Annotated in this window: 205 protein-coding genes, 2 tRNA genes, 1 other RNA gene and 2 pseudogenes (1 of these 210 cut by a window edge); 100 read left to right on the top strand and 110 right to left on the bottom strand. The window is 60.8% G+C overall.

Annotated features, from left to right (window positions below):
• From GTP46_RS15025 to GTP46_RS15065, 9 genes are all read left to right on the top strand, one after another.
• On the top strand, positions 1 to 1004 hold a 1004-nt coding region (locus tag GTP46_RS15025), incomplete at its 5' end, for a flagellar hook-length control protein FliK (RefSeq protein ID WP_202414287.1).
• A 204-nt stretch (positions 1005 to 1208) separates the two neighbouring features.
• A complete protein-coding gene (gene fliL, locus GTP46_RS15030) occupies positions 1209 to 1727 on the top strand; it encodes a flagellar basal body-associated protein FliL (protein ID WP_161007457.1) in 519 nt (172 codons plus the stop codon).
• 21 nt (positions 1728 to 1748) lie between these two features.
• Positions 1749 to 2732: a flagellar motor switch protein FliM gene (fliM, locus tag GTP46_RS15035; RefSeq protein ID WP_161007458.1), complete on the top strand. Its 984-nt coding sequence runs from the start codon at positions 1749 to 1751 to the stop codon at positions 2730 to 2732.
• A 14-nt stretch (positions 2733 to 2746) separates the two neighbouring features.
• Entirely contained in the window at positions 2747 to 3181 is a 435-nt protein-coding gene (fliN, locus tag GTP46_RS15040) for a flagellar motor switch protein FliN (protein WP_161007459.1), read from the top strand.
• Entirely contained in the window at positions 3178 to 3780 is a 603-nt protein-coding gene (gene fliO, locus GTP46_RS15045) for a flagellar biosynthetic protein FliO (RefSeq protein ID WP_202414288.1), read from the top strand. Before fliN ends, fliO begins: the two co-directional genes overlap by 4 nt.
• Entirely contained in the window at positions 3770 to 4525 is a 756-nt protein-coding gene (gene fliP / locus GTP46_RS15050; RefSeq protein WP_161007460.1) for a flagellar type III secretion system pore protein FliP, read from the top strand. The genes fliO and fliP overlap by 11 nt, the downstream gene beginning before the upstream one ends.
• A 9-nt stretch (positions 4526 to 4534) precedes the next feature.
• Positions 4535 to 4804 (top strand): flagellar biosynthesis protein FliQ, encoded by a 270-nt coding sequence (gene fliQ / locus GTP46_RS15055; protein WP_161007461.1) that lies wholly within the window; start codon positions 4535 to 4537, stop codon positions 4802 to 4804.
• An 89-nt stretch (positions 4805 to 4893) separates the two neighbouring features.
• On the top strand, positions 4894 to 5736 hold the full coding sequence (gene fliR / locus GTP46_RS15060) for a flagellar biosynthetic protein FliR (RefSeq protein WP_161007462.1): 843 nt from the start codon (positions 4894 to 4896) through the stop codon (positions 5734 to 5736).
• Positions 5737 to 5821: 85 nt separating this feature from the next.
• A complete protein-coding gene (locus GTP46_RS15065) occupies positions 5822 to 14968 on the top strand; it encodes a beta strand repeat-containing protein (protein WP_229258959.1) in 9147 nt (3048 codons plus the stop codon).
• Between the two features lie 131 nt (positions 14969 to 15099).
• Here GTP46_RS15065 and flgL read toward each other — a convergent pair whose 3' ends face one another.
• From flgL to flgB, 11 genes are all read right to left on the bottom strand, one after another.
• Positions 15100 to 16362: a flagellar hook-associated protein FlgL gene (flgL, locus tag GTP46_RS15070; RefSeq protein WP_161007463.1), complete on the bottom strand. Its 1263-nt coding sequence runs from the start codon at positions 16360 to 16362 to the stop codon at positions 15100 to 15102.
• 17 nt (positions 16363 to 16379) lie between these two features.
• The gene (gene flgK / locus GTP46_RS15075) at positions 16380 to 18338 is read right to left on the bottom strand and encodes a flagellar hook-associated protein FlgK (protein WP_161007464.1); all 1959 of its coding nucleotides are present in this window, start codon (positions 18336 to 18338) and stop codon (positions 16380 to 16382) included.
• Between the two features lie 61 nt (positions 18339 to 18399).
• Positions 18400 to 19362, bottom strand: coding sequence for a flagellar assembly peptidoglycan hydrolase FlgJ (flgJ, locus tag GTP46_RS15080; RefSeq protein WP_161007465.1), 963 nt, complete (start codon positions 19360 to 19362; stop codon positions 18400 to 18402).
• Positions 19363 to 19375: 13 nt separating this feature from the next.
• The gene (locus tag GTP46_RS15085) at positions 19376 to 20497 is read right to left on the bottom strand and encodes a flagellar basal body P-ring protein FlgI (protein WP_202414289.1); all 1122 of its coding nucleotides are present in this window, start codon (positions 20495 to 20497) and stop codon (positions 19376 to 19378) included.
• Between the two features lie 5 nt (positions 20498 to 20502).
• The gene (locus tag GTP46_RS15090) at positions 20503 to 21159 is read right to left on the bottom strand and encodes a flagellar basal body L-ring protein FlgH (RefSeq protein ID WP_161007467.1); all 657 of its coding nucleotides are present in this window, start codon (positions 21157 to 21159) and stop codon (positions 20503 to 20505) included.
• A gap of 10 nt (positions 21160 to 21169) precedes the next feature.
• Positions 21170 to 21961, bottom strand: coding sequence for a flagellar basal-body rod protein FlgG (flgG, locus tag GTP46_RS15095; RefSeq protein ID WP_161007468.1), 792 nt, complete (start codon positions 21959 to 21961; stop codon positions 21170 to 21172).
• A 70-nt stretch (positions 21962 to 22031) separates the two neighbouring features.
• Positions 22032 to 22772 carry a flagellar basal-body rod protein FlgF gene (gene flgF / locus GTP46_RS15100; RefSeq protein WP_161007469.1) on the bottom strand — a complete coding sequence of 247 codons (741 nt, stop codon included), beginning with the start codon at positions 22770 to 22772 and terminating at the stop codon, positions 22032 to 22034.
• 11 nt (positions 22773 to 22783) lie between these two features.
• Positions 22784 to 24340, bottom strand: coding sequence for a flagellar hook protein FlgE (locus GTP46_RS15105; RefSeq protein WP_161007470.1), 1557 nt, complete (start codon positions 24338 to 24340; stop codon positions 22784 to 22786).
• Between the two features lie 27 nt (positions 24341 to 24367).
• Complete coding sequence (locus GTP46_RS15110) at positions 24368 to 25081, bottom strand: flagellar hook assembly protein FlgD (RefSeq protein WP_161007471.1); 714 nt, start codon at positions 25079 to 25081, stop codon at positions 24368 to 24370.
• A gap of 30 nt (positions 25082 to 25111) precedes the next feature.
• On the bottom strand, positions 25112 to 25522 hold the full coding sequence (gene flgC, locus GTP46_RS15115; RefSeq protein WP_161007472.1) for a flagellar basal body rod protein FlgC: 411 nt from the start codon (positions 25520 to 25522) through the stop codon (positions 25112 to 25114).
• 2 nt (positions 25523 to 25524) lie between these two features.
• Positions 25525 to 25950, bottom strand: coding sequence for a flagellar basal body rod protein FlgB (flgB, locus tag GTP46_RS15120; protein WP_161007473.1), 426 nt, complete (start codon positions 25948 to 25950; stop codon positions 25525 to 25527).
• Positions 25951 to 26104: 154 nt separating this feature from the next.
• Between flgB and flgA the strand changes: the two genes are divergently transcribed.
• The 3 genes from flgA to GTP46_RS15135 all read left to right on the top strand — a co-directional run bounded on the left by flgA (position 26105) and on the right by GTP46_RS15135 (position 27684).
• Positions 26105 to 26800: a flagellar basal body P-ring formation chaperone FlgA gene (gene flgA / locus GTP46_RS15125; protein WP_161007474.1), complete on the top strand. Its 696-nt coding sequence runs from the start codon at positions 26105 to 26107 to the stop codon at positions 26798 to 26800.
• 86 nt (positions 26801 to 26886) lie between these two features.
• Positions 26887 to 27204, top strand: coding sequence for a flagellar biosynthesis anti-sigma factor FlgM (flgM, locus tag GTP46_RS15130; RefSeq protein ID WP_161007475.1), 318 nt, complete (start codon positions 26887 to 26889; stop codon positions 27202 to 27204).
• 9 nt (positions 27205 to 27213) lie between these two features.
• Positions 27214 to 27684 carry a flagella synthesis protein FlgN gene (locus GTP46_RS15135; protein ID WP_161007476.1) on the top strand — a complete coding sequence of 157 codons (471 nt, stop codon included), beginning with the start codon at positions 27214 to 27216 and terminating at the stop codon, positions 27682 to 27684.
• Here the strand turns inward: GTP46_RS15135 and motD are convergent, their stop codons facing one another.
• The 10 genes from motD to GTP46_RS15185 all read right to left on the bottom strand — a co-directional run bounded on the left by motD (position 27685) and on the right by GTP46_RS15185 (position 38369).
• Positions 27685 to 28455, bottom strand: coding sequence for a flagellar motor protein MotD (gene motD, locus GTP46_RS15140; RefSeq protein ID WP_161007477.1), 771 nt, complete (start codon positions 28453 to 28455; stop codon positions 27685 to 27687). It abuts the gene before it with no gap.
• Position 28456: 1 nt separating this feature from the next.
• A complete protein-coding gene (locus GTP46_RS15145) occupies positions 28457 to 29203 on the bottom strand; it encodes a flagellar motor protein (RefSeq protein WP_161007478.1) in 747 nt (248 codons plus the stop codon).
• Positions 29185 to 29916: an RNA polymerase sigma factor FliA gene (locus tag GTP46_RS15150; protein ID WP_161007479.1), complete on the bottom strand. Its 732-nt coding sequence runs from the start codon at positions 29914 to 29916 to the stop codon at positions 29185 to 29187. The genes GTP46_RS15145 and GTP46_RS15150 overlap by 19 nt, the downstream gene beginning before the upstream one ends.
• 20 nt (positions 29917 to 29936) lie before the next feature.
• Complete coding sequence (locus tag GTP46_RS15155) at positions 29937 to 30737, bottom strand: MinD/ParA family ATP-binding protein (protein WP_161007480.1); 801 nt, start codon at positions 30735 to 30737, stop codon at positions 29937 to 29939.
• Positions 30730 to 32169: a flagellar biosynthesis GTPase FlhF gene (gene flhF, locus GTP46_RS15160; RefSeq protein WP_161007481.1), complete on the bottom strand. Its 1440-nt coding sequence runs from the start codon at positions 32167 to 32169 to the stop codon at positions 30730 to 30732. Before flhF ends, GTP46_RS15155 begins: the two co-directional genes overlap by 8 nt.
• Positions 32170 to 32277: 108 nt before the next feature.
• Positions 32278 to 33219: a DUF4351 domain-containing protein gene (locus GTP46_RS15165; protein ID WP_161007482.1), complete on the bottom strand. Its 942-nt coding sequence runs from the start codon at positions 33217 to 33219 to the stop codon at positions 32278 to 32280.
• A gap of 49 nt (positions 33220 to 33268) precedes the next feature.
• Positions 33269 to 35392 (bottom strand): flagellar biosynthesis protein FlhA, encoded by a 2124-nt coding sequence (gene flhA / locus GTP46_RS15170; RefSeq protein ID WP_161007483.1) that lies wholly within the window; start codon positions 35390 to 35392, stop codon positions 33269 to 33271.
• The gene (gene flhB / locus GTP46_RS15175) at positions 35389 to 36579 is read right to left on the bottom strand and encodes a flagellar biosynthesis protein FlhB (RefSeq protein WP_161007484.1); all 1191 of its coding nucleotides are present in this window, start codon (positions 36577 to 36579) and stop codon (positions 35389 to 35391) included. Before flhB ends, flhA begins: the two co-directional genes overlap by 4 nt.
• Positions 36580 to 36666: 87 nt before the next feature.
• Positions 36667 to 37656, bottom strand: a complete 990-nt coding sequence (locus GTP46_RS15180) for a fumarylacetoacetate hydrolase family protein (protein ID WP_161007485.1) — start codon at positions 37654 to 37656, stop codon at positions 36667 to 36669.
• Complete coding sequence (locus tag GTP46_RS15185; protein WP_161007486.1) at positions 37653 to 38369, bottom strand: pseudouridine synthase; 717 nt, start codon at positions 38367 to 38369, stop codon at positions 37653 to 37655. The genes GTP46_RS15180 and GTP46_RS15185 overlap by 4 nt, the downstream gene beginning before the upstream one ends.
• Positions 38370 to 38492: 123 nt before the next feature.
• Between GTP46_RS15185 and GTP46_RS15190 the strand changes: the two genes are divergently transcribed.
• Positions 38493 to 38753 (top strand): hypothetical protein, encoded by a 261-nt coding sequence (locus GTP46_RS15190; protein WP_229258960.1) that lies wholly within the window; start codon positions 38493 to 38495, stop codon positions 38751 to 38753.
• Between the two features lie 156 nt (positions 38754 to 38909).
• Here GTP46_RS15190 and GTP46_RS15195 read toward each other — a convergent pair whose 3' ends face one another.
• From GTP46_RS15195 to GTP46_RS15210, 4 genes are read right to left on the bottom strand one after another with little or no spacing between them, the layout of a single operon-like run.
• On the bottom strand, positions 38910 to 39947 hold the full coding sequence (locus GTP46_RS15195; RefSeq protein ID WP_229258961.1) for a S49 family peptidase: 1038 nt from the start codon (positions 39945 to 39947) through the stop codon (positions 38910 to 38912).
• Positions 39948 to 39966: 19 nt separating this feature from the next.
• On the bottom strand, positions 39967 to 40332 hold the full coding sequence (locus tag GTP46_RS15200) for a Rieske (2Fe-2S) protein (RefSeq protein WP_161007487.1): 366 nt from the start codon (positions 40330 to 40332) through the stop codon (positions 39967 to 39969).
• On the bottom strand, positions 40332 to 40991 hold the full coding sequence (locus GTP46_RS15205; protein WP_161007488.1) for an HAD-IIIA family hydrolase: 660 nt from the start codon (positions 40989 to 40991) through the stop codon (positions 40332 to 40334). Before GTP46_RS15205 ends, GTP46_RS15200 begins: the two co-directional genes overlap by 1 nt.
• 10 nt (positions 40992 to 41001) lie before the next feature.
• The gene (locus GTP46_RS15210) at positions 41002 to 41985 is read right to left on the bottom strand and encodes an RluA family pseudouridine synthase (RefSeq protein ID WP_161007489.1); all 984 of its coding nucleotides are present in this window, start codon (positions 41983 to 41985) and stop codon (positions 41002 to 41004) included.
• A gap of 668 nt (positions 41986 to 42653) precedes the next feature.
• Between GTP46_RS15210 and GTP46_RS15215 the strand changes: the two genes are divergently transcribed.
• The 5 genes from GTP46_RS15215 to GTP46_RS15235 all read left to right on the top strand — a co-directional run bounded on the left by GTP46_RS15215 (position 42654) and on the right by GTP46_RS15235 (position 50291).
• Positions 42654 to 45755: an Rne/Rng family ribonuclease gene (locus tag GTP46_RS15215; protein ID WP_161007490.1), complete on the top strand. Its 3102-nt coding sequence runs from the start codon at positions 42654 to 42656 to the stop codon at positions 45753 to 45755.
• Between the two features lie 105 nt (positions 45756 to 45860).
• Positions 45861 to 46976: a GTP 3',8-cyclase MoaA gene (moaA, locus tag GTP46_RS15220; protein ID WP_161007491.1), complete on the top strand. Its 1116-nt coding sequence runs from the start codon at positions 45861 to 45863 to the stop codon at positions 46974 to 46976.
• 2 nt (positions 46977 to 46978) lie between these two features.
• Positions 46979 to 48883, top strand: a complete 1905-nt coding sequence (gene moeA, locus GTP46_RS15225) for a molybdopterin molybdotransferase MoeA (RefSeq protein ID WP_161007492.1) — start codon at positions 46979 to 46981, stop codon at positions 48881 to 48883.
• Positions 48884 to 48888: 5 nt separating this feature from the next.
• Positions 48889 to 49494: an ABC transporter ATP-binding protein gene (locus tag GTP46_RS15230; RefSeq protein ID WP_161007493.1), complete on the top strand. Its 606-nt coding sequence runs from the start codon at positions 48889 to 48891 to the stop codon at positions 49492 to 49494.
• The gene (locus GTP46_RS15235) at positions 49491 to 50291 is read left to right on the top strand and encodes an ABC transporter permease (RefSeq protein ID WP_161007494.1); all 801 of its coding nucleotides are present in this window, start codon (positions 49491 to 49493) and stop codon (positions 50289 to 50291) included. Before GTP46_RS15230 ends, GTP46_RS15235 begins: the two co-directional genes overlap by 4 nt.
• On the opposite strand, the gene GTP46_RS15240 is transcribed toward GTP46_RS15235, so the two are convergent.
• From GTP46_RS15240 to GTP46_RS15265, 6 genes are read right to left on the bottom strand one after another with little or no spacing between them, the layout of a single operon-like run.
• Positions 50242 to 51396, bottom strand: coding sequence for an MFS transporter (locus GTP46_RS15240; RefSeq protein ID WP_161007495.1), 1155 nt, complete (start codon positions 51394 to 51396; stop codon positions 50242 to 50244). The genes GTP46_RS15235 and GTP46_RS15240 overlap by 50 nt on opposite strands.
• A 5-nt stretch (positions 51397 to 51401) precedes the next feature.
• A complete protein-coding gene (locus GTP46_RS15245) occupies positions 51402 to 52181 on the bottom strand; it encodes a DeoR/GlpR family DNA-binding transcription regulator (RefSeq protein ID WP_161007496.1) in 780 nt (259 codons plus the stop codon).
• A 55-nt stretch (positions 52182 to 52236) separates the two neighbouring features.
• Complete coding sequence (locus GTP46_RS15250; RefSeq protein WP_161007497.1) at positions 52237 to 53496, bottom strand: DNA recombination protein RmuC; 1260 nt, start codon at positions 53494 to 53496, stop codon at positions 52237 to 52239.
• A 4-nt stretch (positions 53497 to 53500) separates the two neighbouring features.
• Positions 53501 to 53893, bottom strand: coding sequence for a group II truncated hemoglobin (locus GTP46_RS15255; RefSeq protein WP_161007498.1), 393 nt, complete (start codon positions 53891 to 53893; stop codon positions 53501 to 53503).
• 15 nt (positions 53894 to 53908) lie between these two features.
• On the bottom strand, positions 53909 to 55141 hold the full coding sequence (gene cqsA / locus GTP46_RS15260; protein WP_161007499.1) for an alpha-hydroxyketone-type quorum-sensing autoinducer synthase: 1233 nt from the start codon (positions 55139 to 55141) through the stop codon (positions 53909 to 53911).
• The gene (locus GTP46_RS15265) at positions 55138 to 55317 is read right to left on the bottom strand and encodes a hypothetical protein (protein ID WP_161007500.1); all 180 of its coding nucleotides are present in this window, start codon (positions 55315 to 55317) and stop codon (positions 55138 to 55140) included. Before GTP46_RS15265 ends, cqsA begins: the two co-directional genes overlap by 4 nt.
• Here GTP46_RS15265 and GTP46_RS15270 point away from each other — a divergent pair.
• The gene (locus tag GTP46_RS15270; RefSeq protein ID WP_161007501.1) at positions 55316 to 56581 is read left to right on the top strand and encodes a sensor histidine kinase; all 1266 of its coding nucleotides are present in this window, start codon (positions 55316 to 55318) and stop codon (positions 56579 to 56581) included. The two genes, GTP46_RS15265 and GTP46_RS15270, sit on opposite strands and share 2 nt — an antisense overlap.
• Before the next feature lie 3 nt (positions 56582 to 56584).
• Positions 56585 to 57592: a response regulator gene (locus GTP46_RS15275; protein ID WP_161007502.1), complete on the top strand. Its 1008-nt coding sequence runs from the start codon at positions 56585 to 56587 to the stop codon at positions 57590 to 57592.
• Positions 57593 to 57600: 8 nt separating this feature from the next.
• On the opposite strand, the gene GTP46_RS15280 is transcribed toward GTP46_RS15275, so the two are convergent.
• Together GTP46_RS15280 and GTP46_RS15285 are read right to left on the bottom strand one after the other, a co-directional pair.
• Entirely contained in the window at positions 57601 to 60135 is a 2535-nt protein-coding gene (locus GTP46_RS15280) for an ABC transporter permease (protein WP_161007503.1), read from the bottom strand.
• Positions 60136 to 61143: an adenosine deaminase gene (locus tag GTP46_RS15285; RefSeq protein WP_161007504.1), complete on the bottom strand. Its 1008-nt coding sequence runs from the start codon at positions 61141 to 61143 to the stop codon at positions 60136 to 60138.
• A gap of 442 nt (positions 61144 to 61585) precedes the next feature.
• Between GTP46_RS15285 and GTP46_RS15290 the strand changes: the two genes are divergently transcribed.
• The 15 genes from GTP46_RS15290 to GTP46_RS15360 all read left to right on the top strand — a co-directional run bounded on the left by GTP46_RS15290 (position 61586) and on the right by GTP46_RS15360 (position 78558).
• Positions 61586 to 63508 (top strand): PrkA family serine protein kinase, encoded by a 1923-nt coding sequence (locus tag GTP46_RS15290; protein WP_161007505.1) that lies wholly within the window; start codon positions 61586 to 61588, stop codon positions 63506 to 63508.
• Positions 63509 to 63538: 30 nt separating this feature from the next.
• Entirely contained in the window at positions 63539 to 64807 is a 1269-nt protein-coding gene (locus tag GTP46_RS15295; protein ID WP_161007506.1) for a YeaH/YhbH family protein, read from the top strand.
• Positions 64807 to 66345, top strand: coding sequence for a SpoVR family protein (locus tag GTP46_RS15300; protein WP_161007507.1), 1539 nt, complete (start codon positions 64807 to 64809; stop codon positions 66343 to 66345). The genes GTP46_RS15295 and GTP46_RS15300 overlap by 1 nt, the downstream gene beginning before the upstream one ends.
• A 516-nt stretch (positions 66346 to 66861) precedes the next feature.
• Positions 66862 to 67524 carry an energy transducer TonB gene (locus tag GTP46_RS15305; protein WP_161007508.1) on the top strand — a complete coding sequence of 221 codons (663 nt, stop codon included), beginning with the start codon at positions 66862 to 66864 and terminating at the stop codon, positions 67522 to 67524.
• Between the two features lie 83 nt (positions 67525 to 67607).
• Entirely contained in the window at positions 67608 to 68501 is an 894-nt protein-coding gene (locus GTP46_RS15310) for a MotA/TolQ/ExbB proton channel family protein (protein ID WP_202414290.1), read from the top strand.
• 6 nt (positions 68502 to 68507) lie between these two features.
• A complete protein-coding gene (locus tag GTP46_RS15315) occupies positions 68508 to 68936 on the top strand; it encodes an ExbD/TolR family protein (RefSeq protein ID WP_161007509.1) in 429 nt (142 codons plus the stop codon).
• Positions 68937 to 68996: 60 nt separating this feature from the next.
• Positions 68997 to 69425 (top strand): ExbD/TolR family protein, encoded by a 429-nt coding sequence (locus GTP46_RS15320; protein WP_202414291.1) that lies wholly within the window; start codon positions 68997 to 68999, stop codon positions 69423 to 69425.
• A gap of 70 nt (positions 69426 to 69495) precedes the next feature.
• Positions 69496 to 70719 (top strand): tetratricopeptide repeat protein, encoded by a 1224-nt coding sequence (locus tag GTP46_RS15325; protein ID WP_229258962.1) that lies wholly within the window; start codon positions 69496 to 69498, stop codon positions 70717 to 70719.
• A 114-nt stretch (positions 70720 to 70833) separates the two neighbouring features.
• On the top strand, positions 70834 to 71790 hold the full coding sequence (locus GTP46_RS15330; RefSeq protein WP_161007511.1) for a bifunctional riboflavin kinase/FAD synthetase: 957 nt from the start codon (positions 70834 to 70836) through the stop codon (positions 71788 to 71790).
• Positions 71791 to 71855: 65 nt separating this feature from the next.
• A complete protein-coding gene (gene ileS / locus GTP46_RS15335) occupies positions 71856 to 74723 on the top strand; it encodes an isoleucine--tRNA ligase (RefSeq protein WP_161007512.1) in 2868 nt (955 codons plus the stop codon).
• A gap of 120 nt (positions 74724 to 74843) precedes the next feature.
• Entirely contained in the window at positions 74844 to 75347 is a 504-nt protein-coding gene (gene lspA / locus GTP46_RS15340; protein WP_161007513.1) for a signal peptidase II, read from the top strand.
• 17 nt (positions 75348 to 75364) lie between these two features.
• On the top strand, positions 75365 to 76588 hold the full coding sequence (gene coaBC, locus GTP46_RS15345) for a bifunctional phosphopantothenoylcysteine decarboxylase/phosphopantothenate--cysteine ligase CoaBC (RefSeq protein ID WP_202414300.1): 1224 nt from the start codon (positions 75365 to 75367) through the stop codon (positions 76586 to 76588).
• Positions 76589 to 77038 (top strand): dUTP diphosphatase, encoded by a 450-nt coding sequence (gene dut / locus GTP46_RS15350; RefSeq protein WP_161007515.1) that lies wholly within the window; start codon positions 76589 to 76591, stop codon positions 77036 to 77038.
• Between the two features lie 25 nt (positions 77039 to 77063).
• Positions 77064 to 78152: a M48 family metallopeptidase gene (locus tag GTP46_RS15355; RefSeq protein ID WP_161007516.1), complete on the top strand. Its 1089-nt coding sequence runs from the start codon at positions 77064 to 77066 to the stop codon at positions 78150 to 78152.
• 10 nt (positions 78153 to 78162) lie between these two features.
• The gene (locus GTP46_RS15360) at positions 78163 to 78558 is read left to right on the top strand and encodes a surface-adhesin E family protein (protein ID WP_161007517.1); all 396 of its coding nucleotides are present in this window, start codon (positions 78163 to 78165) and stop codon (positions 78556 to 78558) included.
• On the opposite strand, the gene GTP46_RS29490 is transcribed toward GTP46_RS15360, so the two are convergent.
• Positions 78555 to 78695, bottom strand: a complete 141-nt coding sequence (locus tag GTP46_RS29490; protein WP_202414292.1) for a hypothetical protein — start codon at positions 78693 to 78695, stop codon at positions 78555 to 78557. The two genes, GTP46_RS15360 and GTP46_RS29490, sit on opposite strands and share 4 nt — an antisense overlap.
• Positions 78696 to 78739: 44 nt before the next feature.
• On the opposite strand from GTP46_RS29490, the gene GTP46_RS15365 reads away from it, so the two are divergent.
• The 6 genes from GTP46_RS15365 (at position 78740) to GTP46_RS15390 (ending at position 83290) form a co-directional block, all read left to right on the top strand.
• Positions 78740 to 79762: an XdhC family protein gene (locus GTP46_RS15365; protein WP_161007518.1), complete on the top strand. Its 1023-nt coding sequence runs from the start codon at positions 78740 to 78742 to the stop codon at positions 79760 to 79762.
• A 78-nt stretch (positions 79763 to 79840) separates the two neighbouring features.
• Positions 79841 to 80725, top strand: coding sequence for a DMT family transporter (locus GTP46_RS15370; RefSeq protein ID WP_161007519.1), 885 nt, complete (start codon positions 79841 to 79843; stop codon positions 80723 to 80725).
• On the top strand, positions 80722 to 81609 hold the full coding sequence (locus GTP46_RS15375) for a DNA-3-methyladenine glycosylase family protein (RefSeq protein ID WP_161007520.1): 888 nt from the start codon (positions 80722 to 80724) through the stop codon (positions 81607 to 81609). Before GTP46_RS15370 ends, GTP46_RS15375 begins: the two co-directional genes overlap by 4 nt.
• A gap of 65 nt (positions 81610 to 81674) precedes the next feature.
• Positions 81675 to 81941 carry a hypothetical protein gene (locus GTP46_RS15380; RefSeq protein WP_161007521.1) on the top strand — a complete coding sequence of 89 codons (267 nt, stop codon included), beginning with the start codon at positions 81675 to 81677 and terminating at the stop codon, positions 81939 to 81941.
• A gap of 16 nt (positions 81942 to 81957) precedes the next feature.
• Positions 81958 to 82992, top strand: a complete 1035-nt coding sequence (locus tag GTP46_RS15385) for a MerR family transcriptional regulator (RefSeq protein ID WP_161007522.1) — start codon at positions 81958 to 81960, stop codon at positions 82990 to 82992.
• A gap of 46 nt (positions 82993 to 83038) precedes the next feature.
• The gene (locus GTP46_RS15390) at positions 83039 to 83290 is read left to right on the top strand and encodes a DUF29 family protein (protein WP_161007523.1); all 252 of its coding nucleotides are present in this window, start codon (positions 83039 to 83041) and stop codon (positions 83288 to 83290) included.
• A gap of 154 nt (positions 83291 to 83444) precedes the next feature.
• Here the strand turns inward: GTP46_RS15390 and GTP46_RS15395 are convergent.
• Positions 83445 to 83521, bottom strand: a tRNA-Met gene (locus tag GTP46_RS15395).
• 160 nt (positions 83522 to 83681) lie between these two features.
• Here GTP46_RS15395 and GTP46_RS15400 point away from each other — a divergent pair.
• From GTP46_RS15400 to GTP46_RS15430, 7 genes and pseudogenes are all read left to right on the top strand, one after another.
• Positions 83682 to 84269, top strand: a complete 588-nt coding sequence (locus GTP46_RS15400; protein ID WP_161007524.1) for an NUDIX hydrolase — start codon at positions 83682 to 83684, stop codon at positions 84267 to 84269.
• Positions 84266 to 84994, top strand: coding sequence for a leucyl/phenylalanyl-tRNA--protein transferase (gene aat, locus GTP46_RS15405; protein ID WP_161007525.1), 729 nt, complete (start codon positions 84266 to 84268; stop codon positions 84992 to 84994). The genes GTP46_RS15400 and aat overlap by 4 nt, the downstream gene beginning before the upstream one ends.
• A 40-nt stretch (positions 84995 to 85034) precedes the next feature.
• Positions 85035 to 85763, top strand: coding sequence for an arginyltransferase (locus GTP46_RS15410; protein ID WP_161007526.1), 729 nt, complete (start codon positions 85035 to 85037; stop codon positions 85761 to 85763).
• Between the two features lie 33 nt (positions 85764 to 85796).
• Positions 85797 to 86831 (top strand): quinone-dependent dihydroorotate dehydrogenase, encoded by a 1035-nt coding sequence (locus GTP46_RS15415; protein WP_161007527.1) that lies wholly within the window; start codon positions 85797 to 85799, stop codon positions 86829 to 86831.
• Positions 86832 to 86841: 10 nt separating this feature from the next.
• Entirely contained in the window at positions 86842 to 87891 is a 1050-nt protein-coding gene (locus GTP46_RS15420; protein ID WP_161007528.1) for an aldo/keto reductase, read from the top strand.
• A gap of 34 nt (positions 87892 to 87925) precedes the next feature.
• Positions 87926 to 88330: pseudogene (locus tag GTP46_RS15425) on the top strand (TonB-dependent receptor plug domain-containing protein); the annotation flags it as partial.
• Positions 88331 to 88403: 73 nt separating this feature from the next.
• On the top strand, positions 88404 to 88568 hold the full coding sequence (locus GTP46_RS15430; RefSeq protein ID WP_161007529.1) for a hypothetical protein: 165 nt from the start codon (positions 88404 to 88406) through the stop codon (positions 88566 to 88568).
• Here the strand turns inward: GTP46_RS15430 and GTP46_RS15435 are convergent.
• From GTP46_RS15435 to GTP46_RS15480, 10 genes are all read right to left on the bottom strand, one after another.
• A complete protein-coding gene (locus GTP46_RS15435) occupies positions 88558 to 90165 on the bottom strand; it encodes a methyl-accepting chemotaxis protein (protein WP_161007530.1) in 1608 nt (535 codons plus the stop codon). The genes GTP46_RS15430 and GTP46_RS15435 overlap by 11 nt on opposite strands.
• Before the next feature lie 117 nt (positions 90166 to 90282).
• Positions 90283 to 91215 (bottom strand): CysB family HTH-type transcriptional regulator, encoded by a 933-nt coding sequence (locus GTP46_RS15440; RefSeq protein WP_161007531.1) that lies wholly within the window; start codon positions 91213 to 91215, stop codon positions 90283 to 90285.
• A complete protein-coding gene (locus GTP46_RS15445) occupies positions 91212 to 92282 on the bottom strand; it encodes a sulfate/molybdate ABC transporter ATP-binding protein (RefSeq protein ID WP_161007532.1) in 1071 nt (356 codons plus the stop codon). Before GTP46_RS15445 ends, GTP46_RS15440 begins: the two co-directional genes overlap by 4 nt.
• Before the next feature lie 4 nt (positions 92283 to 92286).
• Positions 92287 to 93177, bottom strand: a complete 891-nt coding sequence (gene cysW / locus GTP46_RS15450; protein ID WP_161007533.1) for a sulfate ABC transporter permease subunit CysW — start codon at positions 93175 to 93177, stop codon at positions 92287 to 92289.
• Position 93178: 1 nt separating this feature from the next.
• A complete protein-coding gene (gene cysT / locus GTP46_RS15455; RefSeq protein WP_161007534.1) occupies positions 93179 to 94054 on the bottom strand; it encodes a sulfate ABC transporter permease subunit CysT in 876 nt (291 codons plus the stop codon).
• A gap of 95 nt (positions 94055 to 94149) precedes the next feature.
• Positions 94150 to 94926, bottom strand: a complete 777-nt coding sequence (locus GTP46_RS15460) for a sulfite exporter TauE/SafE family protein (protein ID WP_161007535.1) — start codon at positions 94924 to 94926, stop codon at positions 94150 to 94152.
• Positions 94927 to 94998: 72 nt separating this feature from the next.
• The gene (locus tag GTP46_RS15465; RefSeq protein ID WP_161007536.1) at positions 94999 to 95637 is read right to left on the bottom strand and encodes a peroxiredoxin; all 639 of its coding nucleotides are present in this window, start codon (positions 95635 to 95637) and stop codon (positions 94999 to 95001) included.
• A gap of 25 nt (positions 95638 to 95662) precedes the next feature.
• Positions 95663 to 96217: an RBBP9/YdeN family alpha/beta hydrolase gene (locus tag GTP46_RS15470; RefSeq protein WP_161007537.1), complete on the bottom strand. Its 555-nt coding sequence runs from the start codon at positions 96215 to 96217 to the stop codon at positions 95663 to 95665.
• A complete protein-coding gene (locus GTP46_RS15475; RefSeq protein ID WP_161007538.1) occupies positions 96217 to 97224 on the bottom strand; it encodes a sulfate ABC transporter substrate-binding protein in 1008 nt (335 codons plus the stop codon). Before GTP46_RS15475 ends, GTP46_RS15470 begins: the two co-directional genes overlap by 1 nt.
• Before the next feature lie 88 nt (positions 97225 to 97312).
• Positions 97313 to 97696, bottom strand: a complete 384-nt coding sequence (locus GTP46_RS15480; protein WP_161007539.1) for a diacylglycerol kinase — start codon at positions 97694 to 97696, stop codon at positions 97313 to 97315.
• A 103-nt stretch (positions 97697 to 97799) separates the two neighbouring features.
• Here GTP46_RS15480 and GTP46_RS15485 point away from each other — a divergent pair, with 103 nt between their 5' ends.
• The gene (locus tag GTP46_RS15485) at positions 97800 to 98579 is read left to right on the top strand and encodes an IclR family transcriptional regulator (protein WP_161007540.1); all 780 of its coding nucleotides are present in this window, start codon (positions 97800 to 97802) and stop codon (positions 98577 to 98579) included.
• Here GTP46_RS15485 and pbpG read toward each other — a convergent pair.
• The 3 genes from pbpG to GTP46_RS15500 form a co-directional block, all read right to left on the bottom strand.
• Positions 98561 to 99619 (bottom strand): D-alanyl-D-alanine endopeptidase, encoded by a 1059-nt coding sequence (pbpG, locus tag GTP46_RS15490; RefSeq protein WP_161007541.1) that lies wholly within the window; start codon positions 99617 to 99619, stop codon positions 98561 to 98563. The genes GTP46_RS15485 and pbpG overlap by 19 nt on opposite strands.
• A 128-nt stretch (positions 99620 to 99747) precedes the next feature.
• Positions 99748 to 100443 (bottom strand): nitroreductase, encoded by a 696-nt coding sequence (locus tag GTP46_RS15495; protein WP_161007542.1) that lies wholly within the window; start codon positions 100441 to 100443, stop codon positions 99748 to 99750.
• A 9-nt stretch (positions 100444 to 100452) separates the two neighbouring features.
• Positions 100453 to 101361, bottom strand: a complete 909-nt coding sequence (locus GTP46_RS15500; RefSeq protein WP_161007543.1) for a DMT family transporter — start codon at positions 101359 to 101361, stop codon at positions 100453 to 100455.
• Positions 101362 to 101699: 338 nt separating this feature from the next.
• Between GTP46_RS15500 and phaP the strand changes: the two genes are divergently transcribed.
• On the top strand, positions 101700 to 102260 hold the full coding sequence (gene phaP / locus GTP46_RS15505; protein WP_161007544.1) for a TIGR01841 family phasin: 561 nt from the start codon (positions 101700 to 101702) through the stop codon (positions 102258 to 102260).
• Positions 102261 to 102480: 220 nt separating this feature from the next.
• Here phaP and GTP46_RS15510 read toward each other — a convergent pair whose 3' ends face one another.
• The 6 genes from GTP46_RS15510 to GTP46_RS15535 all read right to left on the bottom strand — a co-directional run bounded on the left by GTP46_RS15510 (position 102481) and on the right by GTP46_RS15535 (position 107792).
• Positions 102481 to 103203, bottom strand: coding sequence for an ABC transporter ATP-binding protein (locus tag GTP46_RS15510; RefSeq protein WP_161007545.1), 723 nt, complete (start codon positions 103201 to 103203; stop codon positions 102481 to 102483).
• Positions 103203 to 103973: an ABC transporter ATP-binding protein gene (locus GTP46_RS15515; RefSeq protein ID WP_161007546.1), complete on the bottom strand. Its 771-nt coding sequence runs from the start codon at positions 103971 to 103973 to the stop codon at positions 103203 to 103205. The genes GTP46_RS15510 and GTP46_RS15515 overlap by 1 nt, the downstream gene beginning before the upstream one ends.
• A 13-nt stretch (positions 103974 to 103986) precedes the next feature.
• Positions 103987 to 105204, bottom strand: coding sequence for an ABC transporter permease subunit (locus GTP46_RS15520; protein WP_161007547.1), 1218 nt, complete (start codon positions 105202 to 105204; stop codon positions 103987 to 103989).
• Between the two features lie 12 nt (positions 105205 to 105216).
• The gene (locus GTP46_RS15525; RefSeq protein WP_161007548.1) at positions 105217 to 106146 is read right to left on the bottom strand and encodes a branched-chain amino acid ABC transporter permease; all 930 of its coding nucleotides are present in this window, start codon (positions 106144 to 106146) and stop codon (positions 105217 to 105219) included.
• A gap of 220 nt (positions 106147 to 106366) precedes the next feature.
• Positions 106367 to 107332 carry a 4-hydroxy-3-methylbut-2-enyl diphosphate reductase gene (gene ispH / locus GTP46_RS15530; RefSeq protein WP_161007549.1) on the bottom strand — a complete coding sequence of 322 codons (966 nt, stop codon included), beginning with the start codon at positions 107330 to 107332 and terminating at the stop codon, positions 106367 to 106369.
• Positions 107333 to 107339: 7 nt separating this feature from the next.
• Positions 107340 to 107792 carry an FKBP-type peptidyl-prolyl cis-trans isomerase gene (locus GTP46_RS15535; RefSeq protein ID WP_161007550.1) on the bottom strand — a complete coding sequence of 151 codons (453 nt, stop codon included), beginning with the start codon at positions 107790 to 107792 and terminating at the stop codon, positions 107340 to 107342.
• Between the two features lie 112 nt (positions 107793 to 107904).
• On the opposite strand from GTP46_RS15535, the gene radC reads away from it, so the two are divergent.
• From radC to rpmG, 3 genes are all read left to right on the top strand, one after another.
• On the top strand, positions 107905 to 108579 hold the full coding sequence (radC, locus tag GTP46_RS15540) for a RadC family protein (RefSeq protein ID WP_161007551.1): 675 nt from the start codon (positions 107905 to 107907) through the stop codon (positions 108577 to 108579).
• 161 nt (positions 108580 to 108740) lie between these two features.
• A complete protein-coding gene (rpmB, locus tag GTP46_RS15545) occupies positions 108741 to 108977 on the top strand; it encodes a 50S ribosomal protein L28 (protein ID WP_008451488.1) in 237 nt (78 codons plus the stop codon).
• Positions 108978 to 108990: 13 nt separating this feature from the next.
• Positions 108991 to 109158 (top strand): 50S ribosomal protein L33, encoded by a 168-nt coding sequence (rpmG, locus tag GTP46_RS15550; RefSeq protein ID WP_005665735.1) that lies wholly within the window; start codon positions 108991 to 108993, stop codon positions 109156 to 109158.
• A 49-nt stretch (positions 109159 to 109207) separates the two neighbouring features.
• Here the strand turns inward: rpmG and GTP46_RS15555 are convergent, their stop codons facing one another.
• From GTP46_RS15555 to GTP46_RS15585, 7 genes are all read right to left on the bottom strand, one after another.
• Positions 109208 to 110374: a cytochrome-c peroxidase gene (locus tag GTP46_RS15555; RefSeq protein ID WP_229258963.1), complete on the bottom strand. Its 1167-nt coding sequence runs from the start codon at positions 110372 to 110374 to the stop codon at positions 109208 to 109210.
• Between the two features lie 31 nt (positions 110375 to 110405).
• Positions 110406 to 111671: an alkaline phosphatase family protein gene (locus tag GTP46_RS15560; protein WP_161007552.1), complete on the bottom strand. Its 1266-nt coding sequence runs from the start codon at positions 111669 to 111671 to the stop codon at positions 110406 to 110408.
• Positions 111672 to 111836: 165 nt separating this feature from the next.
• Positions 111837 to 113033 carry a DesA family fatty acid desaturase gene (locus GTP46_RS15565; RefSeq protein WP_161007553.1) on the bottom strand — a complete coding sequence of 399 codons (1197 nt, stop codon included), beginning with the start codon at positions 113031 to 113033 and terminating at the stop codon, positions 111837 to 111839.
• A gap of 97 nt (positions 113034 to 113130) precedes the next feature.
• The gene (locus tag GTP46_RS15570; protein ID WP_161007554.1) at positions 113131 to 114480 is read right to left on the bottom strand and encodes a mechanosensitive ion channel family protein; all 1350 of its coding nucleotides are present in this window, start codon (positions 114478 to 114480) and stop codon (positions 113131 to 113133) included.
• Between the two features lie 70 nt (positions 114481 to 114550).
• Positions 114551 to 115858, bottom strand: coding sequence for an RsmB/NOP family class I SAM-dependent RNA methyltransferase (locus GTP46_RS15575; RefSeq protein WP_161007555.1), 1308 nt, complete (start codon positions 115856 to 115858; stop codon positions 114551 to 114553).
• A 20-nt stretch (positions 115859 to 115878) separates the two neighbouring features.
• Positions 115879 to 116490, bottom strand: coding sequence for a phosphoribosylglycinamide formyltransferase (gene purN / locus GTP46_RS15580; protein WP_161007556.1), 612 nt, complete (start codon positions 116488 to 116490; stop codon positions 115879 to 115881).
• 124 nt (positions 116491 to 116614) lie between these two features.
• Positions 116615 to 117013 carry a barstar family protein gene (locus GTP46_RS15585; RefSeq protein WP_202414293.1) on the bottom strand — a complete coding sequence of 133 codons (399 nt, stop codon included), beginning with the start codon at positions 117011 to 117013 and terminating at the stop codon, positions 116615 to 116617.
• A 406-nt stretch (positions 117014 to 117419) separates the two neighbouring features.
• Here GTP46_RS15585 and GTP46_RS15590 point away from each other — a divergent pair, with 406 nt between their 5' ends.
• The 4 genes from GTP46_RS15590 (at position 117420) to GTP46_RS15605 (ending at position 120745) form a co-directional block, all read left to right on the top strand.
• Entirely contained in the window at positions 117420 to 117935 is a 516-nt protein-coding gene (locus tag GTP46_RS15590; protein ID WP_161007557.1) for a glycine zipper 2TM domain-containing protein, read from the top strand.
• Between the two features lie 87 nt (positions 117936 to 118022).
• A complete protein-coding gene (locus tag GTP46_RS15595) occupies positions 118023 to 118823 on the top strand; it encodes a spermine/spermidine synthase domain-containing protein (protein ID WP_161007558.1) in 801 nt (266 codons plus the stop codon).
• A 20-nt stretch (positions 118824 to 118843) separates the two neighbouring features.
• Complete coding sequence (gene tfpB, locus GTP46_RS15600; protein WP_161007559.1) at positions 118844 to 120619, top strand: type IV pilus assembly ATPase TfpB; 1776 nt, start codon at positions 118844 to 118846, stop codon at positions 120617 to 120619.
• A 50-nt stretch (positions 120620 to 120669) separates the two neighbouring features.
• Positions 120670 to 120745: transfer RNA gene (locus GTP46_RS15605), tRNA-Lys, on the top strand.
• Positions 120746 to 120799: 54 nt separating this feature from the next.
• On the opposite strand, the gene GTP46_RS15610 is transcribed toward GTP46_RS15605, so the two are convergent.
• Together GTP46_RS15610 and GTP46_RS15615 are read right to left on the bottom strand one after the other, a co-directional pair.
• Positions 120800 to 121876 carry a trypsin-like peptidase domain-containing protein gene (locus GTP46_RS15610; protein ID WP_161007560.1) on the bottom strand — a complete coding sequence of 359 codons (1077 nt, stop codon included), beginning with the start codon at positions 121874 to 121876 and terminating at the stop codon, positions 120800 to 120802.
• 21 nt (positions 121877 to 121897) lie between these two features.
• The gene (locus GTP46_RS15615; protein WP_161007561.1) at positions 121898 to 122464 is read right to left on the bottom strand and encodes a tetratricopeptide repeat protein; all 567 of its coding nucleotides are present in this window, start codon (positions 122462 to 122464) and stop codon (positions 121898 to 121900) included.
• 213 nt (positions 122465 to 122677) lie between these two features.
• Here GTP46_RS15615 and GTP46_RS15620 point away from each other — a divergent pair, with 213 nt between their 5' ends.
• Both GTP46_RS15620 and GTP46_RS15625 read left to right on the top strand, forming a co-directional pair.
• Positions 122678 to 123397 carry a substrate-binding periplasmic protein gene (locus GTP46_RS15620; RefSeq protein ID WP_229258964.1) on the top strand — a complete coding sequence of 240 codons (720 nt, stop codon included), beginning with the start codon at positions 122678 to 122680 and terminating at the stop codon, positions 123395 to 123397.
• A 41-nt stretch (positions 123398 to 123438) separates the two neighbouring features.
• Entirely contained in the window at positions 123439 to 124176 is a 738-nt protein-coding gene (locus GTP46_RS15625; RefSeq protein WP_229258965.1) for a substrate-binding periplasmic protein, read from the top strand.
• Here the strand turns inward: GTP46_RS15625 and GTP46_RS15630 are convergent, their stop codons facing one another.
• Complete coding sequence (locus tag GTP46_RS15630; protein WP_161007564.1) at positions 124177 to 125022, bottom strand: PhzF family phenazine biosynthesis protein; 846 nt, start codon at positions 125020 to 125022, stop codon at positions 124177 to 124179.
• 101 nt (positions 125023 to 125123) lie between these two features.
• Here GTP46_RS15630 and GTP46_RS15635 point away from each other — a divergent pair, with 101 nt between their 5' ends.
• Both GTP46_RS15635 and GTP46_RS15640 read left to right on the top strand, forming a co-directional pair.
• Positions 125124 to 127235, top strand: a complete 2112-nt coding sequence (locus GTP46_RS15635; RefSeq protein ID WP_161007565.1) for a dipeptidyl-peptidase 5 — start codon at positions 125124 to 125126, stop codon at positions 127233 to 127235.
• Between the two features lie 12 nt (positions 127236 to 127247).
• Complete coding sequence (locus tag GTP46_RS15640; RefSeq protein ID WP_161007566.1) at positions 127248 to 127628, top strand: MAPEG family protein; 381 nt, start codon at positions 127248 to 127250, stop codon at positions 127626 to 127628.
• Here GTP46_RS15640 and GTP46_RS15645 read toward each other — a convergent pair.
• From GTP46_RS15645 to GTP46_RS15665, 5 genes are all read right to left on the bottom strand, one after another.
• Positions 127625 to 128929, bottom strand: coding sequence for an MFS transporter (locus tag GTP46_RS15645; protein WP_161007567.1), 1305 nt, complete (start codon positions 128927 to 128929; stop codon positions 127625 to 127627). The two genes, GTP46_RS15640 and GTP46_RS15645, sit on opposite strands and share 4 nt — an antisense overlap.
• Before the next feature lie 163 nt (positions 128930 to 129092).
• Entirely contained in the window at positions 129093 to 129803 is a 711-nt protein-coding gene (locus GTP46_RS15650) for a BON domain-containing protein (protein WP_161007568.1), read from the bottom strand.
• Positions 129804 to 129889: 86 nt separating this feature from the next.
• A complete protein-coding gene (locus GTP46_RS15655) occupies positions 129890 to 130543 on the bottom strand; it encodes a DUF2268 domain-containing putative Zn-dependent protease (RefSeq protein ID WP_161007569.1) in 654 nt (217 codons plus the stop codon).
• An 80-nt stretch (positions 130544 to 130623) separates the two neighbouring features.
• A complete protein-coding gene (locus GTP46_RS15660) occupies positions 130624 to 132324 on the bottom strand; it encodes a dipeptidyl-peptidase 3 family protein (protein ID WP_161007570.1) in 1701 nt (566 codons plus the stop codon).
• Between the two features lie 38 nt (positions 132325 to 132362).
• On the bottom strand, positions 132363 to 132962 hold the full coding sequence (locus tag GTP46_RS15665; protein ID WP_161007571.1) for a short chain dehydrogenase: 600 nt from the start codon (positions 132960 to 132962) through the stop codon (positions 132363 to 132365).
• Between the two features lie 185 nt (positions 132963 to 133147).
• Between GTP46_RS15665 and GTP46_RS29830 the strand changes: the two are divergent.
• Positions 133148 to 133450 (top strand): annotated as a pseudogene (locus GTP46_RS29830) (LysR substrate-binding domain-containing protein); the annotation flags it as partial.
• Between the two features lie 126 nt (positions 133451 to 133576).
• Here the strand turns inward: GTP46_RS29830 and GTP46_RS15675 are convergent.
• Genes GTP46_RS15675 through GTP46_RS15685 form a run of 3 tightly spaced genes read right to left on the bottom strand, consistent with a single transcriptional unit; the run spans position 133577 to position 137800 of the window.
• Positions 133577 to 135064, bottom strand: a complete 1488-nt coding sequence (locus tag GTP46_RS15675; RefSeq protein WP_161007572.1) for an efflux transporter outer membrane subunit — start codon at positions 135062 to 135064, stop codon at positions 133577 to 133579.
• A 22-nt stretch (positions 135065 to 135086) separates the two neighbouring features.
• On the bottom strand, positions 135087 to 136673 hold the full coding sequence (locus GTP46_RS15680; RefSeq protein WP_161007573.1) for a DHA2 family efflux MFS transporter permease subunit: 1587 nt from the start codon (positions 136671 to 136673) through the stop codon (positions 135087 to 135089).
• 14 nt (positions 136674 to 136687) lie between these two features.
• Positions 136688 to 137800 (bottom strand): HlyD family secretion protein, encoded by a 1113-nt coding sequence (locus GTP46_RS15685; protein ID WP_161007574.1) that lies wholly within the window; start codon positions 137798 to 137800, stop codon positions 136688 to 136690.
• Between the two features lie 129 nt (positions 137801 to 137929).
• On the opposite strand from GTP46_RS15685, the gene GTP46_RS15690 reads away from it, so the two are divergent.
• Genes GTP46_RS15690 through GTP46_RS15695 form a run of 3 tightly spaced genes read left to right on the top strand, consistent with a single transcriptional unit; the run spans position 137930 to position 139391 of the window.
• Entirely contained in the window at positions 137930 to 138637 is a 708-nt protein-coding gene (locus GTP46_RS15690; protein WP_161007575.1) for a TetR/AcrR family transcriptional regulator, read from the top strand.
• 57 nt (positions 138638 to 138694) lie between these two features.
• A complete protein-coding gene (locus GTP46_RS29495; RefSeq protein WP_202414304.1) occupies positions 138695 to 138877 on the top strand; it encodes a hypothetical protein in 183 nt (60 codons plus the stop codon).
• Between the two features lies 1 nt (position 138878).
• Positions 138879 to 139391, top strand: a complete 513-nt coding sequence (locus tag GTP46_RS15695) for a GNAT family N-acetyltransferase (protein ID WP_161007576.1) — start codon at positions 138879 to 138881, stop codon at positions 139389 to 139391.
• A 4-nt stretch (positions 139392 to 139395) separates the two neighbouring features.
• On the opposite strand, the gene GTP46_RS15700 is transcribed toward GTP46_RS15695, so the two are convergent.
• On the bottom strand, positions 139396 to 140055 hold the full coding sequence (locus tag GTP46_RS15700) for a thiol:disulfide interchange protein DsbA/DsbL (protein ID WP_161007577.1): 660 nt from the start codon (positions 140053 to 140055) through the stop codon (positions 139396 to 139398).
• Between the two features lie 33 nt (positions 140056 to 140088).
• On the bottom strand, positions 140089 to 140997 hold the full coding sequence (locus tag GTP46_RS15705; RefSeq protein WP_161007578.1) for a LysR family transcriptional regulator: 909 nt from the start codon (positions 140995 to 140997) through the stop codon (positions 140089 to 140091).
• Between the two features lie 97 nt (positions 140998 to 141094).
• Here GTP46_RS15705 and GTP46_RS15710 point away from each other — a divergent pair, with 97 nt between their 5' ends.
• Positions 141095 to 141514 carry a PACE efflux transporter gene (locus tag GTP46_RS15710; protein ID WP_161007579.1) on the top strand — a complete coding sequence of 140 codons (420 nt, stop codon included), beginning with the start codon at positions 141095 to 141097 and terminating at the stop codon, positions 141512 to 141514.
• Between the two features lie 40 nt (positions 141515 to 141554).
• Entirely contained in the window at positions 141555 to 142853 is a 1299-nt protein-coding gene (locus GTP46_RS15715; protein WP_161007580.1) for a M20/M25/M40 family metallo-hydrolase, read from the top strand.
• Here GTP46_RS15715 and GTP46_RS30360 read toward each other — a convergent pair.
• Genes GTP46_RS30360 through aceE form a run of 5 tightly spaced genes read right to left on the bottom strand, consistent with a single transcriptional unit; the run spans position 142850 to position 150188 of the window.
• Positions 142850 to 143590: an MFS transporter gene (locus GTP46_RS30360; RefSeq protein WP_371869673.1), complete on the bottom strand. Its 741-nt coding sequence runs from the start codon at positions 143588 to 143590 to the stop codon at positions 142850 to 142852. The genes GTP46_RS15715 and GTP46_RS30360 overlap by 4 nt on opposite strands.
• Positions 143591 to 143626: 36 nt before the next feature.
• On the bottom strand, positions 143627 to 143956 hold the full coding sequence (locus tag GTP46_RS15725; protein WP_161007581.1) for a TfoX/Sxy family protein: 330 nt from the start codon (positions 143954 to 143956) through the stop codon (positions 143627 to 143629).
• 57 nt (positions 143957 to 144013) lie between these two features.
• Positions 144014 to 145792: a dihydrolipoyl dehydrogenase gene (gene lpdA / locus GTP46_RS15730; protein ID WP_161007582.1), complete on the bottom strand. Its 1779-nt coding sequence runs from the start codon at positions 145790 to 145792 to the stop codon at positions 144014 to 144016.
• A gap of 9 nt (positions 145793 to 145801) precedes the next feature.
• Complete coding sequence (gene aceF / locus GTP46_RS15735) at positions 145802 to 147466, bottom strand: dihydrolipoyllysine-residue acetyltransferase (protein WP_161007583.1); 1665 nt, start codon at positions 147464 to 147466, stop codon at positions 145802 to 145804.
• Between the two features lie 31 nt (positions 147467 to 147497).
• Positions 147498 to 150188: a pyruvate dehydrogenase (acetyl-transferring), homodimeric type gene (aceE, locus tag GTP46_RS15740; protein WP_161007584.1), complete on the bottom strand. Its 2691-nt coding sequence runs from the start codon at positions 150186 to 150188 to the stop codon at positions 147498 to 147500.
• A gap of 231 nt (positions 150189 to 150419) precedes the next feature.
• Between aceE and folD the strand changes: the two genes are divergently transcribed.
• The 5 genes from folD to GTP46_RS15765 all read left to right on the top strand — a co-directional run bounded on the left by folD (position 150420) and on the right by GTP46_RS15765 (position 155573).
• On the top strand, positions 150420 to 151265 hold the full coding sequence (folD, locus tag GTP46_RS15745) for a bifunctional methylenetetrahydrofolate dehydrogenase/methenyltetrahydrofolate cyclohydrolase FolD (RefSeq protein ID WP_161007585.1): 846 nt from the start codon (positions 150420 to 150422) through the stop codon (positions 151263 to 151265).
• A gap of 17 nt (positions 151266 to 151282) precedes the next feature.
• On the top strand, positions 151283 to 153367 hold the full coding sequence (locus GTP46_RS15750; protein WP_161007586.1) for a M3 family metallopeptidase: 2085 nt from the start codon (positions 151283 to 151285) through the stop codon (positions 153365 to 153367).
• An 89-nt stretch (positions 153368 to 153456) separates the two neighbouring features.
• Complete coding sequence (locus tag GTP46_RS15755) at positions 153457 to 153888, top strand: DNA polymerase III subunit chi (RefSeq protein WP_161007587.1); 432 nt, start codon at positions 153457 to 153459, stop codon at positions 153886 to 153888.
• Positions 153885 to 154265, top strand: coding sequence for a DUF2486 family protein (locus GTP46_RS15760; protein ID WP_161007588.1), 381 nt, complete (start codon positions 153885 to 153887; stop codon positions 154263 to 154265). Before GTP46_RS15755 ends, GTP46_RS15760 begins: the two co-directional genes overlap by 4 nt.
• Before the next feature lie 174 nt (positions 154266 to 154439).
• Positions 154440 to 155573 (top strand): branched-chain amino acid ABC transporter substrate-binding protein, encoded by a 1134-nt coding sequence (locus tag GTP46_RS15765; protein ID WP_161007589.1) that lies wholly within the window; start codon positions 154440 to 154442, stop codon positions 155571 to 155573.
• 34 nt (positions 155574 to 155607) lie between these two features.
• Here GTP46_RS15765 and GTP46_RS15770 read toward each other — a convergent pair whose 3' ends face one another.
• A complete protein-coding gene (locus tag GTP46_RS15770) occupies positions 155608 to 155928 on the bottom strand; it encodes a c-type cytochrome (RefSeq protein WP_161007590.1) in 321 nt (106 codons plus the stop codon).
• Positions 155929 to 156019: 91 nt separating this feature from the next.
• On the opposite strand from GTP46_RS15770, the gene GTP46_RS15775 reads away from it, so the two are divergent.
• Positions 156020 to 156241 (top strand): TIGR04438 family Trp-rich protein, encoded by a 222-nt coding sequence (locus tag GTP46_RS15775; RefSeq protein ID WP_092274971.1) that lies wholly within the window; start codon positions 156020 to 156022, stop codon positions 156239 to 156241.
• Between the two features lie 66 nt (positions 156242 to 156307).
• Here the strand turns inward: GTP46_RS15775 and ilvD are convergent, their stop codons facing one another.
• On the bottom strand, positions 156308 to 158170 hold the full coding sequence (gene ilvD, locus GTP46_RS15780) for a dihydroxy-acid dehydratase (RefSeq protein ID WP_161007591.1): 1863 nt from the start codon (positions 158168 to 158170) through the stop codon (positions 156308 to 156310).
• A gap of 126 nt (positions 158171 to 158296) precedes the next feature.
• Here ilvD and GTP46_RS15785 point away from each other — a divergent pair, with 126 nt between their 5' ends.
• Together GTP46_RS15785 and lgt are read left to right on the top strand one after the other, a co-directional pair.
• Positions 158297 to 159193 (top strand): LysR substrate-binding domain-containing protein, encoded by an 897-nt coding sequence (locus GTP46_RS15785; RefSeq protein WP_161007592.1) that lies wholly within the window; start codon positions 158297 to 158299, stop codon positions 159191 to 159193.
• A complete protein-coding gene (gene lgt, locus GTP46_RS15790; protein WP_161007593.1) occupies positions 159187 to 160044 on the top strand; it encodes a prolipoprotein diacylglyceryl transferase in 858 nt (285 codons plus the stop codon). Before GTP46_RS15785 ends, lgt begins: the two co-directional genes overlap by 7 nt.
• On the opposite strand, the gene GTP46_RS15795 is transcribed toward lgt, so the two are convergent.
• The 8 genes from GTP46_RS15795 to GTP46_RS15830 all read right to left on the bottom strand — a co-directional run bounded on the left by GTP46_RS15795 (position 160028) and on the right by GTP46_RS15830 (position 168992).
• Positions 160028 to 160486, bottom strand: coding sequence for an EVE domain-containing protein (locus GTP46_RS15795; protein WP_161007594.1), 459 nt, complete (start codon positions 160484 to 160486; stop codon positions 160028 to 160030). The two genes, lgt and GTP46_RS15795, sit on opposite strands and share 17 nt — an antisense overlap.
• A gap of 63 nt (positions 160487 to 160549) precedes the next feature.
• A non-coding RNA gene (ssrS, locus tag GTP46_RS15800) (6S RNA) lies at positions 160550 to 160730 on the bottom strand.
• A gap of 47 nt (positions 160731 to 160777) precedes the next feature.
• Positions 160778 to 161089: a cell division protein ZapA gene (locus GTP46_RS15805; RefSeq protein WP_161007595.1), complete on the bottom strand. Its 312-nt coding sequence runs from the start codon at positions 161087 to 161089 to the stop codon at positions 160778 to 160780.
• On the bottom strand, positions 161086 to 161328 hold the full coding sequence (locus GTP46_RS15810; protein WP_161007596.1) for a hypothetical protein: 243 nt from the start codon (positions 161326 to 161328) through the stop codon (positions 161086 to 161088). The genes GTP46_RS15805 and GTP46_RS15810 overlap by 4 nt, the downstream gene beginning before the upstream one ends.
• Before the next feature lie 91 nt (positions 161329 to 161419).
• Positions 161420 to 164218 carry a beta-galactosidase GalA gene (gene galA / locus GTP46_RS15815; RefSeq protein WP_229258966.1) on the bottom strand — a complete coding sequence of 933 codons (2799 nt, stop codon included), beginning with the start codon at positions 164216 to 164218 and terminating at the stop codon, positions 161420 to 161422.
• Positions 164219 to 164299: 81 nt separating this feature from the next.
• Positions 164300 to 166909 (bottom strand): TonB-dependent receptor, encoded by a 2610-nt coding sequence (locus GTP46_RS15820; RefSeq protein ID WP_161007597.1) that lies wholly within the window; start codon positions 166907 to 166909, stop codon positions 164300 to 164302.
• 138 nt (positions 166910 to 167047) lie between these two features.
• Entirely contained in the window at positions 167048 to 168016 is a 969-nt protein-coding gene (locus GTP46_RS15825; RefSeq protein ID WP_161007598.1) for a LysR substrate-binding domain-containing protein, read from the bottom strand.
• A 58-nt stretch (positions 168017 to 168074) separates the two neighbouring features.
• Positions 168075 to 168992 (bottom strand): SMP-30/gluconolactonase/LRE family protein, encoded by a 918-nt coding sequence (locus tag GTP46_RS15830; RefSeq protein WP_229258967.1) that lies wholly within the window; start codon positions 168990 to 168992, stop codon positions 168075 to 168077.
• A gap of 228 nt (positions 168993 to 169220) precedes the next feature.
• On the opposite strand from GTP46_RS15830, the gene dgoD reads away from it, so the two are divergent.
• The 9 genes from dgoD (at position 169221) to GTP46_RS15875 (ending at position 180581) form a co-directional block, all read left to right on the top strand.
• The gene (gene dgoD, locus GTP46_RS15835) at positions 169221 to 170369 is read left to right on the top strand and encodes a galactonate dehydratase (RefSeq protein WP_161007599.1); all 1149 of its coding nucleotides are present in this window, start codon (positions 169221 to 169223) and stop codon (positions 170367 to 170369) included.
• Positions 170370 to 170429: 60 nt separating this feature from the next.
• Positions 170430 to 172961 carry a beta-galactosidase gene (locus GTP46_RS15840; RefSeq protein ID WP_161007600.1) on the top strand — a complete coding sequence of 844 codons (2532 nt, stop codon included), beginning with the start codon at positions 170430 to 170432 and terminating at the stop codon, positions 172959 to 172961.
• Between the two features lie 31 nt (positions 172962 to 172992).
• Positions 172993 to 173964, top strand: a complete 972-nt coding sequence (locus GTP46_RS15845) for an arabinose ABC transporter substrate-binding protein (RefSeq protein WP_161007601.1) — start codon at positions 172993 to 172995, stop codon at positions 173962 to 173964.
• Position 173965: 1 nt separating this feature from the next.
• The gene (gene araG, locus GTP46_RS15850) at positions 173966 to 175492 is read left to right on the top strand and encodes an L-arabinose ABC transporter ATP-binding protein AraG (RefSeq protein ID WP_161007602.1); all 1527 of its coding nucleotides are present in this window, start codon (positions 173966 to 173968) and stop codon (positions 175490 to 175492) included.
• Complete coding sequence (gene araH / locus GTP46_RS15855) at positions 175489 to 176469, top strand: L-arabinose ABC transporter permease AraH (protein WP_161007603.1); 981 nt, start codon at positions 175489 to 175491, stop codon at positions 176467 to 176469. Before araG ends, araH begins: the two co-directional genes overlap by 4 nt.
• Positions 176470 to 176485: 16 nt before the next feature.
• Positions 176486 to 177259, top strand: coding sequence for an SDR family oxidoreductase (locus GTP46_RS15860; protein ID WP_161007604.1), 774 nt, complete (start codon positions 176486 to 176488; stop codon positions 177257 to 177259).
• A 190-nt stretch (positions 177260 to 177449) separates the two neighbouring features.
• Entirely contained in the window at positions 177450 to 177740 is a 291-nt protein-coding gene (gene groES, locus GTP46_RS15865; protein WP_154379464.1) for a co-chaperone GroES, read from the top strand.
• A gap of 46 nt (positions 177741 to 177786) precedes the next feature.
• Positions 177787 to 179430 (top strand): chaperonin GroEL, encoded by a 1644-nt coding sequence (gene groL / locus GTP46_RS15870; protein ID WP_161007605.1) that lies wholly within the window; start codon positions 177787 to 177789, stop codon positions 179428 to 179430.
• An 89-nt stretch (positions 179431 to 179519) separates the two neighbouring features.
• Positions 179520 to 180581, top strand: a complete 1062-nt coding sequence (locus tag GTP46_RS15875; protein ID WP_229258968.1) for an MFS transporter — start codon at positions 179520 to 179522, stop codon at positions 180579 to 180581.
• An 88-nt stretch (positions 180582 to 180669) separates the two neighbouring features.
• On the opposite strand, the gene GTP46_RS15880 is transcribed toward GTP46_RS15875, so the two are convergent.
• The 5 genes from GTP46_RS15880 to GTP46_RS15900 form a co-directional block, all read right to left on the bottom strand.
• On the bottom strand, positions 180670 to 181095 hold the full coding sequence (locus GTP46_RS15880; RefSeq protein ID WP_161007606.1) for a DUF7684 family protein: 426 nt from the start codon (positions 181093 to 181095) through the stop codon (positions 180670 to 180672).
• 43 nt (positions 181096 to 181138) lie between these two features.
• A complete protein-coding gene (locus tag GTP46_RS15885) occupies positions 181139 to 182119 on the bottom strand; it encodes a glycoside hydrolase family 53 protein (protein ID WP_161007607.1) in 981 nt (326 codons plus the stop codon).
• Positions 182120 to 182212: 93 nt separating this feature from the next.
• Complete coding sequence (locus tag GTP46_RS15890) at positions 182213 to 183094, bottom strand: SMP-30/gluconolactonase/LRE family protein (RefSeq protein WP_161007608.1); 882 nt, start codon at positions 183092 to 183094, stop codon at positions 182213 to 182215.
• A gap of 14 nt (positions 183095 to 183108) precedes the next feature.
• Entirely contained in the window at positions 183109 to 183732 is a 624-nt protein-coding gene (locus GTP46_RS15895; RefSeq protein WP_161007609.1) for a 2-dehydro-3-deoxy-6-phosphogalactonate aldolase, read from the bottom strand.
• 2 nt (positions 183733 to 183734) lie between these two features.
• On the bottom strand, positions 183735 to 184628 hold the full coding sequence (locus tag GTP46_RS15900; RefSeq protein WP_161007610.1) for a 2-dehydro-3-deoxygalactonokinase: 894 nt from the start codon (positions 184626 to 184628) through the stop codon (positions 183735 to 183737).
• A 172-nt stretch (positions 184629 to 184800) separates the two neighbouring features.
• On the opposite strand from GTP46_RS15900, the gene GTP46_RS29840 reads away from it, so the two are divergent.
• The gene (locus GTP46_RS29840; RefSeq protein ID WP_229258969.1) at positions 184801 to 185379 is read left to right on the top strand and encodes a hypothetical protein; all 579 of its coding nucleotides are present in this window, start codon (positions 184801 to 184803) and stop codon (positions 185377 to 185379) included.
• On the opposite strand, the gene GTP46_RS15910 is transcribed toward GTP46_RS29840, so the two are convergent.
• The 4 genes from GTP46_RS15910 to GTP46_RS15925 all read right to left on the bottom strand — a co-directional run bounded on the left by GTP46_RS15910 (position 185376) and on the right by GTP46_RS15925 (position 190883).
• A complete protein-coding gene (locus GTP46_RS15910; RefSeq protein ID WP_161007611.1) occupies positions 185376 to 186611 on the bottom strand; it encodes an MFS transporter in 1236 nt (411 codons plus the stop codon). The two genes, GTP46_RS29840 and GTP46_RS15910, sit on opposite strands and share 4 nt — an antisense overlap.
• Positions 186608 to 187144 carry a PadR family transcriptional regulator gene (locus GTP46_RS15915; RefSeq protein WP_161007612.1) on the bottom strand — a complete coding sequence of 179 codons (537 nt, stop codon included), beginning with the start codon at positions 187142 to 187144 and terminating at the stop codon, positions 186608 to 186610. The genes GTP46_RS15910 and GTP46_RS15915 overlap by 4 nt, the downstream gene beginning before the upstream one ends.
• A gap of 85 nt (positions 187145 to 187229) precedes the next feature.
• Complete coding sequence (locus tag GTP46_RS15920; RefSeq protein ID WP_161007613.1) at positions 187230 to 189107, bottom strand: glucokinase; 1878 nt, start codon at positions 189105 to 189107, stop codon at positions 187230 to 187232.
• A gap of 138 nt (positions 189108 to 189245) precedes the next feature.
• A complete protein-coding gene (locus GTP46_RS15925; protein ID WP_161007614.1) occupies positions 189246 to 190883 on the bottom strand; it encodes an alpha-glucosidase family protein in 1638 nt (545 codons plus the stop codon).
• Between the two features lie 218 nt (positions 190884 to 191101).
• Between GTP46_RS15925 and GTP46_RS15930 the strand changes: the two genes are divergently transcribed.
• From GTP46_RS15930 to GTP46_RS15950, 5 genes are all read left to right on the top strand, one after another.
• Positions 191102 to 192649, top strand: a complete 1548-nt coding sequence (locus tag GTP46_RS15930) for a POT-type proton-dependent oligopeptide transporter (RefSeq protein WP_161007615.1) — start codon at positions 191102 to 191104, stop codon at positions 192647 to 192649.
• Positions 192650 to 192811: 162 nt separating this feature from the next.
• Positions 192812 to 195526: an alpha-1,6-glucosidase domain-containing protein gene (locus GTP46_RS15935; RefSeq protein ID WP_161007616.1), complete on the top strand. Its 2715-nt coding sequence runs from the start codon at positions 192812 to 192814 to the stop codon at positions 195524 to 195526.
• A gap of 3 nt (positions 195527 to 195529) precedes the next feature.
• Positions 195530 to 195883 carry a PKD domain-containing protein gene (locus GTP46_RS15940; protein ID WP_161007617.1) on the top strand — a complete coding sequence of 118 codons (354 nt, stop codon included), beginning with the start codon at positions 195530 to 195532 and terminating at the stop codon, positions 195881 to 195883.
• Positions 195884 to 195973: 90 nt separating this feature from the next.
• A complete protein-coding gene (locus tag GTP46_RS15945; protein ID WP_161007618.1) occupies positions 195974 to 197614 on the top strand; it encodes a right-handed parallel beta-helix repeat-containing protein in 1641 nt (546 codons plus the stop codon).
• A 9-nt stretch (positions 197615 to 197623) separates the two neighbouring features.
• Entirely contained in the window at positions 197624 to 198226 is a 603-nt protein-coding gene (locus GTP46_RS15950; RefSeq protein WP_161007619.1) for an NF038129 family PEP-CTERM protein, read from the top strand.
• Here GTP46_RS15950 and GTP46_RS15955 read toward each other — a convergent pair.
• Genes GTP46_RS15955 through GTP46_RS15965 form a run of 3 tightly spaced genes read right to left on the bottom strand, consistent with a single transcriptional unit; the run spans position 198180 to position 202858 of the window.
• Positions 198180 to 199838, bottom strand: coding sequence for an alpha-amylase family glycosyl hydrolase (locus GTP46_RS15955; protein ID WP_161007620.1), 1659 nt, complete (start codon positions 199836 to 199838; stop codon positions 198180 to 198182). The genes GTP46_RS15950 and GTP46_RS15955 overlap by 47 nt on opposite strands.
• 16 nt (positions 199839 to 199854) lie before the next feature.
• Entirely contained in the window at positions 199855 to 201486 is a 1632-nt protein-coding gene (locus GTP46_RS15960) for an alpha-D-glucose phosphate-specific phosphoglucomutase (protein ID WP_161007621.1), read from the bottom strand.
• A 52-nt stretch (positions 201487 to 201538) separates the two neighbouring features.
• Positions 201539 to 202858, bottom strand: a complete 1320-nt coding sequence (locus tag GTP46_RS15965) for an MFS transporter (protein WP_161007622.1) — start codon at positions 202856 to 202858, stop codon at positions 201539 to 201541.
• 169 nt (positions 202859 to 203027) lie between these two features.
• Here GTP46_RS15965 and GTP46_RS15970 point away from each other — a divergent pair, with 169 nt between their 5' ends.
• The 3 genes from GTP46_RS15970 (at position 203028) to GTP46_RS30200 (ending at position 206123) form a co-directional block, all read left to right on the top strand.
• Complete coding sequence (locus GTP46_RS15970; protein WP_161007623.1) at positions 203028 to 205478, top strand: glycoside hydrolase family 31 protein; 2451 nt, start codon at positions 203028 to 203030, stop codon at positions 205476 to 205478.
• Between the two features lie 61 nt (positions 205479 to 205539).
• Entirely contained in the window at positions 205540 to 205911 is a 372-nt protein-coding gene (locus GTP46_RS15975) for a VOC family protein (RefSeq protein ID WP_161007624.1), read from the top strand.
• A gap of 2 nt (positions 205912 to 205913) precedes the next feature.
• Complete coding sequence (locus GTP46_RS30200) at positions 205914 to 206123, top strand: hypothetical protein (protein ID WP_202414294.1); 210 nt, start codon at positions 205914 to 205916, stop codon at positions 206121 to 206123.
• On the opposite strand, the gene GTP46_RS15985 is transcribed toward GTP46_RS30200, so the two are convergent.
• Entirely contained in the window at positions 206090 to 206653 is a 564-nt protein-coding gene (locus GTP46_RS15985) for an MliC family protein (RefSeq protein WP_161007625.1), read from the bottom strand. The two genes, GTP46_RS30200 and GTP46_RS15985, sit on opposite strands and share 34 nt — an antisense overlap.
• A gap of 64 nt (positions 206654 to 206717) precedes the next feature.
• Here GTP46_RS15985 and GTP46_RS15990 point away from each other — a divergent pair, with 64 nt between their 5' ends.
• Positions 206718 to 207143: a GNAT family N-acetyltransferase gene (locus tag GTP46_RS15990; protein ID WP_161007626.1), complete on the top strand. Its 426-nt coding sequence runs from the start codon at positions 206718 to 206720 to the stop codon at positions 207141 to 207143.
• Positions 207144 to 207145: 2 nt separating this feature from the next.
• On the opposite strand, the gene GTP46_RS15995 is transcribed toward GTP46_RS15990, so the two are convergent.
• Positions 207146 to 207877 carry a hypothetical protein gene (locus tag GTP46_RS15995; RefSeq protein WP_161007627.1) on the bottom strand — a complete coding sequence of 244 codons (732 nt, stop codon included), beginning with the start codon at positions 207875 to 207877 and terminating at the stop codon, positions 207146 to 207148.
• A gap of 56 nt (positions 207878 to 207933) precedes the next feature.
• Here GTP46_RS15995 and GTP46_RS16000 point away from each other — a divergent pair, with 56 nt between their 5' ends.
• Entirely contained in the window at positions 207934 to 208695 is a 762-nt protein-coding gene (locus GTP46_RS16000) for an alpha/beta hydrolase (RefSeq protein ID WP_161007628.1), read from the top strand.
• A gap of 54 nt (positions 208696 to 208749) precedes the next feature.
• Positions 208750 to 210567 (top strand): M2 family metallopeptidase, encoded by a 1818-nt coding sequence (locus GTP46_RS16005; protein ID WP_161007629.1) that lies wholly within the window; start codon positions 208750 to 208752, stop codon positions 210565 to 210567.
• On the opposite strand, the gene GTP46_RS16010 is transcribed toward GTP46_RS16005, so the two are convergent.
• On the bottom strand, positions 210568 to 212118 hold the full coding sequence (locus GTP46_RS16010) for a tryptophan halogenase family protein (protein ID WP_161007630.1): 1551 nt from the start codon (positions 212116 to 212118) through the stop codon (positions 210568 to 210570). It abuts the gene before it with no gap.
• Positions 212119 to 212187: 69 nt separating this feature from the next.
• On the bottom strand, positions 212188 to 214911 hold the full coding sequence (locus tag GTP46_RS16015) for a TonB-dependent receptor (RefSeq protein WP_229258970.1): 2724 nt from the start codon (positions 214909 to 214911) through the stop codon (positions 212188 to 212190).
• A gap of 461 nt (positions 214912 to 215372) precedes the next feature.
• Between GTP46_RS16015 and GTP46_RS16020 the strand changes: the two genes are divergently transcribed.
• Both GTP46_RS16020 and GTP46_RS16025 read left to right on the top strand, forming a co-directional pair.
• On the top strand, positions 215373 to 217214 hold the full coding sequence (locus tag GTP46_RS16020; protein ID WP_161007631.1) for a glycoside hydrolase family 13 protein: 1842 nt from the start codon (positions 215373 to 215375) through the stop codon (positions 217212 to 217214).
• Entirely contained in the window at positions 217214 to 220477 is a 3264-nt protein-coding gene (locus tag GTP46_RS16025; protein ID WP_161007632.1) for an alpha/beta hydrolase-fold protein, read from the top strand. The genes GTP46_RS16020 and GTP46_RS16025 overlap by 1 nt, the downstream gene beginning before the upstream one ends.
• On the opposite strand, the gene GTP46_RS16030 is transcribed toward GTP46_RS16025, so the two are convergent.
• From GTP46_RS16030 to GTP46_RS16050, 5 genes are all read right to left on the bottom strand, one after another.
• Positions 220455 to 221918 (bottom strand): putative bifunctional diguanylate cyclase/phosphodiesterase, encoded by a 1464-nt coding sequence (locus GTP46_RS16030; RefSeq protein WP_161007633.1) that lies wholly within the window; start codon positions 221916 to 221918, stop codon positions 220455 to 220457. The two genes, GTP46_RS16025 and GTP46_RS16030, sit on opposite strands and share 23 nt — an antisense overlap.
• 113 nt (positions 221919 to 222031) lie before the next feature.
• Positions 222032 to 223657: a methyl-accepting chemotaxis protein gene (locus GTP46_RS16035; protein WP_161007634.1), complete on the bottom strand. Its 1626-nt coding sequence runs from the start codon at positions 223655 to 223657 to the stop codon at positions 222032 to 222034.
• Positions 223658 to 223750: 93 nt separating this feature from the next.
• Positions 223751 to 224263, bottom strand: coding sequence for a GNAT family N-acetyltransferase (locus GTP46_RS16040; RefSeq protein WP_161007635.1), 513 nt, complete (start codon positions 224261 to 224263; stop codon positions 223751 to 223753).
• Positions 224260 to 224781, bottom strand: coding sequence for a GNAT family N-acetyltransferase (locus tag GTP46_RS16045; protein WP_161007636.1), 522 nt, complete (start codon positions 224779 to 224781; stop codon positions 224260 to 224262). The genes GTP46_RS16040 and GTP46_RS16045 overlap by 4 nt, the downstream gene beginning before the upstream one ends.
• Before the next feature lie 60 nt (positions 224782 to 224841).
• Positions 224842 to 226116, bottom strand: a complete 1275-nt coding sequence (locus tag GTP46_RS16050; protein WP_161007637.1) for an amidohydrolase family protein — start codon at positions 226114 to 226116, stop codon at positions 224842 to 224844.
• 184 nt (positions 226117 to 226300) lie between these two features.
• Here GTP46_RS16050 and GTP46_RS16055 point away from each other — a divergent pair, with 184 nt between their 5' ends.
• Positions 226301 to 226918, top strand: coding sequence for a phasin family protein (locus tag GTP46_RS16055; protein WP_161007638.1), 618 nt, complete (start codon positions 226301 to 226303; stop codon positions 226916 to 226918).
• A 109-nt stretch (positions 226919 to 227027) separates the two neighbouring features.
• Positions 227028 to 228352: the 5' portion of an ABC transporter transmembrane domain-containing protein gene (locus GTP46_RS16060; protein WP_161007639.1), read on the top strand. It continues 430 nt past the right edge of the window; the window shows 1325 of its 1755 coding nt (coding positions 1-1325); it begins with the start codon at positions 227028 to 227030; the stop codon falls past the right edge of the window.

Consider the following 228352-nt stretch of genomic DNA (forward strand, 5'->3'; position numbering starts at 1 on the left):
CCGCCAGCGCCGATGCCGCCGCCCTGCAAGCCGCGCAAGAGCAAGCCGCCAGCGCCGCCAACGACTTCAAGACCGCACTGGGCAAAGCCGGCAGCGCCGCGCAATCGGCCGCCGATGCAGCAGCAGCGGCCGCCGCTGCCGCTGCACAAGCCTCCGCTGGCAAGACCGATGCTAGCCTGAAGCCGGCTGTCGCCGCCGCACCTGCCGCCGCCGACGCCAAGGCCGATACCAAACCAGCCGACGACGCCAGCGCCACAGCCGCTGTCACCGACGCCGCGCCAAAAACCGGCGCCGATGTCATCAACAAAATCGAAACCAAGGCCGCACCTGCCAGCGACGCCCAGCCGCAAGTAACGCAAACGCAGCAACAGCAGCAAGCCGCCGATCCAGCACAGCTGGCCTCGGCGCAGAAAACTACCACCACGGCCAGCGCTGAAACGGCCGCCGCACTGAAAGAAGCCAGCATTGCCGTCGCGCCAACCGCCAGCCACGCCACGCAGGAACTGGCGAAAGCCGCCACCGCCGTGCCGACCGACAAGCTGAGCAGCCGCGTCGGCACCCAGCAGTGGGACCAGCAGCTGGGCCAGAAGATCATCTTCATGGCCGCCGGCGGCGAGCAAAGCGCGACCATGGAACTGAATCCGCCAGACCTCGGCCCGCTGCAAGTGGTGCTGAGCGTGAACAAGGACCAGGCCACCGCCGCCTTTAGCTCGGCCGCGCCGGAAGTGCGCCAGGCGCTGGAATCGGCGCTGCCGAAACTGAAGGAGATGATGAGCGAAGCCGGCATCCAGCTGGGCAGCGCCACCGTCTCGGCCGGCATGTCGGATCAGAGCAACAACAGCTACAGCCAGCAAGCGAGCTCTGCGCAAAGCGGCAGCGGTAACGGCGGCGGTAGCCGTGGCGGCAGCAGCTACGGCCGCGACAGCAGCAGCGACGCCGACATCGCGCGCGCCGCGCCACCAGTGCGCCGTTTGCCAGCCGGAGCGGTAGATACTTTCGCGTAAAAGGGCCGCGCCATCATGTCAAACCGGGACCGGCAACCCTGCCCTCCCGGTTTTGTTGTCTGTTACACTACGGAAACGCCAAGCAGCAGTGGGAAGGCCCCTCTTTTCAGCGGATCCAACTGCGCAGGTACAACCGATAATGACATAATGGCGGCGTGATCCACTCCCGCTGCGTGAAGGGCTATTTTGAAAGCGAACCCAAAAATGAAAGCTGATCAGAAAGTTGAAGCGCCTGCGGGCGGCGGCGGCAAGAAACTGATCATCATTATCCTGGCACTGGTGCTGGTGCTCGGCGCCGGTGGCGGCGGTGCGGCCTGGTTCTTCTTGCACGGCAAAGCCGATGCGGAAGACCATGACGAAGCACCAGCCAAGAAAGGCAAGAAACCGAAGAAACCCGTCGGCCCGCCGGAATACGTGCCAGTCGATCCGTTCACCGTCAATCTGCAGCCAGGCGAGAGTGGTACCGACCAGTACCTGCAAATTGCGTTCACGCTGGAAGTGGGCGGCCTCGAAGAGAAAGAGAACATCAAGAACAATATGGCCAAGGTGCGTAGCCGCATGCTGTTGCTGTTGTCGAGCAAGCACGCGGCCGACATCAACACGCCGGAAGGCAAGGTCCAGTTGGCCAAGGAAATCGTCGCCCAGTTGCGTGAACCGTTTGAAGACCGCGGCTCGCAGCAGGAAATCGAAGACGTGCTGTTCACGTCCTTCATCATTCAGTAATACAGAGAATCACCGAGAATCATGGCTGATAATTTTCTCTCCCAGGAAGAAGTCGATGCCCTTCTAAAGGGCGTCAACGGCGACCAGGACGACGTCGCGGCGCAAGAAGACGTTGCGGGAGTACGAACGTATAACCTGGCGACCCAGGAGCGTATCGTGCGTGGGCGTATGCCGACGCTGGAAATTATCAACGAACGCTTTGCCCGTCTGCTGCGCGTCGGCCTGTTCAACTTCTTGCGCCGTAGCGCCGAGGTGTCGGTCGGTTCGGTGCGGGTGTCGAAGTACTCGGAATTCATCCGCAACCTGGTGGTGCCGACCAACCTGAATCTGGTGCACATGAAGCCGCTGCGCGGCACGGCGCTGATGGTGTTTGATCCGGGCCTGGTGTTCCTGCTGGTCGACAACCTGTTCGGCGGCGACGGCCGCTTCCACACCCGCGTGGAAGGCCGCGACTTCACCCAGACCGAGCAGCGCATCATCCTGCGCATCCTCGACATTGTGTTCGAGGCCTATACCAAGTCGTGGGAACCGGTGTACCCGGTGGAGTTCGAGTACATCCGCTCGGAAATGAATACGCAGTTCGCCAACATCGCCACGCCCAACGAGGTGGTGGTGGCGTCGACCTTCACGGTGGAGCTGGGCTCGGTGTCGGGCCAGATCCACTTCTGCATGCCGTACTCGATGATCGAGCCGATCCGCGATTCGCTGACCTCCAGCCTGCAGGGCGAGGCACTGGAAGTGGACAAGCGCTGGATCCGTTTGATGACGCAGCAGATCCAGATCGCCGAAGTCGAGGTAGTGGCTTCGCTGGGCACGGCCAAAGTCAATTTCGACGAGATCCTGAACATGCGGGTGGGCGACATCATCCCGCTGTCGATCCCGGAATTCATCTCGGCCACGGTGGATGGCGTGCCGGTGATGGATTGCAGCTACGGCGTCATGAACGGCCAATACGCGCTCAAGGTCGAGAAACTGCTGGCCAATACCGATAATCTTAAAAATTAAACCCGGAGAGAATCATGTCGGACAATCAAGACGATCAACCGCTGGACGATGACGATCCATGGGGTGCGGCGATCGCCGAACAGGCGCAAGCCGAAGCAGCTGCGCTGGAAAAGCAGCAGGCTGCACAAGCGGCTAGCGCTGCCGTGTTCAAGGATTTTTCCAGCACCCCCAGCAAGACTGAGACGCACAACGATATCGACTTCATCCTCGATATCCCGGTCCAGCTGACGGTGGAACTGGGCCGTACCAAGATCGCCATCAAGAACCTGCTGCAATTGGCGCAGGGCTCGGTGGTGGAACTGGACGGCCTGGCCGGTGAGCCGATGGACGTGCTGGTCAATGGCTGCCTGATCGCCCAAGGCGAGGTGGTGGTGGTGAATGACAAGTTTGGTATCCGCCTGACTGACATCATCACGCCGTCCGAACGTATCCGAAAACTGAATAAATGAAGCACGGACTGATACCAACTTTCATCATCGCGGCGGCCTTGGCCGCCGCGCCTGCGATGGCCCAGCGCAGCGTGTCGGGCACCATCGGCGCAGCCCACGCGGCCACCGAAGCGCCGGCGACGGCAGAAGCTGCTGTCAGCACTGAAGCAGCACCTGCTCCTGCTGCTGCTCCTGTCGCAGCAGCGCCAGCGCCAGCGCCGGCCCAGCCGAGCGCACTGGCCATGACCATCCCAACGCCGCAAGCCAGCCCGCCATCGGCCGGCGGCAGCTTGCTGCAAACCTCGCTGGCCCTGCTATTCGTGATTGGCCTGATGCTGGGCCTGGCTTGGCTGACCAAGCGTTTCGGTCCTAAAAGCTTCAGTGGCGGCAACAGCAACGTCAAGCTGGTCGGCTCGCTGAGCGTCGGTACCCGCGAGCGCATTCTGGTGATCGAAGTAGGCGAACAATGGATCGTGGTGGGCGCCTCGCCCGGCCGCATGAACGCACTGGCCACCATGCCGCGCCAGGAAAGCAGCGAACCGGTGCAGCCAGCCACCGTGCCCGGCGCCAACTTCGCCGACTGGATCAAACAAACGATAGACAAACGCAATGGCAAATAAGCTGCACGCCAAATCCCTGTTCCTGCTGGCAGCGCTGGCCTTGCCGCTGGTGGCAGGCGCTGACTCCAGCATCGGCATTCCCGCCCTGACTTCCACGCCAGCAGCCGGCGGCGGCACCAATTACACGCTGCCGATCCAGACCATGCTGCTGATGACGGCGCTGACCTTCATCCCGGCAGCGCTGTTACTGATGACCAGTTTCACCCGCATCATCATCGTACTGTCGCTGCTGCGCCAGGCGCTAGGCACGCAGTCCGCCCCACCGAATCAAGTGATGGTCGGCCTGGCACTGTTCCTGACCCTGTTCGTCATGGGCCCGACTTTCGACAAGATTTACAACGAAGCCTACCTGCCGCTACAAGAAAACAAACTCAATATGAGCCAGGCGCTCGACAAGGGCGCCGCCCCATTAAAAACTTTCATGCTCAAGCAAACGCGCGAGGCTGACCTTGCCTTGTTCGTCAAACTGTCGCACAGCCCTGCCCTGCAGGGGCCGGAAGACGTGCCGCTGCGGATCCTGGTGCCGGCGTTTGTCACGAGCGAACTGAAAACCGCGTTCCAGATCGGCTTTGCCATCTTCATCCCATTTCTGATTATCGACATGGTGGTCGCCTCTGTACTTATGTCGATGGGCATGATGATGATGTCGCCGGCAGTGATTTCACTGCCGTTCAAGCTGATGCTGTTTGTGCTGGTGGATGGCTGGCAACTGCTGTTGGGCTCGCTGGCCCAGAGCTTCTACTAGGAGGCCGCAATGACGCCCGAAAGCGTGATGACGATGGGCCGCCATGCGATGGAGGTCACCCTGATGATCGCCGCGCCCATGCTGCTGGTGGCGCTGATCATCGGACTGGTGGTGTCCATTTTCCAGGCTGCCACCCAGATCAACGAGCAGACGCTGTCCTTCATCCCCAAGCTGGTCGGCATTTTTGTCGCGCTGGTGGTGGCCGGGCCGTGGATGTTGTCGGTCATGCTGGACTATATGCGCGAAGTATTTAGCGGCATTCCTATGCTGGTCGGATGATGTTTTATCAATTTGTAACAGTTTCCGATTTAATAAAAAGTTCGTCTACAATGCAGAAAAGATGCCGGACGGAAATGTAACAGACCCTTATGCTGACCGTCTCTTCTGCCGATATCAATATGTGGATAGCCGGGTTGCTGTGGCCGCTTGCCCGCATCCTGGCCCTGATCGCCGCCTCGCCGCTGTTCGGTAACAGCGCAGTACCGGCCAGCGTCAAGATTGCGCTGGGCGTGGCGATTGCCACCATCGTAGCGCCGGCAGTGCCGGCCTGGCCCGCCACCGACCCGATGTCGATGGCCGGCTTGCTGATCGTGCTGCAGGAAATGCTGATCGGGCTGGCGATGGGTTTCAGTATCCGGATTATTTTTGCGGCAGTGGAAATGGCCGGGGAAATTTCCAGCTTGACCATGGGCCTGGGCTTCGCGACGTTTTTTGATCCGACCACCCAGGGCCGCTCGTCGGCCATCAGCCAGTTCCTGTCGCTGGTGGCAACGATGGCGTTTTTGTCAGTGAATGCGCATCTGGTGTTGTTGTCGGCGCTGGTGGAGAGTTTTTCCACCCTGCCGGTGTCCAGCATCCCCATCTACGGCGGCGGCTTCAAGCAGCTGGCCGACTGGGGCGGACGGATCTTCAGCACCGGTGTGCAACTATCGCTGCCGATTGTGGCGGCGCTGTTGATTACCAACGTGGCGCTCGGCATCCTGACGCGCGCCGCGCCGCAACTGAATTTGTTTGGTATTGGTTTTCCGATCACGCTGGGCGTGGGCTTGGTGGTCATCGCCATGACCCTGCCCTACCTCGGGATGCCGATGCAAAACCTGTTTTTGGATGGGATTGAACGGGCGCGGCTGATGCCGCGTACCTGGTCGCAGCGGGGCCCTGTGGCCAAACCGGCAAGCTTGCCGGTTCGGCCTCCCGGCCTGCAGCCATAGGGAAATTCAATAGACGTCTGTGTGTTTTTGGTTTCCATGAGGCAATTAGCCGCGTATCATGGAAGCTTGCCTGGAGAAGCCTGTAATGAGCTCGATCGTACCAACCCTGACCACCGACGACATCATCCGCCTGGGGACGCAGAATATCGCTGCGCTGACCACGGAGGATATGCAGGCGTTCTCATCCGACCAGATCGGCGTGCTCTCCACCAGCAATGTGCGGGCGCTGACCACCAGGCAAATGGCCTTCCTCAGCCTGGACGGCCTGCTGGGCATGACCACCGACGGCATCCAGGCGCTGAAGGCGGCCAACATCACCGCCCTCACTACCGACCAGACCCTGACCCTGAGCACCGACCAGCTGGCGGCCCTGACCACTCAGGAAGCGACCGCGCTGAGCACCCGCCAGCTCAACCTGCTGGCGCCGAGCCAGATCGCCGCGCTGGAAACGGCCGACGTGCGCGCCCTGCTGACCCAGCAAGTGGGCAGCATCAGCTCCGACCAGATCGTCAACCTGACCACTGACCAGCTCACCAGCATGAGCTCGGCGCAGCTGCGCGCCATCAGCACCACCGCGATCACCGGCCTGAGCACCATGCAAGTGGCGGCGCTGGTGTCCAACCAGCTGCAGCAAATTACGACCCAGCAGATCAACTCATTGACAGCGGGCCAGCTGTACTACGTCAGTACTGACCAGATCGCCCAGCTGAGCACGCTGCAAGTGAGCGCGCTGGCCACCAATGCGCTCCAGAACCTGAGCAGCGACCAGTTCGCCGCCTTCGAGACGCGCGACCTGATCTGGCTGAGCAGCACGCAAATCCGCGCCCTGACCTACAACCAGCTGGTGGGCCTGAACACCGACCAGGCGCACGCCCTGCGCAGCAATGAAATCGCCGCCCTGCGCGCCGACCAGCTCAACGTGCTGAGTACCGACCAGCTGCGCGCCTTCAGCTCGCTGGCGCCGCTGACCTCGGCCCAGATCAGCGGCCTGACCTCGGACCAGGTCACCACCCTGGCGACCCAGACCATTGCCGCCCTGAGCAGCGCCCAGCTGGCCGCGCTGAATGCCGACCAGGTGGTGGCGCTCAATACCGACCAGATCGTGGCGCTGAGCACGGCGCAAGTGTCAGCCCTGACCACCGACCTGGTCAGCCAGCTCACCACCGACCAGATCCAGGCGATTGAAACGCGCGACATCCGCGCCTTGAACACGGCCCAGATCCGCGTCATGAATAGCGACCAGCTGCTGGCGCTGACCACGGCCCAGATCTACGCCCTGACCACGATCGACGCCCAGGCGCTGCGCCCGGACCAGCTGGCCGTGCTGACCACCGACCAGATCATCGCCATCAAGAGCCTGCTGCCGCTGACCACCACCCAGATTTCCTCGCTCACCACCGACCAGATCGCCGCGCTGGAAACCAGCGCCATTACCCTGCTCAGCAACAGCCAGCTGGCGGCCATGACCCTGGACCAGGTGCAGGCCCTGACCAGCGCGCAGTTGGCAGCGCTGGGCACGGCGCAAGTGGCCGGCCTCAACACCACCTTCCTGAGCGAACTGACCACGCTGCAGGTGCAAGCACTTGAAACGCGCGACTTCGCCGTCCTCAGCAGCAACCAGGTGCGCGGCTTCACCACCGACCAGATCGTGGCGCTGACCACCAGCCAGGTGGCCGTGCTCAACACCGACGCCGAGAAAGCCCTGACCGTCGACCAGGTCGCGGCCTTGACCACCGACCAGATCGTGGCCCTGAAAACCCTGGTGCCGCTGACCACCGCGCAAATCCAGGCCCTGACCACCAGCCAGCTGGTCAACATTGAAAGCAAGGACGTGATCGCGCTGACCAGCACCCAGCTGGCCGCGCTGACCTCCGACCAGGTACAGGCGCTGAGCTCGGACCAGGTGATCGGCCTGACGGTCAGCCAGTACGCCGACCTCAGCATGAGCGTACTCAACACGCTGACCACCGACCAGCTGCGCCTGATTGAAACCCGCGACATCGGCGCCCTGCGCACCCAGCAACTGGCGCGCCTGTCCACCGACCAGCTGGCGGCCCTGCTGACCGACCAGTTCAACGCCCTCAGCAGCATCGCCGTCGGCGCCCTGACCACCGACCAAATCACGGTCCTGACCACCGACCAGCTCAACGCCATGGCCACCCTGGCCGGCGTGTCGAGCCGCCAGCTGGCTGCTTTCACCACGCTGCAGGTCAGCGCGCTGAGCACCAAAAACCTGGCCGAGCTGGCCAGCAACCAGCTCGGCGTGCTGACCTCGGACCAGACCTTGTCGCTGACCACTGACCAGATCGTCGCCCTGAGCGGCGCCCAGTTCCGCGGCCTCAGCTCGGCCGGCATTGCCGCCCTCAACACCGACCAGATCCAGGCCATCGAAACGCGCGACGTCGCGCTGCTGAACACCCAGCAACTCAACAAGCTGAGTACCGACCAGACCGTGGCCCTGACCACGGCGCAAATCTTCGCACTCGGCACGGCCCAGGAAATCGCCCTGCGCGATGACCAGATCACCGCGCTCAATAGCGCCCAGATCGACGCCCTGCGTTCGCTGGCGGTGCTGACCACGCGCCAGATCCGCGCCCTCACCAGCGACCAGATTGGCACCATCTCGTCCACCGACCTGGTCACGCTGACCACGCGCCAGCTGTCCGCCTTCAGCAGTGACCAGTTGCAATCGCTGGGCACCGACCAGATCATCGCCCTCAACAGCGACCAGATCGCCGCGCTCAGCAGCAGCGCCATCGCCGTGCTCGGCACCGATGCGATTGCGGCGATTGAAACGCGCGACATCCGCGCCATGCGCACCGCGCAAATCGCGCGCCTGAGCACCGACCAGGTGGTGGCGCTGACCACCGGCCAGCTGGCCGCCTTCACCACCGCCGAAGTGCGCGCCCTGACGCCGGACCAGCTGGCGGTGCTGAATAGCGCGCAGCTGGAAGCGCTGCAACTGGCGCCGCTGGTCACGCGCCAAATCGTCGCCCTCACCAGCGCCCAGGTCGCCGCGCTGAGCACGGCCGATTTTGCCGCCCTGCAAACCCTGCAGCTGGCCGCGCTCACCACCGACCAGGCCGGCGCCGTCACCAGCGACCAGATCAAGGGGCTCAACACCGCCCAGCTGCGCGCCCTCAGTGTCAGCGTGCTGGCGGCGCTGGCCACCGACCGCATTGCCGCTCTCAGCAACAGCAGCCTGGCCTCGCTCAGCACACGCCAGATCGCCGCACTGACCACCGACCAGCTGCTGAACCTGAAAACCAGCCAGCTGCGCGCGCTGACCACCCAGGAAATCGCGGCCCTGTCGCAGACCCAGCTGGCCAACCTGAACGATACCCAGATCGACGCCCTGCTGACGCTGTCGGCACTGACCACCCGCCAGTTGCAGGCGCTCAACACCGACCAGCTGTCGCACCTCAACGTCGCCGACCTGCGTTCGCTGACCACGCGCCAGATCAGCACATTGTCGACCGACCAGGTGGCCGCACTGACCACCGCGCAAATCGTTGCCATGCTGACCGAGCAAATCCGCGCGCTGGGCGTGGCCGCCGTGCAAGCGCTGACCACCAGCCAGATCCTGGCCCTGACCGCGACCGAACTGGCCAACATGAGCACGCGCCAGATCGCCGCGCTCACCAGCGACCAGTTGCTGGCCCTGGCCACCAACCAGATCATGGCGCTGTCGACCCAGGAAATCGCGGCGCTGACGCCGGCCCAGAAAGCCATCCTGACCAGCGACCAGATCGGTGCACTGTCGACCCTGGCCAGCTTCTCGACCGCCTCGATTGCGGCGCTGACCACCGACCAGATCATCTCGCTGCAACTGCCGATCTTTGCCGCCCTGACCACGGCGCAAATCGCCTCGCTGACCACCGACCAGGCGATGGTGCTGACCACCAATGAGATCGTTGCCCTGACCACCCAGCAAGCGCGCGCCCTGACCACGCGCCAGCTGCAAGTGCTCAGCACCGACCAGCTGGCCAACATGGAAGTGGTCGACCTGCAAGCACTGACCAGCCGCCAGATCACCATCCTCAGCACCGACCAGATCAGCCACCTGCAGCTAGCCCAGGTGGCCGGCCTGAGCACGCAAATCATCGCCGCGCTGAGCACCCAGCAAGTCCACGCGCTGACCACCGACCAGCTCGCTTCGCTAGTGACGCTGGCGCCGCTGACCAGCCGCCAGATCGGCGCCCTGACCACCGACCAGATCGCCAGCCTGGCCAGCATCGCCACCCTGAAAACCAGCCAGATCGCCGGTCTCACCAGTACCCAGATCGGCGCCCTCAGCACTAACCAGATCGTCGCCCTGACCACCCAGCAAGTGCGCAGCCTGAGCTCGGCCACGCTAGGCGCCATGAGCACCGACCAGATCCGCGCCATCGAGGCGGTCGATATCGCCGCGCTCACCAGCAGCCAGATCGTGGCCCTGAGCAGCGACCAGCTGCTGTCGCTGCAGGCGTCCCAGTTCGCCGCCCTCGGCAGCAAGATCCTGGCGGCGCTGACCACCAACCAGATGGCCGCCCTCAGCACCGACCAGCTCGACTCACTGAGCTCGCTGGCGCCGCTGACCACGGTGCAAATCCGCGCCCTGACCACCGAGCAGCTCATCAGCCTGCAGCTGCCGCAGATCAGCACCCTGAAAACCGCCCAGCTGGCGGCGTTGAACAGCATGCAATTGCAGTCCTTGAGCACCGACCAGATCGTCGCGCTCACCACCCAGCAGGTGCGCGGCCTGACCACGGCGGCGCTGTCGCGCCTGACGCTGGCGCAGACCGCCAACATCGAGCTGGCCGACATTGCCGTGCTGAGCAGTGCGCAAGTGGCCAGCCTGACCACCGACCAGATCGGCGTGCTGACCTTGCAGCAGCTGTCGGCCTTCACCTCGCAGGAAATCGGCGCGCTGACCACCACCCAGCTGGGCGTCATGAGCACCGCCCAGTTTGCCGCACTGGGCAGTCTCAGCGGCCTCGGCACCAAGCAGATTGCCGGCATGTCGTCCGACCAGCTGATTGCCCTTACGCCGGCCCAGATCGCCAACCTGAAGACTGCACAGCTGGTGGCGCTGACCACCAGCCAGCTGCAATACCTGAGCAGCGACCAGCTGCAGGCGCTGACCACCCAGCAGGCGCGCGCGCTGACCACGCGCCAGGTGGCCGCGCTCGGCAGCGACCAGCTGAACGGCATGGAAGACGTTGACCTGCGCGCCTTCAGCAGCGGCCAGATTGCCGCCCTCACCAGCGACCAGCTGATGACGCTGAACGTGGGGCACTACAGCGCCCTGACCACGCAGGAAATCACGGCCCTCACCACGCGCCAGGTCGGCTACCTGAGCAACGCCCAGCTCGATGCGCTCAACAGCATCACCAACCTCAACACGGCGCAAGTGCGGGCGCTGAGCACCGACCAGCTGGTGAATATGTCGGTCGCCACCCTGACCACGCTGAAGACCAGCCAGCTGTCCGCGCTGGTCAGCGCGCAGGCGGCGGGCCTGACCAGCGATCAGCTGGTGGCGCTGTCCACCGCACAAGTGCGGGCACTGGCTACCGGCCTGGTGGCGGCATTGAGCGCCGCCCAAATCATTGCCGTCGAGACCATCGACTTTGCCGCCATGAGCACGGCACAATTGCGCGCTCTGACCACCGACCAGATGCAGGCGCTCACCACCGACCAGCTGCACGCCCTGAACGCGCCGAGCGTGGCCGCCTTCACGGCCACCCAGCTGGGCGTGCTGAGCGTGGCGCAGCTGAATGCGCTGGGCAATATCGCCGACTACACCACGGCCCAGATCGCCGCGCTGTCGACCGACCGCATCGCGGCATTGTCGCAAGCTGATATCGATTCGCTGGGCACCAAACAAATCGCGGCCCTGACCTCGAAGCAGGTCGCCGTCCTGAACGGCACCCAGCTCACCGAACTAAGCGGCGACCAGGTTGGCGCACTCAGTACCAATGCCTTGAAGGGCCTGGACTCTACCAACCTCCAGTACATCGATGCGGGCGACTTCAGTGCCGTGAAATCGGCGCAGCTGCAATCGCTGAATAGCGCCCAGCTGACCGCGCTCAGCACCGACCAGATCGCCGCGCTGACTTCGCAAAGCCTGTCCGGTCTGAAAGCCACCCAGATCCCGGTGATGGGCAGCGACCAGCTGAACGCGCTGACCACCATTTCCGCCCTGAGCACGCTGCAAATCCGCGCTCTGATCAGCGACCAGCTGTCCGGCCTGAGCGTTGGCCAGATTGCCGCGCTGAAAACCAACCAGATCGCCGCGCTGAGCAACACGCAAACGCCATTCCTTACCACCGACCAGATCGTCGCGCTGGAAACGGGCGACCTGATCGCCATGAACACGCGCGCCCTGCAAGCGCTCAACAGCGACCAGATCGCCGCCATCGAAGCGCAAGACTTGTTTGCCCTGCGCTCGGCGCAAGTGTCGGTGTTCACCACCGACCAGATCGTCGCCATCACCAGTGACCAGATTGGCCAGTTCAACACTGCCGCCATGGCCGGGCTGAGCGCCAATCAGGCCAGGGCCCTGAGCAGCGACCAGCTGATCGGCATGAGCGGCGGCCAGCTGCGCGCCCTCAGCACGCTGGCGATTGCCGCCCTCAACACCGACCAGTTCGCGGCCATTGAAGCGGGCGACCTGGTCTCGCTGAGCACGGCGCAAATCGTGGCGCTGGGCACCAAGGACATGGTGGCTATCACCAACAGCCAGCTGCAGTCGCTGACCTCGCAGCAAGTGCGGGCGCTGACCACCGCGCAAATCAATGTGCTGAGCTCGGACCAGCTGGCGCTGATTCCGCTGGGCTGGCTGCCGACGCGCGCCATCCCGGGCCTGTCGACCGACAACCTGAGCGTACTGGACGACACCCAGCTGGCCTCGCTGACCACGGCGCAGATCGCGGTCCTGTCGACCAAGCAGATCACCTCGCTCACCACGCACCAGATCCAGGCCCTGAGCGTGGCCCAGTGGCGCGCCGTCAGCACCAACGCCATCCGCACGCTGTCGTCCGACCAGTTGGCGGCAATGGAGCAGGACGACCTGGCCGGCCTCAAAACCAACCAGTTTGCCGCGCTGACCACCACCCAGATCTCGCTGCTGAGCGTAAGCCAGATGGGCCAGCTCGCCACGGCGGAAATCGCCGCCATGACGCAGCCGCAGATCAAGTCCCTGAGCACCGACCAGCTGGCCGGCCTGAGCTCGCTCAATCCGCTGACCACGCTGCAATTCAGCGGCCTGACCAGCGACCAGCTGCAATCGCTGGACGCCGACCATATCGCCACGCTGAAAGTGGCGCAAGTGGCGTCGCTGACCAAGGCCCAACTGGCCATCCTCGGCACCGCGCAAATCGTCGCCCTGACCACGGCGCAAACGCGGGCCATCGCGCTGACCTCGCTGACTGGCCTGGGCTCCGACCAGCTGCAAGCAATGGAAATCGAAGACGTACAGGCGCTGTCCAGCGTGCAGATCGGCACCTTCACCTCGCTGCAATTCGGCGCCCTCACAGCTGACCAGCTGGCGGGCCTGAAAACCAGCCAGATCTTCGGCCTCACCGCCAACGACATCAAGGTCTTGAGCACCGACCAGCTGAACGCGCTGGCAACGCTGGGCACGCTGAGCGACGCGCAAGTCAAAGCCCTGACCACCGACCAGCTCAACGCGCTGGACGACGACAGCTTCACCTCGCTGCGCTCGGCGCAAATGGCGTCGCTGACTGCGGCCCAGGTGGCCACACTGTCGACCAACCAGCTGGGCAACCTGACCACCCAGCAAGCGGCCGGCCTGACGCTGAAGGCACTGACCACCGACCAGATCTCGCTGCTGAGCGCAACCGCGATGGCCGGCCTGAGCTCGGCCCAGCTGCCGACCCTGACCACCGCGCAAATCGCGGTACTGACGGCCGACCAGCTGAATGCGCTGTCGACCAAGGCGCTGCCGTCGCTGGTGGCGATCCAGATCAGGGCCTTGACCACCGACCAGCTCAACAGCTTGAGCAATATGAACAAGCTGACCACCACCCAGATCGGTTTCCTCACCTCGGACCAGATCGCCACGCTGGACGACACTCTGTTCGACACCATCAGCACGCGCCAGTTGACGGCGCTGGTATCGGCGCAGGCGGCCGGCCTGACCACCAACCACATCGGCACTTTCAGCACCGCCGACATCCGTGCGCTGGACATCAAGGTCTTGAATGCGCTCAACACCGACCAGGTGGCGGCGTTCGACGCTACCGACATCGGGGCGCTGTCGTCGACCCAGATCAACGGCCTGAAAGCCACCACCATGGCCGAGTTCAGCGTCGACCAGGTGGGCGCCTTCACCACCCGGCAACTCAGCACCATGAGCAACGCGGTGCTGAAATTCATGAGCACCGACCAACTGGCCGGCCTGACCATGGCGCAAGTGACGGCGCTGAGCGCCGCCCAGAAAGCCGCGCTGACGACCGACCAGCGCGCCGTGCTGACGGCCAGTCCGCTGATTCTGGATCTCAACGGGAATGGCGTCAGCACGCTGAGCATCACGGCCGGGGTGCAATTCGACATCCGTGCCAACGGCCAGAAAGTCAACACTGGCTGGGTCGCACCAGGCGACGGCTTGCTGACACTGGACCGCAACGGCGATGGCGTCATCAACGACGGCAGCGAACTGTTCGGCACTGCCACTGCCAGCAGCAACGGCGGCAAAGCGGCCGACGGCTTCGCCGCGCTGGCCGAGCTCGACACCAACCACGACGGCGTGATCGACAGCAAGGATGCGCAGTTCGGCAACCTGCGCGTGTGGGTGGATGCCAACGCGGACGGTGTCAGCCAGGCGGACGAGCTGAAGACGCTGGCCTCGCTCAACATCGCCAGCCTGACGGTGGCGGCGCAAGCGAGCACGGTGATCGACCAGGGCAACTGGGTCGGCCTGCAGTCGAGCTACACCAGCACCGACGGCAGCACGCATGCGCTGGCCGACGTCTGGTTCCAGGCCAGCCACACGTCCTCGCTGACCCAGGCGATCAGCAGCTACGCGCAGCAGGCAGACAGCAGCAATAGCACTGCCGCCGGTCAGCTGACTCAGCCTAACAACAGCCTCAACAACAGCGTCGCCGCACTGGCCAGCCAGATGACGCAGTACCAAGCCACCACGCCGCTGAGCGGCGCCGCCACCGCCCAGCACGACGACTGGCTACGCAAGCAAGCCAGTACCGCCCAGGGCATCCTGGCAGCGAAGTAACGCAAAGCAATTCAGGGTCAGCTCTGTCAAATGGACATTTTGTCCATTTGACAGAGCTGACCCTGAATTGCGATAAAACAAAAACGGCCAGCTTTTGCAAGCTGGCCGTTGTCTTTTGAGGCGTCGGGAATTTAGCTGATGTAATTAAACAGCGACAAGCCCGACATGGTGGTGAACGATTTCTGCGCCGCCGTCAGCGTGGTCTGCTGCTGGGTGAACAGCGAAATCGCCGAGGTGTAATCCACATCCTGCAGGGTCGACAGCGTGGTTGCATATTGCAGGCCCAGGTCGTCGCCCGAGCTGTCGAGGTAATCCACTTCTTTCAAGCGCGCGCCTACTGCCGCCTGTACCGACAGCACATTGTCAGTCGCCGCATCCACATTCACTTGCAGCTGGTTGAGCTTATTGGTCAGGCTGGCCTGCCCGGCAGGACCGTCGCCCGGCGCGCGCAGCGCATCGATGAAGCTCTGCACGGTGGCGAAGATCGATTGATTGGTGGATGGCGTCACCGCAAAATTGTCGCCATCGACCGGATCGCCTTTGACGTCGAACTGCACGCCATCAAAGGTGATGTTTTGCCCGCTCACATAGTTTTGCGGCACGGCCGGTACCGGTGTCGCCGGCACCGGGGTGCCGGTGGTGAGGTCGGTCACGGTGTAGGTGGTTGCCTTGGGCGTGCCCGGCGTTTCCGGCACCACCTGGAAATCGATCTGGTACTTGTGGCCGGTCAGCAGCGTGGCGTCCTTGACCGAGCCGGCGCTGATGATGCCGCTACCGCCGCGCGTGTAGTTGGCCGGGTCGGGGGTGGTCACGAACTTGCCGTTGCCGGTGGCGTTGGCCTCGAACACGGAAGCACCGGAATCGGTGATCGGAATGGTGCGGGTGGAACCGACTTGCAGCGAACGCTGGCCCTGGTCGCCCTGGTAATCGGCGCCGGTGGCGGTTTTGGTGAACGGCAACGTGGTCGATTTGTAGCCTGAAAAGACATAGCCGCCGACGCCGTCAGCGGTGTTGGCCACCCCCAGCAGGTCAGCCAGCCGGCCCTCCAGCTCCGTCGCCACCGACGCCCGGTCCGAAGCCGTGTACGAACCGTTGCCGGCCTTCACCGCCAGGTCCTTGATGTCCTGCAGGATGGAGGTGGCGCTGGCCAGCGCCGTGGTCTCGGTCGACAGCACGCCCTTGGCGTTGGCGCGATTGGTGGCCAGCTGGGTATTCAGCGATTGCGACTGCGTCACTTCCAGCGCACGCGCAGTGGCGATCGGATCATCAGCCGCAGTCAGGTTCTTGCGGCCGGTGGACAGCTGCTGCTGCGTGCGCGACATCGACGTCTGCAGCGATGTAATCTGCGACGAACCGATGTCATATATCGTTCTGGTGCTGATGCGCATAACCATGATGCTACCCTATCTCTTTAATTGCCAATATTGAGCAATGTGTCGAATAACTGGCTGGCCACTTGCATGACCTTGCCGCAGGCCTGGTACGCTTGCTGGTAGCGCAGCAGGTTGGCCGCCTCTTCATCGAGGTTGACGCCGGACACGCTCTGCTGCGCTTCCGTGGCCTGCTTGACGGCAGCGTCGGCGGCGGTGCTGCTGATCTGCGACTCACGCGCCTTGGTGCCCACGTAGTTGACCATCTGGGCATAGGTGGTCTGGAACGTGGCTTTGCCGTTGTCCAGCACGTTCTTGGTTTGCAGCCCGGCCAGCAAGGCGCCGTTGCGGCTATCGCCCACGCCGCTGGTGTTGGGACCGACCGTGAAGGTATCCTGGTCGGCTGGCGCACCGCTGATGGTGAAGTTGACGCCGCCGAAGCTGATGTTGGCACCGTCAGTGTACGTCACCGGCGTGCCGGCCGGGTACACAGTTGACGTGCCGTTGACGGTAACCGTCACATCCTGCCCGGCCGGGAAGCCGGAGAAGCTGTTGCTGGCCTTGTCGTAGGTCAGCGTGGCGGGCGTGGTCAGCTGGTTGCCCGGCGTGAGGTAATTCGTATCCACCGTGCCGGCCGAGATCTTGCCGTTGCCGACATTGGCGGTCGGCGCGGCAGTGGCGATCGGCGCCGCCAGCGCAATCTTGTCGCGGTCCTTGATGGCCACCGAGAAGTCCTTGGCGGCGTTGTAGGTCGGCCGCACTACGAAGTTGTCATTTTGCGCCGGCGTGCCGCTGATGCTGTAGGCCACGCCATCGATCACTTGCGGCGTGGTCTGCGGGAATGGATTGATCTGCGTGACCTTGCCGTCGCTCTTGCGGGTAACGTTGAAATTGGTGCCGTCGTAATCAACGCTGTAGTCGCTGGCCGTCAGCGCGCTGGCATCAGTCACGGTAGCGCTCACGGCGGCCGTGCTGGCCGGCGAGTTGCGGCTGTTGGTGCCGACATAAGCCTGGATCGGGTTGAAGAAATTGGTACCGAGGTCGCCATTCTCATCCTCGCCCAGCACGTGCTGGGCATTGAAGGCAGTAGCCAGGCCGGCCGCCACCTGCCCCAGCGAATTTTGCGCGCGGTCCATGGCGCCGTCGCGGAACTCCAGCAGGCCGCCCAGCTGGCCGCCGGTGATGACGCTGTCCGGCAGCGCGGTGAAGGCGCCGTTGTCGGCCTGGTAGCCGATGGTCACGCGGCTGACGTCGGTCGGCGAAGTCGAGGTGCCCAGCTGGAAAGCCTTGTTGGCCACCACCAGCGGCTGGCCGGTGCCGATCGAGACGTTGAGCATATTGTTGTCGCCGGGGAGGACGGTGACTTTGACCAGCTTGTTCAGCTCGGTCAGCATCTGGTCGCGCTTGTCCAGTAGGTCATTTGGCGCGGCCTGGTCGGTGGTGAGGCCAGCGATGGTCAGGTTGATGTCGGCAATTTGCTTGGCGTAGGCGTTGATCTGGCCGACGTTGGAGGTGATCTGGCTGTTGACGCCAGTGGCAATCTCGCTCAGGCGCGCGCTCATGCCCTGGAAACGCGAGGCCAGCGACTCCGCATTCGACAGCAGCGACTGGCGTGCGGCGGACGAGGCCGGATTGGCGGTGGCGTCCTGCACACCGTTAAAGAAGTCTTGCAGCGCCGGCGAAAGGCCGGCCGTAGGATCGGCCAGCAGGTTGTCGATCTGGCTGATCTGCGAGTTGTAGGCGTCCAGCGAAGCCTGGTTGGCCTCGGCGCCACGCAGCGAGGTGGCCAGGAAGTTGTCGTAGTAGCGGCGTACGGCCTGGATCTCGGTTCCTGAACCGACATAGCCGAAGCCCTGGTACTGGGTGCCGGTATCGCCCTGGATCGCCACTTGGCGGTTGTAGCCAGCCGTATTGGCGTTGGTGATGTTGTTGCCGGTGGTCGAAAGGCCAACCTGGGCTGCCAACAAACCGCTTTTACCGATGCTAAGGAGACTGGACATAATATTTTTACTCTATCTGAGATGGGTAACGGCAAGCCGTGCCAAAACTTTATTAACCGGGTTAGCCTGCCAGTGAGCGCTTGATGATGCTGGTCAGCTTGGTGGCGTAATTCGGGTCGGTGGCGTAGCCGGCTTTCTGCAAGCCCTTGGCGAAACTGGTGGCGTCGCCGGCACTGGCCAGCACTTTTTCGTAGCGCGGATTGGTGGCCAGCAGCTTGGCGTAATCCTTGAAACTGTCGGCATAACTGTCGTAGGCGCGGAAGCGCTCGACCTTGGTTTGTGCTTTGCCGTTGACGTATTCGGTAGTGGTGGCCTCGACCACTTTGCCCTTCCAGTCGCCGCTGGCCTTGATGCCGAACAGGTTGTGGCTGTTGCTGCCATCGCGGCCCTTGATCTCGCGTTTGCCCCAGCCCGATTCCAGTGCAGCCTGGCCCAGCATGAACTTGGCCGGAATGCCAGTGGCCTTGCTGGCTTCTTCCGCCGAGGCTGACAATTTTTCCTGGAAGCTGCGCACGTGCGGTGCTTGCGAGCCCTTGCTGGCAGTATCGGTAGCGCTGCTGGTGCTACCTGTGCCAGCGCCGCCGGACGCGGCAATCGCGCGCTGCAGCTTGGCGTCCATCAGGCTGGCGATGCCGTTGAAGTTGCCGCCGCTGCCGTCAGTGCCGTTGGCCGCAGTGCCGTCAGCACCGATGCCAAGCGCCGCTGCATCGGTCTTGGCCGACAACTGGCGCACCAGCATATCGGCCAGGCCGATGCCTTTCTTGGCGATGTTCTGGCTGGTCTGCTGGTCCAGCATGGTCTGGAAGGTTTTGGTTTGCTGGCTGTCCATCATGCCGTCTTGCGGCGTGGCGTCGCGCATGCTCTTCATCATCATGTTGACGAACATGGCTTCGAACTGGGTCGCCGCCGTTTTCAGCGCTTCCGGGCTGCCGGCGCGGGCCGACTGCTTGAGGCTGCCCATGTCCCGCACATCCAGCGAAAATTTGCTGCTCAGGTCATTGGTGGTAGTGGTCTGGCTGGCCATGTTCGCCCCCCGCTTAAATAATTTCCAGTTCCGCGCGCAGCGAACCGGCGGCCTTCATGGCCTGCAAAATAGACAGCAAGTCTTGCGGCGTAGCGCCAATCGCGTTGAGCGCCTTGACCACTTCGGCCAGCGATGCGCCGCCCTTGACCATCATCACCTTGCCGCTGTCAGCCTTGATGCCCACTTGCGGATTCTGCGTGACCACGGTACGGCCGCCCGACAGCGCATTCGGCTGGCTCACCTGCGTATCGGCATTCACCGACACCGACAGGTTGCCGTGCGAAATGGCGCAAGTTTCCAGCGTCACGGCGCGGTTCATCACTACCGAACCGGTGCGCGCGTTCATGATGACCTTGGCTGGCTGCTCGGCCGGATTAACGTTCATGTCTTGCAGCGTGCCGATGAAGGTGACGCGCTGGTCGCTGCTGCTAGGCGCTTGCACGCGGATCACGCGGCTGTCCAGCGCGTAAGCGATGCCGGCGCCGTATTTGTCGTTGATGGCTTCCACCACGCGGCTGGCGGTGGCGAAGTCGGCGCTGTTGAGTTCGAGCTTGATCATATTGCCCTCGCCCAGATTGGTCGCTACGGCGCGCTCGACGGTCGCACCGCCGGAAATCTTGCCGACGCTGAGGTGGTTGACGGTCAGCGAACTGCCGCCGCCACCGCCGCCACCCGCTTGCACGCCCACGCCGCCCACCAGCACATTCCCTTGCGCCATGCCGTACACCTGGCCGTCCGCGCCTTTCAGCGGCGTCATCAGCAGCGTGCCGCCGCGCAGGCTCTTGGCGTTACCCATCGACGACACGGTAATGTCGAGCTGCTGGCCCGGCTGCGCAAACGGCGGCAGCGTCGCAGTGACCATCACGGCCGCGACGTTTTTCAGTTGCAGCTGGGAGCCGCCCTGCGGCAGGTTGACGCCCAGCTGCTGCAGCATGGAGATCACGCTTTGCACGGTGAATGGCGTCTGCGTGGTCTGGTCGCCGGAACCGTCGAGGCCGACTACCAGGCCATAGCCCAGCAATTGGTTGTTACGCACGCCGGCTATGCTGGCCAGATCCTTGATGCGCTCGGCGTGGCTGAACGGCATCAGCAGGGACAGGCAAACCAGCGCGGCGGCTTTGAGTGAAGTTTTCATGATCATCAGAACGGCAGCAAGCTTTGGAAGAAGCGCGACGCCATCGAGGACAGCTCGGCGCGGTCGATCGTATTCGAGGTGCGGTATTCAACCCGCGCATCGGCCACGGCAGTCGACTGCACAGTGTTGCCGGTAGCAATGCTGTCCGGGTTGATCATGCCGGAGAAGCGGATGTATTCCGTGCCCTTGTTCATGCCGATCTGCTTCTCGCCGGCCACGATCAGGTTGCCGTTGCCAAGCACTTCCACCACGGTGATGCCCATGGTGCCGGTGAAGGCGTTGCTGGCGGCCACGGTGTCGCCGTCGGTGTAGGTGTTCTTGGTGCTGGCCGACAGCGGATTGCCGAAGACGCTCTGCAATTTGCCCGGCACGCTGGCGCTGACGCTGCCCGACTTGTTGCCGGTGGCGGTGCCGGTTTTGTTGGCCGAGGTGCGCTCGGTGATCACCAGGGTCAGCACATCGCCCACCTGGCGCGCGCGGCGGTCTTCGAACACCGGACGGAAAGCGGCCGGCTGGTAGATGGCGCCGTTGTTCGGCACCGCCTGCATTTGCTCGGTGGTCAGCGGACGCGCGCTCATCGGACCGCTGACGATGGTGGTCGGGGTCGACTGGCAAGCGCTCAACAGCACGGCGGCGGCAACAACAATGAGAGCAGTTTTCATCATCATCCCCTTACATCTGCGTCAGCTTCTGCAGCATCTGGTCGGAGGTGGTGATCGCCTTGGAATTGATCTCGTACGCGCGCTGGGTCTGGATCATATTAACCATCTCCTCCACCACGTTGACGTTGGAGGTTTCCACATAGCCCTGCAGGATGGTGCCGGTGCCGTTGGTGCCCGGCGTGTTCTGCTGCGGGGCGCCGGAGGCAGTGGTTTCCACGTACAGGTTCTCGCCCTTCGATTCCAGCCCGGTCGGGTTGATGAAGGTGGCCAGTTGCAGGCTGCCCAGCTGCTGGGTGGTGGTGGCGCCGTTGGTGTTGGCGATGTTCACCGACACGGTGCCGTCGCGCGCCACGGTGATCGATTGCGCGGTGATCGGGATGGTGATGGCCGGTTGCAGCACAAAGCCTTCCGAGGTCACCATCTGGCCGTTGTTATCGCGCTGGAACGAGCCGTCGCGGGTGTAGGCGGTGGTGCCGTCCGGCAGCAGCACGGTGAAGAAGCCGCTGCCGTTGACCATGATGTCTTTATCGTTGCCGGTCGACTGCGGATTGCCTTGCGTGTGGATGCGCTCGACAGCGACGGTGCGTACACCGGTGCCGAGCTGCATGCCGGACGGCAGATTGGTCTGTTGCGACGACTGCGCGCCCGGTTGGCGGATATTCTGGTACAGCAGATCTTCGAAGACCGCGCGTGACTTCTTGAAACCGTTGGTGCTGACGTTGGCCAGATTGTGGGACGTGACGTCCATCTGCGTCTGCTGCGCTTCCATGCCAGTCTTGGCGATCCATAACGAACGTATCATGATGCTTCTCCCAATGCCGGATGAACATTAAGTCTGTTCATCCCATGCCAGCATTATGCGGGAGAGGTCATCAACTCAAAGCGAGGATCTGGGTGGCTTTTGCGGCGTTATTCTCGGCGTTCTTCATCAAGCTCATTTGCATTTCGAAGCTGCGTGCCAAGCTGATCATATTGACCATGGAATCCACCGGATTGACGTTGCTGCCCTCCAGCGCGCCATCGACCACGCGCACGGTAGCGTCGTTGTCGGCCGGCGTGCCGTCGGCTTGGCGGAACAAGCCGTCGTCGCCACGCAGCAGGTTTTTGGTGTCCGGATTAACCAGCTTGATGCGGCCCAGCGTGTTGGACGGGCCCGGCTGGAAAGTATCGTTGATGGCGCTGATAGTGCCATCGCTGGCAATGGTGACCTTGGTGTCAGGCGGCACCGTGATCGGGCCGCCGTCGCCGATCACCGTCTGGCCTGCGCTGGTTTGCAGGATGCCGTTTTCGGTGATCTTCAAACTGCCGTTGCGGGTATAGGCTTCCGAACCGTCGGCCGACTGCACCGCCAGCCAGCCCTGGTCGCGCACCGCGATATCCAGGGCACGGCCGGTGGTTTCGATCGGACCGGCGCGCCAGTCCGAGCCGACCGTGGAGTCGACCACGAAGGCGCGCGTGGGCAAGCCCTCTGACACCACCGGCACTGCCCGGAACGAGTCGAGCTGGGCGCGGAAGCCGGTGGTGGTAGCGTTGGCCAGGTTGTTCGACACGGTGGCTTGCTGCTCCATCACGTGTCGTGCCCCAGTCATCGCGGTGTAGACGAGACGGTCCATGTTTTACCTCATTAACGCAGATTCACCAGCGTTTGCAGGATCGAGTCTTCGGTCTTGATGGTTTGCGCATTGGCCTGGTAGACGCGCTGTGCGGTGATCATGTTGACCAGCTCCGCCGTCAAATCGGTGTTCGAAGTTTCCACCGCGCTCGAACGCAGCTGGCCCATCGAACCCGCATTCGGCACGCCGATGGTTGGCGGACCCGACGCCGAGCTTTCCGCCCACGCATTATTGCCTAGCGGGGTCAGGCCGTCGACACTGGCAAAGTTGGCCATCGCAATCTGGCCCATCGCGCGCGACTTGCCGTTGCTGTACTGGCCGAGAATGATGCCGTTCTGGTCGATCGAGTAACGCTGCCAGGAACCGGCCGAGTAGCCGTTCTGGGTCGAGCCGAGGTCATTGGTGACGCTGCCGTACTGGGTGGTCTTGTCAAAGGTGGTGGCCACCGTCATCGGCACTAGTGCGCCGGTGTCCGGGAAGATCGGCAGCTGCACCTGGAACGGCAGGGTTTGCGGCGGCGTCATCAGCGCCATCGCCTGCGGATCCAGCGCGCCGTTCTTGGTGAACAGCAGCGTACCGGCTTTGACCGCCGGCACGGTGATGGCGGCGCCCAGGATGGCGTTGATCTGGTCCGGGGTCTTGCCGGTGATCGAACCGCTGGTGGTCGGGTCGAGCGCAGTGAAGGCGGCGGTCAGGGCGTCGAGCTGGGCCTGGGTAGCAGCGGCCGGCGGCGTGCTGGCGGCGGCCAGCATCGCCTGATAAGCGGCACTGGCGTAGGTGCCGGCAGCGGTGGCGATCGCGGCGTCATCGGGCGGCGTGGCGCGCACGGCGTCGTTGTAGGCGGCGCGGGCGTCCTTGGTCGGCTGGTCGGTGGCCACCACGGCGGCCACGCTGGCCGAGACGATTTCTTTGTTGTCGGCGGCGGCGTACACGTCCCAGGTATTGGCGTCGGTCTTGACGTAGTAGGTCGTCATGATGTGGGCGGTGCCGAGCGAGTCGTACACGTTCAGCACAGTTTGCTTGTTGTAGCTGGTCGGGTCGTTGGCGTCGAACGGAATCGTGCTCGGTACTTTTTCCGCTGAGCTCAAGTTCAGCTGGAAGTTGGCTTCGGTGGTCTGTACCGGCGTCAGGTCGGACTTGTCCAGGGTCAGCGGTACCGGCGAGCCGAGCTGGATGACGCCCGCCTTGTTGGACAGGTAGCCGCTCAGCACCGCGCCCTGCGCGTTAACCAAGGTGTGGCTGGCGTCTTCGTGGAACTGGCCGTTGCGCGAATATTGCACCGCGCCGTTGACTACTTCGCGGAAGAAGCCGCCGCCGTTGATGGCCACGTCCAGCGGGTTGCTGCTGGTCTCGATATTCCCTTGGGTGAACTGCTGCGCCAGTTTGGACACCGACACACCGATACCGGGATTGTTGCCCGACACGCCATTCAGCGAGTTCGCATACAGGTCGGCGAACTGCGCCTGCGAGGCCTTGAAGCCCACGGTGCTGGCGTTGGAAATGTTGTTGCCGATGACGTCCAGCGATTTGGATGCAGCATTCAAGCCGCTCAATCCTTGTTGGAACATGGTATTCCCCTATGGTGTGATGACTGCTTACAGAACTTCTTTCACATCGCTCATGGTGAACTGCCCGAGCGAGGTATTCAATTTGGTGCCGCCGCTGCCGGTCGACACGCTGGCCACCGCCGCCAGCTGCAGCGCGGTGGCGTCGGTCAGGGTCTTGCCGGCGCTGGTGGCGGTCACGGTAAAGGTGTAGCTGCCGGCCGGCGCGGTGGTCTTGGCGTCGGTGGTGCCATCCCAGCTGATCGGGTAGGTGCCGACCTCGGCGTTGTTCAGGGCCATGGTGCGTACGGTCTTGCCGGTGCTGTCCTGGATCGCGATCGAGACGTTTTGCGCGGCCGAGGCCAGGTCGATGCCGAACACGCTGGAGCTGGTGGTCTTGCCGGCGTCGTCGGTCGTGCTGCTCAGGGTGATGCCCTTGCCTTCCACCAGCACGCCCTTGCCGATCAGGTTGATGGCGCTTTGCGATTGCGACGCGGCGATATCGGTGCGCAGCGATTCCAGCGTGCTGTTGACCTTGTTGATGCCGGTCACGGTCGACAGCTGCGCCAGCTGGCTGGTCATGGCGGCGTTGTCCATCGGGTTCAGCGGATCCTGGTTTTGCAGCTGGGTCACCAGCAGTTTCATGAACTTGTCCTGGTCCGCCTGCACACTGGTGGTGCTGCTAGTGCTGCTGGTGGTGGACGTGGTGGTGGTGCTGTTGGTGGTTGCCGCGACCGGCGTATCGATGATGCCACTAATAGCCATGATATGGACCTCTTCTTATCTTCTATATGCTTACGATTGACCGATGGTCAGGGTTTTCAGTAACAGCGTCTTGGCCGAGTTCATGGTCTCGACGTTGTTTTGGTAGGCGCGCGAGGCCGACAGCATGTTGACCATCTCATCCACCACATTCACGTTGGGCATGGTCACGTAGCCATTCTCGTCCGCTGCCGGATGTTTGGGGTCGTACATCATCTTCATCGGCGACTGGTCTTCCACTACCTGCTTGACCCGCACGCCGGTCGAGGCGCCGCCGTCGGTTGGCGTGGTCGCTTCAAACACCACCTGGCGCGCGCGGTAGGCTTCACCGCTGGCGCTGGTGGCGCTGTCGGCATTGGCCAGGTTGGAGGCCACCACGTTCAGGCGCTGCGCTTGCGCGCTCATGGCCGAACCGGAAACGTTGAAAATATTAAACAGCGACATGATTAACTCCCTGACTGGATCGCCGCCATCATCGATTTGATCTGGGCGTTAATGGCGGTGATGCCCGCTTCGTAGCGGATGGCGTTATCGGCAAACTGGTTGCGCTCCACGTCCATGTCGACCGTGTTGCCGTCGACTGCGCCCTGGATCACGCCGCGGTACTGCAGCGGCGTGCCGTCGGCCAGCGCACCAGCATCTTGCTGGGGGGTGGAGTAATGCTTGCTGGCAGTGGTGTTCAAGGTTTGTTTCGCATCCGGATTGGCCTTGTCCAGCGCCGACTGCAGCGCGGCGCTGAAGTCGAAATCGCGCGCCTTGTAATTCGGTGTATCGGCATTCGCAATATTGGAGGCGAGCACGGTCTGGCGCTGTGAGCGCAGGCTCAGGGCGGATTCATTGAAGCGCAAATAATCGTCTAGCTTGCCGAGCATGATCTGCTCCCCTTCCACATTGATGACAGGATCGATGATACGGAGTTGCCCGTCACCACCATCGGACGATAAGCACCCCATTTCCCGCCTTATTCCAAGCTTCAAGTCCAGACCGCCAGACTATGATGGCAGCATTGAAGGGGAAACCGACACCATGAAATCACGCTTACTACTCACTGCGCTGCTGGCCGCCACGGTCAGTACCGGCGCGAGCGCCCAGGGCGCGCGCCAGGACATCGCCGTGCTCAAGCGCACCGTCGAGCAATTCCTGCAAGTGCAGGCTGGCGGCCTGCCGGGCCAAGTGACGGTGAATGTGGGGGCGGTCGATCCGCGCATCAACCTGGCGGCCTGCCCTGATCCGCAAGCTTTCTTCATGCCCGGCGCGCGCGCCTGGGGCAAGACTTCGGTCGGCGTGCGCTGTGCAGCGCCAGCGGCGTGGACCATCTATATTCAAGCCAGCGTTACGGTGATGGGCGACTACGTCGCCAGCGCCGCGCCGCTGGTGCAGGGCCAGCCCATCGACGCCAACCAGCTGACCATGCTCAAGGGCGATCTCACCATGTTGCCAGCGGGCATCGCTACCGATGTCAGCCAGGTAATCGGCCGCAGCGCCAATGTGTCGCTGCCGCCGGGTACGCCCCTGCGCCTGGACACCTTGCGCAGCAAGCCGGTGGTGCAGTCGGGCCAGCTGGTGCGGCTGGTCTCTAGCGGCAACGGTTTCAGCGTGTCGGCCGAAGCGCGCGCCATGAGCACGGCCGGCGACGGCCAGGTGGTGCAGGTCAAAACCGCCAACGGACAACAAATTACCGGCATCGCCAAGACTGGCGGTACGGTGGAGGTAGCATTTTGAGCAACACCCGGCTAAAGTTTCCGGCGATAGCGCCGTTACCGACTCAGATCCCGGAGTTTCGTACTCCTAGCTGAGAAGGAAAAGCTGTGAAAATCAATGACACACTAAAAAGCACGCCCGGCTTGCCGTCGACGCCTGCTGCCGGCTCCTCTACCGCGCGCGGCGCGGAAAAGGCAGCGGAAGCGGCACCGGCGAATGTCGGTTCGGATAATGTGCGCCTGTCGCCGCAAGGCCAGGCTATGGCGGCCAGTTCGGCCGGCGGCGCCAATGCCGTGTTCGACACCAAAAAAGTCGAGCGCATCAAATTGGCAATTGCCGACGGCCAGTTCCAGGTCAACTCGGAAAAAGTAGCGGATGGCTTGTTAGATACCGTCAAGGATCTGCTGCACTCACGCAAACGATAGGAATACCCCATGAGCACCGTCACCCCGCTGAACAGCCTGCGCGAAGAAAAACAGATCATGTCCACCCTGCTGGACTTGCTGCGCCAGGAACAGCAACTGCTGGTGGCGGCGGAAATCGAGGGCCTGCCTGCCGTCACTTCCCGCAAGACCGCGCTGGTCACGCAGATGACCTTGTTGTCGGCGCAACGTCACCGTTCTTTGGGTAAATCCGGTTTCCCGGCTGAGGAAGCCGGCATGGATGCGTGGATCGCCGCCAGCGGTGAAGCACGTGCAGAGTCGGCCGACCTGTGGCAAGCGCTGCTGCAGCATACGCGTGAAGCCAAGGAGCTGAACCGCGTGAACGGCATGCTGATCAACAAGCAAATGGGCCACACCCAGGGTGCGCTGCAGGCGCTGAATCCCAAGGGCGGCGGCAACTTCTACAGCCCTGGCGGCATCTCCACTTCCCTGCCGCGCAGCCGCGGCTTCCTGGCTGGCTGATTATTGAGCCGACGTCGTCGGCACTTCCGTACTTGGATCGGGAATGCCCGATAAAATGGTGACCGCCACCCGGCGGTTGCGTGCGCGGCCTTGCAGCGTATCGTTAGATGCGACCGGTACATTGGAGCTGTAGCCCACTGCCGTCAAACGCTGGGCCGCCACGCCAGCGTCGATGAACAACCGCACCACGCTGCTGGCGCGCACCGAAGACAATTCCCAGTTGGATGGAAAACGCGTGTTGCCGATCGGCTGATTATCGGTATGGCCTTCCACCTGCACATCGTGGCTGTCGGCCTTGAGCAGGTTGGCGACCGCGCGCAAAGCTTCCACCGATTCCGGCATCAGCCGCGCATCACCCGGATCGAACAGCACCGAAGCGTTGATCTCGACGCTGACGCCGCGCGAATTCTGCGTCACCCGCACCTTGCCTTCCTTGACCAGCGGCGCCATGGTCGACAGCAGGTCTTGCGCCAGCTTGGTCATCTGCTCTTTTTCCTTGCGCAGCAGTTCGGTGCGGCGTTTCAGCGCGGGATTGGGAATCGGCAGGTTGGGCACCTCAGTATTGATCGGCTGCGCTGCGCCCTTGCCGCCAAAGGCGTCGCCGAGCGCATCAGAAAAGATTTTGTATTTGCCGATGTTGACGGCGGAGATCGCATACATCACCACGAAGAAGGCGAACAGCAAGGTGATGAAGTCGGCGTAGGAAATCAGCCAGCGCTCGTGGTTTTCCGGTTCGTCGTCGAACTTCCTGCGCGCGCGCCGGTTCTGCATGTCAGTGCTCCCGCAGCAACGTGGCGATGCGCTCGTCGATCACACGGGTGTGGTCGCCGGTGGCGATGTCATAGAACACCGCCGCCGCAATCTCCTGCTGGTGCACGGCTTGCGTGACAATGGCTTTGAGCTTGTTGGCGATCGGGTAGAAGAACAGGTTGGCCAGGCCGACGCCGTAAATGGTGGACACGAACGCCACCGCAATGCCGGCGCCCAGCTTGCTCGGATCGGTCAGGTTTTCCATCACGTGGATCAGGCCCAGCACCGCGCCCAAAATACCGATGGTGGGCGAATAGCCAGCCGCCGATTCCCAGATGCGAACGGCCTGGCGCTCCTCGGTTTCGTAGGCGGTGATTTCAGTGTCCAGCAACTGGCGCAGCTTGTCGGGCGCGATGCCGTCGACAATCAGGCGCAAGCCTTTGGTATTGAACTTGTCCTTGGAGGCCAGCATGTAGCGCTCCAGCGACAGCAAGCCGTCGCGGCGCGCCGCCAGATTCCAGGCGTTGATGTCGCGCGCCAGTGCGGTGCGGGTGTCGGCCGGCGGCGCGAACACCAGCCGCAGCATGCGCAGGCCGCGCCACAGGGTTTTCGGTCTGGTTTGCAGCAGCACAGCACCAAAGGTGCCGACCACCACGATGGCAAACGCGGCCGGCTGGAACAGCGAGCTGATCTTGCCGCCTTCGAGGCTCTGGCCGATGACGATACCGGCCAGCGCCACCAGCACCCCGGCTACGCTGGCCCAGTCCAAGACCGCTCCCGGAGTGAGGCACGCAGGCGCGCCACGGCTTGCGTATGCAGCTGCGATACGCGCGATTCGGAGACACCCATCACGGCGCCGATTTCTTTCAAGTTGAGCTCCTCTTCATAGTACAAGCCCATCAGCATTTTTTCCCGCTCCGGCAAGGCATTGATGGCATCGATCACGGCCTGGCGGAAGTCGCCGTCCAGCAGCGAACGCAGCGGGTCAGCGTCGTCATCCGAGGCGTAACGATCGAGGAAGCTATCGTTGCCGTCCTCATCGTGAAAATCTTCGTAGTAGACCAGCTGGTGGCCGCCGCCGTCGCCCAGCATTTCCTGGTAGTCGGCCAGCGACAGCTTGAGCGACTTGGCCACCTCCGATTCGCTGGGCGGCCGCCCCAGGCGCTGCTGCAAGGTGGACATTGCAGCCTCGACCTTGCGCATATTCTGGCGTAGCGAACGCGGTAGCCAGTCGCTGTTGCGCAGCTCGTCCAGCATGGCGCCGCGGATGCGCAATACCGCGTAAGTTTCAAATTGCGCGCCGTGCGTTTCTTCGTAACGGCTGATGGCGTCTAGCAGGCCGATCATCCCGGCTTGCACCAGATCGTCGACTTCGACGCTGGGCGGCAGTTTCGCCTTCATGTGGTGGGCCAAGCGCTTGACTAACGGCATATGCTCCGTCAGTAAGGTATCCTTGTCCGCTTTCCCTTTTACCGTATACATTCGAATAATTATTGTCTTGATTAAGCGCTGAGTTGGCTATTCCCTCCCAGCGCGAAGCGGCCCGCCAGCTGGCGGAACGCAACGGAGGCACCGGCCAGCGGAAACGCATCGACCACCGCGCGCCCCAAGCGCGCAGCACGTTGCAGGTATTCATCCGCCGGCACCGAGCCCATTGACACCAGGTTCACGGCCAGGTATCGGCTGGCTGCCTGTGCCATATTATCGTATACCACCTTTGCTTCCGATTCGGAAGCCCCGGTGACCAGAATTCCAAAGGGCCGGCGGCCGAGTTCCTGGTTCAGGCGCTTAATCATACTGTAGGCGGCCTTGATCGAGGTAGCGCTATTGGAGACTTGCACCACGATTTCCGAGCTGGCCATCACCGGCACCGGAAACGCTTCCCCATCAAACTCGCCGTCAACCAACACCATGCCGGTCTGCTTGGCCAGCACGTCGAAGGCCTTGGCCAGGCGGCGTGTTTCGTCCGGACCGGAGCGCGCCGCGCCACGTGTCATGGACGCCACAGCAAAACCTTGCGGTACCGGGTGGATGACTTGATTCAGCGCGCATTCCTGGCGCGCCACGTTCAGCAGGCTGTGGCCGCCATCGACCCCGAGCCGCGAAGCCACGCCGTGGGCGCTGTCACAGGCATCGACGATCAGCACGTCATTGCCGGCGCGCGCCAGCGAGGCGCCGAGGTTGACCAGCATGGAGCCCTTGTCATCCTGCGGCGCAGCCGACAGGAAGGTGACGATGCGGGGCTGCGGCCCCGCCAGCATGCGGCGTAAGCCTTCAGCTTGGTCGAAATTGAAGTTAGCCAAGGTGCACCTCGCGCAGGCTATGATCGTTGCTCATCAACAGAGGCAGCTCTGCATCCTGGTACTGCGTGTTGACCAGCTCGCGTTTCAATTTGAAAGCGCGATCGATCAGGTAGGCGGGATCGGCCAGGTGCAGGTCTTCCGGCACGCGCTGGCCGTTCGAGACGTAGAACAGGTTGAGCTTGTGGCGGATCACCACGTCCAGCACATTGCCGATGGCGGCCGCTTCGTCCAGCTTGGTCATGATGCAGCCGGCCAGGCCGCTGCCTTGATAAGCGCGCACCACTTCGCTCAGGGTTTCCTGGGTGGCGGTGGCGTTCAGGCACAGCAGGCGTTTGACGTTGGCGTCGGCGCCTTGCAGCATGGAGACTTGTTCGGTCACCATCTGGTCGCGCTGGCTGACGCCGACGGTATCGATCAGCACGGTGTGCTTGTTCTTCAGTTCTTTCAGGGCGATGCGCAGGTCGGCCTCGTCCTTGACCGAGTGCACCATCACGCCGAGGATCTTGCCGTAGATGCGCAGCTGTTCGTGCGCGCCGATACGGTAGGCATCGGTGGTGATCAGGGCCAGCTTGTCCGGGCCGTGGCGCATCACGCAGCGCGCGGCCAGCTTGGCGGTGCTGGTGGTCTTGCCAACGCCGGTCGGACCGACCAGTGCAAACACGCCGCCCTGGTCGATCAGCGCATCTTCGTTGGACATGGTTTGCAGGTTGCGCGTGAGGACGGTCTTCATCCAGCGCAGGCTGTCGGCGGCATCACGCTGGCTGGCCGGCAGTTTTTCGATCAGGTAGCGCGCCAGGCTGGCCGAGAAACCGGCTGCCAGCATCGAGCGCAGCATGGCGGTTTTGTGCGGTTCGCGCGCTTGGGTGGCGCCCCACGACAGTTCGGCCAACTGGGTTTCCATCATGCCGCGCATGGCGCGTATTTCATTCATCATGCCGCTCATTTCAACGGCGGCACTTTCCTTGGCGCTGGTGACAGCGGCGCTGACCATCGCAGCGATCTGGTTGGCGTCGATGGATGGTGCGGCTTTGGGTTGGGGTGCGGCTGGCGCTGGTGCAGGCGCTGCGGCCGCAACCTTGGTGGCCAGCGAAGCATGCGATGCGACCACGCGGCGCTGCGGCTGTTGTGGCAGATTGACTGGCTTGGCCGCGACTGGCGGCGACATATGCGGCAGCTCGTCTTCGAAACGCGGTTCGATGCGGCCGGCTGGCACGGCGGTGGTGCCGAGGTCCAGCGACGGCGCTGGTTCAGCCATCGGCGAGTGCGGTGCGGGCATGGCCAGCGAAGCGGCATCGTCGTTGGCGAGGGCGAGGATTTCAACCACGCCATCGGACTGGCGGTTGGACAGGATCACGGCGTCGGGGCCGAGCGATTCGCGGACTTTGCGCAGCGCTTCGCGGGAAGTCGACGCGGTAAATTTTTTAACGTTCATGACCGTCTCTCAAGGAAAGCAAATGGAGTAGCTTCACTCCCATGCTTGCATTATTGACGATGCACCTTGGAAACGATCTGATGAACAAGAGTGGAAATGGGCCGCAATTCAGTCGCGGAAAACTTCGTCCAGCGTGCGGGCGTCGAGCAACTTCAAGCCCCACTCGGACAGCCGTTCCGCATCCGCCGTGGCCAGCCGCGCAAGCGTGCCAGGATCCAGCGCACCAAAGCGCTTGGCCAGCATGGTAGCAAGCAAGGTGTAACGCCCTTCTTGCCGCCCTTCTTGCAACCCTTCCTGCCGGCCAATCTTGCGTCCAGCGCGTTCAAAGTTATTTATGTAAGGCATAGCTTCTCTCCTTTCCAAGGCATACACGGCATCCCTGAATTGCAGGTCCAGATCTTCCGGCAAACGCATCATCCAGTCGATCGCGTGATAGAAATCGATGATACGCTGCTTGTCCCAGCGACGCTCATACAGAAGCTTGGTCAAGTACCACTTGGCAGCATGGCGATGCCCAGCTTTGCGCTTGGTTTGCTGCGTCAGCAAATGCGCAGCAGTCACTAGTGCGAACGGACTTTGGTGCGCCAGCAATTCGGGCAGACGATCCGCATAGTCCTGTAACTTCACAATCGGAAAAGCCAGGCACATCTCGCAGCCGAACAATTGATAGGCAAAGCTTGATGGCCGCCAATCCTTACCGCTGTCCGCCAGCACCGCCATGCTGACCACCGGCTTGCGATAGCGGTCGTACACACGGTAGTGATAAATGAAAATGCGCTCAGCAAATGCTGAATCGCGCCAGCCCTGCACTTCCAAGTGCAGCAGCACCCACCGCTCGCCGCCGTCAAGCACATGCACGTGCACAAGCTTATCGAGGATGCGCTTGCCTAAAGCCGCGTCGCGCGATAAGGCGACCAATTCCTGGTCGAGGAACACATACGGACGTGACCAGTCAATCGCAGCATGCACGGCGGGAAAATAGAAGGCCATGAATTCGGGGAAGTAGTTGGTGACTACTTCCTTCCATGGCGTGTCGTAGTCGTCGTCCATCCTTGCAGTCTAGGCTCGCTGCAAGGATGAATTTAACGCCAGATCAAACTCAGGCCGGTTGCTGGCCTACCAGTGCGGTGACACGGATAGTTTTGCTTTCCGGGATCTCCGCATGCGACAGCACTTTCAGCTGCGGCAAGGCGCGGCGCAGGAAGCGCGACAGCAAGGCGCGCAACGGCCCCGGCACCAGCAGCACCGGCGTCAGGCCCAACGCCTCCTGCTGCGCCGCCGCCTGCTGCGCTTGCTGCGCGATGGTGTCGGCCAAGCCTGGCTCGATGCCGGCGCCGTCCGGACCGCTGGCCGCCAGCGCCTGCATCAGCAAGCGCTCGAGGCGATTATCCAAAGTCATCACCGACAATTCGCCAGCCCCCGGGAACAGCTGCTGCACGATGGCGCGGCCCAGTGCGATACGCACCAGAATGGTCAAGTCACCGGCATCTTGCGTATGCACCGCATGCTCGGCCAGCGTCTCGATAATACTGCGCATGTCACGGATGTGCACACCTTCCGCCAGCAGATTCTGCAGCACCTTCTGCAGCGTCGACAGCGGTATCAGTTTCGGCACCAGATCTTCCACCAGCTTAGGCGCTTCCTTGCTCAGATGATCCAGCAACTGCTGCACTTCCGAGCGGCCCAGCAGTTCGGAGGCGTGGGTGGTGATCAAGTGGTTCAAATGCGTCGCCACCACGGTGCCTGCGTCGACCACGGTGTAGCCCATACCCTGCGCTTGGTCGCGCAGGCTGGCGTCGATCCACACTGCCGGCAAGCCAAACGCTGGATCGGTGGTCACCATGCCTTGCAAGGTGCCGCTTGCCATACCTGGATTGATCGCCAGGAACTGGCCGTTGAAGGCCTCGCCCGTGCCCACTTCCACGCCCTTGAGCGCAATGCGGTAAGCCGATGGTTTTAATTCGAGGTTATCGCGGATGTGCACCGGCGGCGCCAGGAAACCAACCTCCTGTGCGAACTTCTTGCGAATGCCCTTGATGCGCTTGAGCAGCTCGCCGCCCTGCGTCTTGTCGACCAGCGGAATCAGGCGATAGCCGACTTCCAGTCCCAGCGTATCGACCGGCATCACGTCCTGCCAGCTGGCCTCCTCCTGCTCGGCTGCTGACGCTGCTGCCGGCGCGGCCGCTTCGGCGGCCGCTACTTCGGCAGTCATCTTTTCAGAAGCGCGCTTGGTCAGCATATAGCCGGCACCACCAAGGATGGAACCCAGCAGCAGGAATACCAGGTTAGGCATGCCTGGAATCAAACCCATGCCGCCGATGATGCCGCCCGTGATGTACATCACCTGCGGCTTGGCAAACAGCTGGCCCATCAGCTGGGCACCGATGTCCTGCTCGCTGGCCACGCGCGACACTACGATACCAGCAGCAATCGAAATCACCAGCGATGGAATCTGCGCCACCAGGCCGTCACCAATCGCCAGCAGGGTATAGTTTTTGATCGCATCGGCAAACAGCATGTCGTGCTGGATCAGGCCGACCAGCAGGCCGCCCACCACGTTAATCACCGTCACCAGAATACCGGCCACAGCATCGCCGCGCACATACTTCGACGCACCGTCCATCGCGCCGTAGAATTCGGCTTCCATCGACACTTCGCTACGGCGTTTTTTCGCCTCCGCCTCGCCGATCAAACCGGCGTTGAGGTCGGCGTCAATCGCCATCTGCTTACCCGGCATGGCATCCAACGCGAAACGCGCGCCCACCTCAGCAATACGGCCCGCGCCCTTGGTCACGACCACGAAGTTAATGATGGTCAAAATCACGAACACCACGATACCAACCGTGTAGTTACCACCGATCAGGAAGTGACCAAACGCTTCAATCACTTTACCGGCCGCATCGGCGCCGGTATGGCCTTCGGTCAGCACCACGCGGGTCGACGCCACGTTCAGCGACAGGCGCAGCATGGTCGACAGCAGCAGCACGGTCGGGAAGGACATGAAGTCCAGCGGCTTCACCGTGTACAGGGAAGTCAGCAGCACGATCACCGACAGCGCGATGTTAAAGCTGAAGAACATATCCAGCACAAACGCCGGCAACGGCAGAATCATCATCGCCAACAGCATGATGATCAGGATAGGCGCCGCCAGGCTGGCCTTGTTTTGCGAAGTAGCCAGGCCTTGCAGCCAAGGCGGCAGTTTCACGTTGCTGAGGGCGTTCATACAGGTGCTCCGTTATTCAAATCTGTTGGCTGGCCGTGCTTGGGAATGTAGGCCGGATCGAGCGGGTCCATCGTCCGCGGTACGTCGAGTTGCTGCGGCTTGTCTGGGTACTTGCCCTTGCCTTTGCTGAACAGGCGCAGCTGGAAGACGTAAGCCAGCACTTCGGCCACCGCCGCGTACAGCTGCTCCGGAATCTCGTCGCCGATTTCGGTGTGCTTGTGCAGCGCACGCGCCAGCGCCGGCGCTTCCAGCATGGCGACCTTGTGTTCCTTGGCGATTTCGCGGATCTTCGCTGCGACCTCGTCGGTGCCCTTGGCCACCACTTTCGGTGCGCCGCGCATGCCATCGCTATACTTCAGCGCGACCGCATAGTGGGTCGGGTTGGTCACCACCACGTCGGCGGTCGGCACGTCAGCCATCATGCGGCGCTTGGCCATCTCGCGCTGCAGCTGGCGAATCTTGCCTTTGATCTGCGGATTACCGTCGGACTCTTTGGATTCCTGGATCAGCTCCTGGCGCGTCATCTTCAGCTTGTTCGCGTAATGCCACATCTGGTACGGGCCGTCGATGGCGGCGATCAGACCCAGCGCGCCGACGATGAACAGGAAGCTGGAAGACAGCATATTCAGGGTGTGGCCGATGCCCAGCTTGAGCGGCTCGACCGACAGGCCGATCACTGCATCCTTGTACTTGAGCACCACCAACCACGTGACGAAACCGACCACGATGGTTTTGAGGATAGCCTTCAGCAGCTCCACCAGCGCGTTGCTGGAGAACATATTGGTAATGCCGTTGATGGGATTGAGCTTGTTAAAGTTCGGCATGAAGGCCTTGCCGCTGAACAGCCAGCCGCCGACCAGCATGGGCGAGGCCAGCGCCACGATCATCACGGCGATGCCGAGCGGCAGGCAGGCGATCATCACCTGCACCACGTCCAGCGCAATGCGGTGGAACAGCACGTCGGCGTCAAAGATTTGTTCTTGTGTCAGGGTCAGGCCGGAGATCAGCGAGGCTTCCATCTGGCGCACCAGGCCATCGCCGGTCATCCACAGACCGGCGCCCGCCGCCATCAGCACGGTAAACGTCGCCACTTCCCGCGATCGGGGAACGTCGCCTTCTTCACGCGCCTGCTCGAGGCGCTTCGCTGACGCGGGTTCGGTCTTTTCGGCGTCGCTATCTTCTGCCATGTGGTCTGCCTGCTGCTTAGGTTAATCTCGACCGTGCCATTATGGATTGCGGCACGGCAAGATCATCGATGGAATACGGCAGGAAACTCAGGCTTGCTTGACGGTTTGCTTGATTGTTTGATGAATGGCGCCGAACACGGATTTACCGTCGTCCAGCATGTCGATGCGGATGGTGTCGCCAAACGCCATGAACGGCGTGACCGGCTCGCCGCCGGCGATCATCTCCAGGCAACGCTGCTCGGCGATGCAGGAATAGCCTTTTTTGCTGTCCTTGTTGGACACGGTGCCGGAACCGATGATGGAACCGGCCCGTACATTGCGCGACTTGGCCAGGTGGGCAATCAGTTGCGGGAAGTTGAACACCATGTCGACGCCCGCCTGCGGCTTGCCGACCAGCTTGTCGTTCCAGGTCGACAGCAGCGGCAGGTGGACTTTGCCGCCCTTCCACGCGTCGCCCAGCTCGTCTGGTGTAACGGCCACCGGCGAGAAGCTGGTGGCCGGCTTGGATTGCAGGAAGCCGAAGCCTTTGGCCAGCTCTTCCGGAATCAGATTGCGCAGCGATACGTCGTTGGCCAGCATAATCAGGCGGATGCGCTGGTGAGCCTGGTCGGGCGTGGAGCCCATGGCCACATCGTCGGTGATCACACACACTTCTGCTTCGAAATCGATGCCCCACTCTTCACGCGCCAACATGATGTCATCGGTCGGGCCGAGGAAATCGTCGCTGCCGCCCTGGTACATCAGCGGCTCGTCCCAGAACGAGACCGGCATCTCGGCGCCACGCGCCTTGCGCACCAGCTCGACGTGGTTGACGTAAGCCGAACCGTCCACCCACTGGAAAGCGCGCGGCAGCGGCGCCATGCAGTTGGCCGGCTCGAAGTCGAAGCTGCGGCGACCGCCGCCCCGGTTCAGTTCCTGATAGATGGCGTCCAGTTGCGGGGCGATGAAGGTCCAATCGTCGAGGGCGCGCTGCAGGGTGCGGCAGACGCCATCGGCCAGTTGCGCGGTTTTCAGGTCGCGCGAGACCACCATCAGCTGGCCGTCGCGGGTGCCGTCTTTCAGGGTAGCGAGTTTCATGCGGGTGCCAAGAGAGCGAGTTGTTCAGGCGTCAGATAGCACCATTCGCCTTCGTTAAGGTCCAGCGAAGCCAGTTCCAGGTTGCCGATAGCCGAGCGGTGCAGCGCTGCGCAATGGTTGCCGGCAGCTGCCAGCATGCGCTTGACCTGGTGGTACTTGCCCTGCTCCAGCACGATTTCCAGCTGGTACTCGCCGCGCTTGACGCAGGTTTGCGCCGCCAGCGGCGCCGGTTCGTCATGCAATTGCACGCCGGCCAGCATCTGGGCGATCAGCTCGTCAGTAACAGGCTCAGCCGTGGTGGCTTGATAGATTTTCGGTACATGGCGCTTCGGCGACGATTGTGCGTGGATAAACGCGCCATCGTCCGACATCAACAGCATGCCGGTGGTGTCGTGGTCAAGCCGGCCGACCGGCTGCACATCGCGCCAGGTCAGTTCTTCCGCCAGCAGGGTCAGCACGCCCGGATGGTGGCTGGGCTTGCGCGAACATTCGAAGTTGGCAGGCTTATGCAGCGCAATGTAGACGTGTTCGCGGTAAACCACGTCTTCGTCGAACAGGCGGAATACCAGGCCATCGGTCTCGATGCTCTCTTTGTAGTTGTCGTGCACCACGCCGTTGATCGTGACTTCGCCGTCCTCGATCAAGGTGCGGCAGAATTTGCGGGTGCCATAGCCCTGCGATTGCAGGATGCGGTCCAAGGATAATTTGCTCATGGGCGCGATTTTACAGGATGCGACTCCTTGACGCAGATCAAACCATGCTTGGATTCTATTGATAGACTGAAACTGCATTAGGAATTCGCCTACTGCACCTAGGAATACTCAGCAGGATAGACCATGAACGATCTCGCACTCGCCCATGCCGCTGCTCACCGCGCAGCGCTGCTGCTGGAGCGTTACCGCCACGGCGACGCCGAAGGCGCCAGCGTCCAAACTGCCTGGCATGACGCCCAGCAAGCGCACTTCCTGGGATGGCTGGAAGCGGGCGGCTTCACAAAAGAAAACAGCGGCACGCAGCCGCTGTTTTCAGTCCCACAAAGGAACTTATATGAGGAATCGAAATTCTCTCTACTCCGCATCAATGATGCAGCTGAGTAGTTCTCTACGTTGTACTACACAACCGGAAAGTGTTTATATTTGCCCCCCCTAGGTAAGAACTACAACACCAATATAGTTCAAGGAAAGCGATCTGCAAGTGAAACCGAGGCTGGATTGATAATATTAATCGCCCAGCCAGTCATCCTATCACTTATGCTAATGCAAGCTAGGCCGTGCAGTCTCCACCGCCGACTTCATGGCGCCTGCGCCCATCGCCGCACCAAATTTCTTCAGCACACGTTCCGGCAAGCCTTCGTGCTGGGTGTAGTCAACGATGTCTTCCGCCTTGATGACGTCGCGCGCCACGCTGTCGACGGTGCCGTAGGCATCCGCCAGGCCCATGTCGATGGACTTGGCGCCGGTCCAGAACAGGCCGGAGAACATCTCCGGCGTTTCCTTCAGGCGCTTGCCGCGGCCGTTGCGCACCACCTGGATAAATTGTTCGTGAATTTCGTTGAGCATGGTTTGCGCGTGTTGCTTGTGTTTTTCGGTCAGCGGGCTGAACGGGTCCATGAAGCCTTTGTTCTCGCCAGCAGTCAACAGACGTCGCTCAACTCCAACTTTTTCCATGATGCCGGTGAAGCCGAAGCCATCCATCAGCACGCCGATCGAACCGATGATGCTGGCTTTGTTGACGTAGATGCGGTCGGCGCCGGCGGCAATGTAGTAGCAGCCCGAAGCGCAGATTTCGTCCACGACAACGTACAGGGGCTTGCCGGGATAGCCCTTGCGCAGGCGGATCATTTCATCGACGATCATGCCGGCCTGCACTGGGCTGCCGCCCGGGCTGTTGATGTGCAGCACCACCGCCACCGAGCCGGTGTCAGAAAACGCCTTATTCAGCGCCGGAATCACCACCGCCGCCGAGCCACTGCCCTCGGACTCAATCGAACCTTCCACCTCGATCAGCGCCGTGTGGCGGCCCAGCGTTTCGCCGTCCGAGCCGGTCCAGCTGAAGTCGAAGTAGGCGCTCAGCGCAAACACCACCACCAGCAAGGTCAGCGCCTTGAAGAAAATGCCCCAGCGGCGTGACGCTTTTTGTTCTTTGAGAGTGGCAAACACCAGTTTTTCCAGCACCTCGCGCTCCCAGTTGGAAGCGCTGACGGCCGCCGGCTTGGCGGGCTGCACTTCAGGCGCGGGGGCAGGCGTTGGTGCAGGTGCTGGGGTGCTGCCGGGTTCGAGATCGTCGCTCATGGATTGCTTTATTAGTTAGTCAGGCACGCGCGGGACGCACGTAATCATCCGGTTGCCAGTAAATCTGCTGGTCGTGTTCGGTCACAGCAATCGGACGCAAGCGGCCGCCGCGGCATGGGCCGCCGGCGCACTGCCCGCTTTCCGGCACGTAAATCGCACCGTGGGTCGAGCACATCAAGTACAGCTTGCTGGATTCGAAGAAGTCGCCTTCATTCCAGTCCAGTTCGATCGGCACGTGGGCGCAGCGGTTCAGGTAGGCATAGGCCGTGCCGCGATGACGCACCACGAAACCGGTGGCATCCTCGCCGCCAGCAGTGAGCGCAAAGCGCACGCCCTTGCCGCCATCCACGATGGCGTCCGAGGCGCAGATCAAAATATCATCCATCAAGCATGCTCGCTCAGCCACTGATGCAGCTCAGCCACGGTCTTGGCCGAGTACAGCGGCTGGCAAGCGTGCAGCTGCTCGACCGGATGGGCGCCGTATTCGACCGCGATACCAGCCGCACCGGCATTGCTGGCCATCAGCAGATCGTGGGTCGTATCGCCGATCATCACGGTACGTCGCATATCCTGGCCCAACTCGCGCGTCAGCTCTTGCAGCATGGCTGGGTGCGGTTTGGAGAAGGTTTCGTCTGCGCAACGCGTAGCGTCAAACAAGGACAATACTTTGACATCATTCATGGCACGGTTCAAGCCAACCCGGCTCTTGCCAGTGGCCACGGCCAGGAAATAGCCGGCCTGCGACAGTTCGTCCAGCATGTCGTGCACGCCGGGGAACAGGCTGACCTCGTGATCGCGCGACAAGAAATGGTAGCGGTAGCGCTCCACCATGCGCGGGTAGAAGGCCGGATCGACGTCCGGCAGCACGGCCTGCATAGCTTCATGCAGGCCGAGGCCGATGACATGGGCGGCACGGTCGTCGCTCGGCACCGGCAATTTCAGGTCGCGCGCGGCAGCCTGGATGCACTTTACGATCGTTGAAGTTGAATCCATCAACGTTCCATCCCAATCGAAGACGATCAGATCAAATTGCTTTCTTGGCATTTGTTTGCGATTAGTTAAGAGGTTTGCCCAAGCTTACCAAGAATCGCTCGCATTCGGCGGCCAATGGCGCGTTCAGCGTCATGTTTTTGCCAGATTCAGGATGAGTAAAGGTAATTTGATGCGCGTGCAGGAACATGCGCTTGAGCGCACCACGGGTGTCGGTTGCTTTTTGCAGCGCCTTGTTCAACGCGAAATCGCCGTATTTGTCGTCACCAACGATGGGGAAGCCCGACGATGACAAGTGTACGCGGATCTGGTGCGTACGACCGGTCTTCAGTTCGGCTTCCAACAAGGCATAGCCTTCGAATTTCTTCAGCAGGCTAAAGATAGTGTGCGACGGCTGGCCGCCCTCGTCGGACACCGTGACGCGGCGCTCGCCGTCAGCGGTGGTGTATTTATGCAGGGCCAGCTTGATGTGCTGGCGCGCATTTTTCCAGTCGCCCGCCACCATGGTCAGGTAGCGCTTGTCAGTCAGGCCGTCGCGCATCTGTTCATGCAGGCTGGTCAGGGCGGAACGTTTCTTGGCCAACAACAGCAGGCCCGAGGTTTCACGGTCGAGGCGGTGCACCAGTTCCAGGAACTTGGCGTCCGGACGCGAGGCGCGCAACTGCTCGATCACACCAAACGACACGCCGGAACCGCCGTGCACGGCCACGCCGGCCGGCTTGTCGATCACCAGCAGGTGGCTGTCTTCAAAAATAATCTTGAATTCGGCCGCTGGAACGTGATTATCCGGCTTTTCCGCCAGGCGGATCGGCGGAATCCGTACTACATCGCCTTGTACCAAGCGGTACAGTTGGTCGATACGACCTTTGTTAACGCGCACTTCACCCGAGCGCAGGATGCGATAGACGTGGCTTTTCGGCACGCCTTTGCAAATGCGCAACAGGTAGTTATCGATCCGTTGACCGGCTTCTTCTTCAGTGATGGTGACGAATTGGGCTTGCAGCGGGGCGGACGTTGAAGCGGGAACAACATCTTTTTGCATCTTCATTTGCTCTGTCTTCCCAGAAATCTCTCTAAGTCCTTCATTTTGAATATATAATCGTTTCGCTGCGGTTCTCACTGCGGCAAGTGTAAGAATAAAAGCACATTTTACACAGGGGCGTCTCCACTGGCCTCGCCAAATTGCAAATTCAGAGGAAAAAATGTATGCGCACCATTCCTGACCGAATCAGGGTTGCACCGTAGTTGTAATCGGATGGCGACAGGAATGCTGAAGAAGAATGATTGGATAGTAAGGATAAAGTCCGGTCAGCCAGATCATAAGTTGGGCTGGCCGGTTGATGAGTAGTTGATAACGCTTGCCGTTTTCGTCAGACCCCATGCTCGCTGCAAGCTCGACCGCTGGCTGATACCGGCCCGGTCATGGAAGTTGCAACACTTGTAGTATAAAAGCTGGTCGAGTCTGGCCATTTAGACGCTGCTCTCCGTCTGTTCTTTTCTGCCGTCCGTTGGGGCCGCATGGAGAACTACAGATGAAGCGAGCACTCGGCATGTCGATTAACCTCATGCGCCCAGTTGTGGCCGCTCTTCGCAGCCACACAGGATGGGCATACCCACCGCAATCACTCCAATTCTCGCGCATATCCCTGTAGCTTGCTGTACCGGACCTAGAAAAACCGGACAGCACACATGGCCCAAGGGTCGCGGAGTTAATAAATGAAACGCATGTTGTTTAATGCTACGCAGCAAGAAGAGCTGCGCGTAGCGATCGTCGATGGTCAGAAACTGATCGATATCGACATCGAAACCGCCGGACGCGAACAGCGCAAGTCCAACATCTACAAAGGCGTGATCACCCGCATCGAACCATCGCTCGAAGCTTGCTTCGTCAGCTATGGTGAAGATCGCCACGGTTTCCTCCCATTCAAAGAAGTAGCACGCACTTACTTCAAAGAAGGCGTCGATGTACGCAATGCTTCCGTCAAGGAAGCGCTGCGCGAAGGCCAGGAAATCATGGTGCAGGTGGAGAAGGAAGAGCGCGGCAACAAAGGCGCCGCCTTGACCTCCTTCGTCTCGCTGGCTGGCCGTTACCTGGTCCTGATGCCAAACAACCCGCGCGGTGGTGGTGTTTCCCGCCGTGTTGAAGGTGAAGAGCGTCAGGAACTGCGCGAAACCATGGACAAACTGGACCTGCCGCCAGGCATGTCGGTGATCGCCCGCACTGCCGGCATCGGCCGCAGCGTGGAAGAACTGCAGTGGGATTTGAACTACCTGATGCAACTGTGGCGCGCAATTGAAGGCGCCGGCAAGTCGGCTTCGGGCGCGTTCCTGATCTACCAGGAATCGTCGCTGGTGATCCGCGCGATTCGCGACTACTTCCAGCCGGATATCGGCGAGATCCTGATCGATACCGACGAGATCTACGAGCAAGCTCATCAGTTCATGAGCCACGTGATGCCCGACATGGTGCACCGTGTAAAACGCTACAGCGACGACGTCCCGCTGTTCTCGCGTTTCCAGATTGAACACCAGATCGAAACCGCCTACTCGCGCACCGTGCCGCTGCCATCGGGCGGCGCCATCGTCATCGACCACACCGAAGCACTGGTGTCGGTTGACGTCAACTCGGCGCGCGCCACCCGCGGTTCCGACATTGAAACCACCGCTTTCCACACCAACTGCGAAGCTGCTGAAGAAGTCGCCCGCCAGCTGCGCCTGCGCGACTTGGGCGGCCTGATCGTGATCGACTTCATCGACATGGAAGTGGCCAAGAACCAGCGCGAAGTGGAACAGCGCCTGAAAGACGCCCTGCACCACGACCGTGCCCGCGTCCAGATGGGCAAGATCTCCCGCTTCGGCCTGATGGAACTGTCGCGCCAGCGTCTGCGTCCGTCGCTGTCGGAAGGTTCGCACGTGACCTGCCCACGCTGCTCGGGCACCGGCCACATCCGTGATACCGAATCGTCGGCCCTGCAAGTCCTGCGCATCATCCAGGAAGAGGCGATGAAGGAAAACTCGGCCACCATCCACGTGCAAGTGCCTGTGGACGTCGCTGCTTTCCTGCTGAATGAAAAGCGTGGCGAAGTGCTGAAGATCGAAACCCGCCACCGCATCACCATCATCCTGGTGCCGAACAAGCACCTGGAAACCCCGCACTACAAGCTGGAGCGTATCAAGCACGACGATCCACGCCTGGAAGACAGCCAAGCCAGCTACACCCTGGCCGAGCACGCCGAAACCGACCTGGCCTACAGCAAGCGCCAGAAGGAAGAAACCAAGCCGCGCCAGGAAGCCATGGTCAAGACCATCACCCCTGAGCAACCAGCACCGCTGGTTGAGCGCAAGCCGACCGAGACCGTTATCAAGCCAGCCCCGGCTCCAGTGCCTGCGCCAGCCGAACAAGGTTTCTTCGCCAAGCTGATCGGTTTCTTCACCGGCAAGCCAGCTGCACCAGCCCTGCCACAGCAGCCGACCATCGTGGTTAAAGCCCCAGCCGGCGGCGATCGCGGTGACCGCAACGCCCGTGGCCCACGTGGCCGCAACCGCAACGCCAAAGGCGGCCGCGGTGAGCGCGAAGAGAAAGAACCAGGCGCAGCCAAGGAAGAAGGTAAAGCAGCGGACGCCAATGGCCGTCCACCACGCCAGCCGCGTCCTCCGCGCGAACCGCGTGAGCCACGCGAGCAGGCAGCAGAAGGCCAGGCACGCGAACGTGCAGAACGTCCTGAGCGCGCCGAGCGTCCGGAACGTGCTGAGCGTGCAGAACGCGGTGAGCGTCCAGAGCGCAAGCCACGCGAACCACGTGCCGACAAAGCACCAGTCGAAGCCAAGGCAGACGAGCTGGCACTGAGCGCAGCCGTACCGTCGACCGGCCCAGTGGTAGACGCCGCAGCCAGCATCCTGAAATCGGCGCCCAACGCCGGTCCTGAGGGTGATGACAACGAAGTGGCAGTGGACGGCGAAGAGCCGCGCCGCCGTCGCCGTCGTGGTGGCCGCAACCGCAATCGCCGTGAACGCGAAGGCGTGGAAGGCCAGGAATTGGCAGAAGGCGCAGAAGGCGAACAAGCTGAACTGAGCTTCTCGCCAGTCGCTGACGTCGCCGAGGCAGCAGCTGCTGCCGCCGTTGCACCAGCAGCGCCAGCAGCAGAAGCGCCAACCGCTCCAGTAGCTGAAGTTGCCGCCCCGGCAGAAGCCGCTCCGCCAGCACCCGCTGCACCGGTCGCCGAGCAAGCCGCACCAGTGGCCGCTCCAGCACCAGCAGTTGAAGCAGCCGCTCCAGTTGTCGAAGCCGCAGCAGCAGCGCCGGTTGAAGTTGCAGCGCCAGTCGTCGCCGCCGTGGAAGCCGCTCCAGCGCCAGCCGCTGTGGTGGAAGCCGCTCCGGTCGTGGAAGCCGTCGCCGCCCCAGTGGCAGCGGAAGCGCCTCTGGCTGCCGAGCCTGTCGTTGCCGCCGCAGTGGAAGCCCCAGCTGCCGTCGAAGCGCCAGCCATGGTCGCCGAAGTAGCCGCATCGGTAGCCGCCGAGCCGGCACCAGCAGCACCGCTGGTTGCCGAGCCGGTTGCCCCAGTTGCCGCTGCACCGGCTCCGGCTCCGGCCCCAGCCCCAGCAGCGCCAGCGCCAGCGCCAGCAGCATCGGCCCCGATCGACCTGCAATCCGTGCTGAACTCGGCCGGCCTGACCCTGGCCGCCACCGACCCAGCCAAACTGCGCGCTGCGCAGGAAGCTGCCGCGCAACTGGTACAGCCAGTGCGCGTGCCACGCGAGCGCAAGCCGCTGCCAGCGCAAGTTGACGAGCCGCTGGTTCAAGTCGACACCCGCCGTTAATCCGCAAGGATAGACAGCAAAAAAGGGAAGCCTAGTGCTTCCCTTTTTTTATCATGCTATCGTAGCTGTCTGAGTCATTAGCAAGTGCATTTCCTAAACAGCAATATGGCAGAAAAAATTATCATGATGACCGAGCAGCGCGGTGCTACTCCGGTCGTCCCCGCAGCGCTCGAAACGCCGACCGGCCTGCTGGCAGACCGCCTGGCCCGGCCGCTGCATGACCTGCGCATCTCCGTCACCGACCGCTGCAACTTCCGCTGCGTGTACTGCATGCCGAAGGCGGTGTTCAACAACGACTACCCTTACCTGCCACATACCTCGCTGCTGTCGTTTGAAGAAATCACCCGCATCGCGCAGGTGTTCGTAGCGCATGGCGTGGAGAAAATCCGCCTCACCGGCGGCGAGCCGCTGCTGCGCAAAAATCTCGAACGGCTGATCGGCATGCTGGCGGAATTGAAAACCACCAGCGGCAAACCACTGGACCTGACGCTGACCACCAACGCCTCGCTGCTGGCCCGCAAAGCGCAATCGCTGAAAGACGCAGGCCTGCAGCGCGTCACCGTGTCGCTGGATGCGCTGGACAACACCACCTTCCAGCGCATGAACGACGTCGATTTCGCAGTGGACGATGTGCTGAAAGGGATAGACGCCGCCCACCAGGCCGGCCTGGGGCCGATCAAGATCAACATGGTGGTCAAAGGCGGCATGAACGATCACGAGATCCTGCCGATGGCACGCCACTTCCGTGGCAGTCCGTACATCCTGCGCTTTATCGAGTACATGGACGTCGGCGCATCCAACGGCTGGAAGATGGATGAAGTGGTGCCGTCGTCGGAAGTGGTACGCCGCATCAGCGCCGAGATGCCGCTGGAGCCGGTGGCCGCCAACTACAGCGGCGAGACCGCAGCGCGCTGGCGCTACGCCGACGGCGGCGGCGAAATCGGCTTGATCTCAAGTGTATCCCACGCATTCTGTGCCGACTGTACTCGCGCGCGGTTGTCGACTGAGGGGAAACTGTACACCTGTCTGTTTGCCACCAGCGGCCATGACCTGCGCGCGCTGCTGCGCGAAGGCCGCAGCGACGCAGAAATCAGCACCGCGCTGGCGCACCTGTGGCGCGCGCGCGAAGACCGCTATTCGGAACTGCGCACCAGCCAGACCGAGGTTCTAAAGCTGGAGCGCAGCGCGAATAAAGTGGAAATGTCTTACATCGGGGGATAGTTTTGTCTTTGAAGAGCAAGGTCACCGGGTTGATCCTGGCGGGTGGACGTGGCACGCGTATGGGCCGCGTGGACAAAGGCTTGCAGCCGTTTCGCGGCGCGACGCTGGCGGCGCACGTGCTGGCGCGTCTGTCGCCGCAAGTGGCCACGGTGGCGATTAACGCCAACCGCAACCTGCCGCAGTATCAAGCGCTGGCGGGCGAGTCGCCAGTGCTGCCGGATTATCTCGATGGTTTTGCCGGGCCATTGGCCGGGCTGCAAATCGGCTTGCAATTTTGTCCTACCGAGTTGCTACTCACGGCGCCGTGTGATTCACCATTCTTCCCCACCGACCTGACCGAGCGCCTGCATGACGCCATGCTGGCGCAAGACGCCGATATGGCGATGGCGGTAACGATGGAGCATGACCCCGAGCAACCGGAAGCAGCGCCATACCGCCAATCGCACCCCGTATTCGCGCTGCTGAAAGCCAGCGTGCTGCCGCAGTTGGACGCCTATCTCGATACCGGTGCGCGCCGCATGGAAGGCTTCTTCAATACGCTGAAAGTAGCCGAGGTGCTGTTCGAGGACAGCGCGGCGTTCAGCAACATCAACACGCTGGAAGAGCTGCACCACCACGAGCGCCGCGCGCCTGCGGCACCCGTCGCGTCGGGCCCAGGGCCGCGCGATGGCGATCCTCCACCGATGCCGGTGGCTGATGCGCAGCGCCTGATCTGCGAACGCATCGCGCCAGTGGACGCCATCGAAACGCTGCCCCTGCTGGCCGCCCTGGACCGCGTGCTGGCTGCCGACATCATCTCGCCAATCAACGTCCCCGCCTACGACAACTCGGCGATGGACGGCTACGCCCTGCGCGGCGCCGACCTGCCGACCGACGGCGCGATAAAATTCAACGTCATCGGCATCGCCTACGCCGGCCATCCGTTCACGCAAGCGCTGCAAGCCAACGAGTGCGTGCGCATCATGACCGGTGCACCGATTCCGCCAGGCTGCGACACCGTACTGCCGCAGGAACTAGCGGACGCCATTGAAGGTGACAACGTCACCATCGCCGCCAACACCATCCGCGCCGGCGCCAACCTGCGCCGCGCTGGCGAAGACTTGAAAGCCGGCGGCATCGCCATCGCCACCGGCAAGCTGCTGCGCCCCGCCGATCTTGGCCTCGTGGCCTCGCTGGGCATCGGCCAAGTCAGCGTAAAGCGCAAACTCAAAGTCGCCTTCTTCTCCACCGGCGACGAACTGCGCTCGCTGGGCGACAAGCTCGATGAAGGCTGCGTCTACGACAGCAACCGCTACACCCTGTTCGGCATGCTGACGCGCCTCGGCTGCGAAGTAATCGACATGGGCGTGGTGAAAGACGACTCGCAAGCACTGGAAGCCGCACTGCGCGAAGCAGCAAGCAAGGCCGACGCCATCATCACCTCCGGCGGCGTCTCCGAAGGCGCAGCCGACTACACGCGCGACATCATGGCCTCAATCGGTGACGTCGCATTCTGGAAGCTGGCCATGCGTCCCGGCCGCCCGCTGGCCTTTGGCCGGGTGCAGAGTGGTGAGGACAGCGCCTGGCTATTCGGCCTGCCCGGCAATCCGGTCGCCGTGATGGTGTCGTTCTACATGTTCGCCCGCCCCGCCCTGCTGCGCATGATGGGCGCCGAAAGCAAACTGCAAACCGTGCAAGCGCGCGCCGTCGAAGCAATCCGCAAACGCCCCGGCCGCACCGAATACCAGCGCGGCATTCTCAGCACCGGCAGCGACGGCGCGCCGCAAGTACGCCTGACCGGCGCGCAAGGCTCGGGCATCCTCAGCTCCATGAGCGAGGCCAATTGCATCGTCGTGCTGCACCACGACCAGGCCAACGTCGCCGCTGGCCAGACAGTCGACGTACTGCTGTTTGATGGATTGATCTAGCCACCATGCGCCTCCAGGTCAGCAAGCTGCAATCGCCACTGGCTGGTCCTTATTCATTTGCGCTGGAGGCAGGCCGGTGCCTCACCATCTCCGGGCCATCCGGCGCGGGCAAGAGCCTGTTGCTGCGCATGCTGTGCGACCTCGATCCGAACACCGGCGAGATCCTGCTGGACGGTGCCCCACGCTCCGGCATGAGCGCACCCGAATGGCGCGCACAAGTGGTCTATCAGCCTGCCGAACCAGCATGGTGGCTGCCCACTGCCGGTGCGCATTTCAAACCACACCAGATACAGCGGGTGCACGAACTGCTGCCGCAGCTAAAGCTCACACCAACGCTGCTCGAACATGAAGTCAGCCGTCTCTCCACCGGCGAGCGCCAGCGCATGGCGCTGATACGCTCACTGGCCTGCAATCCCAAGGTACTGCTGCTCGACGAGCCCACCGCCGCACTGGATCCTGAATCAGTCAGTGCCACGGAAGCGCTGCTGCGCCGCGAAATCGATGCCGACATGTCGCTCATCCTCGTCACGCATTCGACCGCACAAGCGCAGACGCTCGGCCAACGCCACATGACTATGCGCGACCGCGCCCTGCACGAGGGCACGCCATGAATGCCGCCATCCAACCGAGTGCGCTCGATCTGGCCCTGACCTCATCGCTGGTGGTGCTGAACGCCGGCATCTCGGCCTATCTCGGCTTGCGCATGCAGCGCATGATGCTGTGGTCTGCCGCGCGCATGGTAGTGCAGCTGCTGCTGGTGGGTCTGGTGCTGCGCTGGGTATTCGCACTGGCGTCCCCCGCCGCCACCCTGGCGGTGGCGCTGCTGATGATCGTCGCCGCTGCGCGCGAGGTGGCCACGCGGCCCGCGCATGGATTGCGCGGTTGGCCTGGGGTGTGGCTGGCCACGGCCAGTGTAGGCTTGTCGAGCATCGCCACCGTGGTGCTAGCGCTGCTGACGGTATTGCAGCCGACGCCGTGGTACGAGCCGCAATACGTCGTGCCGCTGATCGGCATCGTACTGGGAAATGTGCTGAACGCCGCCAGCCTGGGACTGGACACCTTCTACGGCGGAGTGGTCAACGCCCGCGCCGCCATTGAAGCGCAGCTGGTGCTGGGCGCCACGCGTCACGAAGCACTGGCGCCGCTGATCCGCGACTCAGTGCGCAAAGGCCTGATCCCCATCATCAACCAGATGTCGGCCGCCGGCATCATCACCCTGCCCGGCATCATGACCGGCCAAATCCTGGCCGGCATGGACCCGATGGACGCGGTGCGCTACCAGATCCTGCTGATGTTCCTGCTGGCCGGCGGCAGCGGCATCTCAGTCACGCTGGCGGTCTACCTGGCCGCGCGCAGCATCACGGACGAGCGCCACCGCCTGCGGCTGGAGCGTTTGTCGAAGCGCTGAAGGCCACCAGCAGCATGCCGCACGCCAGCGCGGCAAAGGCCCATTGCAGTCCCACCGCATGCGCCACAAAACCGATCAAGCCCGGACCGGCGAGGATGCCGCCATAGCCGATGGTCGAAATGGCGCTGACCGCAAGACCAGCCGGCATGTCGTTCTGGTTACCGGCTGCCGTGAACAGCACCGGCACAATATTCGATGCACCGCAGCCGATCAGCACAAAACCCGCCAGCGCCAGCCACGCCGACGGCGCCAGCACCACGATCAGGAAACCCACCGCCGCAGCCAGGCCGCCTAGCAGCAGGATACGGCGACCACCCCAGCGCTGCACGATCTTGTCGCCATTCAGGCGGCCAAGCGTCATCGCCACGGCAAACGCCGCGTAGCCAAGGCCGCCCTGCGCGCTGCTCATGCCGTTGTTAGTCAACATCACCGCGCTCCAGTCGAGCACCGCGCCTTCAGCCAGGAATACGAACATGCACAACACGCCGATCAGCACCACCGCGCCACGCGGCACCACCAGCAAGGGTGCATCACGATCCGCCGCCGGTGCTTCGCGTAGCAGGTTCGGACCAGCGGCCAGCATCACCAGCGCCACTGCAATCGCTATCACTACAGATGCAGCGGCGATGCTCACGTCCTGCCACAGCATCAAACTCATACTGCCTGCGCCGACAATGCCGCCCACGCTGAACATGCCGTGGAAGCCCGACATCAGCGCGCCGCCGTAGTCCTTCTCGACCAGCACCGCCTGTACATTCATCGACACATCCAGCGTGCCGAGCGTGGCGCCGAACAGGAACAAACTCAATGCTAGCAAGGGCGCGCTCGGTGCGATCGCAAGAAACGGGAACACTGCGCAGCAGCCTAGCCCGGACAACAGCATTACCGGACGGCAGCCGAAGCGCGCCGCCAGCAGGCCGGTGACCGGCATCGCCAGCAAAGAGCCGATGCCAAGGCACAGCAGCAGCAAGCCCAGTTGCGCCGCCTCGACGCCGGTGCGCGCTTGCGCAAAAGGCACCAGCGGCGCCCATGCCGACATGGCCATGCCGGCGGCGAGAAAAGCCAGGCGCGTGGAGACGCGTTGTTTCAATCCGTAGTTGTTCATGATGTTCAAGCCTCCGCGCGCAGCAAGCGAGTGCCAGCCAAGGCATAGGCCTTGGCGACATCCTCGGTGGTTCCGGCTTCGACGATCAAGTGGGTTAATTGAGGAATCGCCAGCACGCGGTAAGACGCCACCGCGCCGATCTTGCTGGCGGTGGCGACGACTGCGGTGGCTTTGCTTTGTGCGGACAGCCGGCGTTTGAATTCGGCTTCTTCAAAGTCGATGGCCGTTACGCCTGCGTGCAAGTCGACGCCGCAGGCGCCGATGAAATACAGGTCGGGATGCATCAGCTCCAGTTCACGCAGCGCAGTCGCGCCCACGCTGCCGCCGAGGCTTTGCTTGATGCGGCCACCAATCATCACCAGATCGATATGCGGTTTGTCGAGCAGGCGCGCGGCGATTGACGGCGCATTGGTCAGCACCGTCAACGGCACTTGCGGCAGCGCTTCGGCGATGGCGAGGTTGCTGGAACCGGCATCGAGGAAGATGGTGCCGCCAAGTGGAATCAGCGTTGCCGCTGCCGCAGCGAGGCGCGACTTGTCGTCCTGCTGGCGCTCCATGCGCTGCACCAGCGTGCCGCTCTCCGGTGCGGACGGCATGCGCACCGCGCCGCCGTAGACCTTCTGGCATAAGCCGGCAGCGGCCATGTCACGCAGGTCGCGACGAATCGTGTCTTCGGTAACGTTCAGTTCGCGCGCCAGCAATGCGGCCAGCACGCGCCCGTCCTGGTTGAGTTGCTGAAGAATTAATGCATGCCGCTCGGGCAGCAGGAGGCTTTCTCGTTTCATGGACGAGATTGTACACAACTACGCACAAACATGCATAAACGTGGATAAGCGTGGATCAATCAGCTTCCGGTTCAGTCCCGATCAGCAATTGCGCCTGCTCGCTTGGCAGGGCCTCCACGGTTTTCAGCTTGCGCGCCATCTGGCGGCTGCGGGTTTCGGCCGATTCGATGTTCTTGGCGGCGCGCTCCAATGTGAGCTTGGTTGCGGCCAGCACGTCGCCGAACTTGGCAAACTCGGTCTTCACCGCGCCCAGCACCTGCCACACTTCCGACGAACGCTTTTCCAGCGCCAGCGTGCGGAAGCCCATTTGCAGACTGTTGAGCAGCGCCGTCAGCGTCGATGGACCGGCGATGCTGATGCGGTTCACGCGCTGCAGCTCATCGGCCAGGCCAGGACGGCGCATCACTTCCGCGTACAAGCCTTCGGTCGGCAGGAACAGGATTGCAAAGTCAGTGGTGTGCGGAGGCGAGACGTACTTCTCGGAGATGGTCTTGGCCTCGGTGCGTACCGCGCGTTCCAGCTCGCGGCCAGCCTGCGCCACGCCTTCCGCATCGGCATTGTCGGCCGCCTCCAGCAAGCGTTCGTACTGCTCTTTCGGGAACTTGGCGTCGATCGGCATCCACACCGGCGCGCCACCTTCCGTCTGGCCCGGCAGCTTGAGCGCGAACTCCACGCGCGCACCAGTGCCGACGATGGTCTCGACATTCTTCGCATACTGGTCGGGAGTGAGCACCTGCTCCAGCAGCATTTCCAGCTGTACCTCGCCCCACGTGCCACGCGTCTTCACGTTGGTCAGCACGCGCTTCAAATCGCCGACGCCCAGCGCCAGCTGCTGCATCTCGCCGAGGCCTTGATGCACGCGCTCCAAACGCTCGGACACTTGCTGGAACGAGGCGTTCAAGCGCGTCTCCAGCGTGGCGTGCAGTTTTTCGTCCACCGTCTTGCGCATCTCTTCAAGGCGCGTACCGTTGTCGGTTTGCAGATCCTTGATCTTGGTCTCCAGTGTCACACGCACTTCCAGCATGCGCTGGTTCATGGTGTCGGCGAACAGCTTGAGATTGCGGGTCTGCTCATGACGGCTGCTCACGCCCTGCTCTTCCAGCTGGCGGCGCATCGCTTCGAACTGCTGGACGTTGGCGGCGTTGCTGGTCTGCGCGGTGGTTTGCAGCTGCATGCGTACCTCGCGCTCAACACGCTCGATGCGTTCAGCGAGATCGCCTGCCGCGCCGCCTTTCGCACGCAGCAGCGCCAGTACTTGCAACACGATGACGGCCGCCAGTACGGCCAGCAAGACGAAAAACTCGATAGAGGTCATGGAATCAATCCGGCTTGTTGCGCATCCAGTCTGCGGTTTGGAAGAAAGAGTTCATCAAGCGCACGCGCAGCTCCGTCTCAATGCCGGTATCTTCCATCGCCCACGCCATGCAGCGCAGCCACTGGTCGCGCTCCTGCGTGCCGATGGCGAACGGCATGTGCCGCATGCGCAAGCGTGGATGGCCGTGCGCTTCCTGGTACAGATCCGGTCCGCCCATCCAGCCACTGAGGAACATGAACAGGCGCTGGTTGGCGTTTTCCAGCGAGGGGCCGTGCACAGAGCGCAGCAATTGGAACTCCGGTTCAAGTTCCATCAGATCATAAAAGCGGTCGACCATCGCGCGGATGGTCGCTTCGCCGCCGATTACTTCGTAGAGGGTGCGGGATTCTTCAGTCATACCCGCCATGATAGCTTATACCAGCGCCAGCTTGCGCAAGCGCCGCGTGGACGACCAGTTCTCCAGATCGACCTGCCCACGGATCTCATCGCAAGCCTGGACGATGCGCGCCAGCTCGGCGCGGCCGATGCCGGAGTTGAGCGTCAGCCGCACCAGCGAACGGTTCTTCGGCGTGGCCGGCGCGCAGAACATGGCGCCGTACACGCCTTGCCGTTCCAGTAGCTTGCGCAACTCCAGCGTCTTCGGCTCCGGCCCCGGTTCCAGGGCGATAATTTGCTCGCTGCCGTCGCTGACGTTGTAGCCCAAGGCGCTTAACTCTTCACGCAGTTCACGCGCGTGCGCGTGCAGCGCAGCGCGGCGATCATCGGCAGCGGCGATGAAATCGATGGCCGCATCAAACCACGCCAGCTCATGCCCCAACAGGCAAGAGCTGAAAATCGCCGGGCGCGACTCGGACAGGAAGTAGCCCTTGAACTGGCTGGAACACGTGATAAAGCCAGCCCGCCCGGCAAACGCCTTGGCCAGCGACGCCGTACGGAAGTGCACCCGCTCACTCAATCCCGCCGCCGCTACCAAGCCCGCCCCACGCGGCCCATGTGTCCCCAGCGAGTGGGACTCATCGACCAGCAGCATGCAGCCGCTGCGCTCCGCCAGCTCCACCAGCTCCGTCAACGGCGCCAGGTTGCCGTTGGTGCTGTACAGCGCATCCACCACAATCAGGCCACGCCCATGGCGCTGCAGCTGCTTCTGCAAATGCGCCATGTCGTTGTGCATGAAGGACACCGGCAGCGCGCCAGCCGACTGCACGCCTTCCCACAGCGAGGCATGCGCCTGCATATCGAGATAGACCGGGATGCCTGGCCCGGCCAGCGTCTGCACCAGTCCCACATTCGCCGCCCAGCCGGATTGCGTGAGGATGCCGTCCTCCGCGCCCATGAAGCGGGCCAGCTTGCGTTCCAGCCGGTGCTGCGCGCTGCCCTCCTGCAGGTAGACGGCCGACATCAGCAATTCGCCCGCGCTGTGCTGCAAGGCCGCGATCTGCGCGCCCACCAGCGCCGGTTCGCCGGCCAGGCACAGGTAGTCGTTCCCGGCCAAAAACACCGCGCTGGCCGGCGTCGGCTGCCAAGCGTGCGGATGCTCGCCGCCCAGCAGCTCTTGAATGCGGGTGATGTAATGCAGGTCCATGCGCCGGGTAACAAAATCCGGTAGTACTGCAGGAACGTGATGATGGGCGATTGCATAGCTCATGGCGCTACTCCTGTTGGGATTTGGACTAAAAGATTGTTTTTTATGTACCGCAAGCGCCACCATGCGGCGAAAAAAACCCACAGAGATTGATGCGCATCAATGTCCGTTTTGATATTGCAGAATGCGTTGCAAATAAAGGCGATGATGACGGCTTGATAAAAATCAAAAGCCACCATGAGGCCTCCCCTGCTTGAACGCTGGAAACGCCGGCAGAACGGACTGCTGCAGTCCCTGCTGCTGTACCACGGCCGCGAAGACCACGCGACCGTACGGGTCCTGCTATTGGCCGGGATCGGCACGGTGGGCATGCCGCTGTACTACGTGATCTGGCAGGACTTCTTCCCGCAGGAGTACGAATCGCTGCCGCTGCGCATGCTGGGCATCCTGCTATGCGCGATCGGGCTGTTCGCGCGCCAGTTCACACGGCAAATGCTGAACCTCTACCTGCTGGTAGCGCTCAGCTACATCTTCCCGTTCTTCTTCACGTTCATGTTTGTGATGAACCACGGCTCCGGCGTGTGGGGCGAATCGCTGCTGATCGGGCTAGTGGTGCTATTCCATTTCGATACCGCACTGGCGTTGCGCGCCTACGCCATCGGCACTGTGCTGGCTTGCACAGCGGCGGCGGCGCTGGGCGCGGGCCAAGAGCTGCTCAGTCAAGCAGTGCTGCAGCAACTGCCTATCCACTGGTTCACCATCGCCGTGCTGTCGGTGGCCAAGATCAGCCGCCACGTGCTGGCACAGGAAAAGCTGGCCGGCATGGGCGCCGGGCTGGCCACGGTGGCGCACGAGCTGCGTACACCGCTCACCAGCGTGGATGCCAATGTGCGCGGCCTGCTGCGCATGATGGTAGAGGTACAGGTGCACAACAAGGACGACCGTCTCACCATCATCGACGCACTGGCGCGCATCCAGTTCGAAGTGCGCCACATGAACCACATGATCGACCTGTTTTTATTGAGCGCCACAGCCGTGCGGCAAAACCTGCATCCGGTGGAGACGGTGTCCATGGAGAGCGTGGTGGAGGCGGTGCTCAAGCGCTACCCGTTCTCCAGCCAGAAACAGCAGAAGATGGTGCGGCTGGAGCTGCGCCACAATTTCCAGTTTCCCGGCCAGAGCGAGCTGGCAGTGGTGGTACTACTTAACCTGATGCGCAACGCCCTGCGCGCCGTGCAGCGCGCCGGCAAAGGGCGCGTGCGCATCGTGGTCGACGGCAGCCACGCGCCGCCACGCCTGCTGTTCATCGACACTGGCTGCGGCATCGCGGCGTCGCACATGTCGCTGATCTTCCGCCGTTTTTATTCGCACCCGCCGCACAATGGCGCCGGCATCGGGCTGGCGCTGTGCCAGGAGATCATGGATGCCTGGGGTGCGCGCATACGTTGCGTATCGCGCGAGAGCGCCTACGCTATCTTCGTCCTGGAATTCCCCGCGAGGTGAATCATGTATCTGCCCGTTTATGCCCATCCCACCACCACCGTGCTGGTCGACGACAGCGATTCGTTCTTGCGCAGTCTGTCGTTCCAGCTCGATCCCATGATGGCGAATAAAACCTTCCATGACACCACCGAAGCGCTGCACTGGCTACGTAACAGTGCACCCGATAGCGGCGTGCCGCTACACGTCAACTTCGACATGCAAAACCTGCCGGCCGACCAGTGCAACGTGGCCTTGGACCTGGAGCGCATCTACCGCATCGCCGAACAGAAACAGCGCTTTGCCACGCCGTCGGTGCTGGTGGTGGATTACTCGATGCCACAGATGAACGGACTGGAATTCTGCGCCGCAGTGGCGCACCTACCCTGCAAGAAGATTTTGTTCACCGGCGCGGCCGACGAAAAAATTGCGGTCAGCGCCTTCAACCGCGGCCTGATCGACCGCTACATCAAGAAGAGTGACGACCACGCGCTGGACCTGCTGGAGATGGAAGTGGCGGCGCTACAGGACAGCTATTTCGACGGCCTGTCCGACACAGTGCGCGACATGGTGACACAGCACGATTACCGCTTCCTGTGTGATCCGGCACTGGCCGAAGTGGTGCGGGAAATCAAGCGCACGATGGGTTTCATCGAACACTATATCTTCCCGAATCCAACCGGCATCCTGTTCCTCGACCAGCATGGCAAGGCCACGCTGATGGTGATCGAGACTGAGCAAAGCATGTATGCCCAGTACGAGATCGCGCGCGACAGCGACGCACCGCGTTCACTGCTGCATGCGCTACTGGAGCGGCGGGTGCTGGCCTTTTTTAGCGATCCGTTCGGCGACGGCATGTACAACAGCAGCATGGCAGAGAACTGGCATCGCTACTGCGCCGCGCCGCGCATCTGCGAGGGCAAGGAGACTTACTACTGGGCGCTGTTCGACCTGCCGGCGCACTACTTCGACAAGCGTCCACACACTTACGCGCAGTTCTTGCAGGAGCTGCAGCCGGAGATCATTGCAGCCTAGCTTGCAGCTCAGGCTTCGCGCAGCGTTTGCAGCGGCGGCTGGCGCAGCACGTTGCGTAGTCCCAGCCAGCCGCCGGCGATGGCGCACAGCGCGCCGGCCAGCAGGCCGACCAGCCAGACCATCGGGCTAAAGCTCCATGCGAACTTGAACTGGTAGGTCGCCAGCGCCCAGCCCATCGCCGCCGCACCGCTGGCCGCCAGCACCCCAGACAGCGCGCCGACCAGCGAGAACTCGATCAACTGCGCTTGCGACAGCTGCTTGCGCGTCGCACCCAGCGCCCGCAGCAAGCCTGCTTCGCGCGTGCGCTCATCTTGTGATCCCATCAGCGCCGCGTACAGCACCAGCACACCGGAAGCCAGCGTGAAGACGAACAGGAACTCCACCGCCGTAATCACCTGATCCAGCACCGCCTGCACCTGGCGCAGAATGCCGCCCACATCGACGATGGTCAGATTGGGGAAATCACGCGTCAGCGTATTCATCACCGCACCCTGCCCTTGCGGCAGGTGGAAGGCAGTGATCCAGCTTTGCGACACTTCCGTCATCGCCGCAGGATTGATGATGGCGAAGAAGTTCACCCGCATCGAGCCCCAATCGAGCTTGCGGATGCTGGTGATGGTGACGTCAACCGGCGCACCGGCGATATCGAAGCGCAGCTTGTCGCCTAGCTTCCAGTTAAGCGTCTTGGCGATCCCCTGCTCCACAGAGACCTCGGGCAAGCCCGGTTTATCTTCGAACCATTTGCCGTCAACGATCTTGTTCCCGTCCTGCATTTGCGCCATCGTCGACAGATTGAATTCGCGGTCGGCCAGGCCTTTAGCGCGGTCGTCGGTGTAGGTCTCGGCGGTGACTGGCTTACCATTCACCTCAGTCAGGCGGCCGCGTATCATCGGGTACTGCGGCGCGATGCTCACGCCTGCTGCCTGCAAGCGCTGTGCGATTTCATTGCGCTGTTCCGGCTGGATGTTGATGATGAAGCGGTTCGGCGCATCGGCCGGCGTAGCGTTGCGCCATGCGGTCATCAGGTCGCCGCGCACCACCGTCAACACCAGCAGCGCCATCATGCCCAGCGCCAGCGAGACGATTTGCACGATGGTGGCGCCGGGGCGGCGCTGTAAAGACGTAATCGCAAAGCGCCAGCTTTGATGATTGATCACACCGCGCAGGGAGCGCAGCGATTTCAACCCTAGCCAGCCCACCAGCCCGAATACCGCAAACGCGCCAAGGAAGCCGAGCGCCGTGTACAGCGCCATCTTCCAATCGCCCGCTTGCCACAATAGCAGCGCGACGAAGCCCGCCATGCCGAAGCCGTAGGTCGCCAGCGCGCCCACTTGCGGCGCATCCTGCTCGCGGCGGATCACGCGGTTGTGCGGTACTTTGCGCAGCTGCAGAATCGGCGGCAGCGCAAATGCAGCCAGCAGCAGGATGCCGATGGCCAGGCCTTGCAGCGCCGGGTAGATGGTCGGCGCAGGCAGCTCACTGGACACCAGTGCACCCAGCACTTCCAGCAGCACGTAGTGGCCGCCGAAGCCGACCGCCACGCCGGCCGCGCTGCCCAGCAGGCCAACCAGCAGGAATTCGATCAGGTACATCATAGTGACCTGATTCTGCGTCAAACCGAGGCAGCGCAACATGGCGCAGGCATCGAGGTGGCGCTGCATGAAGCGACGCGCAGCCATCGCCACGGCGACTGCGGCCAGCATGGCCGACAGCAGGCCAACCAGCGACAGGAAGCGGTCCGCGCGTTCCAGCGTGGTTTGCATTTCAGGGCGGCCGTCCAGCGATTCCACGCGCACGCCCTTGATGTTGTTGTTCTTGATTTGCGCGTCCAGCCATTCCTGATAGGCCTTGGCGGCAGCAGCGCCGTTCTTCAGCGATGGCGGTGCTGCGGACAGCAGGCGGTAGTTCACGCGCGAGCCGGGCTGGATCAGGTTCGTCGCATCGAGGTCCGACAATGCAAACATCACGCGCGGCGCGAAGGCGAGGAAATTTGCGCCGCGATCCGGTTCAGCGGCGATCAGCTGCGTGATGGTGAAATTTTTATCGCCCAGTTTGAGCTGGTCGCCGACCTTGGCTTTCAGGCTGCCCAGCAGGCCCGGCTCCACCCAGACGGTGCCCGGTGCGGGCGATTCGGTGGCGGGCGTGCCGATACTTTGTTCGGCTTGCGCTGCGTCGGTGGTGATCTTCACCTTGCCGCGCAACGGGTAGCCGGGGCCGACGGCCTTCAGGGCCGCCAGTACAGAATTGGATTGCTCGCCCTCGCCCGCTTGCGCCATGCTGGGGAAGGTGATGGTGTCGGTCACCACCAAGCCACGCTGCACGGCTTGCGCGCGCCATTCGTCACGCACCGGCAAGTCGGCACTGATCGCAACGTCGGCGCCCAGCAGCTGGTGCGCATCGCGATCCAGCCCGCTGCGCAGGCGATCGATGAAGAAGCCGGTGGCCGACAACGCGGCCACGGCCACCGTCAGCGCGATCAGCAGAAAGCGCAACTGACCGGCGCGCCAATCGCGCGCGGTCATTTTCAGGGCGAGTTTGAACATTTAGATTTTTGCGAAGAAGGCGTCGACTTCGGCCAGGAACTTCTGCTTCTGCTCTTCCGGCAGGAAGGCAGCAACGAAGCCGTTGCGCGACAGGCGATGTGCGTGCGACAGGCCCAGTGGCAGCGCTTCAAAAGTAGCGATGAAGTTGTCGTTCATGTAGCCGCCGAAGTAGGCCGGGTCGTCCGAGTTCACGGTCGCCAGAATGCCAGCATCCAGCAGCTGCAGCAGGTTATGCTGCTCCATCTGGTCGAACACGCACAGCTTGATGTTGGACAGCGGGCACACCGTCAGCGCCATCTGCTCTTTCGCCAGACGGGCCGTCAGTTCAGCATCTTCGAGGCAACGCACACCGTGGTCGATACGCTCGACTTTCAGCGTATCCAACGCAGTGTAGATGTAGGCTGGCGGACCTTCTTCGCCTGCGTGTGCAACGAGACGCAAGCCCAGGTCACGGCAGCGTGCAAACACATTGGCAAACTTCTCCGGCGGATTGCCGACTTCCGACGAATCCAAGCCCACACCGATGAATTTATCGCGATACGGCAGCGCTGCCTCCAGCGTAGCAATCGCATCTTCTTCCGACAGGTGACGCAGGAAGCACAGGATCAGCGTGGCGCTGACCGGGCTGTCCTGACAGGCGCGGTAGATGCCGTCAATGACCACTTTGATATCCACGCCGCGCGCAGTGTGCGTTTGCGGGTCGAAGAAAATCTCGGTATGGCGCACATTGTCCGCCTCGGCGCGCTTGAGGTACGCCATCGTCATATCGTAGAAATCCTGTTCCTTCAACAGTACGCTGGCGCCAGCGTAGTAGATGTCGAGGAAGGACTGCAAATCGGTAAAGGCATACGCCGCGCGCAATTCTTCCACCGAGCCATACGCCAGCTTGACGCCATTGCGTTCGGCCAGCGCAAAGATCAGCTCCGGCTCCAGCGAGCCTTCGATATGGATGTGCAGCTCGGCTTTCGGCATTTGCTGCAAAACGCGGCGTAATTGATCGTTCAACATTTTTATTTTTTCCTGTTACTGGGTTACTGAATCGGGCCATCTTATCCCATGCGGCCACAGTACGTCAGCACATCTTTCAAAGGCATGATACTGTGGTGAAAACGCGCGAAAAAACCATGCGAAAAGTGCGTAGTTAATTCGATATTTCGCTTTTAAATCATGCTCTTACAAAAGAGTATTAACGATATTACGACATACCTTTTGACTTCCTGCACCAATAGCGCAATAATCAATTTCATAGACGTAAGAAGCGTTACGACGAACACATAAAAGCCGCCATCCGGCCATAAAGCCAGCTCATCGACACGGGCAATCCGTGTCACATAAAGGAAGCTGGCCAGAAGAAAAATAAGATTAAAAGGAATTATACGAACAGAGCCAAGGCAAAGCGAACTGCCGGTGACTCGTGACAAGCAGGTTTCCATCATTAAAGGACATTCAAATGACCATTTTTGACAACTACGCCGCACGATACGAACGCACTAAAGAAGAAGAGATGTCCATGAAGGAGTATCTCGAGCTGTGCAAGAAAGACCGGCTTACCTACGCCAGCGCCGCTGAACGCATGCTGGCTGCCATTGGCGAACCGACCCTGATCGATACCCGCAATGACACCCGGTTGTCACGTATCTTTGCGAATAAGGTCATCAAGATTTATCCGGCATTCCGCGAGTTTTACGGCACTGAAGAAGTCATCGAGCAAGTCGTTTCCTATTTCCGTCACGCGGCGCAAGGCCTGGAAGAGCGCAAGCAAATTCTTTATTTGCTGGGCCCGGTCGGCGGCGGTAAATCCTCGATTGCGGAAAAGCTGAAATCGCTGATGGAACATGTGCCCTTCTACTGCCTGAAGGGTTCGCCGGTGAATGAGTCGCCGCTTGGCCTGTTCAACGAAGAAGAGGATGGCACCATCCTTGAAGAAGACTACGGCATCCCGCGCCGCTACCTGCGCAATATTCCATCGCCGTGGGCGGTGAAGCGCCTGCACGAATTTAATGGCGACATCAATCAGTTCCGCGTGGTGCGGCGCTATCCGTCGGTGCTGAAGCAGGTTGCTATCTCCAAGACCGAACCGGGCGACGAAAACAATCAGGATATCTCTTCGCTGGTCGGTAAAGTCGATATCCGCAAGCTGGAAGATTATTCGCAGGACGATCCGGATGCCTACAGCTACTCGGGTGGTTTGTGCCTGGCCAACCAGGGCTTGATGGAGTTCGTCGAGATGTTCAAGGCGCCGATCAAAGTGCTGCACCCACTGCTGACTGCCACGCAGGAAGGCAACTACAAGGGCACAGAAGGCTTTGGCGCCATACCGTTTGACGGCATCGTGCTGGCGCACTCGAATGAGTCGGAATGGAAGACTTTCAAGAACAACCGTAACAACGAGGCTTTCCTCGACCGTATCTACATCGTCAAAGTGCCGTACTGCCTGCGCGTGACCGATGAGATCAAGATTTACGACAAGCTGCTATTCAACTCCTCGCTGTCCGCCGCGCCATGCGCACCGGGCACGCTGCGCATGATGGCGCAGTTTGCGATCCTCTCGCGGCTGAAAGATCCTGAGAACTCCAGTGTCTTCAGCAAGATGCTGGTGTACGACGGCGATAACCTCAAGGACACCGATCCGAAGGCCAAGTCGATCCACGAGTATGTCGACTATGCGGGCGTGGACGAAGGCATGAACGGGCTGTCGACGCGTTTTGCGTTCAAGATTTTGTCCAAGGTCTTCAACTTCGATAACACCGAGGTTGCGGCCAATCCGGTGCACCTGCTGTATGTGCTGGAGCAGCAGGTCGAGCGCGAGCAGTTCCCGCCGGAGCTGGAGCAGAAGTACTTCTCATACATCAAGGAGCACCTGGCGCAGAAATACGTGGAGTTCATCGGCAAGGAAATCCAGACTGCTTACCTCGAATCGTATTCGGAATACGGCCAGAATATCTTCGACCGCTACGTCACCTTTGCCGACTTCTGGATCCAGGACCAGGAATACCGCGATCCCGATACTGGCGAAAGCTTCGACCGCGAATCGCTGAACAACGAGCTGGAAAAAATCGAGAAGCCAGCCGGCATTTCGAATCCGAAGGACTTCCGTAACGAGATCGTCAACTTCGGCTTGCGCGCCCGTGCCAATAACGGCGGCAAGAATCCGGCGTGGACCAGCTACGAGAAGTTCCGCACCGTGATCGAGAAGAAGATGTTCTCCAACACCGAGGAACTGCTGCCGGTGATTTCGTTCAACGCCAAGGCCAGCGCGGAAGACGCCAACAAGCACGCCGACTTTGTCGCGCGCATGGTGGAGAAAGGCTACACGGCCAAACAAGTGCGCTTGCTGTGCGAATGGTATCTGCGCGTGAGGAAGTCGTCGTAATGTGACGTCGCAACTTGTAGGAGGCATCTTTTGACTTACCTCATCGACCGGCGTTTGCAAGGCAAGAACAAGTCCGCAGTCAACCGCGAGCGCTTCTTGCGGCGTTATAAGTCCCAGATCAAGGACGCGGTGGGACGTGCTATCAAAGGACGTTCCATCACCGACGTTGAGAACGGCGAAAAGGTCTCCATCCCTGTCAAGGATGTGAGTGAGCCCTCGTTTGGCCACGCCCACGGCGGCGTGTGGGAGGTGGTCAACCCGGGCAACCAGGAATACCTCAAGGGCGACCAGATCAACCGTCCCAAAGGCGGCGGTGGGTCAGGCCGCGGCAAGGCAGGCAATAGCGACCAGCTGACCGAGGACGATTTCATCTTCGAGCTGTCGCGCGAAGAGTTCATGAACTACTTCTTCGAAGACCTGGAACTGCCGCACATGGTCAAGACCCAGCTGACCGCCACCACCGATTTCAAACACCAGCGCGCCGGCTACAATATGTCCGGCACACCATCCAACATCCACGTGCTGCGCTCCCTGCGCGGTGCGTTGGGACGGCGCATCGCTGTCGGCGGCAATTCGCGCAAGCGCGTGATCGAAGCCGAGCGCGAACTGGAAGCGCTGCTGCTGGAAGGCGTGCCGCTGCAAGACCAGCGCGTGGTCGATTTGAAAAAGCTGATCCACCACTTGCATACACGCTTGCTGGCGATTCCGTTCATCGATCCGTTCGACCTGCGCTACACCAACCGCGTCAAGGTCCCCAAGCCGATGACGCAGGCGGTGATGTTCTGCATCATGGACGTTTCCGGCTCGATGGATGAAACCCGCAAGGACACCGCCAAGCGCTTCTTCATCCTGCTCTACCTGTTCCTCAAGCGGGTGTATGACAAGATTGAAGTGGTCTTCATCCGCCACCACACGGCTGCGGCCGAGGTGGACGAGGAAGAATTCTTCCACTCGCGCGAATCAGGCGGCACGGTGGTGTCGTCGGCGCTGCACCTGCTGGACAAGGTAATCGACGAACGCTATGGCGCCGGCAGCTACAACGCCTACGTGGCGCAAGCCTCGGACGGCGACAACTGGGACAACGACTCGGTGCTGTGCCGGCAGCTGCTCGTTAATACCATCATGCCCAAGGTGCAGTACTACACCTACGTCGAGATTACCGACGGTCCGCCACAGAATCTATGGGAGCAATATTCGCAGGTGCCGGATCACCATCCGCACTTCGCCATGCAAAAAATCGTCACGCCGGCTGATATCTATCCGGTGTTCCGTGAACTGTTCAAGAAACAGCCCAAATAATGAACGACATGACCGCTAAGCCGAGGCATCCGAACGCCCTGCCGGAGCAATCCGAGTGGACGTTTGAGCTGATCGAGCAGATACACCAGGAAATCCGCCGCGTGGCCGAGGGCTTCGGGCTGGATACGTATCCCAACCAATTGGAGATCATCACCGCCGAGCAGATGATGGATGCCTACACCTCGGTGGGCATGCCGGTCTCCTACAACCACTGGTCATTCGGCAAGCACTTCCTCAGCACTGAGAAAGGCTACAAGCGCGGGCAAATGGGGCTGGCCTACGAAATCGTGATCAACTCCAATCCCTGCATCGCCTACCTGATGGAGGAGAACAGCCTGACCATGCAGTCGCTGGTAATCGCACACGCGGCATATGGCCACAACTCCTTCTTCAAAGGGAACTACCTGTTCCGCACCTGGACCGACGCCGACGCCATCGTCGACTATATGGTGTTTGCCAAAAATTACATCGCCGAGTGCGAGCAGCGCCATGGCATCGACGCGGTGGAAACGCTGCTTGATTCCTGCCACGCCATTCAGAACTACGGTGTGGACCGCTACAAGCGGCCCGCCAAGCTGTCGCTGATGGAAGAGCGCGCGCGGCAGAAGGAACGCGAAGCCTATGTGCAGTCGCAGATCAACGACCTGTGGCGCACTTTGCCGCGCCGCGAGGAAGAAGAAGCCACCAAGGTCGCCAAGCGCTTCCCGCCCGAGCCAGAAGAGAACCTGCTGTACTTTATCGAGAAATACGCGCCGCTGCTGGAGCCATGGCAGCGCGAGATGGTGCGCATCGTGCGCAAGATTTCGCAGTACTTCTACCCGCAGCGCCAGACGCAGGTGATGAACGAGGGCTGGGCCACCTTCTGGCACTACACCATCCTCAACCAGTTGTACGATGAGGGCGTGATCGGCGATGGCTTCATGATGGAGTTCCTGAAGAGCCATACCAATGTGGTCTACCAGCCGCCGGTCAACAGCCCGTATTACAGCGGCATCAATCCCTACGCGCTGGGCTTTGCCATGATGACCGACATCCGCCGCATCTGCGAGCACCCGACCGACGAGGACCGCGAATGGTTCCCCGACATCGCCGGCAGCGATTGGCGCAAGACGCTGGACTTCGCGATGCGCAATTTTAAAGATGAAAGCTTTATCGCCCAGTATCTTTCGCCCAAGCTGATCCGCGAGTTCCACTTCTTTGCCGTGCTGGACGATGACAATAACGAGAAACTCAGTGTCTCCGCCATCCACGACGACCTTGGCTACCGCTACGTACGCCAGCAGCTGGCAGAACAATATAACCTTGGGAACCGTGAGCCCAACATCCAGGTCTGGTCGGTCAATACGCAAGACGACCGTGCGCTGACCTTGCGCCACAGCCAGTTCCAGCGCCGTCCGCTTAACCAGCAGGCCGGCGAAGTACTCAAGCACGTGGCCCGGCTGTGGGGCTTCGACGTGCACCTGGAGACTGTAGGCCCCAGCGGCGAAGTGGTCAGCACGCTGGAAGTGAAGCGGGAGAAACGCGGCCGCACTTTCTGACCCAACATATATATAGTGCTTTAGCAGGCTGCCTGGGTTCAGGCATGGCTCTTGCAAGGTGATAACCGGGGGTGGCGACGGCGCGCTACCTCCGGTTTTTTTCTTAAATGCACGGTGCGGGTATGAAGTCAATATTTTTCTTCAGCTACTTGTATAGTAGCCTGCGCAAGAATTTCATTAAAGAAACATTTACGACCAAATTATCAATTGTGCGTAGTAAAATTACCTGGATAAAATTCCGTTTTTGGCCTTAAGGGAAAACTAAGTAACGTCGTGGTGCGTCACCGCCCAAAAATGCGCCGGAGAGTCTTGTATATTGAGCCAGAACGGTGCAAAGGGAGCGCTACCATATAGGAAAACCCTATGAAATTTAACCGGTTTTAGGGATGAAAATTCTATGTAAAATCAAGAATTCGTATGTATAATTCGCCGACGTCCCGGATGCGGCTGTTGTTTTGTGTCGCCATTTTGGGGTTTAAGTAGCACCAAAGAGAGTTGGTATTGGAGAAAGCAGGCATGAATTTCACGCACAACGAAAAAAGCACCGGGAAGAACTTTACAGGCATAACCATTGTCGTTTTGTTGCACTTGCTGGTCGCTTATGGGATCGTGACGGGCCTTGGTAAACGCCTGGTGGCCAAAATGGTCGCACCAGTGGAGACCAAGATCATCGAGGAGGTGAAACCTCCTCCACCGAAAGAGCTCCCACCACCGCCACCTCCGCCAGAGATGAAGGCACCACCACCGCCATTCATCCCGCCAGTTGAGGTGAACGTGCAGCAGCCACCACCGCCGAATAACACGATCGCCAACGCGACCAACGTGAAACCGGCAAACACGGATATCCGTCCGGCACCACCAGCACAGCCAGCTCCGGCTCCTGGTCCTGCCAAAACCGGCGTCCGTACGGCGGCTGTAGTCGACTTCAGCACCTGCGCTAAGCCAGAATGGCCGAAGTCGTCGCTGCGTAACGAAGAAACCGGTACCGTTCAGCTGTCGTTCCTGATTGCAGCCGACGGTCGCGTGGCAGATTCTAAAGTTGTGAAGTCGAGCGGCTTTAGGGATCTGGATAAAGCTGCGGTCGCTGGTATCACGAAGTGCCGCTTCAAACCGGCAACTGAAGACGGCGTACCAAAAGAAGGCTGGCAGCAGATGCAATACGTCTGGACGCTGGAGTAAAACCGAGACAGACCATCGTCTCAATTAGTAATTTCGTTGTCATTACGCCAGCGATCTGATTATTTTATCAATTTGGAGGAAGCATGTTTAAGAATACCCGTTTGTCCGCTGTACTGGCCGCTGTGCTGTTCTCGGTGACCGCAGCCACCGCCCTGGTGAGCGCCCCTGCCTTCGCGCAAGAGCAAGCCTCGGCAGCCGCTTCGGCTCCAGCAGCTGCGCCAGCAGCGGATGCGGCAGCAGCACCAGCAGCTGAAGCTCCAGCAGCACCTGCAGCTAAAGGCGGTAAAGAAGAAGTGGAAAATCCATACGGCTTCGCTGCTGTGTGGGAAGCTGGCTTCGTGTCGCGCGGCACCCTGATCATCCTGTCGCTGATGTCGATGGGTTCGTGGTACATCATCATCACCAAACTGATCGACCAGACCAAGATCTTCAAACAATCGAAAGAGTCGTCGGCCAAGTTCTGGAAAGCTTCGTCGATCGCTGCTGGTTCGGCTTCGCTGACCGAAGGTTCGCCATTCCGCTTCATCGCTGAAACCGGCACCAAGGCAACCGCTCACCACGACGGCGCCCTGCTGGAACAAATCGACCTGTCGACCTGGGTGACCATGTCGATCCAACGCGCTGTTGATAAAGTTCAATCGCGTCTGCAAGACGGCCTGTCGTTCCTGGCAACCGTGGGTTCGACCGCACCGTTCATCGGTCTGTTCGGTACCGTGTGGGGTATTTACAATGCACTGATCGCGATCGGCATGTCGGGTAACGCATCGATCGACAAAGTAGCAGGCCCAGTGGGTGAAGCACTGATCATGACCGCATTTGGTCTGTTCGTTGCAGTTCCAGCCGTTCTGGGTTACAACTGGCTGGTACGTCGTAACAAGTCGGCAATGGAAGACGTACGTGCTTTCTCGGCTGACGTACACTCGGTCCTGATCTCGGGCGCAATGTCGACCGCAACCGGCTCCAAAAAAGTAGGCTAATTAATCATGTCCATGTCCGTAGGCTCCGATAGCGGAGACGAAGATCAAGTCATGTCGGAAATCAACACGACGCCCCTCGTGGACATCATGTTGGTTCTGCTGATTATCTTCCTGATCACGAGCCCGGTTGTGCTGAAGCTGATTAAAATTCAGCTGCCAGAGGAAACCAACCAGGTTATCCAGACCAAGCCTGAAGACGTCAACATCGTTGTCAGCAAAGATGGCGACATCTATTGGAACCAGCGCAAAATGCGCGACGCCAATGAGCTGTTCGACAATCTGAAGGTGGAAGCTGTGAAATTGCCTCAGCCGGAAGTACATGTACGTGGCGACCAAGAAACCCGCTACGAAGCAATCGGCAAGGTTATTTACACTACCCAGCGTGCTGGTATTCAGAAGGTCGGCTTCATCACCGAACCGCCTGATAAGGGTTAATTCCCGACAGTGCATCGCAGGCCTGTAGTTCAGGCCTGCCCTTCTAAAAAGGAAATATTCATGAGTATGAGTGTCGGCTCTCCATCCGCAGGCGCGGATCCGGAACCAATGATGGAAATGAATATGACGCCCCTCATCGACGTGATGCTGGTGCTGATTATCATGATGATCATTACGATTCCGAAGGCCAACCATTCGGTCAACCTGAACATGCCGGTCGGTACCCCACCGCCGCCAACCAAGGAACCAGTGGTCATTACGATTGACGTCGACTTCGACGGTACGATTCTGTGGGATAACGCAGTGGTTCCTGACCGCGGCACCCTGGAAGCGAAACTGACCGATGTCGCAGCGCAAGCTGACCAGCCGGAAGTGCATCTGCGTCCGAACAAGCTGGTGTCGTACAAGGTCGTAGCAGGCGTGATGGCTTCGGCTCAGCGTCTGGGCGTGACCAAGATTGGTCTGGTCGGTAACGAACAGTTCCAATAATCAGTCCATGTACAATAATAGGCAGGACCATCCTGCCTATTTTCGTTTTTTGATGAAAGAAAACCCACCCATGTCCAAGTTTCGTCTCGCTCATCTCGGCCTGGTAATGGCCGCTATTGGTTTTACTGCAGCAGCCCCTATCGCAGGTTTCTCGTCGGTCGCCTACGCAGCAGAAACGGTGCGCGCAGAAATCGGCAAACCATTGCAAGAAGCACAGAAACTGGCCGCAGCCGGCAAGAATAAAGAAGCGCTGGCTAAACTGAAAGAAACCGACGCTGTCGGCGGCAAAACCGCCAACGAAACCTACCTGATCGAGCGCACCCGTGCCTCGGCTGCAGTTGCTGCCGGCGATAACGACGCCGCCGCTAAAGCCTTTGAATCGGTACTGAACTCCGGCAAGCTGTCGCCTGCCGAATCGCCAAAATTCGCTGAAGCCCTGGCCGGCATCTACTACCGCGCCAAGGACTATCCAAAAGCCATCAACGCCTTCCAGCGCGTCCTGAAGGAAAATCCGGGCAACACCCAGGCCCAGGAATACATCGTCCAGATCTACTACACCTCGGGCAAATACGCTGAGGCGGCCAAAGAACTGCAAAACGCCAAAAGCCTGAACGAGAACCAGCTCGGCATGCTGGCCAACATCCAGCTGAAGCAGAACGACAAGGCCGGCTACGTGCAGACGCTGGAAAAGATGGCTGCTTCGTATCCGAAAGCACAAACCTGGGCCGACCTGCTGCAACGCGTGCAGACCAAGCCAGGCTTCTCGTCGACCCTGTCGCTGGACCTGCTGCGCCTGCGCCTGCAACTGGGCCTGCTGTCCAAGCCTAACGAGTACATGGAAATGAGCCAGCTGGCCCTGCAAGCCGGCAACCCGGCCGAAGCCATCAAGATCATCGACCAAGGCTACAAAAAAGGCGCCCTGGGCACCGGCTCCGACGCCGCCCGCCACCAGCGCCTGAAAGACCTGGCCGCCAAGACCCAGACCGAGTTCGACGCCAAGCAAGCTGCTGCTGAAGCCGAAGCTGTAAAAGCCAAGGATGCTGACGCGCTGGCCAATATGGGCTACGCACTGGTGTCGTCCGGTAAAGCCGACAAGGGTCTGGCGCTGATCGACCAAGCCATCAAGCTGGGCACCGCCAAGAATCCTGACGCAGTTAAACTGCACCAGGGCCTGGCCCAGAACATCGCTGGCAAGAAAGCTGCTGCGCTGGCGACCCTGAAATCGGTTAAAGGTACCGACGGTACCGGCGACCTGGCCCGCTACTGGGTCATGAACATTAACCGCCCACTGTAATATTCGGGCAGTGACTGCGCCAAGCGCTGACCGGTCCCGCCGGCAGCGCTTTTTTTTCGCTTTGAGGGTTTGCCCGTATAATCCCCTATTTGCGATAGTTTTCCCCAGATTCCCATGAAGGTATTTCGAGGTCTTCCCAATGCAGCGGCGCGTGCGCCCTGCGCGCTCACGATCGGCAACTTTGACGGCGTCCACCTCGGCCACCAGGCTTTGCTGGCCCGCGTGCGCGCTGCCGCCGACCGCCTGGGCCTGGAAGCGGCCGTGATGACCTTCGAACCGCACCCGCGCGAATTCTTCGCCCACAAATTGGGCGACCTGTCGAAAGCTCCGGCCCGCATCGCCAACCTGCGCGACAAGCTGCAATCGCTGTCCGACAACGGCATCGACCGCGTCATCGTCGAACACTTCTCCTCCTCCTTTGCGGCGCTGACGCCGCAGGAGTTCACCGAGAAAGTGCTGGTCGAAGGCTTGCACGTGAAATGGCTGATGGTCGGCGACGACTTCTGCTACGGCGCGCGCCGCGCCGGCAATGTGCAAATGCTGCTGGAAGCGGGCCAAAAGTACGGCTTCCACGTCGAGACCCTGCCGACAGTGATGAACGGCAGCACCCGCATCTCCTCCTCCGCTGTGCGCGAAGCGCTGCACGCGGGCGAGTTTGAACACGCCGACGCACTGCTGGGCCATCCTTACGCCATCTCCGGCCACGTGATCCACGGCCAGAAACTGGGCCGCACGCTGGGCTTCCCGACCCTGAACCTGCGCGTGCCGCATCGCCCGGCGCTGTCGGGCATCTTCATCGTGCAGGTGCACGGTTTGAGCGCGCAGCCGCTGCCCGCCGTGGCCAGCCTGGGCGTGCGCCCGACCGTGGAAGACAGCGGCCGCGTGCTGCTGGAAGTGCACATCTTCGACTTCGCGCAGAACTGCTACGGCAAGCAAGTGCGCGTCGAGTTCCTGCAAAAAATACGCGACGAAGAAAAATACGTCGACCTGCCGACGCTGACCGCCGCCATCGACAATGACGCGTCCATCGCCCGCGCCTTCTTTGCTAAGCGCGCCACCGACCGAATTTGACCGCGCGATTAAGCTACGCGCGCCGGCTACACAAAATACCTGAACACATACACTGATCGAATACCATGTCCGATAACAAAAACGCAAAAAAGCCTGAAAGCAAATACCCGGTCAACATGACCGAAACCCCGTTCCCAATGCGCGGCGATATGGCCAAGCGCGAGCCGAACTGGGTTCAGCAATGGCAAACCAAGAAAATCTACGAGCGTGTGCGCAAAGCTGCCGCCGGCCGTCCTAAGTTCATCCTGCACGACGGTCCTCCGTACGCCAACGGCGACATCCACATCGGCCACGCCGTCAACAAGATCCTGAAAGACATGGTGGTCAAAGCCCGCACCTTCGCCGGCTACGACGCGCCTTACGTGCCGGGCTGGGATTGCCACGGCATGCCGATCGAGATTCAGATCGAAAAACAATACGGCAAGAACCTGCCAACCGCCGACGTGCTGACCAAGGCCCGCGCCTACGCGCTGGAACAGGTTGATCGCCAGCGCAAGGACTTCATCCGCCTCGGCGTGCTGGGTGAATGGCAGAACCCTTACCTGACCATGAACTACTCCAACGAGGCCGACGAACTGCGCGCCCTCGGCCAGATGCTGGAAAAAGGCTATGTATATCGCGGCCTGAAGCCGGTCAACTGGTGTTTCGACTGCCAGTCCGCACTGGCGGAAGCGGAAGTGGAATACCAGGACAAGCGCGATCCAGCCATCGACGTCGGCTTCAAGTTTGCCGAATTCGACAAGCTGTCGGCCGCCTTTGGCCTCGATAAGCTGCCGACCGAGAACGGCTTCATCGTCATCTGGACCACCACACCATGGACCATCCCGTCCAACCAGGCACTGAACGTGAACCCGGAAGTGATCTACTCGCTGGTGCAAACCGAGCGTGATGACCAACCACTGCTGCTGATCCTGGCGCAAGACCTGGTGGAAGCCAGCCTGGCGCGCTTCAAGCTGGAAGGCACCACCATCGCCACCGCGCACGGCGCGGCGCTGGCAGGCATCAGCTTCCGTCACCCGTTGCACGCGGCCGATCCGTTCTTTGATCGCCTGTCGCCGATGTACCTGGCCGACTACGTGACCACCGAAAGCGGTACCGGCGTGGTGCACTCGGCGCCAGCCTACGGCCTGGACGACTTTATCTCCTGCCGCGCACACGGCATGAAGGACGAGAACATCCTGACCCCGGTGATGGGCGACGGTAAGTACGCCTCTACGCTGCCGCTGTTCGGCGGCCTGACCATCTGGGAAGCCTCCAAACCAATCTGCAACGCGCTGAAAGAAGCCGGCGCCCTGTTCGAACTGAAGATGTTCGATCACAGCTACATGCACTGCTGGCGTCACAAGTCGCCGATCATCTACCGCGCCACCTCACAATGGTTCGCGGGCATGGACGTGCATCCGAAAGATGGCGGCGCCACGCTGCGCCAGGCCGCACTGGCCGGCATCGAACAGACCGAATTCTTCCCGGACTGGGGCAAGGCGCGCCTGCACGGCATGATCGCCAACCGTCCTGACTGGACCCTGTCGCGCCAGCGCCAGTGGGGTGTGCCGATGGCCTTCGTGGTTCACAAGGAAACCGGCGCGCTGCATCCGCGCACGCCAGAGCTGCTGGAGCAAGTGGCGAAGCTGATCGAAAAAGGCGGCATCGACGCATGGCAGGCACTGGACCTGAAAGACTTGATCGGCGACGAAGCGGACCTGTACATCAAAAATAAAGACACGCTGGACGTCTGGTTCGACTCCGGTTCGACCCACCAGACCGTGCTGCGCGGCTCGCACAAAGAACAGTCGCCCTTCCCTGCCGACCTGTATCTGGAAGGCTCGGACCAGCACCGCGGCTGGTTCCACTCGTCGCTGCTGACGTCCTCGATGCTGAACGGCTCCGCGCCGTACAAGGCGCTGCTGACCCACGGCTTCGTGGTCGACGGCGAAGGCAAGAAGATGTCCAAGTCGATCGGTAACACCATCGCGCCGCAAGATGTGTGGAACAAACTGGGCGCCGACATGCTGCGCCTGTGGGTGGCATCGACCGACTACACCGGCGAACTGTCGATCTCCGACGAGATCCTGAAACGCGTGACCGAATCGTATCGCCGCATCCGCAACACCCTGCGCTTCCTGCTGGCCAATCTGTCGGACTTCGATTTCGCCAAGGACGCCGTACCGGTGGCCGAGCTGCTGGAGATCGACCGCTACGCCATCGCCAACATGGCGCAGCTGCAGAAGGAAATCGAAGCGCACTATATGCAGTATGAGTTCCAGCCGGTTTACTCCAAGCTGCAGAACTACTGCTCGGAAGATCTGGGCGGCTTCTACCTGGACATCCTGAAGGACCGCCTGTACACCACCGGCGTGACGTCGGCGTCGCGCCGCTCGGCACAAACCGCGCTGTATCACCTGACCCAAAGCCTGCTGCGTTTGATGGCGCCTGCGCTGTCCTTCACCGCCGAAGAAGCATGGGAAATCTTCGCCGGCGCCGAAGGCTGGAAAGCCAGCGACGAAACCATCTTCACGCAGACCTGGTGGCAGCTGCCGGAACTGGCCGATGCAGAAGCCCTGCTGGCCAAGTACACCGCCGTGCGCACCGTGCGTACCGACGTCACCAAGCAGCTGGAAGACTTGCGCACCTCGGGCGCGATTGGCTCGTCGCTGCAAGCGGAACTGAGCATCAAGGCTGCAGGCGAGAAGTTCAAAGTCCTGGCAAGCCTGGAAGATGATCTGAAGTTCATCTTCATCACCTCGCTGGCATCGGTGACTGAAGTGGCATCGGAAGCGGAAGAAGCAGTCGCTGTGGCGGCATCGAAGGCAGAGAAGTGCGAGCGTTGCTGGCACTACCGCGCCGACGTTGGCGCCCACGCCGACCACCCTACCCTGTGCGGCCGCTGCCACAGCAACCTGTTTGGTGCGGGCGAAAAACGCAAGTTCGCTTAAGATATGGCCCGTCGCTCCCGCGCAGGCGGGAGCCCATGCTGAGCCGAGTGCGGATGCTCAGCATGGATTCCCGCCGGTGCGGGAATGACGACTAGACCGCTGCCTGTAACCGACTAACTCATGGCCACCAAAAAAATCTTCCCAACCAAGTCCTCGGCTAGCCTGACGCCGTGGCTGTGCATCGCTGCCCTCGTCATCCTGATCGACCAGCTGACCAAGATCACCATCACCAAGACCTTCCAGCTGGGCGAAGAAAAATTCATCACTTCGTTCTTCAACCTGGTGCTGGCTTATAACAAGGGCGCGGCCTTCAGCTTCCTCGGCAATGCCGGCGGCTGGCAGCGTTACTTCTTCACCGCCATCGGCATCGGTGCGGCACTGTTCATCGTCTACCTGCTGAAAAAGCACGCTGGCCAGCGCATGTTCTCGTGGGCGCTGTCGCTGATCCTGGGCGGCGCGTTGGGCAATGTGATCGACCGCCTGCTGTACGGCCACGTCGTCGACTTCCTCGATTTCCACTGGGCCGGCATCGGCCACTTCCCGGCGTTTAACGTCGCCGATTCGGCGATCTGCATCGGCGCCGGCTTGTTCATCCTGGACGAACTGCGCCGGGTGAACCGCTAACAGGGAGCAGCATCATGATGGAACTGACTGGTAAAAAAATCGTCCTCGGCCTGTCCGGCGGCGTGGCCTGCTACAAGGCTGCGGAATTGTGCCGTGCCTTCACCAAGGCCGGCGCTTCGGTGCAGGTAGTGATGACCGAAGCGGCCACCCACTTCATCACGGCCGTCACCATGCAGGCGCTGTCGGGCCGCCCGGTGTTCACCGATCAGTGGGACCCGCGCGTCAACAACAACATGGCCCACATCGACGTTACGCGCGATGCGGACGCCGTCATCATCGCTCCCTGCTCGGCGGACTTCATCCGCAAGCTGGCGCACGGCGCTTGCGACGACCTGCTGTCGACCATGTGCGTGGCACGTCCGCGCACCGTGCCGCTGTTGATCGCGCCGGCCATGAACGTGGAAATGTGGCAGAACCCTGCCACCCAGCGAAACGTGCAGCAGCTGCGCGACGACGGCGTAACCATCTTCGGCCCTGCGGCCGGCGACCAGGCTTGCGGCGAGGTAGGCCTGGGCCGCATGCTGGAACCGGAACAGCTGCTGGAAGAAGTGATTGCCGCCTTCCAGCCCAAAGTTTTGGCCGGTAAGCGCATCATGATTACCGCCGGCCCGACCTTCGAGCCGATCGATCCGGTGCGCGGCATCACCAATCTGTCCTCGGGCAAGATGGGCTACGCCGTGGCGCGTGCTGCGCGTGAAGCCGGCGCTGAAGTGATGCTGGTGTCCGGCCCTGTCACACTGCCGGTGCCATTCGGCGTGCAGCGCGTCAGCGTGCAAAGCGCGCAGCAAATGTTTGATGCGGTGATGGCCGATGTCGATCACCAGCACATTTTCATCGCCGTGGCAGCGGTGGCCGACTGGCGCATCGCCAACGCCAGCGACCAGAAACTGAAGAAGAATCCAAACGGCACCGCACCGGACCTGAAGTTCGAGCAGAACCCGGACATCCTCGCCACCGTGGCAGCGCGCACCAACCTGGCAGGCCATCCGTACTGCGTGGGCTTTGCCGCAGAATCGGAAAATCTGGTGCAGTTCGGCGCCGACAAGCGCGAGAAAAAAGGTATCCCCCTGCTAGTAGGGAATATCGGCCACCATACCTTCGGCCAGGACGACAATACCATCATCCTGTTCGATGAAAACGGCCACACGATTCTGCCGCGTGCCGACAAACTGACCTTGGCGCGCCAATTGATTTCCGAGATCTCGAAACGAATCTCCCAACATTCCCTGTTTGCTAAATAAATGAAAAACGTTGACGTTAAAATCTTAGACCCTCGCATGAAAGACCAGCTGCCGGCGTACGCAACGCCGGGTTCCGCTGGCCTGGACCTGCGCGCTTGCATCGACGCGCCGATGGTGATTGAAGCCGGCCAGACCGTGCTGATTCCAACCGGCCTGGCGATCCACGTGGGCGATCCTGGCTATGCGGCCATGATCCTGCCACGCAGCGGCATGGGCCACAAAAACGGCATCGTGCTGGGGAATCTGGTAGGCTTGATTGACTCCGACTATCAGGGCCAGTTGATGATCTCGACCTGGAACCGCGGCCACAGCGCCTTCACGCTGCAACCGATGGAACGCCTGGCACAGCTGATCATCGTACCGGTGCTGCAAGTCGGCTTTAACGTGGTTGAAGAATTCGACACCAGCGAACGCGGTGTCGGTGGTTTCGGCAGCACGGGCAAACACTAACAAAGAATGGAGACGGAGCACAGGGATGAACAAGACGAATAAATTTGGCACTTTATCCCTCGTTGTGGCGAGCGCCCTGCTGTCCGCCTGCTCCTCTTTCCAATCCAAGCCGGCGGCGCCCGAACCTGCGCCCGCAGTGGTCAGCAGCGTGACCGAAGCACCGCCGGAAGTCACCGCAAAGATGGCCGCCGCGCGCGCGCAACTAAGCCAGATGGTGGCCTTGCAGGATCGCTTGTACCGCATTGCCGGTCCCCTGCTGATCAACAACGCGGACCTGTGCCGCTCGCAGGCGCGCAACCTGCTCGGCTTCACCGCCAAAAACAAATACTCCTACACCGGCGAATTCGTCGACGCTGCGCAAGCAGTGCTGAATTATGGTGACCGTCTTGAAGTCGCCAGCGTGCTGTCCGGCAGCGGCGCCGCGCGCGCGGGCTTGCGCAAGGGTGACGCGCTGATCGCCGCCAACGGCAAGGTGCTGCCGATCGGCGCCAACGCCGAAACGCAGGCTGCTGCCATTCTCGGTCCGCTGGCCAGCAGCAGCCAGTCGCTGGACCTGACCGTGGCACGCGGCGGCAGCAACCAGCAGCTCAAAGTGCCGGTCACGCGCGCTTGCGCCTTCAAGATCGACATCGGCAACTCCGACAACGTCAACGCCTATTCCGACGGCCAGCGCGTGCTGATCACGCGCGGCATGGTCAACTTCGCGCAGAGCGACGAAGCCATCGCCTATGTGCTGGCCAAAGACATCGCCCACAATGTACTGGGCCATGCGGCCGTTACCAAGCAGGCCTACACGGTCGGCAGCATCATCGACAACCTGGTGGCCGTGCGTCCCGACCTGTCGATGCTGATCGGAACCGCCGGCGTGAAGCCGATGCCGCAGGACCTGGACTCCGCTGCCGACTACCTGTCGCTGTACATGGTGGCGCGCGCAGGCTACAGCGTGGAAGGCGCGCACGCCTTCTGGCAGCGCCTCGCCGCCCAGTATCCGGCTACCGTCTTGAATGGCTATGTCGCCAACCATCCGGCGACGTCCTACCGCTTGACGGTGATCGACAAGACCGTCGCCGACATCCGCAGCAAGCAAGCGGGCAAGCGTCCGCTGGTTCCTTGAGGAGCGCGCCATGACCAAGTCCGGCCTGATCGCAATGTCCTTGATACTGGCGGCTGGTGCAGCGCAGGCGGCGCAATGGATGAAGGTGGGAGGAAGCAGCGGCAACGTCTTCTACATCGACAAGGCCAGCGTGATCAAGACCGAAAAGACGCGCAAGGCCTGGTCCATGCAAAGCTATGCGCGCGCGCAGAAGACGCCCGAGGGCAAGCTGTATCGCTCAGTGAAGATGCTGCACGTGTATGCGTGCGAAGACCATACCACCACTCTGCTGGCGCAGGTCTATTATCCGGAGGCGATGGGCAAGGGCGAACCGGTGGAGAACTACAAGTTCGAGAAATTCAATCCTGAAGACATTGTGCCGGACAGCCCGTTCGACAACGCACTCGAAGCGGCTTGCAAAATCTAGTTAGGAAAATTAGGGAAGACTGTCGCCATCAGCCAGGTCAGCCCGGCGCACACCAGCACAGCGAAAATCAGCACGATCAGCAAGCGGCCGAATTTCGGCGAACCGTCGTCTTCTTTGATGTCTTCCTGGTGAGGCATTTCAGTCCCCTGCAAAATTGGCATCGCCGTAGTATATTCCATTCATGGACTCCATCGACCTCGAAGTTTTAAAAACCAGCGCCGCGTGGCTCGCGTCCGGGCGCCGCTGTGAACTGATCACCGTCATCAAGACGTGGGGCTCCAGCCCGCGCCCGATCGGCGCCACGCTGGCCATCTGCGAAGACGGCACGGTAGTCGGCTCGGTCTCGGGCGGCTGCATCGAGGACGACCTGATTGCGCGTGTGCGCGATGAAGGTATCAGCCGCACAGTTCCGGAAATCGTCAGCTACGGCATCACCGCCGACGAGGCGCATCGTTTCGGCCTGCCGTGCGGCGGCACCATTGAATTGTCGATCGAGCCGCTGTCGGAGCGCAGCCGCATCGACGAGCTGCTGCAACGGCTGGAGCAGCATGAACTGGTGCAGCGCCGCCTTGATCTGCACAGCGGCGAGGTCGAACTGTCCAAGGCCGCACCGGGCGCACAACTGCAAGTCAGCGAGCAGGCCATGGTGACCATTCACGGCCCGCGTTGGCGCTTGCTGATTATCGGTGCCGGGCAGCTGTCGCGTTTCCTGGCGCAGATCGCCACCGCGATGGACTACCACGTCATCGTCTGCGATCCGCGCGAAGAGTACCGCGCCGGTTGGCATGTGGACGGCGTGCAGCTGGTGCACGACATGCCGGACGATGTGGTGATCGACTCGCAGCTGGACCGCCGCAGCGCCGTCGTCGCGCTGACGCACGATCCCAAGCTGGACGACCTGGCGCTGATGGAGGCGCTGAAGTCAGATGCCTTCTACGTTGGCGCCATCGGCTCGCGCAAGAACAACGCCAAGCGCCGCGAGCGGCTGGTGGAATTCGACCTGACACCGGAACAGCTGGCGCGCCTTCACGGGCCGATAGGCCTGTACATCGGCAGCAAGACGCCCTCCGAAATCGCCATCTCCATCCTCGCCGAAATGACGGCGATTAAAAATGGCGTGCCAACCGATATGATCGTGCCGCACGCCGCCGCGCCCACCAAGCCGGGCGACGCCGCCTGTATCGTGGAGATTGGCGCGATCTGACAATTCAATGGCAAGAATCGGCTGGCGCGTTACCAACGCGCTGGCTGACAATAGCGACTTCACACCACTGGAATCCGCATGAGCACCACCAACCTACTCCGCCTTATCCTGCTGGCCGCCATCTGGGGCGGCTCCTTCCTGTTCATGCGCATTGCCGCGCCGGTGCTGGGCGCCGCAGTGCTGATCGAATACCGCGTGCTGTTTGCCGCGCTGTTCCTCGCCGCGATTGGCGTGTTCCTGAAAAAGTCGCTGGACCTCAAACAGAACTGGAAACACTACTTCATCCTCGGCCTGTTCAACTCCGCGCTGCCGTTCCTGATGTTCGCGTTTGCGGCGCGCACGCTGTCGGCCTCCCTGCTGGCGGTGCTGAACGCCACCACACCACTATGGGGCACGCTGATCGCCGCTGTGTGGTCGCGCACCATGGTGAGCGGTAAAGTGCTGCTCGGCCTTGCGCTGGGCACCATCGGCGTGGCGCTGCTGGTAGGCTTTGACCATGTGAGCTCCAAGCCGGGTGCCGGCATCGCGATTGCGGCGGTGCTGTTCGCGTCCTTCAACTACGGCATCGCCTCCAACTACGCCAAGCAGGCCAAGGCCGTCGAGCCGTTCGCCAATGCGCATGGTTCAATGTGGGCCTCCGCGCTGCTAGTGCTGCCGGTGGTGCCGTTTTTCCCGGCGCCGGGCGAGCCGACCGTCGGCATCATGGGCGCAGTGATTGCGCTGGGCGTGTTGTGCAGCGGCGTGGCTTATTTGATCTACTTCCGTTTGATCCAGGACGTCGGCCCATCGTCGGCACTGACCGTGACTTTCCTTAGCCCGCTGTTCGGCATCCTGTGGGGCGTGATGTTCCTCGGCGAGACCGTGGGCTGGTACACCTTTGCTGGTGCGGCTATCGTCATCGCTGGCACAGCACTGGTGACGGGCTTCCGTCCAAGCTTTGGCATGAAGGCCCGTACCGCATGAAGCCATTCACGCTGGCGCTGCCGCAGGATTTTCGTCTCGACGACGTACTGGCCTTCCATCGCCGCGACGCCGAAAGCATCGCGGAAGAGGTCAGCACCGAGCGCCTGCGCAAAGGCGTGCTGCTGGACGGCGTGCCCGTGGTGCTGGATATCGCGCTAGCGCCAGCCAGCGCCAGCATCACCGTCCAAGCGGACGGCAAACTATCCAAGGCCACGCAGGAGCAAGCGCGCGAGGCAGCCATCAGCATCCTCGGCCTGCGCATCGATCCTGCGCCGTTCAGCGCTTTCGTTAAAAAGGACAAGCTGTTTGCCGCACTGGCGCGCAAGCAGCCCGGCCTGCGCATCGTGCAATCGGCCACCGTGTTTGAAGCGCTGACGTGGGCCATCATCGGCCAGCAGATCAACCTGTCGTTTGCGATCTCGCTGCGCCGCACCTTCATCCTGCAGGCAGGCCGCCAGCATAGCAGCGGCTTGTGGTGCTATCCCGATGCCCGCACTGCGGCAGCGCTGACGGTGGAAGACCTCACCAGCCGCAAATTCTCGCGCGCGAAAGCGGAGACCATACTGCGTCTGGCCGCGCTGGTCGCTGATGGCGACCTCCGATTGGACCTCGCTGACGACAACAACATCGAACAAATTTCAGCCGCGCTGCTGGGTGTCAAAGGCATCGGTCCGTGGACCGTCAACTACGGCCTGCTGCGCGGCTACGGCTACGCCGACTGCTCGCTACATGGCGACGTCGCCGTACGCGCCGCGCTGCAAACGCTGCTGGGCGAAGACGTCAAACCCGACATCAAACGCACCGAACAAATCCTCGCCGCCTACTCTCCGCACCGCACCATGGCCGCCGCCCACCTGTGGGCCAGCTTGCATCCTCGTGATTAAATTCCGCTTGAGCCTCACGCTACGTCAGGCTTTACGATCAGTGCATGAACTTCAAGGAGAACCTCATGCACGATCTGGACGAACTTCAGCAATGCGGCGCCGCCGCCAACCTTAAGTGGCTCGGCGTCAGCGCCACGCTCAAGCCCGATGAAGTGATGCGCATCTTGCAGGACGTGGCTTGCTGCACGCCGGGCAGCAGCATCACCTTCGACTACGCGCTTGCCACTTTTCAGCCGCAGATGCTGGAACACATGCTGTCGCAATTCGGTTTCCGCCACATCGAGCATGGCGATGCAGCCGCGGGCCTGGGCCTGATCAAAGCCACCGTTTAACGCTACACTGCAACGCATGGATAAATCGGTACTAAAAATTGGCGAACTGGCTGCGCGCTCCGGCCTCACCGTGCGCGCGCTGCATCACTACGACAGCATCGGCTTGCTGACGCCATCGGCGCGCGCCAATTCCGGCTATCGTCTCTACAACAGCGCCGACGTCGCGCGCCTGCACCAGATACAGACGCTGCGAAAATTCGGCATGTCGCTGGCTGACATTGCCACCTTCCTGGCCAGTCCCGATGCACCGTTTGCCGACATCGTCGCCCAGCAGATTTCAGCGCTCGACCAGCAGATCAAGCAAGCATCCGCGCTGCGCGAACAACTGAGCCGCCTGCAGCAGCAAATGAGCGGTGATGGTGATCCCGCACTAGAAGACTGGCTAGGCACGCTGGAACATATGAAGCTGTACGAACAGTACTTCACGCCGGACGAGTTGCGCCGCCTGCCCTTCTGGCAGCAGGATGCGCGCCGCAACGCAGTATGGCGCGCGATGGTAGACGAGGCGCAAGCGCTGATGGTACGCGCCATCCCCGCCAGCAGTGAAGAAGCCGGGCAACTAGCGCAGCGCTGGATGGAGACGCTGGAACGCGACACCGCCGCCAATCCCGAATTCGCGTGGCGGATGACCCAGATGCTGGAAAGGGAATCGGCAAAGCTGCACCATCCGCCGATTCCGCGCGCAGTCCAGCAATACGTCGGCGAGGCATTCAATGAACGCAAGATGGCTTTGTATGCGAAGTATCTGACTCCAGATGAAATGCAATATGTGCGCACCAATAGCAGCAAGCATTTTCAGGCATGGGTGGAACTGCTCGCCAAGGTTCACCGGCAAATGGAGGATGGGATTGAAGCCGAAGCTCCCGCTACACAAGCACTGGCACGCGAATGGATGCGTCTGTTCCGCGCGCGCGCCGGCAGCAATCCAGACACACAAGCGCGCATCCGGCTCGCCAACGAAAGCGAGCCCGAACTATTGAAAGGCACCTGGGTGAGCGACGCCACGCTGGACTACATCCGCAAAGCCGTCGCCGCTTGCGGGCCTGTTTGATTCAGCGTAAATTGAAAGTCAAATCCGCGTTCTACGATGGTGCGCTATGGACGATCATCTCAACAACCGCGCAGAACCCGACGCCCTGATCTGGAGTGAAACCCAGATCGGCCTGCTACGCGTCGGGCAATTCGATCAGCTCGATTTGGAAAACGTCATCGTGGAGCTAGAGCTCCAGGTGCAAGAAGACAAGGATGATGTCGCACGCCGCCTGCGCAGCTTAATGACGAATTTGCTGAAGTACGAATTTCGTCCGCAGCAGCGCTTACCACATTGGGCGAGCAGAATCCTATCTTGAGGCTATGCGCGAGGCTGTACATGATACCCATTTGCCGCGATCAGCCTTCCCGCAAGAGCATCCCTACCCGGCTGATCAAATCCTCGGCCTGAACTTTTCCCAGCCCAAAACGAAAAAGCCGTTGATCCTTAACGGTATCAACGGCTTTAGTATTTGGTTGCGGGGACAGGATTTGAACCTGTGACCTTCGGGTTATGAGCCCGACGAGCTGCCAGACTGCTCCACCCCGCGTCTGTGCCGTTATTATAGGGCAGATCTAGAGTTTAGGCAATATCAATCCCGAAAAGAAACGCGATAGATCGGATAAATGCCGAGCTATCATTATTGCCTGCACGCCGCGCAGGCGGCAATCGGTGTAAAGTAAGCATAAAATCGACTGCTCAACTAGCTTATGAAATTCTGTTCCGAATGCGCCTCCCCTGTCAGCCTGAGCATCCCGGCTGGCGATAACCGTCCCCGCTACGTGTGCACCAACAGCAGCTGCGCCACCATCCATTACCAGAATCCGAAAATGGTGCTGGGCTCGATCCCGGTGTGGGAACGTGATGGCGAACTGCAGGTCCTGCTGTGCAAGCGCGCCATCGAGCCACGCTACGGCTATTGGACGCTGCCGGCTGGCTTCATGGAAAACAATGAAACCACCAGCGAAGCCGCGCTGCGCGAAACGCAGGAAGAAGCTGGCGCGAATATCAAGCTTGGCAAGCTGTTCACCTTGCTGAACGTGGCGCGCGTCCATCAAGTACATATGTTCTACCTGGCCGAACTGGTCGACCTCGACTTCGCACCGGGCGAGGAAAGCCTGGAAGTCCAAATGTTCACGGAAAAAGAAATCCCGTGGGATGACCTGGCATTCCCCACCATCCGCACCACGCTGGAACTGTTCTTCGCTGACCGCGTCAAAATCCGCGAAGGTGGCAGCTACGGCTTCCACACGCAAGACATCATCCGCAATATGCGTTCGGACCTCGACCCCACGTGATCCCCTGGTTAGACACCCACACGCCTTTTCCCGACGTCTCCGAGGCGCTGACCACGGACGCGCCGGGCCTGCTGGCAGCGGGCGCCGACTTGTCGCCGCAGCGCCTGCTGATGGCGTATAAAAACGGCATCTTCCCGTGGTTCTCAGAAGGCCAGCCCATCCTGTGGTGGAGCACTGATCCGCGCATGGTGCTGATGACGGAGCAGTTCCGTGTCTCCGATTCGCTGAAAAAGACCCTGCGCAAAATCGAACGCAGCCGCGAAGAAGGCGGCCGCTGGCAAGTGCGCTTCGACTCCGCATTTGAAGAGGTGATGCGCGCCTGCGCCGCCCCGCGTCGCGACGGCCCCGGCACCTGGATCTCGGACGACATCATTGCCGGCTACACCGGCTTGCACCGCATGGGCTATGCGCACTCGGCAGAACTCTGGCTCGATGGCGCGTTGGTCGGCGGCGCCTACGGCGTCTGCATCGGTCGCATGTTTTACGGCGAGTCGATGTTCGCGCGCGTTACCGACGCATCGAAGATCGCCTTATCCTATCTGGTGCGCTTCCTGCGTGACAAAGGCGTAAGCATGATCGATTGCCAACAAGAGACCGGCCATTTAGCCTCGTTGGGCGCTGCGCCGATCGCGCGCGCGCAATTCCTGGCGCATCTGCGCAACAGTATTGAATTGCCTCAGATCACCGGATGGGAACCAATTGCACCACTCGCGCCAGCCAGTTAAGCTAGCATAAAGAATTCACCACCGGCCAGATAGGACGTGCATGACGCACCTGAACGACCTGCCTTTCGCGACGCTCCAGTTTTACACGACGGCGCCCTACCCTTGCAGCTACCTCGACAATCGTCAGGCGCGCTCGCAGGTAGCTACGCCTTCGCACCTGATTAATGCGGACGTGTACTCGGAACTGGTGAAGAACGGCTTCCGTCGCAGTGGCATCTTTACTTATCGGCCATATTGCGATGGTTGCCAGGCCTGCATTCCGGTGCGCGTGGTGGCTGAGCAGTTCCAGCCCAACCGCACCCAGCGCCGCGCATGGCTGAAGCATGGCGACCTGGTCGCGGGCGTAGCCACGCTGTCGTTCTCAGACGAGCATTACGAGCTCTACCTGCGCTACCAGAGCAAGCGCCACGCCGGCGGTGGCATGGACCAGGACAGCCGCGACCAGTACGCCCAATTCCTGCTGCAAAGCCGCGTCAACACGCGGCTGGTGGAGTTCCGCGAGCCGGGCGGCACGCTGCGTATGGTCAGCATCATCGACGTGCTGTCGGATGGCCTGTCCTCGGTGTACACCTTCTTCGATCCCGACATGGAGGGCGCGTCCTACGGCACCTTCAACGTGCTGTGGCAAATTGAACAAGCGCGCGAGCTGAAACTACCTTACGTTTATCTCGGCTACTGGATCAAGGAAAGTCCGAAGATGTCCTACAAAACCAACTTCAAACCGCTGGAAGCCCGCATCAAAGGCGTATGGAGCGTGCTGGGCGCCTGATAAAATACGGGCGACCACCAACCAGAGCGCCCCATGTCCAACAAATTCCTGTATTCCCTGGCCCGTCCGATGCTGTTCTCGATGGACGCCGAAGACGCCCACCACTTCACCCTGCCCGCACTGAAACGCGCCGCGTCGCTGGGCCTGACCAAACTGGTCAAGCAGCCGAAAGCCGATCCGCGCACCGTGATGGGCATTACCTTTAAAAACCCGGTCGGCCTCGCCGCCGGTCTCGACAAGGACGGCGCTTACATCGACGCACTGGCCGACCTCGGCTTCGGCTCGATCGAAGTGGGTACTGTCACGCCGCGCGCGCAGCCGGGCAATGCCAAGCCGCGCATGTTCCGCCTGCCGGAAGCGCACGCCATCATCAACCGCATGGGCTTCAACAATGGCGGCGTGGATGCGTTTGTCGCCAACGTGCAGTCCTCGCGCTTCTACCAGGACAAAGCCGGCGTGCTGGGCCTGAACATCGGCAAGAACGCCGACACGCCGATCGAGCGCGCCACTGACGATTATCTGCACTGCCTGGAAAAAGTTTATCCCTACGCCAGCTACGTCACCGTTAACATCTCGTCGCCAAACACCAAGAACCTGCGCCAGCTGCAAGGCGGCTCGGAACTGGATGGTCTGCTGAGTACGCTGAAAGATGCGCAACTGCGCCTGGCCGACCAGCACAAACGCTACGTGCCGCTGGCACTGAAGATTGCGCCAGACATGGATGGCGATCAGGTCAAGAACATCGCCGACGCGCTGCTGCGCCACAAGATCGACGGCGTCATCGCCACCAACACCACGCTGAACCGCGACGCCGTCACCGGCATGCTGCACGGCGCGGAAGCGGGCGGCCTGTCGGGCGCACCGGTATTCCAGTTCTCGAACACCGTGATCCGCTTGCTGAAAGCCGAACTGGGCGACGCGCTGCCGATTATCGGCGTTGGCGGTATTATGCAAGGCTCGGACGCCAAAGTAAAAATGGACTGCGGCGCGCAACTGGTGCAGCTGTACAGCGGCCTGATCTACGCTGGCCCGGCACTCATCAAGGATTGCGCCGACGCCCTCATCTAAAGGAAAGCACATGCAGAAGGTACAACTGGGTAACAGCCACCTGAACGTCACCAAGGTCTGCCTCGGCACCATGACCTGGGGCGAGCAGAACACCGAAGCGGAAGCACACAGCCAGCTCGACTACGCATTCGAGCGCGGCATCAACTTCATCGACACGGCGGAAATGTACCCAGTGATGGTGCGCGAGGAAACCTCGGGGCTCACCGAGCGCTACATCGGTACCTGGCTGAAGAAGACCGGCTTGCGCGACAAGGTGGTGATCGCCACCAAGGCTGCCGGTCCCAACGCCGGCATCACCTGGGTGCGCGGCGGCCGCGCGCGCGACTTCGACGCGGCCAACCTCAAGGCCGCAGTAGAGACCAGCCTGCAACGCCTGCAAATCGAGCATATCGATTTATACCAATTGCACTGGCCGAGCCGCAACGCGCCTATCTTCGGCAACAACGTGTTTAACCCAAAGCAGGAACGTCCGTGCATCGCCATCGAGGAAACGCTGGCCACGCTGGATGACCTGGTCAAGGAAGGCAAGATCGGCGCGATTGGCGTGTCGAACGAATCCAACTGGGGCGTGAGCGAATTCATCAAGCAGTCCGAGATGAAAAGCTTGCCGCGCATCGCCTCCATCCAGAACCTGTACAACCTGACCGCACGCCATTACGAAACCAGCCTGCTGGATGAGACTTGCTTCCGCGAGAATGTCGGCCTGCTGGCTTACAGCCCGCTGGCGTTCGGCCAGCTGACGGCCAAGTATCTCGACGATCCGAAAGCGCATGGCCGCCTCAACATCTTCCCGCCCAACTGGAGCCCGCGCTACCTGCGTCCGGGCGTAGTGGAAGCCACCAAGCGCTACGCCAAACTGGCGCGCGACAACGGCCTGACGCCGACGCAACTGGCGCTGGCGTGGTGCTACTCGCGCTGGTTCGTGGCCTCGACCATCATCGGCGCCACCAGTCTTGACCAGCTCAAGCACAACATCGACGCCTACGACATCGCGCTGCCGCTGGACGTGATCAAGCAAGTCGACCAGATCCACGCCGACATCACCAACCCGGGCCAATAACTCAAAACTTGAATATCAATAGTCAGAACCATTCGTGGGCCGCGTGCTGCCATCGCTGAACTTCCCGCGTCCGTCCGGCGCCGATGCCAGCGACGCCATCCGTCCCGCCCAACTGCGTGGCTTGTCGCCGGACCAGGTACTGGTGCTGGTGAATGGCAAGCGCCGCCACGCGTCGGCGGTGGTCAACGTCAACGGCACGCAGGGCCGCGGCTCAGCACCGGTGGACTTGAATGCGATTCCGCTGTCGGCCATCGATCACATTGAAGTGCTGCGCGATGGTGCGGCAGCGCAGTACGGCTCGGACGCGATTGCCGGCGTCATCAACATCATTTTGAAAAAAGGCGCGGCTGGCGGCGATGCTGAAATCGGCGTGGGCGCATACCAGAAGCACGACGGCAAACAAGTATCGCTGCGCGGCTCCACCGGGTTCAATCTCGGTGGTCACGCGTTACAGCAGCTTTACCGTGCCGCAGAATAATGCGGCGCTGGACCAGACTTACGATCCGCAGTGAGTGCTGGACTTGTCGGTGGGCGTCGACAACGCGACCGACCGCTATCCGGATCAAGTCACGTCGGTGAGCAACCTCAATAACAACGGCATCAATCCTTACAGCGGCTGGGCGCCGAACGGTTTCAACGGCCGCTATTACTACGCCAAGGCTGGTTTTACCTGGTAAGCGCAGCGAGCCGCCGACCCGGCAATGCGGGCGGCGGCGTGCCGGCCAGCTTGAATACGCTGACTGCCTGCGCCAGCAAGTCCGCCTGGTCGCGCATGCTTTGCGCGGCGGCAGCAGCTTGTTCCACCAGCGCGGCGTTCTGCTGCGTCACATCATCAATCGAGACGATGGCCTGATTGACTTGCTCAATGCCCGTGCTCTGCTCGCTACTGGCGGCGCTGATCTGGTTCATGATATCCGCCACTTGCGCCACCGATTGCACGATGCTTTGCATGGTGCTGCCAGCCTGATCGACCAGCGCCGCGCCTGCATCCACGGTTTCTACCGAACGCCCGATCAGCTCCTTGATTTCCTTGGCCGCGCCAGCCGAGCGCTGCGCCAGCACCCGCACTTCCGACGCCACCACTGCAAAGCCCCGGCCCTGCTCGCCGGCACGCGCCGCTTCCACCGCTGCATTCAGTGCCAGGATGTTGGTCTGGAATGCGATGCCATCAATCACGCTAATAATGTCGACGATCTTGCTGGAGCTTTCCTTGATCGCGCCCATCGTCGTCACCACCTCGCCCACCACTTGCCCGCCCTTGGTGGCGTAATCAGAAGCCGCCACCACCAGCTTGGTCGCCTCACGCGCATTGGCGGCATTCTGCGACACGGTGGACGTCAGTTCTTCCATCGACGATGCCGTCTCTTCCAGGCTGGACGCCTGCTGCTCCGTGCGCGTCGACAAATCCAGATTGCCGCTGGCGATTTCGTTGGAGGCCGTGGTGATCGTATCCGTACCCGAACGCACTTGTCCCACCGTGCGCGCCAGTGCATCGTTCATGTCGATCAGTGCGCGCAACAGCTGGCCGGTTTCGTCGGTGGTGTTGCACTCCATGCGCATCGTCAGGTCGCCGCCGGCCACCGCTTGTGCCATGCCGACCGCACGGTTCAGCGGCTGCGTGATGCTGCGCGTAATCACGTACAGCACCCACGCCGCCAGCGCTGCCGCCACCACCGTCAGAATCACCATCGTCGTGCGCGAGCTGCTGTAGGCTTGCTCGGCCACGACGTTGGTCTCTTCAATGGCAGCGGTTTGAAACTTGACCATGTCGGTCAACGCGTTCATGTAGGCGGTTTGCTCCTTGCGCACCGTGGTCAGCAGGTATTTGACCACTTCATCGTGCTTGCTGCTATCGCCCGACATGCCAACGAAGGCGTTCTGCACCACCAGATATTTTTCGCGCGCGTCCAGCACCGCCTGCAGCTTGGCCTTGCTTTGCGCGTCGTCGTCATCGGCAATCAGCTTGCCCAATTTGTCGAGCCGCTCGGCGTTTTCCTGTTTGCGTTTTTCAACGCGCTCCAGTTCGGCCTTCACCACCGCCGGCTCGTTGGACAGCATGGCGTTACGCATCGCGCGGGCGATGTCGTTCAAGCCGCCTATCGTTTCGTAAGCCAGTATCACCTTGGGAACTTTGTCGGTGGCGAGGTCCTTGGTGTTGTTATTCAACTTGCCAAGATTGCCAATACCAACCACGGAGATGCCAATCATGAAGATGATCGCGACACCCAAACCGGCCGCCAGCCGGTAGCCGATTTTCCAATTGCCGATGCCCATACGGTGCTCCCCGGTGTTGGTTGCAGGGATTCAGTATAGGGTCATTCGTTCAGGAGAAACGGGAAAATATGACAACTGTTCTGCTGCCGCCACACTGTCGTGGCGGCAGCAGGGGAATCAGGAGAGATCCCCGCCGTTGAGGGCGGCGTCAATGTCGGCGCGGGTCAGGTCCGGCGCGAATTGCTGGATGAAATGGTAGGCATAGGAACGCAGGTAGGCGCCCTTGCGCACTGCCAGACGGGTGGTGTTTTGCGCGAACAGGTGCGACGCTTCCACTGCGCGCATGCCTTTATCGCGGCCGTGGTCAAACGCCATCGAAGCGACGATGCCCACGCCCAGACCCAGCGACACATATTGCTTGATCACGTCCGAATCCATCGCGGTCAGCACGATGTCAGGGCGCACGCCGGCTTGTTCGAAGGCCGCATCGATGTGGCCGCGACCGGTGAAGCCGACGTCGTAAGTAATCAGCGGGAACTCGGCCAGGTCTTCCAGCTTGATCGGCGAACGCGTCAACAGCGGGTGGCCATCCGGTACCACGATCAAGTGGCTCCAGCGGTAGCACGGGAACGACACCAGATCCGGGAATTGCGACAAGCCTTCGGTCGCGATGCCGATGTCGGTCTTGCCCGACAAAATCCATTCGGCGATGTGCTCGGGCGCACTCTGCTGCAAAGCGATGCGCACGTCCGGATACGCGGTGCGGAAGCTCTGCACCACTTTCGGCAGCGCGTAGCGTGCCTGCGTGTGGGTGGCCGCCACGCTCAAGGTGCCGCTTTGCTGGCCGGTGTATTCGAGACTGGCTTGCTGCAAGTTCTCGGCTTCGATCAGCAGGCGGTCGATAATCTTCAGGATGCCTTTGCCTGGCTCGGTCATGCCGGTCAGGCGCTTGCCGTTACGCTCAAAAATCACAACGCCCAGTTCGTCTTCCAGCTCACGAATCTGGCGCGACACGCCAGGCTGCGAGGTGAACAGGGCATTCGCTACTTCAGTCAGGTTGTAGCCACGACGGGCGGCTTCGCGGATGGACCGCAGCTGTTGAAAATTCATATGGACGCTCCTTCGTCGACGAACACGCGCAGACGTTTTGGTCGCACTACCAGCGTCTCGCCTTCTTTCAGGTCGAGGCTGCTGAAGCGCTCGTTAGGGATAACTGCTTCGATCAGTTCGGCGTTGTCGCCGCGCTCGAGGTCGAGCTGGGCCAGCGGGCCGATCGCATGCGCGCGGCGCAGCTTGACCACAATGCCTTCCGCGCCCGGCGTGTAGCGGTCCACATCGAGTTCGTGTGGACGCACATACGCAGTGCCCTTGCCATCCGCACCCGGCTGGCCCGGTACATTAAAGCTGGCGTCGCCACTGGCCAGCACGCCGTCTTGCACGCGGCCATGGAATACGTTGACGTTGCCGAGGAAGCCGTACACGAATGGCGAGGCCGGATGGTTGTACACCTCGTCCGGTGCGCCGATTTGTTCGACGTTACCTTTGTTCATCAGCACCACTTGGTCGGCTACTTCCAGCGCTTCTTCCTGGTCATGGGTCACGAAAATGGAAGTCACATGCAGTTCGTCGTGCAGACGGCGCAGCCAGCGGCGCAGTTCCTTGCGCACTTTCGCGTCCAGCGCGCCGAACGGTTCATCCAGCAGCAGCACGCGCGGCTCGACCGCCAGCGCGCGCGCCAGTGCGATACGCTGGCGTTGGCCGCCCGACAGTTGCGGTGGATAGCGATCGGCCAGCCAGTCCAGCTGCACCAGTTCCAGCAGGTCCTTCACCTTGCGGCGGATCTGGTCTTCCGATGGACGCTCTGAACGCTTCTTGACGCGCAGGCCGAAGGCGACGTTTTCAAACACCGTCATGTGCTTGAACAGCGCGTAGTGCTGAAACACGAAGCCAACCTGGCGCTCGCGCACGTGACGGTCGGACGAATCCTGACCATCCAGCAGCACCTGCCCCGAGTCCGGATGCTCAAGGCCGGCGATGCAGCGCAGCAGCGTGGTCTTGCCGCAGCCCGACGGGCCCAGCAGCGCGGTCAGTTCACCTTGCGGGAAGTCCAGCGAGATATTGTTGAGGGCGACGAAATCGCCGAAACGCTTGTTGATGTTTTTAACTTGGATCGTCATGGTATTACTCCGTAGTGCGTGCGTCGTCGGCGACGGATTCGTTCAGGCGCCAGGCGATAAAGGTTTTCACGACCAGCGTCACCAGGGCCAGCAGCGCCAGCAGGGACGCCACGGCAAAGGCGGCGGCAAAGTTGTACTCGTTGTAGAGAATCTCGACCTGCAGCGGCATGGTGTTGGTTTCGCCGCGGATGTGACCGGACACCACCGACACCGCGCCGAACTCGCCCATCGCTCGGGCGTTACACAGGATCACGCCGTACAACAGGCCCCACTTGATATTCGGCAGCGTCACGCGGCGGAAGGTATCCCAGCCGGACGCGCCCAGCACGATGGCGGCCTCTTCTTCTTCGCTGCCTTGCGCCTGCATCAGCGGAATCAGCTCGCGCGCCACAAACGGGAAGGTGACGAAGATGGTGGCCAGCACAATGCCCGGCACCGCGAACAGAATCTTGATGTCGTGATCCATCAGCCACGGACCGAACCAGCCCTGGGCGCCGAACAGCAGCACGTAGATCAGGCCCGAGATGACTGGCGATACCGAGAACGGTAAATCGATCAGGGTCAGCAAAATGCTTTTGCCGCGGAATTCAAATTTGGCGATGCACCACGAGGCAGCCACGCCGAATACCAGGTTCAGCGGCACGGCAATCACGGCGGTCAGCAAGGTCAGCTTGATGGCCGAGATGGCGTCGTCTTCCACGATGGCGGCAAGGTAGGCGTCCCAGCCTTTTTTCAAGCCTTCGTAAAATACCGAAACCAGCGGCACAAACAGGAACAGCGTCAGGAAGGCCAGCGCGACCACGATCAGCGTAATGCGCACCCAGCGCGGTTCCAGGATTTGCGGTGCGGAAGGCAATTCGCCGCGACGCACGTTGGTGACAGGAGCTCCGCTCATATTATTTCCCCGACTTTCCGCGAGCCCAGGCTTGCAACAGGTTGATGGTCAGCAGCAGGATGAAGGACACCACCAGCATCACCACGGCGATCGAGGTAGCGCCGGCGTAGTCGTACTGCTCCAGCTTGGTGATGATGAACAGCGGCGTAATTTCCGACACCATCGGCATATTGCCGGCGATGAAAATCACCGAGCCGTATTCACCGGTAGCGCGCGCGAAGGCCAGCGCAAAGCCGGTCATCAGCGATGGCAGGATGGTTGGAAACACCACGCGCGCGAAGGTCTGCCAGGCGTTGGCGCCGAGGCTGGCGGCGGCTTCCTCCAGCTCGCGCTCAGCGTCTTCCAGCACCGGCTGCACGGTACGCACCACGAACGGCAGGCCGATGAAGGTCAGCGCAATCACCACGCCTAGCGGGGTGAACGCGACCTTGATGCCGAGGCTGCCTTCGATGAAGCGGCCCAGCCAGCCATTGGCCGAATACAGTGCGGTCAGGGTAATGCCGGCCACAGCAGTCGGCAGTGCGAACGGCAAGTCGACCAGTGCGTCAACGATGCGTTTGCCCGGGAATTCATAGCGCACCAGCACCCACGCCACGATGCCGCCGAAGACGACATTAATAAAGGCGCCAATCAGCGAGGCGCCAAACGTCAACTTGTAGGATGCAATCACGCGCGCCGAGGTGACGGTGTTCCAGAACTGCTCCCAGCTTACGGTAGCGGTCTTGAGGAAAACGGCCGACAGCGGGATCAGGACGATCAGCGTCAGGTAGAAAATCGTGAACCCCAGCGACAGCCGGAAACCCGGCATTACGCGGAATGGTGCGCTCCGTTTGGCCACCGGTGGGGTGGCGCCGGACGCGGCAAGAACAGCAGACATGTACGCTCCCTTATTACAAATCCTTCTATAAGGGCTGCATATTCTCACCAATGCATCATATTACAAACGAAGCATTTCTCATTTGATTAGATGATTCAGCTATATACGAGCTTCACGGCTACAGCGACCAGGGTGACGGCAAGGATGCCGCGCAGCAAGCGCTCAGGCACGGCGCGGGCGGCGTAAGCGCCGAGGGTGATGCCGGGCACGGAGCCAACCAGCAAGGTCAGCAGCAGGGTCCAGTTGATCGAGCCCAGCCACCAGTGGCCTACGGCGGCAATCGCGGTCAGCGGCACGGCATAAGCGATGTCGGTGCCAGCCACTTCGGCGGCGGTCAGGCGCGGGTAGAGCATGACCAGCACGGTGGCGCCAATCGCGCCGGCGCCAATCGAGGAAATGGTTACCAGCACGCCCAGTACGGCGCCGGTGAAGATGGTGGCGTTATGCAACGCCCTGCCCTGCAATTGGCGCTCCGGGTGGGCGGTGATCCAGGCCAGCATTTTGCGCTTGAACAGCAAGGCTATCACGGTCAGGAATACGGAGCCAGCGATGGTGTAGCGGATGATCTGGCCCATCTCTTTGCTGAGCGTGCCGAAGTATTTAAGGCCGATACTGGCCAGCAGCGCAGCCGGCAGCGCGCCGAGGCAAAGACGGCGCACGATGTCCCAGTGGACGGTACCGCGTAATCGATGGGTGAAGGTGCCGACGCCCTTGGTCAGGGAGGCAAATGCGAGGTCAGTGCCGACGGCAACGGCCGGCGTGACGCCGAAGAGCAGGGTCAGCAGCGGCGTCATCAACGAGCCACCGCCTACGCCGGTCATACCAACCAGCAGACCAACTGCAAATCCTGATGCAACAAACTGCAAATCCATAGAATTTCCCCAAAGTAGGCCCGAAGGTTACCTACAGAGGGGAAAATCCCAAACAACGGAAAACTTATAAGCTTATTTGTTCGGTTGTGGCGTCACGCGCAGGTACGGACGTGGCGAGCTGAAGCCTTTTGGATACTTTTGCTTGATCACTTCCGGATCTTGCACCGTCAGCGGGATGATGACGTCGTCGCCATCTTTCCAGTTGCCTGGCGTCGCCACGGTGTAGCCGTCGGTCAGTTGCAGCGCATCGATCACGCGCAGCACTTCGTCGAAGTTACGGCCGGTGCTCATCGGATAGGTGATGCTCAGGCGAACCTTCTTGTTCGGGTCGATCACGAACAGGGTGCGCACGGTGGCGGTAGCCGACGCTTCCGGGTGGATCATGTCGTACAGGGTAGCGACCGTGCGGTCCGCATCAGCGATGATCGGGAAGCCGACCACGGTGTTCTGGGTTTCTTCGATGTCCTTGATCCAGGCGGTGTGCGATTCAGCTGGATCGACCGACAGTGCGATCGCTTTCACATTGCGCTTGTCGAATTCAGGTTTCAGCTTGGCAGTCAAGCCCAGCTCGGTGGTGCACACTGGCGTAAAGTCAGCCGGGTGCGAGAACAGCACCACCCACGAGCTGCCTGCCCACTCATGGAACTTCAGTTTGCCAATGGAAGAATCTTGTTCGAAATCAGGCGCGATATCGCCGAGGCGTATGGTCATGTTTGGTCTCCAGGGGAAAAAATGGTCACGCGGACAATACACTATTGTGCGCCTGCTCTGCTAAAAAGTACAAGGTTTCCAGCCCTTCGGGCCAGTCGCCGAGACCGGACTCTGCGTTGATATGGCCGAGCGGACCGCCGTTGATGAAGCGGCTGTCCCAGCGCTTGGCCCACAGCTCGGCGCGCGGCGCCGCCATCCACGGATCGTTGGTACTGCCGACCATGATGGAAGGCACAGGCAAGGCTTGCTGCGGCAGCAGTGCCGCGACGTTGAATTTATCGGGATCGGCCGGCGCCACCAACAGCACGCCGAGCACCCCATCCCGATCACGCGCTACGCTGTGCACCGTGGCCAGCGCGCCGAAACTGTGCGCCACGATCAGCGTGGGACGGCTGTCTTGCTGGCGCAGCTGGTCAACACGGGCCGACCAGCGCGGCAGATCCGGTACTTCCCAATCCGCCTGCTGCACCCGCTCGAAGGCGGGGAACAGGCGTTGCCAGCGGCTTTGCCAGTGGTCCGGTCCGCTGTTGTGCAGGCCGGGCGCGATCAATACGCGATACTGTTCAAAGCCGCTGTTCATTATTTACCGGTAGGCTGGTAGATCTGGTCAAACAGGCCGCCGTCGGCGAAGTGGGTCTTCTGCGCCTTGGTCCAGTCGCCAGCCACATCGGCCAAGGTGAACAGCTTCACTTTCGGGAACTGGGCAGCGTATTTTTTCGACGCTTTCTCGGTGCCTGGACGGTAGTAGTTCTGGGCGATGATGTCTTGCGCTTCGTCGGTGTACAGGAAGTTCAGGTAGGCTTCCGACACTTTGCGGGTGCCGCGCTTGTCGACCACTTTGTCGACCACGGCCACTGGCGGTTCAGCCAGGATGGAGACCGATGGCGCCACGATGTCGAACTTGGTCGGGCCCAGTTCCTTGATCGCCAGCAGGGCTTCGTTTTCCCAAGCGATCAGCACGTCGCCGATGCCGCGTTCCACGAAGGTGGTGGTGGCGCCGCGCGCGCCGGAGTCCAGCACTGGCACGTTCTTGTACAGCTTGCTCAGGAATTCCTTGGCCGACGCTTCGTTGCCGCCTGGTTGACGCAGCGCGTAGCCATACGCTGCCAGGTGGTTCCAGCGGGCGCCGCCCGAGGTTTTTGGATTCGGGGTGATCACAGCCACGCCCGGTTTGACCAGGTCGTTCCAGTCCTTGATGCCTTTAGGATTGCCCTTGCGGACCAGGAACACGATAGTCGAGGTGTATGGGGTGCTGTTATGCGGCAGTTTTTTCTGCCAGTCCGAGGCCAGCAGCTTGTGCTCAGCGATGGCGTCGATATCGTAAGCCAGTGCCAGCGACACCACGTCCGCTTCCAGGCCGTCAATCACGGCGCGGCCTTGCTTGCCCGAACCGCCGTGCGATTGCTTGATCTTGACGGTATCGCCGGTCTTGGCTTTCCACTCCTTGGCGAACGCAGTGTTGACGTCCTGGTACAGCTCGCGGGTCGGGTCGTAGGATACGTTCAGCAGCGAGATGTCAGCAGCCATTGCTGGGGCAACAGCGGAGATAGCAAGAACAGCAGCGGCGATGATTTTCTTGGACAGCATTGGATTCCCCTAGTAGTGAAGGTCTCCAGATTAATGCCGTCCCTTATAAATTAGAACGAAGCATTTAGCAGTTCGTTATACCAAAACCTTATAAGAAACGGTTGTACAGCACCACCGCCCAGGTGGCTATAGCCAGCAAACAGGTCAGCATCACGGCGGCGCTGCCGAAATCCTTGGCATTCTTGGACAAAGGGTGGCGTTCCAGCGACACCCGGTCCACCACTGCTTCAATAGAGGAATTAATCAGTTCTACGATCAGGATCAGCAAAAGCACCCCGATCAGCACCAGTTTTTCAAATGCCGACACCCGCAGCAACAGCGCAATGATGGCACCCACCACGAACACGCTGACCTCTTGTCTAAAGGCGTGCTCGCCTTTCCATGCGGCCCGGAAGCCATCGATGGAGTAGAACATTGCCGTGATAATGCGCTTGAGGCCGCTCTTGCTTTTGAATTCGCTGACGGGATCCATGATGTGGCAAAAGTTAAGAATGTCGCATTATGCAGCATTTTCGTTTTTTTCCACATTATGGTATAAAGTTTGGTATCGAATACTGCATCGCACCAACCACATCATGAAAATCGAAAACGTTCCCGAGCAAAAGACCACCATCCAGGTGATCGAGCGCATGGTGGCGCTGCTCGATGCGCTGGCCAAATATCCCGACCCCGTCAGCCTCAAGGAATTATCCAAGGTCTCGGGGCTACACCCGTCCACCGCCCACCGGATTTTGAACGATATGGTGGTCACCCGTTTTGTTGACCGGGTCGAACCGGGCACTTACCGACTTGGCATGCGCCTGCTGGAACTGGGTAATGTGGTCAAGAGCCGCCTGTCGGTGCGCGAGGCAGCGCTGGACTTCATGCGTGCACTGCACAAAAAAACCCAGCAGACTATCAACCTGTCGGTGCGTCAGGGCGACGAGATCGTCTACATCGACCGCGCCTTCTCGGAACGCTCAGGCATGCAGGTGGTGCGCGCCATCGGCGGCCGCGGCCCGCTGCACCTGACCTCGACCGGCAAGCTGTTCCTGTCGGTGGACGAGCCGAAAGCCATCCGCGCCTACGCCACCCGCACCGGATTGGCGGGCCACAACAAGAATTCGATCACGGATCTGGGCAAGCTGGAGCGTGAACTCAGCCTGGTGAAATCACGCGGCTATTCGCGCGACAATGAGGAACTGGAATTGGGCGTGCGCTGCATGGCCGCCGGCATCTACGACGATAGCGGCAAGCTGATTGCCGGGCTGTCGATCTCGGCGCCGGCCGACCGCTTGCAGGAAGACTGGCTGGAAGACCTGGTGCTGACTGCGCGCCAGATCTCCGTCACCCTCGGTTACATCCCGCTCGAATAAGTAGCCCCGCCAAGACTGACAGGCTTCAGCGCTTCCAGCCACTTGCGCATGCGGCCGGCGTCGGCCGTACGCGATTGCTTGCCCTTGGAATCGAGGAATACCATGATGACCGAGCGGCCTTCAATCACCGCCTGCATCATCAGGCAGCGCCCTGCTTCATTGATAAAGCCGGTTTTCTGCAAACCGATCGCCCAATCCGGGCTGGCAACCAGGTGGTTGGTGGTGCCAAACGCCATTGGACGGCCATTGCTGGTTTCCACTACCGCTTTCGGATCGGTCGAGTACTGGCGCAGCACTGGCTGCTGGTAAGCCGCCATCGCCAGCTTGGCAAGATCGCGCGCACTGGCCACATTCATTTTCGACAGGCCGTTGGAATCGACGTAATGGGTGTCGGTCATGCCCAGTTCGCGCGCCTTGGCGTTCATGGCCTCGACGAAAGCAGGACGGCCGCCCGGATAATTGCGGCCCAGCGCCGAAGCTGCGCGGTTTTCCGAACTCATCAGCGCGATGTGCAGCATATTGGCGCGCGTCATCTGGGTGCCGACTTTCAGGCGCGAGCTGCTGAATTTTTCGCGGTCCACATCCTCGTCGGTGACGCTCAGGACTTCATCCATGTCCTGCTTAGCCTCCACCACGATCAGGCCGGTCATCATCTTGGTGATCGAAGCGATCGGCAAGGCGATGTTGGAATTCTTTTCAAACAGCACTTCCGAGTTGGCCTGGTCCAGCACCAGCGCCACGTTGGACTTCAAGTCCAGCGGATCGTGCGTGCTGCTCAGACCGGCCAAGTCGCCCATCGTCGGCGCAGCCGGCGCGGCGGCCAGCACGCGCTGATACACCACCTTGCGCTTGCCGTTGACCTTGATCACGCGTTTGACCACGCGTTCGCCCATGTCGGCCGCAGCCACGCGCACCGCTTGGCGTTTCTTTGTTACATGATGTTTTTTGGGCGCAGCGCCGCCGGCCTCTGTTGCCGGTGCGGCGATGGCAGCAGATGCAAACATCAGCGAGATGAGCGCGCTAATAGCGAGTTTAACCATTCGACTTCCCCAAAAAATTCTTTCAATACTCGTTGCAGTGTAGCAAAACACTGAGCGAGCGCAAGCAAATTTAACCTTATCTTCGCCAATGGTTGTGCCAGCGCAATATAGGAAAAAACAAGCTAGTCTTATTCGACAAATTTAACAAATTCTTCGACCGCCATGCGTTCGGTGATCAAAGAATTTTCGATTTTGCTCATATCCGCCACACCAAGCGCCATGCCACACACCACAGTCTCGCTTTCTGGCAACTTAAGCTGCTCAGCAATGATGCGGTGGTACTGGGTGAAGGCTGCTTGCGGGCAAGTGTCCAGCCCGCGCGCACGCGCCGCCACCATGATGTTTTGCAGGAACATGCCGTAGTCCAGCCACGAGCCCTGCTCCATAACGCGGTCGATGGTAAAGATTAGACCTACCGGCGCGCCGAAAAATTCATAGTTGCGGCCATGCTGGGCCGCCATACCGGCCTTGTTGTCGCGCGTCAGCCCCAGCAACGCGTACAAATCCCAGCCGACCTTGCGGCGGCGGTCGATGTAGGGCGAGATCCACTCGCGTGGATAGTAGGCATATTCTTCCGTGTGCTGCGCCGCCTCGGCCGGATCGTTATGGGCGGCCAAAATAGCGGCTGACAGCTGCTGCTTGCGCTCGCCCTGCACCACGTAGACTTTCCACGGCTGGGTATTGGTGCCGGACGGTGCGCGCGCGGCCACCTGCAGGATGGCGGCGATGTCCTCATACGCCAACGGCGTCTGCAGGAAAGCACGGATCGAGCGGCGCGAGGTGATCGCGGCATCGACGGCTTGCTGGGCTGGATTGGAAATCATGCAGTCTCGCTATTTAGGTTTCTTCACGACGAAAATGACGCCCATCACCGCCAGCGCCATGCCAGCCATGCCGAGGGCGTTAAACGCTTCGCCAAACATCAACCAGGCCATGATAGCGGTGGTCGGCGGCGTGAGATACATCAAACTGGTGACCTGGGTGGCGTCATTTCGGCGGATCAGCGCAAACAGCAGGAAAATCGCGCCAATCGACAAGCCCAGCACCGACCACAGCAACGCACCAATAAAGCGCGGAGTCCACTGCACCGCAGCAAAATCCGGACCTAATCCTTCAAAGAATATTGCCAACGGTAATATAAGCACTGCGGAAGCGGCAAACTGAATCACCGTGCCCACGCGCAAGTCAAACTGCGGACAATGATGTTTTTGATACAAGGTTCCGGTCGTGATGCTCACCAATGCAAGCAGGCACAGCGATATAGCGGCTGGCGACAGGCCAACTAGCTGGATCTTGGCCGCCACCACCAGCCCTACCCCGGCGATGCCAAACAGCAAGCCCAGCCACTGGCGCGGACGGACTTTCTCGCCGATCAATGGCGCGGCAAACGCGGTCAGGATGGGCTGCATGCCGACGATCAGGGCCGACAAGCCGGCCGGCATGCCCTGCTTGATGGCGCACCAGACACCGATCAGGTAGCCAGCCTGCACCAACAGCCCCGCTACGGCGATATGGCCGATCTTGCCGTGCGGCCAGGGCGCCTTCAGCAGCAGCACTGTCGGCACCAGGAACAACAGCACGCCAAGGAAGCGCAGCAGCAGGAAGGTCAGCGGCGGTGCGTAAGGCAGTCCGAACTTGGCCACGATGAAGCCGCTGCTCCATAACAGCACAAAAAACAGCGGCAACGGCGACAAAAAACTGGCGTGCCGGGTGCTGGACGCGGCCTGGGTGGTCTCTGGCATCAGACTAACTTGTGATCTAAAAGGCAATCGGCGCCGGGTTGCGGCGCCGAATCGGGATGGTCCCCAGTCTACCACGGCCATGCATTTCCCATCGGGAAGCCGCCATTTGCCTCATTCTTAAGAGGTAGTTCTTTCGATAAACATTTCCACCAGATGAAGATTGCGTTCTTTGATGCAATGCACAAAAAATCGCTTGACTTAATTTCTGAAGACCGTAAAATCGGGTTTGTTGCGTTGCACAATTCGTGATTCGGTCTGAAACGTAGTTTTGCCTGTTTCTCGCCGACGGTAGAAACACCAGCAGTATTCATCCACAACTATTTTTCCTGGAGAACTAAATGTTTTCGATTCCTGAGCAATTCTCGAATGCGACCAAAGCTAACTTTGAAGCCCAATTCGCTATTTTCTCGGCCCTGACCAATAAAGCATTCGAAGGCGTGGAGAAATTCGTCGACCTGAACCTGACCGCTGCCAAAGCATCGCTGGAAGAATCGTCGGCTGCCACCAAGCAATTGCTGGCTGCTAAAGATCCACAAGAATTCTTCTCGCTGGCAACTGCCCAGGCTCAACCAAGCGCTGAAAAAACCATCGCTTATGGCCGCCACCTGGCAACCATCGCTTCGAGCACTGGCGCTGAATTCAGCAAAGCCGCTGAAACCCAAATCGCTGAAACCAACCGCAAAGTTATTTCGCTGGTTGAAGAAGTCAGCAAAAACGCTCCAGCCGGTTCGGAAAATGCAGTAGCCCTGTTTAAATCGGCTATCGGCAATGCCAACGCTGGTTACGAGCAATTCACCAAAACGGCTAAACAGGCTGTTGAATCGCTGGAAACCAACCTGAATGCCGCAGTTGGCCAATTCACCGCTGCTGCCGCAAAAGCTGCCCCAGCCAAGAAGTAATTCAAGGAAGCCGGCGCGGTAGGGTGCCGGTATCCCGTTTTAGGTCTCCTCGGCATCCGTGGTTTCCGCAACAAACGGGTGTCCTTAAAAGCCTCGGTTAATCCCGGGGCTTTTTTTTCGACCATTGCATGCCAGAAAACAGTGTGTACATGCTAATTTTTAGCATGATGAAGGCAATAAAAAAGCCGCGCAAGGCGGCTTTTTCATAGGAGAGGCGGGATTACTCGCCCAGGTAGGCAGCTTTGACGCGAGGATCGTCCAGCATATCCTTGGCATTGCCTGTCATGGTGATGTTACCGGAGTCCATGACGTAACCGCGGTGGGCTGCTTGCAGCGCAAGTTTCGCATTCTGTTCCACCAGCAGAATGGTAATGCCCTCTTTCGAGACGTTGCGGATTACCTCGAAAATCTTTTCCACCATAATCGGCGATAAACCCATCGATGGCTCATCCAATAACAGCAGTTTTGGATGCGACATTAACGCGCGCGCCATTGCCAGCATTTGCTGCTCACCACCGGATAAAGTACCGGCCAATTGCTGCGCACGTTCTTTTAAACGTGGGAATACATCAAACCATTTGGCAATATCAGATTCAATACCGGCTTTATCATTGCGAGTATATGCACCCATCATCAGATTCTCGTGTATCGTCATGCGGGTAAATACACCACGGCCTTCCGGAACCATCGCCAGTTTCTTTTCAACTAAATGGAAAGATTTGGTGCCTTTTAAAGCTTCCCCCTGGTAACTAATTGTGCCTTCGACTTTGCACGGAGGCAGAGTGCCGGTAATGGCTTTTAAAGTGGTGGTTTTACCGGCGCCATTGGCGCCAATCAGGGCGATTAATTCGCCTTTATTTACTTCGAGATCGATACCCTTGACGGCTTTAATGCCGCCATATGCAACTTTCAGTCCCGATACTTTAAGAACGTTGTCGCTCATTAGTGCGATCCTCCGAGGTAGGCGTCAATCACCGCCTGATTACTTTGTATTTCTGCCGGCAGGCCTTCTGCGATGGGTTTGCCGTATTCCAGCACCATCAGGCGGTCGCACAAGCTCATCATCATCTTGACATCGTGCTCAATTAACAACACCGTCTTGCCCTGCTCTTTGATCTTGATCAAGAGTTCGCGCAGTGCCAATTTCTCGGTGGCGTTCATGCCAGCGGCAGGCTCGTCCAGCGCCAGCAGCTGCGGATCGGTCGCCAGCGCGCGGGCGATTTCCAGGCGGCGCTGGTCGCCGTAGGACAGGAATTTGGCGGTGCGCTTGGCAAACTGGCCGATGCCGACGAAATCCAGCAACTCCTGCGCGCGGCGGTGAATATCCGCTTCCTCTTCACGCGCAGCCTTGTGGCGGAAAATCGCGCCAAACACGCCCTGTTTGGATCGCACGTGGCGGCCCACCATGACGTTTTCCAGCGCCGTCATCTCGCCGAACAGGCGAATGTTCTGGAAAGTACGGGCGATGCCCGCCTTGGCCACCTCATGCGGCGCGGATGGCGAATACGGCTTGCCAGCCAGCTCGAAAGTGCCGGTGTCTGGCTGGTAGAGGCCGGTAATCACATTGAAGAACGTCGTCTTACCGGCGCCATTTGGGCCGATCAGGCCATAAATCTGGCCTTGCATGATCTTGATGCCAACATCGGTCAGCGCCTGCAAACCGCCAAAGCGCTTGTTGACGCCGGCGATGTGGAGAATTACTTGCTCAGTCATTTCGCTCTCTTCCTCACGCCGCCATCACGCCGGACGATTGATTCTTGGTGTCGGAGTCGCCATCCGGGCGATCTTCGTGCTTGGGCGCAGGCCACAGGCCGGCCGGTCGATTCAGCATGATCAGCACCATGGCCAGGCCGTACAGCAGCTGGCGCAGCACTTCTGCCTCGATCAGCACGTGGCCGAACAGTTTTTCTTGCAGCGGCTCCACCACGTGGCGCAGCACTTCCGGCAAGGCTGCCAGCAGCGCGCCGCCCATGATCACGCCAGGAATGTGGCCGATACCGCCCAGCACCACCATCGCCAGCACGGCAATCGATTCGGTCAGAGAGAACGATTCCGGCGACACAAAGCCCTGGAACGAACCGAACATGGCGCCAGCGACGCCGCCGAACGAGGCGCCCATCGAGAACGCCAGCAGTTTGACGTTACGGGTGTTGATGCCCATTGCCTTGGCGGCAATCTCATCTTCGCGAATCGCCACCCAGGCGCGGCCCAGGCGCGAATGCTGCAGGCGCGAGGTGATAAACACCACCGCCACGCACAAGAGCAGGAACAGGAAGTAATAGGCATTCACCGACGGCATACCGTAGCCGCCGATAAACACGGTAGCGCGCGAACCAGCCTCGCCGGCCAGGTTGACGCCGAACACCTTGATCGGGTCGATCAGGTTAATGCCCTGCGGACCATTGGTGAAGTTGATCGGCTCGTTCAGGTTATTCATGAAGATACGGATGATCTCGCCGAAGCCCAAGGTCACGATAGCCAGGTAGTCACCACGCAGTTTCAGCGTCGGCGCGCCCAGCAGTGCACCGAAGAAGGCTGCCAGCGCCGCCGCCAGCGGCACAATCAGCCACACCGACAGGTGGATGCCGTTTTGCTGAATCTCAGGACCGAGGATGGCCACCAGCGTATCACCAAGCGCCGGATACTGGCTGATCACCGATTCCAGCAAGGTGGCAAATTGCGGCGAGGACAGCAGGCCGGCAAGGTAAGCGCCCACTGCATAGAACGCGATGTAGCCGAGGTCCAGCAGGCCAGCAAAACCGACCACGATGTTCAGGCCCAGCGCCAGCATGATGTACAGCAGCGCCATATCGGCAATGCGCACCCACGAGTTACCATAGTTCTGCGCAAAGAACGGGAAAGCCACCAGCAAGACGACCAGCACGGCCATGCTCGCATAAGCTTTGCGCGGATTGCGGCTGGTATCGAAATTCATAATGCCCATGTTCCGCCCTCCTTACGCGCGGTCCGCCACGCGCTCGCCCATGATGCCGGACGGACGCACCGTCAGCACCAGGATCAGCACGACGAACGCGAAGATGTCTTGGTAGTGGCTGCCGAGGAAGCCGCCGGTCAGGTCGCCGATGTAGCCAGCGCCCAGGCTTTCAATAATGCCCAGCACAATACCGCCCAGCATGGCGCCGTAAATGTTGCCGATACCGCCCAGCACCGCTGCGCAGAAAGCTTTCAGGCCCGGCAGGAAGCCCATCGAGAACTGGATCGAGGCGTAATTCGCGCCCCACATCACACCAGCCACCGCCGCCAGAGCCGCGCCCAACGCGAAGGTAGCGATGATGACCTTGTTCGAATCCACGCCCATCAGCCCGGCCACGCGCGGGTTTTCCGCCGTGGCGCGCATGGCGCGGCCCATGCGGGTTTTCTCGACCAGCAGCACCAGCCCGGCCATCGAAATCAGCGCCAGCGCCAGCAGCAGAATTTGAGTAGGCGAAATCAACGCGCCGCCAATGGCGATCGGATCAGCCGGCAGCAGCTGCGGGAACGGCAGCGGGTTGCGGCCCCAGATCATCATGGCAAAGGTGTTTAGCAAGGTCGACACGCCGATCGCGGTGATCAGCGGCGCCAGACGCGGCGCATTGCGCAGGCTGCGGTAAGCCACGCGCTCGATGATGATGTTGACGATCATGCAGACCGGAATCGCACCGCCGATGGCGATGGCCAGCTTGATATAGCCAGGCAAGTCCGGGAAGTGCTGGTTGAGGATGTTGAGGATGGTGAGGCCGGTCATCGCACCGATCATCAGCACGTCGCCGTGGGCGAAGTTGATCAGGTTCAGCACGCCGTACACCATGGTGTAGCCCAGCGCGACCAGTGCATACATGCTGCCCAGCACTAGCCCGTTAATGATTTGTTGGATAAAAGTATCCATTTTTGCCTTTACTATTGTTATTGCGACCATGTAACAAAAACGGCACCCGGGTGTCCCCGTAGTGCCGCCGTTGACTACACGCCCACGATGCAAGTTTTATGCCTGAGCGCTATCTCATCACCCGTTTAGAGCGAAGCAAATAATAACGAACATTCCGAAAAACTAATCGTGGAATAATACCAACGGCACTGAATTATATTCCGTGCCGTCCAAACAATAGTTAGATTGTGCCCTCGACTGGTGCAGCTTTTGGTACACCGTCCAGACCTTTCGGCAGTGGGAAGGTGACATTTTCCTCCACGCCTTCCAGCGGACGCACGCTGCGCACGCCCAGTTCCTTCAGGCGGTCGATCACGGCTTGCACCAATACTTCCGGCGCCGACGCGCCCGCAGTCACGCCCACGCGCAGCTTGCCGTCCAGCCAGGCTGGATCGATCTGGGTGGCGTTGTCGACCATGTAGGCTGGCGTGCCCTTCTTTTCCGCTACTTCACGCAGGCGGTTGGAGTTGGAGCTGTTCGGGCTGCCGACCACGATCACCACTTCCACTTGCGGCGCCATGAACTTCACAGCTTCCTGGCGGTTGGTGGTGGCATAGCAGATATCACCCTTTTTCGGCTCGATAATGGCGGGGAACTTGCGTTTCAGCGCGTCGATGATGTCGGCGGTGTCGTCCACCGACAGCGTGGTCTGGGACACGTAGGCCAGTTGTCCTGGCTTGGTTACTTCCAGCTTTTCCACGTCGGCTACGGTTTCCACTAGGTACATGCCCTCGTCGGTCTGACCCATCGTGCCTTCGACTTCCGGGTGGCCGTCGTGACCGATCATGATGATTTCGCAGCCCTGCTTGCGCATCTTGGCCACTTCCACGTGCACCTTGGTGACCAGCGGGCAAGTCGCATCAAAGATGCTGAAGCCGCGTTCATTGGCTTCCGCGCGCACCGCTTGGGACACGCCGTGGGCCGAGAACACCAGCGTCTGGCCGGCCGGCACTTCGCTCAATTCTTCGATAAAGATGGCGCCCTTGGCGCGCAAGTCGGCCACCACATAGGCGTTGTGGACGATTTCGTGACGCACATAAATCGGCGCGCCAAACTGCTGCAAGGCGCGCTCGACGATTTCGATCGCACGGTCAACGCCGGCGCAGAAGCCGCGCGGCTGGGCCAACAGGAGTTCTTTATCGCTCATGCCATCCTCACAGGACCGAGATCAGTTGCACTTCAAACTTCAGCGGCTGGCCGGCCAGCGGATGGTTGAAGTCGAATACGCAGGTTTCAGCGCCCAACTCGCGCAAGATGCCGGCAAAGCGGCCGCCGCCCGGTGCGGCGAAATCAACCAGGTCGCCGATCTTGTAGTCGGCGTCCGGCGCCGAGTTGGCGTCCAGCGTGGCGCGGCTGACTTCGCGGATCAGCTCAGGGTTGCGCGGACCGAAGCCGACACCTGGCTCCAGCTCGAAAGTCTTGTGCGTGCCTTCTGGCAGGCCGATCAGCAATTCTTCCAGCACCGGCGCCAACTGGCCCTGGCCCATCAGCAGCGTGGCGGGCGTGGTGGCAAAGGTGGTGACGATATCGGCGCCGTCCAGCGAGGCCAGGCGATAGTTCAGAGTGAGGTACGACGATGCGGTGACGACAGGTTGCTCGGTAGACATGACTTAAGCTTAGATGAACTAACAAAGGCCATATTGTAAGCCACCTTTGATCCGCATCGCCTTCCCCGCTCAAAACTCATGCAAAGTAAATGGCGATTACGGAGAAACCACCATGCCCATCCTGAACTGGCCAGAAGAAAAACGCCCGCGCGAGCGGCTGATGCGTGAAGGCGCGCAAGCGCTGTCTGACGCCGAACTGCTGGCGATCTTCCTGCGCACCGGCGTCAGCGGCAAGGACGCCGTCCAACTCGGACAAGAAATGGTGCGTCACTTCGGCTCCCTGCAAAAACTGTTTGCCGCCAGCCTGCCGGAATTCGCCGAAGTCAAAGGCCTGGGACCGGCCAAGTTCACCCAGCTGCAAGCGGTGATGGAACTGGCGCGGCGCGCCATCCTGGAAGAACTGCAAGCCGGCTCCATGCTCAGCTCGCCCCGTGCGGTGAAGGAATACCTGCGCACCACCTTTGCCGGCAAGCCCTTCGAATCCTTCCACGTGCTGTTCCTCGACGTCAAAAACCGCCTGATTGACGCGAAGGAAATGTTTCGCGGCACGCTGACCCACACCTCGGTCTACCCGCGCGAAGTAGTGAAGGAAGCACTGGCGCGCAACGCCGCCAGCGTGATGCTGGCCCACAATCACCCTTCCGGCACGCCCGAACCAAGCGAGTCGGATCTTGTGCTGACCAGGGCCCTGATGCAGGCCTTAGCACTGGTCGATATCCGCGTCCTCGACCACTTTGTGGTCGCAGGGCATCAAATCCACTCCTTTGCCGAGCATGGACAACTGTAGGTTTACCCCTATGCGCTCAAGGGTTTACGAGTGAATTCATAATTGTTAAATATTTTCACACTATCTAGACACAATTGTTTTTCGTAAGTGATTGAAAAAGCTGATTTTTTTGGATATACTCTTGTTTTTCCAATTTTGGAATGTCTTTTAAGGAGTGCGTTATGGCACGTGTTTGCCAAGTAACTGGGAAGAAGCCGATGGTCGGCAACAATGTTTCCCACGCAAACAACAAAACCAAACGTCGTTTCCTGCCTAACCTGCAGAACCGTCGTATTTTTGTTGAATCTGAAAACCGCTGGGTCTCCCTGCGTCTGTCCAACGCTGGTCTGCGTGTAATCGACAAGGTCGGCATCGATGCCGTTCTGGCCGATATGCGCGCCCGTGGCGAAAAAGTCTAAATAGGGAGCTATCATGGCAAAAACTGGCCGCGACAAAATCAAGCTGGAATCGACCGCTGGTACTGGTCACTTCTACACCACGACCAAAAACAAGCGCACCATGCCTGCGAAAATGGAGATCACCAAGTTTGATCCTAAAGCTCGCAAGCACGTGATCTACAAAGAAACCAAGATCAAGTAATTCGATCTTCGCTTCTCTGAAAAAAAGCCACTCATTGAGTGGCTTTTTTTTATGGTGCTGCGGTTTGCGCATCGGCATCGGTCAAGGTGCGCAGGAAGGCGACGATGTCCTGCACTTCCGCTTCGTCCAGCGCTGGTTGCTCACCAGGCTTGCGGTTCAATGGCGCGGTCAGGCGGTCGACGTTGTTGCGCCAGGCTGGCGGCAAATCGTCGTAACGGCCGTGTGGATACCAGCGCTTCGGCTTGAGGTCACGGTCGGCGTAGAAGCGCACCGCGTCGGCCAGGTTGTCGAACACACCGTTATGCATAAACACGCGGCGGGTTGCTACATTGCGCAAGCTAGGCGTCTTGAAACCACCGCAGTACTTCTGGTCCAGCGCGGCCGGCGTCTTGCGGGCCGGACCGCATAGGCCGACGTCGAAGAACGCAGGATCAGCATTGACCGCCAGCTTGCGGTTACGCGGCACACCGAGGATGGCGAACGAATAATCAGTGAACAGTGGCGCCGCACCATTCGCGCCGGGCGACGCGATGTGGCAGGAGACGCAGTTGCCCTTGGATGGATCGGCAAACAGTTGCAGTCCGCGCTGCTCTTGCTGGCTCAGTTGCGCCTGCCCTTTCAGCACCTGGTCGAATTTACTGGTGTACGGCGCGAAACTTGGATCGTCCAGCTGAAAGCGCTCCAGCGCCATCGTCAAGCCATCCACGGCCTGCTTGTCGTCGGCCAGCGCAGCGGCGCCGAACAGGCGCGAGAACTCTTCAGCATACGATGCCTTGCGCAGCTTGGCAGCTAGCGAGGCATCGTCGCGGTTGGCCATTTCAGCCTGATCAAACAGTGGTCCGCGGGCCTGCTCGTGCAGCGTGTCGAAACGGCCGTCACGGGTAAAGCCGCCGGTCGGCACCGAGTCGGCCTCGATCTCGCGTTCGATCGGATCGCGCTGGTGCTCCTTGAACCAGCGCGGCGTGCGCGGCAGCACGTAGCGTAGCGACGGCACAGAGCGAAAGCCGTGCTTGTCCATGCCCTCGCCGCCCGGCTGCACCGGCTGACCGTCCGGTGGACCGTAGGCATGGGCTGGGCTGTGGCAGGTAGCGCAGGACTGGCGGCCCGATGCCGACAGCGACGCGTCAGAGAACATCTGGCGGCCCAGGGCCGCCATCGCAACACGGTTATCGGCAGCAACCGGCGCCGGAGCGGGCGCGCGGTTACAGCCAACCATGAGAAATGCCGCACCCAGCGCGGCAACTACATCAGTTCGTGAAAATGTCATCACCAAATGCTGCCAGGCCCGATTGGTTCGCGTAGCCCAGGTATTCCTTGATCTTGAAGATTTGCTCGATGCTCTTCAGCAGTGAGTAGTGGTTGTATGCGGTATTGCTGACCGTGCCCGGTTTGATAAATGGTGAGATCAGCACAGCACCGGTACGGCCGCCGCCCGCAGCCGGGAAGCTCAGGTCATATTGCATGGTGGCCGAGACCGGGAAAGTCAGCGTCAGCGGATATTTGACGTTCGGGCCGCCCTGCTGGTTGCAGCACGCTTCGGCGGAATTGTAGCTGACCACGATATGCTGCTTGCCGGACGAATCCACAGTCACGGTCTGACCTGCGGTGGCGCCGCCTTCGTCGAAGTTGATGATCAGCAGGCCATCCTTCTTGTAGGCTTCCGATGCCAGGATCTTCGGCACCCAGACTTTCAGGAATTCGTCAGCAGTCTTCAGTCCGCCAGGCTGGCCGTTGATACAGCCCTTGCCCGCTGCGCCGGTGCCGTCGCCGTCGTGGCCGTCGTTGCAGACGTTCGGCGTAATGAACACGAAGTTCGGCGTGCTATCCACCTTGGCCAAGTCGCCTTCCAGCTTGTCCAGCGCGACCACATTGGTCTTGCAATCCGGCGAATCGATAATCGAGTGGAAGTACACGAATGGATTGTGACGGGCAGCGTACTGGTCGCCCTTCGGCACCGCAGCGCTCGGCGCCAGCTGGTGGTTGGTCTGGTCGGTGGTGCCGATGGTTGGGTGGCCGCAAGTGGCGCTTTCACGGGTTGGGTCATTGCCCATGTCTTCCATGTAGCCGCGCCAGGTCAGGCCGGAAGTTTTCAGCTGGTCCGGCAGGGTCTTGACGGCGGCAGGATAAACGCAGCCATCGCCCACAGGCAGGCCTTCGGCGCTGGTGCCGGTCTGGACGAAATCGGTATAGGTGGTGCAGTCGGCCGCGCTCGATGGCGTCACTGGCTGGCCGCTGATCATGGCGATGTAGTTGGTCAGGCTGGCGTGGCCGGTACCGTAGTACTGGGTCAGCAGCGCGCCCATGCCAGGCAGGGTCTTTTGCAGGTAAGGATTCTGGGTGCTGTTGACGAAGGAGTCGTTGTAGTCCTTGTTTTCCAGCGTGATGACAAATACGTGCTTGACACGCTGCGCACCGGTATCAACCTTGTCGCTGCTGCCGCAAGCAGCCAGCACGGTCGACAGCGCCGCAAGGCTGGCGACGGCTGCCCATTTGAAGTTCAATCCCAATTTCATTTTTGTCCAATGTATGGTGGTGAAGAGCCCGCAGCTTACGCAGGCTTTATTACGCCGATATGACAAAAACAAAATTGATATTACCAAAAGTTATAATAGTTGAAGTTTCGCTGACGAGCAACCAAAAAAATCCCGCCGAAGCGGGACTTTGGAGAAATTCGATTTTTACGCGTAGCTACGCAGTCGCAGCGAGAATTCTTGCAGGGACTGGATGCCCGACGCTTCCGCGCGGTTGCACCAGTCTTGCAGCTTGTGCAGCAACTGGTCGCGGGTGAAGTGCGAACGCTCCCAGATCACGCCCAGTTCCACGCGCATATTGTGCATGGTTTCCAGCGCTTTGCTGTGCTGGAACAGTTCCGACAGCTGCTGCTGTTGCGGCGCTTCCAGCTTGCCCGGCTCGCGCTGCAGCAGCTTGCGCGAAGATTTCAGGAAGCGCGATTCCAGCTCGGCCTTGTGCTTCAGGTGTTCCAGCTCTTCTTTCCATGCACGCTTGACCGATTTGGCGTACTTGGCCATCACGTCGTAGCGGTTGGCGATCACCGATTGCAGGGTATCGAAGTCGGCTTCCAGCTTATCCTTGGCGAACTTCGGCTCCGGTGCGCGTTTCTTAACCTTGGCCAGGCCGACCATTTCCAGCGCGCGGATGTAGCCCCAGCCGATATCGAACTCATACCATTTCGACGACAGCTTGGCCGAGGTCGCAAACGTGTGATGGTTGTTGTGCAGCTCTTCGCCGCCGATCAGCAGGCCGAACGGGATAATGTTGGTCGCTGCGTCCGAGCAGTCGTAGTTGCGGTAGCCCCAGTAGTGGCCGATGCCGTTGATGATGCCGGCCGCCGTGATCGGGATCCAGATCATTTGCACCGCCCACACGGTAACGCCGATCACGCCAAACAGCGCGAAATTGATCACCAGCAGCGACGACACGCCCAGCGCGCTATGGCGGGTGTAGACGTTACGCTCCATCCAGTCATCCGGCGTGCCGTGACCGTACTTTTCCATCGTTTCCTTGTTCTTGGATTCAGCGCGATACAGCTCGGCGCCTTCCCAGAACACTTGCTTGATGCCGCGGGTGACCGGGCTGTGCGGATCTTCCTCGGTATCGCATTTGGCGTGATGCTTGCGGTGGATCGATGCCCACTCCTTGGTCACCTGGCCGGTGGTCAACCACAGCCAGAAGCGGAAGAAATGGCTGACGATAGGATGCAGGTCCAGCGCGCGGTGCGCCTGGCAACGGTGCAGGTAAATCGTCACACTGGCGATGGTGATATGGGTCACCGCCATCGTGTAGAAGAACACTTCCCAAGCGCTGAAACGGGTAATACCGTTCGACAGGAAATCCAATACTGCGTATAAACTCATTACTACTCCAACCAAGATTGTGTTTTTAACAGGCGTACGTCGCCCGCCGTTCTTACTTTTGGACAGTATTGTACGACGATTTTCCCTGAATCACTGACTATTCCTTAGGCACGATCGTGCTTTCTTGTCCCGCGAGGGGCGCGGGCACCGGACCGAGGATGCGCATTTCCCGTTGCGGGAATGGCACAGAGATATTGTGCTCCTTAAGCGCGCGCCAGATCGCACGGTTGACATCCGAGGTCACGCCGCCGCGGCCATTCTCCGGATCGCGGATCCAGAAATTGACGGTCAGGTCGAGGCCGTCTGCGCCAAAGGTAGTCAGGTTGACCGATGGCGGCTTGTCCTTCAACACGCGCTCGACCGACAGCGCAGCATCCGTCAGCAACTGAATCACCATGTCGACATCGGTATCGTAGGCCACTGACACTTTGGTTGAGATGTTGACGTTGCTATTGGTCAGCGAGGAATTCTGCACCGCGCCCGACACCAGCATTTCATTCGGCACGATGGACTCCATGCCGTCCAGGCCCTGCAGCACTGTGTAGCGGGTGTTGATTTGCGTGACGCGGCCGCTGTATTTATCGACCGTGATCATGTCGCCGATGGTCAGCGAGCGGTCCAGCAAAATCACAAAACCGGACACGTAGTTGCTGGCGATCTTTTGCAAGCCCAGCCCCAGGCCCACACCCAGCGCGCCACCAAACACCGACAGCACCGTCAGGTCGATCCCCACCAGCGACAAACTCATCAGCACAGCCACAAGGATCAGCAGCGCGCGCGCGGTGCGCGACACCACCACCCGCAGGTTGGTGTGCATGCCCTGCACTTTCATCAGCCACTCTTCCAGCGCCGCGCCGGCCCACAGCGCCAGCATCAGCAGCACGATCACCGAGGCGGTCGCTTGCAGGATATCGGCGATGGTGACCTTGTATTTACCAATCGGCAGTACCGTGCCATCCATGAAGGCGAACACGTCCACCCACAGGCCGGTGATGTACAGCACGAAGGCCAGCCACACCAGCAGCTGGAAGGTTTTCTCGAACGCCAGCATGGTGGCGCTGATGGTGCGGCCATTGCGCGCGAACACGCGGCGCACCAAATAGAAGGTGAAGCGGATCACCGCCAGCGAACCGAAGATCGGCATCGCGATCTTGATCCAGTTGACGTGCGTGTAGTGAAACTTGGCCAGGATCACGCGCGACAAGGCCAGCAGGCTGATCACCGCCAGCGGCGCCATCACCCGCCCAAAGCTCTCGACGCCAAAGCCCAGCACGCCCGAGTGCGTGTGCGCCTCCTGCCGGCCGTAGCGCTTCTTCAGCAGCCGCGCCAGCCCGAAGCCGATCAGCACCGATACGATAATGGCGGCCAGCTGCCACAGCAGGCTGGGGTCGTTCAGGTCGCCGGTGAGGTCATCGATCAGGTTGAGCAGGGGCTGTTGTTGCGGCATCGTATAAGCGTAAAAATGGTTGAGGTATGTACTTTAACAAAAAAGGCCGGGGAGTCCCCGGCCTGTTGAATTACTCGTCGTCTGCTGCTTCTACTTCTTCAGCTTCCTTGGCCTTTTTCGGCATCTGCTTGCGCTCGAACACGGCAGCGAAGAAGCCGTCGGTCTGGTGCTTGTGTGGCAGCAGCTTCAGATAGTCGCCCATGTCCAGTTCGATCTTTTGCTCGGCCAGCGCCTTGCTCATCGGGACCAGTTCGAAGTCCGGGTGGCCTTCCAGGAATTGCTTGGCGATGAATTCGTTCTCATCATCCAGCACCGAGCAGGTGGCGTAGACCAGGCGGCCGCCGCCTTTGACCAGGCGCGCGGCGCCGGCCAGAATCGCCGCTTGCTTGATTTGCATTTCGCCGATGGCTTCCGGCTTCTGACGCCATTTCACGTCCGGGTTACGGCGCAGGGTACCCAGGCCCGAGCATGGCGCATCGACCAGCACGCGGTCGATCTTGCCGGCCAGGCGCTTGATCTTGGCATCGCGCTCGTGCGCGATCACCACCGGATGCACATTCGACAGGCCACTGCGCGCCATGCGCGGCTTCAGCTTGGCCAGACGCTTTTCGGACACGTCAAACGCGTACAAGCGGCCGGTGTTGCGCATGATCGCACCCAGCGACAGCGTCTTGCCGCCAGCGCCAGCGCAGAAGTCCACCACCATTTCACCGCGCTTCGGCGCGACGATGGCCGACAGGATCTGGCTGCCCTCGTCCTGCACTTCGATATGGCCGTCCTTGAACAGCGGCAGGTTTTGCAACTGCGGCTTTTGCAGCACGCGCAAGCCTTGCGGCGCAAACGGCGTCGGCGTCGCGCGAATCGGCGCTTCGGCCAGCTTGGCGATAACTTCTTCGCGGTTGGCTTTCAGCGTATTCACGCGCAGGTCCAGCGGTGCTGGCTGGTTCATGGCGTCGGCCAGCGCCAGCGTTTCTTCTTCGCCCATTTGCTCAACCAGCTTCTCGAACAGCCATTTCGGCATGTTCGAGCGGCTCGACTTGTGCATCAGCGCACGGTCGATGCCCATGATGCGGGTCACCCACTCAGCTTCCTCTTCGCTCACGCCGCCCAGCGCTTCCAGGCCGACCGCATCGGCCATGCCCAGCAAGGTCAAGCGACGCATGGTGGCGCCGCCGCCCGCTTCGGAGAAATCGGTGTAGAAGTTTTTATTGCGCAGCACGTTGTACACGGACTCGGCAATGGCGCCGCGCTCGCGGCCGCCCAGGCGTGGGTGATCTTTGAAATAGCGCGACAGGGTGGTGTCGGCTGGCGCGGCAAAGCGCAAAATCTCGCGCAACACTTCTTCGGCGTTGGCGAGTATCGCTGGAGGCAATCTCATGGAATTCCTTGGTTAGATTTTTACTTACTGTGGTCCACTTGGACCGCGCCCTGCGCTAGTGACAACCTGTCTTCTACAAACCAGCGCACCGCGCGTGGATAAATGACATGTTCCTGTTCCAGCACGCGGGCCGACAGGGTTTCGACCGTATCATCCGGCAGCACAGGCACGGACGCCTGCAGCACCATCGGCCCGTGATCGAGTTCGGCCGTTACGAAATGCACCGTGGCGCCATGTTCCTGCACGCCGGCGGCCAGCGCCTGCGCGTGCGTCGCCAGGCCCGGGAACAGCGGCAGCAGCGACGGATGAATATTGAGCATGCGGCCCGCATAGTGCGTGACGAACGGCTCGGTCAGGATGCGCATGAAACCGGCCAACACCACCAGATCGGGCTGGAAGCCGTCGATCACAGTTTGCAGGGCGGCGTCGAACTCGGCGCGGCTGGCGTAATCCTTATTGGCGACCACGGCGGTGGCAATCCCGTGCTCGGCGGCAAATGCCAGCCCGGGCGCATCCGCGCGGTTGCTGATCACGGCCGCAATGCGGGCCGGCCAGCGCTCCGCCTGGTGTGCGCGCACGATGGCTTCCATGTTGCTGCCGCGACCAGAAATAAGGAGGACGATGTTTTTCATAACCCGGCATTGTACCTTGTCCACAGGCGCAGGGCCACTCAAAAGGCAAGAATTGTTGCAATGCAGCAGGGATTAGCCGACCGTGGGAAGCCCGCTGCAGCGCGGGCGCGGCGGGGAAACGGGCTTACTCGAAGGAGTAAAACACCCGGAATGGCACTTTTTTGTCGGCCCAGTAATCGGCAGCGTCGCGGAAGACGTCCAGCACGGTTTCCCTTGCTTCCTTGTCAAATTTTTGGGTATTCGGCAACTGATCCAGCACGATCAGGAAACCGGTTTGCTCACCGGCCTTGGACATGGTCTCCGTCAGCGTTTCACGCAGCCCGTCGAAATTTTTGCCTACTCCCTTGGGAAACTGGAATGCTTCCGAAATCAGGCCCAGTACTTGCTGCTTGGTGGCACCAGTAATCGGGTGCGCATACAGAAAGTGGTGGCCCAGCCGGGCCGCTTCCTCTTGCAATTCGTTGATGCGGAAGGCACGAATCGATTGCACGAGGTTGGGCGGCACGCTCATCAGCAAGCTCATGTTCCCCTCAATTTGACCTGGTATGTACGGAGTGTCCACTTTACTGTCGGGAGTGCCTAACTTGTGTATTAAAGAGTAAATAATTTGAGCACCTGTCCACTAAATATGGCCAGCAGGTCGGCGCCAGCCATTCAATCCCATACCCATATTAGGGTAACGTGTTGTTCCTCCTAGATCAACACGTATGTGATGTCTAACGCAATATTTGTTAAAAACAGAAGATTTTTGAAGGTTTTAGGGGTGAAATCAGCACAATTCAGCGCGCCTCCCTTATAGCCCGCTGTTACAATTTGTTGCCACAGATACCAGTCAGCCACTAGTCGAGGAATCGCTAGGGGATTACCATAGGAATCATGCAATATCAGATTTCCCCTGATAGACATCCTGAACCAATACGAGGTATCACATGAACTTGCAAGCCAAATTGATCGCATCTGCCCTGTGCCTGAGCGCCCTGCCGTTTGCCCAAGCTGCCGATTTTGAAGATTACGGCCGCGTGGTGCGCGTCACCCCGCAAGTGGAGCAAATCAACCGTCCACGCCAGGAATGCCGTACCGAGTACGTCCAAGTCCAGCAGCCTGCACCTGAGCGCGGCGTTGGCGGCGCCATCCTGGGTGGCCTGGTCGGCGGCCTGGCCGGTAACCAGGTAGGCGGCGGCTCCGGCCGCTCGGTCGCCACCGCAGCGGGCGCCATCGCCGGCGCGCTGGTGGGTGACCGCGTGGACAACGCCAACACCCCGAACCAGGGCGGCGTGCAGGAACAAGCCGTGAAACAGTGCCGCACCGTCGACCACTGGGAATCGCGCAACACCGGTTACGAAGTGACCTACGAATACCGTGGCCGCAACTACACCAGCAATATGTCCTACGACCCGGGCGAGCGCATCCGCCTGCGCGTGGCAGTGGAACCGATGCAGCGTTGATCTGACGCAGCTCCCTTGCAATGCCGGCCTTGCGCCGGCATTGTTGTTTTCAGATAATGCCGGTTCACCTTCCGCATCCATTCCCCAATGTTAATTAAACGCAAATCCATCGAAAAAGTAGAATCCTCGCGCCCGGCCTCGGCGCCCGCGCCGGCCAAGGTGCGCAAGCCGAAATATGCGCCGGTGACCTTGTCGGAGCTCGATGGCGTGCGCTATCTGCATTTTGGGACGGAATGGGTGCAGGGCGCGATGCGCATCCGCAAACCCAACTGGCCGGAGCTGGAGTACGCACAGCAGATGATGGCATGGATGCTGTGGCTGGAGCAGCCGCAGCGCATCGCCCAGCTGGGCCTGGGTACGGCAACGCTGACCAAGTTCTGCTACAGCACCTTCCCGCAGGCCCAGGTGACCGCCGTCGAACTGAATCCGTCGGTGATCACCATCTGCGAATCGATGTTCAAGCTGCCACCCAACGATCAACGCCTGCAGGTGCTGGAGCAGGATGCGCTGGACTTCGTCAACGACAAGGCCAACTTCAACACGCTGGATGTGCTGCAAGTCGACCTGTACGACGCCACCGCGCGCGGCCCGGTGCTCGACACGCCGGAGTTCTACACCTCGTGCAACGCCTGCCTCAGCGACGACGGCGTGATGACCGTCAACCTGTTCGGCGACCACCCAAGTTATGCCCGCAACATCAAGGCCATCAAGTTCGCCTTTGCACAGGTAATTTGCCTGCCGCAAGTACATGATGGTAACGTGGTCGCGATTGCCTTCAAGCGCGCCCGCGACATCGATGCCGCCGCGCTGGCCGCACGGGCTGCGCAGATCGTCGCCGACACCAAGCTGCCGGCCAAATCCTGGGTCAAGGGCATCACGGCAAAATAACTGGAAAGGTAGCCGCATCAATGGGTTCAGCGCTCGATCTGCAACAGATTTACACGTGGCTGCTGGCCGACGGCATGATACGCAAAGCCGAGGTCAAGGAACTGTACGCGCAAAGCCAGGGCATCCTGAAGAACACCAGTGGCTATATGCATCCGCTCTGCGCGGTGGCGCACGCCAAGCTGCTGTCGGCACGCCCACCGCACAAGCTGCTGACGCTCGATGCGCTGTGCGAATGGCTGGCGCAGCGTGTCGGCCTGCCCTTCATCCGCATCGATCCGCTGAAGATTGATTTCACCAAGGTGGCCGACGTGATGTCGGCCAGCTACGCAGCCCGCTTCAACATTCTGCCGGTGGAGCTGACCGCCGACACGCTGGTGGTCGCCACCGCCGATCCCAACAACCACGAGTGGGAAGCCGAGATCGCCAAGATTTCGCGCCGCACGGTGCGCTGCGTGATCGCCAATCCGCTCGATATCGCGCAATACATCACGCAGTTCTTCAGCTTGGCCAAGTCGATCAAAAAGGCCAACAAGTCCAGCGGCAATGACTTGGCGCTGCGCAACAACTTCGAGCAGCTGGTCGAACTCGGCAAGAGCAACAAACAAGTCGACGCCAACGACCAGCACGTCATCAACATCGTCGACTGGCTGTGGCAGTACGCATTTGAACAGCGCGCGTCCGACATTCACCTCGAACCCAAGCGCGACATGGCGGCCATCCGCTTCCGCATCGACGGCGTGCTGCACCAGGTCTACCAGGTGCCGGCGGTGGTGATGATCGCCATGACCGCGCGCATCAAGCTGCTGGGGCGCATGGACGTGATTGAAAAGCGCCGTCCGCAGGATGGCCGCATCAAGACCCGCACCGCCGGCGGCCAGGAAGTCGAGCTGCGCCTGTCCACCCTGCCGACCGCCTTTGGCGAAAAACTGGTGATGCGTATCTTCGATCCGGACGTAGTGGTGAAGACCTTGCCGGAACTGGGCTTCCCACTTGACGACGCCGAGCGCTGGGACCAGCTGACCCAGCGCCCGCATGGCATCATCCTGGTCACCGGCCCGACCGGTTCGGGCAAGACCACCACCCTGTACACCACGCTCAAAGCATTGGCCACCTCCGAGGTCAACGTCTGCACCGTGGAAGACCCGATCGAGATGGTGGAGCCGGCCTTCAACCAGATGCAAGTCCAGCCCGGCATCGAGCTGTCGTTTGCCGACGGCGTGCGGGCGCTGATGCGGCAAGACCCGGACATCATCATGGTCGGTGAGATCCGCGACCTGGCCACCGCCGAGATGGCGATCCAGGCCGCGCTGACCGGCCACCTGGTGCTGTCGACATTGCACACCAACGACGCGCCATCGGCCGTCATGCGCCTGCTGGAACTGGGCGTGCCCTACTACCTGCTGGAAGCCACGCTGATCGGCATCATGGCGCAGCGCCTGGTGCGCACGCTGTGCGAGGACTGCAAGATCGCAGGCGGCGAACTGAGCGACGATATCTGGCACAGCCTGGCCGGCGAGTGGAAGCTGCCCAAGCCGGACACGGTCTACCAGCCGGTCGGCTGCCCCGAATGCCGCCAGACCGGCTATCGCGGCCGCACCGGCTTGTACGAATTGCTGACCGTGACCGAAGCCTTCAGTTCGCAAGTGCGCGAGGAAACCGACATCCAGGCCCTGCGCCGCCAGAGCATGGCTGACGGCATGAAGCCGCTGCGCATCGCCGGCGCATTGAAGATCCAGGAAGGCGTGACCACCGCCGATGAAGTGCTGAAAGTAACGGCCGCCCTGGGACTCAAATAAAAAGCCCTTTGCAATTGGCGGACATCGGTCTATAATACGGCCTCTTTCGGGGGTCGTTAGCTCAGCTGGTAGAGCAGCGGACTTTTAATCCGTTGGTCGCAGGTTCGAATCCCGCACGGCCTACCACCGAATTCCTAAAAAAGCTTCCAATCGGAAGCTTTTTTTTCGTCCCTCACCAGCCTACATCGAGCACTCCACCTTCACCGTCGAGCGCCGCGCCAGACTGCCCACATCAGCTGCTTCCATATGCTTGGCCTTGGCGTCCTGCTGCACGTGCGAGGTGCCGAAGTCGACGTTCGACGCTTCCAGGAAACCCGACAGCGTCGCCGTATTGATGGCGAAATTAATATTCTGCGGAATGCTTCCAATTGCCTGCCCCAGCGCCACCACATTGAGCTGGGCCACCACCACGCCGACCAGCTGGCCATAGGTATCGAGTACCGGGCCGCCGCTGTTGCCGGGCTGGGTAGGCACGGACATCTGGAACTGGGAGGTATCGTTGTTCACGCCGCCCAGGCTGGTGAGCGTGCCGGTGTTGACGCTGGCCGCTGCGGCCAGTATGCCCGCCAGCGGATAGCCGAGCGTGATCAGGTCATCGCCGGGACGGACGCCGCGGCCCGCACGCACTTTCAACGGCGGCGCCTGCAGGTTGGCCACACTCAGCAGCGCGAGGTCGTTGCGCTCGTCCTTGGCGCGCAATACCGCCGGCAAATCAAATGGCATGATCTTGATGTTCTTGCAGTCTTTGACCACATGATAGTTGCTCACCACATAGGTCGGCCCCACGCCAATGACAAAGCCGCTGCCGCTACGGGCGCCGCCAGCGGGCGCCTTGACCACCGTGCTGCCAGCAGTCGCAGGCAGCGTGCCCGCTCCGGCACCGGCAGCCTTGAAGGCATCGGTCGCGATAATCGCCTTGGCGATGTCGGCGGGAACTGGCCACTGCTTGGCCTTGTTTTGCGCTTCGGCCAATTGGGCCGGCGTCAGCTTGGCCGCTACCCGCTCGAAGCCCGCTTTCGACGAGCTGCGCCGCGAATCGCGGGCCAAGGCCAGCGTGTACCACATGTCGGCCGCCACCAGGTCCTGCACCAGGCCGCCACGGGCATTTTCATAAAACACCGCGACCCAGTCCAGCGCGTCAACATCCCGCAAATAGGCTGCGCTGAGCAGCCACTTGAGCGCTTCCGCATCGTCGCGCGCGACGCCATTGCCGCGCGCATAGGCCGCGCCCAGGCTACGCTGGCCATTCGGGTCCATCTGCAAGGCCGACTTGCGATATCAGCTGACCGCCTGGTAGAGATCCTTCTCAACCACCTCGCCGTCGCGGTAAAAATCGCCCAGCCATGCCTGCGCCAGCGAATGGCCCTGCTCCGCTGCACTGCGGACCCACGGCACCGCAGCAGCCTTGTCCTGGGTCAGGCCGCCGATGCCGCGGTACAGGCTTAAGCCATACCATAAGCGGGCGTCGGGATACGCCATATCGGCAGCCTTCTTGTACAGGGCGACGGCCTTCTGATCGTCACGCGGCAGGCCATTGCCCAAATGGGTCTGGCGGGCCAGCAGGTAGATCGATTCCGGGTCGCCAAGGTCGGCGCCTTTTTTGAACAGCTCCAACGCAGCGCCCTCGTCCTTGACCACGCCCTGCCCTGCCAGCCGCATGCGGCCCATGGCGGCCATGGCTTTCGGGTCTTCCTTCTCGATCAGTGGCTGCAGGAGCTTGACTGCGGTCGCATAATCACGCTTCTTGATGGCCTCCTTGGCCGCCGCCAGCTCATTGTCCTGCGCATGCGCATGAAGAACAGCAGACAGCATCACCGCCAGGGCCAAGCATGAGATTTTCTTCATAAAGTTTCAGACACCGAAAATTAAACAAGGATAAGTGCAAAAAACGCCATCAGCATCATGCGTCAAGCAAGACTAGCCTGTCAAATATGCAACCTTCGCTCCTACACTGAATGCCACAGCGCAGTGGTGTATGCTAGGGAAAAAATCGATGGGGATAACAACATGGTGAGGTGGCACAGCAAAAGTCTGTGGATGTTGACAGCGGCCTGCCTGTTGCCCGTACTTGCAGCCGCCGAGCCGATATCGCTGCGCACCGCCGCCCAGGAAGGCACCGAACCCAAATTCATTGCCGCCGGCAAGGACCACATCATCGGCCTGTGCATCGACATCATGCGCGCCATCGAGCAGGTCGATCCTGGCCTGCGCTTCACCGGCGACCAGCACTGGAAGCCGCTGATCCGCGCCTACTCCGAACTGGAAGCCGGCGTCGAGGACGTGCAGTGCGCGGTACAGCGCACTGCCGAACGCGAGAAGCGCTTCAATTTCATCGGCCCTCCGCTATACACCATCGAGTACCACTTCCTGGTGCGCAGCAGCGACAATCTCACCATCCACAGCTGGGACGACGTGCGCAAGCTGGCGCCCAACGGCGTGGTGCTGGTCAACCGCGGTTTCGCCGCTGGCGACATCGTGGCGGCCATGGGCGGCATCGAAGTCGATGCCAGCTCTACCAATCAGGAGCTGAATCTGCAAAAATTGATAGCCGGACGCGGCCGCCTGTATTTCCACCGCGGCCCGGGCCTGCAAAAGCTGCTGGAGCGGACTGGCACTACCGACAAGGTGAAAATCCTGCCGCAGGTGATGTACAGCGCCAAACTGTACTTCGCCGCCAGCAAGCAGCTCGACGGCAAGGTCAGCGAACGTGTCACCAACGCGCTGTTCATGCTGGAGAAAAAAGGGGAACTGGAAAGGCTGATGCGCAAATGGGACTAGCAATCTCACGGACACTGCACACACTGCTGCTCGGCTGCGGCATGCTGTTGCTCGCCCCTATCACGCCGAGTGCCACGGCCGCGCCCACGCCGCTGCGCGTGGTAGCGCAGGAAGGGACTGAGCCCAAGTTCATCCCGGCCGGCATCGGCCGCGTGGTCGGCCTGTGCGTCGACCTGTTCCGCGCCATCGAGCGCGTCGAGCCCAACGTGGTGTTTGTCGGCGACCAGCAATGGCTGCCGCTGCTGCGCGCCCACTCGGAACTGGCCACCCACCAGCACGACGCCCTGTGCGCCGTGCAGCGCACCGACGAGCGCGCGCGCCAGTATATCTTTCTCGATCCACCGCTGTTCCAGCTACGCTACCAGCTGATTGCGCGCGCCGACGATACGGTCGTCATCAACAACTGGGACGATGTGCGCAAGCTCGGTAGCAAGGGCGTCATCCTGACCAACCGCGGCTACGTCACGCCGGAAATGCTGGAGCGCATCGGCGGCCTGCAGGTCGATCCCAGCGCCACCAGCCCGGCCATGAACCTGCAAAAGCTGATCGCCGGACGCGGCCGCTTTTTCCTGCACCGCGCGCCCGGCATGCAAGGCTTCGTCGAACGTGCCGGCGCCAGCCAGCGGGTGAAGATCCTGCCGACCGTGCTGATTACCACCGATGTCTATATGGCGATGGGCACCCACGTCGATCCAGCCGTGCGGCTGCGGGTGCAGCGCGCCATCGAGCAGCTGGAGAAATCCGGCGAGATGACGCGCTTGTTGAAAAAATGGGACTGACTACTCTCCGATCATGCGGGCCTTGCCCGACACCCTGATCGAACTGCCTGCCTCATCCGAAATCTGCACATGCAGATGGCAAGGCGCGCCCATGTCCTCGCCCTGGATGATGTCAATCGCACCGCCGTGCGGCCAGTCGAGGTCGCGCAGGTAGCCGGCCAGCGCCGCCGCAGCCGCACCGGTGGCAGGATCTTCATACACCCCGCTCGACGCAAACGGATTGCGCGCATGGAAGCGCTGCGGCGTTTCCGCGTGCACCAGTGAAATGGTGGTCAGGTCATAGCGCTGCATCAGGCTGCGCCCCGCACCGAGCTCGTAGCGCATGGCACGCAGCTTGTCACGCTTGGACAGCGCCAGCACCAGGTGCTGTACGCCGCCGCTGGCAATCGCCGGCGGAATGCGGTCATCCAGATCGGACAGCGAGTAACCAAACAGCTTCAGGGATTCCAGCACCAGCGCCGGCGAGGCAGGCGCGCTGGACGTGGCCGGCGATTGCAATGCGGCCGTCGCGCCGTTGGCGTGGGCGCGGCCCTCCACCGTCACTTTTGCATTGTTGGTAGTCAGCGGGAAAATGCCATCACCGTTCTGCTGCGCCAGCACGGCGCCCAGCGCGATGGTGGCATGGCCGCAGAACGCTACCTCGCCGTCCGGCGAAAAATAACGCACGCGCCAGCCATCCCCTTGCGGCGCGGCAAACACCGTTTCCGAGTAGCCCATTTCAGCGGCAATGCGCTGCATGGCAGGCTCCTCTGGTAGCGAGGCGCGGATCATCACGCCGGCTGGATTGCCGCCCTCTTCACCGGTGGTGAAGGCGGCAACTTTGTGAACTTTGGTAATGGTCTGCATGATGTCTCCGTGATCGATGGGAGTGGAAAACTTGATTGACAGCAATGACGGTATTGGCCACTATCTTTGTTTCACTGACTTTATTTTTTAGCGAGCTCGCCATGACTATACCGCGACTTTCAATTCTTGCCTTCATCATTTCGGCCCAGTTGACGGGCCTGGCTTTTGCAGCAGATCCTGTAGCAGCCAAACACGCCATCACGCACGAGGATGTGTGGCTGATGAAGCGCGTCGGCGCACCGCAGCCCAGCCCGGACGGGCGTTGGGCCGTGTTTTCAGTCACCGATCCAGCCTACGATAGCAAGGAGCAATGGTCGGACTTGTGGATCAAATCGCTGACCGATGAATCGCCTGCCCGCCGCCTGACTTTCAGCAAGGGCGGCGAAGGTTCGGCGAACTGGTCGCCGGATAGCAAGCAGCTACTGTTCGTCGCCAAGCGCGACGGTGATGACGCCGGCCAGATCTACCGCATCGATATCGCCGGCGGCGGCGAGGCGCAGCGCCTGACCACGCTCACCTTGGGCGCACGCCAGCCGAAATTCAGCCCGGACGGCAAGCAAATCCTGTTCGTCAGCGACATCTTCCCCGGCAACACCAGCGAAGACGACGTCAAGAAAACCGCCAAGGAACGCAAGGACCGCAAGTACAGCGCACGCGCTTATGAAAGCTTCCCGCCGCGCTTCTTCGACAAATGGCTGGACGATAAAAAAGTCCGCCTGTTCGTGATGGAGGCCGACGCCAGCGCCCAGCCGCGCGACCTGCTGAGCGGCACCAGGCTGGCGGCACTGCCGGGCTTTGGTGGCGGCCAGGGCGACGAAGGCCAGTCGCTGGACGCGATCTGGTCACCGGACGGCAAGGCCGTGGTGTTCTCGGCCTCGACCAACCGCGACGAACTGGCGCGCGCCTCCGGCACCACGCAAATCTTCAGCGTGCCAACCGCCGGCGGCGAAGCCACCCAGCTGACCGCCGACAAGCACAGCTACAACAACCTGAAATTCAGCGCCGACGGCAAGACCTTGTTCACGCTGACCGAGGCAGAAGAAGAAGGCAAGGTCTACGACGTCAGCCGCCTCGCCAGCCTGGCATGGCCGGTGACCAACGCCACGCCGAAAATCCTGACCGCATCGCTGGACCGTTCGATCTCGCGCTACGCCCTGCCGGCTGGTGGCAACCGCATCGTGTTCAGCTTCGAGCACGCAGGCCTGGAGCAACTGCATTCGATCAACTACGCGGGCGGCGACTTGCGCGACGAAGCATCACTGCCAACCGGCAGCATCAACTCGCTGAATGCGGGCGGCAAGGCGCTGGTGGGCGTGTGGGAATCCTCGATTAATCCGCCGGAGGTGTACGCGTTTGGTAAGGGCGCACCGAAGCGCCTGACCTCGTTCAACACCGAGCGCGCGAACACCATCGACTGGCAAACGCCGGAACACTTCTGGTTCAAGGCCAGCGATGGCCGCATGATCCACAACATGATCGTCAAGCCAGCCAACTTCGACCCGAACAAGAAGTACCCGCTGTTCGCAGTCATCCACGGCGGCGCGGCCAATATGTGGCGCGACCAGTTCGTCATCCGCTGGAACTACCACCTGCTGGCCCAACCGGGATATGTGGTGCTGCTGACCGACTACAAAGGCTCGACCGGCTACGGCGAAGAATTTGCCCGCGCCATCCAAGGTGATCCACTGAAAGGTCCAGGCGACGAAGTCAACGAAGCCGTTGATGAAGCCGTCAAAAAATATAACTACGTCGACGGCAGCAAGCTGGCCGCAGGCGGCGCCAGCTACGGCGGCCACCTGGCCAACTGGCTGCAAGCGACCACCACGCGCTACAAAGCCATCGTTTCGCACGCAGGCGAGATGGACTTGATTATGCAATGGGGCAGCAGCGACAGCATCTGGGGCCGCGAAGTCAACAGCGGCGGTCCGGTGTGGAGCGACAAAGCCGTGTGGCGTGAACAAAGCCCGGTACTGCAAGGCGGTAACCACGCCAAGGGCACCGGCTTCAGCACGCCTATCCTGATCTCGGTGGGCGAGCTCGACTACCGCGTGCCGGCCAACAACGCGCTGATGAACTTCGCCACCCAGCAACGTCTGAATGTGCCAAGCAAGCTGTTAGTATTCCCGGATGAGAACCACTGGATTCTCAAGGGCGAGAACAGCCGCTACTTCTACAGCGAAGTGCACGGCTGGCTGGCGAAATACCTCAAATAACAAGGAGACTGTATGACGATTGCAAACTGGTGCGTGATGATTGCCTGCCTGCTGCCGACGGCCACCGTGGGGCTGGCGAAACTCACTTCGCGCGGCGCGGAAGCGTACAACAACAAGCGGCCACGCGAGTGGGTGTCCGGACTGACGGGCTGGAAGGCACGCGCCAACGCGGCGCAGCTGAACGGCTTTGAAGCACTGCCGCTGTTCATTGCGGCCGTGGTGCTGGCCCAGCAGGCACACGCGGACCAGGGCAGCATCGATCAACTGGCGATGGCCTTTATCGTGGCGCGGCTGGTGTACATCGCCATGTATCTGGCCAACCAGCACGTGCTGCGTACCCTGGTGTGGATAGGCGGCGCCGCCATCAGCATCGCCATCCTTGCTTTGACTTAAGCAGCCTTGGCCTGCGCAGGCGCTGCTGCGGCAGCGCCTGCCGGTTTGCGGATCAGCAGGATGAGCGCGGCCGCCACCAGGCAAGCCGCACCGGCTGCCAGCAGCGCCGGATTGTAAGTCAGCAGCAGCGTGCGCACGCGGCCCGCGCCGTATGCCGCCACCGCAGCACCCAACTGGTGGGCAGCGAAGATCCAGCCAAACACCATCCCCACCTTTTCCTTGCCAAAGGTCGCACCGGCCAGACGCACCGTCGGCGGCACCGTGGCAATCCAGTCCAGCCCGTAGAACATGGCAAACAGCGACAAGCCATACAGCGTGAATTCCGAATACGGCAGCCACAGCAGCGACAAGCCACGCAAGCCGTAGTAGGCCAGCAGCAGCTTGCGGTTATCGTAGCGGTCCGACAGCCAGCCCGATGCAATCGTACCGACCAGGTCAAATGCGCCCATCATCGCCAGCACCGATGCCGCCGGCACCGGGCCGAGGCCAGCATCGCCGCACAGCGAAATGAAGTGGGTCTGAATCAGACCGTTCGTGCTGAGACCGCAGATGAAGAAGGTCGCCGCCAAAATCCAGAACACGCGGTTGCGCGAAGCTTCCGCCAGGATCTTGAACGGCGTGCCAAACGTGACGCGCATGGCCGGCACAACAGCAGCCGGCGTGCCCGGCGCCGCACCGTACGGCGCCAGGCCCACATCGCTCGGGCGGTTACGCATGAACAGGTAAATCGCCACCGCCATCACCGCACAGGCAATCAGCACCGGCATCACCGCCGTGCGCCAGCCGAAGCGCTCGATCATCCACGCCGCCACCGGCAGGAAGATCAGCTGGCCGGTGGCCGAGCTGGCCGTCAGAATGCCGACCACCAGACCGCGATGGCTTTCAAACCAGCGGTTCGATACCACTGCGCTCAGCACCAGCGCCGTCATGCCGGAGCCAACGCCCAGCATCACGCCCCAGAACAGCACCAGATGCCAGAACTGCGTCATCTGCGTGGCCAGCGCCATGCCGGTAGCCACCAGCGTCAGCGCCGTCACCACCACATTGCGCAGGCCGAAGCGCTCCATCAGGATGGCGGCAAACGGCCCCATCAAACCAAACAGCGCAAAGCGTACCGCCAGCGCTGAGGAAATCTGCTCCACGTCCCAGCCAAACTCCTTCGACAGCGGCTGCAGCAAAGCGCCCGGCAAGCCCAGCGCAGCTGACGAGCTAAGCCCGGTCAGGAAAGTCAGGGTCACGATCACCCAGGAAAAATGCAGGCCGCGCCGCTGCATCCAATTCGATAACGGTTGTGCAAACATGAAGATCCTCACGATAGCGATGCGCGCCGGAAGGCACGCTTGGCTATCATTTTAAATTACGATCATCATGAATACAAGCAAAAAGGTGGCGCCCGGCTGCACTGGGAGAAATGCAGCCGGGCGCCGGGGCTAAGCGGACTCAGGGGGGAGGTCCGCTAGCCTGTTACTTGATGCGCAGGGAACTTTGCACTTTATTGACGCCTTTGACATTACGTGCCACGTCCACGGCCTTGTCCACTTCCGTTTGCGATGGCACGAAGCCGCTCAGCATCACGGTGCCGTTGGTGGTTTCCACGTGCACGTCCAGCGATTTCAGCGCAGGCTCAGCCAGCAGTTCGGTTTTCACCTTGGTGGTGATAGCGGAGTCAGCCAGCGTATCTTTCGCCAGCGCGGTTTTCGCACGCGTTTCGCAGCCGGCCTTGTCGGTGCCGCTCAGGGCGCTGCAATCGATGCCGGTCTGCGCTACGTCAGCGGCTTTCTTGCCGGCCTTGGCGTCCTGCACCCATGCCGTGTGCTGCGACTTGGCGCCGGTCAGGCAGCTGTCCTTGTCGGCGCCGCTCTTGGAGGAGCACTGGGCTTTGGCCAGGCTGTAGTTGGCATCAGCGACATTGATCTGGGCATTTTCGACGGACTTTTTATCGTTCTTGTACTGCATGGCGGCAGTCGACTCGGTGTTTGCGCGGTTGACCTTGGCCTGCTCCACGCAGACATCTTTGGCGTTGCCGGATTGCGCATCGCAAGCAGCCTTGGCGGTTTTGTAGTCAGCGTCAGATTTGTTGATTGCCGCTTTGTACGCCACGGTGTCGTTATTCGGGGTGGCAGCGAAAGCGGCGCTGGCGGCGGAGGCCAGCACGAAGCAGAGTAATTTATTCATGATGTGTCCCTCTTGTGGTGGTTGATGAACACCATTAGACGCCCGCACAGCGACTAGCTCCGTGCGGAAACGTACATAGACGGAATTTAACGGTCGAGCAACAAGCCTTGTTGCCACAGGCGGTCCGCCTGTTCGAACATTGGCAGGCCGGCAGCGAAGGCGGCGCCGGTGGGCGCTTGCTGCAGCCAGATCAGGGTACTGTGCGAGCCAGCCGCAGGCGATGGCTGGCGTACTTGCAGCATCCAGTTCGCCACGGCAGCATATTGCTCGGGATGGCGCTGCTGCGTCCACGCCAGCGCCACCAGGTCGGCATAGCCTTCCTCGCGGCGGGTGTCAGCGGCGGGCTGCTGTTCGTTGGCCTCGAAGCCGGCCGGCATCACATGCCACACGCCTTGCGCGTAACGCCAACAGTGGCCGATTTCATGCGCCACCATGGCCTCGATCATCAGCGGGCGTTGTTCTGGAGCGACGGTCTTGAGGATATCTTCGGCGTTGGGATTGCCGCGCATGGACAGCACCAGCTTGCAGCGGCCATTGTCATAGCCCAGCGCCAGCGGCACATCGGTGGCACGCGCCTGTGGTTGTACGGTGATATCGAGCGGCAGCTTGAGTTCCTGCTTGGCATAGGAGAGCACAGCAGCGCCAGCTTTCAGCCAGCGCATTTCCACCTCGGTCAGCTCGGCCGCAGAGGCAAGGCCGGTGGCCAGCAACAGCAAGGGGAATAAGGTGCGCTTGATCATGGTGATCAAACTGTAGCATGCGCCGGGCAAGGAAAATTGCCCGGCGGCAGGTAAATTACTACGTAGAAAAGATGAAATGCTTACTTGCCCAACAAGGTGTTGGCAGTTTTGAATTCCGGACGGATGTCGTTCGGTACAGCTTTCATTTTATCCAAGGCTTTTTGCACGTCAGGACGGATCACCACGTACTTGGCCATCATCGCCTTGGCGCGCGCGTAGTCGCCGGTGGCTTCGATGGTCAGGAACTCGCGATCGAGGTCCATCACGGCTTGCTTGATCTTGCTGAAGTCGACCGAGAAGGTACCATCGCCGTGCGACACGAAGCCGCCTTTGTCGAGGATGTAGTTCATCTGGATCGCCATGCCGCGCGCGTGCGAATCGGTCAGGCCGAAGTGCAGCGTGCGGAAGCCCGATGCGAGGAAGGTGGTGTACAGCTTGCGCTCCGCCGCTGCGCCCTGCCCCAGCGTGCCTTGCAACTGGCCTTTGTCCATCATATAGGCCAGCGCGTACAGGCCGGTGATGTCAGCCTTGGCCTCTTCGATGGTCGAATAGGCTTCCTTCAGATCCTGGCGCGGGGTCGATTCCTTGCCGCCGTTTTTGGTGATGTGCGGACCGAGACCGTGCGTGATTTCATGCGCGAGGATGTGGGTGAAGAAGGAGTCGAAGTCCACGTCCTTCTGGTCAGCTTTGCGCAGTACCAGCTTGGAGATCGGCGTCAGCGTCGATTTGAATTTCGCCTGCTGCACGTTCTTCAGCATGATGCGCTTGGAGCCGCGCTGGCTGATGATGCGTTCATCGTTTGGCAGGTTGTAGGCGGCGGTTTGCACGCCCATATTGCCGTCGCCGGCGCCATAGACTTGATTGACTACCACCATCGGCGCCAGCGCACCGACTTTAGGATTGCGGTACTGCGCATCCAGCGGCAGGTTGTCTTCCAGTTCCTGCATATGCTTGGCGAAGAAGTCCAGCTTCTGCGTTTCCTTCTGGTCGCGAATATTCACGTACGCTTCAAACGCGGCCTTGTAGCCAAACAGTTCGTCGTTGTAGGTCTCGTATGGGCCGATGGTGATATCGACCGGCGAATCCAGATCCATCCAGGCGAAGTCGGAAGGCAGGTAGTCGTTGCTCAGGAAAGCATCGGCGCGCAGGTCGAGGAATTTTTTGAGAGAGGCGTTATCGGTATCGGCGGCGGCTTGCTTAAGCAGCGCTGCGGCTTTTTCCAGATCCGCCTTGTATTCATCGGAGTACTTCACGACGGTGAACTGGCCATCCTTGTTCTTGCGGATAGTGGTGAAGAACCACTGCGCCTGCTCCTTGTCGATGGCTGGCAAAGCGTTCATCCAGGTTTCCAGTTCGGCCTTGGTCGCACCTTCCGGATAGAAGTTGGCGGCTTCCGGCTTCTTGGCTGGCACCGTCAGGCCGCCTACTTCGGCTGGCAGGAAGGACTGGTGATCGTCGAGGATGGACCACGGACCTTTATTGAGCCAGAAGTAGTCCAGGCGTGCCTTGCCCAGCGGCGTGGTGTCCTTTTGCAGCGCAGCCCACAGGGCCTCGTTGCCGGACCAGCGCTGGCGCAGCTGCAGCACATCGATAATCTTGGCCGCTTCAATCAGCTTGGCGATGGCTTTCTTGTCGCCGGCCGAGAGTTGGCTGGTGTCAGCGGTCAGCGCGATCGGCGCGTAACGCTTGGTCATCTTGTTCAGGTCAGTCACGCTCGCGGGTGCGGCGTAGGCAGTGGCGCAAGCGACGGCGAGCGCCAAAGGGAGCAGGATTTTTTTCATGTGGTCCTCTTGTGGAGTGAGGCCCACATTGTAATCCACTACCAGGCCTTGTAAACCTTGCCGGTCTGCGCGCCATCGACACTGCGCGCATACGACAACGCCGCGCGGCTGGCAGCTACCGGTTCAAAGCCGACGAAGAACGGACCGTAGCTGTCCATCGACTCCTTCAACACCGTCGGGCTGACGACATTGATCCGTAAGCCGCGCGACAGCTCAATCGCCGCGCCGCGCACAAAGCCTTCGATGGCCGAGTTGACCATGCTGGCGCTGGCGCCGTTGCGGATAGGCTCTTCCGCCACGATGCCGCTGGTGAGTGTGATCGAGCCACCGTCGTTCAGGTATTCCTGCGCCACCAGCGCCACGTTCACTTGTCCCATCAGCTTGCTGTTCAAGCCGACATAGAACTGCTCCGGCGTAAAGCTGGCCAATGGTGCGAAGTGCAGCAAACCAGCCGTCACCACCACCGCATCCACCTTGCCAACCTTGGCGAACAGGCCGCGCACCTGCGCGACGTCAGCGAAATCCACCTGATGCTGGCCGCTGGTTGCACCCACCGTTATCACCTCGTGGCGCTGGCCCAGTTCCTCGACTACCGCTTTGCCTACTGCGCCCGTGGCACCGATCACGATTACTTTCATGCTGCCCTCCGTTAGAAAACAACAGTATGCGCTTCTTCATCACGCAGCTGGAGGCGACACTGGGCGCACGCCTGCTGACGCGCACCACGCGCCGCCAAAGCCTGACCGAAATCGGCAGCCAGTACGCCGAGCAATGCCGCGCCATCCTCGCGCAGATCGCCGCCGCCGAACGCGGAGCGGAAGCCATGCGTAGCGTGCCGCGCGGACGCTTGCGCATTACCGCCTCCACCTCCTTCGGCACCGAATGGCTGGCTCCCGCCATCACCGACTACCTGCGCCTGTATCCCGAAGTGAGCGTGGACCTGAACCTGAACGACCGTATGGTGGACCTGGTGGAGGAAGGCTACGATGCCGCCATCCGCATCGGCGCGCCAGCGGATTCGAGCCTGATTGCGCGTCCGCTGCGCCCTTATGCGATGGCGATCTGCGCCTCTCCCGGCTACCTGAAAAAGTACGGCACACCGCGCAAGCCGGAAGACCTGGCCAAGCATGAATGCCTTGACTTCGTGGTGGGCGATGTCGGCGTGCGCTGGCGCCTGCAATCGGTGCACGGCAAACGGTGGAACGCTTCGGACCAGCGGCACAACTGCCGCTGGCCTCTTCCGCGTAAAAAGTTACTGCGCTTTGATCGCGCCGTTCTGCGCTACTTGCGACAGCTGCGCCGAAGGCTGCCAGCCAGCGCCCAGCGAACGCGCTACCGCAACAGCAGCCAGCAGGCGCTGGGTGTTGATCTGTACCGCAGCGCGATCCGCCGCCAGTGCGCTGCGTTGCGCATCGGTCACGTCGAGGTAGGTCGACACACCGCGCTCGTAGCGCGCACGCGCCACCAGGTAGCCGCGCGCCGCCGCCACTTGCGAGGCCTTCTGCGCATCGCCTTGCAGCTGGCGTTGCTGCACGTCCGACAGCGCATCTTCCACTTCGCGCAGTGCGGTCAGCAGCTTGGTTTGGTGATTAGCCACGGCTTCTTCGTAACGCGCCTTGGCGATCGCCAGGTTGGCCTTGTTGCGGCCACCGTCAAAGATCGGCAGCGACAGCGCCAGCGGACCAACGCTGAACTGGCGCGCATCCCCCTTGGCCAGGTTGCTCAGGCTCTCGGAGGCGAAACCGAAGTTACCGGTCAGCGAGAACGAAGGATAGAACGCACCTTCCGCCACGCCGATCTGCGCATTGTTCGCACGCAGGGTCGCTACGCTGCCCGCCAAATCAGGACGCTGTGCCAGCAGGCTAGCTGGCAGGCCAACTGGAATAGCAGGTGGTTGCGGCAGTACGGTGGCATCAGCATTCGCCGCAGTCAGCATGGCCGATGGCGATGCACCAACCAGCGTGGCCAGGCTGTGTTCCAGCAGATTGCGTTGACGCTGCACTTCATGCAGGTCCGCTTGCGCATTGGCACGCTCGATGCGGGCACGCGACACGTCCAGCTCATTCGACAGGCCGGCGTCAAAGCGTGCAGTCACCAGTTCTTCGGATTCGCGGCGGGTATCCAGCGCACCTTTCAGGATGGCGATTTCGGCGTCGAGGCCGCGCAGCTGCCAGTAGGTGGTCGCCAGTTGCGACGACAGAACCAGCAGCACGCCGTCGCGATCCGCCTCCGCCGCCAGCGCTTGCGCGTCCGAAGCTTCTACCAGACGGCGCACGCGGCCCAGCAGATCCACTTCATACGAGAAGCTGGAACCGACCGAGTAATTATTACCCTTGATCGAACGATGGCCCAGCGCCAGACCTTGCGAAGTCTCGGCCGAAGTGCGCGAGTTCGAAATGCCAGCGTTGACGCTCAACTGCGGCTGCTCGTTCGCACGCGCCACGCCGGCTTGTTCCAGCGCCTGCACCAGACGCTGTGCAGCAGCTTTCACGCTTGGATTGTCGCGCAGCGCGGTTTCTTCCAGATGGTTCAGAGTGGTGTCGTTAAACACGGTCCACCATTGCGCGGGCAGGTGTGCCTCATTGGTACCTGCATTGGCACCTGCTTGCGGCACGTGGCGGAACGACGCATCGGCGACATTGGCCGGCGCTTTAAAATCCGTGCCGACAGTGGCGCAGCCAGTGACTGCCAAAGTGACGGAAACAGCGAGCGTCAGGCGCTTCAGAGCTGAATTCAACATGATTACCTCTTAATTTTTTGTGTTAGTGAGCACCGCCGCCGCCACCACCAGATGGGGCTTTGACTTTATCCGAGAACCACAGCACGCCGATACAAGCGAACAGCACCATCGCAACGAGGAAGAAGCCATCGTTGTAGGCCATCACATATGCTTCGCGGCGCACGATGCCGTCGACTGCTTTCAAAGCCATGTCCGACGCGGTATTGCTATCGAAGCCTTTGGCGACGAACGACGACGTCAAAGCGCTCAAACGCTCCTGAGTAGCCAGCGCAAAATTGCTGACCGATTCACCGATGCGCGCCGAGTGGAAATGCTCGCGATTCGTCAGCGCAGTTGCCAGCAGTGCGATACCGATCGAACCACCCAAGTTACGGGTCATGTTGATCAGGCTCGAAGCCGATGGCATATCTTTCGGCTGGATGCCATTCATCGCGAAGTTCGACAGCGTCAGCATCACGAAAGGCTGGCCCAGTGCGCGCACGATCTGCGACAGCAAGAGCTGGTCGTAGCCAGTAGTCGCGTCCATGTAGGAGTTCATCAGGCAGGAACCGCCGAACAGCAGCAGACCAAACGTGCACAGGATGCGGTTGTCGACCTTCGACGACAGCTTGGCCACGAACGGCATGATGAACAGCTGCGGCAAGCCGGCCCACATGATGACCTCACCAATCTGCATCGGCGAGTAGCCCGGAATCTGCGCTAGGAACAGCGGCAAGATGAAAGCAGAACCATACAGGCCCATACCCATCGCCATCGACAGCGCGGTGGCAGCGGCGAAGTTACGCTGACCGTACAAGCCCAGGTTCACAAACGGCTGCTTGCGCGTGGCGCCGGTCACCACCCAACCCAGCAAGCCGATAACAGCCAGCGCTGCGAAGGTGTTGATAAACGCGGAGTCGAACCAGTCCTTGGTATTGCCTTCTTCAAGGAAGATGGTCAGGCTACCGAGGCCCATTGCCATGAAGGCGATACCCAGCCAGTCTGCAGTGAACAGCGCCGACAGATTCGACTTCTCTTTATCGAGACCGACTGCAATACCGCCAATCAGCAGCAGGCCCGGTACCCAGTTGATGTAGAAGATCGACGGCCAGCCATACAGCTCGCTCAAATAGCCACCCAGCGTTGGGCCCATCGAAGGCGCCAGCGTTGCGGTCAAACCGAAGATCGCCATGCCGGTCGCACGTTTCGATGCAGGCAGCTTGGCCATCACCAGCGTCATCGCCATGGGTATCAATGCGCCGCCGGTAAAGCCTTGCAGCATGCGAAAGGCGATCATGCTTGGCAGATTCCATGCGAAGCCGCACAGCGTGGAAAACACCAGGAACAGCGAGGTGGTGCCCATCATGTAAGCGCGCATACCGAACACGCGTACAAACAAACCGGTCATCGGGATCACGATAATCTCGGCCACCAGATAAGCGGTGGCGATCCACGAGCCCTCTTCCTGCGTGGCCGACAGCGTGCCGAGAATATCTTTCAGCGACGAGTTGGTGATCTGGATATCCAGCACCGCCATGAAGGCGCCCAGCATGCCGGCGGCAACCGCTAGCCATGTGCGTGCGGAGACCTTCTCGCCTGGCTGCGGCGGGACAAATGTAGCATTAGCCATGAGAGGCTCCCTGATTACTTAGAGTCTTTCTGGTTGATCGCTACTTCAGCGATCGCCGACATACCCGGCACCAGACGGCCGCTCAGGGCTTTCACATCTTCAGATTTGAAGACCACTTTGACCGGCACACGCTGCACGATCTTGGTGAAGTTACCGGTGGCGTTATCGGCCGGCAGCAGCGCGAATTGCGCGCCCGATGCTGGCGAGAAGCTGTCCACTTTGCCGATCAGTTCTTTGCCTGGAATCGCATCGATGGTCACTTTGACTTCCTGGCCGATTTTCATGTCAGCCAATTGGGTCTCTTTGAAGTTCGCGGTCAGCCACACGTTTTCCTGCACGATGGCAGTCAGCTGCTGGCCTGGTTGCACGCGCTGGCCGACTTCAACGGAGCGCTTGCCGATGCGGCCCGACACTGGCGCCAGGATTTTGTTGTAAGCCAGTTGCTGCTTGGAGTCCTTCAGTTGCACTTGCAGCACTGCGACCTGCGCGCTCAGTACATCACGTGCCGATTTGGCCGAAGCGATTTGCGCCTTGGCGGCGACAGCGCTGTCTTTACGTGCTGCGACATCGGCGGTAGCGCTGGCGCGGGTGGCGACGGCGGCATCCAGTTCGGCTTTCGATACGGCTTTCATCTGGCTGTTATACAGCTGGCCGAAACGCTCGGCGTCCTGCTTGGCGCGTACCAGTTGCGCTTCCGACTGCGCCACTTGGGCGGCGGCGGCGCTGGCTTGTGCCTGCACTTGGGCGATCTGTGCGTCGGCCTGCGACACTTGCTGCTGGGCCGAGGCGATTTGCGCCTGGATCTGTTCCACTTTCACGCCCTGGTCGAACGGATCCAGCTCAGCGATCACATCGCCTTCCTTGACCATCTGGTTATCGTCGATCAGCACTTTGGTGACCACGCCGGCAATGCGGGTCGATACCGGGTGCACGTGACCTGCCACGTAGGCATTTTCGGTCTCAACATAGTAATGGCTGCGATACCACATGCGGCCGCCGGCGGCCAGAGCGGCCAGCGCGACGATGGCGGCGACCACCAGCACGCGGCGATTCGGTTGCTGGACTGGGGCTGCTTGAGCTGCTGCAGGAGGAACGGCGCTCAGCACTTTTTGTTCTTGGGTGGTCATGGATTGCTCCAGAAAATGAAATGAGATAGGAGCATTATCGCCACTTTCAGATCAAAGTCAAGAAATGAAACGATTGCATTTCATTTTTTTTTGGACTAGCATGTCGGCATTCGTTAATATTCCAACGCCATGAATAACACCGACCTGACTGACGACGCCGGGCTGGACGAGCAAGATTGTCCAGAAGGCATGCTTCCTGAACATTGCTTCGGCAAGGCTGCCGGCCGCCCGCGCGCTGCCGACAAAGCCGCCCGCCGCGAGGCCCTGCTGCACACCGCCGGCCAGTTGTTCCTGGAAAAAGGCTATAGCAAGGTCAGCCTGGAAATGATTGCGCGCGAAGCCCACGTGGCGGTGCGTACCATCTACGTCAAGTTTGGCGGCAAGGCCGGACTGCTGAATGCGGTCATTGCCGACGGCCGCGCTCGCTTCTTCGGCGGCATGGACAATATGGAAACCGACCAGCGCCCGATGGAAGAAATCCTCGGTGATTTTTCGCTGCGCTTCCTGGAGCTGATCTCGCTGCCGACCTTCTGCAGCCTGCACCGCATGGTGGTGGCCGAAGCCCGTTCGACGCCAGAACTGGCCGAGACCTTCTTCACCGCCGGCCCGCAACGGACGCGCGAAGAGCTGAACCGCTTCTTCGCCCGTCCCGACGTCCGCGCCCAGCTGCGCCCGGACGTGCGACCGGAAGTGCTGCCGGTGTTCCTGCTCAACTGCATCATGGGCGACCAGATGACGCGCTTGCTATTCCCGATCACTCAGCCGCCGACGCTGGATGAGCTGCGCGTGCGCGCAGCCGAAGGGCTGGACCTGTTCTTGCGCGGCGTAAAACGCTAAAACTCTCCACAGTTTTGTTATTTGTTCTATACTGATTTTTTGCAAATCGGAGAACACATGAGCAAAACGAATCGCCTCGACTGGAGCAAGCAAATTACGCTCATGAACGAGCGCATCAAACACTTCCAGGCCAATCCCGGCCAGGAACAATTGGATGCCGTAGTCACTGAGTTGAAGGCCTACGCCGAAGCAGCCCGCAGCGGCGGCATCGAAATTCCTGCCCGCTTTACCGTCAACTAAAATGCTCATCCGCACGCTGCAGGCCGACGACGTGGAACGCCTGCTGGCGTTCGAAACGGAAAATCGCGCGTGGTTCGAGCAGCATGTGGAAGCGCGCAATCCAGCCTTTTATTCTGAGGCCGGCGCGGCTGCGCATATTGCGGATTATCTCGACAGCTACGCCGCTGGCGTCATGCACCCATGCGTGCTGACCAGCGACGACGGTGCGCGCATCATCGGCCGCGCCAACTTGCGCCGCATCGACCGCGTGGCCGGCAGCGGCGAAGTCGGTTACCGCATCGCCCACAGCGAGGCACGCAAGGGATTGGCCAGCAGCTCGCTGGCCCACTTACAACAGCTGGCGCGCACGCAATACGGCCTGCGCCTGCTGAACGCATGGATTTCAGATCAAAACGCCGGATCAAAACGCGTGATGGACAAATGCGGCTTCACTCGCGACGCGCTGGCGCCGCCGCAAGTGGTGCAAATGCACGGCGTTGCGCACATCTCGCACCTTTACCAGTGCCGTTTGTAAGGACTTATTGGCCGCGTGCCTGGGCAACCAGCACATCCAGCACCTGCAGCGTGGCTGCGCCCAGTTGCGGACGCGCGATGCCGGGATTGCTGGCGTCGACCATCGACGGATTGGTCAGGTAGCGGCCAGCCACGATCAGCGTCGGCGTGCTGGTCACCTCATAGGTTGCGGCCACGCGGCCTGCACCCTTCAGACGCGTCATCACCGAGAACGAGTTGTAGGTCGCGGTGAACTTGTCCTTGTCGACGCCATTCTTCACCGCCCAGTCGATATTATCCGCATCGCTCTTCAGGCGGCGGCGTTCAACGTGCCAGGTCGTCAGGATTTTGGCGTGCAGCTGCTCTTCCAGCTTCATCGCTTCCAGCGTCAGGAACATATGCGCTTCCGGATCGTTCTCACCCGTCAGCGGCAAGTGGATGCGGCGGAAGCTGATACTATCGCCCTGCTTCTTCACCCACTCCAGCATGGCCGGTTCCAGCGCGTAGCACGCCGGGCAGTGGTACATGAAGAATTCGATCACTTCGACCTTCTTGCCCTGCACCTGCACTGGCTGCGGCGTTTTCAGGGTGGTGTACTCGGCGCCGTTGCGCGGCGCGGTGGGCGAGGCAAATGCGGTAGCGGCGCACAGGCCGGCCACCAGCAAGGCAGTCTTCAACAAACGCATGGTGATCCTCTTCAGGGCGAAAATAACAGGGTATCACTTCGGCGGTGGATGCGCCTCAAGACCGGCGATATCCTGCATCAGCGCGATCAGGCGTTTGGCGCCGAGGCCCAGCGGCCGGTCATTGAGCCACACCACATCCACCCACAGCCGCAACTCATTGCTCATGTGCGCGAAGCCGATGCGCAGTAATTCGCCGCGCTCCAGCAATGGCGCCACTTGCCGCAGCGGCAGATAAGCCCAGCCCACACCGGCGCGTACCAGGCTGAGTGTCGCCAGATGGCTATCGGTGCGCCACAGCTTGCGCGAGATGAGCACGCGCTGGTCGGCCTCCATGTCGCGGCTGAAGATGGCGATCTGGCGCAGGTCGACCAGGTCCTCCAAACGAATGCCGTCCTTCCGTTCCAACGCCAGCTTGTGGCGCGGCGAGATCACCGGCACCAGCACTTCGCTGCCCAGCTCCTGAAAGCTCTCACGGTCATTCACGCTGGGACGTTCGTAGACCAGCGCCAGCTGCGCTACGCCATCGTGCAGCATACGCAGCGCTTCGGCTTGCGGCGCGGACAGCGCCTCCACTTCCAGCGATGGGAATTCTTCCGCTAGCCGTGCCAGCGGATCGCTCCATTGCGCCGACAGCAGCTCCGGCGCAATCGCCAGCGTCAAGCGCTGCTCCAGCCCTTGATGCAGCGCCAGTGCGTGTGCCTGCAAACGGCGTAGCTGTCCTGCCATCTGGCGCGCGTCGGCCTCCAGCGCGCGCGCCGATTCGGTGGGCCGCACGTCGCGCGAACTGCGCTCGAAAAGCGTCAGGTCCAGCTCCGCCTCCAAGTTCGCAATCGCCATGCTGACCGCCGACGGCACGCGGCCCAGCGCGCGCGCCGCAGCCGAGAAGGAGCCGTGATCCAGCACCGCCAGGAAAATTGCCACATTGTCAGATGAGAAAGCCATGCGCCTCATGCTATCAGAAAAACTGAAAGCAGCTGACTTTAGTTATCAGGAAAAATTCCCTATCATGCCGTTCGTTGTTAAGAAAAAAGGAAATACCATGCAAGGCCTGAAACGCAAAGTTGTCTACGTCTCCCTATTCGAACTGATCGCCATTGGCCTGACCAGCAGCATCCTGATATTCAGCGGCCAGGACGCAGGCCATGCCGGCGCCGCAGCCGTTGCTTCGTCAGGTCTCGCCATCATCTGGAACTTCATCTTCAACTCGTTGTTCGAAACATGGGAAGCGCGCCAGGTCACGCGCGGCCGCAGCTGGAAACGCCGCGCCGTCCACGCCATCGGTTTCGAAGGCGGCTTGGTGCTGGTACTGGTGCCGCTGTTCGCATGGTGGCTCAACATCACGCTATGGGAAGCGCTGGTGCTGGATATTGGCCTGCTGCTGTTCTTCATGGTCTACACCTACATCTTCAGCCTCGCCTTCGACCGCGTGTTCGGCCTGCCCGCATCGGCGCAGGGATAAGCTAGAATCGGCGACATACCATCCAACAGGGGAATGTCGCATGAAGTTGAAACCGTTCGCGTTTGCAGTGCTGGGTTTGATGTTGGGCGCTGCGCGCGCCGAGGGACTCTCGCCCGCCGAGCAAAAAATCGTCGCCGAGGTGAAGGCGCATTCGGCGCAAGGCTTGCAGCTGCTGGAACGCTCGGTCAACATCAACAGCGGCACCATGAACCATGACGGCGTGCGCGCGGTGGGCAGACTGTTTGATGAGCAGTTCCTGTCGCTGGGATTCAAGACGCGCTGGTCTTCCATGCCGGCCACCATGCAGCGCGCCGGCCACCTGATCGCCACGCGCGAGGGCAAGCAGGGCAAGCGCCTGCTGCTGATCGGCCATCTCGATACGGTGTTTGAAAAAGATAGCCAGGTGCAGCTGTGGCAGCGCAATGGTGACCGCGTGCGCGGCCAGGGCGTCAACGATATGAAGGGCGGCGATGTGATTATCATCGAAGCGCTGCGCGCCCTGCATCGCGTCGGCGCTTTGGATAACACCAACATCACGGTGGTGTTCAGCGGCGATGAGGAAAATGCCGGCGAGCCTATCGAGGTCTCGCGCGCCGATATGGTGAACGCCGCAAAACACAGCGACATCGCCCTTGCCTTCGAAGGCACGGTGCGCAACAAGGACGGCAAGGACACCGGCACCATCGGCCGCCGCGCTTCGTCGTCGTGGCAGTTGAAGGTGAGCGGCAAGCAAGGCCACTCCAGCGGCATCTTCACCGAAGGCGCAGGCTATGGCGCAATCTACGAAACGGCGCGCATTCTCGACGCCTTCCGCCAGCAGCTGCGCGAACCTGACCTGACCTACAGCCCGGGCCTGATTGTCGGCGGCACGGACGCCAGCACCAACGCGCTTGGCACCACCGGTCAAGCGGCCGGCAAGGACAATGTGATTTCGCGCACCGCTACCGTCGAAGGCGATTTGCGCTACCTGAGTTACGAACAGCGCGACCGCGTGCATGCCAAGATGAAGTCCATCGCGTCGCAGAACCTGCCGGGCACCAGCGCCAGCATCACCTTCCACGATGCGTATCCGCCGATGTCGCCGACCGACGGCAACCTCGCGGTGCTGAAGGTCTACTCACAAGCCAGCAAGGATGCAGGACTGGGCGAGATCCCTGCACTGCCGCCGGGCCAGCGCGGCGCGGGCGACGTGCAGTTCGTCGCACCGCTGCTGGATAGCCTGGATGGATTGGGCGCCGTCGGCAACGGCGCCCACTCGCCGGATGAGGATCTGGAGATCGCGTCCATCGAACGCGCCACCATCCGCACGGCGATCATGCTGTATCGCCTGACGCGTTAATCCCTGCGGCGCGACACGGCCAGCAGCAAGGCCGCCGACAGGTAGCGTGGCAGCGCCTCGGTGGCCGCCGTGATGAACAGCGGCGTAGTCGACGCCACACCCACCGTCGCGATGCACATGCCGACCAGCGAAGGCACCCAGAACAACAGTGCATACGTCGCGCCGATCATCAGGAAGTTAATCATCGCGTAGCCGTACACCACCTGTGACTTCAGCATGGCCCACACGCTGACCTTAGGCCGCGCCTTGTCCGACCAGCCAACCGCCATGTCGGCGCGCAGCAATTCCCGTTCTACTACATTCAGCCAGCGCGCCTGATCCGGCTTGTCGTCCAGATGCAGGAACAGCGCCACGCCAGGGAAGAAGCCCGCCTCAAACATGCCAAGCAGGAAGCGCATAAAATAGAACTGCGTTGGCGTCTTAACCGCCATCATCCCCGCTGCCACCGCACCCCATAGCACCATGATGCGCAACATGGTCTTGCGCGCGCCGATCTTCTCCAGCAGCAGATTGCTCGGCACCTCGCACAGAAAGTACCCGACAAAGAAGATACCAGCGCCAAGGCCATACACCGCATCGCTGAACTGCAGCGCGGACAGCATCTGCAGCTTGGCGTAGCCGATGTTGACCCGGTCCAGATACGACACCAGATAGGCCAGCATCAGCAACGGCAGCAAGCGCCAGCTGATCTTGCGATACAGGCGGCTGAGTTGCGCGTCGGGGAGGTCGTTATTCACCGTCTTTTTTACAAAAAATGATTTTTGCCGGCGTGTTTAAGATTCGCTGGTAGCTTCGATGGCGCGGCGCGACCATGACAGCAATTGCTCGGGATCGTCGAGCAGGAATTCGGGGGCGGTGTAGAACTTGCGGACGGTGATTTTGCCCTTCTTCGTGTTGTACTTGAAGGGTTGGGCGCCGGCGGCTTCGAAGTCGGGGCGGGTGATATCGTTGACGCGCAGATAGAGGGTGCTGCCGATCACCCACGCGAACTGGTGGCCGTGGTAGTTGATCGCCTGACCGCCAAAAAAGCTCCCGGAACTCAGGAAGCCAAGTGGCGCAAGCTGTTCTTTGATGTAGCTGACAAATTCCGCGTTGGCGGCCATGCGCGTCTCCCAATAAAAAAAGCCGGGAACAAGTCCCGGCTTTCATGATACTGCAGCTTAGCGCTTGCGCGGTGGAGGCAGGTCGGTGCAGACGCCTTCGTACACTTCCGCCGCCATACCAATCGACTCGCCCAGCGTAGGGTGCGGGTGGATGGTTTTGCCGATGTCGGTGCCGTCGCAGCCCATCTCGATCGCCAGTGCGATCTCGCCGATCATGTCGCCAGCGTGGGTGCCGACGATGGTGCCGCCGATGATGCGGTGGGTCTCAGCGTCGAACAGCAGCTTGGTGAAGCCTTCGGCGCGGCCATTGGCCACGGCGCGGCCGCTCGCTGCCCAAGGGAAGAGGCCCTTCTCGACCTTGATGCCCTTGGCTTTCGCTTCATCTTCGGTAATGCCGGCCCATGCCACCTCCGGATCGGTGTAAGCCACCGATGGAATCACCTTCACGTCGAAGTGCGACTTTTGGCCTGCTGCCGCTTCCGCAGCGACGTGGCCTTCGTGCACGGCCTTGTGCGCCAGCATAGGCTGCCCCACCAGGTCACCGATGGCGAAGATGTTAGGCACGTTGGTGCGCATCTGGCTGTCGACCGGAATGAAGCCGCGATCGCTCACTGCCACACCAGCCTTGTCGGCGGCCAGCTTCTTGCCGTTCGGGCTGCGGCCCACGGCCACCAGTACCAGGTCGTAGACTTGCGGTGCAGGTGCAGTAGCACCGGCTTCCGCAGCTTCGAACGTGACCTTGATCCCTTCCGGCAGCGCTTCAACGCCAACGGTTTTGGTCTTGGTCATGATGTTGTCGAAGCGGGCTTCGTTGTACTTCTGCCAGACTTTAACTGCATCGCGGTCCGCGCCTTGCATCAAGCCGTCCATCATTTCGACCACGTCGATGCGCGCGCCGAAGGTGGAATACACGGTGGCCATTTCCAGGCCGATGATGCCGCCGCCGATCACCAGCATGCGTTTCGGGATCTGACGCAGTTCCAGCGCGCCGGTCGAATCGACGATACGTGGATCTTCCGGCACGAAAGGCAGCTTCACGACCGCCGAACCAGCAGCGATGATGGCCTGCTTGAACTGCACCACCTTCTTGGTGCCGTCTTTAGCAGTGACTTCGATGTGGTTCGCGCTCAGGAACTGGCCGACGCCAACAACCACTTGGGTCTTGCGTGCTTTGGCCATACCGGCCAGACCACCGGTCATGTTCTTGATAACGCCTTCCTTGTACTTGCGTACCTGGTCGATGTCGATAGTCGGCTTGGTGAAGGTCACGCCGGTGTTGGACATGTGCGAGGTTTCGTCGATCACGGATGCCACGTGCAGCAGTGCTTTCGATGGGATGCAACCCACGTTCAGGCACACGCCGCCCAGCGTTTCGTAACGTTCGACGATCACAGTGTTCATGCCCAGGTCCGCAGCGCGGAAGGCAGCCGAGTAGCCGCCAGGACCGCCGCCCAGAACCATCATGTCGCATTCAACGTCAACCTGGCCGGTGTAGCTGCTACCGGCTGGTGCGACGATTGGTGCGGCCGGCGCTGGCGCTGCGGCGGCAGGAGCCGCCGCAGGAGCCGCAGCAGGAGCAGGTGCCGCAGCAGCAGCGCCAGCGGAAGCTTCGACCACCAACATGATCGAACCTTCCTTGACCTTGTCGCCCACCTTGACGCGCAGTTCTTTCACGACGCCGGCGTGCGACGAAGGCACTTCCATGCTGGCCTTGTCCGATTCCACGGTGATCAGCGACTGGTCAACCGCAACCGTATCGCCTACCTTGACCATCAACTCAATAACTTCTACCTCTGCGAAGTCGCCGATATTCGGCACTTTTACTTCTGTGCTCATAGTGGCTCCTTACAGCAGAATTTTACGCATGTCGCCGAGCACTTCGCTCAGGTACACGGAGAAGCGCGCGCCCATCGCGCCATCGACCACGCGGTGGTCGTAGGACAGCGAGGTGCCCATCATCAGGCGTGGCTGGAACGCTTTGCCATCCCACACCGGCTTGATCGACGCCTTGGACAAGCCCAGGATCGCCACTTCCGGCGCATTCACGATCGGCGTGAAGTGCGTGCCACCGATACCGCCCAGCGACGAGATGGTGAAGGTCGCGCCTTGCATGTCGGTCGGTTTCAGCTTGCCTTCGCGAGCTTGCAGCGACAGGTCGGTCATCTCTTTAGCGATCTGCGTAACCGATTTCTGGTCGGCGTTTTTGATCACTGGGACTACCAGGCCGTTCGGCGTATCAGCAGCGAAGCCGATGTTGTAGTACTTCTTCAGGATCAGGTTCTCGCCCTTCGCGTCCAGCGACGAGTTAAAGGTCGGGAATTTCTTCAGCGCGGCAACCGATGCCTTGATCACGAATGCCAGCATGGTGAGCTTGGTGGCGTCCTTGTTCTTGGCGGTAGCGGCGTTGGATTCAACGCGGAAGGCTTCCAGGTCGGTGATATCGGCGTCGTCGAATTGCGTGACGTGTGGGATCTGCACCCAGTTGCGGTGCAGGTTAGGACCGGAGATCTTCTTGATGCGCGACAGAGGCAGCAGTTCGGTTTCGCCGAATTTGCTGAAGTCCAGCGACGGCCATGGCAGCACACTGAAGTTACCACCGCCACCGACGGCGCCACCAGCAGCGCCCGAAGGAGCAGCCACGGTGCCGGCCATCACACCTTTGACGAAGTTCTGGATGTCGATCTGGGTGATACGGCCTTTAGGACCGGAGCCTGGCACTTTACCCAGATCCACGCCCAGTTCGCGGGCGAACTTGCGGATCGATGGCGATGCGTGGGCCAGTTTGCCGGTTTGGACCGAGCCCTGGGAGGCAAGGGCAGCGGCTGGTGCAGCAACTGGTGCAGGGGCTGCGGCCGGTGCGGCTGCTGGAGCAGCGGCTGGCGCCGGAGCGGCGGCAGCAGGTGCTGCGGCTGGGCCATCAACTGCGTCTACAACAAACACGATCGAGCCCATGGCAACTTTGTCGCCAACTTTGACTTTCACTTCTTTGACCACACCGGCGTGCGACGATGGGATTTCCATCGAGGCCTTGTCCGATTCAACGGTCAACAGCGATTGATCGACCTTGATGGTGTCGCCAACTTTGACCATCACTTCGATGACTTCTACTTCTTTGAAGTCGCCGATGTCAGGCACTTTGACGTCGACCGGGCCGGCGGCGGCAGCCGGCGCCGCGGCAGGAGCCGACGCAGGTGCAGCAGCAGGTGCTGGAGCGGCAGCAGCAGGGGCGGCGGCAGGTGCAGCAGGTGCAGCAGGGGCAGCAGCGCCAGCGCCGTCAGCTTCCAGCAGCAGTACCAGCGAGCCCATAGCGACCTTCTCGCCGACCTTCACTTTGATTTCTTTCACCACACCGGCGGCCGACGATGGAATTTCCATCGAGGCCTTATCCGATTCAACGGTAATCAGCGACTGGTCTACTTTGATCGTGTCGCCGACTTTAATCATCAGCTCAATGATTTCAACTTCCTTGAAATCACCGATATCCGGGACTTTAACTTCCACAATGCTCATAGCGTTTGCTCCGTTTCTTTTTCTCAGCGGATTATTGGGTCACCGGATTTGGCTTGTTCGGATCGAGGTTGTACTTGGCGATTGCCTGCTCAACCACTTTCACGTCAACTTTGCCTTCTTCAGACAGAGATTTCAGCGCAGCGACCACGATGTAGTAGCGGTTCACTTCGAAGAATTCACGCAGCTTGGCGCGGCTGTCCGAACGGCCGAAACCATCGGTGCCCAGCACACGGTAGGTGCGGTCTTTCGGAATGAAGGCACGGATCTGCTCAGCAAACGCACGCATGTAGTCGGTGGTCGCGACGATCGGGCCACTGGTGTCCTTCAGCAGCTGCGTCACGTACGGCACGCGTTGCTCTTTGCTTGGGTTGACCAGGTTCCAGCGCTCAGCATCCTGGCCATCACGGGCCACCAGGGTCAGCGAAGGAGCGGACCATACATCAGCAGCGATGTTCCAGTCGTTCTTCAGCAGTTCAGCGGCGAAGATCGATTCACGCAGGATGGTGCCCGAGCCAATCAGCTGCACGCGCTGCTTGGCGCTCTTGTCACCTTCCTGCAGCAGGTACATACCTTTCAGGATGCCCTCTTCCTGGCCTGGCTTGATGCCTGGGTGAGCGTAGTTCTCGTTCATGATGGTGATGTAGTAGAAGACGTCTTCCTGGTCTTCCACCATACGGCGCATACCGTCCTGGATAATCACTGCCACTTCGTGACCGAAGGTCGGGTCGTACGGCATGCAGTTCGGCACAGCAGCTGCGAACAGGTGGCTATGGCCATCTTCGTGCTGCAGGCCTTCGCCATTCAGCGTGGTACGGCCAGCGGTGCCGCCCATCAGGAAGCCGCGAGCGCGCATGTCGGCAGCAGCCCATACCAGGTCGCCGATACGCTGCATACCAAACATCGAGTAGTAGGTATAGAACGGAATCATCACGCGGTTGTTGGTCGAATACGAGGTCGCAGCAGCGATCCACGAGCTCATACCACCGGCTTCATTGATACCCTCTTGCAGGATCTGGCCGGCCTTGTCTTCGCGGTAGTACATCACCTGGTCTTTGTCGACTGGCTCGTACAACTGGCCTTGCTGGTTGAAGATACCAACTTGACGGAACAGGCCTTCCATACCGAAGGTACGCGATTCATCGACCAGTACTGGCACGATACGCGGACCAACGCTAGCATCCTTCAGCAGCGTGGTCAGGATACGCACGTAAGCCTGGGTCGACGATACTTCACGGCCTTCTGCGGTGGCATCCAGTACGTTCTGGAATGCGGTCAGCGGTGGCACGGTCAGTTTTTCGTCAGCTTGCTGGCGACGGGCTGGCAGGTAGCCGCCCAGCGCAGCACGGCGTTCGTGCAGGTACTTGATCTCAGGCGCGTCATCGGCTGGCTTGTAGAACGGGATGTCGGCCAGTTGGTCGTCCGGGATAGGGATCGAGTAGCGGTCGCGCATTTCGCGCACTGCTTCGTCGGTCAGCTTTTTGGTGTTGTGCGCGGTGTTGCGTGCTTCGCCGTGCTTGCCCATGCCGAAGCCCTTGATGGTTTTCACCAGCAGGACGGTCGGTTGGCCTTTGTGTTCTTGCGCGACTTTGAACGCAGCGTAGATTTTGTGCGGATCGTGACCACCGCGGGTCAGGCGCCAGATGTCGTCGTCGGTCATGTTGGCGACCATCTCCAGCAGCTTTGGATGCTTGCCGAAGAAGTGCTTACGCACGTAGGCGCCGTCTTTCGCTTTGTAGTTCTGGTATTCGCCATCGACGGTTTCCATCATCACTTTGCGCAGGATGCCTTCTTTATCCTTTTGCAGCAGGGCGTCCCAACCCGGGCCCCAGATAACTTTGACCACGTTCCAGCCGGCGCCACGGAATTCGCCTTCCAGCTCTTGAATGATCTTGCCGTTGCCGCGCACTGGACCATCCAGACGTTGCAGGTTGCAGTTGACCACGATAACCAGGTTGTCCAGCTTCTCGCGCGCGGCCATGCCGATAGCGCCCAGCGATTCTGGTTCGTCCATCTCGCCGTCGCCGCAGAATGCCCAGACTTTACGGTCGGTGGTGTCGGCGATCGAGCGGGCGTGCAGGTACTTCAGGAAGCGCGCTTGATAGATCGCCATCAGCGGGCCTAGGCCCATGGACACGGTTGGGAACTGCCAGAAGTTCGGCATCAGTTTCGGGTGCGGATACGACGACAGGCCGCCACCGTCAACTTCGCGACGGAAATGCAGCAGCTGGTCTTCGGTCAGGCGGCCTTCCAGGAACGCGCGGGCGTAGACGCCTGGCGACGAGTGGCCCTGGATGTACAGCAGGTCGCCGCCGTGGTTTTCGCTAGGAGCTTTCCAGAAGTGGTTAAAGCCGATGCCCAGCATGTTGGCCAGCGAGGCGAACGAGGACAGGTGGCCACCGAGGTCGCCGTCAACGCGGTTGGCCTTGACGACCATCGCCATGGCGTTCCAGCGCATCCACGAGCGCAGCTTCTCTTCGTACTCCAGGTTCCCTGGGCAGTGTTGTTCCTGCTCCAGCGGAATGGTGTTGACGTATGCGGTGTTAGCGGAGAATGGAATATCGGAACCGCTCTGGCGAGCCAGGTCAATCAGGCGCTCCATCAGGTAGTGAGCACGTTCAGGGCCCTCTTGTTCCAGCACTGCAGCCAGTGCGTCCAACCATTCTTTGGTTTCTTGCGAATCAGGGTCGGTGTAGGCCGTTACCTGGTCAAGTTGAGCTGACATGTATTAAGTCTCCTGAGTTGAGAGTTCGCTGATTATTTACTAATACTTCGATGACGTGTGAGGATTCTATCAGTGTATTTAGGCTTTTTCAAATTACGATAAGGCATTCCATATTATGAAATCACCCTATGAAAATCTTGTGCGGCGCAGCATGCGCGAAACGCCAAAAACGAGGCGGGATGCGCCCTCCGGCCTTATAATCCTGCTTTCCTCTACCAACCTGTGTAAATCATGTCTGCTCAACTGATCGACGGCGTCGCCCTCTCCAAAAAACTGCGTGCGGAAATTGCTGCACGTGCTGCCACCCTCACCGCCCAAGGCAAACAGCCGGGCCTGGCTGTGATTATTGTCGGCGACGATCCGGCCAGCCATGTGTATGTACGCAACAAGGTCAAGGCCTGCGAGGATGCGGGTTTCTTCTCGCTCAAGGACCAGTACCCGGCCGACCTGAGCGAAGCGGCCCTGCTGGCCCGCATCGACGAGCTGAACGCCGATCCGAAGATCCACGGCATCCTGGTACAAATGCCGCTGCCTAAGCATATTGATCCGCACAAGGTTATCGAGGCAATCTCCGTTAAGAAGGACGTGGACGGTTACGCCGTGCTGAGCGCCGGCGAGCTGATGACCGGCCTGGACGGCTTCCGTCCATGCACCCCGTACGGCTGCATGAAGCTGATCGAAAGCACCGGTGTGGACCTGCGCGGCAAGCATGCTGTTGTTATCGGTCGCTCCAACACCGTTGGCAAACCAATGGCGCTGCTGCTCTTGCAAGCCAACGCCACCGTCACCATCTGCCATAGTGCGACTCCGGATATTGGCGTGTACACCCGCCAGGCTGACGTAGTCGTGGCTGCAACCGGCCGCCGTAACACCTTGACTGCTGATATGGTGAAACCGGGCGCGATCGTGATCGACGTCGGCATCAACCGTAACGACGAAGGCAAGCTGTGTGGCGACGTGGACTTCGACGGCATCAAGGAAGTGGCATCGCACATCACGCCAGTACCAGGCGGCGTGGGCCCGATGACCATTACCATGCTGTTGATGAACACGGTGGAAGCAGCCGAGCGCACCTAACTAACACAGGAACCAAGATGACTGACAAAAATCCCCTGCTCGACTTCAGCGGCCTGCCGCGTTTTGACGCCATCAAACCGGAGCACGTCACGCCGGCCATCGACGAACTGCTGGTCAAGAACCGCGCCTTGGTGGAACAGCTGCAAGCACCATCCGACGCCGTGAGCTGGGACAGCTTCGTCACGCCGCTGGAAAACGCCACCGAGCTGCTGGGCCGCGCATGGGGCATCGTCAGTCATTTGAACAACGTGGTGGACACGCCGGAACTGCGCGCCGTCTACAACGAGAACCAACCGAAAGTGACCGAGTTCTGGACCGAACTGGGCCAGAACGAGGCGCTGTTCGCTAAATATAAAGCCCTGCGCGCCTCAGCCGAATTCGACACACTGGCACCGGCCCGCAAGCGCATCATTGAAAACGCCATCCGCGATTTCCGCATGGGTGGCGCCGAACTGCCGGAAGCGCAAAAGTCTCGCTTCGCCGATATCCAGGAAGAACACGCGATGACCTCCACGCGCTTCTCGGAAAACGTGCTGGACGCCACCAACGACTACAAGCTGCTGGTGACTGATGAAGCCGACCTCGCTGGCCTGCCCGACGATGTGAAAGCCGCCGCCCGCGCCGCCGCTGAAAAATCCGAAAAACAAGGCTGGGAATTCTCGCTGCACTTCCCGTCCTACTACCCGATCCTGCAATTTGCCGACAAGCGCGAACTGCGCGAAACCATTTACCACGCCAACGCCACCAAGGCTTCCGAGCAAGGCGAAGTCTTCAGCAAGAAGGAAGACTGGGACAACACCCAGAACATCGTCACCCTGCTGAAACTGCGCGATGAAGAAGCCAAGCTGCTCGGCTATCAAAACTTCGCCGAAGTGTCGCTGGTGCCGAAGATGGCCAAGTCGCCGGAAGAAGTCATCGCCTTCCTTGAAGACCTCGCCAAACGCGCGCGTCCGTTCGCGGAAAAAGACCTGGCCGAGCTGCGCAGCTTCGCCAAGGACGAACTGGGCATCGACGATCTGAAAGCGTGGGACATTCCTTACGCATCGGAGAAACTGCAAGAGCGCCGCTACGCCTTCTCGGCACAGGAAGTGAAGCAGTACTTCCCTGAACACAAAGTGGTCGACGGCCTGTTCCGCCTGATCCAGAACCTGTTCAACGTCGAGATCAAAACCGACGACGCACCGGTATGGCACAAGGACGTGCGCTTCTTCCGTATCGAGCGCAACGGCAAACTGATCGGCCAGTTCTACCTCGACCTGTACGCCCGCGCCGGCAAGAGCGGCGGCGCCTGGATGGACGATGCACGCGGCCGCCGCGCCGATGCCAAGGGGGGGGCAACTGAGGTGCAAACGCCAGTCGCCTACCTGACCTGCAACTTCACCGAGCCAGCAGTAGTGGACGGCGTCGCCAAGCCAGCGCTGTTCACCCACGATGAAGTGACCACGCTGTTCCACGAATTCGGCCACGGCCTGCACCACATGCTGACGCAGGTGGACGAGCTGGGCGTCTCCGGCATCTCCGGCGTGGAATGGGATGCGGTGGAACTGCCATCGCAATTCATGGAAAACTTCTGCTGGGAATGGGAAGTACTGGAACACATGACCGCGCACGCCGTCACCGGCGAGCCGCTGCCACGCGCGCTGTACGACAAGATGCTGGCCGCAAAGAACTACCAGTCCGGCCTGCAGACCCTGCGTCAGGTCGAGTTCTCGCTGCTCGACATGCACCTGCACTACGACTACGACGCCAACAGCGGCAAGAGCGTGCAGCAATTGATCGATGAAGTACGCGCCAAATTCTCGCTGGTGATTCCGCCTGCGTTCAACCGCTTCCAGAACTCGTTCGGCCACATCTTCGCCGGCGGTTACGCGGCTGGCTACTACAGCTACAAGTGGGCTGAAGTATTGTCGGCCGACGCTTACGCCGCCTTCGAAGAAGCGCAGAAGCTGGGCCCGGCCGCCGTGTCGGAAACCGGCAAGCGCTACCTGGCGGAAATTCTGTCGGTTGGCGGTTCGCGTCCGGCGCTGGAATCGTTCACCGCCTTCCGCGGCCGCGAGCCCAGCATCGATGCACTGCTGCGTCACAGCGGCATGGCCGCGTAACAATTAACAATCTCTCCCCCAACCCAGGCCGCACGGTAGCAAACTCGGTGCCAGCGGCCTGCGGCGTTTTCGCATACACTGGATTCACCATGACACGCATCGACTTCCACACCAATGTACCGGATAAAGTAGCCTACGCCTGCCGCCTCGTGCGCAAGGCCTGGGCTGCCAACAACCGCGTGGTGCTGTTGACGGAAGATAGCGCGCAACTGGCAGAACTTAACGCAGCAATGTGGGACTTTTCCGCTACCGATTACCTGCCGCACGTGCTCGTCACGGATGAACTGGCGGCACAGACGCCGATCCTGTTGACGGACTCGGATGAGGCGGAATTACCACACACGCACAAAGAATTATTGGTCAATTTGTCGCAACGCGCGCCACGCAATGTGACGCAATTTGCGCGCATGATCGAAGTAATTTCCTCGCAAGAGGATGATGCGGCTGCTGGCCGCAAGCGTTATGTCGCATACAAGCAGCAAGACTATCCACTTACCCACTTTGTCGCAGGAAAATCATGAGCCAAGCATCGTTTGACGCAAGTATCCCTGTACTGACGGAAGTATTGAAAGCGGAACCGCTGAGCGACGAGGCGGCCACGACCCCGCCACCGGCCTCAGCTGCCGCGCAACTGGAAGCCGCCGCCATCGACGGCTGGACTGAAGCGGAATGGGCGGTGATGGAGCATCGCCTGTCAGCCCGCATCATGCACCAGTTGCAGTCGCGTGTAGATTTCGTGCTGGAGCAGCGCATCAAGGACAGCATGGCGGAAGTACTGAGCCATGCCCTGCATGACCTGACCAACGAAATCCGCATCGGCCTGCACGACACCATCGAGAAGATCGTCTCGCGCGCCGTCGCACAGGAATTGACCCATCTGCAAGCGCAGAAAAAGTAAGCCTCCTTGCGTCCGCGTACCCATCATGGTGCGCGGACCGCACCTCCTTAAAGCATCCTTGCCTCAAATCAGGGAAACGCTCCAAAAAAGACCAAAACCTCCAGTTTGTCGCTTTGCGCCGTCAACAATTTGTTGTACCTTGGTGGCCTTGCATACAACTTTGGAGATTGTCACATGCAGTTCAAATTCATTCCTCTCGCCATCGCCCTGGCCTTTGCTGGCAGCGCTGGTGCGCAAGAAGTGATCAAGATCGGCCACGTCGGCCCTGTCTCCGGTCCGTCAGCACACCTCGGCAAGGACAATGAAAACGGCGCCAAAATGGCAGTCGAGGAATTGAATGCAAAAGGCTTCAAGATCGACGGCAAGCCAGTCAAATTCGTGCTGCAACTGGAAGACGACGGCAGCGATCCGAAGCAAGGCACGGCAGTCGCGCAGAAGCTGGTCGACGCCAAAGTCAACGGCGTGATCGGCCACCTGAACTCCGGCACCTCCATCCCCGCCTCCAAGATTTATCACGACGCCGGCATCCCGCAAATCTCGCCGGCCACCACCCAGACCAAATACACCCAGCAAGGCTTTAAATCGGCGTTCCGCGTGGTCGCCAACGACGCCAAGCTGGGCGGCTCGCTGGGCAACTACGCCATCACTAAGCTGGGCGCGAAGAAGATCGCCGTGATCGACGACCGCACCGCTTATGGCCAGGGCGTGGCTGATGAATTCATCAAAGCCGCCAAGAAGGCCGCACCGAACGCTGAGTTCACCAAAGAATTCACCAACGATAAAGCGACCGACTTCAACGCCATCCTGACCAAGATTAAAGCCAAGAATCCGGACCTGGTGTTCTTCGGCGGCATGGACTCGGTCGGCGGCCCGCTGCTGCGCCAGATGAAGGCACTGGGCATCAACGCCAAGTACATGGGCGGCGACGGCATCTGCACCGAATCGCTGCCTAAGCTGGCCGGCACTGCGGCTGCGAATGGCGTGGTCACCTGCGCGGAAGCGGGCGGCGTCAGCGCCGAGCAGCAAAAGGGGATGGATGATTTTGTCGCGCGCTACAAGAAGAAGTACAACGCCGACGTGCAGATCTACTCGCCGTATGTGTACGACGCTGTGATGACGATGGCCACTGCAATGCAGGAAGCCAAATCGGCGGAACCGGCCAAGTACCTGCCGTTCCTGCAGAAGATCAAGTACCAGGGCGTAACCGGCCTGATTGCGTTTGACGACAAGGGCGACATCAAGGATGGCGCACTGACCTTGTTCACTTACACCGACGGCAAGAAAACGAAAATAGAAGTGATCAAATGAAAAAAGCGCCCTAGGGCGCTTTTTTTTCGTCAGATCATTTCTGCGACAGGACCCATTTCACCAGGGTCTTGGCTTCCGCCTCGCTCACTTGGTTATTGGCTGGCATTGGGATCGCGCCCCAAACGCCGCTGCCGCCCTTCATCACCTTGGTAACCAGTTTGGCTTCAGCGTCTTTCTGGCCGGCGTATTTCGCGGCGACGTCCTTGTAAGCCGGGCCAACCACTTTGGTGGCGACCGTGTGGCAGGTCATGCAGTTCTTGGCCTTGGCCAGGTCCAGGCCCGCATCCGCCATCGCTGCTTGCGAAGCGAAGGCCGATGCCAGTGCTACCCCAACCATCATCACATATCGTTTCATTGTATTCTCCAAGTGAGTGCAACTAAAATTCACCGGTCATTCTACCGCTTTTTTCCATATTACTTGTAAGATGGAGGCAAAGGAGGAAATCATGCCACTGATCCTGTTGATCGTCGCTCTGGTTGCGTTGCGCTACTTTGAAGTGTGGAAGTTTGCTGAATTATCCTGGTGGGCCATCGGCGCCCTGATGGTGGTCGCATTCCTGTGGTTTGAATTCCTGGAACCGATGTTGGGCTTCGACAAGCGCAAAGCCCACAACGAAGACGAAAAGCGCCGCAAAGCCCGCGTCAGCAAAACCTTCGACAAAAAGTAGCGTCACTCCCGCGAAAGCGGGAGCCCATGCTGAGTATGGATCCCCGCGTACGCGGGGACGACGAGGTTACTTCCGCAGCTGCGACAGGTCGCGCACCGCGCCGCGGTCGGCAGAGGTGGTCAGCGCGGCGTAGGCTTGCAGCGCTTGCGAGACGTAGCGCTCGCGGTTCACCGGCTGCCATGCATCGGCGCCCTTGGCTTCCATCGCTGCACGGCGTGCCGCCAGCGTCTCATCGCTGATGCGCAGGTTGATGGTGCGGTTCGGGATATCGATATCAATCATATCGCCCTCTTCCACCAGGCCAATCGCGCCGCCTTCCGCCGCTTCCGGCGAAGCGTGGCCAATCACCAGACCCGACGAACCGCCCGAGAAGCGGCCATCCGTGAACAGCGCGCAGGCTTTGCCCAGGCCTTTCGATTTGATGTACGAAGTCGGGTACAGCATCTCCTGCATGCCAGGACCGCCCTTCGGGCCTTCGTAGCGAATGATGACCACATCACCTTCATGCACGGTGTCGCCGAGGATCGCTTCAACCGCAGCATCCTGCGATTCAAACACGCGCGCCTTGCCGCTGAACTTCAGGATGCTTTCATCTACGCCGGCCGTCTTGACGATGCAGCCCTTCTCCGCCAGATTGCCGTACAAGACAGCCAAGCCACCATCCTGCGAATACGCATGTTCCTTGTCGCGAATGCAGCCATTGGCACGGTCCAGATCCAGCGATGCGAAGCGCTCCGATTGCGAGAACGCCACCTGCGTCGGCACGCCGCCCGGCGCTGCGCGGAACAGCTGGTGCACGGCAGGATCGTCGCTGCGCTTGATGTCGTTGCGCTCAATCGCCTCGCCCATCGTTGGCGCGTGGATGGTAGGACGTGAGGTATCCAGCAAACCGGCGCGCGCCAGTTCACCCAGGATCGAGATGATGCCGCCGGCGCGGTGCACGTCTTCAATGTGGTACTTGTCCGTCATCGGCGCCACCTTGCACAGGCATGGAACCTTGCGCGAGATACGATCGATATCGGCCATGGTGAAGTCCACGCCCGCTTCGTGCGCTGCGGCCAGCAAGTGCAGCACGGTGTTGGTCGAGCCGCCCATCGACACGTCCAGCGCCATCGCGTTCTCCCAGGTTGCCTTGGTGGCAATGGAGCGCGGCAGGATGGTGTAGTCGTCTTGCTCGTAGTGGCGCTTGGCCAGTTCCACGATCAGGCGGCCGGCGCGCAGGAACAGCTGTTCGCGGTCGGAGTGAGTCGCCAGCACGGTGCCGTTACCCGGCAGCGACAGGCCCAGAGCTTCGGTCAGGCAGTTCATCGAATTGGCGGTGAACATGCCGGAGCACGAACCGCAGGTCGGGCATGCGGAGCGCTCGATCTCGGCCACGTCGGCATCGCTGACAGTAGCGTCGCCGGCCTTGATCATGGCATCGACCAGATCCAGCTTGATAATCTTCTGGCCGCCGTTGACGACCTTGACCACTTTACCCGCTTCCATCGGACCACCGGACACGAACACCACCGGGATGTTCAGGCGCATGGCAGCCATCAGCATGCCAGGCGTGATCTTGTCGCAGTTGGAGATGCAGACCATCGCATCGGCGCAGTGGGCGTTGACCATGTACTCCACCGAGTCGGCAATCAGGTCGCGCGACGGCAGCGAGTACAGCATGCCACCGTGGCCCATGGCGATACCGTCATCGACGGCGATGGTGTTGAATTCTTTCGCCACGCCGCCCGCTTTTTCAATCTCGCGCGCGACCAGCTGGCCCAGGTCCTTCAGGTGCACGTGACCCGGCACGAACTGCGTGAAGGAGTTGACCACGGCGACGATCGGTTTATCGAAGTCGCCATCTTTCATGCCGGTGGCGCGCCACAGGGCACGTGCGCCGGCCATGTTGCGGCCATGGGTGGTGGTACGGGAACGGTATTGCGGCATGATGATTCTCCAATGGTAAGGCTAGCCTAAGAGTGTGCGACTACCCTGCCACCCTGTCAAATATATGATTCCCGATACTGTGAGTCGTATAAAATATCACAGCGAATAAATTACATAGTTAACCATATGGAACTACGCCAGCTCCGCTACTTCGTCACCGTGGCCGAAGAACTCCACTTCGGCAAGGCCGCACTGCGCCTGCACATGACGCAACCGCCGCTGTCGCAGACCATCCAGGCACTGGAAGATGAACTGGGCGCCGCCCTATTCGAGCGTAACCGGCGCGGCGTGGCGCTGACGCCGGCCGGCAGCGCCCTGCTACCGGAAGCGCGCCGCATGCTGGCGCAGGCGCAGGAACTGCCGCAGCTGGTGCAGCGCGCCGCTGCCGGTGAAGTCGGCCGCCTGACCTTGGCCTTCGTCTCCTCGGCCGATTACAGCGTGCTGCCGCCCTTCCTGCGTGCCTACCGCACCGCTTTCCCGCAGGTGCAGATCACGCTGCAGGAAGCCACCTCCGATCTGCAGCTGGACGACCTGCTGCACAACCGCATCGACGCCGGCCTGCTGATCCCACCGCTGCCCGACAAGGCCAAGCAGGAGTTGGACTACCTGCCGGTACTGAACGAACCGTTGGTGCTGGCGCTGCCCTCCGGCCTGCCCGCACTGAAGAAAAAGGGCAAACTAAAACTGAACGCACTACCGCAGCTCCCGCTCATCATCTTCCCGCGCGCGATTGCGCCGGCGCTGCACGACGCCATCCTGTCCGTGTTCCGCGAAGCCGGCATCACGCCGCAGATCGGGCAGGAAGCGATCCAGATGCAAACCATCGTCAGCCTGGTCTCGGCGGGCATCGGCATGGCGCTGGTGCCGCAGTCCGTCTCCAACCTGATGCGGACCGGGGTAGAATACCGGGCGCTGGCCGACGCCACGCCGCTGGTCGAAACCGGCCTGGCATGGCGGCGCGATAATGCATCGCCGGTCCTGCACGGATTTTTGGAATTACTAAGAAAGAGCACTCTATGCTGATACACCCGATGCCCGATCCCATCGCCCTGCAACTGGGCCCAGTCGCCATCCACTGGTATGGCCTGATGTATGTACTGGCCTTTGCGCTGTTCATCGCGCTGGGCCGCGTGCGCATCAAGCAGCCGCACATCGCCGCGCAGCAGTGGAAGAAGGAAGACCTGGACGACATGCTTTTCTACGGCATGATGGGCGTGATCATCGGCGGCCGCCTGGGCGAGGTGCTGTTCTACGAACCGCTCAAATACTTCTCCGATCCGATTGAAATCTTCAAGGTCTGGCACGGCGGCATGTCCTTCCACGGCGGCTTCCTCGGCGTGCTGATTGCCATGTCCGTGTGGGCGCGCAAGGCAGGCCGCAACCTGCTGGACGTGTATGACTTCATCGCGCCGCTGGTGCCGCTGGGCTATGCAGCGGGCCGCCTCGGTAACTTCATCAACGCCGAACTGCCGGGCCGCGTGGTGAGCGATCAATCGCTGCCATGGGCCATGCTGTGGCCAGACACCCGCTACCCGCTGCACCCGGACCCGGTGTTCCTGCAAGGCCTGCGCCATCCATCGCCGCTGTACCAGCTGCTGATTGATGGCCTGATCGTGTTTGTGATTTTGTGGCTGTACTCGCGCAAGGAGCGTCCACGCTTGGCGGTCGGTGCGTTCTACACCCTGCTGTATGGCTGCGCGCGATTCTTCACCGAGTACTTCCGCACGCCGGACTGGGAGCGCGTGATTGCCGGCGTGCCGATCACCTCCGGGCAGGCGCTGTCGCTGCCGATGATTATCGGCGCGATCATCATGCTGGTGTGGGCCTACAAAGTACGCCAGCGCGGCACAGCACCAATCATTTCAAAAGCTTGACGATGGCTTTCCATTGCGCCGGCGTGACCGGCGTGATGGACAGGCGGCTGCCCTTCTGCAGCACGATCATGTCTTCCAGCGCGGGGATGGTCCGCATCTCCGCCAGCGACAACAGGCGCGTTTTCTGCGTGCCTTGCACATCAATCGAAACCCAGCGCGGCTGCTCTTGCGTGGCCTTGGCGTCGTAGTATTTGCTTTTGCTGTCGAATTGCGAGGCGTCCGGGTACGGCCCGCCGACGATTTGCGCCAGACCGGCAATGCCAGGCTCCGGGCAGCTGGAGTGGTAGAACAATACGCCGTCACCATCCTGCATCTGGTCGCGCATGAAATTGCGAGCCTGGTAATTGCGCACTCCGAACCACGCGGTGGTTTCATTGGGCGATGCCATAACATCATCAATGCTTACTTCATCCGGCTCGGATTTCATTAACCAATATTGCATCGGATTCTCCAGACGAAAAAAAGCGGCTGCGCATTCACATGCTAACAACCGCTTCTTTAGATATAAGGCCCCGCATGTGCCGTCTTGCCGGCATCCCGAACCTAAAAGGCTCAGGTGGTCACGGTTAGTTCAATTTCGGGTTCATCGGACTAGCGACGCTCTCGCCCATCGAACAAATTTCCACGACCGGTGCAAACAAATGGTTCAAGGAATATATGACAAGTCTCGAACACCGCAGGGTAGAACAGAGTTTACTCTTTTGTGCGCTGCAAAGGAAGGCTGATTTACAAATTAAAACAGCGCTTCTTGCGGCGTCAGCGCGGCATCCAGCACTTTGTGCATGGCGGCCATCTTGGTCTGCACTTCCAACATTGACATGTCAGACAACGGACCTTGTGGTGCTTTCACCGACAGAAATTCACCGGCCATGCTCAATGCCGCCATGACGGCGATACGGTCGGTGCCCTTGACTTTACCAGCGTCGCGGATCGCGCACATCTTGCGGTCCACGAAAGCAGCCGCCTTGCGCAGCGCCGCTTCTTCATCCTCTTTGCAGGCCAGCTTGTAGGCCTGGCCCAGGATAGTCACATCCAGATGGATCATTGTGCGTCCTCGTTTTCTGGGAGCTTGTCATCGGTTTCGGCGCTCTCGAGCCCCGGGATGGATCCCAGCAGGGCTTCGAGACGGCCGGAGGCTTCGCCGAGGCGGCGCTGATAGCCCATGTTCTCCACCACAAGAGCGGCATTGGCCTGGCGCAGTTGCGCATTTTCCCGGCGCAGCGCGGCGGTCATTTCAGCCAGCTGGTCGATTTTGTCGGAGAGGTCTTGGAATTCGGAAATCATCCCGCCACTATAGGGAGCGGGCGGGATGCCGTCAACCGAATCGCGTGTTTGCGCACAACAAGCACGCGATTTATTTACCGCTTACCAACAATCAAGGCTCAATGGTGACGTGGCCTTCAATACCGCTGCCCTGTCCCGCTTCCGCTTCAATCAGCACATTGAGCTCGCGCTTGCCTGCGCCGGCCGGCAGCGTGACGTCCAGCGGCGCGGCGGCGTAGCTGTCCTTCTTGCCGATCAACTGGCCACTGAGCCAGATTTCCGCCTTGCCCTTGATGGAGGCGAAGCGAATGCGGCCGCTGCCATCTGCCAGATTTTTACGCGGCGTGAAGCTGGCGCGGTACAGGTGGTACTTGCTGCCGGGAGCGGCCCACATCGGCGGCGATCCCCAGCCCCAGGTATTCATGTCGAAGCCGGCCAGCTTTTGGTTCGGATCCGGACGCAGGTCGCCTTCCGGCGCGATGCGCCAGTTGCGCACAAAGGTCAACGGTGCATCGGCATGCGCGACATACGGGATGGCCGCAACCTTATCCACTGGCAGCGTCACTTGCGCGGCTTGCAGGCCGGGCGCAGTGGCGCTGATTGTGATGGCTTCGCTGCTGTCGTAGCTGGTCTGCACGATCACCTGTGCCAGGCCGTTGAACAGGCGGCGCGTAGCCCCCTTCTCGTCTTCGTGCGAATTCGGGTCACCGTTGCCGTGACCGATGGAGCGGCCGCCGCCAGTGACGGCGAAGGTCACTTCGTTGTCCGCCAGCGGCACCGCACGGCCTTGCGCATCCAGCGCGCGCACGGTAATCGGCATGGCATCGTAGCCATCGCCCGCCAGTCGCGCGCGGTCCGGCACCAGCTCCAGCTTGACCGGCGCGCCAGTGGTTTCCACCGCAGTGCGCACCACTTCCTTTCCGCCCTTGTAGCCAATGGCTTCCAGCTTGCCCGGCTCGAACGCGACCTCGAAATTGTTCATGCGGTATGGATCTACTTTTTGCTCGCCCAGCGCACGGCCATTCAGCAGCAGCTTGATGGTTTCGACATTGGCCATCACCATCACGCGCACCTTCTCACCCTGCTTCCAGTTCCAGTGCGGTGCGATATGGATCAGCGGTTTGTCCTTGATCCACTGTACCTGGTGGATGTAGTACGCAGTCTTGGCAAAGCCGTTCAAATCCATAATGCCGAATACCGAGCTGACTGCAGGCCAGTCGTTCGGCGTAGGCTCGCCGCGATAATCGAAGCCGGTCCACACGAAACCGCCCGCCACAAACGGACGCGTGTCGATCGCCTCCCATGCGTCGCGGTGCGTGTTGCCCCACTGCGCCGCATCGTCGTCATAGCTGGCAATCAGGTTTTTCGACGGCACCGTCTTGTACTCGCCGCGCGTCATGAAGGCCGAGGTGTCTTCAGAGCTGGTGAACGGCTTGTTCGGATAAGCCTTGTGATACTTGTCGTAGTCCGGCACCTGGTAGTTGGCGCCCACCACGTCCACCGCGTGCGACACATTCAGCTCGGTGAGGAAGCCGCCGTTCATGGCGGCAGTGACCGGGCGCGTATCGTCCAGCGCCTTCACGGCAGCCGACATGCGGCGCACCATTTCGTAACCAACTTCGCTGGCCTGCACCGGTTCTTCATTGAACACAGACCACAGCACCACGCCCGGATGATGGCGGTCGCGCTTGACCATCCACTCCAGCTGCTTCATGTAGTCCGGCGATGGATTGAAGTTGCGGTTCTCGTCCATCACCACAAAGCCCATGCGATCCACCATGTCCAGCACTTCCGCCGCAGGTGCGTTGTGCGAGAAGCGGATCGCGTTCACGCCCATCTCCTTCAGGCGGCGCAGGCGATACTCCCACACCGAATCCGGCACCGCCACACCGACGCCGGCGTGATCCTGGTGAATGCACACGCCTTGCAGCTTGAGGTGCACGCCATTCAGGAAGAAACCTTGCGCCGCGTCGAAGCGAATGGTGCGGAAACCGGTGTTGAGCGAGACTTCATCAGTCGCCTTGCCAGCTTGCAGAACACGCGTGGTCACGCGATACAGATTAGTTTTCTCGATCGACCACAGGGCCGGATTATTGATCGTAACCGGCACTTGCACCGCGCTGGTAGCAAGCACGCCGATGCGCGCCGGCGCCGTGCGCTGCACCACCTGCTTGCCCGACGGGTCGTACACGGTCACTTCCACGATCACATCGCCAGCCGTCTTGCCGCTGTTATTCAGCGTGACTTCCACCGGGATGCTCCACTGCTTGTCCTTCCCCTGGCGCGGCGTGGCGTGCACGCCATCCGTCACCACGTGCAGCGGACTGCGTTTCACCAGCCAGCTGTGGCGGTACATGCCCGCGCCCTCATACCACCAGCCCTCCATCGCTTCCGCATCAACGCGGATGGCGATGGTGTTCAGCGCATCGCCGTAGCGCAGGTAAGGTGTGATGTCGATGTAGCTGGCGTTGTAACCCGACCAGTTGCGGTTGACCACATTGCCGTTGACCCAAACCGTGGCATGGGTAGCGATGGCGTCGAACTGCAATTCGAAATGCTTGCCGCGATCGGCCGCATCGACTTTCAGGTAGCGGCGATACCAGCCGATGCCGCGCGGGCGATAGCCCTGCGAGACATTGGCCTTAGGATCGAACGGACCTTCCACCGCCCAGTCATGCGGCAGGTCGAGACGGCGCCAGTCCGAGTCATCGTATTCATTGCCGGCCGCACCGCCGGCGCTACCGGCTTTGGCGTTGCCGTAGGATTCTTCGTGTCCAACGATAGGCGGCTGGACGATATCGCCCTGGTGGAACAACCAGCCGCGATCCAGCGACAGGCGCTCGCGCGGTGCGGCGGTGGCCACCGCGCAGGCCAGCATCAGCAGGACAGTAGCGATCAGTCTTGTTTTCAAAATCGGGCTCCCAAATAAAAAAAGCGGAGTAGCGCCATCACGCACCACTCCGCAAACCACGATAAAAGGATTAACGCGTGCTTACAGCTTGAAGGTCAGCCCCAGGTTGTAGCGGCGGCCGAACTCAGTGACTTCCTGCTGTCCCGGAATGTTGGCGCTAGTGTAGACCGCTTTCTGGTTGGTCAGGTTGTCGATGCCGAAGCGCAGTTGCAGATTAGGCGTCAGTTGCTTCGACAGGTTCAGCGTCAGATAGGTCTCGGCTTCGTTCATGATCAGCTGACCGGCACCCCAGGTTGGGTTACGCGCAAACTTGCTGTGATAGTTGGCCGACAGGCGGGCTTCGTAGCCAGCTTTCTCGTACCAGACAGTCACGCCACCGTTGGACTTCATCAGGCCTTCGATCGGATACGGGTTGGTAGCCGGAGTCTGTTCCTTGATGTTGCTGGTGGTGTAGGCATAGCTGCTGTAGATACCCAGGCCATCCCACGGTGCTGGCAGCGAAGTGAATGCCTGCTGGTACACCAGCTCCAGACCGCGAATATCACCACCTTCGCCGTTCACCGAACGGGTGATGGTCGCAGTGCGGCCATTGATGGTGGTGGTGTCGCTTTCGATGGCGATGTAGCGGGTGACTTTTTTGTAGAAGCCACCAGCCGACAGCAGCGCACCTTTGCTGAAGTACCACTGGTACGACAGGTCAACCTGGTTCGCCATCATCGGCTTCAGGCCAGGATTACCGGCGCTGCCGGTGATCGGCTGGCTGGTGTCCGTGGTGCTCAGGCTCAGGTTACGCGAAGCGCGCATTTCATCCAGCGGTGCACGCGACATGGCGCGGGCCACGCTGAAACGCACCTGGCGTTCTTGCGCTTCATCCAGGTTGAAGATCAAGTTCAGGCTAGGCAGGATCTCGCTGTACGAGGTACCGCCTTCGGTAGGAGTAGCCGCCGCGCCGTTGATCGATTGCGCGCCGTAGCCGGTTTGCTTGGTGTGCACCAGGCGCACGCCGACGTTACCACGGTAGGTCTTGCCCAGCGCTTCGCCATCCAGGTCACCCTGTACGAAGGCCGACGTGCTGCGCTCCTTGACCTTCCAGCCAGCCAGCAAGTCGTTCTGGATCTGCCAGGCTTCCTGCGTTTGGCCATTCGGGTTGAAAGCGTTGCCGCCGAAAGCGGAGGCGATGGTGCTGTCCCAGTCTTTCAGGCCGATGAAGGCTGGATAGCCGGAGACGTTGATGGTCTCGTAAGCCGAATCCGGGATAGCCGATTTTGGCGACAAGGTCCACGTGGTCTGATGGTAGCTCTTCTCGCGATCGGTGGCGCGCACGCCGACCTTGATGCGGTTAATAAAGCTGCTGTCGATGGCACGCGATGCGCTCAGGGACGCTGCATTCAGCTTGTCATTCACATGGCCGTCAGTATCGATGTACAGGGTCGGCGCACCAAAGTTGGATACCTTGCCGCTATCGATGCCGAAGCTGTAGTTCTGCACTTCGTCGCCAGGGAACGACCAGGTGACTGGTACGTTGTAAGCGCTTTGGCGCAGGTCGCGCCACTGGCTGCCACGGCCGGCGTGGGAATTGGACAGGTCAGCGTCGATCTTCCAGTCGCCGGCGTTGAACTTGCCGTTCAAGCCAGTGGCGGCCACGCTGGTGATCTGGTCATAGATAAAATCGTTGGTGACCAGGGTGGCGTTTTTGATGGTGCCGCCGACTACATAGCCGTTGCGTACATCGAGGTTGCTGTAGTTGGCCGAGTTGTAGCCATCCCAGTTACCGAGACCGTCAACCCAGTGCTGCAGGCCGCGTTCCTTGAGCTTCGCTTCCGCGTAGTAGGTGTCGGCGGTGATCAGCACATCGCTGTTCGGTTTCCACTCGACTTTACCCAGCACGCTGGCGCGTTTGTCCTTGCCCTGGCGCGCTTCGTCCTGGAAGCCCCATGGCAGCTTATCGATCTTGCCGTCGCCGGTCACGTCAACCGAATTGGTTTCGTTGAAGCCCCAGTGGCGTTTGTTCTTCTGCACCGAAGGCTGGTCCTGGTAGCTGAAGGCCAGCGCAGCACCGATGGTCTTGTCGGCGAATTGGTCGATGAAAACGCCGCCAACACGCGGTGCGGTCTTGCTCGCACCCTGAATATCCTTGGCCAGCGGGTAGTACAGTCCATCCGCGCGCAGCACAACCTGGCGGCCGGTCACCTTCAGTGGCGACACGGTTTGCAGGTCGATGGTGGTGGCAATGCCGCCTTCCGTCAAATCTGCTTGCTGCGTTTTGTAGACGGTAGCACCGCTCAGCGACTCCGATGGGAACTGCTCGAAACGCACAGCGCGGTTAGGCTCCGACGATGCCAGCTCACGGCCGTTCAAGGTAGCGCCGATGAAGCGTGGGCCCATGCCGCGCGCCACGATCTGCGATGCGTTGCCGCGGTCCAGGCCAGACGACAGGCCAGGCAGACGCGCCAGCGATTCAGCAATGGTGGTATCCGGCAGCTTGCCGATGTCTTCCGACGAAATGACTTCAACGATGCTGTTGTTGGCTTCCTTGGCCGCCAGCGCATTGCGCACCGAAGCGCGAATACCGGTCACGTTGACCTGCTGGATGCCGTCGGCGGCAGCAGCTTCCTGCGCCAGGACGTCTTGTACGATCAGAGGGGAAGTGAAGAGCGTGGCGATCAGCCAGCTCATTTTTTTATGTTTCATTGTGCATCTCCAGTGTTTGTATTTGTCCCGTCTCTGGTGAAGATGTGGACGGATAACCGGATGCTAACGAAACACGAATTTACAAACCAATAGCTAATTTAGTTTGGGCCATACCAAGTTCGTATATCACGAACCTGATCAACCTTGTGCTGGAGCGCGATAGTGAGGGTAGATGCTGGCTGCAGCGTCGCGCAGCGCGATGAGCATCGCATCGGCGCCAGGCGAGAGCTGGTGTCGTTTGCGCGTCACAATGCCGAACGAATCCATGCTGACGCCCAGATCGAACGGCAGCACCTTCAGCAAACCTGCATCGAGATAGGGCTGCACGGCTTCCGCAGGCAGCGCCACGATCATGTCGTTATTCAGCAGGAGGCTAGCAACGACGGGCATGTCCAGCGTTTCGACAGTTTCTGCCGGCTGCTCAAGACCATGCGACAGGAACAGCGCCGTCAAGCGGTCGCGCAGGATGGAGCCTGCTGGCGGCAGGATCCAGCACTGCTCCATCAAGTCTTCCAGCTTTAAATCATTGCGGTCCATCAGTGGATGACTGGCGCGCGCGATCAGCAGATGCGGCTCGTCGGTCAGCGGTTCGAAATTCAGCTCATCGGCCGCCTCGGTATCGAGGATGCGGCCCACCACCAGATCCAGTTCGCCGCTGCGCAGGCGTTCCACCAGCACTTTGCTGGTGGACATATTCACCGCCACGTGCACGCGCGAGTGGCGCCCCTTGAGCAGGTTGATCGCCTTCGGTACCAAACCGGTGGCCGGCGCCAGCACGGTGCCGATGCCCACGCGGCCGCGCAGGCCGGACAACAGTTCCATCACTTCCTGATGCGCCGCATCCATCTCCGCCAGCGCCGCGCCGGCACGGCGGATCAGCACTTTGCCGTACCAGGTCGGCGACACGCCGCGCGACAAACGCTCGAACAACTGCACCCCGAGCGCGTGCTCCAGCTCACCCAATAATTTGGATGCACCGGGTTGCGTCAGGTTGGCTGCTTGCGCCGCGTGGGCAATCGAACCATGCCGGCCTAGTTCAACCAGCAAGACGAGGTGACGGGTTTTCAGGTGGGAACGAACAAAGCGGTCCGAGCGGGAATCTGTCATATGGGTGATAGGTTTGATTGCCCATCATAAATGGGGGCCGGAGCAGCGTCAATCACCGTTACGCCTGCGAACCGCCTGTGGAAGCGCTCCCGCTATCAAGAAACAAGGCATCGGCCAGGCCGGGAGTCAGTCCCTTGAGCAGATCGGGCGGCAGGCCGTACAGACCGCCCTGCGCCCCCAGCACCAGCAGCTGGTCCAGATCCGGCCCGCCGAAAGCCACGCTGGCCGCCGTCTCGCGCGCCAGCGAAATCTGCTGCAGCACGTCGCCATCGCCGCCGTACTGCACCAGCACGCCGCCCTGCACGCTCCACAGATTGCCGTCGCGGTCGAAAATGGCGGCGCCGGCGCCCTGCTCCAGCAATTCTGAAAACAGTTTCACATGACTGACCTTGGCCCGCTCCGGCTCGTAGTCGCATTGCATGATGACACCCAGCGTGGCGTCGGCAAACACCATGCGGCGGCCATCCGGGCTGAAGGCAATGCTGGCGGCAGCCACCACCGTCGGCAAAGCCAGTCGGCGCAGGCCGTAGCGCTGCGAATACTGGTAAAAACTGCCGATTGGACGCTTGTCCTGCCCGGTGTTGGCGGTGCCAAAGACGAAATTGCCATGGCGGTCGGTACAGCCGTCGCTAATGCTGGTGCGCGGCTCGGCGGCGTCGATGGTGACCAGCACCTGCGCCTGTAGCGGACGGCTCGGCTGCCCCTGCTGCGGCAATTCGACGATCCCCAGACGCTTGCCCAATCCCAGCAACATGCGGCCAGAGTTGGCGCACGCCATCACACAGGCACTTTCCAGCATACGCACGCCGCTCGGCATGGCGGGCGGGGCCGGCCATGCGTACAGCTGACTGCCGACCGGATCCGGCCAACGCCAGCATTGCGCTGCCGCGTCCCAGCGCAGCGCGCAACCAGCCTGTCCAACCCGGATTAACATGACGCCGGGAGTGGAAGCGACGGTGGTGCTGGCGGAATTCATTCGAGCAGTCCTGGAGGGCGATTTTTGACAGTTCCCAGTCTAAGCGAGGGCCATCCGCTACAGCTATGAATAAACCACCTCCAGCCATGCCGTTATCGAATAGCAGGGCGAGCCAATCAGCTATCTGATATTGATATGGGTACTTACGAATTAATCATATTTCCAGTCTAGCGACCGGGCTTAGACTGAGCGCTGTTCCCTGAACCATCCTCACCCTGATCCGATCCTATGAAAATCATTAAACTGACGACCTACCGAGTTCCACCGCGCTGGATGCTGCTCAAAATCGAAACCGATGAAGGCGTCGTCGGCTGGGGTGAACCGGTCATCGAAGGCCGCGCCCGCACCGTAGAGACGGCGGTGCAGGAAATGGAACCGTACCTGATCGGCCAGGACCCATCGCGCATCAACGACCTGTGGCAGACCATGTACCGCGCCGGCTTCTACCGCGGCGGCGCCATCCTGATGAGCGCCATCGCCGGTATCGACCAGGCGCTGTGGGACATCAAAGGCAAGGTACTGGGCAAGCCCGTGTACGAACTGCTGGGCGGCCTGGTGCGCGACCGCATGAAGATGTACAGCTGGGTGGGTGGCGATCGTCCGTCCGACATCATCGAACAAATCCGCACGCTGCAAAAAGGCGGCTTCAATACCTTCAAGATGAACGGCACCGAGGAACTGGGCATGCTGGATACGTCGGCCAAGGTCGATGAAGCCGTGCGCCGCGTCGCTGAAATCCGCGAAGCCTTCGGCACCACCATCGAATTCGGCCTGGACTTCCACGGCCGCGTGGCCGCACCAATGGCCAAGACCCTGCTGCGCGAGCTGGAACAGTTCCGCCCACTGTTCGTGGAAGAACCGGTGCTGGCCGAGCAGGCAGAATACTACCCTCGCCTGGCCGAGATGACCTCCATCCCGCTGGCCGCGGGTGAACGCATGTACTCGCGTTTCGAATTCAAGAACGTGTTTGCGGCCGGTGGCCTGTCGATCGTGCAGCCGGACCTGTCGCACGCTGGCGGCATCACCGAGTGCCTGAAAATCGCATCGATGGCCGAAGCCTACGACATCACGCTGGCGCCGCACTGCCCGCTGGGTCCTGTGGCGCTGGCAGCCTGCTTGCACGTCGACTTCGTGTCGTACAACGCCGTGCTGCAAGAGCAAAGCATGGGCATTCACTACAACAAGGGCGGCGAACTGCTCGACTATGTGGTGAACAAGGAAGACTTCAAGATCGTCGATGGCTTCTGCAACCCGCTGCCGAAACCAGGCCTGGGCGTGGTGGTAGACGAAGAGCGCGTGATCGAAGCCAGCAAGAACGCTCCTGACTGGCGCAACCCAGTCTGGCGTCACGAAGATGGCAGCGTCGCCGAATGGTAAGCAAATAAGCAGATAAGCAAATAATCAGCTAAATAATATAAAAAATATCCGGAGACACGCATGGCCATTCCCTTCCGCCGCAAAACTCGCGCGGCGCTGATCGCTGGCGTCCTGGCGGCAGGCGCCGTTGGCGCCGATACGCTGACCATCGATGCCAGCGCCCCTACTCCTGCACCACTGAAAGCTGCGCTGCGTCTCGGTAGCGCTGTCGCTCCCAACGGCGACACGCTCGGCGCCAACGCCCGCTACCTGACCCGCAACGGCGCCCCGTGGCTGCCGGTGATGGGCGAATTCCACTACACCCGCACGCCCGCTACGCAGTGGGAAGCAGAGCTGCGCAAGATGAAGGCGGCCGGCATCGACATCGTTGCCAGCTACGTCATCTGGAATCATCACGAGGAAGTGGAAGGACAATTCAACTGGTCGGGCAACCGCGACCTGCGCCGCTTTGTGCAACTGGCCACCAAGGCCGGCCTGGATGTAGTGGTGCGCGTCGGTCCATGGGCGCACGCGGAAGTGCGTTACGGCGGCGTGCCGGATTGGGTGGTCAATTCGATGCCAACCCGCTCTAATGATCCGCAGTACATGGTATTCGTCGAGCGCCTGTATGGCCAGATCGGCCAGCAGCTGAAAGGCCAGCTGTGGAAAGACGGCGGCCGCGTGATTGGCGTGCAGCTTGAAAACGAATACAACATCGATGGTCCCGGCAAAGGCATCGCCCACATCGCTGCGCTGAAAAAGCTGGCGCTGAAGGCGGGCATGGATGTCCCTTATTACACCGTGACGGGCTGGGACGGCACGATTTATCCGACTGGCGAAGTGACGCCGGTGTTCGGCGGCTATCCTGATGAGCCTTGGGGTGTGAGCACCAAAGAGCTGCCACCAAAAGAGACTTACGCCTTCCGCTTCGACACGCGCGTCAGTGGCGACCTTGGTGCGCAGACTGCGGCACATGCGCCGGGTACTGCGGAAACCGACAAGGATGTAACGCCATTTCTCGGCGCTGAATACGGCGCAGGTTTGCCGTTCATGTATCGCCGCCGCACGGTGGTATCGGCGGACGATATCGCGTCCATGCTGCCGGTGCAACTGGGCTCCGGCGTGAACCTGATGGGCTATTACATGTTCCACGGCGGCCGCAATCCGCTGAGCCTCGGCGGTTCGGGCATGGAAGAAAGCACGCTCAGTGGCGGCTATAACGACACCACCATGATCAGCTACGACTTCCAGGCGCCACTTGGCCCGGATGGCCAGCAGCGCAAGGTGCTGGAGAAACTGCGTCCCTATCATTTGTTCCTGCACGATTTCGGTTCGCGCCTGGCGCCGATGACGGTACGCAAGCCGGCAGTATCGCCAGCGACGCCGGATGATCTGGCGACTGCGCGCTTTGCAGTACGCAGTGAAGGTGATCGTGGTTTCCTGTTTGTGAATAATCACGTGCGCCAGTATCCGATGGCGGCGCAGAAGGCGACGCAGTTTGCGGTCAAGCTGCAAGGCCAGAGCGTTACGCTGCCAAGCAAGCCGGTTGATATCGCCGATGGTGCGTACTTCATCTGGCCTTTGAATCTGGATCTGGATGGCACCAATCTGGACTACGCCACCGCGCAGCCATTGACGCTGCTGGATCAAGGCAAGGCAGGCGTGGTCGCGGTATTCGCCGCCAGCGCCAATGTGCCAGTCGAGCTGTCGTTCGATGCTGGCGCGAAGATCAGCGCACCGGGCGCGCAAATCGCTACGGTGGCTGGCAAGACGCTGGTCACCGGCGTGCAGCCGGGTGCTGGCGCCGCCGTCACCGTGCAGCGCGACGGCAAGCGACCATTGACCATCGTCGTGCTGACGACTGAACAATCGCAGCAACTGAGCGTGGTGCAGCTGGCCGGCCAACGCCGCCTGCTGCTGTCGGCAGACCAGGCCTACGTGGACGGCAACGCGCTGCAACTGCGCTCCGTCGGCGATAGCAAATTCCGCTTCGCGGTCTATCCAGCGCTGACCAGCGCGCCAAAAGCCACCACCACTGCCGCCGCATGGACCACTGCATCCCGCGCGACCGGTGCGGCGAGCGACGCGCAGTCCGCGCCCGTGGCCGTGCGCGCAACCGGTAACGATGGCATCTTCCAGGCCTTCGAAGCTGTTCTGCCAAGCCACGAAGTAAAAGCCAGCATCACGCAAACGCGCGCCGCACAGGAGGCCGCGCCGATCACCATCGGCGGCACCGCCAAAGCAGCAATCCAGCCGCTGCCGGAAAACTTCAAAGCCGCTGCTGCATGGCAAATCAACATCCCGCGCGAACAGCTGAAAGGCCTCGACGACGCCCTGCTGCAAATCGACTTCGTCGGCGACATCGGCCGCCTGTACTCCGGCACCCGCCTGCTGGACGACTGGTACTACAGCGGATATCAATGGCAATTCGGCCTGCGCCAGCAAGCGGCGCTGCTCGACCAGCCACTGACCGTCTCCGTGCTGCCGCTGCGCGCAGACGCCCCGATCTACCTGCCTAAAGAGGCACGCCCCAACTTCGGCAGCGAACAACAGATGGCAACCGTGCGCGGCGTGACCGTGATCCCGGTGTATCAACTACGTATCACCCCATAAAAAAATATGAATACCACAATGGAGACTCAACATGAAACGTACCTTGCTGGCAGTTGCGGCGCTTTGCGCCGTGACCTTCGCCCACGCCGCTGACCCGGTAAAAATCGGCTTCCTCGTCAAGCAGGCGGAGGAACCGTGGTTTCAGGATGAATGGCGCTACGCCGAAGTGGCCGCCAAAGAAAAAGGCTTTGCGCTGGTGAAGATCGGCATCCCCAACGGCGAGAAGACGATGGCCGCCATCGACAATCTCGCCGCGCAAAAAGCCCAAGGCTTTGTGATCTGCGCGCCCGACGTCAAACTGGGCAAGGCCATCGAGCGCGCCGCCAAACGCAATAACCTGAAGGTCGTCTCGGTTGACGACCGTCTGGTAGATGGCAGCGGCAAGCCGATTGAATCGATCCCGCACATGGGTATCTCCGGCTACCAGATCGGCAAGCAGGTCGGCGAAGGCATCATCGCCGAAATCAAGGCACGCAAGTGGAATATGGCCGACGTGGGCGCCATTCGCGTCGCCTACGACCAGCTGCCGACTGCGAAAGAACGTACCACGGGCGCCATCGACGCGCTGAAAGCCGCCGGCTTCCCGGCCGCAAACATCATCGACGCACCGCAAGCCAAGACCGATACCGAGAACGCCTTCAACGCCGCCAATATTGCGCTGACCAAGAACGCCAGGTTCAAATACTGGGTCGCCGTTGGCTTGAACGATGAAGCGGTGCTGGGCGCTGTACGTGCTGCTGAAGGCCGCGGCATCAAGGCCGACAGCATGATCGGCATCGGCATCGGCGGCGCCAAAGCAGCAGAAAATGAACTGAACAAGCCAGCAGTCACCGCCTTCTTTGGTTCGGTGCTGATCAGCGCGAAGGAGCACGGTTATCAAACCTCCGTCAACCTGGTCAACTGGATCAACGGCAAAGCCACGCCGCCGGCGGAAGTACTGACGAAAGGTATGTTGATGACCCGCGCCAATCAGGCCGAGGTCCGCAAAGCGATGGGCCTGTGATATGGCCGCGTATCTGCAATTTGAGGAAGTCTGTAAATTCTTCCCCGGCGTGAAGGCGCTGAATGGCGTGAGCTTCTCCGCTCACGCCGGGCAGGTGCACGGGCTGCTGGGCGAGAACGGCGCGGGCAAATCGACGCTGCTGAAAATCCTCGGCGGCCAGTACAAGACGGACGGCGGCCGCCTGCTGGTCGACGGCAAGGAGCGCCACTTCCACAGCGCCAAGGATGCCATCGCCGCCGGCATCGCCATCATTCATCAAGAACTTCAATATGTGCCTGAGTTGACGGTGGCGGAGAACGTGCTGCTCGGCCGCATGCCTACCCGTTTCGGCTTTCTGGACAAGGCACGCGCGCATCGCATCGTGGCGGAGAAGCTAGCGGCGATTGGCGTTGACCTGTCGCCGTCCGCGCGCCTGGCTGATTTGTCGATCGCGCAGCGGCAGATGGTGGAGATCTGCAAGGCCATCATGCAGGACGCGCAGGTGATTGCGTTCGATGAACCGACATCCTCCCTGTCGCACCGCGAGACCGAAATCCTGTTCCGCCTCGTGAAAGAGCTGCGTGCCGATGGCCGCACGCTGATCTACATCTCGCACCGGCTGGAAGAACTGTATGAGCTGTGCGACGCCTGCACCATCTTCCGCGATGGCCGCAAGATCGTTACGTATGATGTGATGGCCGACGTACCACGCGAGCGCCTGATCAGCGATATGGTGGGCCGTGAACTGTCCGACATTTACGATTACCGTGAACGCTTGCATGGCGAAGTACGCCTGCAGGTACAGGGCCTCAATGGCAAGCATGTGAAAGGGCCGCAGAGTTTTGAGGTACATCGAGGGGAGGTGCTGGGCTTCTTCGGCCTCGTTGGTGCGGGACGCAGCGAGTTAATGCGCCTGCTGTACAACGCCGATGGACGCTCCGGCGGCACGGTGCTGCTGGATCGGATGCCCGTCGCAACAGGCGGTCCAGCCGATGCGATTGCGGCCGGCATCGTACTGTGCCCGGAGGACCGCAAGGAGCAAGGCATCCTCGCTACTGCTTCGGTAGCGGAGAACATCAACATCAGTGTGCGCCGCAATGATTTGCGCGGCGGCTTGTTCTTGCGGCACAAGCAGGAGGCAATGCTGGCCGATGAATTCATCGCGCGCCTGCGCATCAAGACGCCGAATCGCCAGCAGGAGATACGCTTGCTCTCAGGCGGCAACCAGCAAAAAGTGATCCTCGCACGCTGGCTGGCGGAGCCGGGACTCAAGGTGCTGATACTCGATGAGCCGACGCGCGGTATCGACGTCGGCGCCAAGAACGATATCTATCGCATCATCCATGAAGTGGCGGAACGCGGCTGCTGCGTGATTGTGATTTCGAGCGAGCTGCCGGAAGTACTGGGCATCTCGGACCGCGTGATCGTCATGCGCGAAGGTGAAATCTGCGGCGAACTCCCGCGCGAGCGAGCCAACGAAACCGAAGTCCTGCGCCTCGCCTTGCCCGACGCGGTCGTGCCACAACTTAAAGAACGGAGCATCGCATGAGTATCTCGCAAATGAATCCTGCCGCTGCGGCCGCGCCGCTGGTATCGCGCCAGTGGCTGTCTGAATACAGCATGCCGTTGGCCTACGTCTTCCTGTTCGCCATCCTGTCGGCCACTGTTGAAAACTTCTTCTCGCTGACCAACGTCATCGGCTTGATGCTCTCGGTCGCACAAATCGGCATGGTGGCCTGCACCATGATGCTATGCCTTGCCTCGCGCGATTTCGACCTGTCGGTCGGCTCCACCATCGCCTTCGCCGGCGTACTGGGCGCCATCGTGCTGGAACACAGTGGCAGCGTCACGCTGGCCGTCGCTGCGGGCCTCGGCGCCGGTGCCTTGATCGGCGCCTTGAACGGCGTCCTGATCGCCTACCTGCGCGTGAACGCCCTGATCGCCACACTGGCCACCATGCTGATGGTACGTGGCCTTGCCTTCATCGTCTCCAAAGGCCAAGCCGTCGGTATCAACGACGACAGCTTCATCGACTTCGGCGACTCCCGCATCTTCGGCCTGCCACTGCCGGTGCTGGTAGCGGGCACCTGCTTCATCGTATTCGGCATCCTGCTCAACCAGACCGTCTTCGGCCGCAACACGCTGGCCATCGGCGGCAATCCGGAGGCGGCGCGGCTGGCTGGCGTACGCGTCGAACGCCTGCGCGTGTGGATCTTCCTGCTGCAAGGTCTGGTGACCGCGATGGCGGGCCTGATCCTCGCCTCGCGCATCACCAGTGGCCAGCCGAATGCAGCGCAAGGCTTTGAGCTGGACGTGATCTCGGCCTGCGTGCTGGGTGGCGTCTCGCTCCAGGGCGGCAAGGCGCGCATCTTCGGTGTGCTGATCGGCGTACTGATTATGGGCACCGTCGAAAACGTCATGAACCTGCTCGACGTCGACGCCTTCTACCAATACCTGATGCGCGGCGTGATCCTGCTGCTGGCCGTCTTGTTAGATCAATTGAAAACCCGCGGCGAACGCCGTTAAAACTGTAGGAGTAGTAATGTCTGAACGCCTGAAAGGCAAAGTCGCCATCGTCACTGGATCCACCCAAGGCATCGGCCTCGCCATCGCGCGACGCTTTGCCGCCGAAGGTGCGATGGTCACCCTCAACAGCCACCGCGAAGGCGACGCGGCCCGCGACATCACCGCAGAACTGGGCCCGGAGCGCAGCCTGTTCGTGCATGCCGACGTCGCCGACCGCGCCGCGATGGAAGCGCTGGCCGCGCGCACCATCGAACGTTTCGGCAAAGTGGATATCCTCATCAACAACGCCGGCATGAACGTGTTCGACGATCCACTGGCGCTGAGCGAAGAAGACTGGAAGCGCTGCTTCGCGGTTGACCTGGAAGGCGCATGGAACGGCGCGCGCGCCGTGCTGCCATCGATGCTGGCCCAAGGCGCGGGCAGCATCGTCAACATCGCCTCGGTCCACGGCCACAAAATCATCCCCGGCTGCTTCCCCTACCCGGTCGCCAAGCACGCGCTGATCGGCATGACGCGCGCATTGGGCCTTGAATATGCGGCACGCGGCATCCGCGTCAACTCCATCTCGCCGGGCCTGATCGTCACCGACATGATCGAACGCCAGTTCGCCGCCTGCCCGGATCCGGCGGCCGAACGCGCCCGCCAGGCCGCCCTGCTGCCATGCAAGCGCCTGGGCAAACCAGAGGAAGTCGCCGCCACCGCCCTATTCCTCGCCAGCGACGAAGCTCCCTTCATCAACGCCACCGATATCCTGATCGACGGCGGCCGTTCCCAGCTCTATCACGAGTAATATTTCCATTCTTGCCACGCCAAAGGTGCTTTTTTTGCCCCTTGGCGTGCCTTTTTTGCGCTTCCTCAAAGTGTTTGCCTTGAAATGGACCAAGGTCGTCCCTATAATTGGCACTCGTTAGGGAAGAGTGCTAACAGCACACCCAACTACCAACATTTTGCACCATTGTTAAAAAACTAAGGAGTTTTGCATGAACCTTCGCCCTTTGAACGATCGCGTTATCGTCAAACGTCTGGACCAAGAGACCAAAACTGCGTCCGGCCTGATCATCCCTGATGCCGCTGCTGAGAAGCCAGATCAAGGTGAAGTACTGGCCGTTGGCAATGGCAAGATCCTGGACGACGGCAAAGTACGTCCGCTGGATGTCAAAGTGGGTGACCGCGTCCTGTTCGGCAAATACGCCGGCCAAACCGTTAAAGTCGACGGCCAGGAACTGATGGTCATGCGCGAAGAAGACATCATGGCGATCATCGTCAAGTAATTCTTGACCCACTGATCCCACCTAATACCCTACAAGGAGTAAGAACATGGCAGCTAAAGAAGTAATCTTCGGCGACGCAGCGCGCGCCAAAATGGTTGAAGGCGTTAACATTCTGGCTAACGCAGTGAAAGTCACCCTGGGCCCTAAAGGCCGTAACGTGGTGCTGGAGCGCTCGTTCGGCGCCCCGACCGTGACCAAAGACGGTGTGTCGGTTGCTAAAGAAGTCGAACTGAAAGACAAGCTGCAAAACATGGGCGCGCAAATGGTGAAGGAAGTTGCTTCCCGTACCAGCGACAACGCCGGCGACGGCACCACCACCGCTACCGTGCTGGCACAAGCCATCGTGCGCGAAGGCATGAAGTTCGTTGCCGCTGGCATGAACCCAATGGACCTGAAACGCGGTATCGACAAGGCAGTTGCTGCTACCGTCGAGCAGATCGCTGTGATCGCCCGTCCATGCACCACCACCAAAGAAATCGCCCAAGTTGGTTCGATCTCGGCGAACTCGGATACCTCGATCGGCGACCGTATCGCTGAAGCGATGGAAAAAGTCGGCAAAGAAGGCGTGATCACCGTTGAAGACGGCAAATCGCTGAACGACGAGCTGGACATCGTTGAAGGTATGCAGTTCGACCGCGGCTACCTGTCGCCATACTTCATCAACAACCAGGAAAAACAAGTTGCCGCTCTGGACAACCCGTTCGTTCTGCTGTGCGACAAGAAAATCTCGAACATCCGTGACCTGCTGCCGATCCTGGAACAGATCGCTAAATCGGGCCGTCCACTGCTGATCATCGCAGAAGACATCGAAGGCGAAGCACTGGCTACCCTGGTCGTCAACAACATTCGCGGCATCCTGAAAACCGTTGCTGTGAAAGCGCCTGGCTTCGGCGACCGTCGTAAAGCCATGCTGGAAGACATCGCTGTCCTGACCGGCGGCCAGGTTGTTGCTGAAGAAGTCGGCCTGACCCTGGAAAAAGTGACCCTGGAAGAACTGGGCCAAGCCAAGCGTATCGAAGTCGGCAAAGAAAACACCATCGTCATCGACGGTGCTGGCCAAGCCGCTAACATCGAAGCCCGCGTTAAACAAATCCGCGTGCAAATCGAAGAAGCGACCTCGGACTACGACCGTGAAAAACTGCAAGAGCGCGTGGCCAAGCTGGCCGGCGGCGTTGCAGTGATCAAAGTCGGTGCAGCAACCGAAGTTGAAATGAAAGAGAAAAAAGCACGTGTTGAAGATGCACTGCACGCTACCCGCGCTGCTGTGGAAGAAGGCATCGTGCCAGGCGGCGGCGTCGCCCTGCTGCGCGCTCGCGCCCAGATCAAATCGCTGAAAGGCGACAACGCTGACCAGGACGCAGGTATCAAGATCGTTCTGCGCGCCATGGAAGAGCCACTGCGCATGATCGTTCAAAACGCTGGCGAAGAATCGTCGGTCGTGGTGAACGCGGTGCTGGCAGGCGAAGGCAACTTCGGCTACAACGCATCGAACGGCACCTACGGCGATATGGTTCAAATGGGCGTGCTGGACCCAGCTAAAGTAACCCGTTCGGCACTGCAAAACGCAGCGTCGATCGCTGGCCTGATGCTGACCACCGACTGCATGATCGCTGAAATCACCGAAGACAAGCCAGCAATGGGCGGCATGGGTGGTATGGGCGGCATGGGTGGCATGGACGGCATGATGTAATTCTGCCGGCCGGCTAACTTAGCCAGCTCTCTGAAAAGCCCGCAAGGCCTCGGCCGCGCGGGCTTTTTTACGTCTGTTAAACTTGCGGAATGCCTAACGCCCGCCGCCGCTCCCTCATCGCCGCCAGCACTGCACATGCGGTACATGACGGTCTCACCGATCTCATTTATGTTTTGCTGCCAATCTGGCAGGCCCAGTTCGCCATCAGCTACGCCATGATCGGCTTGCTGCGCGCTGCGTATTCGGGTGTGATGGCGAGCTTCCAGCTGCTGGCCAGCCGCTTGGCGCGACGTTGGGGACGTGAGCGCTTGCTCATTGGCGGCACGGCGCTGGCTGGTGTGGCCTATCTGATCGCCGGCCAAGCCGGCGGCCTCACCACCTTGCTGGTGGCGCTGATGCTGGGCGGCCTTGGCGCCAGCACGCAGCATCCGCTGGCCTCTTCGCTGGTGACCGATGCCCACGAAGCCGGTGGCGGCGTGAAAGAAGCGCTGGCCCAGTACAACTTTGCCGGTGATATCGGTAAGACCTTGATACCCGGCGCGGTAGGCTTGCTGCTGGTGGTAGTCAGCTGGCAAACCAGCGTGACCATGATCGGCGTGCTCGGCCTGGCAGCAGCGATGCTGCTGTGGTGGCTGATTCCCTCGACGCCACCGGCCCACGTACAGCATGCGGCCAAAGCTACTACCGGCAAAGGCTCGGTCAGCGGCCTGCGCGCGCTGCTGGCGACCGGCACACTGGACAGCACGGTGCGTATGGGCTTCCTCACTTTCCTGCCCTTCCTGTTGAAGAGCAAAGGCGCAGGCACGGCGGGCATCGGCATTGCGCTATCGCTGCTGTTTGTCGGCGGCGCGTTTGGCAAATTATTCTGCGGCTACCTCGGCGCGCGCATCGGCATGATGAAGACTGTGTGGGTGACCGAATCGATGACCTCGGTGCTGGTAGCCTTGGCCGTGTGGCTGCCGCTGACGGGCGTGATGGCGATGCTGCCGCTGCTGGGGCTGGCACTGAACGGCACGTCGTCCGTGCTGTATGGCGTGGTGCCCGAACTAGCCGCGCCGGGCAAACGCGAGCAAGCCTTCGCCTGGTTCTACACCGGCACCATCGGCGCCGGCGCCCTGTCGCCAGTCGTGTTTGGCAAGCTGGGGATGTGATGGGCGTATCGGTGGCCTTGCTGTCGCTGGCCGTGCTCATCCTCTTCACCCTGCCACTCGCGTGGCGCGTGCAAAAAGCACTCTGAGCTCAGGCGGTGTGGTAGAGCTCTTCGAGTTCTTCGCGGCGCGGGATGTCGGCCAAGTGGAGGATCAGGGTGGTGTTGAGCTCGTGCGCCGGATGGATGGCGCGGTGCTGGGCGAACCAGAAGGCTTCTTCCAAGTCTTCATCTTCATGCGCGGTGACGAACACGCGCTGCGCTTCCGGCACTTCTTCGTAGTTGACCGCTTCCTGCGCGGCGTCGTCGATCGCTTCGCGCCATTGGTCGCAATCCTTGCCCCACGCCAGCGCATACATGCAGCCGGATTCGATCAGCCAGCGGCTGGTGTCCCACATCACGGTCTCGTGCACATCGGCCTCGACCACGATAACGGCCTTGAACTGGCGCAGGCCTTCCAGCACCGGAAGGTCGCTGGAAGGAGAAAGATGAAGATATTTGACGGTGGAATTCAGCATTCCGGCATTCTCGCCGGATCTGCCGAATCCCGCAAGACAGGACTTAAAACGGATCAATCGCCACGGTGAATTTGCCGCTGGCGTCCAGCGCGCCCATGGTGTAGCCCTGCCAGCCCGGATAGGCTTGCGGTTCCCAGTAGAACACGCCCAAACCGTTCGCGCCCAAGGCCTTGGTCTTGGTCAGCAAATCGGCCAGCATGGATTTGGAAGTGGCTGCCTGGGTCCAGTCCATGCCCACTTCCGTCACCATCACCGGCTTGGAGTAGCGCGACACCATGTCCCACATATTGGTCGAGATTTTGCTGTTGTAATTGGCCCAGTCCGACGCTGGCGGATAGTGCGACATGCCGATCACGTCCCACTTGGCGCCGGCCGCTTTCACGCCGTCGAAGAACCAACGGAACACCGCGTTGTCATAGCCGTTGGCCAGGTGCAGGATCACGCTGGCGTTCGGATACACAGCCTTCACCGCGCTGTAGCCGTTGTTGATCAGGCCGGCCAGATTACTAAAGCTGGTGGTCTTCCCTTCCGGCCACAGCATGCCGCTGTTAATCTCATTACCGACCTGGACCCACTCCACGGTGATGCCATTGGTTTTCAGGTAATTCAAGATGCCGTAGGTATGGCTGTAGACATCGCTGTTCAGCTGCGTCAGCGTGTGGCTAGCCCAGGCGGCCGGCTTGGTTTGCTGGCCCGGATCGGCCCAGCTGTCGCTGTAGTGGAAATCGATCAGGATGCGCTGGCCTTGGGCGGCGGCGCGCTTGGCTTTGTACAGCACGTCCGCGCCATTGTTCCAGCCGCCGCTCGGATTGACCCACACGCGCAGGCGGATCGCGTTCACCTGCAAATTCTTCAACAGCACAAACGGATCGGTCTTCACCGAACTGCTGTTGTAGAACGAGTAGCCGCTCGATTCCTGCTGGCTTACCCAGCTGACATCGGCCCCATTGGCAAACGTGGCGCTGCGCGCGGACAGGGCGAACGCCAGCCCGCATGCTGCGAACAGCAATGCTTTCAGTTTCATATAGTCTCCAGTATTGTAGTTTTTAACGGGATGAACACATCCCCGCCGCATCACGCAGCGTCTTGCAACAGCGGGTACAGCAGAGATGTCGGTTTAGCCGAAGCGGGCGGCAGGTACGCCAGCCACTCCTACGCGCACGGCAAACACGGCGCCGGTCAGCGGGTGCGCTGCCAGCTGCTCGGGCGTGTTGTCTTCGCTCGCGGTGGTAATGAACAGGGTCTTGAGATCGTCGCCGCCGAAGGTGCACGAGGCCGGATTACGTACCGGCACGGCAATCGTCTCCAGCAGCTCGCCCTCAGGCGAATAACGGCAGACGCGGCTGCCGCCCCATTGTGCGATCCACACGCAGCCTTCGCTGTCGACGGTCATACCATCCGGCGAGCCTTCGCCTTCGGCAAACTGGCGCCAGACGCGCGGTTCGCCCAGCGTGCCATCGGCGGCCAGTGGATAGGCATAGGTGCGGCCTTCAAAGCTGTCGGTGTGGTACATGGTGGCGCCGTCCAGGCTGAAGGTCGGGCCGTTGCAGATGTGGTAGTCGTTGTCGAAGGCGTGCAGCTGGTGGTCGGCATCCAGGCGGAACAAGGTGCCGATGGCTTGCGCGTAATCGGTGTTATGCATGGAGCCGGCCCAGATACGGCCAGCGCTATCGACCTTGGCGTCGTTCATGCGCAGACCGCTGTCGGCCGGGAATGGACGGTGCAGGTATTCGATGCGCAGCTCAGGCTCCAGCCACACGCGGGCGATGCCGTCGCGCAGGCCGGCCATGAAGCCATCGCCATCGCGGCGCGCGATCAGCCAGCAGATGTAGTCCGGCATGGCCCAGCTGCGGCGCGCGCCGCTGGAGACGTCCTGCGCGTGCAAGGTCTGGTTCTTCAGGTCGACAAAATACAGGCGATTCTGTTCCGCCACCCATAACGGGCCTTCGCCCAGTTGGGCCTTTACTTCCCACAGACATTGCACGTCATGTTTGCTCATCGCTTCGATTCCCTTTATACGGCCAAAGTGCGCCAAGTGCTGACGAACGCGGCCGCACGTTCGGCCAGCTGTTCCAGCGTGACGCCGGGAGTATACAGGCTACCGCCGATGCCGAAACCGGTAGCGCCGGCTTTCACCCAAGCTGCCATCGTTTCAGGCGAGACGCCGCCCACCGGCCATACCGGCGTACCGGCCGGCAGCACGCTCTTCAGCGCCTTGATGCCGCCGTGACCGACCGACTCGGCCGGGAAAATCTTCAGCGCGTGCGCGCCTGCATCCAGCGCGGCGAAAGCTTCGGTTGGCGTGGCCACGCCCGGTGCGCAATACATGCCGAGGTCGGCAGCGCGGCGAATTACGGCTGGCACGCAGTTAGGCGAAACCAGCAGACGGCCACCAGCCGCATGAACGGCTTCCACGTGATCGACGTTAAGCATGGTGCCGCCGCCGACCAGCGTGTCCGGCAGGTCCAGCTTGACGATGGAGGCAATCGCTTCAATCGCGCCCGGACGGTTGAGCGGTACTTCCAGCGCGCGGAAGCCGGCGCCGTGCAGCACCTTGGCGACATCAACCGCCTCGGCAGGCGTCAGGCCACGCAGGATGGCGACCAGTGGCGTGGTTGGATGGGATGGTGTGGTCATATTCAAGCCTTGAGGAATTTGGAAATGGCGGTGCAGTACACCTGATGTGGATCGAGCACCGTGCACTTCAAGCCGAAGTGCCTGGCGGCGAGGTCATAGCGCGCGGCCAGCGCCGGTGAGCCGATCACGGTAATGCCCTGCCCTTCGGCCGCACGCGCCGCAGCGGCAAACTCGGCGCCGATCAGCAGGCCGCTGACGGTGGCTGCCGCCTGCTGCGGCGCAGCCGAGCGCGACACCACACCGGCACGCACGCGGAACAAGGAATTCGACAGCGGCTCGTTCTGCGCTGCCTGGTTGAGACCGGTGGCAAAGCCTTCAGCATCGGAAGTATCGCCGTCCATCATGGCGGACAGCGTGCCCCCCTTGGACAGCATGGCGAACAGTTCGCCGGTCATGTAGGTGGCAAAGGACTGGATCACGCCGTCGCGCAGCAGCACCCACTTGCTGTGGGTGCCGGGCAGGACGATCCAACCATCGCGGTGGCCGAGCGCGACTGCGCCCAGCAACTGGGTTTCTTCGCCGCGCATCACGTCGGCGGACGCGCCGTTGCGGTAGACATAGCCGGGGACGATGTAGCTGCGGCCGGCCCAGGCCGGATCGGTCACGGCCGACAGGTGCTGCGGCAACTGCTCCAGCGGCACCGAGGCATCGAGATAGTTAACTTCTTGCCAGCCCGAGGCACTGCCGACCATGCCGGACATAATCACCGGCACGTCCGACGGCAGCTGCATCGCCTCCAGCACCCCGGCCAGCGAGGCGCCGAACTTGTCGCGGCCGCCCACGGCCAGCATGCCCTGGCCGTCTTCATGCTCCGCCAGGCAGGCGCCGGATTGATCTATCAGATAGGCGCGACGATTGCTCGTGCCCCAGTCTATCCCCAAAATATTCTTATTCACAAAGCGTATCCTTTACTGAGCTGCAATGATGGTACGAAAAAGCCCCCGCCACAGCCAATGAATTATCTCGCCGGACGAATACCAAAATAGTATAGGGAAGCCCCAAAAAGTTGCCCCTCAGTTGCCTTTGGTTTAGTATGGCCGACAATAAAATTGTTTCGTTATGCCCCTCATGGAATTAAGCAAGCAGTCCTCCCGCAAACTGATCATCGCCGGCACGGCGACGGCAGTGATTGCGCTGGGTTTGGCCGCCTATTTCGCCGGCTCCACGCCAGCTGAGTCGCAGGTGACGGTCAAGGTGCCGGTCTCGGCGTCGACCAGCGCCAGCAAAGCGGCTTCGGCCGGCAAGACCGCGCCGGCCGCCACGCCACAGCGCCCGGCTGACTTCAAGGATCCAACGCCGCCGAGCGAACCAAAACCCATCCGCAGCAAGGAACAGGGCGCAGCCGCCCTGATGGCGCTGCCAGAATTGCAAGCCTGGTCGGCCCTGATCGAGAAGAATTCGGGCGGTAAAGCCCACGGCGGCCTGCTGGAATACGATCCGATGCAGCGCAAGCTGAACGGCAAGAGCTACTGGCAGTTCAGCTACGTGGAAAACAGCGCCGAGTCGGCGCTGCGCTGGGAAAGCTTTTTGGTATCGTCCAGCGATGACGAAATCCTGGTGGAAGATGCCTCCAGCGACGAGGTCATCAGCCTGGCGCGCTGGCGGCGCGAGAAGCATCCGGCCAAGCGCACCGCGATTGATAACTAAGCAGCCTTCTGCTCCGGCGCCGTTTTAACAGCGGCGCCGCGTACCTGCCCTACCCACAGCACCGTCAACACCGCCATGCCGGCGGCGATCCAGCCGTTCAGGCCGTAACCGGCGATGTGACCCGACACTTCCGTATGCAAGGTCAAACCGCCCAGCAAGGCACCCAAACCGGTGCCCACTTGCTGGATGGCCGCGTTCGCGCTGAGGAAAGCACCGCGCCGCGACGGCTCCGGCACCGTTGTCATCAGCGCCTGCATCGGGATATTGCGGCCCGAGGCCAACACCATGAAGAACGGGAAGAACAACACCACGCCCACCAGCGGCAGCACCGGAAGATGGGTGATGAACAGCACCGGCAAGATAAACAGCAGCGAGACGATACGGTACACCTTCTGCGCGCCATAACGGTCCGACCAGCGGCCAATCCGGCGCGCGGTGAAGAAGGTAGCAAGTCCACCCGCCAGATACACATAGGTGATTTCAGCCGGCTGCAAGCCGACGTTATTCACCAGCACCGGCGAGATGAAGGGAATCACCATCATGCCCGTCATCATATTGATGGCCGAGAGCAGGAAGGCCTTCAGGTGCGCCGGTTCTTTGTACAGCGCGATCAGGTTGGGCAGCATGGCCGACAGCGGCGCGCGGTTGGCGAGATGGCCATCCAGCGCCGGCAGCACGCGTGCGGCCAACAGCAAAATCGGCAGCGAGCAAATCACCAGGATGTAGAACGGCGAGGCCCAGCCGTAATGCGCGGCCAGCATCACGCCAGTCGGCACGCCGGCCACGGAGGCCAGGCTGAATGAGGTCATCACCACGCCGGTGGCAGCGCCGCGCCGGTGGGCTGGAATCAGGTCGCCGATGATGGCCATGACGATAGCGCCAAGAATGCCGCCAGTCAGGCCGGCAAAAGCGCGCGACAGCAGCAGCACGTGGAAGTTCGGCGCTGCGGCGCAAGCGAGGTTGGACAGCGTGAACAGCGCGAACACCGTCAGCAGCAGCTTGCGGCGGTCGAAGCGGTCGATGTACATGGCGGCGGCCAGGCCGGAGATACCGGCGCACCAGGCGTAGGCTGACACCGCGCCCGAGACGGCGGCTGGTTCAATGTGGAAGGCCTGCATCAGTTGCGGCGCCAGCGGCATCATCACCATGAAGTCCATGATGACGGTGAACTGCGTCAGCGCCAGCAGCCAAAGTACAAGGCGCTCGCGCTCCGGGGTAAGCGGCAGATTCATAAGGCGTTAATATCCTCAACCGCCTTGCGCAGGATGGCGCGGATTTGCTCGATTTTTTCAGGATTATGATTGGAGGCGCGGGCCTGCTCGATAGCGGCATGCTTCAAGTCGTGCATGGCGCTGCGCAGGCCTTCGCGGTGCTCGTCGCCTTCGGCCATGCGGGCCAGGATGGCGTCCACGAACTGGCGGTTCTCGGCCAGGAAGGCCTCGCCTTCGGGCGTGATGGTGTGCAGTTTCTTGTTGCCGTCGGCCGAGGCCAGCACATGGCCCATGTCCACCAGCAGGGACAGCAGCGGGTAGATCGCGCCCGGGCTAGGCGAATAGCCGCCGCCCGAGCGCTGCTCCAGCTCTTTGATGATTTCGTAGCCGTGGCGCGGCTTTTCTGCGATCAGCTGTAGCACGACGTAGCGCATGGCGCCGGCGTCGAACATTTTCGGACCGCGGCCGCCGCCGCCGCGAGGCCCATGACCGTGACCGTGCCCATGACCGCCGTGCGGGTGCTGATGACGCAAAGGATGCATAAATCGAAACATAACGAACTCCTTAAGATATAACTTATTAAGATATATCTTAACCTATTACGGCCAGAGTTCAAGTATCGATTTGTATATCCGTGTATCAGCCGTCCAGGTGGGAAATCATCAGGCGGCGGTTTTCCGCTGCATCGCCGGTGCCGGCTTTGTGTTCGACCACCAGGCGCGAGTTCTGCGCGTCCAGCGAAATACCCACCGACAGGATGTCGATCAGCAGCAGCTGCAAAATCCGCGAGATCATCGACAGGAAGGTGGTGCTGTCCTCGGTATGGTCCACCGTCAGGCACACACTGGCCTTTTTCGCCAACGGCGAATTGCTGGAGGTGATGGCAATAACATCCGCTCCCGCAGCACGCGCCGCATCCACGGCTGCCAGCAGATCCGGCAGCTTGCCCGAGTTGGAGATGGCAATCACCACATCGCCCGGTTTCAGCAGCTCGGCGGCCAGCGTCAGCAAGTGCGAGTCACCGTAAGCCGACGTCGGAATGCGGAAGCGGAAGAATTTGTGCTGGCCGTCCAGCGCCACCACGCGCGAATTGCCCATCGCGTAGAACTCAACGCGCTTGGCCTTGGCCACCAGCGCAATCGCCTTGTCCAGCGAACGCACGTCCAGCTGGTCGCGGAATTTCAGGATGGCCGACACGGTGTTGTCAATTACCTTGGCGCTCAGATCGTGCGTGCTGTCGCTGACGCGCACCTGGCTGTGACGCACAGGGATGGCGCCAGTCAGGCTGCTGGCGAATTTCAATTTGAAGTCGGCCAGGCCGAGGAAGCCCAGCGAGCGGCAGAAGCGGATGACGGTCGGCTGGCTCACTTCCGCCAGGCGCGCGATATCGGCAATCGGCTCGTTCAGTACAAGGCGCGGCTGCTCCAGCACCAGCTGCGCCACGCGCTGCTCGGCCGGAGTCAGCTCGTGCTGCAGGTGCTGCACGCGCTCCATCAGTGTGTTGGCGCCGCTGCGGCCACGCAAGTGTTCGGACAAAATCGTCGCCACGCCATAGAACGCCGGATTCGGCGTGGTGATGACGTAGGTAGGAATCTCGGCCAGATAGCTGGTGAAACGGCCCTTGGCTTCAAAGCGCGCACGGAATGGCGAGGTGGTAAACCAGTCGCCCAGGCGCGGCACAATGCCGCCGCCAATGAACATGCCGCCGAATGCGCCCAGCGTCACCGCCAGGTTGGCGGTGGCGCCGCCCAGCATGGCGCAGAAGCATTCCAGCACTTCGAGGCACAGCGGGTCTTTGTCGGTCAGCGCGCCGGAGATGATTTCTTGCGACGTCAGGTCGCGCACTTGCCGGCCATTGCGCTTGGCGATGGCGCGGTAGATGATTTCCATGCCAGGGCCGGAGATCAAACGCTCGGTCGATACGTGTGACCAGGTCTGCCATGCGTATTGCAGGATCGCGTATTCGCGTTCGTCGGCCGGTGCGAAGTTGGTGTGACCACCTTCAGAACCCAGCGTAACGAAACCGTCGACGGTCGGAATGACACCCGAGACACCAAGACCGGTGCCCGGTCCCAGCACGCCGATCACGGAATTGGAGGCTGGCTTGCCACCGCCGACCTGCATCAGGTCCGCCGGCTTGAGGCCCGGCAGCGACATCGCCAGCGCGGTAAAGTCATTCACCACCAGCAGCGTGTGCAGGCCGAGTGCGCGGCGCACTTCATCGGTGGAGAATTCCCAATCGCGGTTGGTCATGCGGATGTAATCGCCGCTCACCGGATTGGCCACTGCCAGCGCGGCGTGGTTCAGGTTCACGCCGGCATGGTCGGCCAGATAGGACCGCAGCATGGCCACGATGTCAGGATAATCATCGCATTTCAGGACGCGCACGGCGCGGAAATCGCCGGGAGCCGTTTGCAGGGCGAATCGCGCGTGGGTTGCGCCGATGTCGGCCAGCAGGCGCGGGCCGTCCGCAAACGCGGTGCGATTCAGTTTTTGATCCACTTCAGCTTGTTTCATCGTCGGTTCAGTCAAAACAGTTGGCGGAAGCATACCTGAAATACGTGGTGTTAAGAAGTAAATCCGTCGCCGCAGCGTCGTTCCCGCGAAAGCGGGAATCCATACTCAGCATGGTTCCCCGCCTGCGCGGGGAGGACGTCACGCTGCGTAACCGAACCACGCGCCGAAGGCCGGCAAAGTCACCGTGCCATCCGCCGCGCTGCCCGGCAGGCCATAGCCTTGTAGCTGCTCGGCACCGGCGGTCTGCGGCAGGTCCACGGTCTGCGCTTCGTCACTCAGGTTGAACACGGCGAGGATGCTGCGCTCACCTTCCAGATCGCGGCGCAGCGCCAGTACCTGGTCTTGCGTGTCGAAGAATTCGATATCGCCGCGCAGCAGCTGCGGGTGCTTGCGGCGCCACGCGATGAAGGCACGGGTGAAGGCCAGCGACGATTCCTTGTCCTGCTCCTGCACCGAGGCTGCCTTGGCCAGATGGTCCGGTGATACCGGCAGCCACGGTTTGCCGGTAGTGAAGCCACCATTGGCTTCGTTCGACCAGGCGATCGGCGTGCGGCAGCCATCACGGCCCTTGAACTCCGGCCAGAAGGTGATGCCGTACGGGTCTTGCAGCAGTTCGAACGGCACGTCGGCTTCAGCGAACGCCAGCTCGTCGCCTTGATACAGGCACGGCGTGCCTTTCAACGACAGCTGCATCGCCAGTACCAGCTTGGCAAACGACTGCGGCGCAGTCGCGCCACCCCAGCGCGAAGCCACGCGCTGCACGTCGTGATTACCGACCGACCACGAGGCCCAGCCGCCCTTCACCCGCGCTTCGAATGCTTCCACCTGTTTGCGGATGTAATGCGAGGAGCACTGCGGCACCAGCAGGTTGAAGCTGTAAGCCATTTGCAGCTTGTCGCCGCCGGCGGTGTATTCGGCCATCACGGCCAGCGAATCGTCCGCGCCTACTTCGCCGATCGACACGGCTTTGTATTCATCCAGCAGCGCGCGCAGCTTTTGCAGGAACGGCAGGTTTTCCGGACGGGTCTTGTCGTAGATGTGGGCTTGCATGCCGTATGGGTTCACGTCCGATACGGTGGCGGTATCGCGCACGGTGGCAGGTGGATTGCTGCGCAGTTCCAGATCGTGGAAGTGGAAGTTGCAGGCATCGAGACGGATGCCGTCCACTCCGCGCTCCAGCCAGAAACGCAGCGCATCAAGGTGCGCCTGCTGTACTTCCGGATTGTGGAAATTTACCTGCGGCTGATTGACCAGGAAGTTGTGCATGTAGTACTGGCGGCGGCGGGTATCCCACTGCCACGCCGAGCCACCGAATACCGACATCCAGTTATTCGGTGGATTGCCGTCCGGTGCCGGATCGGACCAGACGTACCAGTCGGATTTAGGATTGTCGCGGCTCGAACGGCTCTCCTTGAACCATGCGTGATCTTCGGCCGTGTGGGCCATCACCTGGTCGATCATGATCTTGATGCCGAGGCTATGCGCCTTGGCGATCAGCACGTCGAAATCGGCCAAAGTGCCGAACAGCGGATCGACGTCGCAGTAATCGGAAATGTCGTAGCCGAAGTCCTTCATCGGCGATTTGAAGAACGGAGAAATCCAGACGATGTCCACGCCCAGCGATGCGATATAGTCCAGCTTTGCCGTAATCCCCGGCAAATCGCCCACGCCGTCGCCGTTGCTATCCATGTAGCTGCGCGGGTAAACCTGATAGATGATCGCGTCGCGATACCAGTCAGGAGTGTGTGGGGAGACTTGAGTAAGTTGCTTAGTCATAAGAGAATCCGGGGTTGACGTGCTGGTGAGATTGATTTTGTAGAGAATATACATCACGAAAACAGATTTTTCAATCAGCAACCGGCTTAACGAATGCTATAAATATTCATTAAAAAACAAATACTTATGTAATTTTATAGAAATACATAGGTCAAAAAATAGTAGTCAAACTACACACTACAGGAGCAAATCTAGTGAGCAATAACGGCAACGGGGCTATGCCCCGTCAAATTCCTTACATCATCGCCAACGAAGGCTGCGAGCGTTTCAGCTTCTATGGCATGCGCAATATCCTGACGCCTTTCCTGCTCAGTACCCTGCTGCTGTTCATCCCAATTGGCGATCGCACGGCCGAAGCCAAGCACATATTCCACACCTTTGTGATCGGCGTGTACTTCTTCCCGCTGCTGGGCGGCTGGATTGCAGACCGCTTCTGGGGCAAGTACAAAACGGTGTTCTGGTTTAGCCTGATTTACGTGGCGGGCCATGCCTGTCTGGCGATTTTCGAGCATGACCTCAACGGCTTCTACGTAGGTCTGGCGCTGATCGCGTTCGGCTCGGGTGGCATCAAGCCGCTGGTGGTGGCGTTTGTCGGCGACCAGTTCGACCAGACCAACAAGAACCGCGCCAAAGTGGTGTTTGATGCCTTCTACTGGATCATCAACTTCGGCTCCTTCTTTGCCTCGCTGCTGATGCCAGTGTTCCTGCGCGACTACGGCCCGGCCGTGGCGTTCGGCATTCCGGGCATCCTGATGGCGATTGCCACGCTGGTGTTCTGGGCCGGCCGCAAAAAATATGTACACGTACCGCCAGCAGCACCGAATCCGGATTCGTTCAGCAGCGTGGCGCGCACTGCCCTGCTGGCGCGCACCGAAGGTCAATCGCGTCCGGGCCTGATGGTGGCTGGTGCCGGCGCAGTGGCGGCAGTGGTCTCGCTGTGCATGACGCCATCGTGGGGCTTTGTGATCGCAGCTTGCACGGCGCTGGTACTGGTGCTGGCGTTTGGCGGCATCGGCGTGTCGATGCAACTGGAACGCGCGCGCGGCCAGCACACCGACGCGGCGGTTGAAGGCGTGCGCTCGGTGCTGCGCATCCTGATCGTGTTCGCGATGATCACGCCGTTCTGGTCCCTGTTCGACCAAAAGGCATCGACATGGATTGTGCAGGCCAACTCGATGGACAGTCCATTGCTGTCAATCCTCGGCTGGGAATTCACACTGCTGCCGGCGCAGATGCAGGCAGTGAATCCGATTCTGGTGATGCTGCTCATCCCATTCAATAACTTCGCCTTGTTCCCGTTGATGCGCATGGTCGGCATCACGCCTACGCCGCTGCGCCGCATGGGCCTGGGCATCGCGCTGTCGGCATCGTCGTGGGTGGTGATCGGCATGATCCAGCTGTGGATGGACGGCGGCGATCACGTCTCGATCCTGTGGCAGCTGCTGCCCTACGCGCTGCTGACCTTGGGCGAAGTGCTGGTATCGGCAACGGGCCTTGAATTCGCCTACAGCCAGGCGCCGGCCTCGATGAAAGGCATCATCCTCAGCTTCTGGTATTTGGCCGTCACCGTCGGCAATCTGTGGGTACTGATCGTGAACTCGGGCGTGAAGAACGACGTCGTCGTCAGCTGGATCGCCAGCAGCGGATTAAGTGCCATCGCCTTCCAGATGTTCTTCTTCGCCGCCTTCGCCGCCGTAGTCGCCGCCCTGTTCGCCCTGTACGCCCTCCGCTACAAGATGGTCGATAACTACCGCAAGACTGCTTAATCCACACGAGGCAAGCTATGGCCATTTCATTTGAGCTGAATACAGAAACCGATTAGAAAGTATCAAAACTACAGATTCTGGAGTACCATAACCGCCAAATTCAAGGGTAATTTGCAGGGTTTTGTAACTGCACTACCTAATATACGGTTTGGGAGACGGAATATGAGTGGTAAGCGCGTGGCAGTAATTAGCTTGGGAGGCGCGCTGGCGCTGGGTTGTTTGACGGCGTCGGCGGCACCCACGCTCGCTGATTGCGATGGCGCGTTTGCCACCTCGCTGCACGCTGCGCCGGCCGTTGAGGCGCATGCTTACTGGCTCAATCGACAGCTGATCAAGTGGCCGGGGGCAAATGCTGCCGGCGGCGTGTTCAAGCTTTACTACTCCGCCACCGCGCAATTGCAGGCGGCGCAGGGCTCTCGCGTGAGCGGCGCTGATGGTGCGATCGCGTTGTCGCGCTTTGATGGCAGCGTGCCTGCTGATGTTGCGCAGCGTTTCAAGTTTGTCGGCAATGGCGAGGTGCTGGCCGTCGCGAAGGCTGATGCGGCGCGTGTGCCAGCGGCGCTGCAGCAGCAGGTGCTGCTTGTGCTGGAAGCGGAAGACGGCACGATCCGCGATGCTACCGCCTTGCAGCTTGCAGGTGCGCTGGATGACATCTACGCCAGCGCCGCCAAGTCCGATGATCTCGGCATCACCGTCGGCGTGCGCGATGTGGCCTTCAAACTGTGGTCGCCTACCGCGCAGAACGTCGCGCTGTGTACCTATGCTAGCGGCACCAGCAAAGCCGCCGCCATCACACCAATGACGCGCGACGACAGCACCGGCATCTGGTCCGCACGTGCGGGCGGTGCTTATTATCAGTATCTGGTTGACGTGGTCACGCCAAGTGCGGGCCTGGTGCGCAACTTGGTCACGGACCCCTATTCCATCAGCCTTACTACCGATTCCAAGCGCAGCTACATCGCTGACCTGAGCGCTGCAAAACTCAAGCCTGCTGGCTGGGATAAGACGCCTGCGCCAAAGAAGGTCGCCGCGCAAACCGACATGACGGTCTACGAACTGCACGTGCGCGATTTCTCGATCAACGACAGCACGGTCAGCACAGCGCATCGCGGCAAATATGCAGCGTTCGCGGAATCGAAATCGAACGGCATGAAGCATCTCGCCGCGCTGAGTAAAGCCGGCATGACCGACATCCACCTGCTGCCCGTCTACGACATCGGCAGCGTGCCGGAACAAGGCTGCGTCACGCCGTACATTCCCGCCGCCGCACCAGACAGCGAAGAACAGCAAGCCGCCGTAGCAAAGGTCAAAGCCGTAGACTGCTACAACTGGGGCTATGACCCATTCCACTACAACGCGCCGGAAGGCAGCTACAGCAGCGATCCCGCCGATGGCGCCAAACGCATCGTCGAGTTCCGCCAGATGGTGCAAGCGTTGCACAAAACCGGCCTGCGCGTCGGCATGGACGTGGTCTACAACCACACCTTCATCGCCGGCCAAAACGAAAAGTCAGTACTGGACCGCGTGGTGCCGGGCTACTACCATCGCCTCAACGCCAAGGGCGGTATCGAACGCTCCACCTGCTGCGACAACACCGCCACCGAAAACCTCATGATGGGCAAGCTGCTGGTGGACTCGGTCGCGCTGTGGACCAAGCAATACAAGATCGATTCCTTCCGCTTCGACCTGATGGGCCACCAGCCGCGCGCCGTGATGGAGCAGCTGCAAGCGCGCATCGGCAAGCAGATTAACCTGATCGGCGAAGGCTGGAACTTCGGCGAAGTGGCCGATGGCGCACGCTTCGTGCAAGCTTCGCAGCTGTCGCTGAACGGTACCGGCATCGGCACCTTCAGCGACCGTGGGCGCGACGCAGTACGAGGCGGCGGCGCAGGCGACAGCGGCACGCAGCTCATCTCGCAGCAAGGCTACATCAACGGTTTGGTCTACGACGCCAACGAGCAGGCGGGCCAGCGTCCGGTCGCTGACCTGCTGCACGCCTCCGACATGGTAAAAGTGGGCCTGGCCGGCACCATCCGCAACTACCCGCTGACCATCGCCGACGGCCGCACCGTCGCGCTGCAGGACATCGTCTACGGCGGCAACCAGCCCGCTGGTTATGCCAGCGAACCAGGTGAAACCGTCAACTACGTCGAGAACCACGATAACCAGACGCTGTACGACATCAACGCTTTCAAGCTGCCGCAAGCCACCACCGCGCGCGAACGCGCGCAAGTGCAGATGCTGGGCGCCGCCATCAACGCCTTCAGCCAGGGCGTGGCTTACTTCCACGCGGGCTTCGATATCCTGCGTTCCAAATCGCTGGACCGCAACAGCTTTGAATCTGGCGACTGGTTCAATCGACTGGACTGGAGCTACCAGGATAACTACTACGGCACCGGCCTGCCGCCTGCAGAAGACAATGGCAAGGATTACGCGCTAATCAAGCCACTGCTGCGCAATGCGAGCATCAAACCTGCACCGGCGGACATTGCCTACGCGCGCGACGCCTTCCGCGACCTGCTGTCCATCCGCTCCAGCAGCACCTTGTTCCGCCTGCGCAGCGCAGAAGATATCAAGCAGCGCCTGCGCTTCTTCAATACCGGCCCGTCGCAAGTGCCCACCGTGATCGCCGCCCACATCGACGGCAACGGTTACCAAGGCGCGCGTTTCAAATCGATCACTTACCTGATCAACGTCGACAAAGTCGCCCAGCGCATCACTATCGGGGAAGAAAAAGGCCGCAATTATCAGCTGCATCCTGTCCACACCAGCATGGCCGCAGCGGACAAACGCGTGGCCTCGGAAGCCAAGTACGACAAAAACACCGGAACCTACAGCATCCCTGCACGCAGCGCGGTCGTTTTCGTTGAAAATTAATGGATGCGAAAATCACTCATCCTGATCCTGATCCTGCTTTTGCTCAGCGCGTGCGGCGGCGGTAACTACACGCCGCAGGCCAACCGCGCGCCGGTAGCCAACGCCGGCCCGGCGCAGACCGTGGCCACCGGCACCTCGATCAAGCTGGCGGGCAGCGGCACGGATGCCGACCAGGACATCGTCCTGTATTCGTGGACGCTGGCCAAACCCGCCGGCAGCACCGCCACACTGCTCAACTACCACGTCGCCACGCCGACCTTCTTTGCCGACCTTCCCGGCCAATACGTCGCCACGCTGATCGTCAACGACGGCACGCTCGATAGCGCGCCGTCTTCGGTCACCATCACCGCGCAATAAAAAGAATAAACAAGCGCGAATTACTTCGTTGTCTGACAACTTAGCCTCCTTTACAGTCCCCACTCCCCAAGGACTACAACAGGAGCAAGTATGAGCATGTGGCACAAGGCCGCCGCGTTGTCGGCGCTCGCGCTGACGTCTGGCGTACACGCAGCAACCTACTATGTCGCACCGGGCGGCAACGATGGCAATGCGGGCACCGTCGCCGCGCCGTGGAAGTCCATCGCCAAGGCGCAAATTGTCGCTGCGCCGGGCGATACCATCTACTTCCGTGGCGGCGATTACGTCTACACCGCATCGATCAACGCCTGCGCCAGCAAGACCGACGTAGTGGCCGCCATCACGCTGGACAAGAGCGGCGAACCGGATAAGCCGATACGCTACTGGGCCTATCCGGGCGAGACGCCAGTGTTCGACTTCTCGCCGATCAAGGACAACTGCCGCGTGAAAGGCTTCAACATCACCGCCAACTACCTGCACCTGAAAGGCCTTGAACTGAAAGGCGCGCCGCAGCAGCCGGACAATCTGCTGAATAACGAATCATGGGGTATCTGGATCAAGGGCAGCAACAACATCTTCGAGCAGCTCAACACCCACCACCACATGGGGCCTGGCTTCTTCCTCTCGAACGGCAGCTATAACCTGGTGCTCAATGTCGACTCGCACCACAACTACGACCCGTACAGCAAATCCGGCGCAGGCCAGAACGCCGACGGTTTCGGCGCCCACATCAAGGCCGGCAATCCGGGCAATGTATTCCGCGGCTGCCGCGCGTGGTCCAACACGGACGACGGCTATGACCTGATTAACGCCTACTCGCCGGTGCTGATCGAGAATTCGTGGGCCTGGCTGCATGGCTACTACCCCGGCACCACTACCTCCATCCCGGCGGGGAATGGCAACGGCTTCAAGGTGGGCGGCTACAGCGGCGTGTACCAGCCGAATGCACCGGTGCACACGGTGCGCTTCTCGGCCGCGTTCAAGAACAAGGCCAATGGCTTCTATGCCAATCACCATCCAGTCGCCAACCAGTACTACAACAACACCAGCGCGCGCAATGGGGCCGGCTTCAATATGCTCGGCATTGACGCCAGCAACGCTGCCATTTCGCTCGGCACTGTGCGCAACAACCTCGCGTTTGAAAACACGCCGGTCGCCAATGCAGCGGGGGCGGATGTCGTCAACAATAGCTGGAACCTGCCGGTGAGCGTGACGGCAGCGGACTTCCAGAGCGTCTCCACGGATGGCTGGGATGCACCACGCCTGCCCGATGGCAGCCTGCCAGTACTGCCTTTCCTGCGTTTGGTAGCAGGCAGCGATTTGATCGACAAGGGTGTGAATCTCGGCCTGCCGTTCACCGGCGCCGCGCCGGATCTGGGCGCGTTTGAAGGCAGCACACCAGTCACCTTGTACAGCGACGTGACGGCCAGTGTGAAAATCGTGCAATCCGGCCTGACGGTAGATCGCACCACGCAGAAGACCAAGGGCACGATTACCTTCACCAATAACTCGAACGCCATCATCAACGGCAGCCTGCTGTTCCGCGCAGATTACCTGACCGACGGCGTCACGCTCGATAACCAGAGCGGCACGCAAGGCGGTGCGCCAACGCTGGTGCTGCCGGTGGCCGCGCTGTCGCCGGGCCAGAGCACAACGATCACTACCATCTTCGCCAACCCTCAGCGCTTGAGCGTGGGCTACCTGCCCAAGCTGTTCGCCGGCACGCCATAAGGAGACGCCATGTCGATATTGAATAAACTGCTGGCGGCCATCGCCATCGCTTGCGCACTGGCCTGCAGTAGTGCGCAAGCAGCGTCGCAAAACTATCATGTGACGGTCGATACCGGCTCGCTAGCCGGGCAGGAAGGTTATCTGGATTTCCTGTTCCTCGGGCTGGCCAATGCTGCGCCGGTGCAGGCGCAGTTATCCAACTTCTCGGGCGATTTCACTGCGCAGAGCTTCGCGATTGGCCAGGCGGCAGGTAGCATTAATACGCTGCTCGCCATCGGCAACGGCGATGCGTGGAATGAGTTTGGACAGTGGGCTAAGCTGGGTGGCAAGCTGTCGTTCGACGTGCGCTTCAACTTTGACGGACTGGATGGCGCGGGCACCACGCTGTCGGTGGCGCTGCTAGATGCAGGCCTGAACTACCTGGGCACAAACAGCGATGCGGTGACCTTCTCGCTGCTGCCCGGTAGTGATGCTGCGGTCAGCACCGACGATGCAATTGCCACCGTCAGCGCCGTGCCGGAACCTGCCACCTGGCTGATGCTGGCGGCAGGTGTGCTGCTGGTGCTTAGTCTTGGCCGATCAGCACTACCGCGTTCTTCGTACCAAAGTTGACGCTACCGCCCCTCACTACAGCGGTTTTGCCGCTGTAGTAGTCCTTCACCTTCTGGCCGTCAGCAAACACGCCACCCAGCTTGATGGTGGTTGACTTGTTGGTCGGCAGGTCCAGCGCCACCACTACTTTGTCGCGCAGGCCGTTCTTGTCGTAGGTACGCTTGAAGACGTAAGGCTTGGCCGACAGCTGCTGATGCACGCCCGCGCCTACCGCCACGTGAGCTTTGCGGAACAGGCCCAGTTTCGCCCAGTGTGCGCGTACGTCGGCGATCTTGTAGCCGTCGCGCGCCACATTCTGCTCCAGCTCATTCCAGTTCATGAAGGAACGCAGCTTGGCGTCGCCGGTCGCTTCGGCGATATCCAGTTTGCGCGCGGTTTCGTCGCCGTAGTAAATCTGTGCCGCGCCGGGCGCCAGCAGCAGCTTGTTGGCACTTTCGAAAGGCTTCTGGCGCGAGGCGTCGAACGGCGCACCATCGTCATGCGAATCGAGATAGTTCAACACCGAGTAGCCGTCCAGCGGGCCGCCGTGCATGGCGTTGGAATAGCTGCTGAAGATCGCCTCGTAGTCCTTCTTCGCATCATGCACCAAGCCGAAGTTGATCATGCTGTTGAAGTTGGACTGGTAGTAGTTGACGTACGAACCGCCGCCCAGGTGATGCGACTGCCCTTCCGCGATGTTGTAGTTGTAGACTTCCGCCGTGCTGTAAAACTTGTCGTCGCTGAGCTTCTTGCTGGGATTAGCCTTCTTCCAGTCTTCGAATGCGATGGCGGATTCTTTCAGCAGCTCTTTCCACACCTTGGCTTCCACGTGCTTGACGGTGTCGGCACGGAAGCCGTCCACGCCGTACTTGCGGATCCAGTCGGTATGCCACTTGATCAAGTAATAGCGCGGTGCGCGCGGGTAGCCGGTGCGCGCGAAGAATTCGTTCAGGCTTTTGACCTCTTCCTCAAAGCGGCCTTCGCGCTGCCACTTCGCCATCAGGCGTTCCGGCAGTTCGACCGGCGTGTCGCTCTCGGTCAGGAAGTCCGGCAGGTTTTTCACCAGCGTGCATTCGATGTAAGTCTTGGCATCTTTATAGGTGCACTGCGGCGCGGTGCGTACCCAGTCTTTCGGCCAGACCGGATCACTATCCGTCACCGGGCCGGTGTGATTCATCACCACGTCCAGCAGCACGCGGATGCCGTGGGCGTGCGCGACGTCCACCAGGTTGCGGAAATCGTTTTCGGTGCCGAGGTTCGCATCGACCGCAGTGAAGTCCGACGCCCAGTAGCCATGGAAGCCATACGAACGACCGGTGCCTTCATCGGTGCCGTCGTGGATCTGCTCTACTGGCGGCGTCACCCAGATAACGTTCACGCCCAGCGAATCGAAATAACCTTCGTTGATTTTATTGATGACACCTGCCAGATCGCCGCCCATGTAGCCGCGCAACGGCGCTGCGTCGGCGCGGCGGTCGTAGGCCAGGTCATTACCGTTAAAGGCGTTGCTGAAACGGTCCGTCAGCAGGAAATAGACTGTCGCGTTATCCCACAAAAATGGCTTGGGCTTTTCTGCCGCCACGGCGGTTGTCGTGCCCAGTGCAAGAGCCAATGCGAGTGTAGTCAATTTCATGCTGTCGTCCTTATCGTTATGTTGTGACGGTGGGATGGGGGCGGCCGGTCCAGCCGGCGATGCCCGCTACTTGTTCGGCGATCAATATCAATGCCGAGAGAGCCTGCTGGGTCGGCAGGTGGTGGTACTTGGGATCTGCTTCGTAACGTTCCAGATAAACGCGCAGGGTCGCGCCCTCGGTGCCGGTGCCGGATAAACGGAACACGATGCGCGAGCCGTTGGTCATGACGATACGCACGCCCTGCTGCTTGGCCACCGAGCCATCGATCGGATCGGTGTATTCAAAATCGTCGGCAAACGCCACCACGTAGTGGCCGAGGTCTTGCCCCGCCATCGTGGCCAGTTTGATGCGCAAGGAAGCCATGAGTTCATTGGCGGCCTTGGTTTCCACTGCTTCGTAATCGTGGCGCGAGTAGTAGTTGCGGCCAAAGCGTGCCCAGTGTTCGCTCACCAGCTGTTCGACTGATTTTCCCGTCGTAGCCAGCAGGTTAAGCCAGAACAGCACGGCCCACACACCGTCTTTTTCGCGGATGTGGTCCGAGCCGGTGCCGTAACTCTCTTCGCCGCACAGCGTAGCCTTGCCTGCGTCGAGCAGGTTGCCGAAGAACTTCCAGCCGGTCGGCGTTTCAAATGCGGGTATGCCCAATGCTGCGGCCACGCGGTCGGCAGCCTGCGAGGTGGGCATCGAGCGGGCGATGCCTTTCAAGCCGGTGCGATAGCCCGGCGCCACGGTCGCATGCGCTGCTAGCACGGCCAGGCTGTCGGATGGCGTGACGTCGAATTTGCGGCCAAGGATCATGTTGCGGTCACCGTCGCCATCGGAGGCGGCGCCGAAGTCTGGCGCGTCGTCGGCGGCCATGATGGCGATCAGCTGCGCAGCGTTGACCGGATTCGGATCCGGATGGTGGCCGCCGAAATCTTCCAGCGGCACGGCGTTGATCACGGTGCCGGCCGGTGCGCCAAGCACGCCTTCGAGTATCGCTTTGGCGTACGGTCCGGAGACCGCGTACATGCCATCAAAGCACATGCGGAAGCCGCCCGCGAACAGCTTGCGGATCGCGTCGAAGTCGAACAAGCGCTGCATCAATTCCGTGTAGTCGGCGACCGGGTCGATCACTTGCACGTCCATCGCCTCAATGCGCACCGCACCAACAAGGTTCAAATCGATATCGGCCGCATCGCTGATGCGGTACTGCTGGATGGTTTCAGTGTGATGGTAAATCGCCTCGGTCACGTTCTCCGGTGCGGGCCCGCCATTGGCGATGTTGTACTTGATACCAAAATCACCGTCAGGACCGCCGGGATTATGGCTAGCCGACAGCACGATGCCGCCCAGCGCACCGTGCTTGCGAATCACGCAGCTGACGGCCGGCGTGGACAGGATGCCGCCCTGCCCCACCAGCACGCGCGCAAAACCATGCGCGGCCGCCATGCGCAAGATAGTCTGCACGGCGACGCGGTTGTGATAGCGGCCATCGCCACCCAGCACCAGCGTCTTGCCGCTGCAATCGCCCAGCGTGTCGAACACGCTTTGCACAAAATTTTCGAGGTAATGGGCCTGCTGGAAGACGCTGACTTTCTTGCGCAGGCCGGAAGTGCCCGGCCGCTGGCCGGGGAAGGGAGTAGTGGCTACAGTATCGATGCTCATGTTCGCTCCACAAAGATAGATAACGAGTGCTTGTCTCGCGAACGATGTTACATCAGACGGGTTCCGCCTCGTCGCGCACTATGAGCGTCAACACACCGGCGACGACCATGCAGACGCCGCCCAGCATCAAGGTCTTGACGGCGTGGCCTTCAAACCAGTACTTGGTCACAAAGCCCAGCAGCAAGCCGCTGACGATTTGCGGAATCACGATGAAGAAGTTGAACACCCCCATGAAGTAGCCCATACGGTTGGCAGGCAGCGCGCCAGCCAGGATCGCATACGGCATGGTCAGGATGCTGGCCCAGGCAATGCCGACGCCGATCATCGGTACGAACAGCATATTCAGGTCGCGGATCGCATAGATGCTGAACAGGCTTGCACCGCCAATCACGAGGCAGGTCAGGTGCACGGTCTTGCGGCTGGTGCGGCGCGCGAACACCGGCAGGATGAACGCCGCCAGCGCCGATACGCCGCCGTACACTGCGAACATCACGCCAACGTGATTGCCCGCTTGCTGGAAGGCTTCCGATTGCGCATCGGTGGTGCCGAATACATTTTCGCTGACTGCGTTGGTGGTGTAGATCCACATCGCAAACAGCGCGATCCAGGTGAAGAACTGCACCACGGCCAACTGCACCATGGTCTTCGGCATTTTGCCAAAGCCGCTGAAGATTTCGACCAGCGCATGGGCCGGGCCTCTGGCACGCTGCTGCTCGGCGCGGAACGCGGCCAGGTCTTCCGGCGGCAGTTCATTTGCGGTCAGCACGGTCCACAGCACGGCGAAGAAGTACACGGCGCCGCCGGCGTAGAACGAGTAGCGCACGGTGTCGGGAATCGCGCCATCCACCGGTACGTTGCTGACGCCGAGGTGGGTGAAGATGGTCGGCAGCAGCGATGCGATCACCGCGCCCCAGCCGATGAAGAAGGTCTGCATCGCGAAGCCGGCGGTCTGCTGCGAAGGTCCGAGCTTGTCGCCGACGAAGGCGCGGAACGGTTCCATCGAAATGTTGATCGCGCCATCCAGCAACCACAGGACGATCACCGCCATCCACAGCGACGACGAATTCGGCATCAGGAACAAGGCGATGGACGCCAGCAGCGCGCCGATGAAGAAGAATGGACGGCGGCGGCCCCAGGTCGGATGCCAGGTGTTATCGCTCAGGTAGCCGATAATCGGCTGCACCAGCAAACCGGTTACCGGCGCGGCCAGCCAGAATAAAGAGAGATCGTCGGGATCAGCGCCCAGCGTGGAGAAAATCCGGCTGACGTTAGCATTTTGCAGCGCGAAACCAAATTGGATGCCGAGGAAACCAAGGCTCATGTTCCACAACTGCCAGAACGACAGGATGGGCTTGTTACTGGAAGAGTGCATGCTACGCGTCCCGATTTTAAAATTTGTAGGAAAATAACACGCCACCCAAAGCGTGTCAAACGAAAGAACTTCCTTGTAAAATAACGATAAAAAGCCTATTCAGAGGCTCCGCTATGATGTCAAATGTAGCCAAACAACAAAATCCAAGACGACCACTGAGACCAAGTTCATGACTATTAACTCCTTCGCAACACTGGCCGCCCTGACCCTGCTGGCTGGCCACGCCAACGCTCACGCATCCAGCCAAAGCACCGACCGCAAATTCGACGGCGTCACCCAGCGCGACGGCCATCTTGAAGTCCGCACCAGCGATGGCAGCTACCTGATCAAGCCCTACTCCACCGGCATCGTCGAAACCACCTTCGTGCCGAAAGGCGAAGCGATCGATCCAGCATCGCACGCCGTGGTGCTGGCCCCGGCCGAGGTGAAAACCACCTTGAAGCAAAAAGCCGGCAGCTATGAATATGCCACATCCGGCATCGTCGTCACCATTACTAAAGCGCCTTTTAAAATCGCTTACGCCTACAAAGGCAAACCGCTGGTGGCGGAAAAGCGCGGCTACATCCATGTGAAAGACGATGTCGCCACCGGCAGCAAGGATATCAACAAGGGCGAAGCGCGCGAGCTGGAAGCCATCGAGTTCGCACTCGATAAGAACGAAGCCTTGTACGGCGCGGGTTCGCGCGCAGTCGGCATGGACCGCCGCGGCCATCGCTACACCTTGTACAACAAAGCCCATTACGGCTATGGCGACCACTCGGAGCTGATGGGCTACACCATGCCGGTCGCGCTGTCGTCCAAGATGTACGCCATCCACTTCGACAATCCGCAAACCGGCTATCTCAATTTCGACAGCAAGAAGAACAACAGCCTGACGTATGAAGCCATCGGCGGCCGCAAGACGTATCAAGTGATCGCCGGCGATACGTGGGAAGACGTGATCGGCAACTACACCAGCCTGACCGGCAAACAACCGCTGCCGCCGCGCTGGGCCTTCGGTAACTTCACCATGCGCTTCGGCTATCACAACGAGCAGGAAGCGCGCGACACCGTCAACAAATTCATCGCCGAAGATATTCCGCTCGATGGCATCGTGTTTGACTTGTACTGGTTCGGCAAAGAAGTCAAAGGCACGATGGGCAACCTGGCCTGGGACAAGGATAGCTTCCCCAATCCGGAAGGCATGATCGCCGACTTCAAGTCCAAGGGCGTGCAGACCGTGGTGATTACAGAGCCGTTTGTAGTCGACACCTCCAAGCGCTGGCAGGAAGCCGTCGATAAAAAAGTGCTGGCCACCGGCCCGGATGGCAAACCGCTGGCGTATGACTTCTTCTTTGGCCACACCGGCTTGATCGATATCTTTAGCCCACAGGGCAAGAGCTGGTTCTGGGATATCTACAAAGGCCTGCGCCAGCAAGGCGTAACCGGTGTGTGGGGCGATCTGGGCGAGCCGGAAGTGCATCCGACTGCGGCGCGTCACGCCACTGGCACGGCGGACCAGGTGCACAACATCTACGGCCACCAGTGGGCGCGCCTTGTGGCAGAAGGCTATCAGCAGGACTTCCCGACCGAGCGCCCGTTCATCCTGATGCGCTCTGGTTATTCGGGCACGCAGCGCTACGGCATCATCCCGTGGTCGGGTGACGTGGATCGCGGCTGGGGCGGACTGCAATCGCAGCCTGAAATCTCGCTGCAAATGGGGATGCAGGGCGTAGGCTATATGCACTCGGACCTCGGTGGTTTCGCCAATCCGGTACTGGACAATGAGCTGTACACGCGCTGGCTGCAATACGGCGTGTTCCAGCCGGTGTTCCGTCCGCACGCGCAGGAGGAAGTGCCTTCCGAGCCGGTCTACCGCGACGACAAGACCAAGGCGCTGGCGCGTGATGCGGTGCGCCTGCGTTATAGCCTGCTGCCATACAACTACACGCTGGGCTTCGACAACAACCAGCACGGCATGCCGCTGATGCGTCCCATGATTTACGAGGAACCGGGCAACGCCAAGGTACGCGCCATGTCGTCGACCTACTTGTGGGGCAAGGACTTCCTCGTGACGCCGGTGCTGAAGCCAGGCCAGACGAAAGCCGATGTCTACTTCCCATCCCGCAGCGCGTGGTTCGACTTCTACACCGGCGAGCGCCAGGCCGGCGGGGCGACGCGTTCGATCGAACTGTCTGCCGACCACGTGCCGGTGTACGTGCGCGCCGGCGCCTTCATCCCGATGGCAAAGGTGGTACAGACCACGCGCGACTACAACACCAAAAACATCGAGCTGCATTACTGGCACGATGCCTCGGTGCGCACCAGCGTCGGCAAGCTGTATGACGACGACGGCCTGACCGCGCAGGCCTACGAACAAGGCAAGTACGAGCTGCTGAACTTTACCAGCAAGCTGCAGGGCAAGGCCCTGTCGCTGCGCGTGGATTCGGAACTGGGCAAGCAGTACCAGCGTCCGGAGCGCAGCATCTCGCTCACCGTGCACACTGTAACTGCGCCGCCAGCCTCGGTGCGGGTGGACGGCAAAGTTGCGGTCTTCAGCTGGGATGAAAAAACCTTCCAGCTGACGGTTGAACTGCTGGCCAGCGATGCGGCCAGCCGCAGCATCGACATCACGCTGTAATCAGCCTGGCCGTGTCGGGGTATGTTAAATTGGCATCCCCTCTTGATAACATCACCCCGACATGAGCTTATCATTCCATATCGATTTCAACGGCCAGTGTGAAGAGGCCTTCTCGTTCTACGCCGAGCACCTTGGCGGCAAGATCGGCACCATGTTGCACGTGAAGGATTCCGAAAAAATCGTCCATGCCAATATTTGCATCGACGGCGTTGAGATAGCCGGCGCCGATGTTGATTCAAGCCGCTATGAAAAGCCGAAAGGTTTTTACGTGCTGCTGGGCGTGGACTCGGAAGAGAAAGTCTGGTCTTATTTCAACGCGCTGCAACACGATGGCCACGTGGTGCTGGCTCCGCAGAAAACCTTCTGGTCACCCTGCTACGCCATCGCGATTGATCGTTTCGGCGTGCCGTGGAAACTCAACTACGTGGCCTAACCATGAGCAAATACCTGATCTCCTTCCCCAGCGATGCAATGGTCGCTCCCGATGATGAATTCGCGCAGGTCGGCCTCGATGCGCGCGCCGTCATCGCCGAAGCGAAAGTGGCCGGCGTCTACGTCTATGCCGGCGGTATCAACGAGAGCGCACCGCCGGTTAATCATAGATGCCATTGCTACTGCTTTACACAGGTCGTCTCCGGAGCTTGATTTCCCCAAGTGAGGCGCACCTCGCCTTGATGTTCCCAGAAGCTTTCGTTGCGGCCCACGTAACGCGCGCCGCTGGCGGCCGGGGCGGAGCGCATCAGCGACTGCTCGTTCTTGCGGATCGCAATCAGGCTGGATGGCTGCGTTACAAAGTAGGTGACGCTGATGTCGGCGCCATCGGCGCAACGGAAATGCAGCGGCTCATGCGCAGGGACCAGCTTCCAGCTGGTTTGCAGTTCCACCGTGCGTAACTCGTATCCGCTGGCGACGCAGGCTTGTAAATCATCGGCTTTCCAGCAATCGCGGATGCCACGCCACCAGCCCTTCTGCTCAGCGGCCAGAAGCTTCTGCTGCGCAGGCTTGGCCTTCTGCCTTGCTGCCGCATAGACTGCGGTGAGCGATTTGTCGCGAGCCTGCAATTCCGGATCGGAGCAAATCAGTTGTTCTGCCTTGCCATCAGGGCGGCTGCAAAACTGTGGTGCGGCCCAGGCGGAAGAGCTAAGGGCGAGCAGGAACAAGGATAATATGCGCATAAGGCCTCGTTTTTTATCGTCACTCATATATCTTCGCACTACAACGCACATTTAAGGAAGCAATTTGAAAATCATCGTTCGACAAGCAGTTCTTGAAGATATTCCGGCCATGCACAAGGTGCGTAAGGCTGTGCGGGAAAATAAGCTATCCATCAACACCAAGATCCACGAAGAGACTTACATCCCGTATCTGGAAACCATAGGCCGTGGCTGGGTGCTGGAACAGGAAGGGATCATCGTCGCCTTTGCGATCGGCGAGCACCAGACGGGGAATATCTGGGCGGTCTTCGTGCATGAGGATCATGAAGGTAAAGGTTATGGCAGCAAAGTGCAGGAGCCAATGATCCAGTGGCTGTTTGACCAAGGCCTGGATCGCATTCACCTCACCACAGGCGCCAACACGCGCGCGCAAGGCTTCTATGCAGCCACTGGATGGACCTTTACCGGCATCGATGAATACGGCGATGCCGCGTTTGAGCGGCTGCGCTAAAGCTACGACTTCGGCGTGGCGAGTTCAAACTCCAGCAGCGTGTCATCCGGCCAGCTCTGGTCGTGCAGCGGCGGTGCGTAGCGCGTTGGGTCTTTGGTGCTCAGGCGCTCTGCCGGCAGCTTCTCGCGGCGCGTGCCGGCTACCAGCGTGACGCCCGCTACCGGCGATGCGCTCGTATAGAAAATCCGGCTGCGGGAAGTGTGACATGCGCCGCCCAATGGCGCCAGATAGGCCAACTGGATAAACGAGACATCGAACTTGTCGACGGCCCAGCGCACTTCGCATTCCAGACGCAGATCCCCCAGACGCCGCGTGCCGGCAGGCAGTCCGGCGGTATGAATATCAGGACGCCAACGGAACAAGCCCTTCTTGCTATTGAGCCGAAGGTCGGCATCATCCTTGGCCGCTGATTCCACGCGCGGGACGGAGAAAGTGTGATCGCCAGCGATCGGCAAATCGATGCTGGTGCTGTCGCCTACGATGCGTAGTTTGAGATCAGCGGTATCCAGATTCGCTTGCTGGGGACGCAGGACAAATTTCAGTTCCGCCGACGGCGCCAAGGCGTGGAATTTTTCGAACGCATCCAGTCCATCCAACATTTTCCGATACGGCTTCCAGTCAGGATCTTTGCTGCCCTGAACAGCCACCTGCTGCGGCGCCTCAGGCGAGGCGTCATCTGCAAAAGCAAAGTTCGAAACACATAACGACAAAATAATCGGCAGCGCGATACGCATGGAGGCCCTTTCAATCCGAATTGGACAGCATAGCATCTGGCGCTACAATCCATCCTATGCCGCGTAAATTGATCATCCTGTCTATCGTCCTGCTAGCCGCCTATGTCGGCCTGTGTGCCGCTCTGTACTTGGCCCAGCGCTCCCTTATCTATTTCCCACAACGGTCTAGCAAAACCAATCACCCCACGCTCACGTTAGCAGCAGATGGTGCGCAAGTGCGGGTCACGGTCCAGCAGCGAGATGGCGTCAATGCCGTGATCTACTTCGGTGGCAATGCGGAAGACGTAACTGCAAGCCTGCCAGGTCTCAGCGCGGCGTTCCCCGATCACACGCTCTATCTAATGAATTACCGCGGTTATGGCGGAAGTACCGGCAGCCCATCCGAAGCAGCACTCGTCGCCGATGCGCAGTTGTTGTTTGATGAGGCGTTCAGAAGTCACAAGAACATTACCGTAGTGGGACGCAGCCTTGGCAGCGGCGTTGCCGTGCAGTTGGCCAGCCAGCGGCCAGTCAGTCGCTTGATTCTGGTCACGCCGTACAACAGCATTCAGGAACTGGCGCAACAGCAGTTCCCATACTTCCCGGTCCGCTGGATCTTGCGTGACAAGTTTGAATCGTGGAAGTATGCGGAAAGGATCGCTACTCCCACGCTGTTAGTCATGGCAGAACACGACGAAGTCATTCCAGCCGCAAGCACGCACGCACTCTATGGGCACTTCGCAAAAGGCATTGCAACGCTCACCATCGTTCCGAGAGCAAAGCACAACGATATCTCCAACTACCCAGCCTACAATCAATTGCTCCGAACACCACCATAAGTGCGTGTATGATTACCGCCCATCGGATCAGCCGATCCGGTCATAACAAGGGAGATGCCTGTGACACCAAAAATTATCAGCACGCTGCTGGCGGCTACCGCCATGGCAGCCGCCAGCGCCACCGTGCTGGCCGCCCCTGTCGCCAAGCCGACTGCCGCTGAAGCCGACCGCTTCCTGGCCGACACCGAGGCAAAGCTCAATAAGCTGAATAACGAACAAGCCCGCGCCGCCTGGGTCGGTTCCAATTTCATCACCGACGATACCGAAGGCATCGCCGCCTATTTCGCCGAGCGCTTCCTGGCCGCTTCCGGTGAAGCCGCCATCGGCGCGCGCCGCTTCAACGGCATGAAGCTGTCGCCGGAAGCCGCGCGCAAGATCATGCTGCTGCAGCAGACCGTGGTCTTCGCCGATCCGAAAGAACGCGAACAATACGCCACGCTGCAAGCAGCCCTGAACGGCGCCTACGGCAAAGCCAAATACTGCCCGCAAAACGGCGACTGCATGGCGCTGGGCGAAATGGAAAAAGTCCTGGCCACCAGTCACGACGAAGCCAAGCTGAAAGAGATGTGGTCCGGCTGGCACGCGCAATCGCCAGCCTACAAAGACAAGTATGTGGAATACGTCGCCCTGTCCAACAAGGGCGCCAAGCAGATGGGCTTTGCCGACACCGGCGCGATGTGGCGCTCGCAGTACGACATGCCACCGGAAGCTTTCTCCGCCGAGATGGAACGCCTGTGGCAGCAAGTTAAACCGCTGTACGATTCGCTGCACACCTACACCCGCTACAAGCTGCGCGCCACCTACGGCCCGGATGTGGTGCCGCTGACCGGCCCTATCCCATCGCACTTGTTCGGCAATATGTGGAGCCAGACCTGGACCAACTTGTATCCGATCCTGAAGCCATCCACCGACACCAAGAGCTACGACCTGACCAAGGTACTGGAAGAGCGCAAGACCGACGCCAAGCAGATGACCAAGTACGCCGAAGGTTTCTACACCTCGCTCGGCATGCAAAAACTGCCGGCGACATTCTGGGAACGCTCACTGCTGACCAAGCCGCGCGACCGCGATGTGGTGTGCCACGCCTCCGCATGGCCGCTCAACGAGAAGGATGATGTGCGCATCAAGATGTGCATCACCCCGACCGCTGAAGACTTCACCGTGATCCACCATGAGCTGGGCCACGTGTACTACTTCCTGGCCTACACCAAGCAGCCTTTCCTGTTCCGTAACGGCGCCAACGACGGCTTCCATGAAGCCATCGGCGACACCGTGGCGCTGTCGATCACGCCGGCCTACCTGAAGCAGATCGGCCTGATGGACCAGGAACCGGACGTCTCCGCCGACATCCCGCAACTGCTGGAACGCGCGCTGAGCAAAGTGACGATCCTGCCGTTCGCCTACACGGTTGATAAATGGCGTTGGGACGTCTACTCGGGCAAGACCAAGCCAGCTGATTACGACAAAAGCTGGTGGCAGCTGCGCGAGCAGTACATGGGCATGAAGCGTCCAGTGGCAGGCAGCGGCGCCACCGGCTTCGACGCCGGCGCCAAATACCACGTGGCGGCCGACGTGCCATACTCGCGCTACTTCCTGGCCGATATGCTGCAGTTCCAGTTCCACCGCGCGCTGTGCCGCGAAGCCGGCTACACCGGCCCGTTGAACCGCTGCTCGGTGTACGGCAACGCCAAGGCCGGCGCCAAGTTCCAGCAGATGCTGGCGATGGGCGCCAGCAAGCCGTGGCCGGAAGCGCTGAAGGCTATTTCGGGTGAAGACAAAATCGACGGCAACGCGCTGCTCGAATACTTCGCGCCGCTGAAGGTCTGGCTGGACCAGCAGAACGCCGCTTTCGCTGCCGCCGAGAAGAAGTAATCAGCGTATCGAATAGTCCGGACGCTTGGGATTCATCCCCGCCGCACGGCAGTGGGCGGCGATGAATTCCTCGTGGCCGGGCATCTTTTGCACGCAGTTCCCGACCACGGTGTTAATCCCCTGCAGGTGAGCCTCCACCTGCTGCTGCGGCACCAGGTCCACCAGCGGATGGTAGGACTTCGGCATAATCCCCTGCCCCAGCATCACCTGCAGCCAGCTGACACTGGCAAACATCTCATCCTTCTCGCGGTAGAAGCGGCCATGTTGTTTGAACAAGTCCACCTTCTGCTTCAGCGTCTCCGGCACTTCCATCGTGCGGCAGTAATTCCAGAACGGCGTGTCGTCGCGCGTGGTCGCGTTGTAGTGCAGGATCAGGAAGTCGCGGATGCGGTCCACTTCAAAATGCGCCTGGCGATTGAATTCGTCGATATTGTCCTGGTTGAAGTCGCGGTCCGGGAAGAAGCTCATCAAACGTGCAATGCTGGACTGGATCAAATGGATGCTGGTCGATTCCAGCGGCTCCATGAAACCACTCGACAGGCCAATCGCCACCACGTTGCGATTCCAGATCTTGTTACGCTTGCCGGTGACGAAGCGCAGCGGCTTCGGTTCCGCCAGCGGCGCGCCATCCAGATTGGCCATCAGCTGCGCGCAGGCTTCGTCGTCGCTGATAAAACGGCTCGAATACACATGGCCGTTGCCGATGCGGTGCTGCAGCGGAATGCGCCACTGCCAGCCGGCGGTGCGCGCAGTGGCCCGCGTGTACGGCGTAATCGGGCCATTTGATTCACACGGCACCGCCAGCGCGCGGTCGCACGGCAGCCAGTGGGTCCAGTCCTCATAGCCAGTTTTCAGCGCGCCTTCAATCAGCAGGCCGCGGAAGCCGGAGCAGTCGATGAACAGGTCGGCCTGATAGCGCTCGCCGTTTTCCATCGTCACCGCGTCAACAAAGCCGTCGCCCTCGCGCAGGATGACGTCCGCCACCTTGCCTTCGGTGCGCACCACGCCGCGCGCTTCGGCAAACTTGCGCAGGTAGCGCGCGTAAAGGCCGGCGTCGAACTGGAAGGCGTGGGCGATCTGCGAAATCGGCGAATTGCCGGCATCGATGGCGCGCATGAATTTGTTTTGCGGCGCCGCCACTGCCGCCAGCGAGTAAGCGCCAAAGTCTGGCGCCAACCCAGCCTGGTGCAGCTTGAGCCAGTAGTGGTGGAACTCGACCAGCCCCATGTCCACGCCGATGCTGCCAAAGGTGTGGATGTAGTTTTCGCCCAGCCGGCCCCAGTCCACAAACTGGATGCCCAGCTTGAAGGTGCCCTGCGTCTCGCGCAGGAAGTCATCTTCGTCAATGCCCAGCGCCTGGTTAAACAGTTTGATTTGCGGGATGGTCGCCTCGCCCACGCCGACGGTGGAAATCTCGTCCGACTCGATCAGGCGCACGTGGTACTGGCCGCCCAGCAGTTTGGACATGGCCGCCGCCGTCATCCAGCCGGCCGTGCCGCCGCCGACGATCACGATATTGCGGATCCGGCGCTCATTTGCATTCTGCTGCATGTTCTCTCCTCCAAAAAAAACATCCCCTGCCGCTCGCGCAGACAGGGGATGTTTTATACCAGACTAAACTTACATCTTGTAGTTCAGGCCCAGCAGCATGGTACGGCCGTAGCGGGTGTACTCGTTAGGCTGTTTCGAACCATCGGCCAGGGTGGTGGTGGTCTGGTACGCGGTGTTGCCGGCGTTGATGACCTGGGCCAGGAACGACAGGCCTTTGTACGCACCATCCTTGAACTCGTAACCGAACTGGAAGTCCACCTGCGCTGCACCTTTGATATCGGTGAAGGCGCGGTCAGCACCGAAGCCGGTCACTTCGCCACGGAAGTTCGACCGCTCGCTGCGGGTCACACGTGCCGACCAGCCCGATTTCTCGTAGAAGAACTGCACGTTCGACACGGTGCGCGACAGGCCAGGCAGTGCGCCGGAGGTGCCAGGACCATCAGGCTGGATCTCGCTGCTAGTACGCGAGATCGAACCGGTGGCGCCGAAGCCGTCCAGTCCCGACCACAGGATCTTGCCATCCAGCGAGCCGGACAGTTCAACACCCTTGATGGTGCCGCCGGTGCCGTTGGCTGGGCGGGTCAGGGTACCAATGTTCGACTTCGGCGTGACGCCATCGTTAGGATAGCTGGTGAAGTCGTATGGCAGGACCTGGTCGTAGATGTAGGTCTTCAGCTTTTTGTAGAAGGTCGCAGCGCTGAAGTAGGTGCCTTTGTCGAAGTACTTCTCGTACGACAAGTCAAAGGCGTTAGCGCGCCATGGTTTCAGGTTAGGGTTACCGCCCGAACCGCTCCACAGCAGCTTGGTGGTGTCCACCGAAGCCGACGACGATGCGCGCAGTTGGTCCAGACGGGCACGGGCCATGGTCTTGCCGGCGCCTACGCGGATGTGCTGCTCATTGCCAGCGTCGAAGTTCAAGTTCAGGCTAGGCAGGAAGTCGTTGTACGACGCGCCTTCTTCGGCAGTCTTCGGTACGTTCAGGTTGTTGGTGTCGACGTTGAACGCGCTCGAGCTCTGCTGGGTGTGGATCGCTTGCACGCCCACGTTACCCTTGACCGGCAGGCCAAACACAGTGTCGATGCCCAGCTTGGCGTAGGCGGTCGAAACCTTCTCGCTCACCAGCCAGTCCTTGTTGTAGATGTCCTGGTGGATCTTCGGCGTCTGGTTGTACAGCGAGTTCACCACACCCAGGATGTCATAGGCCATGATGCCAGGGATACCGGCAAAGCCCAGCGAGGTTGGCGATTCGATGTACTGCGATGGAATCGACACTGGGGTGCGGCCATTTTTCAGGTTGACCAGCAGCTCGGCCGATTCACGGGTCTTGTCACGCTTGGTGAAATTGACGCCGACGTCCAGGTTGCTGAACATGCCGTCCAGGTCGCGCTTGGCCGAGAAGCGGGCCGATTTCAGCTTGTCCGACACTTTCGGGTACTTGACGTAGCCGTCCTGGCCCCAGCCACCTGGGTCGCTCAGTTTGACGACGTTGGCGTCAGCGTAGTTCAAGCCGGTACCGATTTGCGGCACACCGGTCGCCAGGTTGCGGCTGATGGTGGCGGTGTCGGTGGTGGCGGCGCCGGAGTAGGTTTCCAGCAGCATGTCGTTGCGGTCAGCTTTCGAGTAGCTGAAGTCGGCAATGCCGGTCCACTCGTCGGTCATGCGCAGTTTATTGTTCCAGCCGATCGCGAACAGTTTGTCGCGGGTGGTGTTCAGGTCGTTACGCAGCACTGGCTGAATGCCGCTGACGGTAGCCGACTGCACCACTTGGTTGCCGTTGTTCTGGCCGAGGACCACGTTCTTGTAACCCAGGCCGCCCATCCAGTTGCCGGTGCCGAACTGCATGCCACGAATGGTGGTGTCGGAGTCGAACTTGGAGTAGTAGGTGTCAACCATCGACTGGAAGTCGCGGCTTGGACGCCATTGCACCACAGCCATCAGGCCGTCACGGGTCTGCTTGCTCGAACCAGCGTCCACTTCGTTACCCTGGTTGGCCAGCGCGGTGGCGCTGCCGGTCTTAGGATCGGTGCCGTAGCCCCAGCTGCTCCACTTCTGGTACTGGCCTGGCGAATCCAGACGAGCATAGCCAACTGCCACACCCAGGGTGCGGTTGTTGAACTGGTCGATGTAGATACCGCTGACGCGATAGCCTTTGTCTTTGAAGCCGGCGTTCTGTTTGCCGATCGAGTTTTTCTCGCCGCGCACGTTGAGCGCCATGGTGCGGCCTGGGAATTCCAGCGGACGTACGGTTTGCAGGTCAACGGTGCCCGACAGGCCTTGGCCTACCAGCGAACCGTCCGGGGTTTTGTACACAGTGGCGCCGTTGATCAGCTCCGATGGGTACTGATCGTATTCCACGCTACGGTTATCGCCGGTCGAAGCTTGCTCGCGGCCGTTCAGGGTGGTGGTCGAGAAGTCCGGGGCCAGACCGCGGATGCTCAGCACCTGCGCACGGCCAGCCACGCGCTGGGCGGCTACGCCCGGCAGGCGGGACAGCGATTCAGCGATCGACACATCCGGCAGCTTGCCGATGTCTTCAGCCGAAATCGCTTCAACGATGGATTCGGAATTCTTTTTGACGGAAATCGCGTCTTCAATACCACGACGGATACCGGATACTTTCACCGACTGGACGGTATTGCCGTCGGCGGCTACGGTGCCGGAGGCATCCTGTGCGAATGCAGTGCCGGACATCGCGGACAACAGCAATGCGCAACCGGCTGCAACCGGGCTCAATTTAAAAGCAACGCTGCCCGAGGCCGAGCCGGCGCCGCGCTGATTGACGGATTTCTTCATCAAAGTCCCCTCACTTAACTAAACACATTACCCGTTAGCTAACGGGTTCCAAGGAATACAAACGTTCTAAAAGACGTTCTGAGCGGAATTTTGTACTAAAACTAGATTTGGTGTCAATGAAACTTCCGCCTGCCTACACCTTCATAGTGGCGCCAGCCCTAGAAGATAAGGCGAAAATGCCATTCACGTTGTATTTCGGCTACAGGCAAGATGACAGCAATGTGTAGTGGAACTACAGTTTTTCGGGTGATACCACTACGAAATGTGGCTTTTCCAACGAAAGTCTCGCCGGTTTTGCTGGAAAAACTGGCGACAGGCGGTAATGGAGGTTTTTGCAGGCTGTAGTTTGTATTAAAACTAGAAATGCGCCCTTGAGACCGGGACCGTTTCATATTATTCTCCGGCGACAAGCCCTAAAAAAGCATCTGTAGTACGACTACTTTTCGCATCCAGGAGACCAGATGAACCGCATTCTTGCCGCCGCCTTGCTATCGGCCCTGCCCTTGTTCGCCCACGCCGACACCTACCGCATCGACCATATGGACCCGCCGTCGTGGTGGGTCGGCATGCAGAACAGCAAACTACAACTGATGCTGCACGGCCCGCAGATCGCCGACCTGGAGCCATCACTGGCCTATCCGGGCGTGCGCATCGGCGCCGTGTCGCGCGTGGCCAACCGCAACTACCTGTTCATCGACCTGGAGATTGCACCGCAAGCTGCACCGGGCGAGCTGGACCTCGTATTCAAGCGCGGCGCGCAAACCATGCACTACCGCTATGCCCTGCAGGCGCGGACGCCGGGCTCGGCGCAGCGCGCCGGCTTCAGCAGCAAGGATGCGATCTACCAGGTGATGCCGGACCGCTGGGCCAACGGCAATCCTGCCAACGACAGCGTGGCCGGCATGACCGACCGCGCCAATCGCAGCAACGGCGGCGGCCGTCACGGCGGCGACATCCAGGGCATGGCCGACCATCTCGACTACATTGCTGGCATGGGCTTCACCATGCTGTGGCCAACGCCGCTGCTGGAATCGAATATGCCGGCCTACTCCTATCACGGCTACGCCACCACCGACCATTACCGCATCGACCCGCGCTACGGCAGCAACGACGACTACCGCCAGTTGGTGACCAAGGCGCGCGGCAAAGGCATCGGCGTGATCCAGGACGTGGTGCTGAATCACATCGGCAGCAAGCACTGGTGGATGCAGGATATGCCGATGCCAGACTGGCTGACCTATCAAGGCAAGTTCGTGCCGACTACGCATCACCGCGTCGCTTTGCAGGATCCGTATGCATCGCAAGAGGACCAGCGCAACTTCACGGCCGGCTGGTTCACTGAGTCCATGCCGGACCTGAACCAGGCCAATCCTTTCGTCTCGACTTATCTGATTCAGAACGACATCTGGTGGATTGAATACGCCGGGCTGGCCGGCCTGCGCGTCGATACCTACGGCTATTCGGATAGCGACTTCCTCACGCGCTGGTCGGGTGCAGTGATGGCGGAATATCCGAACCTGAACCTGGTGGGCGAAGAATGGAGCACGCTGGCGCCGGTGGTCGCGCACTGGCAGGAGGGCAAACAGAATTTCAACGGCTACGTCTCGCACATGCCGAGCATGATGGACTTCCCGCTCAACGACGCCCTGCGCCGCGGGCTGGCTGCCGACGATGATCACAGCCTGGCCGCGTTGTACGAAGCGCTATCGCTCGACTACCTGTATCCAAACGCCGGCAACCTGGTGCTGTTCGAAGGCAACCACGATCTGTCGCGCATCTTCAGCGAGCTGCATGGCGACGAGAACCTGTTCCGCATGGCGATGGCCTTTGTGGCGACCGCGCCGCGCATCCCGCAGTTCTACAGCGGCACCGAGATCCTGATGACCAGTACCATCAAGGAGCGCGACGACGCTTCGTACCGCGTGGACTTCCCCGGCGGCTGGAGTGGCGACAAGGTTAATGCCTTTACCGGCGAAGGACTTGGCGCGCGCGAGGCGGCAGCGCAGGCTTACGTGCGTAAGCTATTCAACTGGCGCAAAAATGCGTCCGTGATCCATCACGGGAAGACCATGCACTACGGGCCAGAGCAAAATACCTACGTCTACTTCCGCTACGATGGCAGCAAGAAGGTCATGGTGGCGCTGAATAAAAATAAAACCGAAACCACGCTGCCAACGGAGCGCTTCCACGAGATGCTTGGCAATGCGCGCTCGGGCGTGGACGTCATCACCGGCCAGCGCATATCGCTGGATGGGCAGGTTAAATTGCCAGCGCGTTCGGCGTTGATACTGGAGATCGAATAATGAAGCAATCCAAACCGCGCATTCGCGCGCTGCACACCGCGCTAGCGCTCACCCTGCCCGCGCTTGGCGCGATGGGCGCGCCACAGGCTCACGCCAGCGCTGGCTCGGCCACAGCGACTTACCCAACCTGGGATGGCAAGCAGGAGACAGTGCGCTACGCCACGCCGGACACCAACGCTGCGCCACGCAGCTACACGCAATCGACCACCATGCGCGTGCGCGAAGGCGGCAAACAGGAAATCGTTTATACCGAATCGCCGGCCCTGCCGACGGTCCGCAGCGGCAATCTCGCTTTCGATGCGCTGTTCGCGCTGGCCGGCAACGAGATGAAACTGGACTCCGTCAGCGAAATCCGCGACGGCAGCTACAACGGCGGCAACGCCATTCCTTGCGAGTGCTTTGAAACGGGCGAGTTGTGGCACTACGTCTGGACACGCGACTTGTCGTACGCTGCATCCCTGGGCCTCGGCATGCTGGACCCGCAGCGCACGCGCAATTCGCTGGAGTTCAAACTGGCAGGCTACCGCGAAGGCGTAACTCCCGGCCTGCACGCCATCGGCGATGGCTACCAGATCGTGCAGGACACCGGTAGCGGTGGCAGCTGGCCGGTCAGCACGGACCGCGTGAGCTGGGCCTTCGGCGCGGACGAAGCGTTGAAAGCCCTGCCGGCCGACCAGCGCGCAGCGTTCGCGGTGAAAGCCCTGCACGCGCTGCGCAACACGCTGGAAAACGACCGTATCGCCATCTGGGACGCAGCGGACGGTTTATACAACGGCGAAGAATCCTTCCTCGACTGGCGCGATCAAACCTACGCAGCATGGATACCGAATGAGCTGTCGTACATGGCGACCTCCAAAGCGCTGTCTACCAATGCTGCACACTACAAGGCGCTGGTGCTGGCCGCGCAGCTGGCCAAGGAACAAGGGGACGCAGCGCTGTCCGCACGCTATAGCGGCTGGGCTGCGGACCTGAAAATCGCCATCAACAAACGCTTCTGGCAGGCGGATAGTGGCATGTATAGCAGCGTCACCGCCGGCCACTTCGATGGCGCGGCGATGTACAAGTACGACTGGCTGGGGCAATCGCTGGCCATCGTTACCGGCATCGCGGACCAGCAGCAGGCGCAGAGCATTCTTGCGCATTATCCGCATGGTCCGCTCGGTGCGCCGGTGATTTGGCCGCAGCAGTCCAACACTGCTGTGTATCACAATCGCGCCATGTGGCCCTTCGTGACGGCTTACGGTTTGAAGGCAGCAGCCATCGGCGGTAACGTTGCGGTAGCCGATGCGGCTTACGATACCTTGATGCGTGGTGCGGCCACCAACCTGTCCAACATGGAGAATCTCGAATGGCTGTCCGGCCAGCCGACACTGGATGATGGCAAGCTGAGTGGCCCGGTGGTCAACTCGCGTCGCCAGTTGTGGTCTGTCGGCGGCTATCTCGGCATGGTGGTCGGCAGCGTGTTTGGCGTGCAGACGACCAATGATGGCATTGCACTCAAGCCGTTCATCACGGCCAAGCTGCGGCGCGATGCATTTGCGGGAAGCGATGCGATTACGCTCAATAACCTCTCGGTGCGCGGCAAGCGCATTAACGTGCGTGTGCAGCTGCCTGCCGCTGCGCAGGGCAATGGCTACTACACGGTCGATGGCATTACGCTGAACGGCAAGCAGGCCAGCGCCGCGCTGGCGTGGGATGCGCTAGGTGAGGACAACGCGATTGAGATCCGCCTCGGCAAACTGCTGCCCGGCCAGCAGGACAAGCGCAGCGTAAGCGCCAAGCCGCTGGTGCAGGACGCCGCAGTTTACGCGCCGGCCGAGCCGCGCATCGTAAAACTGGAGCGCGGCACATATGGTTATCCGACGCTGCAGATCGATGGCAGCGGCAAGGGCATTGTGTACAACATCTACCGCAACGGCCAACTGGTTGGCCCACGCATCAGTGCCGGCAAGTGGGCTGACCGCCGTGCCGGCGCGGAAGCCAACTTGTGCTACGCGGTAGAAGCGGTGTACGCCAAATCTGGCAATCGCAGCCACCACAGCATGCCGGTCTGCCTGAACGCTGGCGAAGAAATCCAGGTCGCTCGCGTCGACTTCGGCGCGACGCCGGGCAACTTCACGCAAACCATCAAGGTAGACCGCGACGGCAGCTACGCTGTGCAAATCAAATACCGCAACACCGCGCACCAGATCAATCTCGGTGTCAGCGGCGGCGTGAAATGGGCATCGCTGAAAGACAGCGACGGCACCGTCATCGCCAACGGCGTGCTGCAACTGCCGCACTCCCCAGCCGACGAAGGCGCCAAGTACTCAACACCGTTGCGCGCCAAGCTCAAAGCCGGCAGCTATACACTGCAGCTGGATGACTTCTACAACATGAGCTACATGAAGAACAACGCCACCTACAGCGATGCTGGCGGCGTCAAAGGCCCATCCAACAAATTCGACATCCATGGCGTACGCGTGATGCCAGTACCAGCCAGCAACGCGCCAACACTGGCCATCCCCGCCGGCACCTTGCGCATCATCGATAACTTCGCCTCGCCGCAACTAGGCAACAGCCGCAAGCTGCGCATCTATCTGCCGCCCGGCTACGATGCGCATACGCAGCAGCGCTACCCGGTGCTGTACATGCACGACGGCCAGAACCTGTTCGATCCGAAAACCGCAGCCTACGGCGCGGCATGGGAAATTGGCACGGCGATGGACAAGCTGATCGCCGCCAGCGCCATCGAGCCAGCCATCGTGGTCGGCATCGACAACACCGTCGACCGCATTGGCGAATACACACCATGCTGCGACAAGGAGTACGGCGGCGGCAAGCTTGATGCCTACGCAGCCTTCGTCGTCGATACCGTCAAGCCGTGGGCCGACGCCAATCTGCGCACGCAGCCAGGCCGCGAACACACTGCGATCATGGGATCCTCGCTGGGCGGCATCGCCTCGGTCTACATCGGCCAAAAATATCCGCAGGTGTTTTCCAAGGCGGGCGGCGTTTCGAGTTCGTTCTGGTGGAACGACAAAGCATTCGTGAAGAATGTGCCGGCGCACCAGCCGGTGAAGTTCTACATCGACGCAGGCACCGCCGGCGACGGCATCGAAGACACGCGCAAAATGCGTGACGCCATGCTGGCGCAAGGCTACAAGCTCGATGAAGACTTGTACTACTACGAAGCGGAAGGTGGCTCGCACAACGAGAAATCGTGGGCGGCGCGCGTGCACCTGCCGCTGACTTGGTTCTTCAAGAAGCAACCAGTGAAGTAAGTGAAGCGATACGCTGCTGGCGTCCCACCAGCAGCGCTTCCACGTCCTCCGGCGCGACGGCGCCGCTCAGGCAAAAGCCGAACGCCTCGTCGCAGCCCATCGCCGTCAACTGCGCCAGCTGCTCGCTGGTTTCCACGCCGGCCGCAATCACCTGCATATTGAGTGTGTGCGCCATCTCAATGATGGCCCGCACCATCGCGCCGCCGCGCGACAAATCATCGACAAACGATTTATCGATCTTCACCACATCCACCGGAAAGCGCCGCAGGTAGTTAAGCGAGGCATAGCCGGTGCCGAAATCGCTAATCGCAATCCGCACGCCCAGCTGCTTGAACTGGTGCAGGATCTCCTCCGTGTTCTGCGATTTATCGATCAGCATCGCCTCGGTGATTTCCAGCTCGATGCAGCGGCCCGGCACGCGGGCCTTTTCCAGCGTGCCAGCAAACACCTGCACGATATCCTTATGGAAGAACTGGCGCGGCGACAGGTGCACCGCCACCGTCAGCAAATGCCCCTTGTCCATCCAGCGGCTCACTTGCGTCGCCGCCGTCGCCATCACCCACGCGCCGACCGGCAGGATCAAGGCGCTTTGCTCCAGCACCGGCAGGAAGTCCAACGGCATCACCAGTCCCAGCTCCGGGTGCTTCCAGCGCAGCAGCGCCTTCACGCCGGTGATGCGTTGTGCTTTCAAATCCAGCTTGGGCTGGTAGGCCAGCAGGAATTCATTGTGCTCCTGCGCGTGGCGCAATGCTGTTTCGAGTATCAGGCTGGAATAGGCGCGCGCCTGCATGCTGGGCAGGAAACGCAGGCTGGCGCCTTTGCCGCGCTGCTTGGCCGCGTACATCGCCAGGTCAGCTTTCTCGACCAGCGTTTCGATATCCTCATCATCGTCCGGATACACGGCCACGCCGATGCTGGCCGCCACCGGCATCAAGCCGCCGCTGATGACGAACGGCTCGGCGATCGCCTTCATGATTTTTTCCGCCACCTGCTGGGCGTCGGCGCCGGTGCGCAGCTCCGTCAACAGCACGATGAATTCATCCCCCCCCTGGCGCGCCACCGTGTCCACCTCGCGCACGCACTGGCGCAGGCGCTGGGCAAATTGCACCAGCACCTGGTCGCCAGCGTCGTGGCCCAAGGTGTCGTTGATGGTCTTGAAGTGATCGATGTCGATAAACAGCACCGCCAGCAAACTCTCGTGCCGGCGCGCGTAGGCCACGCCGTGCTCCAGCTGCATCTGCAACTGCAGGCGGTTCGGCAAGCCGGTGAGACTGTCGTGATGGGCGATGAAATCGAGGCGCATTTCGGTGTCGCGCTGCGCCGCCAGCGCCGCCTGCAACTGCGCGCAGCGCGCTCGCAAGCCGCGCGCCTGCCATTGACCGGCTGTCAGCGCCAGCAGACATGGCGCCACACCGGCCACTACCGGCCATAAGCTGTTCATGCTGTCCCTCCCCGTCGGACTGCGGAAAAGGAATGATAGGAGATCGCGCACAAACAAACAGGCCGTTCACGCGCCCGGTTGAGGCGCATCAAACGGCCTGTGGCAAAAGCTGATTAGGTCAGCTGCAAGGCCCGGCTGCGCGAGGGCGGCAAGGCGGCTACGCCTGATTGTCCTTGCAGCTTGAAGATGCTGACCGCCTCCGCCAACGTCGCCGCCTGCTGCTGCAGCGCGTCAGCCGCAGCGGCGGCCTCCTCCACCAGAGCGGCGTTCTGCTGCGTCACGCTGTCCATCTGGCTGATGGCGATGCTGATCTGTTCGATGCCGTCACGCTGTTCGCCGCTGGCCACCGAAATCTCGCCGATGATGGCGGTCACACGCTGTACGCTGGTCACCACCTCGTTCATGGTGTCACCGGCCTGCCCGACCAGCCGGCTGCCCTCTTCCACGCGGCCGACCGAGTTGCCGATCAGCTCCTTGATTTCCTTGGCCGCTGCTGCCGAGCGCTGTGCCAGGTTCCGCACCTCGGACGCGACCACCGCAAAGCCACGGCCCTGCTCGCCCGCACGTGCCGCTTCCACAGCCGCATTCAGCGCCAGGATATTGGTCTGGAAGGCGATGCCGTCGATCACGCCGATGATGTCGACAATCTTGCGCGAGCTGTCGTTGATCTCGCCCATGGTGCGCACCATCTGCTCCACCGCGCTGCCGCCCTTGGCCGCGACCGAGCTGGCGTTATCGGCCAGCCGGCAAGCTTCAGCGGCGTTCTCGTTATTCTGCTTGACGGTAGTAGTCAGCTGCACCATCGCCGCGGCGGTTTCTTCCAGCGAGCTGGCTTGCTCTTCCGTGCGCCCCGACAGGTCAAGATTGCCGGCGGCGATTTCCACCGTGGCGTCGTGAATGGTCTCGGTACCGGTCCGCACCTGGCCGACGATGTTGCTGAGGTTCTGCTGCATCAGCTTGAGCGCGCCCAGCAGGTCGCCAATCTCGTCGGTGCTATTGACGCGCACCTCGCTGCTGAGGTCGCCGCCAGCCACGGTTTGCGCCACGCTGACCGCCTCGTCCAACGGCTTGGTGATGCTCTTGATCAGCCACAGCATGGTCACCACGCCGACCACCAGCGTAATCAGCACCGTGATGCCCATCGCCAGCAAGGCCGAGCGGTGGGCGGCGGCGTTTTGCTCGGCCGTGGTTTCGCTCAGGCGCTTGGACTCGGCACCGATGAAGGCGACGATGTCGTCGATCTTCTTGGTCGGCTCGCGGTCCATGCCTTTAACCAGCGCATCGACCACATGCGCGCTCTCACCGTTGGCGGAATCGTATTTTTTCAACGCCTCCATATAGCGCGTGACCAGCTCGTTCTGGGTCTTGATGGCCTCGTCCACCAGCGGCGTGCGCAGCTGGAGTTTATCCAGCAGCGCATCGAGCTTTTGCAGCTCAGCGCGAGTGGTCTCACCGCCCTTGACGAAGGCCTTGCTGTACTTGTCCAGCTGGGCCGGATCATTACCTCGGATCAGGATGTTCTTCCATTCCTGCACCTGGGTCTTGAATTCCACCTGCGCGCCGCGCGCGGTGTCGATGGCCTGGCTCATGGCAACCGAGCGGGCCATCGCGTCGGCGGCGCGCGCATTGCTGTGATCCAGGGCGCGCCAGCCGGCGGTGGCTACCACCGCCAGTGCGACAAAGAAGAATGCCCCTAGCAACCCTAAGCGCACGCCGATCTTGAGATTGGCGAGTTTCATCGTTTCCTCCTTGGCAAGGACTGTTACCCATCATGCACGCGTGCCGCGCAAATGCCAATATGGAGACGAGAAAATTCTAACGAATTCTCACGGCTACAACAGCTCGCGGCAGTAAATATTAGTAGGACGACCATCCGGCGGCAGCACCTTGTGCTCAACAAACGTCAAGCCCAGCTTGGCCAGCAGATTGATCGACACCGTGTTGGCCGGATTGGTGATGCCCATCAGGCGCGGCAGGCGCAGCACGTCACGCGCATAGGCCACCACAGCCGATGCCGCTTCGTAGGTATAGCCCTGGCCGAAATGGACCGGGCGGATGGCGTAGCCGATATCGACCTCGGGCAGGCTGTCGCGCTTGATCAGACCACACAAACCCAACGCCAAACCGTCGCTCTTACGCTCCATCACATACAGCGAGTGGCCGAGGCGCTGCTGCATCACGCACGGGCCGTCAAGAATTGCGCTGCGTGCTTCCGCAACGGTGCGGATGCCTTTGTCGCCGATGTGCTCCAGCCAGGTCGGATCGTTGACCAGCTCGTAGTAAAACAGATCGTCGTCAGCGTTGATGGTGCGCAGGGTAAGGCGTGCGGTTTCCAGTATTTTCATGCGTCCGGCCAGTGAGTGGGGTCTGCCAGCAATTGGTACATAACATAGACGTCCACATAGCCGAGGTGTTGATGACGGTAAGCGCGCGGCAAGGTGCCGACGATGGAGAAGCCCAGCTTCTTCCACAGCAGCACGGCCGGCATATTCGAGCTGACTACATAGTTGAACTGCATCGCCAGGTAGCCATCGGTGCGGGCGCGCTCGATGCAATCAATGCCCAGCAGCTTGCCGACGCCGACGCCCTGCGCAGCCGGGCTGACCATGAAGGACGCGTTGGCCACGTGGGCGCCACGGTCGCGCTGGTTCGGCATCAGGCGGTACATGCCGACCAAACGCTCGCCGTTGAGGATGGCAACATAAGTCTGGATGCCCGGGCCGAACCAGTACGCGTGACAATCTTCGCGGCTGGTGTCGGCGGCAAAATAATAAGTGTCGCCGCTGGCGATCAGTTCCTGGAATATTTCCCACATCGTGCCAAAATCGGCTTCTGTTGCGGGTCGGATGGCGATTTCTTTCAAGATAACTCCACACGCATTTAACAGTGATCAATTGTCATGTATTTCGAGGTGCAAGTCCAGCTAGCGGCCCAAGCGGAAATTCACGTGCTCGGGACGGCCCGGCAGATCCAGCCGTGCATGCGCCCGCGGCGACTCGGCGATGATCTTCCCGCGCCGCATTACCAGGCGGCGCGCGGCGCGCAGGCGGATCGCTTCCACCGGATCGGCCGCATCGAGTAGCACCAGGTCGGCATGGCAGCCGGGTGCGACGCCGTAGCCTTCCAGCCCGAGGATGGCGGCCGGGGTGGCGGTGACGGCGCGGAAGCATTCGCGCATGGCGTCCTGCCCCGTCATCTGCGCCACGTGCAGGCCCATGTGCGCCACCTCCAGCATATCGCCCGAGCCGAGGCTGTACCAAGGGTCCATCACGCAGTCGTGGCCGAAGGCGACCGGAATGCCGGCCGCCAGCAGTTCCGGCACGCGCGTCATGCCGCGCCGTTTTGGATAGCTGTCGTGACGGCCTTGCAAGGTGATATTGATGAGCGGGTTGGCGATCGCCGCCACACCGGCTTCACGGATCAGCGGCAGCAGCTTGCTGACGTAGTAGTTATCCATCGAATGCATCGAAGTCAGGTGCGATCCGGCCACGCGGCCGTGCAGGCCGAGACGGTTGCTCTGGTAGGCCAGCGTCTCGATGTGGCGCGACAAGGGGTCGTCCGATTCATCGCAATGCATATCCACCATCAGGCCCTGGTCAGCGGCATACTCGCACAGGATGCGCACCGACTCGGCGCCCTCGGCCATGGTGCGCTCGAAGTGTGGAATGCCGCCGACGACATCCACACCCATCGCAATCGCGCGCTTGAGGTTGATCAGGGCATTGGGTGCGCGCAGCACGCCGTCCTGCGGGAAAGCGACCAGCTGCAAATCAAGATACGGCGCCACCAGGCGCTTGACCTCCAGCAGCGCCTCCACCGCCAGCAGGCGGTCGTCGCAGATATCAACGTGGGAGCGGATCGCCAGCAGGCCGCGCGCCACGGCCCAGTCGCAGTACTGCAATGCGCGTTCAATCAGCGCCTGCTGCGTGAGGTGCGGCTTGAGCTCGCCCCACAGCGCGATGCCCTCCAGCAGCGTGCCGGAGGCGTTGACGCGCGGCAGGCCGTAGCTGAGGGTGGCGTCCATGTGGAAGTGGGCATCGACAAACGGCGCCGTGAGCAGGTCGCCGGCGGCGTCGATCTCTTGCGCCGCCTGCAGCGGCAAGCGCGGCCCGACGGCGGCGATGCGTCCCTGCTCGATGGCAACGTCGACACCATGCTGCCCGTCAGCCAGATTGGCGTTGCGTATCACGACATCCATCTGCGCTCCCATTGATTTAAAGTAAAACCATTGTAGGCATTTTCACCAAAATACACCAATTGTTGCATTGCATTAATTTGGATTCGTGCACACCGGGCGTCATGGTGTAAAAAATAACTTTCCAAGCGATAAAATCGTCGCTAGAATGGACTTATTGCGTTGCATCATAATTTCAGGAGAAACCATGTCTTCGATCACCGAACAGTTTTCCGCAGCCACGAAATCGCAACTTGAAGCACAGTTCCAGATCCTCAGCACCCTGGCCAGCACGGCTGTGGGTAGCGCCGAGAAAGTCTTCGCGCTGAACCTGAGCACCACCAAAGCCTCGGTAGAAAAATCCTCGGCCGCCGCCAAAAAGCTGCTGACGGCCACCGATCCAAAAGAATTCTTCAGTCTCAACGCCGCCGAACCGGCCAGCTTTGACGGCCTGCTGGCCTACAGCCGCGAGCTGTACAGCATCGCCTCAAGCGCGCAGGACCAGTTGATCAAGAGCGCCCAGAGCACCCTGAAGCAAGTGACCGACCTGGCCGCCACCAAGGCCACCGTACTGCCGAAAATCCCGGTACTGACCTCCGTCATCGCCGCCAACGAGCCGGTGGTGGTAGCGCCGAAAGCGCCGAAAGTCAAACCGGCCGCACCGAAAGTGATCGAAGTAGTTGACGTCGAGCCAGTTGCGGAAGAAGACACCTTCATCGAAGTGAAGGCCGAAACCAAGCCGTCGTTCCCATCGGTGCCACCAAAGCCAATCGCGCTGTCGCCGGAAGACAAACCAGCCAAATCCGCCCCCAAAGCCAAAAAATAACTTCGGTTAAATTCGGGGTCAGCTCTGTCAAATGGACAAAATGTCCGTTTGACAGAGCTGACCCCGAATTTTGTGTATCCTAGCGGGCTACACGCATTCCCGAGGCAACATGTCTAATCTCTCTCGGCTGATCGGCGGCTTTGTCCGCCAGCACAGCCGCGCCTATCTTCTTTCCGGCGCCATGCTGACCGGCGTGGCCGTCCTCACCATCTGGGTGCCGCGCAAGGTCGGCGCCATGATCGACGGTTTGGCCAATCACACGCTGTCCGGCAACGCGCTGCTGATGGAAATCGGCTCGCTGCTGCTGATCGGTATCGGCATCTATTTCCTGCGGGTTGCCTGGCGGCAGATTTTGTACGGTGCTGCCTATAAACTCGGCGTCTCGCTGCGCACCCGCCTCTACACTCGCATGACGCTGCAAGGTCCCGCTTTCTACCAGCGCCAGCGTACCGGTGATTTGATGGCGCTCGCCACCAACGATATCGACGCCATCGAGATGGCCGCCGGCGAAGCCATGCTGGCCGGCTTTGATGGCGCCCTCACGCTGGTGATGGTGCTGGGTGTGATGCTGCTCGGCGTCGACTGGCGTTTGGCTTGCATCGCGCTGCTGCCGTTCCCGCTGATGGCGTGGGCGTTCTGGTATATCTCGGGACATATCCACACCGCGTCCACCGATTCACTCAAGCGCTTTAGCGCGCTCAATGATCATGTGCAGGAGACCTTATCCGGCGTCCGCACTTTGCGCGCACTGGGTCTTGAACAGCGCAGCGCCAAACAATTTTCCGAGCTGGCCGGTAAAGCTTCCGACGCCAGCCTGCGCGCGCAAGTGTGGGAAGCCGCCTACGAGCCAGCCGTCGGCCTGACGCTGACCGCCGCCAGCGGTTTGACGCTGGGCCTCGGCGGCTATCTGGTCTGGAATAACCAACTGACCATCGGCGCACTGACCGCGTTCACCATGTATCTCGGTCAGTTGATCTGGCCAATGTTCGCCGCCGGCTGGGTGCTGTCACTAATCGAGCGCGGACGCGCCGCGTGGCAGCGCCTCCAACCAATGTTGGACGCGCCGCTCGCCATCGACGATCACGGTACGCTCACCTCCGTGCCCGCCGGCCCGCTCACGCTGCGTGGCATCAGCTACGCCTACGCCGAACAAAGCACGCCAGCCATCAGCGATATCACCTTGACGCTGCAGCCCGGCCAGACCCTCGGCCTGGTCGGTCCCACCGGCAGCGGCAAGTCAACGCTGCTGCGCGTGCTGCTGCGCCAACTGACGCCGCAACACGGCGAGCTGCAATGGAGCGGCCATGCGCTCGACCAGTACACGCTGCACGCGCTGCGCGCAGCCATCAGCTGGGTGCCGCAGGAGTCCTTCCTGTTCTCGGCGTCGATTGCGGACAATATCGCCCTCGCCTGCCCGGACGCCACGCGCGCGCA

It is taken from the genome of Duganella flavida (assembly GCF_009857445.1).
In the GTDB taxonomy this organism is placed as follows: domain Bacteria; phylum Pseudomonadota; class Gammaproteobacteria; order Burkholderiales; family Burkholderiaceae_D; genus Rugamonas; species Rugamonas flavida.

What these genes read in the sequence shown, in the direction of transcription:
- fliL (WP_161007457.1), top strand. Translation starts at nt 1,209, where the DNA reads ATGAAAGCTGATCAGAAAGTTGAAGCGCCTGCGGGCGGCGGCGGCAAG.
- fliM (WP_161007458.1), top strand. Translation starts at nt 1,749, where the DNA reads ATGGCTGATAATTTTCTCTCCCAGGAAGAAGTCGATGCCCTTCTAAAG.
- fliN (WP_161007459.1), top strand. Translation starts at nt 2,747, where the DNA reads ATGTCGGACAATCAAGACGATCAACCGCTGGACGATGACGATCCATGG.
- fliO (WP_202414288.1), top strand. Translation starts at nt 3,178, where the DNA reads ATGAAGCACGGACTGATACCAACTTTCATCATCGCGGCGGCCTTGGCC.
- fliP (WP_161007460.1), top strand. Translation starts at nt 3,770, where the DNA reads ATGGCAAATAAGCTGCACGCCAAATCCCTGTTCCTGCTGGCAGCGCTG.
- fliQ (WP_161007461.1), top strand. Translation starts at nt 4,535, where the DNA reads ATGACGCCCGAAAGCGTGATGACGATGGGCCGCCATGCGATGGAGGTC.
- fliR (WP_161007462.1), top strand. Translation starts at nt 4,894, where the DNA reads ATGCTGACCGTCTCTTCTGCCGATATCAATATGTGGATAGCCGGGTTG.
- GTP46_RS15065 (WP_229258959.1), top strand. Translation starts at nt 5,822, where the DNA reads ATGAGCTCGATCGTACCAACCCTGACCACCGACGACATCATCCGCCTG.
- flgL (WP_161007463.1), bottom strand. Translation starts at nt 16,362, where the DNA reads ATGGTTATGCGCATCAGCACCAGAACGATATATGACATCGGTTCGTCG.
- flgK (WP_161007464.1), bottom strand. Translation starts at nt 18,338, where the DNA reads ATGTCCAGTCTCCTTAGCATCGGTAAAAGCGGTTTGTTGGCAGCCCAG.
- flgJ (WP_161007465.1), bottom strand. Translation starts at nt 19,362, where the DNA reads ATGGCCAGCCAGACCACTACCACCAATGACCTGAGCAGCAAATTTTCG.
- GTP46_RS15085 (WP_202414289.1), bottom strand. Translation starts at nt 20,497, where the DNA reads ATGAAAACTTCACTCAAAGCCGCCGCGCTGGTTTGCCTGTCCCTGCTG.
- GTP46_RS15090 (WP_161007467.1), bottom strand. Translation starts at nt 21,159, where the DNA reads ATGAAAACTGCTCTCATTGTTGTTGCCGCCGCCGTGCTGTTGAGCGCT.
- flgG (WP_161007468.1), bottom strand. Translation starts at nt 21,961, where the DNA reads ATGATACGTTCGTTATGGATCGCCAAGACTGGCATGGAAGCGCAGCAG.
- flgF (WP_161007469.1), bottom strand. Translation starts at nt 22,772, where the DNA reads ATGGACCGTCTCGTCTACACCGCGATGACTGGGGCACGACACGTGATG.
- GTP46_RS15105 (WP_161007470.1), bottom strand. Translation starts at nt 24,340, where the DNA reads ATGTTCCAACAAGGATTGAGCGGCTTGAATGCTGCATCCAAATCGCTG.
- GTP46_RS15110 (WP_161007471.1), bottom strand. Translation starts at nt 25,081, where the DNA reads ATGGCTATTAGTGGCATCATCGATACGCCGGTCGCGGCAACCACCAAC.
- flgC (WP_161007472.1), bottom strand. Translation starts at nt 25,522, where the DNA reads ATGTCGCTGTTTAATATTTTCAACGTTTCCGGTTCGGCCATGAGCGCG.
- flgB (WP_161007473.1), bottom strand. Translation starts at nt 25,950, where the DNA reads ATGCTCGGCAAGCTAGACGATTATTTGCGCTTCAATGAATCCGCCCTG.
- flgA (WP_161007474.1), top strand. Translation starts at nt 26,105, where the DNA reads ATGAAATCACGCTTACTACTCACTGCGCTGCTGGCCGCCACGGTCAGT.
- GTP46_RS15135 (WP_161007476.1), top strand. Translation starts at nt 27,214, where the DNA reads ATGAGCACCGTCACCCCGCTGAACAGCCTGCGCGAAGAAAAACAGATC.
- motD (WP_161007477.1), bottom strand. Translation starts at nt 28,455, where the DNA reads ATGCAGAACCGGCGCGCGCGCAGGAAGTTCGACGACGAACCGGAAAAC.
- GTP46_RS15150 (WP_161007479.1), bottom strand. Translation starts at nt 29,916, where the DNA reads ATGTATACGGTAAAAGGGAAAGCGGACAAGGATACCTTACTGACGGAG.
- flhF (WP_161007481.1), bottom strand. Translation starts at nt 32,169, where the DNA reads ATGAACGTTAAAAAATTTACCGCGTCGACTTCCCGCGAAGCGCTGCGC.
- GTP46_RS15165 (WP_161007482.1), bottom strand. Translation starts at nt 33,219, where the DNA reads ATGGACGACGACTACGACACGCCATGGAAGGAAGTAGTCACCAACTAC.
- flhA (WP_161007483.1), bottom strand. Translation starts at nt 35,392, where the DNA reads ATGAACGCCCTCAGCAACGTGAAACTGCCGCCTTGGCTGCAAGGCCTG.
- flhB (WP_161007484.1), bottom strand. Translation starts at nt 36,579, where the DNA reads ATGGCAGAAGATAGCGACGCCGAAAAGACCGAACCCGCGTCAGCGAAG.
- GTP46_RS15180 (WP_161007485.1), bottom strand. Translation starts at nt 37,656, where the DNA reads ATGAAACTCGCTACCCTGAAAGACGGCACCCGCGACGGCCAGCTGATG.
- GTP46_RS15185 (WP_161007486.1), bottom strand. Translation starts at nt 38,369, where the DNA reads ATGAGCAAATTATCCTTGGACCGCATCCTGCAATCGCAGGGCTATGGC.
- GTP46_RS15190 (WP_229258960.1), top strand. Translation starts at nt 38,493, where the DNA reads ATGAACGATCTCGCACTCGCCCATGCCGCTGCTCACCGCGCAGCGCTG.
- GTP46_RS15195 (WP_229258961.1), bottom strand. Translation starts at nt 39,947, where the DNA reads ATGAGCGACGATCTCGAACCCGGCAGCACCCCAGCACCTGCACCAACG.
- GTP46_RS15200 (WP_161007487.1), bottom strand. Translation starts at nt 40,332, where the DNA reads ATGGATGATATTTTGATCTGCGCCTCGGACGCCATCGTGGATGGCGGC.
- GTP46_RS15205 (WP_161007488.1), bottom strand. Translation starts at nt 40,991, where the DNA reads ATGCCAAGAAAGCAATTTGATCTGATCGTCTTCGATTGGGATGGAACG.
- GTP46_RS15210 (WP_161007489.1), bottom strand. Translation starts at nt 41,985, where the DNA reads ATGAAGATGCAAAAAGATGTTGTTCCCGCTTCAACGTCCGCCCCGCTG.
- GTP46_RS15215 (WP_161007490.1), top strand. Translation starts at nt 42,654, where the DNA reads ATGAAACGCATGTTGTTTAATGCTACGCAGCAAGAAGAGCTGCGCGTA.
- moaA (WP_161007491.1), top strand. Translation starts at nt 45,861, where the DNA reads ATGGCAGAAAAAATTATCATGATGACCGAGCAGCGCGGTGCTACTCCG.
- GTP46_RS15230 (WP_161007493.1), top strand. Translation starts at nt 48,889, where the DNA reads ATGCGCCTCCAGGTCAGCAAGCTGCAATCGCCACTGGCTGGTCCTTAT.
- GTP46_RS15235 (WP_161007494.1), top strand. Translation starts at nt 49,491, where the DNA reads ATGAATGCCGCCATCCAACCGAGTGCGCTCGATCTGGCCCTGACCTCA.
- GTP46_RS15240 (WP_161007495.1), bottom strand. Translation starts at nt 51,396, where the DNA reads ATGAACAACTACGGATTGAAACAACGCGTCTCCACGCGCCTGGCTTTT.
- GTP46_RS15245 (WP_161007496.1), bottom strand. Translation starts at nt 52,181, where the DNA reads ATGAAACGAGAAAGCCTCCTGCTGCCCGAGCGGCATGCATTAATTCTT.
- GTP46_RS15250 (WP_161007497.1), bottom strand. Translation starts at nt 53,496, where the DNA reads ATGACCTCTATCGAGTTTTTCGTCTTGCTGGCCGTACTGGCGGCCGTC.
- GTP46_RS15255 (WP_161007498.1), bottom strand. Translation starts at nt 53,893, where the DNA reads ATGACTGAAGAATCCCGCACCCTCTACGAAGTAATCGGCGGCGAAGCG.
- cqsA (WP_161007499.1), bottom strand. Translation starts at nt 55,141, where the DNA reads ATGAGCTATGCAATCGCCCATCATCACGTTCCTGCAGTACTACCGGAT.
- GTP46_RS15270 (WP_161007501.1), top strand. Translation starts at nt 55,316, where the DNA reads ATGAGGCCTCCCCTGCTTGAACGCTGGAAACGCCGGCAGAACGGACTG.
- GTP46_RS15265 (WP_161007500.1), bottom strand. Translation starts at nt 55,317, where the DNA reads ATGGTGGCTTTTGATTTTTATCAAGCCGTCATCATCGCCTTTATTTGC.
- GTP46_RS15275 (WP_161007502.1), top strand. Translation starts at nt 56,585, where the DNA reads ATGTATCTGCCCGTTTATGCCCATCCCACCACCACCGTGCTGGTCGAC.
- GTP46_RS15280 (WP_161007503.1), bottom strand. Translation starts at nt 60,135, where the DNA reads ATGTTCAAACTCGCCCTGAAAATGACCGCGCGCGATTGGCGCGCCGGT.
- GTP46_RS15285 (WP_161007504.1), bottom strand. Translation starts at nt 61,143, where the DNA reads ATGTTGAACGATCAATTACGCCGCGTTTTGCAGCAAATGCCGAAAGCC.
- GTP46_RS15290 (WP_161007505.1), top strand. Translation starts at nt 61,586, where the DNA reads ATGACCATTTTTGACAACTACGCCGCACGATACGAACGCACTAAAGAA.
- GTP46_RS15300 (WP_161007507.1), top strand. Translation starts at nt 64,807, where the DNA reads ATGAACGACATGACCGCTAAGCCGAGGCATCCGAACGCCCTGCCGGAG.
- GTP46_RS15305 (WP_161007508.1), top strand. Translation starts at nt 66,862, where the DNA reads ATGAATTTCACGCACAACGAAAAAAGCACCGGGAAGAACTTTACAGGC.
- GTP46_RS15310 (WP_202414290.1), top strand. Translation starts at nt 67,608, where the DNA reads ATGTTTAAGAATACCCGTTTGTCCGCTGTACTGGCCGCTGTGCTGTTC.
- GTP46_RS15315 (WP_161007509.1), top strand. Translation starts at nt 68,508, where the DNA reads ATGTCCATGTCCGTAGGCTCCGATAGCGGAGACGAAGATCAAGTCATG.
- GTP46_RS15320 (WP_202414291.1), top strand. Translation starts at nt 68,997, where the DNA reads ATGAGTATGAGTGTCGGCTCTCCATCCGCAGGCGCGGATCCGGAACCA.
- GTP46_RS15325 (WP_229258962.1), top strand. Translation starts at nt 69,496, where the DNA reads ATGTCCAAGTTTCGTCTCGCTCATCTCGGCCTGGTAATGGCCGCTATT.
- GTP46_RS15330 (WP_161007511.1), top strand. Translation starts at nt 70,834, where the DNA reads ATGAAGGTATTTCGAGGTCTTCCCAATGCAGCGGCGCGTGCGCCCTGC.
- ileS (WP_161007512.1), top strand. Translation starts at nt 71,856, where the DNA reads ATGTCCGATAACAAAAACGCAAAAAAGCCTGAAAGCAAATACCCGGTC.
- lspA (WP_161007513.1), top strand. Translation starts at nt 74,844, where the DNA reads ATGGCCACCAAAAAAATCTTCCCAACCAAGTCCTCGGCTAGCCTGACG.
- coaBC (WP_202414300.1), top strand. Translation starts at nt 75,365, where the DNA reads ATGGAACTGACTGGTAAAAAAATCGTCCTCGGCCTGTCCGGCGGCGTG.
- dut (WP_161007515.1), top strand. Translation starts at nt 76,589, where the DNA reads ATGAAAAACGTTGACGTTAAAATCTTAGACCCTCGCATGAAAGACCAG.
- GTP46_RS15355 (WP_161007516.1), top strand. Translation starts at nt 77,064, where the DNA reads ATGAACAAGACGAATAAATTTGGCACTTTATCCCTCGTTGTGGCGAGC.
- GTP46_RS15360 (WP_161007517.1), top strand. Translation starts at nt 78,163, where the DNA reads ATGACCAAGTCCGGCCTGATCGCAATGTCCTTGATACTGGCGGCTGGT.
- GTP46_RS29490 (WP_202414292.1), bottom strand. Translation starts at nt 78,695, where the DNA reads ATGCCTCACCAGGAAGACATCAAAGAAGACGACGGTTCGCCGAAATTC.
- GTP46_RS15365 (WP_161007518.1), top strand. Translation starts at nt 78,740, where the DNA reads ATGGACTCCATCGACCTCGAAGTTTTAAAAACCAGCGCCGCGTGGCTC.
- GTP46_RS15370 (WP_161007519.1), top strand. Translation starts at nt 79,841, where the DNA reads ATGAGCACCACCAACCTACTCCGCCTTATCCTGCTGGCCGCCATCTGG.
- GTP46_RS15375 (WP_161007520.1), top strand. Translation starts at nt 80,722, where the DNA reads ATGAAGCCATTCACGCTGGCGCTGCCGCAGGATTTTCGTCTCGACGAC.
- GTP46_RS15380 (WP_161007521.1), top strand. Translation starts at nt 81,675, where the DNA reads ATGCACGATCTGGACGAACTTCAGCAATGCGGCGCCGCCGCCAACCTT.
- GTP46_RS15385 (WP_161007522.1), top strand. Translation starts at nt 81,958, where the DNA reads ATGGATAAATCGGTACTAAAAATTGGCGAACTGGCTGCGCGCTCCGGC.
- GTP46_RS15390 (WP_161007523.1), top strand. Translation starts at nt 83,039, where the DNA reads ATGGACGATCATCTCAACAACCGCGCAGAACCCGACGCCCTGATCTGG.
- GTP46_RS15400 (WP_161007524.1), top strand. Translation starts at nt 83,682, where the DNA reads ATGAAATTCTGTTCCGAATGCGCCTCCCCTGTCAGCCTGAGCATCCCG.
- GTP46_RS15410 (WP_161007526.1), top strand. Translation starts at nt 85,035, where the DNA reads ATGACGCACCTGAACGACCTGCCTTTCGCGACGCTCCAGTTTTACACG.
- GTP46_RS15415 (WP_161007527.1), top strand. Translation starts at nt 85,797, where the DNA reads ATGTCCAACAAATTCCTGTATTCCCTGGCCCGTCCGATGCTGTTCTCG.
- GTP46_RS15420 (WP_161007528.1), top strand. Translation starts at nt 86,842, where the DNA reads ATGCAGAAGGTACAACTGGGTAACAGCCACCTGAACGTCACCAAGGTC.
- GTP46_RS15435 (WP_161007530.1), bottom strand. Translation starts at nt 90,165, where the DNA reads ATGGGCATCGGCAATTGGAAAATCGGCTACCGGCTGGCGGCCGGTTTG.
- GTP46_RS15440 (WP_161007531.1), bottom strand. Translation starts at nt 91,215, where the DNA reads ATGAATTTTCAACAGCTGCGGTCCATCCGCGAAGCCGCCCGTCGTGGC.
- GTP46_RS15445 (WP_161007532.1), bottom strand. Translation starts at nt 92,282, where the DNA reads ATGACGATCCAAGTTAAAAACATCAACAAGCGTTTCGGCGATTTCGTC.
- cysW (WP_161007533.1), bottom strand. Translation starts at nt 93,177, where the DNA reads ATGAGCGGAGCTCCTGTCACCAACGTGCGTCGCGGCGAATTGCCTTCC.
- cysT (WP_161007534.1), bottom strand. Translation starts at nt 94,054, where the DNA reads ATGTCTGCTGTTCTTGCCGCGTCCGGCGCCACCCCACCGGTGGCCAAA.
- GTP46_RS15460 (WP_161007535.1), bottom strand. Translation starts at nt 94,926, where the DNA reads ATGGATTTGCAGTTTGTTGCATCAGGATTTGCAGTTGGTCTGCTGGTT.
- GTP46_RS15465 (WP_161007536.1), bottom strand. Translation starts at nt 95,637, where the DNA reads ATGACCATACGCCTCGGCGATATCGCGCCTGATTTCGAACAAGATTCT.
- GTP46_RS15470 (WP_161007537.1), bottom strand. Translation starts at nt 96,217, where the DNA reads ATGAACAGCGGCTTTGAACAGTATCGCGTATTGATCGCGCCCGGCCTG.
- GTP46_RS15475 (WP_161007538.1), bottom strand. Translation starts at nt 97,224, where the DNA reads ATGCTGTCCAAGAAAATCATCGCCGCTGCTGTTCTTGCTATCTCCGCT.
- GTP46_RS15480 (WP_161007539.1), bottom strand. Translation starts at nt 97,696, where the DNA reads ATGGATCCCGTCAGCGAATTCAAAAGCAAGAGCGGCCTCAAGCGCATT.
- GTP46_RS15485 (WP_161007540.1), top strand. Translation starts at nt 97,800, where the DNA reads ATGAAAATCGAAAACGTTCCCGAGCAAAAGACCACCATCCAGGTGATC.
- pbpG (WP_161007541.1), bottom strand. Translation starts at nt 99,619, where the DNA reads ATGGTTAAACTCGCTATTAGCGCGCTCATCTCGCTGATGTTTGCATCT.
- GTP46_RS15495 (WP_161007542.1), bottom strand. Translation starts at nt 100,443, where the DNA reads ATGATTTCCAATCCAGCCCAGCAAGCCGTCGATGCCGCGATCACCTCG.
- GTP46_RS15500 (WP_161007543.1), bottom strand. Translation starts at nt 101,361, where the DNA reads ATGCCAGAGACCACCCAGGCCGCGTCCAGCACCCGGCACGCCAGTTTT.
- phaP (WP_161007544.1), top strand. Translation starts at nt 101,700, where the DNA reads ATGTTTTCGATTCCTGAGCAATTCTCGAATGCGACCAAAGCTAACTTT.
- GTP46_RS15510 (WP_161007545.1), bottom strand. Translation starts at nt 103,203, where the DNA reads ATGAGCGACAACGTTCTTAAAGTATCGGGACTGAAAGTTGCATATGGC.
- GTP46_RS15515 (WP_161007546.1), bottom strand. Translation starts at nt 103,973, where the DNA reads ATGACTGAGCAAGTAATTCTCCACATCGCCGGCGTCAACAAGCGCTTT.
- GTP46_RS15520 (WP_161007547.1), bottom strand. Translation starts at nt 105,204, where the DNA reads ATGGGCATTATGAATTTCGATACCAGCCGCAATCCGCGCAAAGCTTAT.
- GTP46_RS15525 (WP_161007548.1), bottom strand. Translation starts at nt 106,146, where the DNA reads ATGGATACTTTTATCCAACAAATCATTAACGGGCTAGTGCTGGGCAGC.
- ispH (WP_161007549.1), bottom strand. Translation starts at nt 107,332, where the DNA reads ATGAGCGATAAAGAACTCCTGTTGGCCCAGCCGCGCGGCTTCTGCGCC.
- GTP46_RS15535 (WP_161007550.1), bottom strand. Translation starts at nt 107,792, where the DNA reads ATGTCTACCGAGCAACCTGTCGTCACCGCATCGTCGTACCTCACTCTG.
- radC (WP_161007551.1), top strand. Translation starts at nt 107,905, where the DNA reads ATGCCCATCCTGAACTGGCCAGAAGAAAAACGCCCGCGCGAGCGGCTG.
- rpmB (WP_008451488.1), top strand. Translation starts at nt 108,741, where the DNA reads ATGGCACGTGTTTGCCAAGTAACTGGGAAGAAGCCGATGGTCGGCAAC.
- rpmG (WP_005665735.1), top strand. Translation starts at nt 108,991, where the DNA reads ATGGCAAAAACTGGCCGCGACAAAATCAAGCTGGAATCGACCGCTGGT.
- GTP46_RS15555 (WP_229258963.1), bottom strand. Translation starts at nt 110,374, where the DNA reads ATGGTTGGCTGTAACCGCGCGCCCGCTCCGGCGCCGGTTGCTGCCGAT.
- GTP46_RS15560 (WP_161007552.1), bottom strand. Translation starts at nt 111,671, where the DNA reads ATGAAATTGGGATTGAACTTCAAATGGGCAGCCGTCGCCAGCCTTGCG.
- GTP46_RS15565 (WP_161007553.1), bottom strand. Translation starts at nt 113,033, where the DNA reads ATGAGTTTATACGCAGTATTGGATTTCCTGTCGAACGGTATTACCCGT.
- GTP46_RS15570 (WP_161007554.1), bottom strand. Translation starts at nt 114,480, where the DNA reads ATGCCGCAACAACAGCCCCTGCTCAACCTGATCGATGACCTCACCGGC.
- GTP46_RS15575 (WP_161007555.1), bottom strand. Translation starts at nt 115,858, where the DNA reads ATGAGATTGCCTCCAGCGATACTCGCCAACGCCGAAGAAGTGTTGCGC.
- purN (WP_161007556.1), bottom strand. Translation starts at nt 116,490, where the DNA reads ATGAAAAACATCGTCCTCCTTATTTCTGGTCGCGGCAGCAACATGGAA.
- GTP46_RS15585 (WP_202414293.1), bottom strand. Translation starts at nt 117,013, where the DNA reads ATGAGCTTGCTGATGAGCGTGCCGCCCAACCTCGTGCAATCGATTCGT.
- GTP46_RS15590 (WP_161007557.1), top strand. Translation starts at nt 117,420, where the DNA reads ATGAACTTGCAAGCCAAATTGATCGCATCTGCCCTGTGCCTGAGCGCC.
- GTP46_RS15595 (WP_161007558.1), top strand. Translation starts at nt 118,023, where the DNA reads ATGTTAATTAAACGCAAATCCATCGAAAAAGTAGAATCCTCGCGCCCG.
- tfpB (WP_161007559.1), top strand. Translation starts at nt 118,844, where the DNA reads ATGGGTTCAGCGCTCGATCTGCAACAGATTTACACGTGGCTGCTGGCC.
- GTP46_RS15610 (WP_161007560.1), bottom strand. Translation starts at nt 121,876, where the DNA reads ATGGACCCGAATGGCCAGCGTAGCCTGGGCGCGGCCTATGCGCGCGGC.
- GTP46_RS15615 (WP_161007561.1), bottom strand. Translation starts at nt 122,464, where the DNA reads ATGAAGAAAATCTCATGCTTGGCCCTGGCGGTGATGCTGTCTGCTGTT.
- GTP46_RS15625 (WP_229258965.1), top strand. Translation starts at nt 123,439, where the DNA reads ATGCTGTTGCTCGCCCCTATCACGCCGAGTGCCACGGCCGCGCCCACG.
- GTP46_RS15630 (WP_161007564.1), bottom strand. Translation starts at nt 125,022, where the DNA reads ATGCAGACCATTACCAAAGTTCACAAAGTTGCCGCCTTCACCACCGGT.
- GTP46_RS15635 (WP_161007565.1), top strand. Translation starts at nt 125,124, where the DNA reads ATGACTATACCGCGACTTTCAATTCTTGCCTTCATCATTTCGGCCCAG.
- GTP46_RS15640 (WP_161007566.1), top strand. Translation starts at nt 127,248, where the DNA reads ATGACGATTGCAAACTGGTGCGTGATGATTGCCTGCCTGCTGCCGACG.
- GTP46_RS15645 (WP_161007567.1), bottom strand. Translation starts at nt 128,929, where the DNA reads ATGTTTGCACAACCGTTATCGAATTGGATGCAGCGGCGCGGCCTGCAT.
- GTP46_RS15650 (WP_161007568.1), bottom strand. Translation starts at nt 129,803, where the DNA reads ATGAATAAATTACTCTGCTTCGTGCTGGCCTCCGCCGCCAGCGCCGCT.
- GTP46_RS15655 (WP_161007569.1), bottom strand. Translation starts at nt 130,543, where the DNA reads ATGATCAAGCGCACCTTATTCCCCTTGCTGTTGCTGGCCACCGGCCTT.
- GTP46_RS15660 (WP_161007570.1), bottom strand. Translation starts at nt 132,324, where the DNA reads ATGAAAAAAATCCTGCTCCCTTTGGCGCTCGCCGTCGCTTGCGCCACT.
- GTP46_RS15665 (WP_161007571.1), bottom strand. Translation starts at nt 132,962, where the DNA reads ATGAAAGTAATCGTGATCGGTGCCACGGGCGCAGTAGGCAAAGCGGTA.
- GTP46_RS15675 (WP_161007572.1), bottom strand. Translation starts at nt 135,064, where the DNA reads ATGTTGAATTCAGCTCTGAAGCGCCTGACGCTCGCTGTTTCCGTCACT.
- GTP46_RS15680 (WP_161007573.1), bottom strand. Translation starts at nt 136,673, where the DNA reads ATGGCTAATGCTACATTTGTCCCGCCGCAGCCAGGCGAGAAGGTCTCC.
- GTP46_RS15685 (WP_161007574.1), bottom strand. Translation starts at nt 137,800, where the DNA reads ATGACCACCCAAGAACAAAAAGTGCTGAGCGCCGTTCCTCCTGCAGCA.
- GTP46_RS15690 (WP_161007575.1), top strand. Translation starts at nt 137,930, where the DNA reads ATGAATAACACCGACCTGACTGACGACGCCGGGCTGGACGAGCAAGAT.
- GTP46_RS29495 (WP_202414304.1), top strand. Translation starts at nt 138,695, where the DNA reads ATGAGCAAAACGAATCGCCTCGACTGGAGCAAGCAAATTACGCTCATG.
- GTP46_RS15695 (WP_161007576.1), top strand. Translation starts at nt 138,879, where the DNA reads ATGCTCATCCGCACGCTGCAGGCCGACGACGTGGAACGCCTGCTGGCG.
- GTP46_RS15700 (WP_161007577.1), bottom strand. Translation starts at nt 140,055, where the DNA reads ATGCGTTTGTTGAAGACTGCCTTGCTGGTGGCCGGCCTGTGCGCCGCT.
- GTP46_RS15705 (WP_161007578.1), bottom strand. Translation starts at nt 140,997, where the DNA reads ATGGCTTTCTCATCTGACAATGTGGCAATTTTCCTGGCGGTGCTGGAT.
- GTP46_RS15710 (WP_161007579.1), top strand. Translation starts at nt 141,095, where the DNA reads ATGCAAGGCCTGAAACGCAAAGTTGTCTACGTCTCCCTATTCGAACTG.
- GTP46_RS15715 (WP_161007580.1), top strand. Translation starts at nt 141,555, where the DNA reads ATGAAGTTGAAACCGTTCGCGTTTGCAGTGCTGGGTTTGATGTTGGGC.
- GTP46_RS15725 (WP_161007581.1), bottom strand. Translation starts at nt 143,956, where the DNA reads ATGGCCGCCAACGCGGAATTTGTCAGCTACATCAAAGAACAGCTTGCG.
- lpdA (WP_161007582.1), bottom strand. Translation starts at nt 145,792, where the DNA reads ATGAGCACAGAAGTAAAAGTGCCGAATATCGGCGACTTCGCAGAGGTA.
- aceF (WP_161007583.1), bottom strand. Translation starts at nt 147,466, where the DNA reads ATGAGCATTGTGGAAGTTAAAGTCCCGGATATCGGTGATTTCAAGGAA.
- aceE (WP_161007584.1), bottom strand. Translation starts at nt 150,188, where the DNA reads ATGTCAGCTCAACTTGACCAGGTAACGGCCTACACCGACCCTGATTCG.
- folD (WP_161007585.1), top strand. Translation starts at nt 150,420, where the DNA reads ATGTCTGCTCAACTGATCGACGGCGTCGCCCTCTCCAAAAAACTGCGT.
- GTP46_RS15750 (WP_161007586.1), top strand. Translation starts at nt 151,283, where the DNA reads ATGACTGACAAAAATCCCCTGCTCGACTTCAGCGGCCTGCCGCGTTTT.
- GTP46_RS15755 (WP_161007587.1), top strand. Translation starts at nt 153,457, where the DNA reads ATGACACGCATCGACTTCCACACCAATGTACCGGATAAAGTAGCCTAC.
- GTP46_RS15760 (WP_161007588.1), top strand. Translation starts at nt 153,885, where the DNA reads ATGAGCCAAGCATCGTTTGACGCAAGTATCCCTGTACTGACGGAAGTA.
- GTP46_RS15765 (WP_161007589.1), top strand. Translation starts at nt 154,440, where the DNA reads ATGCAGTTCAAATTCATTCCTCTCGCCATCGCCCTGGCCTTTGCTGGC.
- GTP46_RS15770 (WP_161007590.1), bottom strand. Translation starts at nt 155,928, where the DNA reads ATGAAACGATATGTGATGATGGTTGGGGTAGCACTGGCATCGGCCTTC.
- GTP46_RS15775 (WP_092274971.1), top strand. Translation starts at nt 156,020, where the DNA reads ATGCCACTGATCCTGTTGATCGTCGCTCTGGTTGCGTTGCGCTACTTT.
- ilvD (WP_161007591.1), bottom strand. Translation starts at nt 158,170, where the DNA reads ATGCCGCAATACCGTTCCCGTACCACCACCCATGGCCGCAACATGGCC.
- GTP46_RS15785 (WP_161007592.1), top strand. Translation starts at nt 158,297, where the DNA reads ATGGAACTACGCCAGCTCCGCTACTTCGTCACCGTGGCCGAAGAACTC.
- lgt (WP_161007593.1), top strand. Translation starts at nt 159,187, where the DNA reads ATGCTGATACACCCGATGCCCGATCCCATCGCCCTGCAACTGGGCCCA.
- GTP46_RS15795 (WP_161007594.1), bottom strand. Translation starts at nt 160,486, where the DNA reads ATGCAATATTGGTTAATGAAATCCGAGCCGGATGAAGTAAGCATTGAT.
- GTP46_RS15805 (WP_161007595.1), bottom strand. Translation starts at nt 161,089, where the DNA reads ATGATCCATCTGGATGTGACTATCCTGGGCCAGGCCTACAAGCTGGCC.
- GTP46_RS15810 (WP_161007596.1), bottom strand. Translation starts at nt 161,328, where the DNA reads ATGATTTCCGAATTCCAAGACCTCTCCGACAAAATCGACCAGCTGGCT.
- GTP46_RS15820 (WP_161007597.1), bottom strand. Translation starts at nt 166,909, where the DNA reads ATGAAACATAAAAAAATGAGCTGGCTGATCGCCACGCTCTTCACTTCC.
- GTP46_RS15825 (WP_161007598.1), bottom strand. Translation starts at nt 168,016, where the DNA reads ATGACAGATTCCCGCTCGGACCGCTTTGTTCGTTCCCACCTGAAAACC.
- GTP46_RS15830 (WP_229258967.1), bottom strand. Translation starts at nt 168,992, where the DNA reads ATGAATTCCGCCAGCACCACCGTCGCTTCCACTCCCGGCGTCATGTTA.
- dgoD (WP_161007599.1), top strand. Translation starts at nt 169,221, where the DNA reads ATGAAAATCATTAAACTGACGACCTACCGAGTTCCACCGCGCTGGATG.
- GTP46_RS15840 (WP_161007600.1), top strand. Translation starts at nt 170,430, where the DNA reads ATGGCCATTCCCTTCCGCCGCAAAACTCGCGCGGCGCTGATCGCTGGC.
- GTP46_RS15845 (WP_161007601.1), top strand. Translation starts at nt 172,993, where the DNA reads ATGAAACGTACCTTGCTGGCAGTTGCGGCGCTTTGCGCCGTGACCTTC.
- araG (WP_161007602.1), top strand. Translation starts at nt 173,966, where the DNA reads ATGGCCGCGTATCTGCAATTTGAGGAAGTCTGTAAATTCTTCCCCGGC.
- araH (WP_161007603.1), top strand. Translation starts at nt 175,489, where the DNA reads ATGAGTATCTCGCAAATGAATCCTGCCGCTGCGGCCGCGCCGCTGGTA.
- GTP46_RS15860 (WP_161007604.1), top strand. Translation starts at nt 176,486, where the DNA reads ATGTCTGAACGCCTGAAAGGCAAAGTCGCCATCGTCACTGGATCCACC.
- groES (WP_154379464.1), top strand. Translation starts at nt 177,450, where the DNA reads ATGAACCTTCGCCCTTTGAACGATCGCGTTATCGTCAAACGTCTGGAC.
- groL (WP_161007605.1), top strand. Translation starts at nt 177,787, where the DNA reads ATGGCAGCTAAAGAAGTAATCTTCGGCGACGCAGCGCGCGCCAAAATG.
- GTP46_RS15875 (WP_229258968.1), top strand. Translation starts at nt 179,520, where the DNA reads ATGCCTAACGCCCGCCGCCGCTCCCTCATCGCCGCCAGCACTGCACAT.
- GTP46_RS15880 (WP_161007606.1), bottom strand. Translation starts at nt 181,095, where the DNA reads ATGCTGAATTCCACCGTCAAATATCTTCATCTTTCTCCTTCCAGCGAC.
- GTP46_RS15885 (WP_161007607.1), bottom strand. Translation starts at nt 182,119, where the DNA reads ATGAAACTGAAAGCATTGCTGTTCGCAGCATGCGGGCTGGCGTTCGCC.
- GTP46_RS15890 (WP_161007608.1), bottom strand. Translation starts at nt 183,094, where the DNA reads ATGAGCAAACATGACGTGCAATGTCTGTGGGAAGTAAAGGCCCAACTG.
- GTP46_RS15895 (WP_161007609.1), bottom strand. Translation starts at nt 183,732, where the DNA reads ATGACCACACCATCCCATCCAACCACGCCACTGGTCGCCATCCTGCGT.
- GTP46_RS29840 (WP_229258969.1), top strand. Translation starts at nt 184,801, where the DNA reads ATGGAATTAAGCAAGCAGTCCTCCCGCAAACTGATCATCGCCGGCACG.
- GTP46_RS15910 (WP_161007611.1), bottom strand. Translation starts at nt 186,611, where the DNA reads ATGAATCTGCCGCTTACCCCGGAGCGCGAGCGCCTTGTACTTTGGCTG.
- GTP46_RS15915 (WP_161007612.1), bottom strand. Translation starts at nt 187,144, where the DNA reads ATGTTTCGATTTATGCATCCTTTGCGTCATCAGCACCCGCACGGCGGT.
- GTP46_RS15920 (WP_161007613.1), bottom strand. Translation starts at nt 189,107, where the DNA reads ATGAAACAAGCTGAAGTGGATCAAAAACTGAATCGCACCGCGTTTGCG.
- GTP46_RS15925 (WP_161007614.1), bottom strand. Translation starts at nt 190,883, where the DNA reads ATGACTAAGCAACTTACTCAAGTCTCCCCACACACTCCTGACTGGTAT.
- GTP46_RS15930 (WP_161007615.1), top strand. Translation starts at nt 191,102, where the DNA reads ATGCCCCGTCAAATTCCTTACATCATCGCCAACGAAGGCTGCGAGCGT.
- GTP46_RS15935 (WP_161007616.1), top strand. Translation starts at nt 192,812, where the DNA reads ATGAGTGGTAAGCGCGTGGCAGTAATTAGCTTGGGAGGCGCGCTGGCG.
- GTP46_RS15940 (WP_161007617.1), top strand. Translation starts at nt 195,530, where the DNA reads ATGCGAAAATCACTCATCCTGATCCTGATCCTGCTTTTGCTCAGCGCG.
- GTP46_RS15945 (WP_161007618.1), top strand. Translation starts at nt 195,974, where the DNA reads ATGAGCATGTGGCACAAGGCCGCCGCGTTGTCGGCGCTCGCGCTGACG.
- GTP46_RS15950 (WP_161007619.1), top strand. Translation starts at nt 197,624, where the DNA reads ATGTCGATATTGAATAAACTGCTGGCGGCCATCGCCATCGCTTGCGCA.
- GTP46_RS15955 (WP_161007620.1), bottom strand. Translation starts at nt 199,838, where the DNA reads ATGAAATTGACTACACTCGCATTGGCTCTTGCACTGGGCACGACAACC.
- GTP46_RS15960 (WP_161007621.1), bottom strand. Translation starts at nt 201,486, where the DNA reads ATGAGCATCGATACTGTAGCCACTACTCCCTTCCCCGGCCAGCGGCCG.
- GTP46_RS15965 (WP_161007622.1), bottom strand. Translation starts at nt 202,858, where the DNA reads ATGCACTCTTCCAGTAACAAGCCCATCCTGTCGTTCTGGCAGTTGTGG.
- GTP46_RS15970 (WP_161007623.1), top strand. Translation starts at nt 203,028, where the DNA reads ATGACTATTAACTCCTTCGCAACACTGGCCGCCCTGACCCTGCTGGCT.
- GTP46_RS15975 (WP_161007624.1), top strand. Translation starts at nt 205,540, where the DNA reads ATGAGCTTATCATTCCATATCGATTTCAACGGCCAGTGTGAAGAGGCC.
- GTP46_RS30200 (WP_202414294.1), top strand. Translation starts at nt 205,914, where the DNA reads ATGAGCAAATACCTGATCTCCTTCCCCAGCGATGCAATGGTCGCTCCC.
- GTP46_RS15985 (WP_161007625.1), bottom strand. Translation starts at nt 206,653, where the DNA reads ATGCGCATATTATCCTTGTTCCTGCTCGCCCTTAGCTCTTCCGCCTGG.
- GTP46_RS15995 (WP_161007627.1), bottom strand. Translation starts at nt 207,877, where the DNA reads ATGCGTATCGCGCTGCCGATTATTTTGTCGTTATGTGTTTCGAACTTT.
- GTP46_RS16000 (WP_161007628.1), top strand. Translation starts at nt 207,934, where the DNA reads ATGCCGCGTAAATTGATCATCCTGTCTATCGTCCTGCTAGCCGCCTAT.
- GTP46_RS16005 (WP_161007629.1), top strand. Translation starts at nt 208,750, where the DNA reads ATGCCTGTGACACCAAAAATTATCAGCACGCTGCTGGCGGCTACCGCC.
- GTP46_RS16010 (WP_161007630.1), bottom strand. Translation starts at nt 212,118, where the DNA reads ATGCAGCAGAATGCAAATGAGCGCCGGATCCGCAATATCGTGATCGTC.
- GTP46_RS16015 (WP_229258970.1), bottom strand. Translation starts at nt 214,911, where the DNA reads ATGAAGAAATCCGTCAATCAGCGCGGCGCCGGCTCGGCCTCGGGCAGC.
- GTP46_RS16020 (WP_161007631.1), top strand. Translation starts at nt 215,373, where the DNA reads ATGAACCGCATTCTTGCCGCCGCCTTGCTATCGGCCCTGCCCTTGTTC.
- GTP46_RS16025 (WP_161007632.1), top strand. Translation starts at nt 217,214, where the DNA reads ATGAAGCAATCCAAACCGCGCATTCGCGCGCTGCACACCGCGCTAGCG.
- GTP46_RS16030 (WP_161007633.1), bottom strand. Translation starts at nt 221,918, where the DNA reads ATGAACAGCTTATGGCCGGTAGTGGCCGGTGTGGCGCCATGTCTGCTG.
- GTP46_RS16035 (WP_161007634.1), bottom strand. Translation starts at nt 223,657, where the DNA reads ATGAAACTCGCCAATCTCAAGATCGGCGTGCGCTTAGGGTTGCTAGGG.
- GTP46_RS16040 (WP_161007635.1), bottom strand. Translation starts at nt 224,263, where the DNA reads ATGAAAATACTGGAAACCGCACGCCTTACCCTGCGCACCATCAACGCT.
- GTP46_RS16050 (WP_161007637.1), bottom strand. Translation starts at nt 226,116, where the DNA reads ATGGATGTCGTGATACGCAACGCCAATCTGGCTGACGGGCAGCATGGT.
- GTP46_RS16055 (WP_161007638.1), top strand. Translation starts at nt 226,301, where the DNA reads ATGTCTTCGATCACCGAACAGTTTTCCGCAGCCACGAAATCGCAACTT.